The sequence below is a fragment of the Flavobacterium franklandianum genome, from assembly GCF_007097365.1.
Classification (GTDB): Bacteria; Bacteroidota; Bacteroidia; order Flavobacteriales; family Flavobacteriaceae; genus Flavobacterium; species Flavobacterium franklandianum.
The window spans coordinates 288,358-519,043 of the sequence record NZ_VJZR01000001.1; the positions used below are offsets into that span (position 1 = coordinate 288,358).

Sequence of the window (230,686 nt, forward strand, 5' to 3'; positions counted from 1 at the left end):
GGAAAAAAGAAGAATTACAGTCTTTGTTAAAATCGGATTATCCCCTTTTTCAAGAATATTATAATGTTAATGAAACCGGTTTATGGGAAAACCAAAATTACGTTTTATACAAAACCCAGTCAGACAAGGATTTTGCTCTTAAAAATAAATTGACTTTAATTGACTTGGACAAAAAAACAAAAAACTGGAAACAACTCCTTTTAACAGTCAGAAACAAAAGAACTCGCCCTCACTTAGACGATAAAACGCTTACTTCTTGGAATGCCTTGATGATTAAAGGGTATGCCAGTGCTTATCGAGCTTTGAGAAATCCACATTATAAAGAAATCGCTTTGCAAAACGCCAATTTTATTGTGAATAATCAAATTCAAAAAGACGGAAGTTTAAATCACAGTTATAAAAATGGTAAAAGCAGCATTGTTGGTTTTTCAGAAGATTATGCGACTGTTATAGATGCTTTTATTGCGGTATATCAAATCACTTTGGACGAAAAATGGCTTGCGAAATCAAAACAACTGGCAGATTATGCTATGACACATTTTCTGGATAAAAAATCAAATCTGTTTTATTTTACTTCCAATGCCTCTAATACTTTAATAGCTCGAAAAATGGAAATCAAGGACAATGTGATACCAGGTTCCAATTCGATCTTGGCTCATAATTTATTTCTTTTGGGACATTATTATTCCAATGCTACTTATGCTAAAACAGCAGAACAAATGTTGAATAATGTAAAAAAGGAAGCTTTACAATCTCCAACAGAATATTACAATTGGCTAAATCTAATGCTGAATTACTCTAATAATTATTTTGAAGTTGCCATTTCTGGAAAAGACGGATTATCAAAAACTAGCGAACTTCAAAGTTACTATTTACCTAACATTCTCATTGCAGGTGCTACAAAGGAAAGTAGTTTGCCCATTTTGGAAAATCGTTTTATGGCAAATGAAACCTATATTTATGTATGTGTAAACAAAGCTTGCAAAATGCCAGAAACGGATGTTGCAGTAGCGGTATCTAAAATTAGGAATTGAACTTACAAAAACATCTTAAAAAATAATTATTCCCAACAGGTTAATATAACTTCAAAACCTAATGTGATTTTTTAAATTGTTTCACAATGTAATCAATTACTTTATTTATGTGGGGTATTCCTATACGTCTGCTTCAATTGTTCTATAAACTGCTTCATATGTACCACTCCTGATTTTTTTATTAATCTATTTTTGAGAAAATTATTTATTAGAAGGACTTGTCGTTGAACTAATTAGTAATAAAATTAAAGTTTAATTATTTAATTCAACCTAAATGGTTCCAATAACACCCGATAATATGAGATTAGGATATATTGTTTTATTTTCACTATTTTTTCAAGCTTCTTTTTCTCAATCAGATTTAATGACAGAAAAAAGAATCCAAAAATTGATTCAGAAAATGACTTTGGAAGAAAAGGTTGGACTGTTGCACGGGAATTCAAAATTTTACACTTCCGAAATAAAACGTCTCGGAATTCCAGAGTGGGCATTGTCTGATGGGCCACATGGAGTTAGGGCAGAAATGAACCGCCATGATTGGAAATATACTGGACAAACAAACGATTCGGCGACATGCTTTCCTCCCGGAACAGCAATGGCAGCAAGTTGGAATGTGGAATTAGCCAAACAACGCGGGTTGGTTCTTGGCGAAGAAGCACGTTACAGAAAAAAGGATGTATTACTTGGACCAGGTATAAATATTATTCGTTCTCCGCTTTGTGGTAGAAATTTCGAATATTTGAGTGAAGATCCTTTTCTTATTTCTCAACTTTCAATCAGTTATATAAAAGCTTTGCAGACTAAGGATGTTGCCGCTTGCGTAAAGCATTTTGTGGCTAATAATCAAGAAGAGAATCGTTTTGTTGTTGATGTAAATATGAGTGAACGTGCCTTGCGTGAAATTTATTTACCTGGTTTCAAATCCTCAATTGTTGATGCAGGAGCATTAACTATTATGGGTGCCTACAACAAGTTTCGAGGTGAATATTGTACCGAAAACAATTATTTGGGTCGAAATATATTGCGAAATGACTTTAATTTTAATGGCGTTTATATGTCTGATTGGGATGCCGTTCATAGTACAGAAAAAGCAGCGTTGGCAGGTCTTGACTTAGAAATGGGGACGGAAAAGGAAAATTATAACGATTGGTATTTTGCAGACCCTTTGATTAAGGCAGTTCAAGAAGGTCGTTTGAAAGAAAGTTTGGTAAACGAAAAAGTGGCAAACATTCTCAGAGTTATGATTAAAACTAAAATACTTGATCCTAAAAATCGTGAAAAAGGCTCACTCAACACCAAAGAACACCAGCAAACCGCGTATCGTTCTGCGGTGGAAGCCGTTGTGTTGCTGAAAAACGAAAATCAAATTTTGCCTCTTGATTTCAAAACGTTGAAATCTATTGCTATTATTGGCGATAACGCTACTCGCAAACATTGTAGTGGTGGTTTTAGTTCCGAAATCAAATCATTATATGAAGTGACTCCGCTTCAAGCAATGACGGATAAATACGGAAAAAACGTGAAAATAAATTTTGCACAAGGATATGAAAAGCAATCCTTTGTTGCAGAAAGAAGCAGCGAAGGACAGCTCAATACTGATAAAGTGGATTGGAAATTAATAGACGAAGCAGTTGCCCAAGCCAAAAAATCAGATGTAGTTATTATTTTTGCTGGACTTAATCATGATTTTGATTCGGAATCTTTTGATAGATTGCATATGCACTTACCTTACGGACAAGAAACATTGATTCAAGAAGTTGTCAAAGCTAATCCTAAAACTATTGTTGTACTAATTGCAGGTTCGCCACTTGAATTATCCGGAATCGAATCCAGAGTTCCCGCATTAGTCTGGGGATGGTACGGCGGTATGGAGGCTGGAAATGCTGTGATAGATGTATTGAGCGGTAAAGAATGCCCATCGGGTAAGCTACCATTTACGATACCCGTTACCTTAAATCAATCGCCAGCTCACGCACTAGGAAACTATCCTGGACGTGATTTGAAAGTGAATTATGAAGAAGATATTTTGGTGGGTTATCGTTGGTTTGACACCAAAGGAATTGAGCCTCAATATCCTTTTGGGTACGGAATGTCATATACAACTTTTGAAATCACAAATGCTGCAACTGACAAAAAAGAATACCGTCAAGAGGATGAAATAACAGTAAAATTGACCATCAAAAACAGCGGTAAATCAAATGGAGCCGAAGTTGTTCAATTGTATGCAGGACAAACAGTTAGTTCGGTTTTAAGACCTAAAAAAGAATTAAAAGCTTTTAATAAAGTGTTTCTTGCGCCGGGCGAGCAAAAATCCGTTGATTTAAAAGTGAAAGTAAAAGATTTGGCTTTTTATGATGAGAAAACTTCTAGTTGGAAAATAGAACCTGGTGAATTTGTTTTATATGCAGCTAGATCTGCCAAAGATATAGTAAGTCGTTTGCCGATTACTATTAAATAAAAATCATACCATTTAGGTTTTAAATTTACCGTGATAAATTCAATCTAACTTTACGTGTGTTCGAGTATTTCATTAATAAATGCGATAGCTTTTTTCTGTATGCTTCTCGATACAATTTAAAATCACCCGTTGAGACGGTACTTTATATTCCAGTAAAATCAAAAATAAAAACTACCATATGCTAGAAGCACCGGTGGTTTTTAATGGTTTGAGTAATCACTCAAACTAATCGATTTTTAACTTGACTAGTCTAAATTGAACGAAGCTCCAATATTAAACGTTGAGCCATTGTTGTATTTTGACATAGCATCTGAATCATATTTTGCAAACGGAACCGAAAATTCAGTAAAAACTCCAAATCCATCCGAGAAGAAATAACGAGCACCCAGATGTCCACCAAAGTTTTTCAAACCTAAATTCAAACCAGGATACACGTCAAATTTTGGAGAAATATTCATTACGCTTCCCAAATTAGCATTGAATCTGGCTTTGGCATCAAAACGATATTCAGCATTAACGTCATTAATATTGCTTCCGCCCAACAAATAGGAAGTAAGAACACCAATCGAAAAGTTTTCGCCTAGTCCAAAATCGGCTATGGCTAAAATTCCAGTTCCGCCATTTTGAATTGTCATCCCGATGTTGAGTTTTGTATCTCCTTTTCCTTTAAAAGCCTGAGCATTTACTAAACAAAATGCGCCTAATAATACGATTGTAAAAAAATTTTTCATAATTATATTTTTTTGCAAAGATAGGTATTTTAATTTCTTCCTTTTTCATTTGGATATAAAGTTGGCAAGGGTTCACTTTGCCATAATTCTTTGGTTTCCACGTCCATTATAGTTAATGGGCCTTTAAATGCTGCTCCAGTATCTACATTCCAAACATTGACCATATTTACTGGAGTGGTTTTGCCAATTCTAGAAACAGGCGTGTGACCAATGTAGATTTCGTTGTATAATGTCAATCGTTTTGGATACATTAAATCATCCTTTTTCATTTTTTTATCCAATGCCAATGCAGTTTCCCAGAGTGTTCTGTCCCAATAAAACAGTCTCGGAAAATATTCATAATCCACACCATTCATATTGGTAAAACCAGCGTGTATAAACAACCGATTTTGTTCGTCAAGATGAAAATTCTGTAATGATTGTATAAATTCGATATGGCTTTTAATCGTTTCGGCACTAACATTGGCATAAGCCAAAACGGTTGATTCTCCACCATGATGGTACCATAAAGGATTATCCTTGGTTTTTGTTAGCCAATCTAATAATAATTCATCGTGGTTGCCAAGGATGAAAATGCAATTGTGCGTCGTTTTCAATTCGATCAAATAATCAATCACTTGTGGCGATTGGCTCCAGCCATCCACATAATCACCCAGAAAAATTAAAGTGTCTTTTGGGGTAACATTGGCTCTTTCCATAATTTGGTGCAGCGCCCGCAAACCACCGTGAATATCGCCTATAACGAGTGTTCTCATTTTGTTTATTTTGTTTATGATCTCAAAAACATTAATTCAATCTGAAGTCTTTGTTAGTTTAAATCGGATCTGTGTCTATCCAAGTTAACCATTTTTCTCCAATTCCAAAAACCTCAATAGGGCTTAAATCTTCATAATAACCTTTTTTAGTTTTCAAACTATCACAAGTTGTCCATATTAAATATTGTGTCCCAATAAAATTTTCCCAACCTTTTTGATATTCTACTCTTTGACAATCTTTATTATTTCCAACTGTTATGGATACAATTTCTTTTTTCAAAAGTTCATTTGCAAGAGAGTCATCCAGTTCTTCAGGTTCTATTAGTAGACCAAGTTTACTGTTAACGGTTTTATCGTTTAGAATACGTTTAGTCAAATTATTCCAATCTTTTTTTTCACTCCGAAAATTTTCTATTTTTTGCAAAACAATTTCCTTTCTGCTTGAACAAGACACTAAAGATAAAATTATCAAAAAGTATATAATATTTTTCATTTTGAATTTTTTGTTCGTAAGTGGTTTACAACTATTTAATTTGTGAATTTGCGGTTAAATTTCTACTGCACATCATACTTCATCTTTCTCAAAATTCGCAACGCTTCTTTAAAAGACAAGTATACAGAAGTGAACGGTTTCAAAAGCAGTTTGGCGTCAATCAATTTTTGCTTGGCATCTTCAAATCCGTTGAGGTAACAAATCATAAATGTCGAGGGCAAATTTTCTAAATCTTTCTGTTCTCGCTCGGTTAACGAAAGCCCTTTTTGGAGTTTGTTCAACAAAGAAATATTCGAATTATAAATGTGAAACAACATTTTATTGTTGAATTCTGGCGGTTGAAAAAGGAATTCTCGGTCAATTTTATAATACCCATTATCTTGAAAATGAAGGGTTTGTTTTTCTAAAGGATAAAAACTGGTTTTATCATTCAAACCCAAAGGCACATATTCGATAATGGTAAAAGAATCGTCATCAAAAGTAATCGTAACCACATCCTGAGCCGAATAAAACAGCTTGATTTGCTCATTGATGAGTTCAATATCAACACGGGAAAGAAAGGTGGTTTCTCTAGATTTTTTGGGAACTCCAGCCCAACAAATGACAAATAATTCCTTGAAAACTTTGTATTTTGGCGCCATATCTTTGTGCCGAAAATTCATAAAATCAATCACGCCATCTAGCGTGTAACCAATACTATTTCTAGAATTATTTTCAATGCCAATGACAGTTTCCGTGTTTTGATAATTTTTTTCGACTTCTCCTTCAAGAGGAACGGTGTTGCTGCCTCGACGAATAAAAACGCTGTTGGCAGGAATGGTATGAATTCCTTTTTTGAAATGTGAAGTTTTGCTTTTGGCTTTTATAGTCACCAGTCCAATGACTTTATCTTTGGACAAATTGGGGAAAGGTACATTTTCATATTGAATTTTCGGAGGATTTTCGAGATAGGCATTTACCAGATTCTGAATCCGACTGTCGTCAAAAAAATCGTCGCCCACAATCTCATTATCGTGGTCTTCGACACCCACAACGATATAGGAATTATTGGCTGGATTCGAATTGGATAAAGCGCAAATGTGTTTCAAAAATTTTGCTTTTCCCTCACGTGAATGCAAATTTAACTGCCGTTTTTTGTCATAAAAACTGCTCTCATCATTGTGAGCGAGTAGGTTTTTAATTAAAAGACGTTTGTTAATCATTTGTAAAATTCACTGATTTGGTTTTAAAAAGACACTTTTTTATTTTTTTAACCGTTTTCCTATGAGTATATATTATTAATTTTTAATTCCCCCAAAACTATGAAAAATATTAAAGTTTATGTGTTAAGTTTTCTTGTAATTGCATTCGTAAGTCTATTTTTTTCAGCCTGTAATGATGACAGCAGTGGTTCTTCCCAAACTTCTGCAATCAAGGTGAGACTGGTCGATGCCCCAGGAGATTACAAAGAAGTAAACATTGATGTGCGAGATATTATGATAAAAAACTCTACAAACATTGATGATCAAGGATGGGTAAGCATTGGTAACACTCCCTCGGGAGGTAAAATTTATAACTTATTGGATTTAACAGGAGGAGTTAGCCTTATGTTGGCAGATACTTTGATCCCGTCAGTTTATTTAGGACAAGTTCGATTGTTGCTTGGCGACAAGAACACAGTAATGCTAAAAGACGGCACTATTATGCCCTTGAGTACTCCAAGTGCCCAACAATCAGGGTTGAAACTAAAAGTGAATCAAACCTTGCTTGGAGGCGTATCTTATGAATTCTTGATGGATTTTGACGTGGATCATTCCGTTGTTAAGGCAGGAAATTCTGGCAACTATAACTTACATCCTGTTATGAGAGTTACAGCAGCAGCAACTTCGGGAGTTATTAAAGGAACTATTACTAATATAGCTGTTGCTAAACAAGTATTGGCCTCTGTTGTTGTGGGGACCGAAATTGTTTCGGCTTATGCCAATGCGCAAGGTATATTTCAATTAAATGGTGTTCCACCCGGAACTTATATCGTGACTTTAACTCCTGATGTCAGTTCTGGATTGTTGATAAAAACGATTCCAGATGTAATTGTCGTTAATGGAGCAGTTAAAGATATGGGCAGTATTACGCTGTAGAAAAGTTAACTAAAGTGTTAAAAGAAGCCGTCTCAAAACATTATTTGAGACGGCTTCCTCATTTTATGATAATAATAGATTGTTTCTAATCCAGTTTTGGCTCCCTCTCCTTTGGAGAGGGCTGGGGTGAGGATTTAAATATTCAAAGACCGATTCACTATTGTAGCAGAGGCTTGAGCGGTTGGCAAAACAATCAAATCAGCAATGTTAACATGATATGGTCTAGAAACTACAAAATGAATAATATCTGCAATATCCTCTGCTATCAAGGGTTTTAGACCTTTGTAAGTATTGTTGGCTTTGTCCTTGTCGCCTTTGAAACGCACTTCGCTAAACTCGGTTTCGACCATCCCGGGATGAATGGCTCCCACCCGAATTCCATAAGGATTTAAGTCCATTCGCATACTTTTATTCAAGGCGTCAACAGCATATTTCGATGCGCAATACACATTTCCGTTGGGATACACTTCCTTTCCTGCAATGGAACCAATGTTGATAATATGACCTGATTTTTGTTCGATCATTTGCGGAATTATGGCTTTCGAAACATACAAAAGTCCCTTCACATTGATGTCAATCATAGCGTCCCAATCGTCTAAATTGCCATCTTGTATTGGACTTAAACCATGCGCATTTCCAGCATTATTAATCAAAACATCAATTTTAGAAAAGGCAGAAGACAACGAATTGATGCTTTCAAAAACCGCTTTTTTATCCCGAACATCAAAGCACAAAGTGTGGATTTCTGTAAATTCAGAAAGTTCTTTATCGAGTTCCTTCAATCGATCTTCCCGTCTTCCGCAGAGAATTATTTTATAATTGTTTTTGGCTAATATTCGTGCTGTTGCTCTTCCAATTCCGCTGGTCGCTCCTGTAACTAGGGCTGTTTTACTCATGATTTATAGTTTTCCGGAATCATTATTTTTTGATTTCATTTTTGTTATTTTTACCTTTTATGGAACTGGATTTCCAGTACTTGCCGTCCACAATGCAAACCAATCTTCGAGTTCTATTTCGATGGTTGTAGCCTTCATTAAATTGGCAATTCTACTCTTATTGGTTGTGCCAAAAACCGGTAAAATTCCCGAAGGATGTTTTAAAATCCAGGCAAGAAGCAAAACCTCAGTTTCTACATTGTATTTTAGCGAAAGTTGTGATGCCAATTCCTTAATTCGAATGGATTTTTCATCAGTTTTTTTAAAAACACTTCCCATTGGAGACCAGCATATTGGCTTGATTTTATGAAGCTGCATATGGTCTAAACTCCCGTTGAGCATTGGTTCAAAATGCGTAATTGAAAACTGGATTTGATTGTAATTAATTTTCATTTTTGTCTCAATTAAATCCGTTTGGCTCGGAGTAAAATTAGAAACGCCAACATCCAGAATCTTACCATCGGCTTTAAGTTTTTCAATCGCTTCGGCAATTTCATCAACTTGCATAAGCGGACTTGGTCTGTGCAACAAAAACAAATCCAGATAATCTGTTTTTAAATTTTTCAAAGAGTTTTCGGCCGACCAAATTATATGGGATTTCGAATAATTGTAATGGTGAATTTTAGTATTTCTGTTTTCTGAAGGTAACTGAATGCCGCATTTTGAAATCAGTTGAATGTCTTCTCTTTTAATTTGGCTTTCGCCAAAAGCGTTCCCAAAATCAGACTCAGTGGTGTAACCACCATAAATATCGGCGTGATCAAATGTTGTAATCCCGATTTCAATACAGGAATTCATTAAATCAATTATTTGATTTTTGTCCAGCTTCTTTCCCCAAATCCCCCAAGTCATCGTTCCTGCAATAATTTTTGAAAAAGGTGTTTTTGTCATTTGTTTCAATGGTATAAAATTAGTAGTGAATTCTTAATTTTGACTTGTTTTTTTTAAAAACTATAAAATTATGAAAATACTATCACAAAACATCCTTAAAATTCAATGTTTGTGAGAAGTTTTAACCATTTTTTAACATCTTACTTCTAAAAAAAAATTCAATTTGCACCATCAAAAAATGCCAACACAGTTTACTGCAATTAAAATATTAAAATGGAAGAAAATACAAGCACTTTGGACATTAGAGCCATCAATGAAAAAATAGAAAGAGAAAGCGCCTTCATCGATTTACTTTCCATGGAAATGAATAAAGTAATCGTAGGTCAAAAACATATGATTGAGCGATTATTAATTGGACTTTTAGGGCAAGGACATATTTTACTTGAAGGTGTTCCAGGATTAGCAAAAACATTAGCGATTAATACTTTGGCTCAAGCCATTGACGGTTCGTTTAGCCGAATCCAGTTTACTCCAGATTTATTGCCTGCCGATGTAGTGGGAACCATGATTTACAATATTAAATCCAATGAATTTTCTATAAAAAAAGGACCTATTTTCGCCAATTTCGTTCTAGCGGATGAGATTAATCGTGCGCCTGCCAAAGTGCAATCGGCATTGTTAGAAGCCATGCAGGAGAAACAAGTGACCATTGGTGACACGACTTTCAAACTAGACAAACCGTTTTTGGTTCTTGCAACACAAAACCCAATCGAACAAGAAGGAACCTATCCTTTGCCAGAAGCACAAGTCGATCGTTTTATGTTGAAAACCGTGATTGATTATCCAAAAATGGAAGACGAAAGAATGGTGGTTCGTCAAAACCTAAAAGGAAATTACGAAAAAGTAAATCCAGTTGTTTCTGTAGAACAAATTTTACGTGCGCAAGAAGCTGTTCGTGAGGTTTACATGGATGAAAAAATAGAAAAATACATTCTGGACATTATATTCGCCACCCGTTATCCAGAGAAATATAAATTGGCCGATTTGAAACCATTAATCAGTTTTGGAGCATCGCCTCGTGGAAGTATCAATTTGGCTAATGCGGCAAAATGTTACGCTTTTATAAAACGTCGTGGTTATGTAATTCCAGAAGACGTTCGCGCCGTGGTTCACGATGTATTACGTCACAGAATTGGAATCACTTACGAAGCCGAAGCCGAAAATATCACTTCAGTTGATATTATCAACAAAATCGTAAACGAGATTGAAGTACCGTAAATCAGATAGCAGATTTCAGATGGCAGTAGTCATCAATCTGAAATCTGCGTTCTGCAATCTGCAACCTGAAGCCTGCAATCTGAAGCAATGGAAACAAAAGACCTCTTAAAAAAAGTAAGAAAAATAGAAATTAAAACTCGAAGATTGAGTGATCATATCTTTTCGGGTGAATATCATACGTCGTTCAAAGGTCGTGGAATGACTTTTAGTGAAGTGCGTCCTTACCAATATGGCGATGATATTCGTGCCATTGATTGGAATGTGACGGCTCGTTACAACGAAGCTCATGTAAAAGTTTTCGAGGAAGAACGCGAATTGACCATGATGTTGATGGTGGATATTTCGGGTTCAGAAAGTTTTGGTTCCAAAAACCAATTCAAGAAAGATATCGTTACCGAAATTGCCGCTACAATGGCATTTTCGGCCACACAAAACAACGACAAGATTGGTTTAATTTTGTTTTCGGACCAAATCGAATTGTACATTCCACCCAAAAAAGGACGTTCGCACGTTTTGAGAATCATTCGAGAATTAATCGAATTCGAACCTAAAAGCCACAAAACTGATATCGCTCAGGCTTTGAAATTCTTGTCGAGCACTCAAAAAAAGAAAGCGATTGTGTTCGTGATTTCCGATTTTATTTCCGAAGATTATGAGCATACTTTGAAAATTGCTTCCAAGAAACACGATATTACCGGTATTCGAGTGTATGATATTCGCGAAGAAAAAATGCCAAATTTAGGAATGGTTTCAATGCTCGATGCCGAAACCGGCGAAATACAATTGATTAATACAGGTTCAAAATCAGTACGAATCAATTATGAAAAATACTATCAAGAGAAGCTGAAATATTTCAAAGAAACATTTAGCAAATCGGGTGCTGGTGTTGTAAATACTAGAGTTGACGAAAGTTATGTCACCAAATTATTAGGCTATTTTAAATCGAGATAAGAAAAAATATAACCCAGGGTTCAAAACCCTGACAGGGTTAAATGAAAAAGAATGAAAAAAATACTATTATATTTTCTGTTTACCACTTCCGTTTTTGCTCAACAAAAACAAGTGACAACCAGTATTGATACCACCAAAAATAAAATTGGAGCCGAGTTTAAACTAACGTTGAAAACCAATGTCGATACGTTGTCGAGAGTGGTTTTTCCAAATCTAAAAAACTTTGGATCACTCGAGGTAATTCAATCCTATCCGATTGATACCATCCGAAAAAATGACCGTTATGAATTAATTAAAAAATACGGTTTAACCCAATTCGATTCCGGGAAATACACGATTCCGAGAGTAAAGATTTTGATTAACAACAAAGTATTTTTATCGGATTCTCTTAAAGTTGAGGTGGCGAATGTGCAAGTCGATACCTTGAAACAAAAAATGTACGACATCAAAGATATTGTACCAGCCAACGAAGGAATTGGCGATTGGTGGAAATATTTATTGGGTTTAGTATTGATTGCAGGTATCGGAGCATTGATTTATTGGTACATTAAAAAAAGACAAAAGCAAAAAACAGAAGAAGAAATTTATAAAACGCCAATCGAAAAAGCAACGAGTTTATTAAATAATTTGGAGAAAAAAGAACTCTGGCAACACGGTGAAGTCAAAGAATATTATAGCCAATTGACTGATATTGTTAGAAATTATATCGAAGAAGCCATCGAAATTCCTGCAATGGAAAGCACTACTTCGGAACTGATTGAAGGATTGAAAATAGCTTCTCAGAAAAAGAAAATGAAACTTTCAAAAGAAACAATTGATAGCCTTTTTATGGTTTTAAAACAAGCTGATTTAGTGAAATTTGCCAAATCCAAACCAATGGATTTCGAAATTACCGAAGACCGAAAAAAGATAGAAAGAGCCATTGTTACTTTAGACAAAGCCATTCCAATAGTAGTTGAAAACGCTGATGAATTGTTGCTTAACGAAATGCAACGTCAAGAACAATTGAAACGAGAACTGCAAAAAAAGAAAAAATCTCGCATTATGACCGCTGCTGGTGCTATTGTGGGACTTGTTTTTGGAATATTTGTTTTCTTGGTTATAACTAAAGGGTTTGATTATGTGAAAGACAATATAATTGGTCATCCATCTAAAGAATTGTTGGAAGGCGAATGGATAAAAAGCGAATACGGAAATCCGATTGTAAGAATTGAAACCCCAAAAGTGCTTAAGCGGGTTGATTTGACAAAATCATTGCCCAAAGAAGGAATGGCTTTGATTAAAGAAATGCAATCTTTTGCCTACGGAAGTCTGATTGACAATTTTTATATAATGGTTTCTACTTTGCATTTCAAACAGCAAACACAAATCGATTTGGAGAAATCATTAGATGGAGCTTTGCAATCTATGGAGGCTCAAGGCGCACAAAATATGATTGTGAAAAAAGAAGATTTTGAAACCAAAGAAGGTATCAAAGGCATCAAAGGATTCGGAACTTTTTCGCAAATTGACACTAATAGTCAAAGTAGTACAAAATTATATTATGAAGTTTTAATTTTTAGTCAGGAAGGCGGATTACAGCAAATAATTATCGTTCACAAAGAAGGCGATGAATACGCAAATCAAATTTCAGAACGAATTATGAGCTCTGTCGAACTTCAAAACACAAAACAATAATGGGAAAATTAACTTTTTTGAACCCAGAATTTTTTTGGTTGTTTCTTTTGATTCCAATCGCTATAGCTTGGATTTATTGGAAAAGAAACGAACAATCGGCAACATTGAAGATGAGTTCGATACAAGGATTTAAAGGGTCGAATACTTTGGCAACAAGATTAAAACCAGTTTTGAATGTGTTGCGAATATTGGCTTTAAGTTCCTTGATAATTGCAATGGCAAGACCAAGAACAGTTGATGTTAGCAATCAAACTAAGACCACAAGAGGAATTGATATTGTTTTGGCAATGGACGTTTCTGGAAGTATGCTCGCCAAAGATTTGAGGCCAAACCGAATGGAAGCACTTAAAGATGTCGCATCCGATTTTGTCGAAGAAAGACCAAATGACCGAATTGGACTCGTGGTCTATGCATCAGAGGCTTATACAAAAACTCCGGTAACGAGCGATAAAGCCGTAGTTTTAGAAGCTATAAAAAGCATAAAATACGACAATGTTTTACAAGATGGAACAGGAATTGGAATGGGATTGGCGACAGCTGTAAATCGATTAAAAGACAGCAAAGCTAAGAGTAAAGTTATTATTTTGTTGACCGATGGAGTGAATAACGCTGGTTTTATTGAACCCGAAACTGCGGCAGATATAGCGAAACAATACGGAATAAAAGTATATACCATTGGGATAGGGACAAACGGAATGGCAGAATCTCCTTATGCTCTTTCACCAAACGGACAAATTTTATTCCAAATGATGAAAGTGGAAATAGACGAGCAATTGTTGAAAAATATAGCTAGAAAAACCAACGGAAAATATTTCAGAGCAACGAGCAACAGTAAACTGGCCGAGATTTATGCCTCCATCAACAAATTAGAAACCACTGAAATTAAAGAATTAAAATTTTATGATTATGATGAAAAATATAGGCCTTTTGTGTGGCTTGCAGGTTTTTTGATTTTGATGGAATTAGGATTACGCAACACGGTTTACAGGAGTTTTATTTAAACAAATAATGGAATTAGACGAATCAAAATATTTATACCTTCTTTTTATAGTACCCATTGTGGTACTGCTTTTTCTATACAATCAATATTGGAAAAGAAAAAAACAGCGCGAATTTGGTGATTTAGATTTGGTTAAAAAACTGAGTCCGGAGAAATCTGTTTTCAAGCCTATTTTAAAACTGGTTGTACTACTTTTGGCACTTGTTGTACTAATTTTTGGATTGGTAAATCCAAAGATTGGAACCAAGATGGAAACCGTAAAACGAGAAGGAATCGACATTGTTTTTGCAATGGACGTTTCTAAAAGTATGTTGGCCGAAGATGTTGCACCAAGCCGATTGGAAAAAAGCAAACAAATTGTTTCGCAAATCATTAATCAATTAGGAAGTGACCGAATAGGAATCGTGGCTTATGCAGGAAGTGCTTTTCCCGTTTTGCCCATCACGACCGATTATAGTGTGGCCAAAATGTTTTTGCAAAGCATAAACACAGATATTGTTTCTTCGCAAGGAACTTCGCTGGACGAAGCCATAAAATTATCGGCAACCTATTTCGACGAAAAAAGCAAAACAAGCAAATTATTGATACTAATTTCTGATGGAGAAGATCATTCAGAAGGGGCGGAATCAGCGGCTGAAGAGGCCAATAAATTAGGGATGAAAATCATTACCATTGGTGTTGGAACCGAAAAGGGAAGTACAATTCCATTAAGAGTCAACGGTGTTGTCGAAAGTTTTAAGAGAGACAACAATAATGAAGTCGTGATTACAAAACTCAATAAAGATGGATTGAACACCATTGCCAAAGCTACAAAAGGCGGATATGTTGACGGAAATAATACAAAAGCAGTTTTGGATTATGTAAAAAATGCGTTGGACAATATTCAAAAAACGGAATTCGAATCGACACAAATGGCTGATTTTCAATCCCAGTTTCAGTGGTTTTTGGGTTTTGCATTTGTACTGTTGTTCTTAGATGTTTTCCTTTTGGAAAGAAAGACAAAATGGGTTCAAAAGTTGAATTTATTTAACGAAAAAAAATAATGAAGAATTTTATTTTATATATGATACTAATGCTTTCTTTTGCAGTTTCGGCTCAGGAGAAAGACAAAACGTTGCCTAAAGCGAACGATGAATATGCTGAAAAGAATTTTGTTGAAGCTGAGGCAAATTACAGGATTTCTCATTCAAAATTTCCTAAACGAATCGTTGCTCCTTTCAATTTAGGGAATGCCATTTACAAACAAAACCAAGCAGCAGAAGCCAAATTTGCATATGCAACTGCATTGACAAACACAAAATCGAGAGTTCAAAGGCATAAAGTATTTCACAACTTGGGAAATGTTTTTATGAAAGAAAAAAATTATACTAATGCGGTCGAGGCCTATAAAAATGGGTTGCGCAACAAGCCTTCGGATGAAGAAACGAGATATAATTATGCTTTAGCTAAAAAAATGCTTAAAGATAATCCTCCACCAAAAGACGACAAAAATAAAGATAAAGACAAAGACAAAAAGGACGATAAGAAAGACGGCGAAAAAGACAAGAAAGACGATAAAGAAAAAGATAAAAAGGACGACAAAGGAGATAAAGACAAGGATAAAAAAGACGAAAAACCAAAGGATGAAGGAAAACCAAAACCAAAACCATCGCCTAGCGGAATTTCTAAACAACGAACCGAAAACCTTCTAGATGCCGTAAATAATGAAGAGAAGAAGATTCAAGACAAAGTAAATGCCCAAAAAGTAAAAGGAAAACCAGTTCAAACCGAGAAAGATTGGTAAGATTTTAAAATGGTTTAAAGTTTAAAGTTGTTTAAAGCACATCGCTTAAACAACTTTAAACAATTTTAAACACTTAAACGATTAAACAGTTACACCAGTAATGAAAAGATATTTAATTTTAGTACTAATAAGTTTTCAAACACTTTTGGCTCAAGTACAATTTGAGGCAAAAGTGAGTAAAACCACGCTTGGATTGAACGAAAGACTGCGCATCGATTTCGTAATGAATATGGACGGTGACAACTTTACGCAGCCGTCTTTCGAAGGATTTAGAATTATTGCAGGACCAAGCCAGCAAGTGAGCCAGTCGTGGGTAAACGGAAAAAGTTCTTTCGAAAAAATTTATTCCTATTATCTTTTGCCTAATCAAAAAGGGAATTTGATAATCAGGCAAGCTGCCATCGAATACAATGGTCAAATTTATAAAACATCTCCAATAAAAATTACGGTTACTAATGCTGTGCAAGAAGACAGAGACCCGAATGATGCATCCCAAATTTCTGCCGACGACAATCTTTATTTGGTTGCTGATATTTCTAAAATAAATCCATATATCAACGAACCGATTACCGTGGTTTACAAGCTGTATTTCAGTTATAATATTGGAATCACAAATTGGAGAGAATTAGACAAACCAAAATACAATGATTTCTGGAGTCAAAACATCGACATCAAGCAACTTGTTGGAGAAGAAGGAATGTTCAAAGGCGAAAAATACCGTTTTGTAGTGTTACGAAAAACGGTTTTGTATCCCCAAAAATCAGGTAAATTGGTTATTGAACCACTTTCATTAGACATCGATGTGCAATTACCAACAAACCGTCGGGATATGTTTGGCCGAGTTGTGGTTACTAATGGGAACAAAAGAGTTTCGGCTGGAGCCAAAACCATTGCTGTAAAAGCACTTCCTGAAACAGGGAAACCAGCCGATTTTTCTGGTGCTGTAGGTAAATTTGATTTTAAAGTTATCCCTTCGAAAACCAATTTAAAAAACGGAGAAAGTCTAGATTTAATGGTTAGTGTAACTGGTAGCGGTAATATGAAATTGTTTACTTTGCCAAAACCAGTAGTTCCTAGTTCATTGGAAATGTATGATCCTGTTCACGACGAAAAAGTGAATACCACTTTGTCGGGAATGTCTGGAAAAATCTCGGATAAGTACACGATTATTCCACAATTTAAAGGGAATTATCCCATAAAACCAATGCAGTTTTCCTATTTTGATTTGGGTTCAGGAACCTATAAAACGATAACGTCACCAGAAATAATGATTAATGTTATGGATGGTCCTTCGGCCAATGATCAAGTGGCTTCAACAACTTCTGGAACGTCTAAAAATATTATTTCAGCCAGCGAACAATTCAAATATGTTAAGTTAGACACCGATTTGATTTCAATGAAAGAAGATGATTTCTTTGGGTCAAAAACTTTCTATAGCTTATTATTTTTGCCGTTTTTAATGCTGCCATTGATTGTATTGCTCAAAAAGAAAAAAGACACTATCAACAGCGATGTTTTTGGAAATAGAATAAAAATGAACAACCGATTGGCCAAGAAATATTTATCTGAAGCCAAAAAACAAATCAACAACAAAGAACCATTTTATGTAGCTTTAGAAAAAGCGATGCACAATTTCTTGAAAGCTAAGTTGCACATCGAAACCTCGGATATGAGTAAAAGTAATATTCAGCAATTATTAGCATCAAAAAATGCGGGAGCTCAAACGGTAATTGATTTTATCAACCTGACCGAAAATTGTGAATTGGCGCGTTTTGCACAATCATCAAGTGCTGATATCCAGAAGGATTTTGATAAAGCGGTAATGATCATTTCGGATCTGGAAAAACAAATCTCTTAAAATAGCACTCAGATTAAACGGATGCAAGCAACGCAGATAAAAACAGATTTATAATAAAAAATTGTAATATCCGTGAAATCCGTGTCCCAAAAAATATAAATAATGAAAAAGATAATTTTTATATTCCTACTCTCAACCCAATTTTTCTTTGCCCAAGACGGCTTTGAGAAAGGGAATGACTTTTACCGAAAAGGGAAGTACGAGCAAGCCATTACGGAATACGAAAGTGTTTTGGCAGGAAAACAACATTCAGCTGAATTGTATTTTAATTTGGGAAATTGCTATTACAAATTGAATAAAGTAGCGCCAGCCATTTACAATTATGAAAAAGCATTGGTGCTAAATCCTAATGATGCCGAAATAACAAACAACCTGAAATTTGCCCATAAGATGCAAATCGATGAGATAAAAGTGGTACCTCAAGTTGGTTTTTCAAAAATGGTACACGACTTTACTTCGGTTTTTCACTACAATACTTGGGCTGGGATTTCGGTTGGATTAGCCATTTTGTTTTTAGTGTTCTTTATAGGCTATTATTTTTCACAAACCGTTTTGTCAAAAAGAATCTTTTTCATCGGAATGTTTGTATTTCTGTTTTTAATATTGATAAGTGTTTCTTCGGCAATTTCAGAAAAAAATCATTTTGAAAACGATAAACCAGCCATAGTTTTTGCTGAAATGGTTTTGGTTAAAAGCGAGCCACAAGGAGCAAGTACAACGGTTTTTACACTCCACGAAGGAACCAAAGTTTTTGTCTTGGAGACATTGGACAGTTGGAAAAAAATTCAATTGACCGACGGTACCGAAGGATGGATTGAGAAAACTGCAATTAGAGAAGTAAAATAGAACGCAGATTTCAGTTTGCAGATGGCAGAATTTGTGAAATCTGCAACCTGTACCTGAATCACTTCTTCTTCAAATCATTATACCATTTTTCGATCGAAGGATAAAAGAATCCCGCCGTTTTTTGAATAGGACGATAAAATATTGACTTGTCTAAAGTTTCTTTTCTAGCAAACGTATTGTTGAAATTTATTTTCTCGAAAAGGTTTAAAAAGATACTCAAAATTAATATTGTTTTTATAAGTCTAAAAAACCCACCGCCAAGTTTGTTTATTACACCCAATTGCGCAAAATCGGCAACGCTGGTAAGGAATTTTGCTAAAAGCGAAATAACTACTACCACTACAAGAAAAGTGATTAAAAAGGCGATAATCTGAATCGTTTTAGGGTTCCAATGCGTAATTCCGGATAACATTATTTTTGCGAGATAGGAAAACTTAATAGCAACATAAATTCCTAAGATTAAAGAAATCAAGGAAGCCAATTCCACAAAAAGACCATTTTTTATGCCTTTGAACAAACCTATAACGAGGATAACACCCAAAACAATATCTAAAAAACTCATAAAAAAAGAAATAAAGGAAAAGAATAAAGAGCAAAGATAAAAGAATTATGTTGGTATCTTTGCACGAACAATTTTAGAGTTGAGATTTTAGACTTTAGATTAAAAAAATCCGCAATCTAAAATCCGCAATCTAAAATCCGCAATCTAAAATTTAAAATCGGAATGTCAAGAGATATACAACTTAAAGAACGCTGGGAACAGCTGGTCAACCTACTTTCTAACCAATTTTCGCAAGGCGAAGACCTCGATTTGGATGCCATAATTTATTTAATTGGCGTACAAGAACTCGGAAAAGTCCATAGAACCTACGAAAAAGACGAAAAACTCAACCTGATGCACATCGCTATTTGTCGATTGTTGGAACCTTATGGGTTTTATGAATTCGAATTTTTCGATGAAGATGGATGGCCGCATTACAAGGTAAAAGAAGAATTACCCGCACTTAAAGCAGGTGAACAATCGGTTTTGATGAAAGAAGCCATTGTCAATTATTTTATCGAAAGAGAAGTTATTGATTAGTATTCAGTGTTCAGTAGCAGTAAGCAGTTAAGAATTTTAGAAAAACTTCCAACTTCTAACTTCTAACTTCCAACTTTTACCTAAATTTGCACTCTCAATTATTGGATGAAAATGATAGACAAGATAAAAGAATATATTGGCGAAGCACAAGCTTTCTCTACACAAAATGCAGCAGAATTAGAAGCATTTAGAATAAAATTTCTGGGTAGCAAAGGAGTTTTGAAGGACTTTTTTGCCGAATTCAAAAATGTACCAAACGATCAAAAAAAGGAATTTGGCCAGGTAATCAATTTGCTGAAATCTTCTGCCGAAGAAAAAGTAAAATCCATTCAAGAATCTTTAGAAAGCAAAGAGGAAATCAAAGGGTTTTATGGCGACTTAACTCGTTCAGCTGAGCCAGTAATCATTGGTTCTCGTCATCCAATTTCTTTGGTAAAAAACCAAATTATAGACATCTTTTCAAACGTTGGTTTCAATGTTTCCGAAGGTCCGGAAATCGAGGACGATTGGCATAATTTTACCGCATTAAACCTGCCAGAATACCATCCGGCGCGTGATATGCAGGACACTTTTTTCATCCAAACCAATCCTGATATTTTATTGCGTACGCACACATCGTCTGTGCAAGTACGTTATATGGAAAACAACAAACCACCGATTAGAACGATTTCTCCGGGAAGAGTTTTCCGTAACGAAGCTGTTTCGTCGCGTTCGCATTGTATTTTCCACCAAGTCGAAGGATTGTATATTGACAAAGATGTTTCCTTTGCCGATTTAAAGCAAACTCTTTTGTATTTCACCAAAGAAATGTTCGGAAAATCAAAAATCCGTCTTCGTCCATCCTATTTTCCATTCACGGAACCAAGTGCCGAAATTGATATTTATTGGGGTTTAAAAACCGAAACCGATTATAGAATTACCAAAGGAACCGGTTGGTTAGAAATTGGCGGTTGTGGAATGGTCGATCCAAATGTTCTTAAAAATTGCAACATCAATTCAGAGGAATACACTGGTTTTGCCTTTGGAATGGGAATCGAAAGAATCGCAATGTTGTTATACCAAATTGGCGATATCCGAATGTTTTACGAAAATGATGTTCGTTTCTTAGAGCAATTCAAGGCATCAATCTAATTCTAAACGTCATTTAATTTAAGTTCAAAACTTTGTGTGCTTTGTGCCTTCTTTGTGAACTTTGTGGTTAAGTTTTAATCTATGAAAAAAGACATCATCATCCCCGAAGTAGAAAACGTTTTCCTCGCCGCAGTCCAGGAATGGAGCGACGATTTTATGGAAAAAGTGTGGTATGCTTATTTAGTAAACGACAGCGATTTCAAACTAGATAGCGTTATGGTTGTTTCAAAAGCTTTTGGAACTATCGATGGCGAAATGAAAAAAACATCGCTTTTGCGTCACGCTTTTTTAGAAGTGCCATCGGTAACTTTTGTTAAAGTCGAAATGTTGGAAAAAAGCGTTTTGGCACTCAACAACGAGTTTATGGTTACTTTCTTTATTGGCAACACATTATACGATCGAAAATATATTTTCAAAGCCAATTCTATCACTCCCGATTATGTCGAGGAAGTGCCGCTATTGTTTGTGGATGGGGTTATTGTGAGGTAGGTTTTAAAATCATAATATAAAAAAGGCAGCAATTTCAAATGAAATTGCTGCCTTTTATTTTTGATTAATTGAAAGTTAATCCAACTTCTCAGTCAATTTTTTAAACACTGCTTTCGCTGATTTCCCTTCATATAAAATACTGAAAACAGCATCGATAATTGGTGTAGTTGCTCCATAGCCCAAGTTGAGGTTATAGGCACTTTTTGTAGCGTAATATCCTTCGGCAACCATACTCATTTCCATCATCGCCGATTTTACGGTATAGCCTTTCCCGATCATATTTCCGAACATTCTGTTTCTAGAAAAAATGGAATAACCTGTTACCAATAAGTCACCCAAATAGGCCGAATCATTGATGTTGCGTTTCATTTTGTGTACTTTTCTGATAAATTTTTTCATCTCTCGAATTCCGTTACTCATCAACACCGATTGAAAATTGTCGCCATAACCCAATCCGTGGGCGATTCCTGCTGCAATGGCATAAATATTTTTGAGCATTGCGGCATATTCGGTTCCAATGATGTCGTCAGAAATTTTGGTTTTAATATAATTCCCTGATAGATTTTTGGCTACAATTTTAGCTTTTTTGGCATCCCCACAGGCAATAGTAAGATAGGACAAACGTTCCAGTGCCACTTCTTCGGCGTGGCAAGGTCCAGTGATTACGCCAATATTTTCAAAAGGAATATTGTAGGTTATATTGAAATGTTCTCCAACAATTAAACTGGTTTCGGGAACAATTCCTTTGATGGCTGAGAAAATAACTTTGTCATCTAAACTTTCGGTAAGTTTTTCTAATTCACCATTCAAAAAAGCCGATGGAATAGCAAAAATAATATAATCAGCATAAGCAACAGCTTCATTGATGTCGCTTGTTAATTTTAGTTTTTTTACGTCAAATTCTACAGAACTTAGATAATTTGGATTGTGATGATACGTTTTAATATGTTCAATAGCGTCTTCATTTCGCATATACCAGGTAATTTCATTCAGATTTACACATAGCATTTTGGCAATTGCGGTTGCCCAACTTCCTCCGCCAATTACGGCAAATTTTAAATTTTCGGCCATTTTTTTATTAGATTTAATCAAAAGTACTTAAAAATACACTTATAAAGCAAAAGTTAACCGCAGTAATGGGTTTTATACTTAAAGTAAAAATCTTAAAAAATATTTTTATTTTTACACAATATGTTTATTATCTGTACGTTATAGTATTTTAAAAATTGGTTATTTTTAAAATAAAGAGGTTGAATTAGTTAGTTTTGTTTTAGTATTTTGCAAAAAGGCGGTCTTAAGAGTAGTTTAAGAACGCCTTTTTATTTTTTAATAACTCATTTCAACTATTGATTTTAATTTTTCTAAAGTGATATTTTGTTTTTCACCCAGTGCTTTCCATCCTCTTTTTTCAAATCGATTGACTATAAAATTGGCTGCTTTTTCATAATCTTTGGTACATTCGGATAATTTTGTTTGCATTCCCATGGTATGAAAGAATTCAACCGTTTTTTTGATGGCTTCGTGAGCAATTTCATCTTCAGTTCCTGATAAATTAAAAATGCGTTTTCCGTATTGTGCTAATTTTCCTTTCTTGGTTTCGAACATTATACGATATAAATTTGGACCAATGATAGCCAATGTTCTAGCATGATCGATTCCGTATAAAGCAGTCAGTTCGTGCCCAATCATATGAGTAGCCCAATCTGAAGGAACTCCTTTTTGGATTAGTCCGTTTAAAGCCATCGTACAACTCCACATAAAATTAGAAGCCAATGCATAATCCGAAGGGTTTTCTACTACTTGAGGACCCACTTGAATCAAAGTTTGCAATATACTTTCAGCAATTCGATCTTGAAGATAGCCTTCGTGAGGATAGGTTAAGTATTGTTCTAAAACGTGAATGTAGGCATCCACAACTCCGTTTTGCAATTGTCTTTTTGGCAAGGAAACAATCACGGTTGGATCGCAAATAGAGAATTTTGGAAACATGGCAGACCCACCAAAATCTAATTTTTCCTGAGTGGTTTTAATGGTAACCACGGAACCTGAATTCATTTCGCTTCCTGTTGCTGGCAAGGTTAAAACAGTTCCAAAAGGCACTACTTTTGAAATGTCTTTAAAAAGAATTCTCTTCAGGAGTATGTCAATTGGATTTCCTTCGAAATGCACGGCTGCCGACATAAATTTCACGCCATCAATGATGCTCCCCCCGCCAACAGCAAGGATAAAATCAATTTTTTCTTCTCTAATTAGTGTTACAGCTTTCATCAAAGTTTCAAATTGAGGATTGGCTTCTATACCACCAAATTCAACTATTTCAAAACCAGATAATGCGGTCTTAACTTGTTCGTAAATTCCATTCTTGAAAATGCTTCCACCGCCGTAAGCCAGTAAAATTTTTGCCCCATATGGAGCTAAAACGGATAATTTTTCTATTTGTCCTTTTCCAAAAACAAGTTGTGTGGGATTGTATAATTCGAAATTAAGCATCGTTTATTATTTAGCGTTTAATTGTTGTAATAATTTTTCGGCAACCAGTTTAGAAGAAGCTGGATTTTGTCCAGTGATTAGCAAACCATCTTCAACGGCATAGGGGTGCCAATCTTCAGTTTTGCTATAAATGGCCCCGTTTTGTTGTAAAACATCTTCCAATAAAAAGGGTACAATATTGGTCAAACCTACTGCTTCTTCTTCAGTATTAGCAAAACCAGTAACTTTTTTTCCTTTCACTAGAAATTCGCCTTTAATTTTCACATTTTTAAGAACTCCAGGCGAATGACAAACGAATCCAATAGGTTTGTTGTGGGTGTAAAACGCTTCAATCAAAGTAGCTGAATTTACATCTTCGGCTAAATCCCATAGTGGACCGTGACCTCCAGGATAAAATACTGCATCATAATTAGCTTGATTTACTTCTGATAATTTTTTTGTGTTTTTTAATTTTTCCAATAAAACGGTATCTGTATCAAATCTTTTGGTATCCTCAGTCGCTGCCGATGGATCTTCACTTTTTGGGTCAATTGGAGGTTGTCCACCCAGCGGTGTTGCAATATCAATTAGCACTCCTTTATCTGCCAAGGCATAATAAGGGGCTGCTAATTCTTCTGTCCAAAATCCTGTTTTCTCTCCCGTGTTGCCTAATTTATCGTGACTAGTAACAACAAATAATACTTTTTTCATAACTTTTTTATTTTGTTTTTGTGCGGTAGCAGTGATGCAATTCAGTGTTAATATAGAAATGGCTAAAAAGGCTATTTTCTTCATAATTGATTTGTTTATGCAAAATTAGGCTGAATATGTTAGTAACGAAGGCTATTTATCACAAGTTTGTGATAAGTAATTTTCTAAAAGTATTTAAATTGATATTTCTATTATAAATTATTATGGTCGATGTATTCCCAAACTTTTTTTTTTAAAAATGTCCGAACATTTTCTGGTGTCTTCATTTTTTTTAATATCAGTCGATTAAAGTTTTTAGACAGAGGTAAAACGACTAGGTATCTTTAGTATTTTGAATCCCATCAAAATTGGTAACAGAAAATTTAAAATTGATAAACTTCATTTGGAGTCACACAATAATCTAGTTTTACATCATTTTCAAAAATACCATCAATTCTTTCTTCGGCTTCAAAGAAGGAAAGTCCTATTTTGACAGTTTCGGGTTTGCATTCCTTTAAGAATTTGTCATAAAATCCTTTGCCATAACCTGCTCGATGTCCCGTTTTGTCAAAAGCTAAAAGCGGCACAAAAACCACATCAATTTTACGAGTTGGAACTTCCAATCCATCAACAGGTTCTGGAATATTGTATTGGTTTTTCTTAATTTTGGTATTCTCTGTCAAAAGGAAATGCGTCATTTCTCTAGTTTCGAAATTACTTTTTGAGATAATAATTTCCTTGTCTTTTCCGGAAAGCAAATGCAAAATAAACTCAGTATTGACTTCTTTGTGTTCTGTAATGGGCAGGAAAATATGGAAATAGGTTTTCTCCCAAATAGGAATCGTCAATACTTTATTGGCAATAGCCAAACTCATTTCCTCCAAATCTTCTTCGGAAAGTTGGTTTCGCAAGGCTTTGTATTTTTGTCTTAATTCCTTTTTAAGCATGAATCGTTGCTTTCAATTCGTTTATAAATGAAGTTAAATGTTGGACTTCTACGTGATCCATCAGCACAATTTTGTACCATTTATTGCCTTGATTGTGTTGTTGAGGAACCAAATCAAATTTTTCGGCGATTTCCTCTGGAATATATTGCGAATGAATGGTCACAATATTCATAAAAGGTTCTCTGAAATATTGGATGTTCAATTCGTCTAATTCGTGACACAAAAACTGAGTTCGCATTTGTAAAACACTCACTTTTTCAAACCAACCAAATGGGCCGTAGGTAAACAAAATCATCCAAACCGCAACAGCATTCGCACCAGAACGACTTCCGCAAAGTGTCAAATCCATTCCTTCTACATATTCGGCTTCTTTGGTCAAAACATTTTCAATTAAGCCTTTTCGACAAACAAACACCCCAGTTCCGTAAGGTGATTGCAGCATTTTGTGCGCATCGATGGTGATAGAACTTATCTTTGGATTATTGAAATTAATGGTCGATTTTTGGTTGCTAAACGGATAAACAAAACCTCCGTAAGCTCCGTCAATATGTAGTTTGTAATCGGCATTGTGTTTTTCTAGAATGGAAGTATAATCATCGGGATTATCAACAGAACCAAACATTGTTGTTCCCATATTGGCAACAGCGATAAAATATTTTTTCCCGTTTTCTTTGGCTTTGATAATTTCATTTTCCAAAGCTATTTTATCGATTTGTCTTTTTTCGAAAAAAACCGGAATTTTCAACCAATCCAGCATCAAAACGTTGGCGCCTTTTGCAATAGAATAATGGGTGTCTTCTGACGCTAAGATGGCGATTTCATCTGATTTTGCCCCTTTTTGATGCATAAAAAAATTGCGATACATCCACAAAGCTTGAATGTTGGCCTCAGTTCCGCCAGGCGAAATATAGCCGTCAATTGAATCCGGTTCTGCTTTAAAAATATCAACAGCTATAACATTTAAAACCTCGCGTTCTATTTCCTGAGTTCCCTTAAAAGCTTTTTCTGAAGTTCCCAAAGTGTGACAACCAATGTGATTAGGATTGGCTACATAAGTTTGCAATGTAGGAGCGTCTTTCAAAAATGGAGCATCGTCATAAAATACTTTTCCGTCCAGTTTTGAGGCGGGATATCCTAAAGAAGCGTCATTAGAAAAGTTTACGTTTTCATCCAATGCTTTTTGAATTCTGTTTTTTCGTTCTTCTTGTGAGAGTTTTTTCCAGTAAATCATTGCTCAATATTTTTAACAAAGTTACTATAACTATTTACAATATTACCTAAATTGTCTCAATTTGGAACTTCATATTTTTCAGACTAACTTTGTTATATGAACAACCCAACTCTCGAACTTCAAATTCAAACCTTGCCCGACGGCCCCGGAGTATATCAATATTATGATAAGGAAGGGAAGATTTTGTATGTGGGCAAAGCCAAAAATCTTAAAAAGAGGGTTTCTTCTTATTTCAATAAAATTCACGACACAGCCAAAACCAATGTCTTAGTCAAGAAGATTGTAACCATAAAGCACATCGTCGTTCCCACTGAAACCGATGCGCTTTTGTTGGAAAACAATCTTATAAAAACGCTGATGCCACGATACAATGTTTTGTTGCGTGACGACAAAAGTTATCCTTGGATTTGCATTAAAAAAGAACCTTTTTCAAGAATTTTTTCTACTAGAAGATTGATTAAGGATGGCTCGGAATATTTTGGACCTTACACTAGTTTCAAGACTGTGAGCACAATTCTAGAATTGATAAAAGAACTGTATCCACTGCGGACTTGTAATTACGATTTGAGCAAATCAAATATCGAAAGCGGAAAGTTTAAAGTTTGTCTTGAATATCATATCGGCAATTGCAAAGGGCCTTGCGAGGGATTTGAATCTTTGGAAAATTACCAAAAAAAGGTTGATGCCATCAGGGAAATCCTGAAAGGAAACTTCAAGGAATCAATGAAAGATTTCAAAAAGCTAATGACTGATTTGGCTATTAAAATGCATTTTGAAGAAGCCCAAAAAATAAAAGAGAAAATAGAAGTTCTCGAAAATTACCAATCACGGTCTACGATTGTGAATCCAAAAATCACCAATATCGACGTGTTTTCAATCGTTTCTGACGAAAGTGCCGGCTTTGTAAACTTCTTGCAAATTTCTCACGGTTCTATTATTCGTTCCTATACTATGGAAATCAAGAAGAAACTAGAAGAAACGGACGAGCAATTGTTGGAGTTGGCGATTATTGAACTTCGGGAACGTTTTCAATTATTGTCAAAAGAAATTATTGTTCCGTTTGCAGTTGAAGTGGGCGAAACCATAAAAGTTACCGTTCCGCAATTGGGCGATAAAAAACAAATTTTGGATTTGTCCATTCGTAATGCCAAGTTTTACCGAATCGAACAATTGAAACAACTGCAAATTGTTGATCCGGATCGCCACGCCAATCGTATTATGGCGCAAATGCAAAAGGATTTACGATTACCGGTTGAACCGCGACACATAGAATGTTTTGACAATTCGAATATTCAAGGAACCAATCCTGTGGCAGCTTGCGTAGTATTTAAAGATGGAAAACCCAGCAAAAAAGATTATCGTCATTTCAATATAAAAACGGTTGAGGGTCCAGATGATTTTGCTTCGATGACCGAAGTGGTTTATAGAAGATACAAACGATTATTGGACGAAAAGGAACCGTTGCCACAACTCATCATCATTGACGGAGGAAAAGGACAATTGTCATCGGCTTTGAAAAGTATTGATGAATTGGGGTTGCGCGGAAAAATTACGATAATTGGCATTGCCAAAAGATTGGAAGAATTGTTTTATCCCGGCGATTCGATTCCATTGTATTTAGACAAAAAATCCGAAACGTTGAAAGTTATTCAGCAATTGCGAAACGAAGCGCACCGATTTGGGATTACACATCATCGGGACAAAAGAAGCAAATCAGCATTGAATTCTTCGATAGAAAGTATTCCTGGAATTGGCGAAAAAACTATGGAAACGTTGATAAAACATTTCAAAAGTGTTAAAAGATTGAAATTGGCAACAGAAAAAGAAATTTCGGACGTTATAGGTATATCAAAAGCAAAAAAAATTACCGACTTTTACAAAATCAATTAGCAAATCATAATGAGAAAATTTGCCTTGTTTGTTTTTTCCCTAGTAACTTATCAGGCGTCTTTTTCGCAAGATACCGTCAAGAAGCCAAAAATCGGATTGGTTCTGAGTGGTGGGGGTGCCAAAGGATTTGCCCATGTTGGGGTTTTAAAAGTTATTGAGCAAGCAGGAATTAAAATAGATTATATTGGCGGAACGAGTATGGGTGCGGTTGTGGGAGGACTCTATGCTTCTGGTTATAATGCGGCACAACTAGATTCAATTGTATCTACAACAAATTTTGATAATTTATTAATTGATTATGTTCCGCGTTCCTCTAAAAGTTTTTACGAAAAGAGGAATGATGATTTGTACGCATTGGTACTGCCTTTTAATAATTTTAAAATAGGTGTTCCGCAATCCCTCTCAAAAGGAATGTTTAATTACAATTTATTTAATAAACTTACACTTCATGCTAGACATGTTAGGGATTTTAACCAATTGCCAATTCCCTTTTTGTGTATTGCAACTGACATTGAAATAGGGAAACAAGTGGTGCTGGACAAAGGAGTTTTAGCACAAGCATTAACTGCAAGCTCAGCATTACCATCCGTGTTTTCTCCAGTAATACTTGATGGCAAATTGTTGGTTGACGGAGGTGTTAACAACAATTATCCCATTGAAGAAATTAGGAATCTGGGAGCCGATATTATCATTGGTGTAGATGTACAAAGTGGGTTGCGAGACAAAGACCAACTTCAAGATGCTACTAAAATTTTATTTCAAATCAATAATCTACAGATGATTGAAAAAATGGATGGCAATGCTAAAAATACAGATGTATATATTAAACCCGACATTAAAAATATTGGAGCAGTATCTTTTGAAAAGGCCAAAGAAATTATTCAAAGAGGCGAAGAAGCTGCGTTTACAGTTTATGAAGATCTAGATAAACTAGCCGATAAGACCAATCCATATCAAAAACCAAAGTTAAAAATAGAATCCGATAGCTTGTACATTATTAACATTATATACAATAATTTGGTTCATTATTCTAAAGCATATATTGAAGGGAAATTGAAGTTTCAATCGTGTTCAAAAATTAGGTATAAAGATTTAGAAACAGGAATCAATAATATTGATGCCACTCATAATTTTGGAACAGTAATTTATTCATTAGAACCCAATGGAGAGGGAGATGATTTGATTTTGAACTTGATTGAAAACCCTGTAAAAACGTATTTAAAATTTGGATTGCATTATGACGGACTTTATAAAAGCGCGTTATTGGTTAATATTACCAATAAAAACACTCTTTTTAAAAACGATGTTGCTTCATTCGATTTGATTATTGGTGATAATGTACGTTATAATTTAGATTATTATATCGATAATGGATACAATTTGAGTGTTGGATTTAAATCCCAATTGAATCAATTTAACAAAAACGTTACTAAAGAAATTAGCAGTTTATCTATTGACCCATCGGTAAATTCTATAAGCATTAATTTTTTAGACCTAACAAATCAGCTGTATTTTCAATCCATATTTGCACAAAAATTTCTAATAGGATTAGGGCTGGAATATAAATATTTAAATATAAGTTCTAACACCATAGCTAATTCAAACCCGGTAATTGACCGAAGTAAATATGGTAGTGTTTTTGCATACATGAAATACGATTCTTTTGACAGCCAATACTTTCCTAAAAAAGGTTGGTATTTCAACGGAGAAATTCATAATTATTTGTTGTCTACTAATTATACTGGAGAATTCAATCCTTTTTTAATCGCTAAAGTTGATACAGGAATTGCCTTCAAAATTTTAAAAAAGGCTACTGTAAAAATTCAAACTGAAGGGGGTTTCTCTATTGGAGAAAAAAGCGTGCCTTATTTTGATTTTGTTTTGGGAGGTTTCGGTTTTATTCCGGTTAATAATTTCAAACCCTTTTACGGATATAACTTTCTAAGTATAGCAGGAGATAGTTATCTAAAATCTTCTGTAACAATTGACTATGAAATTTTTAGAAAAAACCATTTGAACTTTTCGGCCAATTATGCCAACATCGAAAACAATCTTTTTGATTCATTAGACTGGATAACACTACCTAAATATTCAGGATATGCACTAGGATATGGGTTAGAAACAATAATTGGCCCTGTTGAAGTAAAATATTCTTGGTCGCCAGAAACAAGTAAAGGATTTACTTGGTTTAGCATTGGATTTTGGTTCTAATCATTAAATAACAAGAAGAAAAATTATGAATACTTTAGAAAAAGTAGAATTTTTTTATAGGGTACAAAAAAATAACCCAAAATAAGTTTGAGTCTTTGCAATCAATATGTTAAACTTTATTTTTATTAAATTTTTGTAAAAAGCTGCATTACCTTTGCAACTGCAAAATTAGAAGGGGTGGTTCCCTTCTGTTTTTCATATAAATTTCATAGTTTATATTTTTTTGGTTAGTTAATAGCATGAATTCTCAGTCATTAATTTGACTGAGTTTTTTTGTTTTAATACATTTGGAACAGAATTTGCGTTTACAGTAAATCAATAGTTAAAAAAATGAAAAAAATAATTCTATTATTTATATTTACTGCTTCAGTTGGATTTACACCACAAATAGAATCTTCATACGATGTAGGAGAACGATTTGTATTCAGGATAAATTATGGTTTTTTAAGTGCTGGTTATGCTACTTTAGAAGTAAAAGAAGCCACGCTTAATAAAAAAAACGTTTTTCACGTTGTAGGCAAAGGATATACAACTGGAATGTCTCGATTTTTTTTTAAAGTCAATGACACCTATGAAAGTTACATAGATAAGGAGACTGGAAACCCATATCAATATGTTAGAAAAATTGACGAAGGCGGTTATACTAAAAATCAGGAAGGATTTTTTAATCAAACAGAAAATAAAGTTCTAGTCAAGGATTACAAACACACTACCGAAAAGACATTTACAATTCCTAAAAACGCACAAGACATATTGTCGTCTTTTTATTATTTGCGAAATTATCCCAATATTGATAAAATGAAAACAGGAGAATCTGTGGCTATCGATATGTTTTTTGATGATAAAACTACAAAATTTAGGTTAAAGTTTGTAGGACGTGAGGATATTAGAACTAAATTTGGATTCGTCTCAACGATGATTTTTAGACCATTAGTACAATCCGGGCGTGTTTTCAAAGAAGAAGAAAGTCTAACGGTTTGGATATCAGATGACGACAATAAATTGCCAATTCGAATAAAAGCAAATCTTCTTGTGGGTTCCATAAAAGCAGATTTAGATAGTTACAAAGGATTAAAATTCCCTTTTAAAGTTAAAAAAAACAAGCGCGATTGATTTTGGTCTTAATAGTATTCGATTCCAAAATAATGGCTAAATAAATAATTGAATAATATAGTTAATTTGAAAAAAGTATTTCTATTTATTATTGTTTTGTTTTCAGTTTTTTCTTGTAAAAAAACAGAGCCCGAGAGCATTACTCCCAACCAATTGCCAAAACAAAAAAACGAACAATTTGGTTTTAATTTCAACGATTTTAACGTTCTTCATGATACCATAAAACAAGGAGATACATTTGGTAGTATCATAGAAAATCAAAATCTCGGAGACAAACAAATTTATGATATCATCGAAAAAATTAAGGATAGTTTTGATGTTAGAACCATTCGAATAGGAAAAACGTATACTTTTTTACGTTCTAAAGATCGCTACAAAAAACTTCTATATGCGATTTATCAACCTGACAGAGCGAGTTATTATATTATAGATTTAAAGGATTCAGTTAGTGTTTCAAAAGTGACTCGACCTTTTCGTATTAAAAAAAGAACTATTGCCGGAGAACTAAACGGTTCTTTTTCAGAAGAATTACAAAGGCAAAAAGTCGATCCGGCTTTGGCCAATAAATTAATCAAAGTATATGCGTGGTCCATAGATTTTTTCAAGTTGAAAAAAGGGGATCAATTTGGCGTTATTTTTACAGAAAGATACATTGACGACACTATATATGATGGTGTTGATAGGTTAAGTGCCGCTTTTTTCGAATACAAAGGCAAAATGATTTATGCTTTCCCATTTGCTCAAAACGAAGGTTCTGGTAAAATAGATTATTATGACGAAAACGGAAAAGCACTCAAGAATTTTTTCTTAAAATCACCTCTTAAATATGCCAACATTACTTCGCGTTTTTCTAGAAATAGATTTCATCCTGTACAAATGATTTGGAAAGCCCACAAAGGAACCGATTATGCTGCGCCAACAGGAACACCTATCATGACAACAGCGTCGGGAATAGTAGAGCAAACGGGCTATACAGCCGGGAACGGGAATTTTGTAAAAGTAAAACATGATAAAACTTATTCTACACAATATCTTCATATGTCCCGAATTTTGGTTCGCAGGGGACAAAGAGTGACTCAAGGAAGTGTTATTGGCAGGGTTGGAAGCACAGGACTAGCAACTGGCCCGCACGTTTGTTATCGTTTTTGGAAAAACGGAGTACAAGTTGATGCTTTAAGGTTGAAATTGCCTAATTCTCAACCCATGGAATCAAAAAATTTACCTCGATTTAAACAACAAATCGAACCTTTGAAATGGGAATTGGATAGTGTTGCTAATTTGTAATCTAAAATTATAAAAGCCTTCACTAAAAGATGAAAAGCATGGGTTGTTTTAGAAACTAAAAATGTAAATTTGCTCTTTCTAAAATAAATTAAACTATGGCTTTACATAACACAAACCCAACAAACACATTAGCTTGGCAAAAACTTCAGAAACATTTTCAGGAAATGCAAAATGTTTCTATGTCGGCACTATTTGATAAAGACAACACCAGAACTTCGCAATTTCATATTCAGTGGAATGATTTCTTGATCGATTATTCAAAGAACATAATCAATCAGGAAACCCTAGATTTATTGCTTGAATTGGCAAACGAAGCACAATTGAAAGATTCAATTTCAAAATATTTTGATGGAGACATCATCAATCAAACCGAAAACCGCGCCGTATTGCATACCGCTTTGCGTGCCAAAGAAACATCAATTATCAAAGTAGATGGCGAGAATGTAATTCCAGAAGTTTATGAAGTAAAAAGTAAAATTAAAAGCTTCACCAATGAAATAGTAAACGGCGACCGTAAAGGATTTACAGGAAAACCATTTACAGATGTTGTCAACATCGGAATTGGTGGTTCAGACCTTGGTCCAGCTATGGTAGTTGAAGCTTTACAATATTATAAAAATCATTTGAACGTTCACTTTGTGTCGAATGTTGATGGCGATCATGTAAACGAAATTATCAAAAAACTAAATCCAGAAACAACTCTTTTTGTCATTGTTTCTAAAACGTTTACCACTCAAGAAACCTTGACCAATTCTGAAACGATCAGAGAATGGTTTTTGAAATCGGCTTCGCAAGAAGATGTCGCCAAACATTTTGTGGCAGTTTCGACTAATATTCAACGAGTAACCGAGTTTGGAATAAATCCTGACAATGTTTTTCCAATGTGGGATTGGGTTGGAGGACGATTTTCGCTTTGGAGTGCCGTTGGTCTTTCGATAAGTTTGGCCGTTGGTTTTGAAAATTATAATGAATTATTGGCTGGAGCCAACGAAATGGACGAACATTTCAAAACCGAAGATTTCGATAAAAATATGCCGGTGATTTTAGCTTTGCTAAGCATTTGGTATAACAACTTTTTTGGGGCTGAAAGCGAAGCATTAATTCCATACAGTCAGTATTTGCAAAAATTAGCGCCTTACTTGCAACAAGGATTTATGGAAAGCAACGGAAAAAGTGTAGATCGTGACGGAAAACCTGTGGGTTATCAAACCGGAACTATTATTTGGGGAGAGCCAGGAACCAATTCGCAACACGCCTTTTTTCAGTTAATCCATCAAGGAACTAAGCTGATTCCAACGGATTTTATAGGATTTGTAAAACCATTGTACGGCAACGAAGACCATCACGACAAATTGATGTCCAACTTTTTTGCACAAACCGAAGCCTTGTTACACGGAAAATCTTCAGCCAAAGTTCAAGCCGAATTCATTAAACAAGGACTTTCTGAAGAGAAAGCAAAATTCCTTTTGCCTTTTAAAGTATTTGCTGGTAACAAACCAACCAACACAATTTTAATACAAAAATTGACACCAAAAGCATTAGGTTCTTTAGTAGCTATGTATGAACACAAGATTTTTGTACAAGGAATTATCTGGAATATTTTCAGTTATGACCAATGGGGAGTTGAACTTGGAAAACAATTGGCCAATTCAATTCTTGATGAAATAAACTCAAAAAAAGTAAATTCGCACGACAGTTCAACAGCGTTTTTATTGAATCATTTTTTGAATAATAAATAAAAATATAGGTTTATAACACCTACAACGACAATGGAAACCTTGATTTTTGAGAAAGTCAAGGTTTTTTTTATGAAACTTATTTCTAGACAACTGTTTTTCACTACTTTAAACTCTATTTTTTTCTCCAATTATTTATCAACAGTTGTTATGAAATGGTTGCGGACTATTCGTCTATATATCAGTTTTTTAGGTTTTTTTTATATAACAAATTCTCAGTAAAAAGTGATATATGTTAATAATACATTATCTAAAAATATTTTATTAACATTTCGTTAACATATAAATCGATAAAATGTTAGAATTTTGCCAAAAATTACTAAACTAAAACAAAAATGAAAACAATCAAAAATTGGGTACTTTCTGGATTACTATTTATGGTAGTTTCGACAGTATTTTCGCAAGGAAAAATCACCGGAACAATTACTGATGGTCAAAGTTCTTTGCCTGGAACAAATGTTGCTGTTAAAGGCTCTAAAATTGGTGCATCAACAGATTTTGATGGTAAATTTATGATTAATACAACTGCTAATTCAGGGGAATTAGTTATTTCTTTTATTGGTTATGATGCCAAAACTGTAAAATTTACCGTGGCAAACGGTGGAACTACAAATTTAGGAACAATCGTTTTGACTGCTACTTCTAACGAATTAAGCGAAGTTGTTGTAAGATCTGGAGTTGTAGATCTTGCAAAAGACAGAAAAACTCCTGTGGCTGTTTCTACTATTAAAGCTTCAGAAATTCAAGAAAAATTAGGAACTCAGGAATTTCCTGAAATTTTAGCAAATACGCCTTCGGTATATGTTACAAAAGCAGGTGGTGGTTTTGGAGATTCAAGAATTAACATTCGTGGTTTCGATCAGAGAAATGTAGCCGTTATGATTAATGGTGTTCCTGTTAATGATATGGAAAACGGAGCTGTTTATTGGAGTAACTGGGCTGGATTGTCTGATGTTACATCAGCAATGCAAGTACAAAGAGGTTTAGGATCTTCTAAACTGGCTATTTCTTCTGTGGGAGGAACAATAAATGTTATAACTAGAACATCTGATATGAAAGAGGGAGGAGCAGTTTCAACAGGTTTTGGTAATGCCAATTATTTGAAAGTGCAAGGTTCTTATAATACGGGTATTATGAAAAACGGTTTTTCAGCTTCTGTTTTGTTAAGTTCAACAACAGGTAATGGATATGCTGATGGAACACAATTCCAAGGGAAAAATTATTTTATTGCTTTTGGTTACAAACCAAATGACAAACATGACATTCAATTTACTTTTACTGGTGCTCCTCAATGGCACAATCAAAGGAGTTTCGCAAATACAATTTCAGATTATTTGAAATATGGTAGCAATGGTGAACCTAATATAAAATACAGTTCTGACTGGGGTTACAAAAATGGAGAACAATATGCTTGGACAAGAAATTTCTATCACAAACCAGTAATGTCATTCAATTGGGATTACAAAATCAGTGAAAAATCAAAATTATCATCTGTAGCCTATGCCTCTTGGGGTCGTGGTGGAGGAACAGGAAATATTGGAAAAAGCCCTTTCTCTTATAAAACTGCTGACGGATTAGTTCCTTTTGATGATTTTGTTGCATTCAATACAGGAACCTATACTTTTGCTAAAGGAGAAAGTTTAACAAACCTTGGAACACCATTAAAACCAAGTACAATAGCTGGTCACGAAGGTGAATACATTACCAATAGATCAACAGGTTTTACAAGAAGAGCTTCTATCAATTCTCATGACTGGTATGGTGCAGTAATTGATTTTAATACAAAATTATCCGAAAAATTAATTCTTGATTTAGGAATTGATGCCAGAACTTATACTGGATACCACTTTAGAAACATTAATGACAGATTGGGTGCAGATGTTTATTACGACAATGTTAATGTTAATAATAAACCAGCAGGTAGATATTTATATGAAACGTATTCAGCGTCACCAAGCTTCAATCCTTGGACGGATGTTAAAAACCAAGAAAAAATCGAATACAACAACAATGGTTATGTAAGATGGTATGGTGCCTTTACACAATTAGAATATTCAACTGAAAAACTTTCAGCGTTTTTCCAAGGATCGGTGTCACAACAAGGATTTAAAAGAGAAGACACTTTTATTTATTTAACTACAGATCCTCTTTATGTAACTGATTACGAGAACATTCTTGGGGGTAATGTGAAAGGCGGAATAAACTATAATATCAACGAGCAACAAAATGTGTTTATCAATTCAGGATATTATTCTAAACAACCAAATTTTCAAGCAGTTTATCCTAACAACAAATCTATTGTTGGTGAAAACTTAACAAACGAAAAAATATTAGGTTTAGAAGCTGGTTATGGTTTCCGTTCAAGAATGTTTAATGCTAAATTAAATTTGTATTACACTTCTTGGAAAGACAGATATCAAAGGGCTACTGATGCTGCGGCAGATAATGTTGGTGGTTATTATGACTATACTGGTATTACAGAAATTCACTCGGGTATTGAGTTAGAAATGAATGCAAAACCATTGCCTAAATTAAATATTAACGCTATGATTTCTGTTGGTGATTGGACTTATAATGGAAACTCTATCAGTAACCGATATGATGCTAATAATGAGCCAGTAGGAGGAGCAGCTAAAACTTTATATTTAGACAATTTAAAAGTTGGAGATGCTGCACAAACAACAGCAAGTTTAGGAGCTTCTTATGAGGTTGTAACTCGAGTATTTCTTGATGCAAATTACAGAGTTGCTCAAAAATTATATGCTTCAATTGATCCTTCTAAATTTACTAGTGAAGTAAATGACGGTACATTAGAATTGCCTTCTTACGGCTTGATGGATGCAGGATTCTCATACAAAATGTTAGTTGGTAAAAATAAAAGTGATTCAGTTAATTTCAGATTGAATGTGAATAACGTTTTAGATGAAGTTTATATTTCTGAATCAAGAACAAATAATTTCACTACTCCAACAAGTAAAAATTATAATGGAGTTAATGTTACTAATCAAGTTTACTTCGGATTTGGAAGAACTTGGAACTTTAGTTTGCGTTACAATTTCTAAAAGAAAAATTCAATAATTACAAAAACGGCATCACTTCAAAAGTAGATGCCGTTTTTTTTTATGTTTTTTTATTTATATTTGTTAAAACAAAATAACTTTTTATGTACGAAATCATTCAAAAATTGCATTCTTGGTGGGCTTATGTGGCCTTTTTATTATTGGTAATTGCAGTTGTCAATTCCCTGATTGGTCTTTTTTCTAAAAAAGAATTTACCCCAAATGACAAGAAAATTGCGCTGTTTGCCTTAGCCGCAATACACACTCAATTATTAATAGGTGTCATTGTTTATTTCGTTTCCCCACTAGGTTTTGCTTCATTAGGTCAAATGAAAGACGCTGCCTTGAGATTAACCTCTCTGGAACATCCTTTGATGAATTTAATTGGCATTACCTTAATTACTATTGGCTGGATGAAGCATAAAAAATTAACTACCAGTAAATCAAAATTCAAAACCTTTTCTATTTATTATGGTTTGGGATTAGTTCTTATTTTGAGTAAAATTCCCTGGGAATCTTGGTTCAACTAATATTTAAAAGTCCTGAAAAGGACTTTTTTTACCTAGGCATGGTTTTTGCTAAATGGAGTTTAACTAAAAGTTTATTATGCAATTAAAGAGTCAAAAACACCCAAAAAATAATTTTATAAATTGGAGAAAAAAAGCAGTAACACTTTTTATCTCTATTGCTTTTCTTGGAATAGTAATTGGACAAACATCGAATAAAGATAAAAACAAGACTTTAAAATATAAGGATAGTATAGCCAAAAGCAAATCAGTGATTGCGAAAAACGAAAAAATGTTGGCTATAGACACTATAAAAAAAAACAAGCCTTTATTCGATCAGCAAGAAGTTGTAATAGACAGTTTGTTTATTGGAACAGGAAAGTTTAAACTCTATAAAAAATCAGCTCACGCTTCCTATTATGCCGATAAATTCCACAATCATAAAACGGCAAGCGGAAAAAAATACGATAAAAATAAATTTTCTGCAGCACATAAAAAACTACCTTTTGGAACCATTGTAAAAGTCACCAATGAAGCCAACGGTAAATCAGTAATTGTAGAAGTTACCGACAGAGGTCCATTCGTAAGATCTAGAGAAATCGACTTGTCAAGGAAAGCATTTATGGAAATTACGGGAAATAAATCCTCTGGAAACATGAAAGTAACTCTGGAAATACTTCAAAAATAAGCGTTACCATTTTTTGTAAGGATTCTTGCTTAAATAGGAATTGTAATACCGAATATCATTGGTCACTTCTTTTCCAAGCCAGTTTGGTTTTTCGAAAGCTTCGGTTTCAGAATTCAATTCAATTTCGGCCATAATCAGGCCTTCATTTTCTCCATAAAATTCGTCAATTTCAAAAACGTGATTCCCCATTTTTACCTCAAAACGGGTTTTATCGATTACGCCTTCCTCACATAATTGCAATAATGCTGTAGCTTCATCTACAGGAATTTCCTTTTCCCATTCAAAACGGGACAAGCCCGACTCATTTGAACCTCCTTTTATGGTCAAGAAGCCCTTGTTTCCTTTTACTCTAACACGAACCGTCCTTTCGGGAACGGAGCTCAAATAACCCTGCGAAATTCGATTTTGAGTAAATGCTTCAGTTTTGAAGTCATTCGAGTTGACGAGAAATTTTCTTTCTATTTCAATCATATATACTGAATATGCATTTTTAAAATTTATTTTAGTTACAATAATAATCAGTCTATTTGTCATTCCGACGTAGGAGGAATCTAAACAAAATTGAGCAACCAACAGAGATTCCTCCTACGTCGGAATGACAAAAATAACGAAAACTATTCCTGTAAATTATAAGTTATTATAGTGCAGAATTAACAATTTATGTCAAATGTAAAATTTCTAAATGTATCTCTGTCTAATAATTTACATAAATTTGCTTTATGTCAGAAACAATTCCAAATAGAAAAATCATACACATCGATATGGATGCTTTTTTTGCTTCGGTAGAGCAAATGGATAATCCTGCTTTACGCGGAAAACCCATTGCTGTTGGTGGAGCTGAAAATCGTGGCGTGGTGGCGGCAGCAAGTTATGAAGCTCGAAAATTTGGAGTCAGAAGTGCCATCAGCGGGGTTTTGGCCAAAAAAAATTGTCCTGATATTATTTTTGTTCGACCTCGATTTGATCGGTATAAAGAAATATCGAATAAAATTCAGAAGATTTTTCACGAATACACTGATTTGGTCGAGCCACTTTCGCTCGACGAAGCCTATCTTGATGTTACAATAAACAAAAAGGGAAATCCAAGTGCTACTTTATTAGCACAAGAAATCCGGTTGCGCATTCTTAACGAAGTGGGTTTAACGGCTTCGGCTGGGATTTCGGTCAATAAATTTGTTGCAAAAATAGCCAGTGATTTCAATAAACCAAACGGTCAAAAAACGGTCAATCCCGATGAGGTTATTCCTTTTTTGGAAGTATTGCCCATCAGGAAATTTTATGGAGTGGGAAAAGTGACCACCGAAAAAATGTATCAATTAGGTATTTTCTCTGGCTTGGAACTCAAAAGTAAATCGTTGGAATTCCTCGAAAAACATTTTGGAAAATCAGGAAATTTCTATTATAATGTCGTGCGAGGCATTCACAACAGTGAAGTAAAATCAGATAGAATTACAAAATCAGTGGCAGCCGAACACACTTTTGATGTTAATCTTTCTTCAGAAATTTTTATGTTGGAACAGTTGGATAATATTGCCACTTCATTAGAAAAAAGATTAAAAAAGGACCATATCGCTGGAAAAACAATTACACTTAAAATAAAATACAGCGACTTTACCCAACAAACCCGTAGCAAAACCTTAGCTTATTTTATCTCTGACAAAGGATTGATTCTAGAAACGGTAAAAGAACTATTGTTTCAGGAGCGAATGAAAGATTCGGTTCGATTGCTTGGAATATCCTTAAGTAATTTAAACACCGAAGAAAAAAAGACGGTTGTAGTGCAGTTGAAATTTGCTTTTTAACAAAAAAACCACACTCGAAAGTGTGGTTCTATAACTTGAAAATTTTTATTCTTATTTTCGATTGAGTTTAGATAGCAATCTTAAAAACTCAATATACAACCAAACCAAGGTGATGATTAATCCCATTGCGGCGAACCATTCCATAAATTTTGGCATTTTTTGTTCTACTCCTTTTTCCATTCGGTCAAAGTCTAAAAACAAATTTAAAGCAGCAATTACAATTACAAAAACACTAATTCCAATGCTCATCATCGAATTGCCATAATGTACAGGTACAAAGCTGGTAAACATAGAAAACATCCAAGAAATCAGATAATAAGTTGCTATGGCAAGTGTCGCAGCAACAACTACAGATTTGAATTGTTCGGTTACTTTTACAATTTTGAATTTATATAATCCCAAACAAACGGCAAACGTTACAAATGTGGCTCCTACAGCCTGAATCACAATTCCGGGATATTTGGCTTCAAAAATGGCAGAAACTCCACCAATAAATAATCCTTCGAACAAGGCGTAACCTGGAGCTAAAACGGGTGAATATTGAGGTTTAAATGCTGCAATTACTACCAAAATTAATCCTACGATGGCGCCACCAATAGTGGGTAACATTGGGTTCATGCCATTAAAAGCCATCCACCAAACAACGATTGCTGATGCGGTAAGCAACAAAAATAAAATTAAAGTTTTATTGATTGTTCCTGCCAATGTCATGTCTTGGTTATAATCAATAAGTGTTGCATTATGTACTTTGCTATCAGTAGATGCCGATGTAGCGGAAAATGATTTATGGTTTAAAAAAGGATTTTTCGATTCGAATGCCATAGTATTTCAGATTTAGTTTTATCAAAGATAGTTTAAAAATTAAATTAAGACCAAAAAAAATCCGCCTTGAATATTGCTAAAAAAGGCGGATTTGATGGTATGTAAATTTTATGAATTATAAAATTTCCGAAACTCTTAAAGTGTTTACCATTCCTTTATCTTTTAATGGCATCGCGGCCAAATTGATAAGATAATCTCCTTTGGTTACAAACCCTTTTTCTCTTGCTATTTCATTTACATCGGCAATAGTATCATCGGTACTTTTCATTTTATCATAAAAATAAGATTTTACTCCCCATAACAAATTGAGTTGCGTAAGGATTCTTTTATTAGAGGTAAAAACAAGAATATGAGCTGATGGTCTCCAAGCCGAAATTTGGAAAGCAGTATAACCGCTATTAGTCAAAGTACAAATTGCTTTTGCTTCGATAATGTTTGCAGTAAGTGCCGCGTGATGACAAATTGTTTTGGTAATAAAACGGTTTGTTCTTACTTGTGGGGTATTTTGTGGCACTTTGATAAGTGGAGAATCTTCTACCGCTTCAATGATTTGAGTCATTTTTTCGATAACTTGAACAGGATAAAGACCAGCAGCAGTTTCGCCAGAAAGCATAACCGCATCAGCACCATCCATAACAGAGTTAGCGACATCATTTACTTCGGCACGAGTTGGTGTCAAGCTAGTAATCATAGTTTCCATCATTTGTGTAGCTACAATTACAGGGATTCTAGCGGTTTTGGCTCTAAGAATTAATTCTTTTTGCACAAGCGGCACTTCGTGGGCTGGAAGTTCTACACCTAAATCACCACGGGCTACCATCAAAGCATCGCAATAAGCGACAATTTTATCGATATTTACTAGTGCCTCTGGCATTTCTATTTTAGCAATAATAGGAATTTTTTCATCAGAATGTTTTGCAATTAATTCCTGTAAGTCCTGAAGATCTCTGGGTGTTTTTACAAATGAAAGTGCAATCCAATCTACTTTTTGTTCGATAGCAAAAATTGCATCGGCGATATCTTTTTCAGTTAAAGCTGGAAGAGATATTTTTGTGTTAGGAAGATTAACCCCTTTTTTGGATTTCAATTCACCGCCTTGAATTACCTTGGCTATTACTTCAGTTTTTTTGTCGGTTTCAATAATTTCAAAAATAAGTTTACCATCATCAAGCAAAATACGTTCTCCAGGATTCACATCGTTTGGAAAGTTTTTGTACTTCATGAAGACTTTTTTAGCAGTTCCAATAATGTCTTCAGCAGTTGTAAACGTAATTAAATCACCATCATTTACAACTACACCATCTTCCATAATTCCTACGCGAAGTTTTGGGCCTTGTAAATCTCCCAAAATTGCTGTGGTATAACCAAACTCTTCGTTAAGTTGTCTAATAATTGCAATTCTATCCTTTACATCATTATAATCAGCATGCGAAAAATTGATTCTAAACACGTTTACACCTGCGTCAATCATATCCTTTATGATTTCTCTTGTACTACATGCAGGCCCGAGAGTGGCTACAATTTTTGTTTTTTTGTTTGTTGACATTGATATTAAAAAATTAAATTATTTTTCGATTTTATTTTATGTGTATCTACAGAATAGGCTGTTGATATGTTTTCAATTGTATTCAATAGAAGCTGAATTTCTTTGATGTCCATTACTTCTTCTGTGTTTTCTATTTTTAAAAAATAGTCCACTTTTTTAAATTCAGGAAGTAAAAACACTTTTGTTGACACTTCCATATTTATATTTGAAAATAGATTTTGATTGTTATCTTTTTTCTGTTGAATTACTTCATTTTTATTTTGAATCAAATTCCAAGAAATTTCTTTTTCTTTATCATAATAATAAAATCTTGAGAAATTTGTCTCACCTTCTTTTATGTTGATATGAATTTCATTCTTGTTACTTCTTAAATTTATGGGCAGTTTTTTATTGATAAAATAGGCTAGTCTATAGTCTTCTAATGAAGTATGAATAGCCACTAGTTGATAATTAATTTCGTCAAAATCTTCAAAATCTAATTTATGAACAGCCATTTTATTAAAAAAATAAGGTGTAAATATAGTATTTCTATTGTAGCATTGACTTCAAAAAAAGCAAGTTTTTATAATTGAAAAACGAAAACGTTGTAAATTAAAGAAAATTCGGCTATTTTGCATCGATTTTTTTTTGAAACGCAAAATAGGCTCTTTGTGAGGCTTTTTCTTCTGCTTTCTTTTTTGAGGTTGCTCGAGCTTTTGCAATAACTTTATCGTCGATGCTCAGTTTTACTCCAAAAAAGCGTTGTCCATCAATTCCGTTATCTTCAAAAATATCATAGTTAAATTGTTTTTTTTCTTTCTGACACCATTCAATCAACAGGCTTTTATAGCTGATTACTTTTCCTTCCAATCTAGCAATATCTACATAAGGATTAATGACTCTTTTTTGAATAAACTTTTCGCAATATTCATATCCTCGATCCAAATAAATCGCGCCAACCAAAGATTCAAAAATATTGCCGTGAATGTTTTCTCCAAAATGTTGCACAGGAACTTTACTGTCTATAAATCGAACAAGATTTAGATCTTTCCCAAGTTCGTTTAGGTGTTCTCTACTCACAATTTTGGATCGCATTTTTGTTAGATAACCTTCATCACCAGCGGGTACTTTATTGAATAAATGTGCTGCAATTACTGAGCTTAACATCGCATCTCCAAGAAACTCTAGTCGTTCGTAACTAAAAACATTTCCTTTTTCATCTAGTTTATTAGAGGAACGATGCGTGAATGCTTTTTTAAAATACTCAAGGTTAATGGGTACAAATCCTAGTATTTCGCTGATAGCATCAAAAAAAATCCCGTCTTCAAGAGAACGGGATTTTGAAAATATTTTTCTAATTAGTCTCATTACTAAGAATTAGATGTCTAATTTTTTTACTAAAACGCAAGCATTATGGCCTCCAAAACCAAAAGTATTGCTCATCAAAACCTTCACCTCTCTTTTTTGGGCTACATTAAAAGTGAAGTTTAATTTAGAATCAATGTTTTCATCATCAGTAAAATGATTTATTGTGGGAGGAACAATTCCGTGTTTTATCGAAAGGATAGACGATATGGTTTCTATTGCACCTGCTGCACCAAGTAAATGACCCGTCATTGATTTTGTAGAGTTCAAATTCATGGTATAAGCATGCTCCCCAAAAACATGTAAAATAGCTTTTGATTCTGCTAAATCTCCAAGAGGAGTCGAAGTTCCGTGCATATTTACACCATCAACATCGGTAGGTTGTAATCCTGCGTCTCTCAAACAGTTTAGCATTACATTTTTTGCGCCTAATCCTTCTGGATGTGGAGCTGTAATATGATAAGCGTCTGCCGACATTCCACCTCCGCCAATTTCACAATATATTTTTGCACCACGAGCTACAGCATGTTCGTATTCTTCAAGAATTAATGCGCCAGCACCTTCTCCTAAAATAAAACCATCACGGTCTTTGTCCATCGGTCTGGAAGCTGTTTTTGGATCATCATTTCTGGTTGATAAAGCGTGCATGGCATTAAATCCACCCATTCCTGCTATTGTTACTGCGGCTTCTGAACCACCAGTTACCATTGCATCTGCGTGACCTAATCGAATGTAATTGAAGGCGTCAATAATTGCATTTGTAGAAGAAGCACAAGCGGAAACGGTTGTGAAGTTTGGGCCTCTGAATCCGTATTTGATTGAAATATGGCCGCCAGCAATATCGGCAATCATTTTTGGTATAAAGAAAGGATTGAATCGAGGTGTCCCATCTCCTTTGGCAAAATCAAGCATTTCATTTTGAAAAGTTTCCAATCCACCAATGCCTGAACCCCAGATAACACCCACTCTGTCTTTGTCTAATTTTTCAAGATTGAAACCAGCATCTTTTACTGCTTCTTCAGCAGTAACGATCGCATATTGTGCATATCGATCCATTTTTCGGGCTTCTTTTCTGTCTATAAAATCTTCGACATTGAAGTTTTTTACTTCGCAAGCAAATTGGGTTTTGTGCTTTGAAGCATCATAATGAGTTATTGTCGCGGCTCCACTAATTCCGTTAATAAGGCCATCCCAGTATTCTTGTACATTATTTCCTATAGGAGTAAGTGCTCCTAACCCAGTTACTACAACTCTCTTTAATACCATAACCTACGGTTTTTATCTATTTTCAACAAATAAAACCCACGCTTTCTTATCTGTAAGACTAGTACAAAAGAGACATGGGTAATTCTATTTTAAATATTGTTTTGATTGAAATTCAATCGAAATTTGGTTTTAAAATAATAACACCCAATATTTAATAAATTCAAATATTCAAAAAACAAATCCTAATTTATGGAATTTAGAATTCTAAAATTTGATATTTTAAAATTGGGTGTTTTTTATTATTTCTTAGCTTCTTCGATATAAGAAATCGCTTGGCCTACAGTAGCAATGTTTTCAGCTTGATCGTCTGGAATTTGAATGTCAAATTCTTTTTCGAATTCCATGATAAGTTCTACTGTGTCTAATGAATCAGCTCCTAAATCATTAGTGAAGCTTGCTTCTGTTACAACTTCGTTTTCGTCAACGCCTAATTTGTCTACAATAATCGCTTTTACTCTTGATGCAATGTCTGACATAATCTTTAATTTTAAAATTTAATTTGTTGGCAAAAATAAAAAACTTTATTTTAAAACAACTATTTAGTTAATAAATGTGACAGCTAATTTATAAAATAAATTTAACAAAGACTTCATAATGTTATTTATTATCACTTTTTATTCTTTTTTTTGCACAAATAAAATCAATTTGGTTATGAAGAAAATAGTAATTTTCGCTTCTGGATCTGGTACTAATGCTGAAAACATTATAAAATACTTTAATAGCACAAACACAGGAACAGTCGTTTCTGTTTTTACAAACAACTCAAATGCAAAAGTGATTGAAAGAGCCAAAAACTTTGAGATTCCAACTGAAATTTTCTCAAAAGAAGAATTATTTTCAGGCAAAGTCTTACAAAAACTACTTGCTATAGCCCCGGATTTGATAGTTCTTGCCGGTTTTTTATTAAAATTTCCTAAAACTATTGTCGAAATTTATCCCAATACCATAATTAATATCCATCCAGCTTTGTTGCCAAATTACGGCGGAAAAGGCATGTACGGAATGAATGTACACAGAGCTATTGTCGAAAACAAGGAAAAAGAAACTGGGATTACAATTCATTTTGTCAATGAAAATTACGATCAAGGGAATATTATTTTTCAAAAAAAAGTAACCGTTTTGGTTACAGATACACCCGAAGTTGTCGCCGAAAAAATACACGAACTAGAACAAAAGTATTTTCCTAAAGTAATTGAAGACCTCCTTATTTCTAACTCCCAACTCCTAACTTCTAACTTCTAACTTTGAATCACGACGTACATATATATACAGATGGCGCTGCTAAAGGAAACCCCGGTCGTGGCGGTTATGGCGTTGTGATGGAATTGGTAGGAACGCCGCATAAAAAAGAATTTTACGAAGGTTTTCGTCATACCACTAATAACAGAATGGAATTATTGGCTGTAATTGTAGGTCTCGAAAAACTAAAAAACCCGAATATGAAAGTTTTAGTAGTTTCAGACTCTAAGTATGTAGTAGATTCTGTTGTGAAAAAATGGGTTTTAGGTTGGGAGAAAAAAGGTTTTACAGACAGGAAAAATGCTGATTTGTGGAAACGATTCCTAGTTGTTTACAGAAAACACCACGTCGATTTCAAATGGATAAAAGGGCATAACAATCATCCTCAAAACGAACGATGCGATGAATTAGCTGTTATGGCTTGTATGCAAAAGGAACTTTCAGTGGACTCTTTTTACGAAAATACGAGTGGGTAATAATTATATTTGCGTAATTGCTAATTCACTTTTTTTGTATTTATTCGAAATTAAATCTTTGTTAATCGTGCTGTGGATAATTTGGGCCAAGGCTTCAATTGTCCTAATTTTTGCATATGGACGATAGTAAATAATGCTCATTTCACGAACCGGAATGGGAGCGTTAAAAAAACTGACCTGTTTTTTTCTTTCGGGGGAAAGGGTGTTGTAATATAATTCCGGAATCAAGGTTAATCCTCCAAATTCGTCAATCATATTTAATAAAGTGTCAAAAGAACTAGCTTCAAGTTTTAAATTTTCAACCATTTGTTCTTTTTTCTTTAAAGAGCACAATTTAATAAATTGTTCTCTAAGACAATGACCTTCTTCCAAAAGCCAGATTTTATGATTTCTAATTTCATCGGGTAAAATATAATTTTGAACTGGATCGATGTCGCCATACACCATTAAAGTTTCATAAAACAAGACGATATCTTCAATTCCGGCGTCATTTAAAGGTGTTGCAACAATTCCCATATCGAGTTGCCCTTCTTTCAGCTGCTTTGTAATGGAGAACGTTGTTAGTTCTGAAATTTCCAGTTTTAAATCAGGATAGTTTTCAAAAATAGGTTTTATGATTTTTGGCAGGAGAGAGTTTGCGATTGTGGGGATGATTCCAATTTTAATTTTTCCTTCAATTTTTCCATTATTTTTTTTGGCATTTTCTTTCAAAAGTTGGCTGTGAAGAACGACTTTTTTTGCATTGTCCACAGTTTCCTTTCCAATTTCTGTTGTTTCGGTTGGATTTTTCTTTCGGTCAAAAATAATTATTTCAAGCTCTTCCTCTAATTTTTTGACCATTGTGCTCAATGTTGCTTGAGTGACATTGCAATACTCTGCAGCCTTGGTAAAGTTTTTCAATCGATCTACCGCAATTATGTATTCTAATTGTTGGATATTCATGGTTATAGATGTTGTCTATGACAAATATAGAAAATTTCAGTTATGTCAATATAGATTTTGTGAATATTTTTGCAGCAACAAATAAATAAAAAATAGTTTTATGAAACAAAAAGTACTAGTTTTATCAATAGTAATGGCGGTAACCCAGCTAACTTTTGGTCAAACATTAACAACAAATTCCGGAGCTCCGGTAGGTGACAATCAAAATTCAAAAACGATAGGGCAAGATGGACAAGTCCTTCTTGAAGATATTCATCTGATTGAAAAATTAGCTGCCTTTGACCGGGAACGTATCCCGGAAAGAGTGGTTCATGCTCGTGGAACCGGCGCTTTTGGAGAATTCGTTGCAGTCGCAGATTTTTCGGATGTTACTATGGCCGATTTCTTAAATAAAGCGGGTAAAAAAACACCATTATTGGTTCGCTTTTCCACCGTAACGCATCAAGCCGGTTCTCCTGAAACCTATCGTGATCCTCGTGGATTTGCAGTCAAATTTTATACAGAACAAGGAAATTATGATTTAGTAGGAAACAATTTGCCTGTTTTCTTTATCCGCGATGCGATGAAGTTCCCGGATATGGTTCATGCATTTAAGCCTTCTCCAATAACAAATGGCGCTTCAGATCCGAATCGGGTATTTGATTTCTTTTCAAATGTACCAGAATCAACACATATGTTAACTTGGGTATTTTCTGATTATGGAATTCCAGCGAATTTTCGCCAAATGGAAGGCAACGGAGTACATGCTTACAAATGGGTAAATGCGAAAGGCGAAGTTACATATGTAAAATACAAATGGGTTCCACAACAGGAAGTTCGTAATTTATCACAAGCAGAAGCCAATGCAATTCAATCTACACAAATTGAACATGCTACTTTGGATTTGCGTAATGAAATTGAAAAAGGGAATTTTCCAAAATGGGATTTGTATGTTCAAATGTTGAAAAAAGAAGATTTTATAGCTCTGGATTTTAATGCCGTTGATCCTACTAAAATTTGGCCTGAAAAAATTGCTAAGTTGATCAAAGTGGGAACAATGACTTTGAATCAAAATCCGTCCAATTATTTTCAACAAATAGAGCAAGCTGCTTTTTCACCAGTAATTTTGGTTCCAGGAATAGAGCCTTCGGAAGATAAATTATTACAAGGGAGATTGTTTTCGTATTCTGATACACAACGCCATCGTTTAGGAGGGAATTTTCAACAAATTCCAGTAAATATGCCTAAAAATGGAGTGAACACCTACAATGAAAATGGGTATATGTCGTTGCGTCCTCAAACTGGTGATGTAAATTATCAGCCATCAACAAATAAACCTGAAGTAAAAGAGGATACAAAATTCAAATATTCGAAATCAGAATTTGTAACCGTTACAACAGCACAGTCAAAAATTTCGAAACCAAATGATTTTGCTCAAGCGGGCGATTTGTACCGTTCTTTTTCTAAGAAAGATCAAGATGCATTAATATATAATTTATCAGGAGCATTGAAACAGGTGAAAAACAAAGTGATTGTTGCTAAAATGATTGCTCATTTTTATCAAGCGGATAGAGAATACGGCATGCGTTTAGCAAAAGAGCTTAATATGGATCGGAAAGAATTAGAGTCTTTAATGATGCAATAACGGTTAGTAAACTTAATATAAGGAGCGTTTTTTAGCGCTCCTTTATTTATATTTTTAAAACATGAAAAAAATAATTTTCACACTATTGATTTTAATTTCTGGTTTTTTGAATGCTCAAAACACAGCTGTTTTTGAAGCGGCAAGAACGAATGATTTAAAAACGATTGAAAAGTTTATAAAGGAAGGGAATGATATCAACTTATTAAATTCCTCCGGTTATAGTTTGCTTATTCTGTCCGTTTACAATAATAATTATGAGGTTGCAGCGTATTTGATTTCGCAAAAAGCAAATTTAGATATTCAGGATTCTTCCGGTAATTCCGCTTTGATGGGCGCTTGTTTTAAAGGGTATTCTTCCTTAGTAGAATTATTATTAATACACAAAGCAAGTCCAGATTTGGTAAATTATAATAAGGCGAATGCTTTATTTTTTGCAGCAACTTTTGGTCAGGTAAAATGTGTTGAAATTTTGTTAAAATATAAAGTTAATACGCACCAAAAGGACATTTTTGGAAAAACGGCTTTGGACTATGCAGTGAACCAAGAAAATGACGCCATCGTTACCTTGTTGAAATAAAGATATTTTGATTTATCTTTAACATGTGAAAAATAAAAACTTTTATTACCAGCGGGTAAATTATTAAAAAGCTACCATTTAAATTGGCAAAACTTTACAATTAAGACCCGTTGCAACTCTAAAACTTATAAACTATCTTTGCCGCTTAATTCGAAACTCACATAATGAATAAATTATTGATTGTTGGAACCGTTGCTTTCGACGCTATTGAAACGCCTTTTGGCAAAACTGACAAGATTTTGGGTGGTGCAGCAACTTATATTGGGCTTTCTGCTTCTCATTTTAACCTTGAATCTGCTATTGTTTCTGTTGTTGGCGATGATTTTCCACAAGAATATTTAGATTTATTGACCGATAGAAACATTGATATTTCTGGTCTTGAAGTGGTCAAAGGTGGAAAAACCTTCTTTTGGAGCGGTTTGTACCACAACGATTTGAACTCTAGAGATACATTGGCAACAGAATTAAATGTTTTGGCTGATTTTCAACCAAAAGTTCCTCAGAATTTCAAAACTGCCGATGTCGTGATGTTAGGAAACTTGCATCCATTAGTACAAAGTAGCGTTTTAGACCAAATGGATGTCAAACCAAAATTAGTAGTTCTTGATACCATGAATTTTTGGATGGATTGTGCCTTACCAGAATTATTGGAAGTGATAAAACGTATCGATGTTATTACCATCAACGATGAAGAAGCAAGACAATTATCAGGAGAATATTCATTGGTAAAAGCAGCAGCAAAAATCCATGCAATGGGCCCCGAATTTGTAGTAATCAAAAAAGGAGAACACGGCGCTTTATTGTTTCACAACCACCAAATTTTCTTTGCACCAGCTTTGCCATTAGAAGAAGTTTTTGATCCAACAGGAGCTGGAGATACTTTTGCAGGAGGTTTTGCAGGATATATTACACAGAGCGAAAACATATCATTCGAGAATATGAAAAACGCCATAATTTATGGATCTAATCTCGCTTCCTTTTGTGTAGAAAGATTTGGAACCGAAAGAATGGTACATCTAGATAAGGATGAAGTGATTGCGAGATTACAGCAATTCAAATCTCTAACTCAATTTGATATAGAAATATAAAAAATTTGCCTCGAGATTTCGAGGCTTTTTTTTATTAAGAATAAACGTAATTTATCAGATTTAAAACTAATAATTTGCGATAAAAAAACTAACTACAAATTACAACAACACGATGAGCGACGCAATTAAACACGAATGTGGCATTGCCCTTTTAAGATTAAAAAAACCGTTAGAATTCTACAAAGAAAAATACGGAACTGCTTTCTACGGGATAAAAAAAATGTATCTCTTGATGGAAAAGCAGCACAATCGGGGTCAAGATGGAGCTGGTTTTGCAAGCATCAAACTAGATGTTGAACCTGGCGAACGATACATAAGTAGAGTACGGTCGAATGATGCGCAACCTATTCAAGATGTATTTAAACAAATAAATGACAGGATTAACGAAGAATTGGCTGCGAATCCTGAATATGCAGACAATGTAGCTTTACAAAAAAAGCATATTCCTTACATAGGCGAATTGTTTTTAGGGCACGTTCGTTATGGAACTTTTGGAAAAAACAGCATTGAAAGTGTTCATCCTTTTTTACGTCAAAATAACTGGATGCACCGAAATCTAATTTTGGCTGGAAATTTCAATATGACCAATGTTACTGAGCTTTTTCAAAGTCTAATTGAATTGGGACAGCATCCAAAAGAAATGGCGGATACAGTTACGATAATGGAAAAAATTGGACATTTCTTAGACAATGCTGTAACCGATTTATATCAAGAATGCAAAAATAATGGATTGAACAAAAGAGAAGCTTCACCTGTTATTGCCGAAAAATTAGATATCGCCAGAATTTTGAAGAGAGCTTCCAAAAATTTAGACGGTGGTTATGCTATGGCAGGACTTTTAGGACACGGTGACGCCTTTGTTTTTAGAGATCCAGCAGGGATTCGTCCAACTTATTTTTATGAAGATGACGAAATTGTAGTTGTTGCTTCTGAAAGACCTGTTATTCAAACGGTTTTTAATGTGCCTTTTGAAAAAGTGCAGGAATTACAACCTGGAAACGCTTTAATCATCAAGAAAAATGGAACTGTTACCGAGGAAGAAATTCTACCACCAACCGTAAAAAAAGCTTGTTCTTTCGAAAGAATTTATTTCTCTCGAGGTAGTGATGCCGAAATATATCAGGAGCGAAAAAACTTGGGGAAACTTATTCTTCCAGCAGTTCTCGATGCTATTGATGATGATACAGACAACACCGTTTTTTCGTATATTCCAAATACAGCCGAGACTTCTTTCTACGGAATGGTCGAAGCTGCTCAGGATTTTTTGAACCAAAGAAAAAATAATTACATCCTAGAAAATAGAAAAAAATTAACCAGAGAAAAACTGGAGGAAATACTAGCTGTAAAAATTCGTACCGAAAAAGTGGCTATCAAAGATGCCAAACTGAGAACTTTTATCACAGAAGACAGCAGTCGCGATGATTTAGTTGCACACGTTTATGATGTGACTTATGGTGTAATAAAACCAACAGACAATTTGGTGATTATTGATGATAGCATTGTTCGCGGAACTACGTTAAAAATGAGTATCATCAAAATGATGGATCGTTTGAAACCCAAAAGTATTGTTATAGTTTCATCAGCACCACAAATTCGTTATCCGGATTGTTATGGAATTGATATGGCAAAATTAGAAGGATTGGTTGCTTTTAGAGCGGCGTTAGAGCTTTTAAAAGATAGAAATTTGTATCATATTGTAGATGAGGTTTATGTCAAATGCAAAAAACAGGAAGATTTACATGATAATGATGTTGTAAATTTTGTCACCGAAATTTATGCTCCATTCCAACCACAAGAAGTTTCTAATAAAATAGCAGAACTCTTAAGTTCGCCTGAAATCAATGCCGAAGTTAAAATTATTTTCCAAACCGTTGAAAATTTACATATTGCTTGTCCAAAGAATTTAGGGGACTGGTATTTTACTGGTGATTATCCAACACCTGGAGGTAATCGTGTTGTAAATAAGGCGTTTATGAATTTTTATGAGGGAAAAGATGCAAGAGCTTATTAATAAGTTGATGTTTTAGTATTTCATCGAGTATTTTAGTATTTCGTCTAAAAAACTTGTGCAAAACAGTATTTCAATATATATTTGTCTCACCATAATATTAGTAGGTTAAGTTTATGGTAGATTTGGGGCAAAAAGGGTGAAAGAAATTTCACCTTTTTTATTGGAATAAAGTCAAGGAAGATTTAGTTTTTTTTGCCTTAAATTTCATTAATACAGCTTTACCTCTTGTATAAATTATTGTGGTCGATATATTCCCAAACTTTTTCAGGCAAAAGCGGACGAACATTTTTCTTGCTTTTTATGTTTTTTCGAATAAAGGTCGATGAAATTTCTACAATGGGAGCATCAATGATATGAATTTTGGGATTGTTTTTATAAATCGAATTTTCTAGTTCCGATGAAATGCGAGGATACACATAGATTTCGTGATTTTGCAAAATGACCTCGTGATTCTTCCATTTGTGCAACGAATTTAGATTGTCTTCGCCCATAATCAACGAAAACTCATAATTTGGATGTTTGTCCTGCAAATGTGCCAATGTATTCAAGGTATAATTGGGTTGTGACAACTTGAACTCAATATCCGAAGGTTTGATTTTTGGATACTCTTCGGTGGCCAAAAAGACCAATTGCAGTCGTTGGTAATCGTCTAATAAAGCTTGCTTGTTTTTCAACGGATTGTGTGGCGTCACGACCATCCAAATTTGATCCAAACCTGAATATTCGGCAAAGTGGTTGGCAATAATCAAGTGCCCAATATGGATGGGGTTGAATGTTCCGAAATACAATCCTATTTTCATAGATTTAATTGAAAGATTTAAAAATTAAAAGATTTAAAAATTAATGTCACTTTTCGTAATTTTTCAATTATTAAATCTTTCAATTCTTCAATTTATTTGTTAACAAAATCCTTTACCAATTGATGGGCTTCTTCCAACGCAATATCCAAATCGTAGTTTTTGATAATGACGTCAAATTGTGGTGCTGTCGCCAATTCTACGTGGGCTTTGGCTATACGCATATTGATTTTTTCGTCACTTTCGGTAGAGCGTTCTTTGAGTCTTCTTTTGAGTTCGTCCACACTTGGTGGTTTCACGAAAACGGCCAAAGTTTCTTCTGGAAATTTATGTTTGATGCGCAAACCTCCAGCCACGTCAATGTCGAAAATAACGTTTTTTCCTTGAGCCCAAATGCGTTCGACTTCACTTTTCAGAGTGCCGTAAAAATTGTCTCTATAAACTTCTTCCCATTCCACGAAATCTTCGTGTTTGATGTGCGTTTTAAAATCTGAAAGTGACATAAAGTAATAATCTTTCCCACTTACTTCTTCGCCACGAGCTTCACGCGTTGCTGCCGAAATAGAAAACTCTAAATTCAAGTCTTCTTGCTTTAATAAATGTCTAACGATGGTGGTTTTCCCTGATCCTGATGGTGCCGAAAAAACTATTAATTTTCCTTTTTTCATTTATATTGTTTTTGGTAGAGACGCGATTAATCGCGTCTTTACGGTATCAATCAATTAATTGTGTTTACAACACATTCAAAACCTGTTCCTTGATTTTTTCCAATTCGTCCTTCATCATCACAACCAGTTTTTGCATTTGAGCGTGATTCGATTTGGAACCCATAGTATTGATTTCTCTTCCCATTTCTTGGGTGATGAATCCTAGTTTTCTGCCGTTGGCTTCCGTTCCGTTGATGGTTTCCAAGAAATAATCCAAGTGGTTGGTCAAACGAACTTTTTCTTCGGTGATGTCTAATTTTTCTAGGTAATAAATCAATTCTTGTTCAAAACGGTTTTCGTCCACATTTACTTTCAATTCAGAAATTGCAGTTTGTAAACGGTCTTTTATCGCTTGAACACGTTCTGGATCAAGAGCCAAAGCGTCGTTCATATATTGACGAATGTTGCCAATACGCAATTGGAATTCTTTTTCCAAAGAAGCGCCTTCATCTTTTCTAAAATCTCCAATATATTCCAAGGCTTCCAAGATTACTTTTTGAATTTCAGACCAGTCATTTTCGTCGATTTCTTCTCTTTCGGTTTTTAAAGTGTCGGGCATTCTGATGGCCATTTTCATCAATTCCGTTTCATCTGCATCGGGATATACTTCACGTAATTGAGCGATGTAGGCTTTCACAATCGGCACGTTCACTTTCGTCGAAGTTTGCTCGGCGGTACTTTCGATAAAAATAGAAAAATCCACTTTTCCTCTTTCGAGTTTCAAGGCAATTTGGTTGCGTAAACCCAGTTCCATTTCGCGGTAAGACGAAGGCATTCGAACGCTTAAATCCAAACCTTTACTGTTCAAGGATTTTACTTCTACTGTAATTTTTTTGGTTGGTAATTGCAAGCTTGCTTTACCAAATCCAGTCATTGATTGTATCATATTATTTTCTAAAAGAGTTCAAAGATAATTAAAAGTTTGCAGTGTTCAGTATTCAGTATTCAGTGAAAGAGTTTGTTTTATTTATTGTGAAACTGAACACTGAATACCGAACACTGTTTTACTTCTTCTGTGTAACTAAATATACGCCTGTAAATATCAAAATTGCCGAAATTATTTTCACTAAAGTTAGTTCGTCTTTTCCTAAACTAATAGCAAAAACGGTTGCGAAAAACGGTTGTAAATACACAAAAACTGCGACAGTGGTGGGTTTTAATTCTCGCATCGAAAGCAAATTCAGCATATAAGTTCCGAAGGTCGAAAAAACCACTACAAAACCTATTTTCCAATAAATATCCATTGGCATCGCAGTCCAATCAACGGTTTGGAATTGGCTCCAGCCAAAGGGCAAAACCATTATAAAACCAATCAAATAAATCCATTTGGCAAAGTTGAAAGGGTTGTATTTTTGCATCAATTTTTTAACGATGACCAAGTACAATCCGTAGGAAGTAGCGTTGACGAAAACCAGAAAGTTACCTAAAGTTGGATTGCTTGCATTTCCCGAAGATTTCCCGTAAAGGATGAGAAATGCGGTCCCAATTAAACCTAAAATAATCCCAAAAATCATTTTTTTTTGCATTCTTTCTTTGAGGATTATTGCCGAAAGTATCAGAACAATTATGGGCGTCGAAACCATAAGCACTGATGCTGAAATTGGCGATGTAAGGCTCAATCCTTTGAAAAAAGCAAGCATATTTAAAGCCACTCCAAAAAATGCAGCCCAGAATATTCGAGGATAATCTACTGGATCAATTTTTTCTTCCCTAATTGCTGCTGAATTTCTGCTGAAAAGCCAAACCAACCAAAACAAAATGGTGGCTCCGCCCACTCGCAATATAATGAAACCATAAGCGTCAACATACTCTGGCATTACGTCTTTGGCAATGGTAAAAGTTAACCCATATATTATGGAAACGATTGTTGCGGCAACAAGCGCGATTGTTCTATTAGACATTCGATAGTGCTTTCATTACTTGGAGCATATTTTGCTGGGTATTTCCAATGTATATTTTGCCGTCAATAATAAAAACGGGCCGACTTAAAAAAGTATAATGCTCTAGAATATATTTTTTAAAATCGGCTTCGGTCAAGGATTTATTCTTTAAATCCATCGATTTGTAGAGTTGTGCTTTTTTGCTAAAAAGGGCTTCGTAACTTCCCGAAAGTTGGTACATTTCTTCCAATTCTTCTGCCGTAATTGGGTCTTGTTTGATGTCGTGAAACTTCAAATTATGGTTTTGTGGCAGCGATTTGATGATTTTTCGACAGGTATCGCAGGAAGCGAGATAGTATATTTTGTTCATAATAGTAAGTGCAATTTCTTTGTGCAAAGAAAATTCATTTACCACGGAAAATGATTATTTTTATCAAAAATTTAAAAAAATGAATCAAACATTCGAAATCACCAGAACGAGCAGAAAAATAGTATCTCAATTTTTAGACTACTACTCTTTAGAACAACTCAACAAAATCCCCGAAGGCTATAAGAACAATCTTATTTGGAATATTGCACATATCGTCGTAACACAACAATTGTTGGTCTATAAATTCTCAGGTTTGCCTATGATGGTTTCGGACGAATTGGTGCAGAAATATATGAAAGGAACCAAGCCGGAACTAGATGCAACCCAAGCCGATGTTGATGAAATCAAGTATTTGTTGCTAGGAACCGTTGACAAAACTGAAATTGATTTTAATAATGATGTTTTCAAAAACTACCAAGAATACCCAACTTCTACAGGTTTCGTTTTGAATAGCGTTGAGGATGCAATGGTTTTTAATAATTTCCATGAAGGGCTTCACATTGGGATTATGATGGGTTTAAGAAAGTTTGTTTAAATCACTTTAACAACAAAAATCCCAATGCTGAAACTATTTCTAGCATTGGGATTTTGTGTTTTTTAGAAGTTAGTTTCTGCTATTGTAAGTAATAAATGTAGCCCACATTGAACCATACATTCCAGTCATTGGCTTTATTTTCTTTGTAAAACTCCGGATTAGGGTTTAGCCCATCTACCCAGTCTGAAAAATAATATTGCATTCTTAAATCGACCATCAAATCGGATAAAGGAGACAGTTTATAACGGGTTCCTACACTTGAAATCACAGACCAAACCGAGCCGGATTCAGTAGAAAATCCGTAAGAACGATCATCAGTTGGTGTTAAATATTTTGGAAAAGTAGTCAAAGGTGTTCCTAATGGCCCCATTGTAGACCAAGCTTTTGCGTTATAAAAACTATATTGCCCACCAAGACTAATAAAGGGGCCGAAACTTCCTATTGTTTCGGTAAAGTCACGAATACTCAAAGGGAAAAATTCTAATTGCATCCCAATATTGGTTACAGCAGTGCTTCCGTTCATTGCTTTTAATTGTTCTTTTCCAAGAGAGGGTTTCCCTTCAATCCATTGCCCAAAATGATCTAATTCTGTTTTGTTATAGGACAATTCACTTCTTAACTTGAAGTGATCATTAAAATAAGTTTCGGGAGTATAACAGTTACATTCAGCAGTATAAGAAAAATTCATATAATGAATTATTCCTATACCATATCCAGTGTTGCCCGCATTTGTTGATAAATCATATCTTTCGCCATAGTCAGACTGAAAGGCTACTGGTCCAGCAATTGCTCCAATTTCGTGAGAAAATCCAAATTGAGCATTGGCTACATTCGAAAGTCCAAAAAGAAGTAATAAGCAGAAAAATGTAATAGATTTTGGGATCATTATTATAAATTACTTTTTTACAAATATATAAAAACATCAATCATTCCTAATATTTGGAAGTAAATATAATAAAACGATAAATATTATATGTTTTGTTTAAACAAAACATACGATTTTTTGTATTTTTATAGCAATAGTTTTGATTTTAAATAAAATCATTCCAACTTCAATAAAAAGAACTTCTAGGAATTAAGAAATCCGTAATTAGGTCGTAAATAGTCGCATAAAATGTATATTTGTAATTGCTAACGAAAACGTTTTCTTAAAGCGTTTCTAATCTAAAAATTATGTCACAAAGTATTGCTACATTCATTGAATCGGTTGCAAAAAAAAACCCAAACGAGCCAGAATTTTTACAGGCTGTTATGGAAGTTGCTGAAACTGTTATTCCATTTATTGAAGAAAATAAAAAATACCAAAACAAAATGCTCTTGGAAAGAATGGTCGAATCAGATCGAATCATTATTTTTAGAGTGGTTTGGATTGATGATATAGGTAAGACACAAGTAAATAGAGGCTATCGAATTCAGATGAATTCAGCCATTGGACCCTATAAAGGAGGAATTCGTTTTCACCCTTCGGTAAACCTAAGCATTTTGAAATTTCTTGCTTTCGAGCAAACTTTTAAAAACAGTTTAACTACATTGCCTATGGGTGGTGGAAAAGGTGGAGCAGATTTTGATCCAAAAGGGAAATCAGATAATGAGGTAATGCGTTTTTGTCAAGCTTTTATGACCGAATTGTCTAAACATATTGGTTCTAATACGGATGTTCCTGCTGGAGATATTGGTGTTGGTGGTAGAGAAGTAGGATATATGTTTGGTCAATACAAAAGACTCAGAAATGAATTTACAGGTGTTTTAACTGGAAAAGGAATTTCATTCGGAGGGTCTTTAGTCCGACCTGAAGCAACTGGATACGGAAATGTATATTTTGCCAATAGTATGTTGGTGACAAAAGGTGATAGTTTTTCAGGCAAAACAGTAGTTGTTTCTGGTTCAGGAAACGTAGCGCAATATGCTGTAGAAAAAGCAACTCAATTAGGAGGTAAAGTAGTTACAATGTCTGATTCTGCAGGGTATATTTATGATGCCGATGGGATTGATGCTACGAAATTGACCTACATAATGGAAATAAAAAACGAGTTAAGAGGAAGAATTAGTGATTATTTAAACAAATATCCTAATGCAAAATACTTTGCAGGAAAACGTCCTTGGGAAGTGAAATGCGATATTGCATTGCCTTGTGCCACACAAAATGAATTAAACCAAGAAGAAGCCAAAATGCTTGTTGCCAATGGTTGTATTTGTGTTTCAGAAGGAGCTAATATGCCAACGACACCAGAAGCAGTACATGTTTTCCAAAAAGCTAAACTATTATTTGCGCCAGGAAAAGCATCAAATGCGGGTGGAGTAGCCACTTCAGGACTCGAAATGTCTCAAAATTCTTTACGATTAAGCTGGTCATCTGAAGAAGTTGACGAAAGATTAAAAGGAATTATGTTGGCAATACACGCCTCGTGTGTGAAATATGGCACAGATCAATCGGGCTATGTTGATTACGTAAAAGGAGCCAATATTGCAGGATTTGTAAAAGTGGCCGATGCTATGCTAGCTCAAGGAGTCGTTTAGACTTTTTTATAAAATACAAAAGGCCTTCATTCAATCTGAAATTCAGATTTGAATTGAAGGTCTTTTTTTGTGTAACAAAATCCAATTACTTTCGTTTGTATTATATTTGTGAACGAAATATTAATTCAAATGATAAAAAACGGGTTTCAGTATCTTGTATTTCTTCTCTGTTTGCAAATAGGTTTCGCCCAAAACACTATGTTATGGCAAGGCTATTTCTCCTATAATGATGTTAGAGATGTGTCTCAATCTGCAACGACCATTTTTGCTGCCTCAGAAAACGCTTTGTTTTCAAAAAACAGCAGTACAAATCAAATTAAAACCACAAACACTATCGATGGACTTTCAGGGCAAACTATCGTGTCTTTATATTATAGTCCAATATCCAATAAAACTCTTGTAGGCTACGAAAACGGTTTGATGACTGTGATCAATGAAACCGATGGCAGTATGCTAAACATTGTCGATATTATCAACAAACAACTTCCAGCCAACATAAAAAAAATCAATCATTTTATGGAATACAATGGGATTGTATATGTTTCCTGTGATTTTGGAATTGTTCAATTCAACTTAGCTACAATGCTTTTTGGCGATACTTATTTTATTGGCAACAATGGAGCTGAAATAAGCGTTTCCCAAACGGCAGTATTTAATGGTTTTATCTATGCATCAACAATTGATGGTATAAGAAAAGCCGATATTGCGAATAAAAATTTAATTAATTTCAACCAATGGACACAAATTGCCACGGGTAGTTGGTCAAGCATAGAAACTTTTGACACAGAACTTATAGCCATAAATGCTACTGGAAATATTCACAAATACAATTCAGGCTCTAATTCATTTACTGCTTATCTTCAACTTCCACAAGCCGCTGTCGATATGAGGGCTTCGGGGAATTATTTACTAATTACCACGCCAAATAGTGTTTCTATTTATAACAAACAATTGATTCTTGTTCGCCCAATAAACAGCAGTCAAATTATAGATACTCTGGTAAATTTCACTTGTGCTACCATTATTGAAGGTAAAATTTATATTGGAACAAAAGAAAACGGAATTTATACAACTACAATTTCAGTTTCATCAGCTTTTGAAAATACAATGCCATCAGGGCCTAGCCGTAACAATATTTTTGCACTTCAAACAACGGCTTCTTCGCTCTGGGCAGTATATGGCGATTATGATTTGTTTTATAATCCGTTTCCAAAAGACAGTTACGGAATAAGTAAATTTAGCGAAAAAGGATGGTTAAACATTCCTTACCCGAAAGTACTTGGGGCTAAATCCTTGATTAGAGTTGGTATTAATCCTAGTAATGAAAATGAAGTATACTTGGGTTCTTTTGATGCCGGGATGTTAAAAATAGAAAATGATATTCCTAGCTTTTTATATAATCCAACAAATAGTGCAATAGAAGCAATTTTTAATACCAATGATGTTTGGTTAAATGGACTAGTTTTTGATAAATCGGGAAATTTATGGGTGAACAATAGTCAGGTTGATAATGCAATAAAAGTCCTTAAAACTGATGGAACTTGGCAAAGTTTTTCGACAAAATCAATTATTGGCAACCCCAAAAACACTACTTATGGGAGAATGTCTATCGATAAAAACGGGACAAAATGGACTGTTACTATTAATAATGGGCTTATAGGTTTTAACGAAAAAGGCAATATATTTAAAAAATTAACTGTAGGTGTTGAAACTGGAAACTTGCCATCAGAAGATGCTCGAGTGGCGGCAGTAGACAATAATAATCAGCTCTGGATTGGAACTTCAAAAGGATTAAGAGTTTTGTCTAATGTAAATAGTTTATTAACAGAAGATAAATTAACAACAAAGCCAATAATCATATTGGAAGATAATCTTGCACAAGAATTAATGTATGAACAATTTATTACTGACATTGTTGTAGATGGAGCTAATAATAAATGGATTGGAACAGCAGATTCAGGAGTGTTTTTAGTGTCTCCGAACGGGCAAGAAACCAAATATCATTTTACAATTAATAATTCTCCTTTACCCAGTAATACCATAAACGATATTGATATAAATAGTACAACTGGAGAAGTTTTTATTGCCACGACTAAAGGAATGATTTCTTTTAAAGGAACAGCAACATCCGCAAACGAAGATTTAAGCAATGTATATGTTTATCCCAATCCAGTGCGTCCAGAATACGAAGGAACAATCAAAATCACAGGATTGTTAAACAAAGCGACCATAAAAATCACCGACATCGAAGGAAATCTAGTGTACGAAACCACTTCCGAAGGAGGAACAATTGAATGGGATACAACAGCTTTTGGGAAATACAAAGTCGCTTCTGGCGTGTATATGATTTTTGTTTCCGCTCAAGATGGTATCGAAACCAAAGTAAAAAAAGTAATGATAATTCGGTAATTTTCAATTGGAATATGAACAACAAAAATTGCTTTGATTTTTTAAGATTTTTTTTCGCTGCAAATATTCTATTAGCTCATCTTTGTGAACTTTCTCAAAATAAAAGTCTGGAATTTTTAGCAAATTTCTCTAATTCAAGCATTGCTGTTCAAGGATTTTTCATCATCAGCGGTTTTTTAGTGGCAAAAAGCTATACAAACACTCCATCTTTAAAAGAATATTTTATTAAAAGAGCCAAAAGAATTTTGCCAGCATACATTGTTGTTTTGTTATTTTCAGCGGTAACTTTATCATTTTTCAGCAGCTTTAGTTTTTTAGACTATTTTACAGATATAAACGTGTATAAATATTTAGGATGGAATTCTCTCTTTTTAAATTTTATGCACCCTTGCTTACCAGGTCTTTTCGAAAATAATCTTATGTGTGCAGTGAATGGCGCTTTGTGGACTTTAAAAGTGGAGGAAGGTTTTTACATCGTTTTACCCTTTATTTTTTACGCTATAAAAAAATCAAAGAAGCCTTTTTTAATTCTCGGAAGTCTTTATTTCTTATCTCTGTTGTACTGGTTTTTTATGGATTTTTATCTAAATCAACCTTTGCTTGCTAAACAATTGCCAGGATACATAGCATATTTTGTAACGGGAATCTTCCTGTTTTTGAATTTTGATTTCGTTTTGCAGAATAAAGGGAAGCTTTTGATTGCTTCAATATTTGGGTTAATTATTTCAAATATTTTAAATTTTCAAATAGACATATTGTATCCAGCAGCATTTGGCACGATAGTTATAATTGCAGCTTATAGCCTTCCTTTTCTTAATAATTTTGGCAAATACGGCGATTTTACTTATGGGCTTTATATTTATCATTTTCCCGTAATTCAGCTTTTTAGACAATATAATTTATTTGAAAAATACAATCCTATTGTAATGGCATTTGCAGTAATTTTAATTACTTTTTTCTTTGCTGTTTTGTCTTGGTTTTTTATTGAAAAAAGATTTTTGGATAGATTTAAAAATAAGGATATTAAGCAAAAAATGGCTGTATGTTAGTAAAAACCAAAGCCATCGTCATTTCTTCCCTCAAATACCAAGAGAAAAGCTTGATTGTAAAATGTTTTACGCAATCACATGGTTTAAAAACTTATTTTGTTCGTGATGCTTTTTCCTCTCGAAAATCAAACCAGAAAATTGCTTATTTCCAACCTTTGACGATTCTCGAAATCGAAGCCGTTCACAAAAATAAAGGAACGCTAGAGAATTTCAAGGAAATCAAAATCGCTATGCCGTTTCAAACCCTACATTCCGATATTTTCAAGAGTACAATTGTGATGTTTATTTCCGAAATCTTGCATCATTCCATTCACGAAGAAGAGAAAAATGAACATCTTTTTGCCTTTTTGGAAACGGCTTTACATTGGCTCGACAATCACGATGAGATTGTTAATTTCCATTTGATTTTAATGCTCGAAATCACTAAATATCTCGGTTTTTATCCTGATATTTCGGAAATAGAATTCCCTTTTTTCGACACAACCGAAGGTGTTTTCACGCCATTTCACGGCATCGGTTCGCTCACGGAACACGAAACGAATCTCTTCAAAAAACTCATCAATCTAAAATTCGACAACGCTCAAAAAATCTTCCACGTCATCGAAAGGCAAATTGTCTTGAAAATCCTGATTGATTACTACACTTTCCATCTCGACGGTTTCCGAAAACCAAAATCTTTGGACGTTTTGAAGGAAGTTTTTTCTTGAAAAATTCAACCACGAATACATAGGTTAAACATAAGTTTTTAAAATGACTGCAGATTCGCAGATTTTTTCATATATATTTTTGAATTTAGAGAAATTAATTTTGAGTATATCTGCTAAAATCAATCGATTCTGATTGGAATAGGTATTAAAATCAGCGAATCTGCGGTTAAATAAGACTTCTGTTTTGCCAATATCTTCATCCTGTTGTGGCAAACAAAAACTCATAACTCATAACTCATAATTCATAACTATTTCTTACTTTCGCACCACGATTTAAGAAAAGGATAAAATGAGCATAAAATTTACTGAGTACAAAGGACTTAACTTACCCACAGTTGCATCAGAAGTACTTGATTTTTGGAAAAAAGAAAACATATTCGAGAAGAGTATAACCACTCGCGAAGGCAACCCACCATTCGTATTTTTTGAAGGACCACCTTCTGCCAATGGATTGCCGGGAATTCACCACGTGATGGCGCGTGCGATTAAAGATATATTTTGCCGTTATAAAACCCAAAAAGGGTTCCAAGTAAAGCGTAAAGCAGGCTGGGATACCCACGGATTGCCTGTGGAATTGGGTACCGAAGCAGCATTGGGAATTACCAAAGAAGATATCGGAAAAACCATTTCCGTAGCCGAATACAACGAAGCTTGCAAAAAAACCGTGATGCGCTACACCGATGTGTGGAACGATTTGACTGAAAAAATGGGCTACTGGGTCGATATGGAAGATCCGTATGTGACCTACAAATCCAAGTATATGGAAACCGTTTGGTGGATTTTGAAACAAATCTACAACAAGGATTTGATGTACAAAGGCTATACCATTCAACCGTATTCTCCAAAAGCTGGAACAGGATTATCTTCACACGAAGTGAACCAACCAGGAAGTTATAGAGATGTTACCGATACAACGGTTGTGGCTCAATTCAAAGCATTAAACGAAACTTTACCATATTTCCTTCAGGGATTTGGTGATGTTTATATCTTGGCTTGGACGACAACACCGTGGACTTTGCCTTCAAACACAGCTTTGACCGTTGGTCCAAAAATCGATTATGTTTTAGTCAAAACTTTCAATCAATACACCTTTTTACCATCGAATGTTATTTTAGCCAAAAACTTGGTTGGGAAACAATTTTCGAAAGGTTTTTTTGCAAGTACCGAAACTGCCGATTTTGAAAATTTCAAAGAAGGTGACAAGAAAATTCCATACCAAATATTAGCTGAATGCAAAGGTGCTGATTTAGTTGGAATTCGTTACGAACAATTAATGAAATTCACTTTGCCATATCAAAATCCAGAAAATGCTTTCCGAGTAATTTCAGGAGATTTTGTAACTACCGAAGATGGAACAGGAATTGTGCATACCTCGCCAACTTTTGGTGCTGATGATGCAAAAGTAGCTAAAGAAGCCATTCCTGAAGTGCCGCCAATGTTGGTATTGGACGAAAACGGAAATCCGGTTCCATTGGTAAATTTACAAGGAAAATTCATTGATGGATTAGGAAGCTATTCGAATAAATACGTTAAAAACGAATATTATACCGATGGTGAAGCTCCTGAACGCTCGATCGATGTGGAAATTGCCATTCAGTTAAAAGAAGAAAATAAAGCTTTCAAAGTAGAAAAATACGTGCACAGTTACCCACATTGCTGGAGAACCGACACGCCAATTTTATATTATCCATTAGATTCTTGGTTTATCGAAATTACAAAAGTTCGAGACAGAATGTTCGAACTGAACGAAACCATCAACTGGAAACCAAAATCAACTGGTGAAGGACGTTTCGGAAATTGGTTAAAAAATGCCAACGATTGGAATTTATCACGTTCCCGTTTTTGGGGAATTCCATTGCCAATTTGGAGAAACGAAGAAGGAACCGAAGAAATTTTAGTAGGTTCTGTGGAAGAATTATACAACGAAATCGAAAAATCTATTGCTGCTGGTTTTCAAAAGGAAAATCCTTTCAAAGGTTTCGAAATTGGAAATATGGACGAAGCAAACTATGATTTAGTTGATTTGCATAAAAATGTAGTCGATGAAATCACCTTGGTTTCTGCTTCTGGAAAACCAATGAAACGCGAAGCTGATTTGATTGATGTTTGGTTTGATTCGGGTTCAATGCCTTATGCACAATGGCATTATCCTTTTGAAAACAAAGACAAAATAGACGAAAACAAAGATTTCCCTGCTGATTTTATTGCCGAAGGAGTAGATCAAACTCGTGGTTGGTTTTATACTTTGCACGCTATTGCAACATTGGTTTTTGACAAAGTAGCTTATAAAAATGTAGTTTCAAACGGTTTGGTTTTAGATAAAAACGGACAAAAAATGTCCAAACGTCTAGGAAATGCTGCCGATCCTTTCGAAACATTGAATGAATATGGACCAGATGCCACACGCTGGTATATGATTTCGAATGCGAATCCTTGGGATAACTTGAAATTTGACTTGGAAGGAATTGCTGAGGTTCGTCGTAAATTCTTTGGAACATTATACAACACTTATTCATTCTTTGCGTTGTATGCTAACATCGATAAATTTACTTACGCTGAAGCTGATGTTCCGTTAAACGAAAGACCTGAAATCGATCAATGGATTATTTCGGAATTGAACACCTTGATAAAAGTGGTGGATGATGCTTATGCGGATTATGAACCTACGAAAGCGGCTCGAGCGATTTCAGAATTTGTGAGTGAAAATTTGAGTAACTGGTACGTTCGTTTGTGTCGTCGTCGCTTCTGGAAAGGCGAGTATGCGCAAGATAAAATTGCTGCTTACCAAACTTTATATACTTGTTTGTTGACCATAAGCAAATTGGGTGCGCCAATTGCTCCGTTCTTTATGGACAAACTTTACAGAGATTTAACTTTGGCTACACTCCCGACGCTTCGGGACGAAAAATTTGACTCTGTACATTTGGCGAAATTTCCTATTTCAGTTGAAAACTTTGTTGATAAATCGTTAGAGAGTAAAATGCAGAAAGCTCAGACCATCTCTTCACTGGTTTTATCCCTTCGAAAAAAGGAAATGATAAAGGTGCGTCAACCGTTGCAAAAGGTAATGATTCCAGTCCTTGACGAAGGTTTTAGAGCTGAAATAGAAGCTGTTTCCGATCTCATAAAAGCCGAAGTTAACGTGAAAGAAATTGTGCTTTTGGATGATGCCTCAGGGATTTTGGTGAAACAAATTAAGCCGAATTTTAAGGCGCTTGGACCGCGTTTTGGAAAAGATATGGGATTGATTGCCAAAGAGATACAGAGTTTTTCGGCAGATCAAATTAATCAATTAGACAAGGAAGGAAGCATAGATATTGTTATTTCAGGAAATAGTATAATTTTATCATTCGAAGAAGTTGAGATTTCTTCGCAAGATATCGAAGGTTGGTTGGTTGCCAACTCAAGCGGAATAACGGTTGCGCTAGACATCACTATTTCGGAGGAATTAAAACAAGAAGGAATTGCTAGAGAATTAGTCAACAGAATTCAAAATATAAGAAAAGATTCTGGTTTTGAGGTTACTGACAAAATTAAAGTACATTTGCAAAAAAATTCGGAACTGGAAAATGCAGTAAAAGCAAATGAAGCCTATATCAAATCAGAAACATTAACAGAAACATTGGTTTTTGAAGAAAATATAGACAACGGAACAGAAATAGAATTCGACGAGATAAAAACAAAAATATCAATTACAAAATAATTAGAAAATGTTAGATGAAATTGCAAGATACTCAGACACTGATTTAGCTGAGTTTAAAGAGCTTATTATAAAAAAAATAAACAAAGCACAGGCAGATTTAGATTTGATAAAAAGTGCTTATATGAACGATTTAAACAACGGAACCGACGACACTTCGCCTACATTCAAAGCATTTGAAGAAGGAAGCGAAACAATGTCTAAAGAAGCAAATTCGCAGTTGGCAATTCGTCAGGAAAAGTTCATTCGTGACTTGAGAAATGCACTCTTCCGTGTAGAGAATAAAACTTATGGAACTTGCAAAGTAACTGGCAAATTGATCAGCAAAGAAAGATTGTTGATTGTTCCTCACGCAACAATGAGTATCGAAGCAAAAAACTTGCAACGATAATTAATTGAAAATATCAAATTCCAAATTCCAATAATGTCTTATTAAATTATTGGAATTTGGAATTTACTTTTTAGAATTTCCCTATTTTTGCGGCATTAAAATTTATAAAATGACTTTACGAAAAGCGTATCTGATAGTTTTTATCATCTTATTGGTGGATCAACTTTCAAAAATTTACATCAAAACTAATTTTGTTTACGGCGAAAACGGGCAAATTGATGTCACCAGTTGGTTCAAAATCCTATTGATAGAAAACGAGGGAATGGCTTGGGGAACAGTAATTCCAGGCACTTACGGAAAATTGTTTCTTACCATTTTTCGTCTCGTTGCTGTTACGGGAATTGGGTATTGGCTTTGGGATTCAGTCGAAAAAAAGCACAGTTCCAACTACCTGATTGTGGCAATTTCTTTGATTCTTGCAGGAGCTTTTGGTAATATTATTGACTCTATTTTTTATGGTGTAATTTTCGATGACAGTTACGGACATTTAGCTACTTTATTTACAGATAAACCTTATGGAACTTGGTTTCACGGAAGAGTAGTCGATATGTTGTACTTTCCATTATTCGAAGGAAATTGGCCGGAATGGATGCCAGTTATTGGCGGACAACATTTTAAATTCTTCAATGCGATTTTCAACATTGCCGATGCAGCTATCTCTACAGGCGTTGGGATTTTGATTGTTTTCAACAAAAAAGCATTTCATCATCAATCATAAATACTCTAAATGGTGACTAGCTTTTTATAGAGTATAATCACTTCCACTTCAACGTTTCCATCAATCTTTGCATATCATTTCTAACATAGCTTGCCGCAGGCATAATGGAATCGTAATTGGGTTTTGCATAAAAATAAACCGAGCCTGTCACAAAATGTTTAATGCTATCCGTCACGTAAAACTGTGAATTTGTCGCCGCATTTCCGTCAACTTGATAGAACATTCCATACACTTTTTTGGAAGGATTCAAATAGGGTTGTTCTAAGATGTCATCAGCTTTTATTACGTGTTCATAAGTCAACTTTTGAGCATCACGCAGCAATTTATCGATGTCATTATTCACAGGTTTATAGGTCAAATAAATCGTAGCTTTCATTTTAGGATACGAAATAGTAAACCCTAGATCTTTGCCGCCTTTGATTACCGCTTCTGAATTCATCTCGAATGCAAAAGGGGAAGCGCTATTTTCAAAATATACATATTTAGCTTCAGTATAATCCAATCGCAAATAGCTTGCGGGTTTTGGCAAAACTTCGTCTTTACAGCTAACGATAGAAACTAGTGTTATAAAAAGTAACGTTATTGCAACTTGTTTTTTTAGCATTTGTAATCTGTTTTTATTTAAAACCCAGTAACACTTCCCCTCCTTTGGAGGGATTAGGGGAGGTTTATTCAATAGTGACTTTTATTTGTTTTATGCGTTTTTTGTCAACAGTTTCGATGGTAAACGTACAGTTTTCGAAACTAATTTTTTGATCTTTTTTTGGAAAATTACCTAAAATTTCAAGAATAAATCCCGCCAATGTTTCGGCTTCACCTTTCTTAATTTCGAACATTTCTTCATCAACATCAATCACTCTATAGAAATCTTTCAGATTTGTTTTTCCTTCAAAAAGGTAGTTTTTCTCGTCAATTTTGGAATGATTTGTATTGTCGCCATCAAATTCATCGCTGATATCTCCCACAATTTCTTCTATAATATCTTCAAGCGAGATCAATCCTGATGTTCCACCATATTCATCTACTACTATAGCCAAATGGCTCTTCATACTTTGAAAATCCTTGAGCAAATTGTCTATTTTTTTGTTTTCAGGAACAAAAAATGGCTCTCGCAGCAATGTTTTCCACTCAAAATCTTCTTTGTTGATATGTGGCAGCAAATCTTTTACAAACAAAACGCCTTCTATCTGATCTATATTGTCCCGATAGACCGGAATTCTAGAAAAACCCATTTCAATAATTTTTGGATAAATGGATGCAAAAGATTCATCAATTTCCAAAGCAAAAATATCCATTCTCGGACTCATTACTTGTTTCGTATCTGTGTTGCCGAAAGTAACGATTCCTTCTAATATTTTTTGTTCATCAGAGGAACTTTCATCCGAGTCAGTAAGTTCTAGTGCTTGCGACAATTGATCTACCGAGAAATTTGTCTTTTGTTTGCCTAATTTATTGTGCAAGTAGATTGTGGCTTTGCGCATTGGCAAACTGATTGGCGAAAGCAATTTATCGAGAACTGCAACAGGATATGCAATCCATTTGGCAAACTTAATGTTGTTTCGGCTGGCATATACTTTGGGTAAAACTTCGCCAAACAGTAAGATTAAAAAAGCGATTACAATAACTTCGATGCTGAATTTTAAAACAGGAGAGATAATACCCGAAAATATAGTATTACCTAAATAGGCGAATAAAATTATCACTCCAATAGTAATGAAATTGTTGGCGACAAGAAGTGTAGCGAGTAATTTTTTTGGCTTTTCTAAAAGTTCCGAGATGATTTTACCTTTCGAAGGATTTTCTTGTAAAGTGTCATCAGCATCTTTTTGTGATAAGGAAAAAAGAGCAACTTCGGCTCCTGAGACTAATGCAGAACAAAATAGCAATACAAATATTGCGATAAATCCTAATGCCAAATTCGGGTCTAGCGTGTATTGATTAAAAAAACTGGGCTCTGGGTCCAAATTAAAAAAGATTAGTTAGACAATTGTGAGGGCAAATCGTTTTCTGGGAAACCGTTATTTTCCGATTCAAAGTTACCATTTTTTGTTGGTTCGATAGATTTATTCTCTTTATTGGCTTCGGATTCTTTTTTGGTTGTAAGAAAAGTAAAATCTATGGCCTGAATTTCTGTGATGTATTTTGTGGTTCCATCTTCGGCCAGCCATTGACGTGATTTTATACGTCCTTCGATGTAAATTTTATCGCCTTTCGATAAATATTTTTCACACAATTCGGCCGCTTTATTTCGCACCACAATATTGTGCCATTCGGTAGAGGTGATTTTTTCGCCTGTTTCTTTATTAATGTAGGTCTCGTTTGTTGCCAAAGGAAATTTCCCAATGCAAGAATCACTTTTGAAATAGTGCATTTTGACATCGTCGCCCAAATGGCCAATAAGCATTACTTTATTTAAGGTAGAATTCATATTTTATTTCTAAGGTAAGAGCATCAAAGTTACTTTTTTCAAACATAAAAACAGCTTCTTTTTACTAAACTTCCAAAGCGTCAATCAATAATTAAACAAGCTTCAAATTAATTGGTTTTTTTTAGCAAAAACTGTTTTCCATAAACTTCCATGCGTAAACCAGTAGTTTTACTATTTGTCTCATCAAAATAGATGTTAAAAAATTCAAGCGTAGCATAAAAATGATGTTCAGTATTGGCTAGTAACTGCACTTTGTTTTTATTTAAAAAAGAGCAAAACAATTGATTTTTTTCGTTTTTAATTTCCAAGTTGTCACCATTTGGAAATTGGTAAACACCTACATATTTATCTTGTATTTCTGAACTTAAAGCCAATTTATTTCTTTCAAAAACAAATTGTAAACCTCTACTGTATGTCTCGGATTTTGTGCCAGAATGCCCCGTGTTTTCTAGTACTTTTGAAGATGCAAAAAGGTTTGAAGGCTTCTGCTTCTGAATATAAGCGCTGAATTTTTCGAAATTTTCTTTTCCTCTTTCTACATCGCCAACCGTCATAAAAAGGCGAGTAGGTTTTGCAATTGTTTTTTGAGCAAATGGTTTTTGAAATTGATTCAAGACCGAATTATCCCAAGCTATTGCTGGAGTTGCTGCAACATATCCTGAGAACATATCCGTATGCGTAAATAAGGTGTACATAGTAAATAATCCGCCCAGAGAGCAACCCATTAAAGTTCTATTTTCCTTATCCGTTTTAAAATTAGAATCTATATAAGGAAACAATTCCGATTTCATAAAATCGAGAAACTGATCTGCTCCTCCAGATTGTTTAGTTCCAGGTTCATTTGTAGGAGTGTAATCTCTAGCGCGTAAAAAATCTGGATTCGGATTGATTCCCCCCCAAGTAACACCTACAATGATAAGCTCAGGAATAAATCCGTCAAAATATTGTTCGCCATAAATCGAATTGATTAGTGGAAAATCCCATTGTGAATCCATTAGATAAACAACAGGAAATTTTTTATTACTGGATTCATAGCCCGATGGTAAAGAAATATGTAGATCATATTCTTGTCCAGCAATAATTTTTGAAGTAATTTTTCGGAGTTGTGATCCTGGAATTGTAACAGTGGGATATTGGGCCGAAGCAGTTGTAAGGGAACTAATAATTAAGAGTGCTAATACAATTTGTTTTTTCATTTTTGAAACTTAAAAAAAGGTTTGAATAAAAGTATGGAAACATTTAGATATCTAAATTACACAAATAATCGATTCATTAACTATAAACTAATTTTAATTATTTTTAAGCATCGAAAGCATAACTTAAACCCCCGTTTCTTTTTCGATAAAATTATGAATTACGATGGGGAATGGAAATGTTTTCAAAACTTTAGAGGTGATTCCGTTTTCGATATTTCCTTTTAAGTTTACTTTCCAAAACTTAATATGCAAATGTTGATGTGATAGTTTATGAATGATACTTTTAGAGTTGATTTCTGATAGACTTTCCATTTCGTTTTCTACGAAAAAGTCGGACTGAATTTGTTGGGCAATGAATTCAAAACCTTCTACTTTCTGGGTTTCAATCAACGGAAATTCGTAGAGATTGTGCCAAATTCCTTTTGCCGTTCGCTTTTGTATTACCGTATTTTCATTTTCATCTGAAACGACCAAATAATTAAAGTATCTATTTCTGACCTTCAATTTCTTCAATTTCACAGGCAATTGATCTACTTTCTTTTTTTGCAAAGCGGCACAACTGGTATTGAAAACACAAATGCCACAATTAGGACTTTTAGGAACGCATTGCAAAGCACCAAATTCCATAATGGCTTGGTTGAATATTGCAGGGTTATCCTTTGGCATTAATTCGAAAGCCAAAGCGAAGAACTCTTTTTTGGCAGAAGCCGAAGCAATGTCGGTTTCTACATCAAAATAACGAGACAAAACCCTAAAAACATTTCCATCCACAACCGGAACAGGTTCGTTATAGGAAAAGGAAGCGATTGCGGCAGCTGTGTATTCGCCAACACCTTTTAATTCTAATAAGTCATTATAATTGTCGGGAAAATTTCCCAATAATTCTGTGGCAATAAACTGAGCTGTTTTATGTAAATTTCGAGCACGGGAATAATATCCCAAACCCTGCCAAAGTTTCAAAACTTGTTCTTCATTGGCCGCAGCCAAATCAAAAACTGTTGGAAAAGCCGTTGTAAAAGACAGGAAATACGGTGTTCCTTGCGCTACTCTTGTCTGCTGAAGCATTATTTCGGAGAGCCAAATTAAATAAGGATTATCTGTTTTTCGCCACGGTAAATCACGCTTATTTTCTAAATACCACCTTATCAATATGTTGGAAAAGTTCATCGTTAAATTTTAGTTAGCAAAAGTAAAAGTTTATGTTGTTAAAATTTAATGAATTAGCTTGAATAATTGTTTTTTTAATTCATATATTTGCAACCTCAAAAAATTAGTACACAATTATAAATTACGAATTAAAATGACAAAAGCAGATATCGTAGCAAAAATCTCAGAAAGATTAGGTCTAGAAAAAGGAGATGTTCAGGCAACAGTTGAGACCTTTATGACAGAAGTTAAAAACTCATTAGAAACTGGAGACAATGTTTATTTAAGAGGTTTTGGAAGTTTCATTGTGAAAACAAGAGCTGAAAAAACGGGAAGAAATATTTCAAAAAATACCACAATCAAAATTCCTGCACACAATATTCCAGCGTTCAAACCTGCAAAAGTGTTTGTTGAAGGAGTAAAAACGAATAACGAAGCAAAATAAAATATTTATTAATTACAAAATCACCAGATTATGCCAAGTGGTAAAAAAAGGAAGAGACATAAGGTAGCAACGCACAAACGCAAGAAAAGAGCGAGAGCTAACCGTCACAAAAAGAAAAAGTAGTTTTAAACTACTTTTTTCTTTTTAAACGTTCATTGAAATTTGGAAAACAGAATGCAGATTACAGATTTCAGATTGCAGTTTTGACTGCTGCCTGATACCTGCCGCCTGCCATCTGGACTTCCATCCGGGTTCAATACCTGTTAAAATTATTGTTTAATCCATCCTTGCTGAAGTTAGAAGTTGGAAGTTTTTTGTAACTACAAAAACCTGAAACCTGATCCCGAAATTTCGGGACTGAAAACTAAAAGTTCGGATAAAAATTTACAGAGTGAATAAAGAATTAATCATCAGATCTAGTTCCGAAGCCGTAGATTTTGCCTTATTAAAAGATGGAAAACTAATTGAATTACACAAAGAACAAGAAACAAGCAATTTCCAAGTTGGCGATATTTTTATTGCCAAAATAAGAAAACCAGTTGCTGGACTAAATGCTGCTTTTGTAAATGTTGGCTACGAAAAAGACGCCTTTTTACATTATCACGATTTAGGTCCTAATCTTGCTTCTCAACTGAAATTCATAAAACTTGTAAGCGCAGGTAAAATAAAAGATTTCTCCCTAAAAAACTTTCAGTTTGAAAAAGAGATAGACAAAGATGGTTCGATAACCGATATTATCAATTCGAATCAGTCTATTTTAGTACAAGTCGTCAAAGAACCAATATCTACTAAAGGACCAAGAATTAGCGCAGAGCTTTCCCTTGCCGGAAGATTTATTGTTTTAGTTCCGTTTTCTGATCGTGTTTCTATTTCTCAAAAAATAGAAGACAAAAAAGAAAAAGAACGTTTGAAACGATTAGTGCAATCTGTCAAACCAAAAGGATTTGGCGTTATTGTTCGCACAGTAGCCGAAGGCAAAAGCACAGTAGAATTAGAAAAAGATTTGCAGAACCTCATAGAGAGATGGACTGCAATGTGTAAAAAATTACCAACCGCTCATCATCCGTCCAAGGTATTAGGAGAGCTCAATAGAGCTTCATCAATATTAAGAGACGTCTTCAACGATACCTTTAGCGGTATCCAAATAGATGATGAAGAGTTGTACAACCAAACCAAGGACTATTTACAAGAAATAGCGCCTTCAAAAACATCGATTGTTAAGTTTTATCAATCAAAAGATACTCCAATTTTCGAGAAATACAATATAGAGAGACAAATCAAGACCTCCTTTGGAAAAACAGTTTCTATGAGTAAAGGTGCTTATCTTATTATCGAACATACTGAAGCTTTACACGTCATAGACGTCAATAGCGGAAACCGTTCTAATAAAGCATCCAATCAAGAAGATACTGCAATGGAAGTTAATATGATTGCAGCCGCTGAAATCGCAAGACAATTGCGTCTTCGTGATATGGGCGGAATAATCGTAATTGATTTTATCGATATGGGCAATCCCGAAAACCGCAAAGTGTTGTTCGACTTCCTTAGGGAAGAAATGGACGATGATAAAGCCAAGCACAAAATCTTACCGCCGAGTAAATTTGGATTAGTCCAAATTACCAGACAAAGAGTAAGACCGGAAGTCAATATTAAAACTAGAGAAGAAGATCCCAACAATATTGAAGGCGAAATTGAAGCGCCAATTCAAATCATTGACAAAATCGCCTTAGATCTAGAAAGTATTTTAAAAACGAACGCAGATGTTGTGCTTAACGTACATCCATTTGTGGCCGCATACCTTAGCAAAGGGTTTCCATCCATACGTTCAAAATGGTTTTTTGAACATAAAAAATGGGTAAAAATTATACCGCGTGACGCTTACACGTATCTAGAATACCATTTCTACGACAAAAAGAAGAATGTTATTATTGAATAAAACAAAAACCGCCTTTCGTGAGATTGGCGGTTTTTTTGTGGCTAATTGTGAGATTTTTTAACTGATTTTTTTCAGATCTAGATAAACAGATGTTAACCCACAGTTCTTCTTTATGTCGATACCATATTTCCTCATAAAAGCATCAGCAACTTCGTGACCTCCATTTGTTGTTATGGGATTGGAATATTTGGATGAAACCTCAACAGTCATCCCTTTCTCCAAACGTATTCCGTTTGCATAATGATTTTGTTTTACCGTGATTAAAAATAATGCCATAATTGTAAATTTAAATTGTACCTACTCTAATTTGGTTTTCGGCTTTCCCATAAGACGAAAATAGAATGATAGTAAGACAAAGTGAGACGGAGAGAATTTTTAATTCATAAAAAATAAATACCTCAGCTTTAGATTAATATTTTTTTTCAAAAACCGAAAATATTGAAAAGGTTTTGAAAATGGATATTAAATATTAGAGCTTACTTTATTCTATTTAAAGCTTCTTTTAAATATTTTGTCGCATTATATCCAAAATAGGAAGAGGAAGGATGATAAATTTTAAAAGCTGGAATTTCTTTATTTAATACGTTATAATAATACAACTTTCCAAATTTATTATCTAAAATATCATCCTCTTTAAAGTTAACACTTTTGGGAAGTTTTCCCCACAATCTTTCCCCCCAAACTACTATTAAATCCGGTTGATATTTTCTTAAGATTTCAAAAAAAGCTTCTTCACTAGAAGAAAAAGCCTCAGGTGATGGAGAAATACGCGGTCCACTGGTTGCTAATTGAACATAATTGTAAAACATAATTGAATTCCAAAAATTAATTAACTTTTCATTATCTACTTTCTCTCCTAAAAAAACATTAGTAAATCTTGTAAATGTTCTCATCCAATGCTCAAATTTGCCTATACCTTTTTTATTATCTAAGAATCGTCTTGTAACGTTAATTGTAATATTACACTTTATATTTCCACATAAATCACACTCTTCACAATAATGACTTTCCCCTAAAATTAATATTCTTTTTCCTAAATACCCCTTTTCTATGCAGGTATCTCCAATCCACGGAATAAAACACACTTTGTCCATATTTTTTTTGTTTTTATTTTAAATCAAATGTTTTCTAGCTTATTTTATATTTCAGGGTTATTCTAAACAAATTTCACTGCTTATTCAACTATGCAATAACTTATCGTATTATTTCAAGGATTGAGATATTTCTAATCTTTATAAACTACAATTTCAAAACTTTGTGCAATTTTACATCTGTGTCCTTTTATATAGAATTCAAAATAAAAAGGAACCGATATATATTCAGGATTAGTATTGTATGGCGTTGGTATTCCCTCATATTCTCTATAAAAATTATCCCATAATTCATCTTGAGCTTTTCTTCTTGAGACTATATTGTCAAAGAATTCTTTTTCAACTTTATCTATTTTTTTGTGGAATTCAATTACCAAATCTTCTTTTGTCATAATTATTTTTGCTCTTACAATTCATTCCTATAACCTGTACAGTTTCAAAATCTATAGTTGTCCAATTTTTATTGGTATAACCTTTTCATTTGTTCGAGTTTTCCTTTCATAATACCAATCAGACTTTGCGGTTCTAAAACTTCAACTTCACTACCGTATTTCAACAATTCCATAATAAAATCATTGGTAGTGTGAATGAAAATTTCAAGAATGACTTCATCTTCTGTTTCTTCGACAATGCGTTGGGATTCGTGCAACGGAAACGTTTTGATGTAGTTGCCTTGTTGTTTGGTAAATTCTAATATCACTTTTTCGGCAGGTTCGTCCCGTAATACTCCAAAAGCGTTTCGGAACTCTTTTTCAACATTAAAAGCAATAGGTTTAAATTTGGTATCGGTAATTTTCAGATTGGAGATTCGGTCTAGTCCAAAAGTTTTTACAGTTTCATCTTTTTTATCCCAACAAATCAAATACCATCTTTGCTGCGATTCCTTGATGGCAATGGGTTTTACTTCTCGCTGGGTTATGTCGTCTTCCCAATGTTTTTTATGGGTAAATTTTAGGATATACCCATTTTGAATGGCGTGAATAATGCAGTGAATGTGTTCCGTTCCCAATGATTTTCGTTTCTCCAAAAAAATGCTTGGCGATAATTTATTTCCCTCTTGTAGTGCGTGATGTATCGAAAAAGCATCAATCATTCTTGTTACAGATTGGTCTTCGATTTCTTCTTCGTCGATGTTATAAGTTTTATCTTTTCGATTATATTCAATTGAAATTCCAAATAATGTCAGAATATCTTTTTTATCCCGCTCAAAAGTACGAATGGCATATTCAAAATTGGTATCGATATCCTCATTTTCGAGTTTTCGAATTACATACTCCTGTAATTCATTAAAACTACAAGGCCTGCTTCTCAAGCGGTCGGTAACGTATAAATACCTTTTAAAATAAATTAATTTTGACATAATAAGTTAGATTTATTTTTCAAAGATAATTCATTTGTCTGCCAATATATGTCGTTATAATTTTTTAAAAATGAAATTATTTTCTCCTCTTAGCAAAAAACCTTTTCATCAATTCACTTGCTTCATTCGCCAAAACACCACGAACCACAGTAGTTTTTGGGTGCAATTGTGTTCCCATTTTTTCGAAACCGCGATGTTCGTCACTGGTTCCAAAAACAATTTTCGAAATTTGGCTCCAATACAAAGCGCCGGCACACATTTGGCAAGGCTCCAGCGTAACATATAATGTGCAACCCACTAAATATTTTCCTCCTAAGAAATTGGCAGCAGCTGTTATCGCTTGCATTTCGGCGTGAGCGGTAACATCAACCAGCATTTCGGTAAGATTATGACCCCGCGCAATGACTTTATTGTCGATTACTATTACGGCACCAACGGGAATTTCATCCTTTTCAAAAGCCATTTCAGCCTCTTGCAAGGCTTTCTTCATAAAATATTCGTCGGTGAAAGGGTTTTCCATAGTTGCAAAAATACTGTTTTATACTGTTTTCAATATTGAAATTCAAAACTGTTTTTAGGTTATCAAATTCAAGTTATAGCGTCGGTTTCTACCTTCTCCTCTTGGAGTTAGAATAGTTTTTTCTGTCAAATCTTGCAGATCTCTTGTAGCCGTTGCCCTAGAAGTTTTTGTGATGGAAACATATTTTATTGCTGTCATACCCCCTTCGAAACCAAAAATACCATTTTCAAACATTTTCAAAACAGCCTTATTTTGTCTGTCATTCATTTGATTTTTAAACTTATCAATAAACTTAGTTTTGTTTAACGTAAATAACACGGTTTGCTTAGCGTTTTTCTGAGAATCTAAAATTAATGTAGAAAAATAAAGAATCCAATCTGTAATTTCTATTGCTCTTTGAGCTAGCTTCAAGGATTCGTAATACTGTTTTTTGTCTTTTTCGATAGTACTTGAAATACTCATTAACACTGGTCGGTTTAAAGATTCCGAAAGGCACTTTTCGGCAATTGCGCGTCCAATTCTACCATTCCCATCTTCAAAAGGATGAATACTCTCGAAATATAAATGCGAAATAGAAGTTTTAATCAATATACTTTTAATATCTGTTGCTTTTACTTCAAAATCGCTGTACCACTTAATAAATTTTTCCATTTCAATAGGAACTTGACTTGATGGTGGCGCTTCAAAATGGATGATTTCTTTTCCAAAACTTCCTGAAACAATTTGCATCGGCTCCACGCCAATTCTATATTCGCCGGGGCTAACACGCTTGGAATATTCCATAAGTATTGTGTGCCATTGCTTAATCGTAAATTCAGTCAGTTTTTCGGAATAGGAATTCCGAACCGTCACCATCAACTTTCCGATTCCTTGTGCATTTTTATCTCTAATTTGACCAAAAAAATCTCCAATTCCTAGATTTTTCTTAATCGAGGACATTACATCTTGACGGCTAAAAAATTCACCTTCTATTTCTGAAGTTTTAATAGCTTCTGAAATCATAAACTGCAATATAGTTTCTTGTTGTATTTCACTTGACAAAGAATCTACAAGACCTTTTAGTTCTCCTGTTTCTAATGCAAATTCCATACACAATGAGTCTATTACAGTATCATTAAATAGAAAGTTTTGCCAATTTGGATGTTGCCAATTGTATTTCATTGATGCATTTAATTACGTTAATCGCCTCAAATATAATCATTTTTTGAGGTGATTAACGTAATTAATCGCCTCATTTATTAGATATTGTCAATTTTACGAAAGATTCAAGTTCCAATTATAAATTGTCGTATGCATTCAAAAACAAATTTCAAATTAAAACCGTAAATTCGCTTTTTAAATTACAATGAAAACCAACTTACTCGAACACATATACAATCCAACTGATTTACGTCAACTCGACGAAGTCCAACTTCCTCAAGTAGCTCAGGAATTACGCAATTTTATTATTGGTGTTGTCGCAGTAAAAGAAGGACATTTAGGCGCCAGCCTTGGTGTTGTAGAACTCACGATTGCTTTGCATTATGTGTTTGATACTCCAAATGATTTATTGATTTGGGATGTTGGCCACCAAGCGTATGGACATAAAATATTGACCGAAAGAAGAGAAAATTTTCATACTAATCGCCAACTTAATGGAATTTCTGGGTTTCCAAAACGAAGTGAAAGTGTTTATGATGCATTTGGGGTAGGTCATTCTTCAACTTCTATTTCGGCAGCTTTGGGAATGGCGATAGCTTCTAATTTAAAAGGAGATTTCGATAAACATCATATTGCTGTAATTGGCGATGCTTCCATCGCATCAGGAATGGCATTCGAAGGATTGAATCACGCCGGCGTTACCGATGCTAATTTATTGGTAATTCTTAATGACAATGCTATTGGGATTGACCCAAGCGTTGGAGCTTTGAAAAATTATCTCACTGCTGTAAAAGAGGGAAAAAATCCACGGAAAAATAATATGATTCGATCTTTGAACTTTGATTATTCAGGGCCAATTGACGGCAACGATATTTTTGCAGTTCTAAAGGAATTAAAACGATTACAAAAAATAAAAGGTCCAAAATTTCTGCATCTGATTACCACAAAAGGAAAAGGCTTACAACAAGCCGAAGACGACCAAGTAAAATACCACGCACCAGGAAAATTTGATGCCAGCACCGGAGAAATTCATCCAAAATTAGAAGAGAATCTTCCTCCAAAATACCAGGATGTTTTTGGATTAACACTTTTAGATTTGGCTAAAGCCAATGAAAAAATTGTTGGAATTACACCTGCAATGCCGTCAGGAAGTTCATTGAAATTTATGATGGATGCTTTCCCAAAACGCGCTTTTGATGTGGGTATTGCCGAGCAACACGCAGTTACTTTATCAGCAGGAATGGCGACTCAGGGAATGGTAGTTTTTTGCAATATATATTCCACTTTTTTGCAACGCGCCTACGATCAAGTCATTCACGACGTAGCTTTGCAGAATTTACCCGTAATTTTTTGTTTGGATAGGGCAGGGTTGGTTGGCGAAGACGGAGCGACTCATCAGGGTGTTTTCGATTTGGCTTATTTGCGTTGTATTCCCAATATGATTGTGTATTCGCCACTAAATGAAATTGCGCTCCGAAACATTTTATATACTGCTCAATTGGGATTGAATCATCCTATTGCGATTCGTTATCCGAGAGGTCGCGGACAAATTGTAGATTGGCAGAAGCCGTATGAAAAAATTGAAATAGGTAAAGCAAATTGCCTTAAAGAAGGAACAAAAGTGGCGATATTATCCAACGGAACCATTGGCAACAACGTAACTTTGGCCTTAGCCGAAATGAATCATCCAGAAAATTTTTCACATTACGATTTTTCTTTTGTTAAACCTTTGGACAATAAATTGTTACACAGTATTTTCAAGGATTTTACAAACATAGTTACCATTGAAGACGGCGTTATTAAAGGCGGTTTTGGCACGACTATTGTAGAGTTCGCAGCTAAAAACAACTATAACTCAAGCATAAAAACCCTTGGAATTCCTGACGAATTTATTGAACAAGGAACTGTAAACGAATTACAACAATATTGTAAAATAGACGTTAGTAGCTTATCGACTATTTTTTCAAGTTATTAAAATTAATTATTTTTACCAATTTAAATATAATAAATTATAATGAAAATACTTCACAACTTCTTAATCCTAATTTTTATCACAATTTGCACAAATTGTTATTCACAAGATTCTCTAATAACACCTGTAGTCATAGAAATAAAACCCGTAACAGCCGTTGCAACAGCAACAATAACGGCGACAATAAAAATAAAAACAGGATTGCCTTTACCTATATTTCCTGTATCGGCTTGGCACAGTAAAAACACGGTTGGTTTTGACCTTAGCGAAATTGCATTTATAAATTGGAATGCTGGTGGAGTTAGCTCCATTTCAGGTCTGTTTAAAGGAAACTTCTTCAGAACATACACTTCAGAAAACAGTAAATGGGTTAATGAATTAATCGTTCGATACGGTATTAATAAACAAGATGGTTTAACGGTCAGAAAGGCGGATGATGAACTTCGATTTAATTCCACTTTTGGCTACAGAAAAGATCCTCTGTCGAATTGGTACTATACCTGTAAAATTAATTTTAATACTCAATTTTCCAACGGTTATAAATACCCTGATACCTCCACTCCAATTTCTAAACCATTTGCACCTGCATATACTTTCCTCGGGGCTGGCGCAGATTATTTCGACAAAGAAAATAAATTTGATGTTTATATTTCTCCATTGACTATGAAAAGCACTTTGGTTTTAGATCAATCTTTGGCTAATAAAGGCGCTTTTGGAGTAAACAAAGCAACTTATGACTCTGAAGGCAATTTAATCTCAGAAGGCAAACTATCAAAAACTGAAATCGGCTTTTTAGTGACCAACTATTATAAAAAAGAGGTTTGGAAAAACATTACTATGGAAAATCGATTGAGTCTTTACTCTGATTACATTAACAATTTCGGGAATATTGATGTGGAATGGAAATTGCAATTTGATTTAATTGTAAACCAATATGTGAGCGCAAACATTGGAACTCACGCGATTTATGACGATGATGTTATAACCTACGATGAAATTGATGGTGTTAAAGTTGCAGGTGGTCCAACATTGCAATTAAGACAATCGCTTGGAGTTGGTATGGTTTATGTTTTTTAAAAATCAGTTGGTTTTTTTACCATTAATCGTCTCGTATAATTCCAAGGCATTTCCGTCAGTCAAAAGGGATACGTAATGACAAATGTGCAATAGTCTTTTGTACAAATCATCCTTTTCTTCTAAAAATTTTTCGGGTAACATTTTCAATAATAATTTGTCGTAATTAGACGAATTACCATCAAATTTATTATTGAAAGCGGTGATGAATTTATCCAATAAAGTTTGTATAATTTGGTAACCAACAATTTCTTTTTCGATGACTTCGCGACTTTGATAAATGTTTTTGACGCTTAACTTGATAATGTCGTCCATTTGAACTTTATACTTGCTTTTGTCCGTCAAGGCGTAAGGGAATCTTCCCTTCAAAATTGCCTCTTCGTTTTCGATAAAAACTTTCACAGCATCATTGATTAAACTGCCAATTGCCAATGCTCTGAGGTAACTTATTCTATCTTCTTTGGTGCTTAGAGAATTATATTTAGAGGAATCTATGCTGTCTTTTACTAATTTTATTAAATATTCCAAGGCAAAATCTTCAGAAACTAAACCTAAATTGATGCCATCTTCAAAGTCGATAATTGTGTAGCAAATATCATCGGCAGCTTCTACTAAATAGGCTAGGGGATGTCTTTCGAAACCAATGTTATTTCCATCTTTATTTGGAATCATACCCAGTTCCGATGCTACATCCTTAAAAAAATCCTTGTCCGATTGGAAGAAGCCGTATTTCTTGTCAGCGATATTTTGTGTTGGTTTTTTGGGTAAACTTTCCTTAGGATATTTCATAAATGCGCCAAGAGTTGCAAACGAAATTCGCAATCCACCTTCAATTCCGGGGCGACTTGCTGTAAGGACTGAAAATCCATTGGCATTGCCTTCAAAATCAATTAAATCTTGCCATTCTTTGGTAGAAAGTTGTTCTTTGTATTGTTGTCCTTTTCCAATAGAAAAATATTCTCCAATAGCTTTTTCGCCAGAATGACCAAAAGGAGGATTCCCGATGTCGTGTGCCAAGGAAGCCGCAGCAACTATCGCCCCAAAATCATTCGCCTGAAAACCGTGAATTTCTTTTAAATGTGGATATTTTTCGATTATTTTTTTTCCAACCAATCGACCAATGGATCGACCAACAACCGAAACTTCTAAACTGTGCGTCAATCGGGTGTGTACAAAATCAGTTTTCGAAAGTGGAATAACCTGTGTTTTATCCTGTAAACTTCTAAAAGCCGATGAAAATATAATTCGATCATAGTCAACTTCAAAACCCAGACGCGTGTCGTCTTGTTCTATTCGTAGTCGTTTGCTCGTGTCGCCTTGGCGTTTTAGTGATAAAAGTTGTTCCCAGTTCATGCTGCAGTTTTAGATGTAGCGAATATAATAAAAAGGAGTTGTATTAAACAAAAACTGCCGTCAAAATAAAGGCTGAGTCAAATTTTTAGGTTTCGTCAAGGAAAAGCAACAGCCCCTTTTTTATGATTGAACTCGTGTTTTCCCACCACATAAGTATCTGAAAATAAATCGTGCAAACCCCTGATATTTGTTCCTAAAAAAGTAAGCGCTTCTAGAGGAATGAATCGTGACAAAGTTCGAATGATTATTGTCCTTTTATTTGGCCTAGAGCCGTTTTTTGTAACCACGATTGTTTGGGTAAAATACTTAGCAAAAGTTCTTGAAAAATAGGTTTCGGTTAAAAAATAGTATAGAAACTGGATTACGAACCAAAAAAGTAATTTCTCTATAGTTGTAGTTGATTCAATCCAATTTGACAATTCATAATTATTGGTTATATCTCCAATGATGATAACAGTTGTCCCAATACTGCCCATAATAATATGAACAATCAACAAATCGAGAAAGCAGTTTATTAAACGTTGACCTCGTGTTGCCAATAGATCAACTGTAACCGTAAATTCAGTATTTTTCATTTTGAAGAATTTTAATTGCTATGAAAAGTGTTTTATAGCGAGAACTCCCTCAAATATAGTGAAATTAAGTGAAATAATACAGGTTTTAATACTGTTTTTCGTCTCTTGATTTACTCTTCATTCCCTTATTATTGCCTTCTTATGTGAGAATGTTTTTAGTTAGGAATACTCATTGATGTATTTATTCATCTGAATTCCTTTTGTTCTCCTTTGTTATAGTTTTACCTCCAATTACAACCACAATTTCTCCTTTTGGTGGTTTGTTTTCAAAATGTGTCAACACTTCACGCACCGTTCCACGAACATTTTCTTCGTGGAGTTTTGATAATTCTCTTGAAACACAAATTGGTCGGTCTTCGCCAAAAAAGGTCGTAAATTCAGCTAAAGTTTTTACTAATTTATGTGGTGAAACATACAAAATCATCGTACGGGTTTCTTCGGCAAGTGCTAAATAGCGGGTTTGTCTTCCTTTTTTGTCGGGTAAAAACCCTTCGAAAACGAATTTATCATTGGGCAAACCACTATTGACCAATGCAGGTACAAAAGCCGTTGCACCAGGCAAACATTCCACATCAATTTTGTTTTCTACACAAGCACGGGTAAGTAAAAATCCAGGATCAGAAATCGCCGGAGTTCCCGCATCCGAAATCAAGGCGATGGTTTCTCCAGCTTTCAAACGTGAGATTAAATTCTCGACTGTTTTGTGTTCGTTATGCATATGATGACTGTGCATGTGCGTGCCAATCTCGAAATGTTTTAATAATTTTCCGCTGGTTCTAGTGTCTTCGGCGAGAATCAAATCGACTTCTTTGAGAATTCTAATGGCTCTAAAAGTCATATCTTCGAGGTTGCCAATGGGAGTTGGAACAATGTATAATTTACCCATTTAAGCGAATTTTTTTTCAATAATTTCTATAAACCGTTGTTCATATTCTTCTTTTCCTTGCCAATCACCATAATCTGGTTTTACCATATCTTCGATAAAATTTTGAGCTTCTTGAAAACTGTCAAAAGTTATTAACTGATTCATCACTCGGTTATAATCTTCGTCACTATTGCCAAAAAGATGTTTTACAAAAGCAATTCTATCATTCAAACCAATGGGTATTCCAGCTGCTTGTTTGTCAATTGTAGCACCTTTTATAGGCTCAATATCTTTTGAACTTATTTGAATTTCAGCCAAAAGATCTTCTCTTTCCTTTTGAATACTTGTTTCAATAGGAAGCTCAAAGTCCAAAGGATTCTGCTTAGTTTTGTTATGTTCTACTTTTACAAAATGAGTTTGGGTATAATCTGCTCCCAACAACTCTTCAAAAGAAATTTGAATAGACTCACCTTTTTTTGGTTTTTCTGGCTCCTCCTCAGATTCAATATCTAATTCAAAAGCAGGCAAAAATCCTAGGTCATCAAATTTTGTTGACTTATCCTTAATTATTTCTTCGCCTTCGTCCTCTTGGTCAGGTTCTGTTTCGTTAAATTCAACTTCGGTGAGTGGAGAGCTTACTTCATCTGAAATTTCATCTTCATAAGTTTCTTGGTCAACAACTTCTTCTACAGCTTCTTCAGCTTTTTCTTCTATTTCTTCTATTTCTTCTATTTCTTCTATAGTTTCTTCTTCTATTTCTTGTACAGTTTCTTCTTCGTCAACATGTTCAACAACAACCTCTAGCTTTGTCATCGCTGGCTTAACTTCTGCGAAATGATTTTCTTCAAAAAACTGCTTCATTTTTGCCACAACTTCGGCTTGACCAATTGTCGGTTTTGCTCCATCAAAATGTTCTTCGACAAATCTCAAAACAGACAATTTTTCATATAATCTCTGTGTTTCAATACACAATTGATTGATGTCGGATTTGTTTTTCATTTGCAAAACTCTGTGCGCAATGCTCATTAAGTCGGCTTCCAATTTTTTCTTCATAACTTTTGAAATTATAGTGAGTAAGGTGTGTCTTTTTTAATAAATGTCTTCTTAATTTTTTATTTAGCCTAAGGAAGAAGTAACCTTTACTCACAATATTATTATTTTGCAAATAAGTGTTCGTGAATCTTCGATTTGATAAAAATTTTCTACTTTTGAAACGGCGTAAAAGTAGAAAATTTTTATGTCGGTTTGTTTCGATACAAAGTAATAAAAACTAATCCTTTTTAAAGGCAGAAAAATACAAAATGTTTCTCGAAAATACAGTAAATCATAAAGAACAATTTGGTTGGATTGAAGTTATTTGCGGATCGATGTTCTCAGGCAAAACCGAGGAACTCATTCGCAGACTAAAAAGAGCGCAATTCGCCAAACAAAAAGTAGAGATTTTTAAACCTGCAATTGATACCCGTTATCATGACGAAATGGTGGTGTCACACGATGCCAACCAAATCCGCTCCACACCAGTTCCTGCAGCCGCCAATATTGCTATTTTGGCACAAGGTTGTGATGTGGTTGGTATTGATGAAGCTCAATTTTTTGATGACGAAATCGTGAAAATTTGCAATGATTTGGCCAATCAAGGCATTCGTGTTATTGTCGCTGGATTAGATATGGATTTCAAGGGGAATCCTTTTGGACCAATGCCGGCTTTGATGGCTACTGCTGAATATGTGACCAAAGTGCATGCGGTTTGCACTCGCACAGGAAATTTAGCCAATTACAGTTTTAGAAAAACCGACAATGACAAACTCGTTATGCTCGGCGAAACTGAAGAATACGAGCCTTTGAGTCGAGCAGCTTATTTTTATGCGATGCAAAAGAGTGAGGAGAAATAGTTTGTCTAAAATTCTCTAAAAATTCTGAATTCCGAAATCATTTTTTTGTTAGAAAAAAGCTAATTATTATTTCTTGTACGCTTTTATTCTGTACTTTTATACATACAAAAAAAGTCATGGTTGATAGTTGTTTTTAATTTCAAAAAACTCCAAAATCCCAGTAATGACAACCACCGAATTTTTAATTTCAATACAAAAAAGTTAGACACTTGACTTTATCTATCCAAAATATCGAAAAAATTCTTCACGCCAAAAGGTTTGGAGACAGTAACGGCACAATCGACACTATTTCTATCGACAGCCGTTCCTTGCAAAACAATCAAAAAACATTATTTTTTGCCTTAGTTGGCCCAAATAATGACGCTCATCAATACATTTCAGACTTAATCGAAAAAGGCGTTCAAAACTTTGTCGTAACTCATATTCCAGAAAAGTTATCCAACAAAGCTACTTTTTTGGTTGTCGAAAACACCTTAGAGGCCTTGCAACGATATGCAGCTTATCATCGCAGCCTTTTTAAATTCCCTGTTTTTGGACTGACGGGAAGCAACGGAAAAACCATCGTCAAAGAATGGTTGAACTTTCTAATGAGTCCCGATTTCAACATCATTCGAAGTCCCAAAAGCTACAATTCACAAGTTGGCGTTCCTCTGTCGGTAATTTCTATTAATGACAGACACAATCTGGGCATTTTTGAAGCGGGAATTTCGAAAATGAACGAGATGGAAAAACTGGAAGTGATAATTCGTCCTACCATTGGAATTATTACCAATATTGGCTCCGCACACGATGAGGGTTTTGAAGATTTGGAGAAAAAAATCAAGGAAAAACTAAAACTTTTTAAAAATTCAAAACTAATCATTTATCAAAAAAACAAACTTGTTGACAGCCTTATTGAATCTAAAATAAAGTCATTTTCTTGGAGTTACACTGATGAAACTGCAGATGTTTTTATTTCAAAAAAAGACATTCAAGACAAAACTGTTTTACAAATCCGTAATGACAAAGACAATTTAGAAATCCAAATTCCTTTTCAGGATGAGGCTTCGGTTGAAAATGCCATTACTTGTTTGATGGTTTTATTGAGTTTTAAATACAGCAAATCAACAATTCAAAACCGCATGCAATGGCTTTATCCTGTTGAAATGAGGTTGAAAATTAAAAACGGAATCAATAATACCACACTGATTGACGACAGTTACAGTTCGGATTTTCAGTCGTTGAAAATCGCATTGGATTTTCTGGAAAGCCAAAAGCAGTACAAAAACAAAACGGTAATCCTTTCGGATATTTTTCAAAGTGGTTTGTCGAACGAAGAGTTGTATTCGAAAGTTGCACAGTTGATTACTTCCAACAAAATAAATCGGGTAATTGGTATTGGTGAAACCATTTCGGAATTCAAACACAAATTCAAAAATTGTATCACTTTTAAAAACACGTCCGACTTCTTTTTAAATTTAAACTATCTAAATTTCATCAATGAAACCATTCTAATCAAAGGAGCGAGACATTTTCAATTTGAAGAAATCGTTGCTGCATTAGAAGAGAAAACACATGAAACGGTGTTGGAAATCAACCTAAATTCAATTAGTCACAACTTGAGTTTTTATAAATCAAAACTAAAACCCATCACCAAAATGATGGTTATGGTTAAAGCTTTTGGTTATGGAAGCGGTGGATTTGAAATTGCCAAATTACTTCAACATCATAAAGTAGATTATTTGGGCGTGGCCTTCGCCGATGAAGGAATTTCGTTAAAAAATACGGGAATTACTTTGCCAATAATGGTTTTAAATCCTGAAACCACCAGTTTTTCGGCGATTATACAATACAAATTAGAACCTGAAATTTACAGTTTGAAAGGTTTGAATGCTTTCCTTAAAATTGCCGAAAAGCGAAAACTAAAACACTTTCCCATTCACATCAAACTCGACACGGGAATGCACCGTTTGGGTTTCGAGGAAGAAAATTTAGACGAATTAATTGCAGTTTTAAAAGACAATAAATTTGTAACCGTAAAAAGTATTCTATCTCATATGGCAACAAGTGACGATTTAGAACATCAAGAATTTGCTCATTCTCAACTCAATTTATTCGAAATATTGTCGTCCAAGTTGATGAATGAATTGCAAATAAAACCCATTCGTCATATTTTGAATACTTCGGGAATTAGTAATTTTCCGCAAGCACAATACGATATGGTTCGTCTTGGTATTGGGCTTTATGGTGTTTCCAATGATGTTGAAGAACAAAAATATTTAGATAATGTAGGCACATTAAAATCTATTATTTCACAAATAAGATCTATTCAAGCTGGGGAAAGTGTGGGTTACGGAAGACGCTTTGTTGCTGACAGACCCACAAAAATCGCCACTATCCCCATAGGTTATGCAGACGGAATTTCGAGACATTGGGGCAATAGCATTGGTTTTGTAACCATCAATAATCAAAAAGCAGCCATAGTTGGCTGTATTTGTATGGATATGTTGATGGTAGATGTTAGCGAAATCAATTGTAAAGAAGGGGATTCTGTCATTATTTTTGGCGAAAGCCCAAGCGTGTCCTACATTGCAGCGCAACTACAAACTATTCCTTATGAAATTCTGACTAGTATTTCCCAAAGAGTCAAACGAGTTTTTTATCGAGAATAAAAGTTTTTAAAATAAAATATTTATATTCGTATAATTTTAACTTAAAACTTATAAATATGGGATTCGTAAGCGACTTTAAAGCCTTTTTGATGAAAGGCGAAATAGTAAATTTGGCGACAGCCGTAATTGTGGGTGGTGCTTTTGGAAAAATTGTAACTTCATTTACCAATGACGTTTTAATGCCGCCAATTGGATTACTTTTAGGAAAAGTAGATTTCAAGAACTTAAAAGTTGTGTTACAGGATGGTATTCCTCCTGTTATGGAAAATGGCGCCGAAAAAGTTCCCGCTGTTGCAGAAGTAGCTCTAAATTATGGAGCTTTCATCCAAACTATTTTTGATTTTGTGATTATTGGTTTTTGTATTTTTATGGTTTTAAAAGCATATGAAAAAACAAAAAAGAAAGAAGAAGCTGTTCCTGTCACACCAGTTGGTCTGACTCAAGAAGAATTACTTATACAAATTAGAGATTTGCTAAAAAAATAAATTTCCGCTACATTATATATTCTAATTAAACCACGCTCAACAGCGTGGTTCTTTTTTTGTTACAAATATAACAATTTGTTATTTTTTGTGAACGCGTTTGTTTTAAATTGAAGATTCCTTACTTTTGTACCTGAAATTAAGAAATAAAAAATTAAACGATATATTATGAAAATTGCAGTTGTAGGCGCAACCGGAATGGTTGGAGAAATAATGTTAAAAGTATTAGAAGAAAGAAACTTTCCTTACACCGAATTAATTCTTGTAGCTTCTGAAAGATCGGTTGGAAAAGTAATTGAGTTCAAAGGAGAAAAACATACCGTAGTTGGTTTACAAACCGCTGTCGATATGAAAGCAGATATTGCACTTTTTTCAGCTGGAGGTCAAACATCTTTAGATTGGGCACCAAAATTTGCTGCTGCAGGAACTACTGTCATCGATAATTCATCCGCTTGGAGAATGGATCCTACTAAAAAATTAATTGTTCCAGAAATTAATGCTAACGAGTTAACAAAAGAAGATAAAATCATTGCTAACCCAAATTGTTCAACCATACAAATGGTTTTGGCTTTGGCTCCCTTGCATAAAAAATACAACATCAAACGTGTAATTGTTTCAACTTACCAATCTATTACTGGAACTGGTGTGAAAGCGGTAGAGCAATTCGAAAATGAATGTGCAGGAATCGAAGGCGATATGGTTTATAAATATAAAATCAACCGCAACTGTATTCCACAATGCGATAGTTTTGAACCAAACGGTTACACTAAAGAAGAAATGAAATTAGTGAAAGAAACCAAAAAAATATTGAGTGACGACTCTATCAAAGTTACAGCAACTGCAGTGCGTGTTCCTGTAGTAGGCGGACATAGTGAAGCGGTAAACGTAGAGTTTTCTAATGATTTTGAAGTAAATGACATCAGAACTATTTTGAGCCAAACGGATGGAATTGTAGTTCAAGACAACTTAGACACATTTACCTATCCAATGCCAAGATATGCTGAGGGTAAAAACGATGTTTTTGTAGGAAGAATTCGTCGTGACGAAAGTCAAGATAATACATTAAATATGTGGATTGTTGCTGACAATTTAAGAAAAGGAGCAGCTACAAACACCATTCAAATTGCTGAATATTTAGTGGCGCATAATTTGGTGTAAACACCATTTTATTCTTAACAAAATCCAGTTTACTTTAAATAATCTTAAAGTTAGCTGGATTTTTTATTGGTTATAACTACCTTTGCAGTGGATGAAAAAGAAATTTGTCATATTAAATTCTTTCTGGATACTGGCAGTATTGTTCTCAATGCTGTTTCAATATGTGCATACTTATGAGCATTTGGCCAAACAACTTTCCGAAAAAGAATGCCACCATAAATACACTTCAAGCCAAGAAATCACACATCAGCACCACGGTTTTGATCACTGTTTTGTGTGTCATTTTTCCGTAAGCAGTTTTGTAACTTCGGATATACATCATTTTGAATTTCAAAAAACAACTATTCCTTCAGGATATTCCTTTTTCAAATCCAGAGAGATTACCCAATTCTTTAAAGGAAGCCTTTTTGCGCTTCGTGCTCCTCCCGTATTTATTGTTTGATTTGCCGCTAAGACACTAAGACGCAATGTTTTTGTGTGACTTTTCTATTTAACAATAAAATCATTTCAAATGAAAAAACTCATAATTGCCCTATTTCTAGGGTTTTCAGCTATACTGTCCGCTCAAAATTCTGTAACAGGAAAAATAACCGACACGAAAAACCAACCCATAATAGGCGTTTCGGTCTATGCACCCGAATTACACAAAGGCACAGCGACGGATGAAAACGGAAAATATACCTTGTCGAACATACCCACTGGAAATGTAAAACTAACCTTTGCCTTCACAGGATTAGCAACACAAAACAAAACTATCAATGTTCTAAAAAAAGAAAATATTATTGAGATTATTCTTGAAGAAACCGTTTTGCATATGGACGAAGTGATTGTTTCAACGGCTTTCAATAAAATTCAATCACAAAATGTGATGAAAGTGGAGCATTCCACCATCAAGGAATTGCAACAAAAAGGAACGTCAACATTGATTGAAGGATTGGCAACCATTCCTGGAGTTTCGCAAGTTTCAACGGGAACTTCCATCGGAAAACCAGTCATTCGTGGTTTGAGTGGCAACCGAGTTTTAGTCTATTCGCAAGGCGTTCGATTAGAAAATCAACAATTTGGCGATGAGCACGGTTTAGGATTGAATGATGCCGGAATCGAAAGTGTCGAAGTCATCAAAGGCCCAGCTTCCTTGCTTTATGGGTCGGATGCTTTGGGCGGTGTTTTGTATTTCAATCCTGAAAAATTTGCCAATGCAGGTACTTTTACAACTAATTTCAGCCAGAAATTTTTCTCCAATACTTTGGGAAGTAATTCCTCTTTGGGATTAAAAACTTCCACCGAAAATTGGAAGTTCTTAGCTCGCGGAAGCTTCAACACCCATTCCGATTATAAAATCGCAAACGGCGATAGAGTAACCAATACGCGATATCAAGAAGCCGATTTCAAAACTGGAATTGGATACAGCAATTCAAAATTTTCGAGTGTTTTTCGATACAATTATAATGATTTGGATTTAGGAATTCCCGAAGAAGGTATCGCGGAACAAACCACAAACAATAAATCGGAATATCCCAAACAAGGTGTTTTCAATCATTTGTTGAGTTTGAATAACGTTTTCTTTTTCGAAAAATCAAAACTAGATGTCGATTTGGGTTATATTTCGAATGACAGAAGTGAATTTGAAGATAGCAATATTGCGGTTTTGCATATGAAATTGAATACTTTTAATTACGATGCCAAATACCATTTCCCACAATTGGGTAAATTTGAATCTATCGTTGGAATTCAAGGAATGCTTCAAACCAATGCCAATTCGGGTGAAGAATACTTAATTCCTGATGCCACAACCAATGATTTTGGTGTTTTTGGAACAGGAAATTACGAATGGAAATCGAATGTAATTCAAGCGGGATTGCGTTTTGATAATAGAAAAATTACGACAACAGCACATGGAATTTTGGGAGAGGAGGGTTCTTTTGAAGCCATCGACAAATCGTACGATAGTTTTAATGCGTCCTTGGGATACAAAACCAATTTAGGCAAGGATTTGTCTTTGCGATTGAATGTGGCTTCTGGATTCAGAGCGCCCAATTTAGCTGAACTAACTTCAAACGGTGTTCACGAAGGAACGAATCGTTATGAAATAGGAAACTCCAATTTAAAAACCGAACAAAATGTGCAAAGTGACCTGAATTTAGAGTACAAAAGCAGTCATGTCGAGTTTTTTGTTAACGGTTTTTACAACCACATCAACAATTATATTTACACCTCGCCAAATGGAGAAATAATTGACGACAACGCCGTTTTCGATTATATTCAAAATAACGCCAAATTATTTGGTGGTGAAATCGGACTCCATTTTCATCCACATCCGCTGGATTGGTTGCATTATGAAACCAGTTTTGAAACCGTTACGGGTAAAAAACAGTCCCGAAGTTTCGGGAGCGATTATTTGCCTTTAATTCCTGCCAACAATTGGAACAACACTATCAGATCGGAGTTTAACACAAAGAAATGGCTCGAAGGTGGTTATGCGACTTTAAATGTTTCTACCACTTTAAATCAGAAGAATACAAGTGGTTTCGAGACAAAATCTAATGGTTATACTTTGGTAAATCTGGGTCTTGGAGGAAAAATAAAATTAGGAAAAACAGTTTTTGATATTAATTTAAACGGAAATAATTTACTTAACAAAAGTTATATTGCTCATTTATCACGCTTAAAAACGGATGGGATTCCTAATATTGGAAGAAATATTATTCTTGGGTTGAATTTTAACATTTAGAATATTTTACCGCAAATTTGCAAAAGATAATTCTAAAATGAGTTTGTGATTTGTGAATTTGCGGTAGTTTATTAATACTCAATTTTGCCAACGTATCGCATTAATCGAACAATTTTTGTTTTTCTATTATTGATGTAAGACGAAGAGCTTGTAGCAGAATATTTTCTTGGATTGGGCAAAATGGCTGCAATTCCAGCGGCTTGCATTTTGGTAAGACTTGTGGCGTCTTTCCTGTACCAATGTAGAGTTGCGGCTTGAGCACCATAAATGCCATTCCCCATTTCGATGCTGTTAAGATACACTTCCATAATGCGTTCTTTTCCCCAAATTAATTCTATTAAAACCGTAAAATAAGCTTCAAGACCTTTGCGTAGATAACTTCTTCCTTGCCAAAGAAAAACATTTTTAGCGGTTTGTTGCGAAATGGTACTTCCTCCTTTTATTCTTCGACCTCTTTCGTTGTTCTTGTAGGCTTTTTGCATGGCCGTAAAATCGAAACCATTATGAGTTAAAAAAGTCCCGTCTTCACTGACAATAACAGCTTTTTGCAAATTAGGTGAAATATTTTCGATAGGTTCCCAATCGTGGCTGAAATAATTTTCCTTTCCGTCGAATTTGTTTTCTATTGCTCGAATCACCATCAACGGAGTGAATGGAACTGGCACAAATTTGTAAAGCACTACAAAAAAAACAGACAGTCCAAAAAACCACAATAATGCCTTGAATAAAAAACGAGACACTTTGCTCTTGAAAGTAACTGAGTTATTTTTTGCTGAAGGTTTCGTTTTTTTTGATGTTATTTTTGTCGCCATTAAGTATGTCTGCTTTTTTTATAAATATAAAAATTTATTTTTTAGTTACAAAATTAGGATTTAAATATAAACAAAAAAAACAGCTGAAATAAAATTGCAGCTGTTTTTAATTTTTGATTGTAGTTTATTATTCTGGATCATTCATCTTAAAAGTATCCATAAAAGCAGTAGTGTAATCCCCAGAAATATATCTCGGATCATCCATCAACTGTCTGTGGAAAGGAATAGTTGTTTTGATTCCTTCGATAACAAATTCGTCCAATGCTCTTCTCATTTTGCTTATTGCTTCTTCACGGGTTTGCGCCGTTGTAATCAATTTTGCAATCATTGAATCATAATTAGGCGGAATAGTGTAGCCAGAATAAACGTGCGTGTCTAAACGAACTCCGTGCCCTCCAGGCATATGAAGCGTAGTTATTTTTCCTGGTGATGGTCTGAAATCATTAAAGGGATCTTCGGCATTGATACGACATTCGATAGCGTGAAGTTGGGGTAAATAATTTTTACCAGAAATTGGAACTCCTGCAGCAACTAAAATTTGCTCGCGAATTAAATCATAATCTATAACTTGTTCGGTAATTGGGTGTTCTACTTGGATACGAGTATTCATTTCCATAAAGTAGAAATTACGGTGTTTATCGACCAAAAATTCTACAGTTCCCGCACCTTCATATTTAATGTATTCTGCAGCTTTTACTGCTGCTGCACCCATTTTTTTACGCAACTCATCCGTCATAAATGGCGAAGGAGTTTCTTCGGTTAATTTTTGATGACGTCTTTGTACAGAACAATCTCTTTCTGAAAGGTGACAGGCTTTTCCATATGAATCACCTACAATTTGAATTTCAATATGTCTTGGTTCTTCGATAAGTTTTTCTAAATACATTCCGTCATTACCAAAAGCTGCAGCTGATTCTTGACGTGCGCTTTCCCATGCTTTTAGTAACTCTTCTGGTGCCCAAACGGCACGCATTCCCTTTCCACCTCCACCAGCAGTAGCTTTCAACATTACTGGATATCCCATTTCTTTTGAAAGTGTTTGTGCTTGTTCGAAAGATTCTAATAATCCTTCAGAACCTGGTACACAGGGCACACCTGCTGCTTTCATAGTAGCTTTGGCAGAAGCTTTGTCTCCCATTTTGTCAATCATTTCAGGAGATGCCCCAATGAATTTAACACCATGTTCTTGACATATTTTAGAAAATTTTGAATTTTCAGAGAGAAATCCATATCCTGGATGTATTGCATCGGCATTTGTAATTTCGGCGGCAGCAATAATATTCGACATTTTAAGATAAGACAAGCTGCTTGGAGGAGGACCGATACAAACGGCTTCGTCAGCAAACTTCACGTGCAAGCTATCTGCATCTGCTGTAGAGTAAACGGCAACAGTTTTGATTCCCATTTCCTTGCAAGTTCTAATAATACGAAGTGCAATTTCCCCTCTATTTGCTATTAATATTTTTTTAAACATAATCTTTTAATTAGATAATTAGACAAAGGTCCATTAGGCATTAAATTATGAAGCTAAGCATAAAACTTCTGACTTTTAACTTCTAACTTCTAACTTTTTTTATGATGGATCTACTAAAAATAAAGGTTGATCGTATTCAACTGGAGACATATCGTCCACTAAAATCTTAACGATTTTTCCAGAAACTTCTGATTCTATTTCATTAAATAATTTCATAGCTTCAATAACACAAAGTACATTTCCTTTTGCAACAGTACTACCTACTTCAACGAACAACGGTTTGTCTGGTGATGGTTTTCTGTAAAAAGTACCTATCATAGGAGATTTAATAGTGATATAATTAGTGTTTTCCACTATTGGAGCTACTGCTGGAGCTGGTGAAATTTGTTGCGGAATGGCAGTTGGCAGAATAGCTGGTTGAGCTGGCATTTGTACATAAGTGGCTTCGGATACATTCCCTTCTAGTGTAGTTCTAATGGTGATTTTCACATCATCCATCTCTAATTTAACTTCGGCAACTCCTGAATTTGCTACAAATTTGATTAGATTTTGAATTTCTTTTAAATCCATAATTACTTGTTTTTAATTTAATTTTAATTTTTGTCGTAAGCCCATTTTAGATAAATAGATCCCCAAGAAAATCCTCCTCCAAAAGCGGCAAATATAATGGTATCTCCTTTTTTAAATAAATGTTCAAAATCACTAAGAACCAAAGGAAGAGTTGCGGAAGTGGTGTTTCCGTATCTTTCTATGTTCATTAATACTTTTGAATCTTCTAAATCCATTCTATTGGCGGTTGCATCAATGATTCTTTTATTTGCCTGATGAGGAACTAACCAAGCAATGTCATCATGTGTCAAATTATTTCTCTTCATAATCATCTCACAAGCATCGGCCATATAAGTAACAGCGTATTTAAAAACTGATTTTCCGTCTTGGATAATATTATGCAGATTATCAACAACAGTTTTTTCTGAGGCTGGCAAAAGTGAGCCTCCGGCTGTCATTTTTAAGAAATCTCTTCCGTCTCCATCTGTCCTTAGGTATTCGTCTTGTAAACCTAATCCTTCGTAATTTGGTTCGAATAAAACTGCTCCAGCTCCATCTCCAAAAATAATACAGGTTGTTCTGTCGGTATAATCAACTATGGAGGACATTTTGTCGGCACCTATCAATAATACTTTTTTATATCTTCCGGATTCTATGTAGGCTGCGGCTGTTGACATTCCGAACAAAAAACTAGAACAAGCTGATTGTAAGTCATAAGAAAACGCGTTTGTAGCTCCGATTTCGGTTGCGACATAAGCTCCTGTAGAGGCAACTGGCATATCTGCTGTTGCGGTTGCCATTAGTATTAAATCTATTTCTAAAGGGTCGATATTTGCTTTTTTTATTAAGTCAAGTGCTGCATTAATAGCTAAAAAAGAAGTTCCTTTAGTTTCGTCTTTTAAAATTCTTCTTTCTTTTATTCCAGTTCGTGAAGTAATCCACTCATCATTTGTGTCCACTAATGTTTCCAGAATTTTGTTTGTAAGCACGTAGTCTGGAACATAGGCTCCAACAGCTGTGATTGCGGCTGTGATTTTGTTCATCGTATTCTATTTTTTCTAGCCAAATGCTATAATTTAAAAAAAAATTCTAAAGGAGTCGAAAATTACAATTTTTTTTTTAATCCTTATTCTTTTAATAGTTCTTATTTAACAGAAATTATAAACAACAAAAAAACTCTCACATAGTGAGAGTTCAAATATCGTTTACAAAATTATATTAAGCAACCGCTACAGATTTATCTATAACAACTTGTCCTCTGTAATACATTTTACCTTCGTGCCAGTAGGCTCTGTGGTATAAATGCGCTTCACCTGTAATTGGGCAAGTAGCGATTTGTGCTACAGTAGCTTTGTAATGTGTTCTTCTTTTATCTCTTCTTGTTTTGGAGATTTTTCTCTTAGGATGTGCCATTTTACTATATTATTTATCCGTTAATAGTTGCTTTAATTTGTCCCAACGCGGGTCAATATTTTCTTCTTTTTCTTCTTTTTTATGATCTTTTTTTAGTTCTTTTATGGTCAATTCTTTCAGTTTTGTCAAAGCTTCGGTCTTTAAACTTCCGTCTTTAATGCCTGGATGAATTCGTTTTAGAGGAACTGAAAGTGCTATCATTTCATATATATATTGTGAAATATCGATTTGAAACTCTCCATGTTGCAAAATAAGCAACTCCTCGTTGTCATTATTAAAAACTTCTCCAAAACGCACAATTAATTTCATTTTCCCTTTTATTGGCAAATCAAACTCTTCGTTTGTCATGTCACAAGGCACATTAACTGTTCCCTTATGTTTGAAAGACAACTCCATTATGGTGCTTTTTTTCTCTAAAACTACATTTACTTTGATGTCTGAATTATTAAATTCGAGATAGTCAAAGATTTCAAAGAACGCATTACTTATCTGATATTCAAAATGATGTTTCCCTGGCTTTAATCCTATAAAAGGAATTAAATATTCTTTCGTCTTGTTCATTTCAACAACAATTTGCCCTAAACTTCGGGAGTGCAAAGATATAAAATTATTGGAAATCTAATAATCTTATTTGCCTTTTTTTGTTAATATCTATTTTTCTTTTGTTTTTAGCGGTCTTTGGCTGATTTCTGCATATTGATTTCTGGAATTATAGACGTCAATTGCCAAATAAACCGCTTCTTTGAAGGAATTAAAATCAGCAATTCCTTTTCCAGCGATGTCATATGCGGTTCCGTGATCTGGTGATGTTCTAATTTTATTTAGGCCTGCCGTATAATTTACTCCTTTTCCAAATGATAATGTTTTGAAGGGGATCAATCCTTGATCGTGATACACAGCAATAACAGCATCGTACTTATCATATTGATTGCTTCCAAAAAAACCATCTGCGGCAAAAGGACCAAAAACTAATGTTCCTTTTTCAAATAGTTTTTTTAATGTTGGTTTTAATATCGCATCGTCTTCTTTTCCAATAACTCCACCATCGCCACAATGTGGATTCAATCCCAATACTGCAATTTTAGGCTTATTAATGCTGAAATCTTGAATAATAGTTTGCTTAACTGTTTCTATTTTTTTGATAATCAATTCTTCAGTAAGATGTGATGCAACTTCATTCAAAGGAATGTGGTCTGTTAATAATCCTACTCTTAAATTTTCCTGAACCATCAGCATTAAAGCATTGCCCTCTAGTTCTTGGTCTAAATAATCGGTATGTCCTGGGAATTTAAAATCCTCTGATTGAATGTTGAATTTATTTATTGGAGCCGTCACTAATACATCTATATTGCCTTCCCTTAAAGCTTTAGTAGCTGCAACAAAAGATCTTATGGCATATTTTCCAATTTTTTCATCATTTATCCCATAATTTATTTCTACACCTTCTTGCCAAACATTCAAAACATTGATTTTTCCCAAAACTATTTGATCTAATCTATCAATCCCGTGTAGAATAGCTGTCAATTCGTAGCTTTTTTTTACAAACGAGAGCGTTTTTACATTGGCGAAAATTACGGGTGTACATAATTCTAACATTCGAGAATCTTCAAATGTTTTTAAAAGAACTTCGCTTCCAATACCGTTTAAATCTCCAATTGAAATTCCGACGATTATATTTTCTGCTTTTTTTATCATGACATCACGTTATTTATTGCTAATTTTGAAGTGCAAATTTAGTAAATTAAAATAAGAAATGTTTACAGGAATAATAGAATCACTTGGCACGGTCCAAGAAATAAAAAAAGACAAGGACAACGTTCATATTACCGTTGAATCCTTAATTACAGACGAACTCAAGATAGACCAAAGTGTTGCTCATAACGGAATCTGCATGACGGTGGTTTCGATCGACAAAAACTTTTATACTGTAACCGCCATCGGCGAAACTATAAAAAAAACAAATTTATCCGATTTAAAAGTTGGAGACATCATCAATCTAGAAAGAGCCATGAAATTAGGTGATCGACTTGATGGTCATATTGTACAAGGCCACGTAGATCAAATAGCTACTTGTATTGTTGCCAATGAAACAAACGGAAGTTGGTATTATACTTTTAAATATGACGAAACTATTGGCAATATAACTATTGAGAAAGGTTCCATTACTGTAAATGGTGTGAGTTTGACAGTTGTTGATTCAAGAAAAAACGAGTTCAGCGTTGCCATTATTCCGTATACTTTTGAAAACACTAATTTTAAATCCTTTGAAATTGGCACAAAAGTAAATCTTGAATTCGACTTAATTGGCAAATATATTTCAAAATTATATTCTAATAAACAGGTAGGAATAGATTAAAAAATAAAAACTCCAATTAAGTTGGAGTTTTTATTTTTATGTTGTGTTTGTAAATAATGTAAATTCCAAAAAGTACTGCAATAAACAATAAAAATAGGATATTTTCATCTATGTCCAAACCCGGTGGAGGTGGTGGTCTTTTGCCATTTGGCGGCGGTGGATGCGGTGCTGCAAACGCAGTAGATATACCTAAAAGGTATATTATTAAAATGAAAAACTTGTTTGCAATAATTTTCATATTTATTAAAAAATAAAACACTTTTTTAAATAAGCAGATATCATACCAATTATATAGCTCAGAATTTTATAAAATAGTGTTTACAAAGTTATTTTTATTTAATAACAAAAACAATAGACACGTCGATGAAAGCGTTTTTTTTAACGATAAAACGCAAAAATTTATCTTATAAATAAAATAAAACTTACATAGTTATCGATTCTGGAAGGTTTGTTTTGTTCCTACTAGCATTTCAATTTACTAACTTACAAACAGGTCTACTTGGACAAAAAATGTTTCGAATGCAATAATATGAAAATTTATACTAGTATGCAAGTACTTAGATGTATGTTGGCCGAGCATCAACTGGAATAAAGCTGAAGCTTTAAAACTATTAATAATAGTCTATTTAGAAAATGATTTTTCTTAGTTTATTTCCTGAACTCCATCAATAAAAATATATCTTCTATGTATTTTAATATTGTTGCTTTTTTATCCAGCTTAAAATAAAAATCATTTGAACATATTTATAGTAAATATTGATTTGTTTAACCTGTAGAAAAAGCAAAAGGCTTTACATTTCTGTAAAGCCTTTTGCTTATTATTGTGGTCCCACTTGGAATCGAACCAAGCACCTACTGATTATGAGTCAGTTGCTCTAACCGAATGAGCTATAGGACCTTTTATGCGGTTGCGAAATTACTACTATTTTATATTTATTACAACTATTTTTGAATAGATTTTTCAACGCGCAATATTTATTTAAAATTTAAAATAGAACCAACTGATTATTAGAAACCTTGAGCGATGTTTTCTTTTAAAAAATTCACCGAATCTCTTGACATAATTCTATCAAAACACCATTGGTGCTTTTTGGATGCAAGAAAACAACCCATTTATTATCAGCTCCTTTTTTTGGAATTTCATTTAAAACAACAAAACCTTCCTTTTTCAAACGGGCAATTTCAGTAACAATATCATCAACTTCAAAAGCGATATGATGAATTCCTTCTCCCTTTTTAGCAATAAATTTTGCAATAGGACTTTCGGGATTAGAAGCCTCCAGAAGTTCTATTTTGTTTGGACCACTCCTAAAAAAAGCTGTTTTCACACCTTCAGATTCCACTTCTTCCTCTTTATATGCTGATGCGCCAAAGAGTTTTTCGTAAATTATTGAAGCATTTTCTAAATTAGAAACGGCAATTCCTATATGTTCAATTTTTTTCATAGTCTTCTGAATTTCTCATCTTTAAAAGTAAGGAAAATTTACTGTTTAAAAAAAAATTAAAGCTAAAACCTTTATGACTTTGCCACTTTATAACGGTGTCTCTCAAAAAATTAGTATTTTTGCACAATGGAAACAAATAGACAGAAAAAAATAGGTGGAGTTATCCAAAAAGATTTGGTTGATATTCTACAAGGTGAAGTGAGAAAAAACGGAGTTTCAAATTTAATAATTTCGGTATCCAAAGTTATCGTAACTACAGATTTATCAGTGGCTACGGTGCATTTAAGCATTTTTCCACAAGAGAAAGCCCAAGAAACCTTAGTAGCAATAAAAACAAATTCTAAATTAATCAAACACGATTTATCGCAAAGAGTACGCTTGCAGTTGCGAAAAGTTCCCAATTTAGTTTTCTTTATAGATGACTCATTAGATTATATTGAAAAAATTGACAATGCTTTGTCAAGTAAAGAAAATCCTATCGAAAACCGTGATCTTTTAGACAAACGTAGATTTCAATAAAAATTGAATTTCCCTCTTTACATAGCCAAACGATATATTTTTAGCAGCAGCAAAAACAATGCTATCAATATCATCAATCGCATTGCCAGTATGGGAATCATTGTTGGCGCGATGGCTTTGTTTGTGGTTTTATCCGTTTTTAGTGGGTTGAAAGTTTTTAGTCTTTCCTTCTCGAATGATATTGACCCAGATTTAAAAATAAGCAGCACTTTAGGGAAATCATTTTTAGTTTCTCCTTCACAAGAAAGCCAAATGGATCAAATTGAAGACATCGTTTCTTACAGCAAAATAATAGAGGAACGGGTTTTATTCACTTTTGATGGAAAACAAGAAGTGACTTATTTGAAAGGTGTTGACGAAAATTTTAACAAAGTAAATGCAATTAAAAAAACCATTTACAACGGAGATTGGCTGAAAAAAGACACTTACCAAGTGGTAATTGGCTATGGAATTGCACAAAAATTTTCAATGGGTTTACTGGATTTCAATCATTATTTGGAAGTTTTAGCTCCAAAACCAGGAAAAGGTAACATCGAAAATCCCGAAGAAGCTTTCAATAAAATGACTCTAATCCCAGTAGGGATTTATGCTATTAGCGAAGACTTGGATTCTAAATATGTTTTTGCCGATTTAGGTCTTGCTCAGGAATTATTAGAATATAAACCCAACCAAATTTCGGGAATTGAGATCAAAATGAAGAAAGAGGCCGATGAAAATGCCATCATCAGTAAACTTCAAACGATTTTCAATAATAAAATCACCGTAAAAAACAGAGCGCAACTCAACGAATCCTTGTATAAAATGTTGAATACCGAAAATCTTGCGGTTTATTTGATATTCACTTTGGTGATTGTAATAGCCCTTTTCAACCTGATTGGCGCATTAATTATGATGATTCTCGACAAGAAAGCAAACCTGAAAACCTTATTAAACCTAGGAACCGAAATCAAGGATTTGCGTAAAATATTCCTTTTGCAAGGCACCTTATTGAGCGTTTTTGGCGGAATAATTGGTTTGACTTTAGGAATTGCGATTGTGTTATTACAACAACATTTTGAATTGGTAATGATTACGCCTACTCTGGCTTATCCCGTTGTTTTTTCTTTAGAAAATGTGTTGATTGTTTTCGCAACTATTGTCACACTTGGTTTTATTGCTTCGATGATTGCAAGCAGTCGCGTGAGTAAGAAGTTGTTGGATTAGTTTACGAAATCCGAGGAAGCTTGTTAGGAATATCTTCTTTTGAATGCCAAAATGCTACAATAAACACTTCATTGTTTTCCCAAATATAATACAAACCATAAGGAAATTTATTTAACCAAAATATTCTAATTTTAAAATGTCGACATTGGAAACTTTCAGGATTTTTAGCAATAGTTCTAAAACCTAATCGTATTTCTTTCTCTATTCTTTTGGCTAAATTAATATTGATTAAAGCATATTGGGCAATTGTATTTTCAATTTCAATTGCTGTATTAGTTTATAAATTGAGTTTGTTATAACTCATATTTAGATTTTAGGGAATCTAAGAATTCTAACGGATCAACACCAGATTTAGGGTTTTCTTGGTGTTCCAATATTCTTATATCCAGTTCTTTTTTTTGATTTTCGGATAAGGATTCAGGTTCAATTTCGTGCAAAACAAAATTCTTCACTTTCTGAATAATAGAAATGTCATTGATGTTTTGAAGTAAATCAATTAAAAGAGATTTTTCAGTTTGAACACTCATAATGAATTATATTTAGAAACAAATATAGCGAAAATTTGAGAACAATAATTCAGATTCTTTATTTTCACACCACTTCATAACCAGCATAAGCCTCTTCGATTTCATTCAAAACAGCAAATAATTCTTCGGGACGATCTAAAGTAACCAATTGTTGTTTGAAAGGTTTAAACGAATGAATCCCTTTGAAATAATTGGTATAATGCGGACGGGTTTCTACAATTCCGAGTCTTTCGCCTTTCCATTCCATTGCCCAGGTTAGATGGTTTCGAACTGCTTCAACTCTATTGCTAACTGTTGGTTTTGCTAAATGTTCACCCGTTTTGAAGTAATGTTTAATTTCATCGAAAATCCAAGGATAACCAATGGCGGCCCGACCAATCATAATGCCATCGATACCATATTCATTTTTATACTGCAATGCTTTTTCGGGAGAATCAATGTCTCCATTTCCGAAAATCGGCATTGTGATTCTAGGGTTGTTTTTCACTCTGGCAATATGTGACCAATCCGAATGACCTTTGTACATTTGGGCGCGAGTTCTGGCGTGAATGCTTAAAGCAGCCACTCCAATGTCCTGCAAACGCTCGGCAACCTCATCAATATTGATGGAATTATCGTCCCAACCCAAACGGGTTTTTACTGTAACTGGCAAATGCGTGCTATCGATAACGGCTTGGGTTAAGCGAATCATCAAATCGACATCTTTTAGAACTCCGGCTCCGGCTCCTTTGCAAACTACTTTCTTTACGGGACAGCCAAAATTTATATCAATTATATCTGGGTTTACGGTAGAAACAATTTTGGAAGAAAGCGCCATTGCTTCTTCGTCTCCTCCAAAAATCTGGATTCCAACAGGTCTTTCGTAATCGAAAATATCCAATTTCATTCGGCTTTTGATGGCATCGCGAATTAATCCTTCGGAGGAAATAAATTCGGAATACATCATATCGGCTCCGTGCATTTTGCACAATCTACGAAATGGTGGATCGCTCACGTCTTCCATAGGCGCGAGAAGTAGCGGAAAATCAGGAAGTTCTATGTTGCCAATTTTTATCAAGGGTAATTTTTTTGCAAAGATAGATGATTTAAGAGAATAGAAAAAAGATAAAAGAATAAAGAAAAACAGAGAGGTATTATTTTGCCACAGATTCACAGATAGGTTTATTGAAAAGCTGATTTTTATGATTTTAAAATCTAACTCGGTGTTGAAAGAAATTGATTTTAAATTGTTTTGGTGTTGAAATCTGTGAATCTGTGGCTATTTTATAGCTAATCCGTTTGTTCTGAATCTTAAACCAAATAGTTTGTGATTGTAAGGACTTTGAAACTGTTGAATTTAAACTATATTTGCAGATTAATTGCGTGCGCGTGAGGGATTGCAGAGGAAAGCCCACAGCAAAGTGCAGCGATAGCGGAACTTTGCGAGGACTTGTAACGAAAAGCCCGACCCTTGTGGTTACGCCCAAACTTCGACTGCGCTCAGTTGGACATAAATCGACATAAACAGAGAATGAAACACATAAGAAATTTTTGCATTATTGCACACATTGATCACGGTAAAAGTACGCTTGCAGACCGATTATTAGGGGCAACTCAAACCGTTACGGCTCGTGAAGAAAAGGCTCAATTGCTAGACAATATGGACTTGGAACGCGAACGTGGGATTACCATAAAAAGCCACGCCATTCAGATGGAATACACCTACAAAGGCGAGGATTATATCCTGAATTTGATTGATACGCCGGGACACGTGGATTTTTCGTATGAGGTTTCCCGTTCGATTGCGGCTTGTGAAGGCGCACTTTTGATTGTGGATGCAGCACAAAGTATTCAGGCACAAACGATTTCGAATTTGTATTTGGCATTGGAAAATGACTTGGAAATTATTCCAGTTTTGAATAAAGTGGATTTGCCAAGTGCCAATCCAGAGGAAGTTAGCGATGATATTATTGACTTATTAGGGTGTAAACTGGAGGATATTATTCACGCTTCGGGAAAAACTGGTTTTGGTGTAGAAGATATTTTAGCCGCCATTATCGAGAAAATTCCACCACCAAAAGGAAATATTGACGAACCGTTGCAAGCCTTGATTTTTGACTCACATTACAATTCGTTCCGTGGGATTGAGGTTATTTTCCGTGTAAAAAACGGGCAAATCAAGAAAGGTCAGAAAATTAAATTTATGGCCACCGGAAATGAATATTTTGCTGACGAAATTGGCACTTTGAAATTGAACCAAGTTCCTAAAAATGTAATTTCTGCTGGCGACGTTGGGTATTTAATTTCAGGAATTAAAGAGGCTAAAGAAGTAAAAGTGGGCGATACTTTGACAGATGCAAAGACACCGACCACGAATATGATTAAAGGTTTCGAAGATGTAAAACCTATGGTTTTTGCTGGGATTTATCCAGTAGACACCGAAGATTATGAAGAACTCAGAAACTCAATGGAAAAACTACAATTGAACGATGCTTCGTTAGTGTTTTTACCCGAAAGTTCGGCGGCTTTAGGTTTTGGTTTCCGTTGCGGATTCTTAGGAATGTTGCATATGGAAATCATTCAAGAACGATTGGAACGAGAGTTCGATATGACAGTAATTACTACAGTCCCCAACGTTTCGTACTTGGCTTACACCAAAAAAGATCCCGAAACTCCTTTTGTAGTTAATAATCCTTCAGATTTACCAGAACCGTCGCGTTTAGATAGAGTAGAAGAACCTTACATCAAAGCTACCATTATCACTAAATCGGATTTTGTGGGTAACGTAATGAGTTTGTGTATTGAAAAACGTGGCGTGATAACCAATCAAACGTATTTGACTACGGAAAGAGTAGAATTGAATTTTGATATGCCTTTGGCGGAAATAGTTTTTGATTTTTACGACCGATTGAAAACGGTTTCTAAAGGATATGCCTCTTTTGATTATTCGCCTATTGGGATGCGAACTTCTAAATTAGTTCGTTTGGATGTGCTATTAAATGCACAATCTGTTGATGCCCTTTCGGCTTTAATTCACGAAAGCAATGCCTACAATATTGGAAAAAAAATGTGCGAGAAATTGCGTGAATTGATTCCGAGACAACAATTTGACATTCCGATTCAGGCAGCAATTGGTGCTAAAATCATTGCCCGAGAAACGATAAAAGCCTTACGTAAAGATGTTACCGCCAAATGTTATGGTGGAGATATTTCGCGTAAACGTAAATTATTGGAAAAACAGAAAAAAGGTAAAAAACGTATGAGACTGGTTGGAAACGTTGAGATTCCACAAGAAGCGTTTATGGCTGTTTTGAAATTGAACGATTAAGTCCCATCCTAAATCCTTCCCAAAGCGAAGGACTTTGTTGAAATAAATAGAAAACTGATGATGAAAATTGTCAGCTTTTTTGTTTGTGGGAATTTGTTCTCACTAACTTTGTTTTTTTGGAAACTATAAAATTAAATATCGATTTGATTGTCAGTCAATTAATTGAAGCCTGAAACAACTTTTGCCTAAAGACCGATTGAAAATTGAATGATGCGATTTGGAATGAAGATATGGAAATTACTGTTGAACATCGACGAATTGTTTTAGATAGAATGGCAAACGCAAAAGCAAATCCCGAAAGACTTTTAGATTGGGATGAAGTTTCTAAAACGCTTTAAAGCAAATGGAGTAAATCTATAATAATAGAATAATTAATTGAATTTTTGGTTTCTAAAATTGTCAAATTTATTATTTGACAAAAAGACTTCTCTTATTTGTACCTTTGCATCACAAAAAATTAAACTTAAAAAAAAGTGAATGAAGATTGCTTCGTTCCTCACTATAATTATGATCGAAGATAAATCCCCACAAAGAACCAGTATTGCTCAATTAGGCGAATTTGGCCTTGTAGACCACCTGACCAAAAGTTTTGAAATTAACCAAGCTTCTACTTTAAAAGGGATTGGTGATGACGCCGCGGTTCTTGATTTCAAAGACAAAAAAGTAGTGGTTTCGACCGATATTTTGGTCGAAGGAGTCCATTTTGATTTGGGTTACATGCCTTTGCGCCATTTGGGTTACAAAGCAGTAGTAGTCAATGTTTCGGATATTTGTGCGATGAATGCTAAAGCAACTCAAATTTTAGTTACGATAGCGGTTTCTAATCGGTTTCCATTAGAAGCTTTGGAAGAATTGTTCGACGGGATTACGCTTGCTGCAAATGAATATAAGGTTGACGTTATTGGTGGCGATACCACTTCTTCACAAAAAGGAATGATTATTAGCATTACCGTTATTGGCGAAGCCGAAGAGAATGAAATTGTATATAGAAATGGTGCTGGCGAAACCGATTTGTTGGTGGTAACTGGCGATATTGGTGCGGCTTATATGGGATTGCAAGTTCTTGAAAGAGAGAAACAGGTATTCCAAGTAAACCCTAATTCGCAGCCTGATTTAGATGCCTATACATATTTAATAGAACGTCAACTAAAACCAGAAGCTCGAAAAGACGTTCGTACTTTGTTGCATGCATTAGAAATAAAACCAACAGCAATGATTGATATTTCGGATGGATTGTCATCTGAAATTATGCACATTTGCAAACAATCTAAAGTGGGTTGTAATTTGTATGAAGACAAACTTCCTCTTGATCCACAGTTTATGAATGTTTGTGAAGAGTTTGACCTGGACGCTACAACAGTAGCTATAAATGGGGGTGAAGATTATGAATTGCTTTTCACTATTAAAATGGAAGATTTTGAAAAGATAAAAGGAAATCCAAACTTTACAATTATTGGACATATGACTCAAGAAAGTGAAGGAATACATTTGGTGACTCGCGCTAATACTCGAATTCCGCTGAAAGCTCGTGGATGGAACGCTTTGAGCGAAGAATAAAAACAAAAAAAACGGCATTTTAAGTGCCGTTTTTCATATGTTTAATTTTAAATTAAAACAACAATCCTCTATTTTTAGCTACTCTAACTAATTCAATATCGGTTTGGTCATTTATATTTAGTATTTTTTTTAAATTCATTTTTCTTTTTTCGATAGCACTTAAAGAAATGGGAACATATTGTGGAATGTCTTTTGTCCTTGTTCCTTTTGAGATGTGAAAAAGAATTTGTTTGTCAAAAAGGTCAATCTCAATCGTTTCCATTTCTGACTGATCTAACATTTTTTGAATAGATTGGCTGTAATAGGTCTCATTGTTTATGACTTTATTAAAGCCAAAAAGTAACTCGTCGAATGTTAAATCGTTTTTTATAACAAGCCCTAATGGGTTTATTGCATCGATTATAGTTCTGATTTTTAACAATTCAGTATACATGGTAAGCAAAATGATTTTGCAATTTGGCATGTATTCATTCAACAATATTGCTAAATCTTCACCTGAAAAAATTCCTTTCTCGTCATAAGATGGCATGCTAATGTCTAAAAAAGCAACGTCAAAAGGAGAAGTCGCAGGGTTTGTAATCACATTATATCCTGATTCACAATCTTTTGCTTCGGTAATAAAAAACTCAAATTGTTTTGGATTGTACCTAGTGATGGCATTTTTATAACCTTGAATTATAAAAGGGTGGTCATCTACAATTAATATATTATTCTTAATTGTTATTTCGGTTGTTGTTGATTCAAATGTCATTTCTTATAATTTTTTAAATTGGTATTGTAACTTTAATTATTGTTCCTTCTCCTTTTCTTGATTGTATTTCAAAAACTCCATTGCATTCGTCAATTCTAGAAAGCATATTTAGCAAACCAATTCCTTTTTTTGCTTTTTTTACATTAAACCCAACACCGTCATCACTAATTTGTAATAATAAATTGTCTATCCCTTTTTTGAATTCAACTTTAATGGTTTTGGCATTTGCATATTTATTGATGTTTTGAAGGGACTCCTGAACAACTCTGTACAAATTTATTTTAACCGCATTAGTCATTAAGTCCCATTTAATGCTTGAATCAATAGAAGAAACCAATTTTGAATTAAACGTCTTTTTCTGCTCTTCAAAAAGGTTGTCCACAATGGCGACGAAGTTATTAATTAATTCTGATTTTTCCCTACTCAAATCATGTGAAATTTCACGAATATCTTGCTCAATATTTTTCAATTCGACGATATAACTGTTTCTCTGCTTGGAGGCAAGTTCGTCATTAAAATTATTTAAGCTGTCTAAATTCATTCGTACACCAAACATTCTGCCCAATACACCGTCGTGCAATTCTTGAGCCACTCGTTTTTTCTCTATTACTCTAATGGTTTCTACATTGCTTTGTTGTGAAATCATTAAATTGTAGATTTCCTCATTGGCCTTTTGTTGCTCTTGTTTGTATAACAATTCCCTGTTTTTAGCCTTTTGCGCTTTGATGATATACAAAAACAACCCTAAAATCAAAATAGACCCAAAAATATAGACAAGATTCCTGTTTTGAACCGTTAGATTGGTGTTTTCTTGTTTGATTTCATCCGTTTCATACTCAATACGAGAGAATTTTTCTGCGATATTCCGGTCTGCTTTTTGCAAACTATCGTTAATGTGGATGTATTCTTTGTTGTACTCGGCTGCTTTTGTTGGCTCTATAATTGCTAATTGTTTCAGAGGTAATAAAAGATTTCTATTGTTTTTAGAATTTTGAGCCGTTTGTAAAGCTTCATTTGAGTATTGCAAGGCTTTTATTTTATCGCCTTTGGAAGCATAATATTCTGATAAATGGATTTGGCTAACAATAACTCCTATCGTCAACTTTAAACTATCTCTTATCTTAAAGGATTCATAAAACAATGCAGGTAACCCTATGGATTCCTTTATTTTGAATCTAGAATACCCTAAATTGTCTAACAAAAGTGCATACACAAAAGGCTTATATAATATTAAATCTTTTTTTTGTTTTAGCCCTTCAAGAAAATATGGTATTGCTAGTTTGTCTTTATTTAAATTCTGATAAACCAATCCTAAATTATTCATTGATGTTGGTTTTGATTGAAACTCGACTGGTATTGTTACTTCATCTATACTTTTTAATGCTTTATTATGATAATCAATTGCTTTACCATAATCACCTAGCTCATTATATATTAATCCTAAAAGGTTGTAGGATTCAAAATACATGTCACTAGATTTTACACTTTTCAATGCATTTAAAGCCTTAATAACAGAAATTTCACTCCCAGAAAAATCACTTTCGTTATATTGCAAATTTGCCTTATTTAGCCTGGCTCTGGCAAGACTAATATTGTCATTTTGTTGAAGATGTATCTTTTCGGCTTTGAAATAGTTAAAAAAAGCACTGTCTGGCAAAGATTGTGAACCATAAAAATCTCCCAAATAGGAATAGGCTTTGGCAATACTCAGGGTGTCTTTGCTAATTTTGGCTTTTTCTAAAACAATATTGGTTATTTCGCGATATTTATTCCAATCGTTCAAATTGTAATAGCGATTGGCAACACGAAACAGATTAGCCCTTTGCAAAGAATCATTTTCCTGATTGATAATGATAGCAAATGCCTTTTGAATATATTTCTCCCTTTTTATGGTAGTAGAACTAAAATCATTGGCCTTTGATAAATAGGCTGTAAGACTGTCATCTTCAGTAACGATGATTTGATTTTGAGAATTCTTTTTGGTACAAGCAAAGAAGGCAATCAGCAACAGCAATATGTAGAATATTTTTTTCAATAGATTTTCTTGAATTTCCTCAAAAATAGTAAAATAAACCTATTGACATAAAAAAAGGCTATCAAATTTTGATAGCCTAATAATATTTATTATAAAATTTTAATGAAAGAATGTATCAATCCAACCTTACATTTCCTCCTGTAGCGCCTTGTCCAGCAGCATCTAATCTTACATTTCCTCCTGTAGCACCTTGTCCAGCAGCATCCAATCTTACATTTCCTCCTGTAGCACCTTGTCCAGCAGCATCTAATCTTACATTTCTTCCTGTAGCTCCTTGTCCAGCAGCTTCAACAGTTGTATTGTTTATTACATTTACTTTACTTTCAGGTGTAGTGAAAGAAGTTAATATCATTACTAGTGATAATAATCCGATTGCTAAAATTGATTTTTTCATAATGGGGGGTTTTTATATTGTTATTTCGTTTTTACGTTATTTGTTGTGAACAGTTGATAGCACTACATCACGGTGTAAAACTACATTGTCTATTTCGAAATTTGTAGTAAAAATGGGGGTTTGTGGTAGAATGTACCCATTTGATAGTGAATGACCGTCAAATTAGGGTAGATGAATTTTTCTTATATCTCTAGATAATTGCCATTGGCAAATTCAGAGATAATTAAATCTACATTTTCCTTATAAGACTTGGAAAACGGAAGTTTTGTAGTGGTATTTTTAATATAACAGACTGCATTTCCGGTGTGAATTCTGGAAATATAATTGCGGTTGACAATATAACTGTTATGAATTCTGGCAAAAGGATAAGGCAAAACGCCTTCAAAATGCTTTAATGTTTTGAAAGCCGTAACCATTTCACCATTGTTTAAATGTATATCGGTCGAATTATTATCGGCCTGGAAAAAGCAAATATCATTGGTATCAATGTATCGATAATCCCCATAAGATTTAATGCATAATATTAGAGGTTGTTCAATATTTGGATTTGATTGTTGTAAATATACCTCTGGAATTTGTTCTTCTGAAAACGCTGAAATTTCATCAAGAGCTAGGATATCTTCTTCGGTTGTATCTTCAGAAGTAGCTTTAGGTTCTTTTACTATAGGGTCTTGGGTGTTTTTATTTAGAACTAGAATTTTTTCTTCTATAGATTCTTGAAAATCATCAGTAGATTTTGATTGTTCTACTTTGAGCTCCTGAGGCGTTTTTATAAGTTGATTTTGAGTAATAGAAACTTCATCTTCTTCAATTGCTTTTTTTATTTTAAGAATCGATTTTATAAAATCAATTCGTCGCAACGGTTTAATCATATAATCAGTAACTTCATATTGTATGGCTTCAAAGGCCAAATCTTTTTTGCCGGTAGTAATGATTATTTTGGGAATTACTTTTAGAAAGCGATACAATTCATTGATGAGTGCCAATGACAAATTGCTCGTTGTGTCGGCTGGGTCAATTTCGAGAAAAATTAATTTTGGTGAATGTTCGAGAATTAAATTTAAGCCATCCGCATAGTTATTAGCCGAAGCTACAAAGACAAGCTCCGAAAAACCATCAGCAATAGCTTTAGTTTTCAAAACACTCTCTTGATCGTCGTCAATGATAATGTACGGAAAATTCATCAATGTTTTGTCCTATTTTGTTAGGCATAACATTAGACGTTCAAAGTAAAATACTTCAAAGTATTAAGTAATAAAGGTAGTTTGGGGAAACTATTTAAATAAAAACATTCTTTTTTTATTAAAAAAAACCTATTTAACAAGCTAAAAATAAACATTTACTGCATTTTTCATTTATGTTGTTAATATTTTAGGAACAAATGTTAATACATTAAAATGAAGTGCAGATAAATCCGATAAACTGCAACAAATAAGGATTTTTGTTTGCTATTTATTTCTTTTTCAACTTTTCGTTGTATCAGAAATTATTTATACATTTGAAATAAAAAATTCAACCCATGAAAAAATTATTTGTGTTATTATGCATATCCATTTTTACTCTTGGTTACAGCCAAGATGATAAACTAACTGATTTTAAAAGAAACGAGATTAAAGGGAATGCTTTGTTTTTGGTTTTAGGTGCAGTAGAAGTTACCTATGAACGACTACCTAACGAAAATTCAGGATTAGGAGTATCTCTATTTTTTGTCAGTGAAGAAGATTTTGACACTAGTTTCAGTCTAACCCCATTCTATCGTGCTTATTTTGGAAAAAAACCAGCTGCCGGATTTTTCGTTGAAGGATTCAGTATGATTAATACCGGAAAAAATGGAAGCTATTCTTATTATGATTACAATACCAATACAAGCTATAATGTTGAGGGTGAAAAATACACGGATTTTGCATTAGGGTTTGGTTTGGGATCTAAATGGGTACACAAAAGAGGTTTTGTTTTTGAAATAAATGCTGGTATTGGCCGCAATCTATTTAGTAACAACAGTCCAGAAGTTGTTGGACGTGGAGGAATAACATTAGGATACAGATTTTAAAACATACAAAAAAAGGCTTCTCAATTCGAGAAGCCTTTTTCATATAAATGATATGTGATTACATTTTCATCAACCAATTTTTCATCGAAACTTCATTTTCGATAATTGATTTCAAGTCAGCGATAGCAACACGATCTTGTTTCATCGTATCTCTGTGACGAATTGTAACCGTTTGGTCTTCGATAGTTTGGTGATCGACTGTAATACAGAAAGGAGTTCCCAATGCATCTTGTCTTCTATAACGACGGCCTACTGCATCTTTTTCGTCATAAGCTACATTGAAATCCCAACGCAAATCATCGATTATTTTATGTGCTATTTCTGGCAATCCATCTTTTTTAACTAAAGGGAATATTGCCGCTTTTGTTGGTGCTAAAACCGATGGTAATTTCAAAACTGTTCTTGTTGAACCGTCTTCCAATGTTTCTTCTTTTAATGAAGTGGCAAAAACTGCCAAAAACATTCTATCTAAACCTACTGAAGTCTCTACCACATAAGGAACGTAATTTTGATTCAATTCAGCATCAAAATATTGTAATTTTCTACCCGAAAATTGTTCGTGTGCTTTCAAGTCAAAATCAGTACGAGAGTGAATTCCTTCTAATTCTTTGAAACCGAAAGGGAAATTAAACTCAATATCGGCAGCTGCATTCGCATAGTGTGCTAATTTTTCGTGGTCGTGAAAACGGTAGTTTTCTCTTCCTAAACCTAAGGATAAATGCCAGTTCAAACGTGCGGTTTTCCAATGTTCGTACCATTGCATTTCTTCGCCTGGACGTACAAAAAATTGCATTTCCATTTGTTCGAACTCCCGCATACGAAAAATGAATTGTCTGGCCACGATTTCATTTCTGAACGCTTTTCCAGTTTGTGCAATTCCAAAAGGCACTTTCATTCTTCCTGATTTTTGAACGTTCAAGAAGTTAACGAAAATACCTTGAGCCGTTTCTGGGCGCAAGTATAAATCCATTGCCGTATCAGCAGAAGCACCTAATTTGGTGCCAAACATCAAGTTGAATTGACGCACTTCGGTCCAATTACGAGAACCTGAATCGGGACAAGCAATTTCTAATTCTTCGATTAATGCTTTTACATCTTCCAAATCTCCTGAACCTAAAGAACGCGCCATTCTTTCTAGAATTTCTCTTTCTTTAGCCAAATATTCCACCACTCTAGCATTGGTCGTAATAAATTCTTGTTCGTTGAAAGCATCACCAAAACGAGCTTTCGCTTTTTCGATTTCTTTTTTTGCTTTAAGATTTAGCTTTTCAGCATAATCTTCAATCAAAACGTCAGCTCTGTATCTTTTTTTAGAATCTTTGTTGTCAATTAATGGATCGTTGAAAGCATCTACGTGACCCGAAGCTTTCCAAGTGGTTGGATGCATCAATATTGCCGCATCTAGTCCAACGATGTTATCGTTCATTTGAACCATCGCTTTCCACCAATATTCGCGTATGTTCTTTTTTAATTCTACTCCGTTTTGTGCATAATCATAGACGGCACTTAAACCATCGTATATTTCGCTTGACGGAAAAATAAATCCGTATTCCTTTGCGTGCGAAATTACATTCTTAAATAAATCTTCTTGTTTTGCCATAGTGGTGCAAAAATATAAAAAGTGAACTTAAAAAAAGAAACATTTTTGAATTTTGAACCCTAGATTTTACTATTTTTATGAAAATTTGGCGTTTTTATGTTAAAAACCATTATCAATCTCTTTTTTCCTCCGGTTTGTGCTGGTTGTCATTCGTTTCTGGTATCGAATGAAAATGTAATTTGCACCCTTTGTCGACACAATATTCCATTAACAAATCATCATTTGAATCGGGAGAATGAGGCTTTCAAAAAATTTTATGGTCGAATTCCTGTCGAACACACTTCGGCATTATTATATTTTCATAAAAAGGGAATTGTTCAGGAATTAATTCACAACTTGAAGTACAAAGGACAGGAACAAATTGGAAATGTTCTTGGCGAATGGTATTCAGATGATTTGAAAAATATTACAATCCTACAATCTGTCGATGAAATAATTCCGGTTCCTTTGCACAAAAGGAAACTTAGAGAAAGGGGTTACAATCAGGTGACTAATTTTGGAACAACACTTTCTACAGGCTTGAATATCCCATATAATCCAAATCTATTGGTTCGAAATATTTACTCCAAAACCCAATCCAAGAAAGATTTACTTAACAGAAGCGAAGGAATCGACAGCATTTTTGATGTTGTTTTTACTGAAAAAGACCACAATAAACATTTCCTTTTGATTGACGATGTGCTCACAACAGGTTCGACTTTAGAAGCTTGTTCACACGCATTGTTGAAAATACCTGGAGCAAAAATTAGTATTGTTTGTATGGCGATGGCGCATTCTTGATATAAAGTCTAGCTAAACCTATTTTTTAAATTTCGGAAAACTCAAACTACTAAAATAATTTGATGTTGTTGGCATACAAAATTAAAAGCTATATAAAAATTTGGCTAAAACTCGATTGGATAAGCTTAATTAAAATATTGTATATCCAAATATTACAGATATTGCATTATATTTTGCATCCCAAACATAACTTTCAGAAATCGGCAATATATCTCTATCAAATTGATATCTCATTTCCATACTATATTTGTCCTCAAACTTATATCCAATGCCCATTGCAAAATTACCGTTTGATTTTAATTTTAAATCATCATAAATAAAATTGTCTGGTGATTTGAATAAAATGGAAGAATTGAAACTAAAATCAAGTACATAAGAAGCATTGATGAATAGCTTTGAATTCTTGTTGAAAAAAAAGTAATGTCGCAAACTTAATGGAACTTCAATAGAATTATAATCTACATTGACAATTAGTTTTGTTCCGCCAATATAGTCGGAATTTATTGTTTCCTCGGAGTTAAAACTTTGATAAGTAGGCTCTATCGCAAATGTCCATTTGTTTTTATTGAAAGGAAATATAAATTCGGCTTCAACCCCAAAACCAAAATCTAATTCATTATTGAAATTTACTTTTGAAGTTGTAACTTTTAAATTTTGAACTGAAACAGAGGAATTGTTAATACGAGGTCTTATTGAAAAATTGAATAAATCTCTTTGTTCCTTTTTTTCTTCAACAATTAAAGAATCTGGATTAGTACATTCGTAATACTTTTTAAAAAATTTCAATAGACTATTTTTACTGTATTCTAACTTTTCAACGGTATTCAATTCAATTGATTCACACTTTAAGTCTATCCATAATTGCTGCTTAAACTGGTTGTTTGTTGCAACAGTATTATTAGCAACAAAGAAGTTTTTGTAAATCAATTGTTCAACCTGTTCTGAATTATTTTTTGTGTAAAAAAACCTTGACAAACCATTACTTTCATATTGATATAAATTGGAAACACCCTCAATTAACACTCTTAAAAAAAGTGTTTTCTCGACAAATTCTGGGTTTTTATTAATACTTAAATTTGAGATGTTTTCATTAGATAAATCTATTTTCACTGTCTTTCGTATAAATTTACTATTTTTAAAAATTTCAAATTCTTTAATGAGTTTTATATCTGCAGATATAGGTTCACTCTCTTCAGATATTTTATATTCTAAATTTACAGGGTTGAAAATCCAATCAATATTTTTAATTAGGCATTCTATTTTTTGATTAGAATTATCAATAATATATCCCTTTTCAAAAGTGATTTGTGAATATCCTTCTAGAGATAAAATCGTTATAATAAATAATAGTAGTTTTTTTGACATTTTTTAATTGTTTAATGGGAGAAATGCGTTCCTCTTTTAATGATTTTCAGAATTAATTTGAAATATATTTATATAAACAAAGTCGTGTTAAATTTCACTCAAATATATAAAATAAATATCTTACATCAAATGGTTATTGTGTGTTTATGTTAATAAAATTATTGCCATTCACATCGTTTTTGGATAAAAGATGATAAAAGATCAATGTTTCCCCTCGGCTACTTAACGAGGGTAAATATATAACTTGACTTAGTTCCAAATTAGCGTCTCATTATAGTGACAATTTAAAAATAATTTCAAAAATATAAGAAATTTTCAGTTTTTGTAAGTAGTAAATAATTTGTTTTTTTTAATTAAAAGAAAGAAATTTTCTTGAGTTTTACTATTTTCAACCCAACTGGATTTGACTCCCAATAAAAAATTAAAACATTTCGTTTACAGCGAATATAATTGTTATTTTGTAACTTCTAAACTCTGATTCCTTATGTTGAAAAACAACTCTAAATATTTTCTGTTTTTGCTAGTTTTAATAATGGCAAGTTGTGCCAAAAGAGGCAGTATTACAGGCGGTTTAAAAGACACGCTTGCGCCTATTTTGAAATCAAGTTATCCCAAAAACTTTAGCACCGAATTTAAAGGAACTGAAATTAAATTGACTTTTGACGAATTTATCAAGCTCAAAGACTTGAAAAAGCAATTGATTATTTCGCCACCAATGAAGAACGAACCCTTAATTTCACCTACAAGTGTGGCTAAATTTATTACCATAAAAATAAACGATACTTTACAACCCAACACGACTTATAGTTTCAATTTTGGTCAAAGCATTGAGGATAACAACGAGGGAAATCCTTTGAGTCAGTTTAAATATGTGTTTTCTACTGGTGCTATTATCGATTCGTTATCGATTTCAGGTACTGTGAAAGATGGGTATGAGAAAGAGGTGGAGTCTTTTGTTTCGGTTATGCTTTATGAGGTAAATGACAAATACAATGATTCTGTTGTTTACAAAGAATCTCCAAGATATATCACTAACACTTTAGACAGTTTGAAAACCTTTAAATTAGATAATTTAAAGGCGGGAAAATATCTACTTGTAGCGATGAAAGATTATGGTTCTAATAATAAATTTAATCCCAATAAGGACAAAATTGCGTTTAAAAAAGAATTTATTACCATCCCGAACGACACTACTTATGAGTTAAAATTATTCAAAGAAGTGTTGCCCTTTAAAGCATTTAAACCTATTCAAGCATCAGGAAACAGATTGATTTTTCCGTATGAAGGAAAAACCGATGAAATGAAATTGAAAGTTAAAAATAATGAAATTGATTTGCCGATAATCATCACCAAATTCCCCAAAAAGGATTCGCTTCAGATTTGGTTTAAACCTTTGAAAGTGGATTCACTTTCAATGGCAGTTTCGAAAGGAAAATACAGCAAGAATTTCACTTTTAAAATTAAAGAACAGAAAAAAGACAGTTTAAATATCACAACAGTACAAAAGAGTTCAAATAGTTTTAGAGATTCATTTGTTTTAGAAAGTGCCACTCCAATAACAAAAATGGATGCTTCTAAAATAAAACTAATTAATAAAGATTCTGTTGCTGTGGCTTTCACTACAAAATATGATGATTTTAACCAACAAATAGTATTTGATTTTAAAAAGGAACTGTCAGAAAACTACACTTTTATAATTATGCCGGGTGCATTGACGGATTATTTAGAACAATCCAATATAAATATTACTTTTAAATTGAATACCAAAAGTATAGAAGAGTATGGTAATCTGAAAGTGAGTTTACAAAACGTAAAACGGTTCCCTGTGCTAGTTCAACTTACGAATAACGCTGGAGATGTCGTTGCCACAGAATATTGCGAAAGCAAAACAAAAGTTGAATTTAGTTTTATTGATCCTTCTCTTTTTTCGCTTAGAGCGATTTATGACGATAATAAAAACGCAATTTGGGATACCGGAAACTTCTTGGAAAAACGCCAAGCTGAGGAAGTGATTTATTTTTCGAAAGAAATACCAGTTCGTGCCAATTGGGATATAGAACAAGTTTTTGATTTGAGTATTCCTTACACACCAGAACCCAAAAAGAAAGTGGAGAAAAAGAAAAAATCTAGTTCAGGGTTTTAGTTCGAAAGTATCTCTGAGGTTTATAAGATGTATGTCCGCTTTGCGACAGGCAAAGAAACAATGGCACGCAGATGACACGGATGGAACGGATTTTCTCTGATTTCTTAAACTTAATTGACCTTGAATGCCTTATATGGTAAAAAATTAATTAGGCATTAAGTACTTAAATGACTTATGTGTTAAATCTTATCTGTGTGCTAATGTTGCAAGAGGAAATGTATTGGCTAACTTAGTACCAATTCAGGTTTTTAGTTCGAAAGTATCTCTATCGTTAAGGAATCCTAACTTTATTCTGGTTTCAAGTAGTTTTTCCTTGTTTAACTCTACTATGAAAACGCCTTCGGTTTTTTGAGGTTCAAGAATATAATTTCCTAGAAAATCAACCGCTTGCGAATGCCCAACATATTCGAAATTGTTGTCGTCAAAACCTATTCTATTCACGCCAATAGTATAACACATATTCTCGACTGATCGTGCTTTGAGTAAAATATCCCAGGCATTGATGCGAGGTTTTGGCCAATTGGCAACATAAAGCAACAAGTCGTAATCTTCAACGTTTCGAGCAAAAACTGGAAAACGCAAATCATAGCATACTAGTGGACAAATCTTCCATCCTACATACTCTACAATCAATTTTTCTTGACCTGAAGCATAAACTTTGTCTTCACCGGCAAGGGTAAATAAATGTCGTTTGTTATAAAATTGGATTTCTCCCGACGGAAAAACAAAAACTAATCTATTGTAGAAATTATTATTTTCTTTGACAATTAAACTTCCTGTAATTGCACTATTACTATCTTTCGCCAAAGATTGTAGCCACGAAATGGTTTCGCCTTGCATTGTTTCGGCAAGACTTTTTGGATTCATTGTGAATCCCGTCGAGAACATTTCTGGCAATACAATCAAATCTACTTTTGCAGTAATAGCATTGATTTTTTCTTCGAAATGATTTCGATTGGCTTTTGGGTTTTCCCAAATGAGTGAGGATTGAATTAAGGCGATTTTCATTATATAAAAATACTAAAATTTGGCACACAGATGACACGGACGGAACGGATTAATACTGATTTTAAAATTTTGATTATAATAAAAAACGCATCCAAATAAATGAATGCGTTTTTAAAATATTTAGTTTTTGTCTTTAAGACTTTTGACATTCGCCTTTGAGACTAATTTATTACCCTTTGATACTTGCCGATAAATATTCTCTGTTCATTTGAGCGATATAATCTAACGAAATTCCTTTAGGACATTCTACTTCACAAGCTCCAGTATTGGTACAGTTCCCAAAACCTTCAGCATCCATTTGGGCTACCATATTCAAAACTCGGTCCGTAGCTTCTACTCTTCCTTGTGGCAACAAAGCGTATTGAGATACTTTGGCGGCTACAAATAACATCGCCGATGAGTTTTTGCAAGTGGCTACACAAGCGCCACAACCAATACAAGTTGCTGCATCAAAAGCTCTGTCGGCATCGTGTTTTGGAATTGGAATTGTATTGGCGTCTACTGGATTTCCAGAAGTGTTTACCGATACAAATCCACCTGCGTGTTGAATTCTGTCAAAAGCACTTCTATCAACCACTAAATCTTTAATAACTGGAAAAGCAGCTGCTCTAAATGGTTCGATAAATATAGTGTCGCCATCTTTGAACATTCGCATATGCAATTGACAAGTAGGAATTCCTCTGTCTGGTCCGTGTGCTTCTCCGTTTATAAAAAGAGAACAAGAACCACAAATTCCTTCACGACAATCGTGGTCAAAAGATACGGGTTCATCTCCTTTGTTTATTAATTGCTCGTTTAGAACATCCAACATTTCAAGAAAAGACATATCTTCCTCGATTCCATCAATAGGATATTCAACAATTTTTCCTTCTGCTTTGGCATTTTTCTGACGCCATATTTGTAATGTAAGTTTCATATTTTTTAGTTTGAAAGTCTTATAGTCGAAATCCGAAAGTCATTTGACTTTAAGACACTTGACCTTTGACTAATTTCTATTTATAACTACGAGTTACTAATTTAATGTTTTCAAATACCAATGGTTCTTTGTGTAGAACCGCATCGCTAGGTTTTCCTTTGTATTCCCAAGCAGCGACATAAGCAAAGTTTTCATCATCGCGTTGCGCTTCACCATCTTCGGATTGGTATTCTTCTCGGAAGTGTCCTCCACAAGATTCATTACGGTGTAATGCGTCTTTTGCAAACAATTCTCCTAATTCAAGGAAATCGGCAACACGACCTGCTTTTTCTAATTCTTGGTTGAAACTATCTGCTGTTCCAGGAACTTTTACGTCTTTATAAAATTCTTCGCGTAAAGCGGCAATTTCTTCGATCGCTTCGGTCAATCCTTTTGCATTTCGAGCCATTCCAACTTTGTCCCACATAATTTTTCCTAATTTCTTGTGGAAATAGTCAACAGAATGTGTTCCGTTATTGTTTATGAATTTCTCAATTTGGTCTTTAACTTTTTTCTCCGCTTCCACAAATTCAGGTAAATCGGTAGAAATGGTTCCTGTTTTGATATCTGGAGCTAAATAATCACCAATTGTATAAGGCAATACAAAATAACCATCGGCTAGACCTTGCATCAATGCCGAAGCACCTAATCTATTGGCTCCGTGATCTGAAAAATTTGATTCTCCAATAGAGAAACAACCAGGAATGGTAGTTTGTAAGTTATAATCAACCCAAGTACCACCCATAGTATAATGCACCGCTGGGTAAATCATCATTGGGGTTTTGTATGGATCCTCATCAACAATTTTCTCATACATTTGAAACAAATTACCATACTTATTAGCAACAACAGCTGCTCCTAAATCGATAATTAATTTGGTGTTATTAGCATCCAAACCTTTAATATAAGCTTGCTCTTTTCCGTAACGTTGAATCGCTGAGGCAAAATCTAAATAAACAGCTTCGCCTGTTTTGTTAACTCCAAAACCGGCATCACATCTTTCTTTTGCAGCACGAGATGCCACATCACGAGGAACTAAATTTCCAAAAGATGGGTATCTTCTTTCCAAATAATAATCTCTATCTTCTTCTGATAAATCAGCAGGTTTTTTCTTTCCTTCACGAATTGCTTGTGCATCTTCTAGTTTTGCTGGAACCCAAATACGACCATCATTACGCAATGATTCTGACATCAAAGTCAATTTCGATTGGTGTTCTCCTGAAACAGGAATACAAGTTGGGTGAATTTGTGTGTAACAAGGATTGGCAAAAAACGCTCCTTTTTTATGTATTTTCCAAGCAGCAGTAGCGTTACTTCCCATTGCGTAAGTAGATAGGAAAAACACATTTCCGTATCCTCCAGATGCAATAACTACAGCGTGTGCAGAATGTCTTTCGATTTCTCCAGTAACTAAATCACGAGCAATAATTCCACGAGCTTTTCCATCTACCACTACTAAATCCAGCATTTCGTGACGGTTATGAGGTTTTATTTTTCCACGACCTATTTGGCGATTCATTGCAGAATAAGCACCTAATAATAATTGTTGTCCTGTTTGACCTTTGGCATAAAATGTTCTGGCTACCAAAGTTCCTCCAAAAGAACGATTGTCCAATAATCCACCATATTCTCTAGCCAACGGAACGCCTTGCATTACGCATTGATCAATAATATTAGTCGAAACTTCTGCCAAACGATGAACGTTTGCTTCGCGTGAACGATAATCGCCTCCTTTTATAGTATCGTAAAACAAACGGAAAGTAGAATCTCCGTCTCCTTGATAATTTTTTGCTGCATTGATTCCCCCTTGTGCTGCAATTGAGTGCGCACGACGTGGTGAATCTTGAAAACAAAATGTTTTTACGTTATACCCTAATTCTGCCAAAGTTGCAGCAGCAGAACCTCCAGCAAGTCCAGTTCCCACTACGATAATATCGATATTACGTTTGTTAGCTGGATTTACTAAATTAATATGATCTTTATAATTTGTCCATTTGTCCGAAATTGAACCACTAGGAACTTTTGAGTCTAATGCCATTATAATTAAATATTAAATATGATTAAAATGATGAAATAAAGCAATAAAAATAAATCCAAAAGGAATTACTATTGCAAAAGCATATCCCAATTTGTGCAGCGCTTTTGCGTATTTATTAGCAAATCCAACAGATTGAAATGAAGAATTGAAACCGTGCCACAAGTGTAATGACAAAAGCACAAACGCAATACAATATAAACCTGTACGAACTGGACTTTCAAATTTATGAACTAATTCTTCATAATATCTTGTTTCATTAATGGTATTTACAGCAATATATTTATAATTCATTTCAGCAAACCAAAAATCATACATATGCAAGCCTAAAAAAGCCAACACTACCACTCCAGAAATAATCATGTTTCTTGAAGCCCAAGAAGCATTTGCTGCTCCATTATATTTTACGTAACTAATAGGTCTGGCGTTTCTGTTTTTCAACTCTAAAACAAACCCCATAACGAAGTGAAAAACAACTCCAGCAATTAAAACTGGTTGCATTACAAATTGGATTAAAGGATTGTAACCCATAAAATGTGACATCGCATTAAAAGAATCGGCGCTAAACACGGAAACCATATTAATAAAAAAGTGAAGCGATAGAAACGAAATCAAAAAAAGTCCTGAAAGCGCCATTGCCACTTTTTTAGCAATTGACGACTTCAATATTGCAGATTTTGCCATAAGTAATTTGAATATAATTTATAAAAATTTAAGCAAAAATAAAGTAATTTCAGCTTAATAACAACCTTTATCTGCTTATTTATAATTAATCAACTGTTAATTATTTAATTAATAACACAACTCTTTCTGGCACTCAATATTTTAACGTACTGATGTAATTTACTACGTATTTTTACTTAATTATTTATGATTGGCTATTTTTTTATGTTTGTTTAAAAGGATGGTTTTCATTTTTAAAATATTTTTATCAACCAAATAAAAATTAAACCTGCTAATCTTCCCTTTTTGTTTCTAAAGTTTCTACTTTTGAGTATTCAATGTATAAAAATTAAATTTATGAAATGAGCAGACTCCAAAATTGGTCGTAAGCACCAATGAAGATATGCGACCCGAGCTTTGCGAATAGACGAAGCAATTACAAATGAACGATAAAAAACAATAAATATCTACAAATGAAATACCATCAAATCGACCGACAACTTTATATAAAAAATCGCGCCAAATTCACGGCTCAAATGAAACCAAATAGTGTCGCGATTTTCAACTCCAACGACATTTATCCCGTTTCTGCTGACAGCACTTTGCCTTTTGCGCAACATCGCGATATTTTCTATTTAAGTGGAGTGGATCAAGAAGAAAGCATTCTATTACTTTTCCCTGATGCTCCTTATGAAAACCAACGTGAAATGTTGTTCCTCAAAGAAACCAGCGAACACATTGCCATTTGGGAAGGCGAAAAACTAACCAAAGACCGCGCTTTTGAAGTTTCAGGAATCAAAACCGTGCATTGGTTGCAAGATTTCGAAAAAGTTTTGTTCGAAATGATGACGTATTCCGATACGATTTACATCAACACCAACGAACATTATCGTGCCACCGTGGAAACGGAAACCCGCGAAGCTCGTTTTGTGAAATGGTGGGCAGCCAAATATCCAGCGCATCAAGTGGCCAAAAGCAATCCTATTTTGCAACGCATTCGTTCCATAAAAGAAGCCGAAGAATTGGATTTAATCCAAAATGCCTGCGATATTACCGAAAAAGGTTTTAGAAGATTGCTTCCTTTTGTAAAACCAAACGTAATGGAATACGAAATCGAGGCCGAGCTGATTCACGAATTCATCCGCAATCGCTCCAAAGGGTTTGCTTATACGCCAATTATCGCTTCTGGTAACAGTGCCAATGTGTTGCATTATATCGAAAATAACCAACAATGCAAAGCTGGAGATTTAATTTTATTGGATGTTGCCGCCGAATACGCCAATTATTCCAGCGATTTAACTCGGACTATTCCCGTTTCTGGACGCTACAACGAAAGACAAAAAGCAGTTTACAATGCTGTTCTTCGTGTAAAAAATGAAGCAACAAAAATGCTAACACCAGGAACACTTTGGAAACAATATCATATTGAAGTTGGGAAATTAATGACCTCGGAATTGCTTGGTTTAGGACTTATCGATAAAGCCGATGTGCAAAACGAAAACCCAGAATGGCCTGCCTACAAAAAATATTTTATGCACGGAACCTCCCACCATATGGGACTAGACACTCACGATTACGGCAAACTTACCGAACCAATGCAAGCCAATATGGTTTTCACCGTAGAACCCGGAATCTATATTCCTGCCGAAGGTTTCGGAATCCGACTGGAAGACAATGTCGTTGTTCAAGAAACTGGCGAACCTTTTAATTTGATGCGAAACATCCCAATTGAGATTGAGGAAATTGAGAGTTTGATGAATAATTAAATCTTTTTTTGTATTACTTTTTTGAACCATTAAGAAATTAAGGAAATTAAGATTTGCAGAATCTCTTAATGAAACTTAATTTTCTTAATGGTTCAATTTTTAATGTTTTTAAAATCAAGCAATGAATCAAATTCTCTACAAAAACACAAAAATATCCTATTCCGATACCGGGAAAGGCAATACCGTTGTGTTGCTTCACGGTTTTCTGGAAAACCAAACGATGTGGCAGGATTTAGTTCCAGAATTGAGCAAAAAACACCGTGTTATAACCTTAGATTTATTAGGTCACGGCGAATCTGGTTGTTTGGGTTATGTCCATTCAATGGAAGAAAACGCTGAAGTAGTTCGTGCCGTTTTATCAAAATTACGAATCCGAAAAACGGTTTTTGTCGGACATTCAATGGGTGGTTATGTAGCTTTGGCATTCGCCGAATTGTATCCTGCAATGGTAAAAGGTTTGGTTTTACAAAATTCAACTTCAAAAGCCGACAGCGAGGAACGAAAAGCCAATCGAGATCGCGCCATCAAAGCAGTGAAGAAAGATTATACCACATTTATCAGACTTTCTATTGCTAATCTTTTTAGTCCTAACAATCGCGAACGATTAATTGACGAAATCGAAAAGGTAAAAATAGAGGCTTTAAAAACACCCTTACAAGGAGTTGTAGCTTCGCTCGAAGGAATGAAAATCCGCAAAAACCGTGAAGTTTTATTGCATCTGACCCCTTATCCTAAAATGCTGATTCTTGGCAAAAAAGATCCGGTATTGAATTATGAAGATTCTATGGATCAAATTGAAGACACCACTGTAAAACTCGTCACTTTCCCCGACGGGCATATGAGTCATATTGAAAATCGAGAACAATTGAAAACCGTTTTATTGGAGTTTTTCAAAAGTATTTAAATTCTCTTTGTGAACTTTGTGGTTAAACTTTTTCTTCAAAAGGTTTTTCCTCGTCCAAAATTTCATTCAACAACAAAACCATTTGTTCTAAATATTCATTCAAAATTGCTGTATCAATAGTTGTGTTTTCTTCTTTTCCCTCTTTAAAACTAAAAGGCAAAAAACCTGATTTTAAATTCTTGAACGAAATAATTCCAGCTTCAATAGGTTTGCCGCGTGCTTCGTTTTCATACATAAAAGCGTATGCCAAAACCTGAATAATTTTATCGTTTTTGATTTCTTCGGTTAAACCTTTCCAAGATTTTAGGGTAACGTTGGGCTTTTCTACTTTACCCGTTTTATAATCTATGATTCGGATAATACCGTTGCGTTCTTCAATTCGATCCACTTTTCCGGCAATTTTTATCGGAAACGGCAAACTTGGATGTTCTAAAATTCTTTCGCACCCTTTTTCTAAATGAAGAATTTTTATTGCATCACCATCTTTAATGCTTTCCTGTTCAAATTTTAGAAAATTAGAAACATTGCGTTTGGCGACTTCAAAAGCCAGCAGATTTCTTCCTTTTTTGATTTCCCCTTCTTTATAAACCAATTTGAATTGCTTCAATACTTCGGCATCCAATAATTTGAAACAACCTAAAATGTCATTTTCCGACAAAAATTTTCCAATAAAAGGCGTGTATAAAGCCTCCAACGTTTCGTGAATTATAGTTCCCAAAGTATTCAAAGCGATGTTTTCTTCGACTTCTTCGACTTCGCTAATGCGTAAAATCTTTTGGAAATAAAAATCAATTGGATTTCGAATATAACTCGTCAAGGCCGATGGAGAAAATCCCTTTTCAGCAATTTCTTTCAAACGAATCATCACCGATTCCGACTTTGGAACTACAATCGGTTGATAAGCCGTTTCGGGCAAAACAGCATTATAAATTTCGTGAGTTAGCGTGTGTTTTGGTTGTTTCTCCACTTCCAATTGAGTGATGAATCGGCTTTTTTCGCCAGCATCCAAACCTTCACTTTCGGTGTTATAAATCAAATAAATATTCTTGGCACGTTGCAACAAATGATAGAAGTGATAGGTGTAAATCGCATCTTTTTCCTTGAAAGTAGGCAACCCCAATTCCCTTTTAACATCATACGGAATGAAGGAATTCATCGACTTCCCTGCTGGAAATTTCCCTTCATTCATTGAAGTGACAATTACAGTTTCAAAATCCAAAACACGACTTTCCAATACGCCCATAATCTGTAAACCATTCAAGGGTTCCCCTTCGAAAGAGACTTCGGCTAGATCAATTACTTGTTTGTAAATCGCATAAAGTGTTTCGATTTTATCGATATGCGAATGCTGTGAATAGTAATTAATCAGTTTGTTGATGGTTTTGAAAATCGCATAAACAAAGGCTTTGGTGATTTTTTCCTCTTCATTGTCGTTACTCAAATTTGTTTTTATGGTTTGCAACAAACTCGAAATGGTTTCTAAAACTGTCATCGAACCATTTTCCCATTTTTTGAATAGTAGAAGAAACAAATCACTTGGATTTGGATTTAATTCCATCAATTTTTGATGGGTGATAAACGTGTAATTATTTTGATTTATGACGTTAACTAGTGCACCCGTTTTCGCATAAGGTTCCACCAAAGGATGCGTCAGAATATCCAAAACGTCTTTGTAATACAGGACATAATTTTTGGCATTTCGAGACAAAGCATTCGTGTGCATTTTGAATAATTTGGCTATTAAAATCTGCGCTGGATTGTTCTTACTCGAATAACCCATCGTGATATTTAAAGCACCAACAGTTGATGGCAAAGAATATAGAAGTGGGACTAATAAATTTTCTTCTCCTAACACAACGGCAACTTTATCTAATGTTGTATTTGGATTATCATTGATGATATTTTCAATAATACTTCCTGTAATTTTGGCTTGACCAATACTTTTGGGAGTACCAATAACTTGAATATTTTTCGACTGCGAAAAATCATCCACAATCCATTCGAAAGGATTGGATTTATACTGTTTCCAACTCGATTTGAAACGTCTTACAAACAATCCCGCATCGTGATAGGGATCATTCAGAAAGGCTTGATCTACGTCCCAATATATCGCAGCCTGATCTGAAGCCATCAAATGTTGAATGATTCGTTCTTCGGCGGCATTCAAGGCATTGAAACCTGCAAAAATGAATTGTTTTTCTTTTATAGAATTTGAAAAATGATTGATATTATTAACCGCTTCACGATAAATTAATCCTTGATAACCAATTCCTTTGTTCAGCAAATGATTGTAAAGTGATTGGTAGTAATTGGGTAGTAATTTCCAGAAATCAATGTAGTTTTCCAGCAATTGCGTTTTGTTTTCGACGTCAATTCCCCATTTCTTGATGTCTTCAATATCTTTTAAATACGAAAGAACGTGAGACGGATCTAATAAATAACGATCAATTTCGTTAAAATCTTGTAGTAATGTTTTGGCCCAATTGGCAAAAAGCTCAAAGGATTGTTGATTCGGTTTTTCGGTAATAGACAAGTAAACTTCGTAAAATTCGAACAGCAACTCTATTGGATCAATAGCACGAATACTCGCAATATCCTGAATAAATTCCTCAATACTAATAATCTCCGGAGATAAAATATTAGTTGAGATTTGCTTATTTAAAGCTTCTATCAAAAATATTTTGGCTCTCTTGTTTGGCAAAACCACAATTGTATTGGAAAGTTTTCCAGAATAATTGGTAATTAAAACCTGTGCAATTTTATCTAAAAATGAAGTGTCAACCATTTTATAAATATAAAAAAAGCCATTCAATTAAGAATGGCTTTTTAAAATTATTTATGCGAAATTAAATTACTATTTACTTTCGCATAAAATCTATGTGTCTAAATTTAGAACACCCGCTTTTTTAGTTTCTAATTTACTGGACACCCGTTATTTGATGCTGGGCCAGGTATTCTAGGGCATCTATCATCAGGATCTATTATGCCATCTCCATCAGTATCAGGACATCCTTTTAAAGCAGGAAAGCCAGCGTCATATGGACACGCGTCATCTTTATCCGCAATACCATCTTCATCAATGTCAGGACATCCGTTTAAAGCAGCTATACCAAATGCATCAGGACATGCGTCACTTCCGTTGATGATTCCATCTCCGTCTGAATCGGGACAACCATTAAATTGTATTAAACCAACAACTTCTGGACAAGCATCGTATTTGTCGTAAATTCCGTCAGCGTCAGTATCTTTACCTCCAAATTGGTAGGTAATACCAGCAGAATGTTGGAAATGAGAAGGAGAGTCTGGGGTATAAGAATCTCCAAAAACATTTCTATCACCAAAAGATTTTTTATACGTTGTTGCTAAAGATAGACCTACTTTTTTATTAAACCAAAAAGTTAAACCAGCACCTGGATTAAAAGTACTAAAACTACTATCACCCAAATTTGTGTAACCGCCCCCAAGACTCAATGAAGGGTCAATTGTTTTAGAATCTATCAAAACCATAAAACTATATTTAACACTTAAGTCAATACCGAAATACTTTAAATCCCTAGGATTTGATACTATATACCCACTGGAATTACTTTCAGAATTTAAAGGGTCATAAACAACAAATTTAGAGATTTTGTTTACAGAACCTTGAACTCCAACAGAAAAATTGTTTCCTACGGATCTAGATATACTAAGAAAAGAGACATAGGGCAGAATATTCCAGTTTTCATTAACATTTAACATGTGAGAAAAATGTCGGTCTAACCAACTTTTTTCTCCACCGGGAACACTAGCTTGGGTGTCAACTACATTAAAGCCAGCCGATACTGCCCAAGGATTGTTGCTGTTTTGTGCGTGTGAGCTTACAATCATTAGCGCCATTACAACAAGTAAAAGTATGTTAAAATGTTTCATGTTAAATTTAGTTAAATTTTTTATTTATATGTTTTTAAACTGAAAAACAAATAATTTTTTTGAAGAAAATCTAAATAGATTTTTTTGCAACTCTTGTTGAATCACAAACTATTAAGCCATTCAAAAGTTACTATAACTTGTTTAAAGTTACAAAATCAATGCTATTTCTTAATAAAAATCTGAGTATTTAATTTGCAATAATATGTATTTTTAGACAAATTATATATCCTTTTGTATATTATTATAATTCTAAAAACAAAATGTAACCATTTTTAATAAAAATTACACTTGAAAAACTAGATAGAGCACTTAATTATAATATTTTTATTTTTGAAAAAACACAATCAAAAAACGATGTGTTTCATAAATATTGTTTATTGTTAGTCTGTCATTTTATAAATATAAAAAAAGCCATTCAATTAAGAATGGCTTTTTATAATTATTATAAAAGTAAATTACAATTTACCTTCGTATATAGAACCTACGTGTTTCACTTCAGTTCTTCTATTTTGAGCTTTACCAGCTTTAGTTTTGTTGGAAGCAACTGGTTTAGATTCGCCAAAACCTACAGCAGTCAAATTATCAGCTTTTACTCCTTTTTCAATCAAGGCATTTCTAACAGAATTTGCTCTGTCTTCAGAAAGTTTTTGGTTGAATGCATTAGAACCATCGCTATCTGTATGACCTTCAATGCTGAATTTTGCGTTTGGATAGTTTCTAAGGATTTCTCTCATAGCATCTAGACTAGCTATTGTTGCAGCATCACCTACTTTGAAAGTAGATTTTCCCGAATTAAAGAATACAGATCTAGCTTGAATTTTAAGGCTTTCGATAGCTTCTGGAGTTACTTCAGGACATCCTTTGTTACTTGCAGGACCAGCTACAGTAGGGCAATCATCTTCTAAATCTGGAACACCATCTTTATCAGCGTCCAATACTGGACAACCACCATTAGATTTAGGACCAGCTACAGTAGGACATTTGTCATCTTTATCAGCTAAACCATCTCCGTCAGTATCAGGACAACCTTGGAAAGCAGCTAAGCCAGCAACTTCAGGACAGGCATCATCCTTATCAGCAATTCCATCTCCGTCTGTGTCAGGACAACCGTTTAAAGCAGCTAAACCAAAAACATCTGGACAAGCATCACTTCCGTCGATTATTCCATCTCCGTCTGTATCAGGACAACCGTTGAATTGTTTTAAACCAGCAACTTCTGGACAAGCATCATCTTTGTCATAAATTCCATCTCCGTCAGTATCTTTACCTCCAAATTGGAAAGTAATGCCTAGTGAATGTTGAAAATGAGAGGGAGAATCAGGAGTGTAATCATCTGTAGATAAACTACGTTCAGCACCAAGTCCTTGAGATACTTTATATACAGTTGCTAATTGCAAACCAACATTTTCAGAGAACCAGAAAGTTAATCCTGCTCCAGGGTTTACAGTTCCAAAACTATTATCTCCTAGCCAAGTGTAACCTCCACCTAAACTTAATGAAGGATCAATTACTTTAGATTTTATCAAAGACATAAAGCTATATCTTACATTAGCATCAACAGCATAATACATTAAATCACCTGGATTTGTTACCACATAACCAGTAGAACTATGATTTGGATTTGAAGGATCAAAAACAACAAACTTATCGATTTTGTTGATAGACCCCTGAATTCCAACAGAGAAATTGTTTCCTACTGATTTAGCTAAGCTAAGATAAGATACCGAAGGAAGAATATTCCAGTTTTCGCTTACATTGAATGCCTGAGAAGCGTGAGAATCTAAAAAGTTTTTTCCTCCACCAGCACTTGCCCGTGTGTCAACTGCATTTACCCCGAACGAAAGGGCCCAAGGATTGTTGCTATTCTGTGCGTGAGAGCTCATTGCCAACACCATCATTACAGCAAGTAAAAGTTTGTTAAGATGTTTCATACTTAATTAAGTTTAATTACAATTTAGTTAAATTTAAACAAAAGTAACACGTAATTTTTTAACTACAAAATAAAAAGTTAAAAAAAATACATATAAAGTCAATAAAAACAACATTTAGATGACATTTAGACTCGTTCCAACCTGAACAAAAGCATTAATGGCTATGTCTAAGTGTTCTCTTGTATGAGAAGCTGATAATTGCACTCTAATTCTTGCCTTGTCTTTTGGCACAACAGGAAAAAAGAAACCAATCACATAAATTCCTTTCTTTAAAAGTTCATTTGCCATTACTTGAGCTAATTTTGCATCATATAGCATTACAGGAACTATTGCAGAATCACCATCTATAATATCAAAACCAGCTTTTTTTATTCCTGCTTTGAAATAATTGGTATTCCATTCTAGTTTGTCTCTAAGCGTAGTGTCTTTTTCTAATAATTCGAAAACTTTAATTGACGCTCCAACAATTGCAGGTGCAAGCGAATTCGAAAACAAATATGGTCTGGATCGTTGACGCAACAATTCAATAATTTCTTTTTTGGCTGTAGTATAACCGCCCATTGCTCCGCCAAGCGCCTTTCCTAATGTTCCTGTGATAATATCAACTCGCCCCATTACGCCTTTTGCCTCGAGCGTTCCTTTTCCGGTTACTCCAATAAATCCTGCGGCGTGACATTCGTCAACCATAACCATTGCATCATATTTGTCGGCTAAATCGCAAATTTTGTCTAATGGCGCAACAACACCGTCCATAGAGAAAACACCATCGGTGACAATTAATTTAAAACGAGCTCTAGTTTCATTGGCTTTTATTAGTTGTTGTTCCAAATCCTCCATATTGCTGTTTTCGTAGCGGTATCGGGCCGCTTTACACAAACGAACTCCGTCAATAATAGAAGCGTGATTCAAACTATCAGAAATTATCGCGTCGCTCTCATTTAACAATGGTTCGAAAACTCCTCCATTAGCATCAAAAGCCGCAGCATATAAAATAGTATCTTCTGTTCCATAGAATTCTGAAATCTTTTTTTCCAATGTTTTGTGAATATCCTGTGTCCCACAAATAAACCGAACAGATGACATTCCAAAACCATGCGAATCCATCGCATCTTTAGCAGCCTGAATCACTTCTGGATGAGAAGATAGGCCAAGATAATTATTGGCACAAAAATTCAGAACCGTTTCTCCGTTAACGGTAATTTCTGCTCCTTGTGGCGAAGTAATGATTCTTTCCCTTTTGAAAAGGCCGTTATCTTCTATAGTTTGAAGTTCGGATTGCAAATGTTTTTGAATTTTTCCGTACATATTTTTTATTTATTATGTTTCATAAGTTTTTACAAATTTACCACATTAATATTCTTACCTATAAATACAAGAGATTTTTTTACGACTTTGTATCCCATCAATTCGATGGCGTTTTGATACCTTTCTAATTGCAATTGATACTTAGGATTATGTGTTCCGGTTTTATAATCTAACAAATAAACTTCTTTGTTTTTAGCCAAAACCATTCGATCTGGTTTGATGGTTTTACCTTCCTTTTGAATAATCGTTTGCTCATTCAAGACTTCATTCCCTTCTTCAAAATAATTTGACAATTCAGAATGATTGACGATTTCCTGAATAGTTTTAAAAACAAGTTCTTTTTGATTTACTGTAATTAACCCACTTTCGACAGCTTTTGTAATCGCTAAATCAACATCGCTCTTTGTTTTCACAAAAGACAAAATCTCGTGCACTACATTTCCATATTCTATAGCTTCTTGTTGATGCGTTCCCCACATTACCGATTCACGTTGGGCAATTTTGATGTTTTTTGGATTCAAAACTTCATTGACGGATTGAATCTGTTGCACCTCTTCGGTTTTATCACTTTCAGAAGATAATTTAGTTGGATTCCCAAACTCATATTCTAATTTTTCTTCCTCGAATTCTCCTTTATTATCCAAATAATTTACAAAAAAAGTGGACATATTATTCTTTCTAGCTAGACCTTTAGAATCTAAATTCATATTCGAAATCACATACAATTGTTCTTCGGCACGAGTCAAAGCCACATACAATACATTGACATTGTCCAATAATTCTTCCTGTGATTTTTGAACATAAACTGTTTTGGCTACTTCTCCAAAACCTTCCACCGCTTTGCTATTATCTACTAAAACTTTTGGCAAACCAAAATCATCTACTTCGGTATCAATCCATAATTTATTTTTGGGACTACGACTGTAATCTTCTTCGGCAAAAGGCATAATCACCACCGGAAATTCCAACCCCTTCGACTTATGAATGGTCATAATTCGAACCGCATTTTTGCCTTCGGGAGATGGAATGCTGAATTTCTCGGCATTTTTATCCCAGTAATTCAAGAAATCCGAAATTCCTGCTTGGTTGCGCACATCACGTTCCAGAACAATGTCAAGGAAATACTGAACGTATGCATTACCGTTTTGGGATTTCAGAAATTTATTTATTATCGTTTCCACCGATTCATACAGCGATTTTTTTCGAATGTCTTGAAATGAAAGGGAAATATCGAAATTTGTTAACCAATTTTCGAATTCAGTTTCCTGTTTTTTGTCCATTCCTTGGGCAATGAAATCGTGAATTGGCAATTGATCCTGAATGTGTTCAGCAACATAATGAAGAAAATGCGCTTTGGCTTCTAAATCGAAACTATTTTTTAAATATTTTAATAAATAAATAATAAAACGAACCTCGGTTGCATTTTGAATCATCAAGGTTTCCGAGGATAAAAGCGGAATTCCTTGCTCGGTCAAATAATTAGCAACTGCAATTCCGTGACTGCGTTTTCGTGTCAAAATAACAATATCTTTGAGTTCAAAACCTTGCTGTTTTACTTTTTGAATGGTGTTTAAAGTCGCCAATAAATACAATTCGGTTTTATCTAATGCTTCGTCGGATTCGCTTTCTTCTGTTTTTGGAATGAAAGAAATATTAACATAACCACCTGTTTTTGCATTCGTTTTTTGACGGCTATGATTTTGGTATAAATCTTTGTAATCTTCGTGTTCGAATTCGTTAGCCATCAATTGAAAAAATTCGTTATTGAATTCGATTATTTGCGAATAAGAACGGTAATTTTTATCTAAATGTTCTAAAACTTTTTCTGGATTATTAAACGGATTATGCTCTTTACTCAACTCGATAAATTGCTCTGCTTTTCCGCCACGCCAACGGTATATGGATTGCTTTGGATCGCCCACAATCATCAGCGTTCCTTTCTCTCCGTCAATTTCGCTTGATGTGGCATTGTCAATCAACGGAATCAAGTTTTGCCATTGCATTTCCGAAGTATCCTGAAATTCATCAATGAAAAAATGGCGATACCGTTCGCCCAATCTTTCATAAATAAAAGGTGCTGGCTGGTTTTGAATTTCGCGATGAATAATGGCATTGAATTCCGAAATGGAAAGTACCTTTTGTTCTTCCTGAATTTTGGCTAATTCGTTACTAACCGTATTTAACAACGATAATGGTGTGATATTTTTCAGAAATGCTTTGTAGAAATCTCGCTTTTCGAAATTCTTGTAGATCTTGTCGAGAATCTGTAACAATTCTGGAATAATGTTTTCAATTAAAGCACTATCTTTAGCCGTTTTGTTGATTTTAACATCGTCGAATTCGTGATACGTTTTGTTTTTTGGGTTAAATTTTCCTTCTTGAATGCTTATTAAATGTTTTGGAAAATAGGCTCCAGAAAATGATTTAGTGTCTATTCCTTTATTTTCAATCAGCAACAAAGCAGTTTCAGCCAATTCGGTATTTTCTTTTTCTAAAACTTTACAGGCTTCGGCGAGTTTCTTTTTTATTTCAACAAATTCAGCGATGGTTTTGTCTTGAAAATGGGTTATTTCATTCCGATTATTTTCATTGAGGACCAAACGACCAGTGTCGAGAATTTCACGCGAAATGTCCCAAGATTTGTCGTCGTCGGTTTTTTCCATTGTGAAATCGATGAGCAATTTAGTCAGGGTTTCATCTTCACCCGCTTGAGCAATAATGGCATCAACGGCTTCGATGAGTAAACTTTCGGTATCTAAAGTCACTTCAAAAGTCATTGGCAAACCTAAATCGTGAGCAAACGCCCGAATGACTTTGTGTGTAAATTTATCGATGGTAGAAATATCAAAAGCGGCATAATTATGTATAATATGCTTGATGATTTGCTGTGATTTGGTTTTGATTTGAATGATGGAAAGTTCCGTTTCTTTCGTCAAATCTTGCATTAAATCCTGTGCTTTTTGACTCGGTTCGTCTTTGGCAAATTCGGATAAATTGCCCACGATTCTGCTTTTCATTTCGTGAACCGCTTTGTTGGTAAACGTAATTGCCAGAATGTTGCGATAGGCATCATTTTTCTTGGCAACTAGAATAATTTTCAGGTATTCTTTGACGAGCGCATAGGTTTTACCTGAACCTGCCGATGCGTCGTATATGGAGAATGATGGTCTTTGCATTTGTTTTTTTGTTTTTTTGATTAACCACGCTCATAATTCAACGGATTAAAATCCGTTGCTACACTATATTCCGTTCCTACGGAACTTTTACACAATCTAATAGAGCCTTAGGCTCGGCACATTTTGTAAGGCTGGACTTTAGTCCAGTTTACAACCTAAAAAATAGAAAAAAGAGCTGTAGGCTCGGTTTAATTTAATCACTCAAAAATGAGTTGCTATACTTTTGGATAAAGCCAATAAATTTAAACAAAAAACCTTTGACTTAAGCCAAAGGTAATTCAAACTATGAAAACAAAAAACATCATTTTTACTTTTCGTACATTTCAATAGTCTTCAACAATTCTGTTGAATATTTAAAAATATCGTCCAAAGTTTCTATTTCATTTTTAGTTTCTTTCTTGTTTTCATCGAACAATCCAATGAATTTTTTTCCGCCGTTTAAATATAATCTACAAACTGCTTTTCGATTATTGTCATCAAGAAAAATGGCAAAATAAGATTGCGCATCTCTATATGTTACTCTAGTTGCTGGTATGTTTTGTCGTAAAATAGTTTTCACGATTAAAAACCCTTCCAATTCTTCGGCTGTTGTATTTACTTTGCTAATATCTTCCAGATTTTGTTCTGCTGAAATTTCGGAAGAATTTTCAATTTTGCTTTTTTCGTCTTCTTTTGACAACGCAGTTTTTAATCTGTCGGTGATTAAATCGCTAATGTAATGCTGAATAGACTTTTTAGTTAATTCTGTAAATTGTTCCAAAACCCTTGCTGTTACAACGCTCGGATAAACTTGTTTGGCAAAATGCTTTACAAATTCTGGAGTTGGTTCTGTAAGTTCTTTGTTTAGCAAATGTTTGAGTTCGTTCATAAATTTCATTTCACTGGCTGTATTTACAATGCTTTCGGCATCGAAATTAGCTTTGTGAAATTTTTTCAATTCCTCAATTTGGTTGTCTTTAATTTCGGTAATGTTAAATTCTAAAAATGGTTTTTCGTCCATTTTATTGGGCATTACTAAATCGGAATAAAATCGATAAACAATTCCGTTGGTCAACAATCCGAACTTTGCTTTTGAAACGTGAAAATATCTTAAGAGCTGTCCATCGTGGACATTCAAATTTTGTCGCCAATCTTTACATTCAACTAAAATCGTTGGATTTCCATCTTTGAAAATGGCATAATCAATTTTTTCGCCTTTTTTAATCCCGATGTCAGCAACAAATTCAGGAACAACTTCTAATGGATTAAAAACATCGTAACCTAAACTTTGTAAAAAAGGCATTATGAATGCGTTTTTCGTAGCTTCTTCGGTTTGAATGTTGTCTTTGTGTTTTGTTCGATCAGCAATTAATTTAAGTTGGTCTTTTAAATCCATAATTTGTTGTTTAGTTTATTGTTTTTTGCTTTTGCAGTTTGCTTATTTCTAATCTTATCCCAAATCTATCGACGAAAAACCACAATACTTTACGGCTTTCCACATTTGGACAAAATATTTTTTTTAGTTATCATTTACGATAACCATATTAAACAAATACATACCAAATTTTGACTTGTCGTAAATGATAATTAAAGTTTGGAAGAATCAATACAAATACAAGTTGGTAAACAAATTCAGAAGATCCGAAAAGAGAAAAATATAGGGCAACAGGATTTGGCTGACAAATGTAATTTTGAGGAAAGTAAAATATCTAGATTAGAAGCTGGCAGAGCAAATGCAACCCTTTCTACTTTGGAAATAGTATCAAAAGTTTTGGAAATAAACACAATCGAATTATTCAAGTTTACCAATTAGAAGTTTTTGAAACTCATAATCATAATTCAAAAAACTAAATTTCTCTTATCCCGAATACCCTAGCCCAGATAGCAGTGGAAATCCTTTTCTTTTTTTTCTTTAAAAAAAGAAAAGATTGCAACGGAAAGCTGGAAATAGCTCCTAAAAAAACAATTATCAATTTATTTAATAAAACTATAACGAAATAGAATTTCCTTTTCAAAGTTAATTGTTTAATTTTGAATAAAATATTTATAAATCACTTAAACAACAATATTATGGCTTTTGAATTACCACAATTACCTTATGCTTACGACGCATTAGAACCTCATATTGATGCTCGCACGATGGAAATCCACCATACAAAACATCATAATGCATATACTACTAATTTGAATGCTGCTATTGCAGGAACGGAATTAGAAGGTAAAACTATCGAAGAAATTTTAGGAAATCTTGATTTGAAAAACGGTGCTGTTCGTAACAACGGTGGTGGTTTTTACAATCACAATTTATTCTGGACTGTAATGTCTCCAAACGGTGGTGGATTGCCAACTGGTGAATTAGCTGCTGCTATTGATAGCGCTTTTGGTTCTTTTGATGTATTTAAAGCGGCTTTTGCCAAAGCTGGAGCGACTCAATTTGGTTCAGGATGGGCTTGGTTGTGTGTGAAAGACGGAAAACTTGAAGTTTGCGGAACACCAAACCAAGACAACACTTTGATGCCTGGTGTAGGTTGTGGAGGAACTCCAATCTTAGGAATGGATGTTTGGGAACACGCTTATTACTTGAACTACCAAAACAGAAGACCTGATTATATTGAAGCTTTCTTTAGTGTAATTAATTGGGAAGAAGTTTCTAGAAGATTTGCTGCGGCAAAATAATCTTTTTTATTCCGAAATGTGGAATTAGCAAAAAGGCAAGAAGAAAGAATTACTCTTTTCTCTTGCCTTTTATCATTGAATAAATGTATGGTATGTTATGATTTTTTCTATCAGATTTTTTGATTACAGAAAAAATTATACGTTTTTCAAATTAATGATTTCTTGTTCAGTAAGTAATCTCCAGTTTCCTCTTGGTAAATTCTTTTTGGTCAAACCTGCAAAAGCTACTCTGTCAATTCTCAAAACATCATAACTAAAATTCTCAAAAATGGAACGAACCACTTTAACGTTGGCTGATCTTAATTTCAATCCAATTTCGCTTTTTGCTTCACCTTCGATATAACTGATGTCTTCAACAAAAACTCGGTGTCCATCAAGAACTAAACCCTTGTTTATTTTTTCTAAATCTTCAAATTTCAGATTTTTATCTAAAGAAACTTGGTAAATTTTGGATGATTTGTTCGTTGGTAAAGTAAATTTACGAATCATGTCCGTATCATTTGTAAACAATAAAAGACCAGTCGTGTTTTTATCCATTCTTCCAACAGCTCCAATTTTTGCAGTTGTTGATCCTTTTACCAATTCCAAAACATTACGGTATTCCTGACCTTCGTCAAGTGCTGTGGTAAAGTTTTTGGGTTTGTTTAGCAAGATGTACACTTTTTTCTCTGGTGTCAAAGTGGCTCCATCAAAATTCACGACATCTCCTGGTTTTACCATATAACCCATTTCGATTACAGGAATTCCATTTACTCTTACGTTTCCAGATTGGATGTAAATATCGGCATCACGACGGGAACACACTCCAGAATTGGAGATGTATTTATTCAAACGAATTTCGTCTTTTACTTTTGGTCTTTTTGGTGCCTGATTTGGTTTTTTCTCCACTTTGTCAGTTGTATCTGCAACTTTGACAATTGTCTTTACTTTTTTAGGCCCTTGTGCCCTTTTTTGCATCGCAGGTTTTGGCTTATTTGAGCTTGGCCTAGAGCTGTTTGCTCTACCGCCGCTTTTATTATTGTTGCCTTCCTTGTTATTCATAATATTCTATAATTTGTGCAAAGATAGTTTTTTATTGCTTAATAGTTGATTGTTTTTGGATTAGGCAGGGCATTCGATATTAAAATAGAATCCTGCTGTAAAGAATAAAACGCCACAGATTCACAGATTTTAAATATAAAAATTGTTTTTAACACTATAGTTTTAAGAGTTTTTTAAAACCAAGTATCCATTTCATAAATTAATTTCTCTTTAAAATCTGTGAATCTGTGGCTTACTTTTTTTAAAAGCGAATTCCGTGTGGATTAGGGTTTTAGTCCTGATAACAGTGAAAATCTTTTTGTGCAGTTGTTCGGCACAAAAGATCGAAACGAACAGCAGGACACGAGCAAAACGAGCTGACGAAGTAAATAGCTCCTAAAAAATTAAATTGATTGCAGCAATTTTTTCCCGTGCCACAATACACTTGGGTTAATGAGAATGATGCTGAAAACGCCTGTCACAATAAGAAATTTCAATACATTATGGAGTTGTACAAATTGTTCTTTTGTATTCGATTTCCAAAGGCGTAGCAAGAAAAAAATCAAGATTATTAGGCAGAAATAAAAATACATATCCATATATCCCACGTCGAAAATTTCGATTAAAACATAGACTGGAATTATAGTCGAAATTGTTAAGAAGGTAATTATTTTTTTGGAAATATCTTCCCCATAAGTGATGGGAATGGTTTTGTAATCGTTGGCCAAATCGCCTTTGATGTTTTCCAAATCTTTGATTATTTCGCGTATCAAAAGTAATAAAAACAAGAAAGCTGCGTGACCCAAGATAACTTCGTACAAATTTTTGTAATACAAAAGAATGGCGAAAAAAGGTAGAATTGCTAAAAAGGCAGCAGTTAAATTCCCTATTATGGGGTATTTTTTGATTCTATGTGAATAATACCAAATTAAGAAAATATAAGCCGAAAAATATAAAAAAGCACGCCAAGAAACAAAAATTGCCAAAAAAACAACAATAAAATTCAAACTAAAATAAACTTGTAATTTTGTTTTCTGACTAACCAATCGGTCGAGTATAGACTTGTTGGGGCGATTGATTAAATCCTTATTACTGTCGTAAAAATTATTAATGATGTAACCCGATGCAATTGTCAGCGAAGAAGCAAAAACAATGATGAATAAATCGAAATCGAGTAGGATGGACAAGGCTCTTTTTTCGGGTGCAAGTATAAATATTGCCGAAAGATATTGGGCCAAAACTATTATCGGAATGTTGTACCCTCTAATTACAGAGAACAAACTGACAAATTTCATCACTAAAAGTTTGTTCTTTCTGTTGAGCATTTTTTTTTTAGAATTGATAAACGACTTCTAATTTATAGTCTTTTAAGGAAATTCTTGCTTTTTCTAGGTTTTGAGTAAAGCCAAGAATGTAACCGCCACCACCTGAACCACAAAGTTTTAGATAGTAATCATTCGAGTCAATTCCTGCTTGCCATATGCCGTGAAATTGTTCCGGAATCATAGGTTTGAAGTTGTTCAAAACGACTTTCGAAAGTTTTTTGGTGTTAGCAAATAAAGATTTCATATCGCCGCCCAAGAAATTTTCGACACAAGCATCGGTATGTTTTATGAATTGCGATTTCAACATTTTTCGGAAACCTTGATCTTTCAATTTTTCCATAAAAATAGTAACCATTGGAGCAGTTTCGCCAACAATTCCTGAATCCAATAAAAATACGGCTCCGTTTCCTTCCAAACTTTGGGTCGGGATTCCTGTTGCCTCGATATTGTCTTTAGAATTGATTAAAATAGGAATGCTCAAATAGCTGTTCAAAGGATCCAAGCCAGAACTTTTCCCGTGGAAAAAGGATTCCATTTGGGAGAAAATAGTTTTGAGTTGTAATAGTTTTTCCCGAGTCAAATTCTCTAGAACCGTGATTTTATTTTGTGCATATTTATCATAAATAGCTGCGACCAATGCACCACTGCTACCCACACCATAACCTTGCGGAATGCTGGAGTCAAAGAACATTCCAGTATCGACATCGTTTTTTAGAGTCGCTAAATCAAAAGTAACCAACTCGGGTTGTTCGCTTTGCAAAGTTTCTAAATATGAAAGAAAACGCTTTAAATTCCCGTTAGATTTTATAGCTTCGGCTGATGGATTTTCTTCTCGTTTCAGCGCACCATTATAAAAATTGTAAGGAATAGACAAGCCTTTCGAGTCGCGAATAATTCCGTATTCTCCAAAGAGTAATATTTTTGAGTAAAATAAAGGTCCTTTCATATATTAATTTGAACTTATTTTATTTTGTTAATTTTTGTTGGGTTTTGTCTGGTATTAAAAACCGAAAGTACAATAATATGCTTGCTGTTAAAATGATAAAATAAAGTCGATTGTTTGCTGATTACAGCTTTTCTAATCTTTCTATTTACATTCGAAACTGGAAATAATTCTGGATTTTCACCGATTAAATTTAAAATGTACTTGATTTTATTTGAAAACTTCTTTTTTGTTTTTTCATTCCATTTAGATTCCAAATAATCAAAAACATTTTGAATTTCAATTTTGGCTCGAGGAGTAATTACGACTTCTCTTTTCATTGCTAAAGGTGTGGTTTTATAAACTCATCAAATGATGAATATTCACCTCTTTCATATTGCTCCAATGATTCGTTTAAGATATCTTGTTGCTCCTCCGTTAATTCATCCCAAAAATCTTTTTTTTTGGTTTTGAATATTTTTTTGATAGAGGCAATTATAGACTCATCGTTGGTTTCAGACAACAATTTTAGTAACTCTGATTTCTCTAATTCAATGTTCATATTGTATCAAATTAAAAATTAAACGTTTTTAGTTTTCGATAGAACCAATTCCAATTTCGTCACAAATGTACTGACCATTTTGACAATAGTCAACTAATTCGTCCTTAATAAATTGCAAAACACTTTCTTTAGTATTTTCTGGATACAAAACATGTACGTTTGCACCAGCATCCAGAGTGAAACAAACCGGGATTTTGGTTTCATTTCGAAACTTCCAAATTGCATTAATTATTTCCAGTGTGTTGGGTTTCATTAAAATAAAATACGGAATCGAGGTCATCATCATCGAGTGCAAAGTCAAAGCTTCGCTTTCGACAATTGTGATGAATTCGTCTAAATTTCCGCTTTCGAAAACTTGGATTAATTTTTCCAAGTTTTCGTGAGCTTGTTCAAATCGCCTTTCGGCAAAAAGATGTCCGTTCATTAAATTATGACCCACGGAACTCGAAACTTGTTTTTCGCCTTTGTCAACTAATAAAATCGTGTCTTGAAAATTTTTGAAATTATCGTGTATGGCGTTTGAAAATTGAACGCCAAATAAATCGGAACTCCCTTGAATATTTTTATGTTCTCCCCAAACAACCACTTTTCCTTTTACGCTTCGGCAAGCACTTCCCGAGCCCAAACGCGCCAAGAAAGAGGCTTTTTGATAAAAATAATCTTCCGTCATTTCTGGGTTTAACGCTTTTTCCAAACTCATTAAATTCATTGCCAAAGCTGCAATTCCTGAAGCTGACGAAGCAATTCCGGAACTGTGTGGAAAAGTATTTTGGGTATCAATAGTAAATTGATATTTCTTTAAAAAAGGCAAATAAACCAAAACTCTTTCAAAAAATTGTTGGATTTTTGGTTTGAAATCTTCTTTCGGTTTTCCTTCAAATAGTAAATCAAAAGAAAAAGTATCTTGGTTTTGTTTTTTGGCGAAAGCCAATTTGGTAATCGTTTTGCAATTATTCAAAGTGAAACTCACCGAAGGATTGGCTGGAATTTGTTTGTCTTTTTTCCCCCAATATTTAACCAATGCGATGTTGCTTGGCGAACTCCATTGAAATTTTCCTGTTTCTATAGAATGAGAGTATGGTGATGGTATAAAATCGTTTGCTGAAAACATCAATTTAAAATTTGGGCAAAGATACTGATTTCTTTCATTTGTTGAATCGGTCAAAGTTTTGATTAAATTTGAAAAAAATTAAACGATGAACAAGATTTCCAAAATTCTAGTTGTAGTGGTTACGTGTTTAGTGGTAGGCTATTTTTCAGGTATAATCACACGTTCGGCAATAACGACTTGGTATCCCACATTGGTAAAACCTAGTTTTAATCCGCCAAATTGGATTTTTGCCCCCGTTTGGAGTATGCTTTACATTATGATGGGAGTTGCGGCAGGATTGGTTTGGAATCGTATGGAACAAGAAAAAGAAGCGGTCCAAAATGCCTTGGTTTTTTTCGCCGTTCAATTGGGGTTGAATGCCTTGTGGTCCTTCATGTTTTTTGGTTTAAAAAACCCAATGTTGGCTGGTCTAGAAATTGTAATCTTATGGTTGATGATTTATGAAACCTTTTCCAAATTTGTTAAAATTAATAAAATTGCAGGTTATTTATTGATTCCGTACTTGCTTTGGGTGAGTTTTGCAACGGTTTTGAATGCGAGTATTTGGTGGTTGAACCAATAACTTTCAAAATTTTATAAAATAAAGGAAGCTCTTCAATTGGAGAGCTTCCTTTATTTTTGGGTATTAGTATTTGCTTAATTTGGCCAATCGCATAAAATCTTCGGCCTTTTCGACCATATTATAACTACCACAAAAGAAAGGCGCCCTTTCGTGTAATTCTTTGGGTTCAATTTCCATTATTCGATTCAATCCATCCGATGCTTTTCCTCCGGCTTGTTCTACAATAAACGCCATAGGATTGCATTCATAAAGCAATCTCAACTTCCCTTTGGGTGATTTTGAACTGGTTGGATACAAATAAATTCCGCCTTTTAGCATATTTCTGTGAATGTCAGAAACCAAACTTCCTATGTATCTCGATGTATAGGGTCTTTCGTCCTCTTCGAGTTGGCAATATTTGATGTAATCTTTTACGCCTTGCGGGAAATGAACGTAATTCCCTTCGTTTACAGAATAAATAATTCCGTTTTTTGGAAATTGAATATTTGGATGTGAAAGATAAAATGTTCCAATAGCTGGGTTCAAAGTAAATCCATTTACACCATGACCAGTGGTGTAAACTAGCATTGTCGAGGTGCTGTAAATTACATAACCAGCCGCAACTTGATTGATACCAGGTTGCAAGAAATCTTCAATTGTTACAGGAGTTCCTACGGGAGAAATTCTTCTGTAAACCGAAAAAATAGTTCCAACAGAAACATTTACATCAATATTCGATGACCCATCGAGTGGATCCATCAAAACCACATATTTATTATTGTGACAATTATCATTCCCTTCCACGGTAATATATTCGTCGTTTTCTTCGGATGCAATTCCGCAAACAATCTCGCGATTTATAAGGGTTTGAATAAAGATTTCATTAGCATAAACATCTAATTTTTGCTGATCTTCTCCTTGAATATTTTGTGCGCCAGCCGCACCAATGATATCGACCAATCCCGCTTTATTCACTTTATAATTGACCACTTTGGCGGCTAATCTTATAGAATTAATGATTCTTGATAATTCGCCTGACGAATATTGAAAGGCAGCTTGATTTTCGATAATAAATTCTCCTAATGTCTTGTTGCGTTCTTCCATAGCGAAATCGTTGTAGTTGGTTTGAAGTCACAAATATCGGATTTTTTGTGAAATTGAAAATATTTTATATCATTCGTTTATCAGAATTGTATATTTGCCATGTAATTTATTTGTATTTTGTTTATTTAGCCATTTTTCACATTAAAAACTATGAATATCAGAAAAGGAAATCCCGAAGATATGGAGGCTGTTTTAAGCCTTATTAAGGAACTGGCCGTTTTTGAAAATGAACCAAACGCTGTTGTTATTACTGTTGAGGATTTAATTCGGGATGGTTTTTCCTCAACACCTTTATTTCATGTTTTTGTGGCCGAGGTAGAATCGGAAATCGTTGGAATCGCGTTATATTATTACCGCTATTCTACTTGGAAAGGAAAAACTATTCATTTAGAAGATTTGGTGGTAAAAGAAAGTATGCGTGGGTCAGGAGTAGGTTTTGGCTTGTATTCTGAAGTTATTAAGCAAGGAAAAAAAGATAAGGTTCGAAGAATTGAATGGAATGTTTTAGACTGGAATACTCCAGCAATAGATTTCTACAAAAATTCAGGAGCAAAAATACTCGACGATTGGAAAGTTGTCCAAATGAGTGAAGATGCAATCAACTGTTTCGTTGATAATAAGTTAAAATAAAAATCCTCACCCCAATTCTCTTCAAAGGAGAGGGAGCCGAAACAGGAAAACATAAGTGGTCACACCCAAAGAATAATTAGAAAAAAAATAAACATAAAAATAAATCGCTTTCAAATTTCATGCTAAAAATCTGAAATCTGAAATCTGAAATCTTAATTTAATATGAGAGTATTCAAATTTGGTGGCGCATCTGTAAAAGATGCCGAAGGAATAAAAAACGTATATGACGTTTTACAAAAAGTGGGTTATGAAGATGTATTGTTGGTGGTTTCCGCCATGGGGAAAACGACAAATGCTCTCGAAGAAGTAATAAAAAACTATTTCGAAAAATCGGAAGAATTGAATTCATCGGTGCAAGAAGTAAAAAAATACCACAATCAAATTTTGTTGGATTTATTCGATGACGAAAAAAACGAGGTTTTTGCTGCTGTAAACACGCTGTTTTCAGAATTAGAATATTTTTTAGCACACAACAAATCACCAAATTACAACTTTGTCTATGACCAAATTGTGAGTTATGGAGAATTGATTTCGACTACAATTTTGAGCCATTTTATGAGTTTTATGGGCATTAAAACCCAATGGCTCGATGTGCGTAACTTCATAAAAACCAATTCGAATTATAGAGATGCCGAAGTAGATTGGGAATTAACTCAGGCTACTATTTCTAAAAACGTCAAGAAAAAAATGCTGAACATTACCCAAGGATTTTTGGGTTCTGACGAAAACAATTTCACCACCACTTTAGGTCGTGAAGGCTCCGATTACACCGCAGGAATTTTTGCATATTGCCTCAATGCTGAAAGCGTAACTATCTGGAAAGATGTTCCTGGAGTGATGAATGCCGATCCAAGATATTTTGAAAATGCGAGTTTACTCAGTCATATTTCCTATCGCGAAGCAATAGAAATGGCTTTTTATGGCGCGACAGTTATTCACCCAAAAACCTTGCAGCCATTACAGAAAAAGGAAATTCCTTTGTATGTAAAATCATTTATAAATCCAATGTTGGCTGGGACTTGCGTATCCAAAGGCTCTGATTCAGAATGGCAAATTCCTAGTTTTATCGTCAAAAGAGATCAGCTTTTGATTTCACTTTCCTCTATAGATTTCTCCTTTATTATGGAAGAAAACATCAGCGAGATCTTTGCTTTGTTTCACCAATTTAAACTGAAAGTAAATCTAATTCAGAATTCAGCTATTAGTTTTTCGGTATGCGTTGAGGATAAATTTGAAAATTTTAAAGATTTGAACCCAATACTTTCTAAAAAATTCAAAGTCGATTTTGATGAAAATGTGACGCTTTACACCATCAGACATTTTAATGATAAGGCCGCACAAACTGTCGAACAAAATAAAACAGTTCTTTTAAAACAAGTGAGCCGAGAAACGATGCAGATTGTTACGAAGGAAAATTAATCCTCACCCCGACCCTTTCCGAAGGAGAGTGAGTAGAAACCGAAAATAAATTTACCGCAAGTTACTTCCTCTATTCGAACTTCGGTCTCGAATCGCAGATTATAAACTTTGTGGATTTGCGTTTTTTTTATTTGTCATTCCGACCAGCGGGAGAGATCACATTAGTTGCTCTTGTTGTGTAATTTCTCCTTCGTCGAAATGACAAATAGGCATAATTACTAGTTTTTAAACCCAAAATTCCTCCTGACAATTTCCCAATTATAAATACTACTTTTGATACTTTCGAGTTAAAGTATTTATGTTGAAAAAAATCTTGATTTTCTTGGCGATACTATGCTTTTCTGGACTCCAAGCTCAGGAAGGAAATTCGTTGTACAAAACAAAAAAAATTCCCTTTACTCGTGATACGATTCATCTCGAAAACTCAAGCATTAATTCGAGTAATTTTAAATTGCTTGACGCCAAAGACCAACCCATTGACTCAACTTTTTACAAAATAAATTTTGGAAAAGGAACATTGATTTTAAGCGAAAACTTCATAATAAATTCCGATTCACTAACGGTTCATTACCTAAGACTACCTGAGAGTTTAACCAAAGAATATCGCATTTATGACGACAGCAAAATGGTCAGCAACGGAGCATCTGCAGGAAGTTTATATAAAGTGGAAGGAGAAAGTCTCCAGAAAATAAACATTCCATTTGAAGGACTCAACACTTCGGGCAGCATCACTCGTGGCGTGACTATTGGGAACAATCAAAATTCGGTTTTGACCTCCAATCTCGATTTGCAAATCACGGGAAAACTTTCCGACAAAGTGAGCTTGCGTGCTTCCTTACAGGACAATAACATTCCGTTACAAGACGGTGGTTATTCGCAAAAACTTGATCAATTCGATAACGTTTTTATGGAGCTATTCAGTGAGAAGTGGAATATTAGAGCTGGCGATGTCTTTCTAGAAAACCATAAAACCCAATTCCTGAATTTCAATAAAAAAGCGCAAGGAATTGCAGCTAGTTTTGACTTTGGAAATGAAGACAACAAGACGAATGTTTTTGCCTCAGCGGCATTAGTTAGAGGGCAATATGCCAAGAGTGATTTTGTGGGTCAGGAAGGAAACCAAGGTCCGTACAAATTAATAGGTCAAAGTGGCGAATTGTATGTGTTGGTCATTTCGGGTTCTGAGCGGGTTTACGTGAATGGAATACTCTTGAAACGGGGAGAAAACAATGATTACACCATCGATTATAACGCTGGAGAAATCCTGTTTACCCCACTTTTTACCATTACTTCCGAAATGCGAATCGCCGTAGAATACCAATTTTCCAATCAAAATTACACTCGATTGGTTACTTATGCTGGAGGAAGTCACGAAAGTAAAAAATGGAGTTTTGGCAGTTATTTATATTCTGAAAACGATTTGAAAAATCAGCCTTTGCAACAAAGTCTTTTGGCTGAACAAGCACAAATTTTGGTCGAAGCAGGAGATAATAAAGACTTGATGGTCGCACCATCGGCCTATCTGGATTCCTATTCCGAAAACAAAATATTGTATAAAAAAGTTGTGGTAAACGCTGTTGAAGTTTTCGAATATTCGAATAATTCAGACGATGTTTTGTACAATGTTCGTTTTAGTCAAGTGGCTGCCAATAAAGGAAATTACATTTTGAAAAACAGTGCAGCCATTGGCAGAATTTATGAATATATTGAAGCACTAAATGGTGTTGCACAAGGAAATTATGAACCTGTAATCCAATTGATTGCTCCCATAAAAAGCCAAGTGGCGACATTTTTAGGCAAATACAATCCCAGCGAAAAAACAGCCATTGATTTTGAAATTGGCATAAGCAATAATGATAAAAACCTGTTTTCATCTCAAGGCGATTCGAATAATGAAGGTTTGGCGACAAAAATCAATGCTAGACAACAGTTTTTTTCGAGAAAATGGAATGGTGTTGCTTTTGCCAATTATCAATTTATTGCCAAAGATTTCAGTTCGGTGGAACGACTTTATAGTATAGAGTTTGGCCGAGATTGGAATTTGGGAACCACCGCCATTGGCAATCAAAGTTATTTGGTTTCGGGATTGCAAATGACTTTGCCTGAAAAAGGCAGTATGGTTTATCAATTCGAAAAACTAGATTTCTCAGACAATTTCTCAGGTAATCGTCATATTTTGAATGCATCCTTTAATTTGAATAATTGGAAAATTCAAAGCTTGGGAAGTATTCTGAACAGTGATGCCAGCACATCTACATCGAAATTCTTGCGAAATCAAACCCAAACCAAATATCATTTCAAAAAAAATTGGATTGGCACTCGTTTAAGATTGGAAGACAATCAAGAAATAAATAAAACTACCAATGAATTTTCGGTACTGAGCCAAAGATTCACGGAGTATGGGTTTTTTGCTGGACGTGGCGACAGTACCAAAGTTTTTGTGGAATTTGGTTATTTTAAAAGAGCGAATGACAGCTTGCAAAACGGAATCATTCAACGCGTAAACAATTCACAAACCTTCGCTTTACGGTCAAAATTGATTCAAACCAACAAAAGCGATTTGTCACTTTTTGTGAATTACAGAGTTTTAGATTTTGTAGATAGCGCCAAGAAAAAAGAGCCTTCGTTGAATTCCAGAATGATTTACAACGACCGTTTTTTCAACCAATTGATTCAATCGACGACTGTTTTTGAAACCAATTCGGGTTCCATTCCGCAACAGGAATTTACCTATCTTGAAGTTCCCGTTGGGCAAGGTGTTTATACTTGGAACGACTATAACGGGAACGGAATTCAAGAGTTAGAAGAGTTTGAAGTTGCACCTTTTGTGGATCAAGCAAAATATATCAGGGTGTATTTGCCCAACCGAGTTTACGTCAAAACGCATCAAAATAAATTTTCGCAATCATTTATTTTAAATCCCAATCAATGGCAAAACGAGACGGGATTCAAAAAAATAGTGTCTTATTTTTACAATCAAACGTCCTATCTCATTGATCGGAAAATAGAAAACAAAGGTGATAATTTCGACTTAAATCCTTTTAGTAAATCTGATGAAAATGTACTGGGATTGAATTCTAGCTTCAGAAACAGTTTGTTTTATAATAGAGGAAAACAATATCATTCTGTAACTTATACTTATGTTCAAAACGAAAATAAGAATTTACTTTCCATAGGTTCTCAAAACGCCAAAAACAGCTCCAATCAAATACAATACAATCATTTGTATCGAAAAAGTTGGTTGTTCGGAATGTTTGCCAAAACCATTCAAACATCATTAACCTCCGAGAATTATCCGGAGAAGAACTATGAAATAAAGGGCTATCAGTTGGCTCCAAAAATTAGTTATTTGTTTTCTAAAAGCACGAGTTGGGATTTATTTTACGAATTTCAAAACAAGGAAAATCGAATCGCTAGTTTTGAAACTTTATTGCAAAGCCGTTTTGGAACTTCTTTTACCTATGCAGGTGAGAAAAAATTTACGATGAACGGAGAAGTTTCTTTTTACCAAAATAAATTTGTTGGGGATGAATTTTCGTCTGTAGGATTCCAGATGCTCGAAGGATTGCAAACAGGACAAAACATGACTTGGCGATTGCTTGTGCAGAAAAACTTGACCAATTTTCTGGACATCAACTTCAATTATCAAGGCAGAAAAAGTGAAACTAGCCAAGCAATTAATACAGGTAGTGTTCAATTGAGAGCCTATTTTTAAAATAACATTTTTAATTGTAATAATTATCTTATTAACTTTATTATTTAATCTAAAATCAAATCTTTATGAAAAATTAATTCTGTTATGTTTCCTTTTTATTTTTTCAGGGTCTCTTTATGCTCAAGAAACATAAACGAAAAGCGAACCAGTTAAATAAGAAACAACCAAAATAAATCAGATGCAAACAAAGTTGACGCTAAAATAAAAGACGAAAAGTAACACGAAAGGCACTTCTAAAAAGAAAGAGCCTGCATTGAAAGAATCTAACGAAAAAGCGCCAAAAACTCCAGACAAAGTTACTGGTGAATACAATGGAAAAAAAGTATATACTGGCCCAAGAGGCGGGAAATATTACATCAACAAAAACGGAAATAAAACCTATATTCAAGACTAATATTCTCCAAAAAAAAACTGTCCAGAAATTATTTTTTGGACAGTTTTTTTATACCTTAACTTAACAGTATAGTAATACTTTCAAAATAGAAATCACTTTCGATTTCATACCTTTCGCTCTTAATTTGATATAAATAAATGAGTTTCAATACCGCCAACAAAACTATTTTGATTGCTCCGCTAAACTGGGGTTTGGGTCACGCAACACGTTGTATTCCAATCATTAAAGCATTACAGGAAAATAATTATATTCCGATTATCGCTTCGGATGGGATTGCACTTGAGTTGTTGCAAAAGGAGTTTCCCTATGTTCAGACACTTAAATTGCCTTCATACAAAATTGAATATGCAAAGAACGGTAAAAACTTTAAATGGAAATTATTGAAAAACTTTCCTGAAATGATTAAAGCCATTTGGAAAGAGGAAAAAAAAGTTAGAAAATGGATCAAAAAATATGATATAGATGGCATTATTTCGGACAATAGGTTGGGTGTTTTTAGCAAAAAGATACCGTCGGTTTATTTGACACATCAATTGAATGTAATGACTGGAACTACGACTTGGTTCACCAGTATATTGCATCAACAAATTATAAAAAAGCATAATGAATGTTGGGTTCCTGATCTAGAAGGAATTTCAAATTTAACCGGTAAATTGGGTCATATTGAAAATCCTGATTTCAATCTGAAATACATTGGTCCATTGAGCCGAATGCATAAAAAAGAAACTCCAAAATTATATGATTTAATGATTATACTTTCGGGTCCTGAGCCTCAACGCGGATTGTTGGAAGATAAATTAAAAGTTGAAATTCTTGGTTATAAAGGGGATGTAGTTTTTGTAAAAGGCATTATCGAAAAAGACCAAAAAAAGGAACAAGTAGAAAATGTTACTTATTATAATTTTATGAATAGCCGTCAACTCGAACAAACTTTTAACGAAAGTGAAACGGTTTTATGTCGCTCGGGCTATACCACCATTATGGATTTAGTAAAACTGGAGAAAAAGGTTTTTTTTATACCAACTCCTGGTCAGTATGAACAAGAATATTTGGCCAAAAAATTAAAAGAGGAAGGGCTTGTTCCTTATGCAAAACAAGACGATTTTCGAATTGAAGATCTAAAGGAAATAGAAAATTACAAAGGATTGCCGCTGATCGAAACTCCTGTTAATTGGAAGAATTTATTTGAAATTTTTGAACAATAAAACGCTAAATAATAGATTTTTTTCTCGATTTTACAGAGTTTTTGTTGATTCTCTTAGTCTCAATTCGGTTTTAATTACCGTAGTTTTATAGGGATATTCATTTTCTTTACTTTCTAATCTTTCGATAAGTAATTCTGCTGCTGCCGCACCTATCTCAGGGCCGTGTTGGCTAACAGTAGTTAAGCTTGGGGATAATCTTCTTGAAGCTAGGATTCCATCGGCAAAACCTATGATAGAAAGATTTTCGGGAATTATATAGCCTCTTTTGAGGCTAATTCGTAAAGCCAGTACGGAATCATCTTCTTCTAATGCAAATATTCCATCGATGGTATGATTGTCAAATAAAATTTCTGCTTTAGCTTTTAAAGCATCCTCTGAATCGGTTCTTAAAATTAAATCTGTGTTGATGGCAATGTTATTATTTTGCAAGGCTTTGAGGTATCCTTCGGCCCTAAGTTTTCCTACACTTAAATTGCCTATAGAAGAAAACAAAGCAATTTTTTTACAGCCAATATTTATAAGATGTTGAGTTGCGTTAAAAGCTGAGTCAAAATCGTCAACAACCACTTTGTCGCATTCGACTTCATCGACAATTCTGTCAAACATGACTATTGGAGTTCCTTCGTTTATAATTTCTTTAAAATGATTAAACTCATGAAGTTTTTGTGCTTCTTCAGAAACCGATAAAATAAAGCCGTCGATAGTTCCATTGCTCAACATATCTAAAGTACTAATTTCTTTTTTCAAGGACTCGTTTGAAATACATGTTATTACATTATATCCTTTTTCTTCGGCTACTTTTTCGATTCCGGTAAATACTTTGGCGAAAAAAGAATTAAGTATGTTTGGGATAATTAATCCAATAGTTTTGGTTTTTCTGTTTTTGAGGTTTAGACCAATTACATTTGGTTTGTAATTTTTGAGTTTTGCATATTCCTTAATTCTGGTTTTTGTTTGTTCACTAATTTCAGGACTATCATTAAGTGCTTTTGAAACAGTAGAAACAGAAACATTGAGTTCTTTGGCAATTTGTTTTAGAGTCGCTTTAGCTTTCATACGAAGAATTATTTTTAAAATGCTAAAGTAATAAAAAACTGCTGAATAGCTCTTTAAGTCAATATTAAAATAACAGCAAACTAGATTATTTTTTTAAAATTCGGCTGTTTATGATATGATTAAAAGCAATTACGCAATATTTACCCTTCAAATCACCATTTATCAGCAGTGAAAATAATTTTTTTGCAGGAATTAAGCAAAAGCTCATAGATTTAGGAAGTTTTTTTTGAAATCGATTGCTAGTTTCCAAAGGAAAGTTTGATTTAGAAAACGGAACAGTTGAATGTATTCTTGGTTTATAACTGTATTTGTGTATATATTAAGGTAGAAGTTTTAAAAATAGAATTAAGAAAATTTCAAATCAAAACAGAATAAATCAACAAGAATATCAAACAAATAAAAAAAAATTAAGCTACAATTTTTATAAAACCGAGTCGAAAGAAAATGTCTCATATTTAAAGAAAGGAGTCAAAAAGAAAATGACTAGAAAAACATATACTTTACAGACTGATAATCAGAATAAAATAAAAATTAAAGACTATTTGCTTTTCAAAAAAATAATTGTACTTTTGCACTCCCTTTATTGGGAATGGAATGTTTAATTAAAATAAATTATTGTGAACGCATTAAGCTACAAAACAGTATCGACAAGCAAAGCAACCGTATCCAAAGAATGGATTGTGGTAGACGCTGACGGTCATAACTTAGGTCGTCTTGCATCAAAGGTCGCTATGATCCTTAGAGGTAAGTATAAACCAAGTTATACCCCACACGTGGACTGTGGAGATAACGTAATTGTTATCAACTCAGAAAAAATCAACCTTACAGGTAACAAAATGGACGAAAAAACATACGTTCGTCACACTGGTTATCCTGGAGGACAAAGAACTTTAACTGCAAAAGTATTACAGGCAAAAAACCCTGCATTATTAGTAGAAAAAGCAGTAAAAGGAATGTTACCTAAAAACAAATTAGGAGCAGAACTTTTCAGAAATTTAAATGTTGTTGTAGGATCAGAGCACAAACAAGGCGCTCAAAAACCTAGAACTGTTAACCTAAACGATCTTAAGTAATGGGAGTAATTCACAAAATCGGTAGAAGAAAAACCGCTGTTGCACGTGTATATGTTTCAGAAGGAACAGGAGTTATCACTGTAAACAAAAAACCATTCGCAACTTATTTCCCAACTGCAACTTTACAATACAAAGTTTTACAACCAATGTCTATGACAGAAAATGTAACAAACTATGATGTAAAAGTAAACGTTTACGGAGGTGGTTCAACTGGTCAAGCAGAAGCTGTAAGAATGGCTTTGGCTAGAGTAATGTGTGAAGTTGGCGAAGGAAACAGAGCTATCTTAAAACCAGAAGGTTTATTAACAAGAGATCCAAGAATGGTTGAACGTAAAAAATTCGGTCAGAAGAAAGCTCGTAAGAGATTCCAATTCTCTAAACGTTAATATTGCCTGTCTTGTACGATTCGTGCAAGACTTATTGATGATTAATTTAAAAACAATGTTGTTGTTGTCAAGCTGAGGCTTGAAATTAGTTTAGCATCTAAATGGATTAATGGTTAAACGATTTGTGGTTATTGATTAAAGGTTGGAAAATCTGAAATCTGAAATCTGAAATCTGAAATCTGAAAATACATTGCTAATCAACAGAACGTAAACTAAACAAAAAATGTCAAACAAAGTAGAAGTAAAAGAATTACTAGAAGCAGGTGTTCATTTCGGACACATGACTAGAAAATGGGATCCAAATATGGCTCCATACATTTATATGGAACGTAATGGAATTCACATTATCAATCTATATAAAACTGCAGCAAAAATTGAAGAAGCTAACGAAGCTTTGAAAAAAATTGCAGCATCAGGTAGAAAAATACTATTCGTAGCTACCAAAAAACAAGCAAAAGACATCGTTGCCGAAAAAGCAGCAGCTTGTAACATGCCGTACATCACTGAAAGATGGCCTGGTGGAATGTTGACTAACTTCGTAACTATCCGTAAAGCTGTTAAAAAAATGGCTACTATCGATAAAATGAAGAAAGACGGAACATTCATGACCCTTTCTAAAAAAGAGCGTTTACAAGTAGATCGTCTTCGTGCTAAATTAGAGAAAAACTTAGGTTCAATCGCAGATATGTCTCGACTTCCTGCTGCATTGTTCGTTGTAGATATCAAAGCTGAACACATCGCAATAAAAGAAGCTCAAAAATTAAACATTCCAGTTTTTGCAATGGTAGATACCAATTCTGATCCAAGAGAGGTAGAATATGTAATTCCTGCAAATGATGATGCTTCTAAATCAATCGATAAAATTTTATCTATTGTTACAGCTGCGATTGTTGAAGGTCTTTCAAACAGAGGTACTGAAGCAGACATCCAACCTGAAGCAAACACTGAAGAAGTTGTTGCTGAAGAAGTTGTTGCTCCTGTAGCCGAAGTTGTTGCTCCTGTAGCCGAAGTAGCTGAGCCAACTGCAGAAGTTGAAGCTCCAGCAACCGAAGAATAAATCAAATTTAAATTCCAATTTTTTAATTCCAAATTCCAAAAAGATTAATAACGTTAAGTTAGTAATTTGATAAAATTGGAATTGGGGATTTGAAAATTGGAATTTTTACTTTTATAACATTAAACTCATTATATTATGGCAACAATTACTGCTGCAGACGTAAATAAATTAAGAACAATTACAGGTGCAGGAATGATGGACTGCAAAAAAGCACTTGTAGAATCTGAAGGAGATTTTGATTTAGCAATCGAAAACCTTCGTAAAAAAGGCCAAAAAGTAGCTGCAAACCGTTCAGACCGAGAGTCTACAGAAGGAGCTGCAATAGCCGTTGTTAACCAAGACAAAACCGCTGGTGTTGTTATCACTTTAAACTGCGAGACCGACTTCGTAGGAATGAATGAAAACTTTGTGAAAATGGCTACTGATATGGCTAATTTAGCATTGACATTTAATACAAAAGAAGAATTTTTAGCGGCTGATTTCAATGGAATCTCGGTTGCCGAAAAATTAATTGAACAAACCGGAGTTATTGGAGAAAAATTAGAAATCAGAACTTTCGAAAAATTGGAAGGTGCTTTGATAGGATCTTACATACACTCTGGAAACAAAATTGCTACGTTAGTAGCTCTTTCTTCAAATATTGCTGGCGCTGACGAAGTAGCAAGGAATATTGCGATGCAAGCAGCAGCTATGTCTCCAATAGCTTTAAACGAAGCTGGTGTAGATTCAGATACTATTGCAAAAGAAATCGAAATTGCAAAAGATATTTTACGTCAAGAAGGAAAACCAGAAGCTATGTTAGACAATATTGCTAAAGGAAAATTAGCTCGTTTCTTTAAAGACAATACCTTAGTAAACCAAGATTACATTAAAGATAACAAAATGAGCGTAGCTGATTATGCAAAATCTTTAGATAAAAATCTTATAGTAACAGGTTTCAAAAGAGCCGCATTAGGATAATTATAATTCATATTTGACTTTTAAAAACGCTTGATTTAATCAGGCGTTTTTTTTTTTGTTTTAATTTCTAAAATTTGAATTTAAAACAAATTTTGTTATGAGACCCTTTGCCGAATTTGATATCTAGGTATTTAAACTTCTACAATAGTCTCCATCATGAAAAAAACTCAAGCTCGATAATTAGGTTAAATATTTTATTTTATGATTTGAAATATGCCTATTTGTAGGTATTGTAGATGTGAAAATTTAGAGTGTATTTTACAAAGTTAAAATTAACAAAAAACAATTTAAATTTTAAAACTATGAAAAAAATAAATTTTTTAATTGCATCTTTGGCTATAATTGGCTTAGCGACACTTTTTTATTCTTGTGAAGAAGAAGTCATTACTGATTCTGAAGTGGGTACAATTTGCAACACATCAAGTAGTGGATGTGGTGGATCATTTCAAGCCTGTTCCAATGGCACTTCAATTTGGTACACTTACAATGGTAAAAAGTACACTTGTGCATCTAATAGTAATTGCACGGCTGCAGCAACAGCATTAGCAAATGATATGTGTGGTGGAAGTGGGGTTTCGAAAAAAGATTTTGATTTAAAAGTGCAAAATGTTTTAAATTCTGTACCTATGATCAGTAAATAAACTGCAGATTCAACTTGTAATTATCTTACTTGAAAGTATATTAAATTCTTCGATAATTCGAAAAAACGCAATCTAAGAAAAATCTACATGTTATTTAAAAAGTTATTTATTTTTTCATTATTGTAATTCCAAAAAAGGGAGGTTTGTTCATTCAAACCTCCCTTTTTTAATTGATAAATAATCAGCTTTTTAAGCTTCTTATTTCAAATAATTATTTCGAAAGTTAATAACCACATAGAAAAATTAAATATTTTTTCATAATGAAACCATCCCTTATAGATCTAAAATAAATTATACCAATTTAAAAATAGTTAAATGTAATACAAGTTACACTTCCTAACTCAAATGTTTCTATATCTTTGCACTACAAAAACAAATAATTAAAAAATATAAATATGGCATTAGCAATAACAGACGCTACTTTTGAAGAAGTAGTTTTAAAATCAACAAAACCAGTAATGGTCGATTTTTGGGCAGCTTGGTGTGGACCATGTAGAATGGTTGGACCAATAATTGATCAATTAGGCGAAGAGTATGAAGGAAAAGTAGTTGTAGGAAAAGTAGATGTTGATGCAAATCAAGAGTTTGCAGCTAAATACGGTGTTCGTAATATACCTACTGTATTAGTTTTTCATAACGGAGAAGTGGTAGGAAAGCAAGTAGGAGTTGCTCCAAAACAAACTTACGCTGATAGTTTAGATGCTTTGTTGTAAACTAAAAATTATTCTCATAAAGAAAGGTTTGGCGAAAGTCAAGCCTTTTTTATTTAAAATCTATTAATTTTTAAATCGTTCAATCTTTTAATACATTTGAGAAATGAAGATCGAATCACAAATAGCAAAAATTTCTAGTTTCCAACATCTTGAAATGTTGGCCAACCAAATTGTGGAAGGTTTTATCTCAGGTATGCACAAAAGCCCTTTTCATGGTTTTTCGGCCGAATTTGCCGAACATAAAGTCTATAATGTGGGCGAAAGCACTAAACATATCGATTGGAAATTATTTGCCAAAACCGATAGATTGTACACCAAAAAATTCGAAGAAGATACCAATTTGCGTTGCCACATCATCATCGATAATTCGTCATCGATGCATTATCCAAAACTGGATGACAAAGAGAAATTTTATCAAAACAAGATTGGGTTTTCGGTTTTGGCTTCGGCAGTGTTGATGAATATTCTAAAGAAACAGCGCGATGCAGTAGGTTTAAGCGTGTTTTCAGACACGTATGAGTATTATTCTCCCGAAAAAGGAAGTGATCGTCACCACCGAATGATTTTGAACGCTCTTGAGAATCTTTTGGAAAAACCTAAAGTTCAAAAAACGACTGACACTATAAAATTTTTGCACCAAATCGCAGAGAAAATACATCGCCGTTCGATGATTATACTTTTTACAGATATGTTTCAATCTGGAAATGAAGAAGCCTTGTTTACTGCCTTGCAACATTTGAAACACAACAAGCATAAAGTGGTTTTATTTCACGTTATTGACAACAAAACGGAGCTGAATTTCGACTTTGACAACGCTCCAAGAAAATTTATTGACATAGAAACTGGAGATGAGGTTAATCTTTTTGCCGATAATGTGAAGTATGAATACGAAAAAGGGGTCAATAGTTACTTCAAAAAGCTAGCTTTAACTTGCTCTCAGAACAAAATTAAGTACATTCCTGTTGGTGTTGCCGACAATTTTGAAAAAATATTGACTACATATTTAGTTGAAAAACAAAACTTTGGATAATGAGTAAAAAAAATATCAAATGTTTTTCGAATAAACACTTGTAGAAACAAAAATCTATAGTATATTTGCAACCGCAATAAAGCAGAGGTTTGGTAGTTCAGTTGGTTAGAATACATGCCTGTCACGCATGGGGTCGCGGGTTCGAGTCCCGTCCAGACCGCTAAAATTGGGAGAAGCGATTCAGAGATGAATCGCTTTTTTGCCCCAAAAAAGCATTTAAGAAAGTTGTGTTGTTTCGCTACGACTTTGTAACTCGTAGCAGGGTTTAGTAGTTAGACCAATGAAAAGCTTTCCACTTTTGTGGATAGCTTTTTTGATTTAATTATTTCTTATGTTTTACGTTTATATTTTATATTCGAAATCTTTCAACCTATATTATAAAGGATTTACTACTGATATTTCTAAAAGATTAGAGTATCATCATGCAGGGAAAAGTACTTATACTTCAAAAACTGATGACTGGGAATTGGTTTATTGTGATAAATTTGAAATAAAACGGGAAGCATTAATTGAAGAAAAGAGATTAAAAAAATTGAATAAAGCATCAATAGAGAAAATCATTTCAAATTATAACTCTGATAAATAGGCGAAAGGTTTAGTAATTAGACCAATGATCTCGTCTTTTGGGACGAGACCACTTTTGTGGATAGCTTTTTTGATTTTTAGCTCGGTTCTAATTTTTAAAACAGCCCTGATTTATTCTCCCAAACAATCCAAAGGAACAATCCAAAATACATCATACAAATCACAAACTTCATAAAACTTGAAGCCAGAAAGCCTATAAACGAGCCCGTGGCAGCCTTAAAAGCTCGACCGTGATCTTTGTAATCATAAATGAGTTCACCGATAAATGCGCCCACAAAAGGACCAATAATAAAACCGAAAGGAATAGGAGCAAAAATCCCCACAATCAAACCGATATTGGTCCCCCAAATACCATAAGAACTTCCTCCAAATTTCTTGGTTCCCTTGGCAGGAATGACATAATCTAAGACCGAAATCACTATAGTAATCAAAAGCGTAATTCCAAGAAACCAATAATTTACAGCTACAGTATTTGTAAAATAAAGCAATACTAATCCAAACCAACTTATACTTGGACCCGGTAAAACGGGCATAAAACTTCCAAAAATGCCGATAATCATAAACCCAAAACCAATAATTAGAAGTAATAAATCCATAAAATAAATTTTTAGTATTTTTGAAAATTAAAGCAGTACTTTTAAACAAAATTAAAACAGCGTTTGTTTCTTTAACGAATATGAGGAAAATAATTTTAATATTACTTTTTTTGTCATTACTTTTCAATTCCTGTCAGTACTTCGACAAGCAAGTGCCGTCAGAAAAGGATTTGCTACAAAAGGAACTCAAAGCCATCAATTGGAAAGAAGTCGACGAGTTTCCGTCGGTTGTAGATTGTGATAAAATTGAGAATAAAACCCTGCGACAACAATGTTTTTTTGAGATTATGACCCAACTAATTCAAGAAAAATTGAGCGTCGACACCTTGTCGATTCTTTATCCTGAATTGGACACAATCGAAGTGAAAGTGACCATTTACCCGAACGCCACGATGCAATTTGAACCCCAATTTCCAAAGGATTCGGTCGCTTACGACAAAATAAAAATTGATAGTATTCTCAAAGCTCGTTTGGTCAATTTTCCAAAAGTAAACCCAGCCATAAAACGTGGAATTCCTGTAAAAACACAATTTATCCTTCCGGTTATTTTAAAGGTTGAGTAGTGAACTTGTCATCCTGAGCGCAGTCGAAGGAGGGAGCTTTTTCCAGCTGTACACTATATCTTTTGTCGCGAACCCCACCATAAAAGGATGTCGTTTCCATCTGGGTTAGGGCTTTAGGGATTCTAAAATCTTCTTCCTTTCCATTCGTATTTTCCAAACAAGGAATACAAAGCCACACTCACACTAAAAAAAGGATAGATCAAACTACTTATTAAATAGAAATGCGTTTTGTTTTTTAAGAAACCATTCGTTTTATGAATTAAAACAAAGTCAACTGAAAATTTAGCCAACAGTAAAAAACACATTAAAAAAAAGTTTCCTTTCTCAAACAATAAACAATAAACAACAAGCAACAAAGCAACATTCCCTCCAAAAACGATCAACCCCAAACCAATCCCAAACTTGCTTTGATACGAACCTGTTTTCGAAGCCCAACGCACTCTTTGGTAAAATAAAGACTTCCAATCATCTAAAGGTTTCGTGATGACAACGTTATTTTTAGATTGCAAATAATGAACTTTTTCAGGGAACCGAGCCATCGCTTTTTGCAACAAAAAAACATCATCACCACTGGCAATTCTGTCATTTCCTTCGAAACCATTGAGTTCTTTAAAAAATGATTTGGTGTAAGCGAAGTTAGCTCCATTGCACATAAACCCTTTTCCCAATCCAAAACTTCCTATCGTTGCGCCTTGCAAACTAGCTAAATCCAATTGCTGGAAATGATGCAAAAATTCTTTTTTGCAATCATAAGTAACCGCACCAGCAATCATCGAAACTTGGTTTTTTTGCACATAATTATCTAATGTCAATAGCCAGTTTTCATTGACCACACAATCCGCATCAGTCGTTATAATCCAATCGTTTTTAACAACTCGTATCGCTGTTGTAATCGCATCTTTTTTTGGGGAATTCGAAACACGAATGTTTTTTATGACCAAAACCTGAAACCGGCAATCTGCATTCTGTAATCTGCAATCTGAGGCATCATCAACCAGAATAACTTCAAACAATTCCATCGGATAATTCAATTTAGAAAAACTGTTTAACAGATTTGGCAAATTTTCAGCTTCATTCCGAAAAGGGACGACAATCGAGAATTTTGTTTTTGGCTTCAAGCCAAGATATTCAAATGAATTGACTTTGGTAAAACCATAAATTAGAGCTATTATTGATAGACAATAGAAAATTGTAATTATGTATAAAACAAATATCATTGCGCTATTTTAGTTTTGAAATTCATCACATAATAACTACCAATAATAACAGGCAAAACCACGTTCAAAAACCACATTAGTGTACTTATAAAAACCACGATCCATTCGTTGACGCCCAGAATTCCAAAGAAATAAACAGCAACACTTCCTTTTACAGCAAAGTCCAAAAACTGAAAAGTAGGCAAGGAGGAAGCCAAAAAGTAAACACTCGCAATGGTTGCCATTAATGTGAAATAAGGTAAGTCTACATCAAATGCCAAAAACAAAAAATAATATTGATGCGAAAAAACCAAATACCGGCAAATAGCCAAAAACATATTTTTCTGGTGAATCGATTTTGGAATTTCGTTAATCTTGTGAATCAGTCTCTCGATGGAATAGCCTTTGATATTTATTTTCTTCGAAAAAAATAAAATTCCAAAAAGCAAAAAGCAAATTCCAAATAAGACGAGAACTGTTTTTGAAGTGATAATATTGTAATTGGCATTGAAATATATCAAGCCAAATATTCCGAAAACCACCGACAAAATCATTTGGATTCCATTGCAAATCAAGTTTAAAAAGATAACTTTTTTGGTTTCGAATTTTTTGAAAAACAGTGCTTTTCCAGCATATTCGCCAACACCATTTGGCGTGAATAATCCCGCGGTTAAAGCGCCAAGAACTTGCTTAGTTGCTTCAGGCAAAGAGATTTTATGCAGATGCAAAACCAAATTTTGCCATTTCAAAATTTCGAAAAACCGATTCAATACACTCAACAACAATATAAAACTGATTCCTGCAATCGATTGGTTTTTTTGGAAAAGAATAATGAATTTCTCCCAATCGAGTTTGTCGTTATTGGCCAATTGGCTGTAAATAAAATAAAATGCTCCACCAACAATCAAAAGTTTGATTAGAAAGAGAAGAAACCGCTTCGTTGTGGGAGAAATTGAAATCATGTTTGCAAAGTAACAAATTAAAATTTGCAAAAGAGCAACGAATGACAAACCACCCTATTCTAAAAATTACAGTTTTGAGTTATTCAAAATATTTTTTTGAAGTAGATGCTTCAAATGAATTAGATTTGTATAAAATAAATAACAATCTAGAAAGTATAAATTGAATTTTATGAAAAACAATAGTGGTGTAAAATTAGTTTTGAGTCTTTTGTTTTTGGTTATTACCTTTTCGGTTTTCTCTCAAAATCAGGAAATACCTTTATGGCAAAACATTCCAGGGGCTATTAAATCTACTGATTATAAAGAGGAAATCACCAAGGATGATGAAGGAGTAATAAGAGGAATGAGTAAAGTTTCGCAACCCACATTAACAGTTTTCTTAGCAGATCAAAGTTCAAATAATGGAACAGCTGTGATTATATGTCCAGGAGGTGGTTACACCCATTTGGCAATCAATAAGGAAGGATATAAGATTGCAAAATGGTTCAACGGTTTTGGCATTTCCGCTTTTGTTTTGAAATACCGAATGCCGAGCGATTTGACTATGAAAGACAAAACTATTGGGCCATTACAAGATGCACAAGAAGCTATACGAATGGTTCGTCGCAATGCTTCAAAGTGGCATTTAGATCCCAATAAAATTGGAATTATGGGTTTCTCTGCAGGAGGACATTTGGCTGCAACAGTATCTACCCATTATGAAGATAAAGTTTATGATTCAAAAGATGAAGTGAGTGCTCGCCCCAATTTTTCTATCCTGATTTATCCAGTAATATCGATGCAAGATGGAATCACTCATAGCGGTTCCAAAAAATATCTATTGGGCGAAAATGCTAATAATGAAATGGTCGAGAAGTTTTCGAATGAAAGAAGGGTTGACGACAAAACGCCAAAAGCATTTTTGGTTCATGCCACAGATGATAAAGTTGTTCCCGTTGAAAACAGCATCAATTATTATTTGGCATTAAAACAAAATAAAATTCCAGTCGAGATGCACATCTATGAAAACGGAGGACACGGATTTGGTTTAGGAGTTCAAGAAACTAATATCAATTGGCCTAAAGCCTGTGAAAAATGGATGGCAGCCAATGGATATTTTCCTCAATTGTAATGAATCTAAAAAAAAAACTTAATGATTGTTTCGGGTTATTAAAGTTAAAAAATTTGCAGAAAACTATTTATGTCAAACGAACGCATCATATTAGGAATAGACCCTGGAACCACGATTATGGGTTTTGGAATAATAAAAGTTGTTGGGAAAAATATGCATTTTATCCAACTAAACGAATTGCAATTGTCCAAATACGACAATCATTATCAAAAACTGAAAATCATTTTCGAACGCACCATAGAACTCATCGACACCCACCATCCCGATGAAATTGCCATTGAAGCCCCATTCTTTGGCAAAAACGTACAATCGATGTTGAAACTCGGAAGAGCACAAGGCGTTGCAATGGCTGCGGGACTTTCGAGAGACATCCCCATCACCGAATACGAACCCAAGAAAATAAAAATGGCCATCACCGGAAACGGAAATGCCAGTAAAGAACAAGTAGCCAAAATGCTCCAACAACTTTTAGGCTTAAAAGAATTACCCAAAAATCTCGATTCTACCGATGGATTGGCGGCAGCTGTATGTCATTTTTTCAATTCTGGAAAAGTGGTGGGAGAGAAAAGTTATACTGGTTGGGATGCTTTTGTTAAGAATAATGAAGAACGAGTAAAAAAGTGATTGGTGTTCAGTATACAGTTTGCAGAACTGACCACTGACCACTGACCACTGACCACTAATTTATGAGCGGAATCTACATTCATATCCCTTTTTGCAAGCAGGCTTGTCATTACTGCGACTTTCATTTTTCGACTTCGATGAAGAAGAAAGACGAGATGGTTTTGGCTTTGGCCAAAGAAATCCAAATGCGAAAAAGCGAGTTCAAAGATGAGGTCGTAGAAACCATTTATTTCGGTGGAGGAACGCCGAGTGTTTTGACAACGGAAGAAATTCAATTCTTAATTTCAGAAGTCTATAAAAACTACAAAGTTGCAGGAAATCCCGAAATCACACTCGAAGCCAATCCCGATGATTTATCCAAAGATAAAATAATCGAATTATCGAAAAGTCCAATTAACCGACTTAGCATTGGGATTCAATCTTTTTTTGAAGAAGATTTAACGATGATGAATCGCGCACACAATTCAGTAGAAGCGAAAGAATGTTTGGAAATCACCACACAATATTTCGACAATATTTCCCTTGATTTGATTTATGGAATTCCGGGAATGAGTAATGAAAAGTGGAAACAAAATATTGAAACAGCTTTGTCATTTGGCATTCCACACATTTCGAGTTATGCTTTGACGGTTGAACCTAAAACAGCTTTGAACAAACTCATTCAAACAGGAAAAATCGCCAAACCAAGCGATGATTTAGCGCAAGAACATTTTTCTATTCTTGTTGAAACGCTTGAAAAAAATGATTTTATTCATTATGAATTGTCGAATTTTGGTAAAGAAAACTATTTTTCAAAAAATAATTCAGCCTATTGGTTGGGTAAAAAATATCTTGGAATTGGTCCTTCAGCACACAGTTATGATGGAATTTCAAGAAGCTGGAACGTTTCGAATAATACGATTTATTTAAAATCATTGGCCGAAAATAAATTACCCAATGAAATTGAAATTTTATCCAAATCCGACCGTTATAACGAATATATTATGACCGGTTTGCGAACTATTTGGGGCGTTTCTTTGGATAGAATTGCAACAGAATTTGGAAACGATTATTTAGATTATTTGCAAAAGCAAGCACAGAAATTTATCTATGACGATTTACTTTTCATTGAAAACAAGATTTTAAAACCAACTCGAAAAGGTAAATTTTTAACTGATGGAATTGCTAGTGATTTGTTTTACTTAAATTTGGAAGCCTAACCACAAAGGGCACTAAGTAGGCGCAAAGTTCACTAAGCTTTGTGTGTTTCGTGCCTACTTAGTGAACTTAGTGTTTAAATCAAACAATATGATAACAATCTCAACCGATAAAACTAAACTTGATGTTCCTTTCATCCAGGATTTTTTAAAGGACATTTATTGGGCAGCTGGAAGAACCATTGACGAAGTGCAAACCACTATTGACAGTTCCTTTTGTTTCGGAATTTATTTGAATGATGTTCAAATTGGGTTTGCTAGAGTGGTTACAGATTATGTAGTTTTTGCGTATTTGATGGATGTTTTTGTTGACAATAAACATCGCGGAAACGGCTATTCCTCTATTTTAATTGATGCAATGATGAACGAGCCCGTTTTGAAAAATATTAAAATATGGAGATTGGCAACATCCGATGCGCATTTTTTATATGAGAAATTTGGGTTTTGCGCCTTGGCACATCCCGAAAAAATGATGGAAAAAGTTACATTATGAATCTAGAAATATACTACGAATATTGCCTTTCTAAAAAGGGTGTAACCGAGCATTTTCCTTTCGATCAAGATACTTTAGTTTTTAAAGTGGGCGGAAAAATGTTTGCACTTTCGTCTATAAATCAATGGGAAAAGAGCGAGCCATCTGTTAATTTAAAATGCAATCCAGATTATGCACAAGAATTACGAGCTCAATATGATGACATCAAACCCGCGTTTCATATGAGCAAAGTGCATTGGAATACAGTTGTCATAAACAGTGAAGTTCCGGATAAATTTGTCAAAGAATTGATCGATGATTCCTATGAATTGGTTTTCAAAAGTTTAACCAAAAAAATCCAAAGCGAAATTCTGCAATTAGAAAATTAGGCATTACTTTTGCAAAACATTTCAGAACACAATTCAAATAATATACTTACTATGATTGATAATCTTAAAAAATTTCTAAACGAAGAACAAGACCCAAAAGCCATTGAAAAAATCACTTCAAAATTGAATGATTTGTTGATGAAAAAAGAAGAAATAGGATACATAGCTGTTCAAAAAAAACCTGCAATTACTGTTTTTCCAGATAGCATTGTGGTGACCAACAAACGAATCATTATTTGTCAGCCAAAAAATCTAGGTCTTTCTATGAATTTTACCGATTTTACTTGGGACGAGGTGGAGGGTACTTTCGTTAAAGAAAATATTTTAGGTTCTGAATTTTCGTTTTCGACCAAGACTCAAATACAAGTGTCTATTGATTATATACCGAAAACTCAGGCTAGAAAGATTTTTACCTTTGCCAAAGAGCAATTGGATCTTTTGAAAAATCCTGTAGTCGCTGAAGAAGCGAATATTCAAGTTCCAGAATTTATTCAAGAAGAAATTGAAGAAGTGGAAACGGAAGAAGTAGTGAATTACGCCGAAATAATGCCAGCAATTTCTAATTATGCAGAACCGATCGCTGAAAATACAGCTACTTCAATAGAAAAATTGTCAAACGAATTGACGCAAGACGAACTTTTTGCTAAGCTCCAAAACTACAAGAAACTCCTCGATAACGGATTGATTTTACAAGGCGAATACGACGCTTATAAAAAGGAAATTTTGAGTTATATGTAAATTTATCAATTATTAAAAATGACCCCGACAGATTTCTATTTGTCGGGGTTTTGTTTTGGATACATTTCAATTATATGATAATTATCATAGTATAGGAAGTTAGGGAATATTAAATTTAACCTATTAAATCTGTAGGTTTTGTTCTAAATATGGGATAAAACAATTTTTATAGTAACTAAATTTATAATTAATACTTTTTAAACATGAAAAAAATTATTTTACAATTTGGATTAGTATTCTTTTCGACTTTTGCTTTTTCGCAAGCAGGTCACATTATGCAAGGTGTTGGCGCATTCAACATGTCAATGGGAGGAGCATCTACGGCACAACCGCTTGATATTTCGGGAGCATTACAATGGAATCCGGCTTCGATTTCGGCTTTCGATAACAAAATCATCAAGTTGGACGCAGGTTTGTTTTTCTCTTCCCCAGAACTAAGTTCCAGCTTGCCAGCAGGAATGATGGGCGCAGGGTCTCCAGCTGTTTCTGGTGTTACTAAAGACACAAGAGATCCTTCTATAATGCCAGCTTTAGCGATGGTTTGGGGAAAAGAAGGTTGTAAACATACATTTGGAGCTTCTGCTTTCGGAATCAGTGGATTTGGAGTTACTTTTCCTGAAGAATTAAATCAACCTAGGAGTGCTAGTTTTAATCCAACATTAAATTCAAATCCTATCAATTATCCCCAGCAATCAGGCGGTTTTGGTAGAATTAAATCCGATTATATGTTGTTGCAAATAGGTCTTACTTGGGCATATGAAATAAATGATAAGCTTTCTGTAGGTGTCGAACCAACTTTCAATTATGGAACATTACAATTAATGCCAAATCCAACAGCAAATCCATCGGCAGTAGGATATCCATCGACAGATAAAGCCTCAACTTCTGGTTTTGGAGCACAATTTGGTTTGTATTATGACACAAAAATGGGATTTAAAGCGGGAGTTTCTTATAAAGCAACTCAAAATTTAAGTGAAATGGAATTTGAAAACACCTATTTAGATAACACAAAATCGATCAATAAATTCGATATGGATTATCCTGCAATACTTTCTTTTGGTGTAGGATATTCAAAAAGCGATTTCGATCTTGCTCTTGATTATAGAATGGTAGATTATAAAAACACCAATGGTTTTTCTGAAACAGGTTGGACAGAAACCGCTTCTGTGAAAGGATTTGGTTGGGATAATGTTTCCATTTTATCGGCTGGAATTCAATACAAAGGAATCGATAAATTGCCTTTGAGATTGGGTTACACTTATAGTTCAAATCCTATTGGTAGCGAGGTCACCTTCTTTAATATTCCCGCTACAGCTATTATCAAAAATGCTTTTCAGTTTGGATTTAGTTATGCAGCAAGCAACAATATCTCTTTGGACGCAGTGTATCACCACGGTTCTAGTGACGGAAAAACTTCTGGACAAATGCTTAATCCAATGATGGTTTCAGAGTCAAATCCTTATGGATCAGTACCCGGAACAATTGTGGCTTACGAAATGACAACCGATTTAGTGATGATCGGAATTTCATATAAATTTGATAAAAAAGAAGTAAAATAATTCGGTTTTTTAAAGTGATAAAAAAAGCGGTTCCTAATTTAGGATCCGCTTTTATTTTGGATTAAATTACATCGTTTGTTTCTGTTTCTCTACAAAATTATGTGCCTGAAGTTCCAGCAATTCGGTAGCTTTTTGGCGTTGCAAATCATACAATTTCTTGTCTTGGGCGATGTCGACATAGACTTTGTCGTGCATCGAAGCACTGGTTTTTACCAATAAATTTCGCTGGTATTTGTCTTGTGCCAATGTAGCTTTCAAAGCTGTTTCTAAATCTTCCAACTTATAATCGTATTCGCCTTTTGCGGATAATAATTTGGCGATAATTGGCGAAGTTTCGATAGCCAAAAACAACAGCATTATAAACAGGGAAGGAATCAACGGGAGTTTATTCAACGCATTGATTCTAGCCATTAAACCATCAAAGCCTTCGATTATAGGTTGGGTTTCTGAAACTTTTTTGTCTAAATCAGTTTGAAGTGTAATGGCTTTTTTGTCGTTTAAGGCAATTTTGGCTAAATTGGTTTTTCGAATGGAATCCAGTTCGGCGGAAGCCAAATTATGTTTGGCAATTTTCTCTTTGAAAACGGGTCCTTTGCCTAATTTCATTGTGCCTTTTGTTCCTTCAGCTTCGGTAATATAAGTTTCGTATAAAGTATTTACTTCTTTCTCTTTCTTTGCGATTTCTGTTTTTAGATTGTCGGTTTCTGCTTTGTTTTTATCTAAATCAGATTTAAAATAATTGGTGACTTCCTTTTTGTTATTCAAAGCCATTGCGTTTTTTTCTTTTAATAAAACGGTGTTAATTTCCTTTTCGAAAATTTTAATTTCTAATGGCTTCGAAATTACGATAGCGATGATTATCGCCAAAATAATTCGCGGACTAGCCTGCAAGAATTCGCTCTTGAAACTATCTCTTTTGCGAATGGTGCAAACAATAAATCGATCTAAATTAAAAATCAGCAATGCCCAAACAATTCCAAATCCCATAGCCATAAAAGGATTGTCAAAAACCGTGAAAAGCGCATAAGAACTGGCGATGAAAGCCATAACGGCGGTAAAGAAAACGGTGGCGCCAATACCTACATATTTGGTTTGTTCGCCTTCGGAGCAACCTTCGAGGAGATTTTTGTCGGCTCCAGAACAAATGATGAAGAAGCTTTTTAACATTTTGATTTTTGATTTGCTGCGCCTGTTTGCAGACACTTGATTGATATTGATTAGTAAAGTTACAACGGCGATTGTTACATTTTGTTGTTTAAAGTGTTTCGGTCTAAAACAACAAAGAGTCACGTTCTGGCGTGACTCTTTCCTTAAAAGATACTAAATATTTATGTCTCAAAAGCTGAAATTAATTATGTTTTTTTCTTTAAAAAATTAACCAATAAAACGCCCCAACCCGATATTAATAGCAATCCACCAATTGGAGTTACAAATCCAATAACTTTAAAGTCGAATGAAGTTTGGCTGTTTGTTGCCAATAAATAAATGGAGCCCGAAAAGAAAAGTACTCCAACAACAACCAAATAATAAATGGTTTTCTTTATTTTTTGCGGAAGTTCAGTTGTCAAGCCAATAAACAACAAAAACAAAGCGTGATACATTTGGTATTTCACTCCGGTTTCGAATGTGGCGAGCTCTTCGATTGATAAAACTTTTTTTAAGGCGTGGGCGCCAAATGCTCCTAAAATGATTGCCAACATTCCAAAAATTGCTCCCGTAGAAATTATTTTTTTGTCCATTTTGTGATTTTTTTTGCTTAGCAAAAGTATCTCTTTCCTTCCAATTTTTAATAATTTTATCGATACTTTTTCATTATCCTGTTTCAAGGTTTTTGGTTTTATAGCATGGGCTATTTGTTATGAATGTAACAATTGTATATATTTGTGTTATATATATTAAATATGAGAACAATACTAGTCATTGGAGCAGGAAGATCGGCTTCATCCTTGATTCAATATCTTTTAAACAAGTCGGTTGAGGAGGATTTGCATCTTATTATTGGTGATTTATCGTTAGAATCAGCTAAAAATATAATCAATAATCATCCCAACGCAACAGCAATTTCATTGGATATTTTTAATGAATTTCAAAGAAAGGAAGCGATTCAAAAAGCTGATATTGTGATTTCGATGTTGCCAGCTCACCTGCATATTGAAGTTGCCAAAGATTGTATTGTTTACAAAAAAAATATGGTTACGGCTTCTTATATAAGTGATGCGATGCAGGAATTGGATGTTTTAGTCAAAGAAAACAATTTGATTTTTATGAATGAAATTGGTCTGGATCCTGGAATTGACCATATGAGTGCGATGAAAGTGATTCATGAAATTATAAAAAAAGGTGGGAAAATGCTTTTGTTCGAATCCTTTTGTGGTGGATTGGTTGCCCCAGAATCGGATACTAATTTGTGGAATTATAAATTTACTTGGGCTCCAAGAAATGTTGTTTTGGCAGGACAAGCTGGCGCCGCAAAATTTCTTCAGGAAGGAACTTATAAATACATACCGTATTGCAATTTATTTCGCAGAACTGAATTTCTTGAGGTGGAAGGTTATGGTAAATTTGAAGCCTATTCGAATCGAGATTCCCTAAAATATTCGGATGTTTATGGACTGAACGATGTGCTGACTTTATATAGGGGAACCATTCGCAGAGTTGGTTTTTCGAAAGCTTGGAATATGTTTGTGCAACTCGGAATGACCGACGATAGCTATGTTATGGAAGATTCCTCAACTATGAGTTACCGCCAATTCGTGAATTCTTTCCTGCCGTATCATCCAACAGATTCTGTTGAAATCAAAATGCGTTTGATTTTGAAAATAGATCAAGACGATATAATGTGGGACAAATTATTGGAATTGGATTTGTTCAATCCGAACAAATTAGTAGGTTTGAAAAATGCCACGCCAGCTCAAATTCTTGAAAAAATACTAACAGATAGTTGGACGTTGCAACCCAAGGACAAAGATATGATTGTGCTGTATCATAAATTTGGATATGAATTAAACGGAAAAAAACTGCAAATTGATTCCAAAATGGTTTGTCTTGGCGAAGATCAAAAATATACCGCAATGGCAAAAACCGTTGGTTTACCTGTTGCGATGGCGACTTTGTTAATCCTCAACGGAAAAATAAAAACGTCTGGCGTGCAACTCCCTATTCGAGAAGAAGTGTATCTGCCTATTTTAAAGGAATTAGAAGAATTTGGAGTTGTTTTTAAGGAAGAAGAAGTGCCGTATGTGGGGTATAATGCTTGATGGATGAGTTTTTTAGTTTTTACTTTCTGAATTTCGGCATCATTGTTTCCTATGATTCAATTCTTTTCGAGACATTATTCAAATTATGAATTAAACTCTGTTAGTAGTTTTCAATGCATTCATAATTTTCAGAATGTTATTCTGTTGAATTTTTAATTCTGCTTTAGGCTTTTCTATATATTGCTTAAATTCTTTATCGGCACATCTTTGTGGGAATTTATCCAATCTATTTTTGTTATAAAATACTTGAGTATATAAAAAATAATTATTATTTTTATTCTTATCTAATTCGTAGTTTAAATCAACTTTTTGATTGGAAAAATAGGCTATGTCATTTATGTCTAGTGAATTAATGCTGCTGTTTTCTATTTTTTTATTGTCTAACCAAAAAGTATAATAATTATCTTTTTTCCATTTTTCAAATTCCGTTTCGCTTGGCGTTTTTTTAACAATATAAAAGGTCATCCAGTTTCCTAAATAACGGCGTTGGTTATTTTCATCTAAATTATCGTAGAAATCGTTTATTTTTATATTAGTTCTTCGGTCATCAATAATTATTTTAACTCCAGAAAACATATAATCCCTTCTTTTTTCAATAGTGACACGACTTAATTCATTATTGCTTTTTAAATGCTCCAATTCTGGTTTTGAATCACCGAGCTTAATACATAATACTATAACAATTCCTGAAAAAAGTACAAAAAGGGCTGTTTTTTTCAATAAAGCTCTGGTTTTTGGAGTGTTTTGAGTCATCATAATAAATCGTTTTTTGGTGGTTAAAAAATTTAAATTACTGGCTAGATAATAAGGTTGTGTTGGGGATGTTTTGGTTAACAATAGTTTTTGGTAAGAGGTAATATCACAATGTGTGTCCAGTACATTTTCGTCGGCAAGAAATTCATGATTGAGTTGTATAGCTTTTTTATAAAAAATAAATATGGGATTGAACCAAAAAATAGTTTTCAAAATTTCTATAAATATCACATCAAACGAGTGTTTTTGTCTTACATGAGTAATTTCATGAGTAAGTAATTCAGGTTCAATTTGTCTGTTTTCAAAATCGTTTTGATTGATATAAATTGAGTTCCAAAAAGTGTAAGGTAAAGTTTCTTCTAATAATAAAACCGTTTTTGTATTTTGATATAGAATAGTTTTTGCAGTATTAGCTTTGGTCGAAATACTGTATATATTTCGTGCAAATCTATAAAACAGAATCAAAGTAATCGTTGCGTAAATTACCCACAAAAAAAGATTCCAGTAAACAGGGCTTTCCTCAATTCTATTATTAGTAACTTTTGTTAGTATTGGTTGGATTGGAAAAGTGAGTGCATTCGCAATTTTAGCTTGTGTTGGAATTACATCATATGCAACTTGAATTTCTTGCTCCACCTCAAAAGATAAAAATGGAATTACTATTGAAAACACCAAGCTCGCCAACAAAAAAAACCTATTGAAATGAAACATTTTTTCTTTTTCCAAAAGCAAATGATACGCCAGCAAAAGTAATCCGAGGCTGATGGTCGATTTAATCAGGAAGGCGGTCATTTTTTCTTTTTTTGAAGTTCAACATTGATGATTTTTTTCAATTCTTCTAATTCTATTTCTGATAAATTCGTTTCTTTTGTGAAAAATGAAGCAAATTGCGAAGCTGAGTTGTTGAAGAAATTGCTAATCAATCCATTAACATGCTTCGAGAAATAATCAGTCTTTTTGACCAAAGGATAGTATTCTCTTGAGTTTCCAAATGCTATGTAAGCCACAAAATTTTTATCAATCATTCTTTTTAGAAGCGTTGCAACGGTTGTTGTAGCTGGTTTAGGCTCAGGATAGGCTTCAAGTAAGTCTTTCATAAAGGCTTTTTCAAGTTGCCAAAGATGTTCCATTAATTGTTCTTCTGAGTTGGATAATGACATTTGCTCTACATTTTTAGAAATAACTCTACAAATGTAGAAAAAAAAATTAATAACCAAATTTTTTGCAAAAAAAATCCGTTCACTCAGTTTAGAATGAACGGATTAAAAATATTAAACCTCAAAGGTTTTAAAATCTTTAAGGTTTGGACTATTTACTCATCTCTACAAAATATTTATAAAACAACGGAATCGTTTCTATCCCTTTCAAGTAATTAAAAATGCCAAAATGTTCGTTTGGCGAGTGAATGGCGTCGCTATCCAATCCAAATCCCATCAATATTGTTTTACTTTTTAGCTCTTTTTCGAACAAAGCTACAATTGGAATACTTCCGCCAGAACGCACTGGAATTGCTGGAACGCCAAAGGTTTCGGTATAGGCTTTGTTGGCAGCTTTGTAGCCAATGCTGTCCGTTGGCGTTACATAACCTTGTCCGCCGTGGTGTGGTTTTACTTTCACTTTCACTCCAGCTGGCGCAATGCTAGTGAAGTGTTTGGTAAACAATTCGGTTATTTCCTCCCAATCTTGATTCGGAACCAATCGCATCGAAATTTTGGCAAAAGCCTGACTTGCAATAACAGTTTTGGCTCCTTCACCAGTATATCCACCCCAAATCCCGTTAACGTCAAGCGTTGGCCGAATCGAATTTCTTTCATTGGTTACATAACCCTTTTCGCCATAAACATCATTCAAGTCTAATGCTTTTTTGTAATTTTCTAAATAGAAAGGTGCTTTGGCCATTTCGGCTCTTTCTTCCGATGATAATTCTTCGACTTTATCATAAAAACCTGGAATGGTCACATGATTATTTTCGTCGTGAAGCGAAGCAATCATCTTTGCCAAAACGTTGATAGGATTAGCAACAGCACCGCCATACAGGCCAGAATGTAAATCACGATTGGGGCCAGTAACTTCTACTTCTACATAACTCAAACCGCGTAAACCTGTTGTGATGGAAGGTTGTTGGTTAGAAATCATACCGGTATCGGAAATTAAAATCACATCGTTTTTTAGTTTTGCTTGGTTGCGTTCTACAAACCAACTCAAACTTTTAGAGCCAATTTCCTCTTCGCCTTCAATCATAAATTTCACGTTGCAAGGCAAAGTATTCGATTGAATCATATATTCCAAAGCTTTTACGTGCATATACATTTGGCCTTTATCATCGCAAGAACCTCGGGCAAAAATAGCACCATCAGGATGAATTTCGGTTTTTTTGATAACTGGTTCAAATGCAGGAGAAGTCCATAATTCGATAGGATCCGCTGGTTGTACATCGTAATGTCCGTAAACTAAAACCGTTGGAAGAGAGGGGTCGATTGTTTTTTCACCATAAACTATTGGGTTTCCGGGGGTATCACAGATCTCAACAAAATCGCAACCTGCTTTTTCTAAACTAGCTTTTACAGCATTGGCGGTAATGATAATATCTTGATGATAAGCGGGATCAGCACTTACAGAAGGAATTTTTAACAGTTCGATTAATTCGTTTATAAAACGGTCTTTGTGTTGTTGAACATATGATTTTATGGTTTCCATAATTTGAATTTATTTATAGTTTCAAAAGTACAAAAAAGAGACTAAATATTTTTGAATAATTTTCTTTGAAAGTTAGAAGATATGTTTATATTTGCACTCATAATTTTGCGGGTATGGTGAAATTGGTAGACATGCCAGACTTAGGATCTGGTGCCGCAAGGCGTGTAGGTTCGAGTCCTATTACCCGCACTTTAATTAAGTCTTAATTCGTTGTTTTACAATGATTTAAGACTTTTTTATTTTCTATATTCCCCTAAAAACAACCCCGTTTCCTGTCGGTGTATGTAAATGAACCTACTTTAACCATATTGTATTAGATATATTTTTATGCGTTAAAAAGTGTTAAGGATTACATTTGCTTCTTTCTATAGCGTTTATTCTTTTTGGGTTTTGAAGGGTCTTGTTTTTGTTGATTGGCTTTTTATCCTCATATAAAAGTCCTTCCATTTGTTTGGTTGTAAAATGGACGTAATCGTAGGATTTATTTCTCATCTAAAAAAAAGGTGGGGAATCCCATAAAACTAATGTTCTTTTGCTAGCCTTATAGGGGAGACATATAAGAGTGGGGCGGATTTTTAATTTTTAAAGAAACCGTATTTTTGAAATTACTTATAAATTTCAAATAAGTTTTCCTAAATTTGGGAATCAATCAAATACAATGAAAGAAAACTTCACTTTGCAACCTTTACCGCCTAAAGACTTTACAGAATCTATTGCAGTTTTGAAGCAATTAGCAAAAGCGCATCGGTATTTAGCGGAACTCAAAGGAACGGCAAAGACCATCCCAAACGAAAGTATTCTTATCAACACGCTCACACTTCAGGAGGCGAAAGACAGTAGCGAGATTGAAAACATTATCACTACCCACGACGATTTATACAAAGAAAACGTATTGATTGACACCAAGAAACACGCCAGCAAAGAAGTTCTTAATTATGCACACGGTTTGAAACTTGGTTTTGAGATTGTAAGAAAAGAGAAGCTACTTTTAAACAAACATATCTTAATAATTCAAAAGGAGTTGTTGCAAAATAATGCTGGATTTAGAACCCAAGCAGGAACAAAATTAGTAAACTCACAAGGGCAAACGGTTTTTACTCCACCACAAAGCACCAATGAAGTTTTGGATTTGATGAGCAACCTCGAAAAGTTTATAAACGATAATGATTTTTTAGATATTGACCCACTTATAAAAATGGCAATTATACATTATCAGTTTGAAAGTATCCACCCATTTTATGATGGTAACGGACGAACGGGGCGTATTATCAACATTCTCTATTTGGTTTTATCAGGTTTGTTGGACATTCCTATTTTGTATTTAAGCCGTTATATTACCCAAAACAAAGCTGACTACTACAAAGTTTTGCAAGGCGTTAGAGAAACTAACGACTGGGAAACAATGGTTTTGTATATGCTAAAAGGCGTTGAAGTTACCGCAGAGCAAACTATTATCCTGATTACTAAAATACGGGATTTAATGGCAGATTATAAAACCAGAATACGAACTGAATTGCCTAAAATATACAGTCAAGATTTGATAAATATTTTGTTTAGAAATCCTTATACAAAAGTGGAATTTTTACAAGACGAGTTACGACTGCAAAAAAGAACCGCATTAAACTATTTAGATAAAATTGCTGAACTGGGTTTTTTACAAAAGACCAAATTGGGCAAGGATAATTATTATTTGAATACAGAATTAATAAACGTTTTAATGAATGGTTAATCGTGGTAAAAAACGGCTTGTAATTTACCACAACATAAACAACGTGGTAAAAAACACTTATAAATTTACCACGTTAAGCGATTAAGGTAAAAAAACGATGAAAATTTACCACGTTATACAAAACGTGGTAAAAAAACGAAAAAAAAAGTAATCTTGATTTTTAATTATTATCCCAAATATGAGTTATAAATAGAAAGAATCAATTATTGTCGTATTTAAACAGTTACACATTTAATCTTACCATATAAGGCATATAAGTTCACATAAGAGATTCAATCAAAAAATTAAATGTTCTTATATGCCCTTATATGGTAAAAAAAAACGACACTATTTTGTTCTCATTACTTAATATTAATACTGTCATTTCTAGGATGTGTTTTGATGGGACTTTCTGTCTATTTCTTATTTGTGGGAAGTTTTAATGCCAATGAAAAAATAAAAAAGCTTCCCAATTGAGAAGCTTTTTGTTTTAGATAAAAAATTAAATTTTCATATTCAAAACTTTATACGATTTTCCATCTGCTGTTGCTTCAACAACTTTAGTCAGTTTTTTAGGAGTTAAGATTGTTTTGTCAAAGGAAACTGTTGCCGATTCTTTTTCAAAATCTACAGTTGCAGTTTGTACACCATCAAGTCCGTTTAATTCTTCTTGAATAGTTTTAGCACAGCCAATCGCACAAGTCATTCCTTTGATGGTGAAACTTGCTGTTTGCAAATTTGTGGCAGCAATTTCTTTTTTGACTTTTGGCGCTCCAGTTTCAGTCGCAGAATCTGAAACATCTTCGGTTGATTTTTCTTTACATCCTACGAATAAAAGGCTTGCAAGTAGTAGTGCTGATATAGATTTGATAAAATTCATTATTATTAGGGATTAAAGATTAAGCAATTAAAATTTTAGTAAACAAATTTAATAAAAAATGTATCGGTAATTCATAAAATAATTACAATTTTGAGCCAAAATTTAAATATATGAATTCGAAACAATTGAAATGGTTTTACCTGATAGCTTTAGCGTTGGTTTGGGGGAGTTCATTTATCTTGATTAAGAGAGGTTTGGTTGGGTTGACTCCAATGCAATTAGGTTCGTTACGCATTATTTTTGCAGCCATTTTTCTACTGATAATTGGCTTTAAAAGCGTGTCAAAAATTCCGCTTCATCAATGGAAATATATTGCTTTGACGGCAACTTTAGGGACATTTATTCCAGCGTTTCTTTTTTCGATTGCACAAACTCAAATCGACAGTTCTGTGAGTGCTATTCTGAATTCGCTTACACCATTAAACACCATGATTTTGGGAGGTTTGGCTTTTGGTTTGAGCTTTAAACGGACTCAAGTTTTTGGTGTCATCATTGGATTAATAGGAACATTTTTGTTAATAATAAATGGAGCCATCCATCATCCAGAGCAAAATTATTATTATGCCATTTTAATTATAATTGCTTCGATTTGTTATGCTATCAATGTCAATTTAATCAAGAAATATTTATCCGATTTGAGTCCGTTGAGCATTACCACTGGAAATTTTTTGGTTTTGTTGTTTCCTGCTTTGATTGTCTTGTTTTTCTCTGGTTTTTTTGATGTAATTACTGTTGAAAGTGTTCAGCATTCGGTGTTGTACATAGTAATTTTAGGAGTTGTTGGAACAGGAATTGCGAATATCATTTTCTTTAAAACCATACAGATTTCGTCACCAGTTTTTGCCACTTCGGTAACCTATTTAATTCCAGTAGTTGCTTTTTCTTGGGGGTTATTAGATAACGAAATGCTTACTCCAGTTCAGTTTTTGGGTGCTTTTATTATTTTGATAGGGGTTTATTTGTCGGCTAAAAAGTAGAAGGCAGATTTCAGATTAAGAATGTTAAACATCTATGTATAAAAAAAACGAAAACGCTTTGATAGTTTCTTGGCGTTTTCGTTTTTTTGTAACTGCTAACTTTCATCTATTGAAAATCAGCATCAGAAACACCTTCGTTGATTTTTACTTCAGACATTTTTATATCCAATTCTAAGCCTGCATTTTGGATGATATTAAAAGGAATTTTTACTCCTTTTACTTCTCTATAATCGCCAAAGTTAGTAGTTTGTGTCATCTTGTTTGCGCCTTGTTCTACGGTTTTGGATTCGGCAACTTTGAGTCCTGATTTTACGTCGTAATACAAAGTGGTTTTGCCATTTTTAATTACATAAGCATCATTTCCGCTGATGGTTTCTATTCCGGTAACTGTAAGTCCAGTTTTTTTGGTCAATTGCAGTTCTTCAAACGGTGTTGCACTGGCTTTCATTTCGGCTAAATCGGCTCCTTCAATGTTTTTTCTTTGACCTTGTTGTTCTACGTATGCGCCTTTTTCATTCACCACTTGTTTCATCAAGCTCATTGGTCCCATTGCTATTTCGACCATTATTTTCCCTTTGGAATCCACTTTGTTGGTAAAGGTTAACGGAGATGGAGCTTGCGGAATTGTTGTTGATCCAAGCATCGAAATTGTTTTTACTGCGGCAACTGCTTTTTCGCCACCAATGGCTTTGATATAGTTATCCAAAACACTTTTGGCGGTAATTCCTGCAGGAACTTCTTTTTTGGCAACAGGTTTTTCTAATGGATTTCCATATATGTCAAAGTAAAATATTGGAATTTTTAGTTTTTCTAATCCTGGAAGTACATCCGAGCCTTTTCCTGCGATTACAATTCGAGTGTTGTCGATTAGGAAATATTTATTGGCGGCAAGCTGTATTTGTTCAGGAGTTACGGCATTTATGTTTTTTATATAATTTTCGTAAAAATCTGCTGGAAGTTTTTCTGTTTCAATGTTTAGTGCATATCTGGCCACAGCTTGTGGTTTTTCGACCTGCATTACAAATCGGCCAACATAACCTGCTTTTACATTTGATAGCAATTCGTCGCTTACTTTTTCGGTTCTAATTTTTTTGATTTCCTTGATAAATTCTACAACCGCGCTATCTGTTGCCATACTTCTGACAGCTGAAGCTGATATTAGTTTTGACACGTATTTGCCAGAACCAATGATAGCATTGGCACCATAAGTCCAGCCATGTTTTTCTCTTAAATTCATGTTCAAATAACTATTGTAATCGCCACCTAAAATATAAGTTGCAATTGCGGCTGGTAAAAAATCAGGGTCGCTCATTTTTAAATTAATGGTGTTCACTAATGAAATTTCCGACTGAACGGCATTGGGCATATCCACAAAGTTAATTTGGGTAATATCTACATTTTTAGGATCGGCATAAGTCAATTTTGGAGTGCTGCTTTTTTGCCAAGAACCAAATAATTTTTCGATAGCTGGTTTTATTTTATTGTATTTAACATCGCCAATAACTACTAAATAGGCGTTTTCGGGCACAAAATAGTTTTGATAATTAGTTTGAACATCGGCAAGAGTAACGTTATTTAAAGATTCTGCTGTCACAAACTCACCTGAGGGATGAGATTTTCCAAAAGCTAATGCGTCGGTAACTCTATTTGAAATGACAGGAACACTTTTTTCTTGGGCTTTAAGGCCTTCGAGCATTTTGGCTTTGTCCTTGTCGAATTCTACTTGTGTAAAATTGGGATTGAGAGATCCCTCAACTATTAATTCTAATATTCGATTGGCAAATTTAGAAAGGGAGTTTGCATAAGCACCTTGTGAACTAAAGTTTACATTGGCTCCAAAAAAATCAATCTCTTCGTTAAAAAGGTCTTTGGTGATTTTTTTAGAACCATTTCCCATTAAACTACTCGTCAATTGATCAACTCCTTTTTTTGTTCCTTCGGCAAAAGGAGGATTGTCTAAGGTAAGATTATAGGTAACTCTAGGTAGTTTATGGTCTTCTACAATCATCACTTTCAAACCATTTGCCATAACAAAAGTTTGTGGTTTTTTGATGTTTACTACTGGTGCTTTTCCAGGTTTAGGTTGCGGACGGTCTTGTGCTTGCATAATTCCTGTTAAGAACAAAATGAATACTAATATAATTGTGTTTTTCATGATAAAATGGCTTAGTTTTGAGCTTTTTCAGTCGAAGGAACGTAGTCTAAAATGAGTCGTTGATTTGGATTTAAATATTTTTTTGCCACTTCTCTAATTTCTTCACGAGTGATAGAGTGGTATAAGTCAATTTCATTGTTTATCAATTTTACATCTCCATAAAGCATGTAGTATTTTGCCAAGTTTTCGGCAATTCCTTCTACATTTGCATTGGTATTTACAAACAGATTATCAAAAGTGTTTTGTAATTTTTGGAAGTCTTTTTCGGAAATTAAATTAGTTTGAATTTTTACAATTTCCTCATCAATTTCTTTGAGCAAATCTGCCGATGTAAAAGGAGTCATAGGCAAACCATAAATAATATACATTCCGTAATCTTCCTGATTTAAACCAAAAGCACCAATTTCTAATGCCGTTTTCTTTTCGTCAACTATTTTCTTGTACAATTTTGAACTTTTTCCGCCGCTTAAATAAGAAGAAATTAAATCTAAAACTCGAGCATCTCTAGTCTTCATTGATGGGGTTCTGAAAGCAGTTACAATTGCAGGAATCTGAATATTAGGATCCTGATAGGTTGCTTTTATTGTTTGTGTTATTGGCTCTTCGACAAAAGTTTGTTTTATTAGGGTTTCGCCTTTTGGAATTGCGCCAAAATATTTCTGTATCCATTCTTTGGTTTGGGCTACGTCAATTTGGCCAGCAACGACTAATACAGCATTGTTGGGGATATAGAATTTTTTATTAAAAGCTTGAAATTCTTCTAATGTAGCTGCGTCTAAGTGGTTCATTGAACCTATAGGCATCCAGCGATAGGGATGCTTTTTAAACATATTTTCTTTTACAACCGTAAGAAAGTTACCGTAGGGTTGATTGTCCATACGTGTTCTTTTCTCCTCTTTTATAACTCCGTTTTGTGTATCGATACCTATTTGATTAATAACAGGATGCAACATTCTTTCGGATTCCATCCAAAGTCCTAATTCTAGATTGTTTGAAGGAAATACTTCGTAATAATAAGTTCTGTCATCGGTTGTGTTAGCATTATTTACACCTCCGTTTGCTGTAACAATTTTTGACCATTCTCCCCGTTTAATGTTTTTGGTTCCTTCAAATAATAAATGTTCGAAAAAGTGAGCAAAACCTGTTCTATCTGGGGTTTCATCTTTTGCCCCAACGTGATACATTACAGAGGTTACGACCACAGGAGCGGAAGGATCGTTGTGTAAAATAACGTGCATTCCGTTATCTAAATTGTACTCTTCGAAATCTACTTTTTGTGCAGAGGCAATTCCTCCAAGCAAAAGTGCAGCACCTAATACCATTATTGATTTTTTCATAAGGATTAATAACTTTTTTTTATTTACTATTGGTAAAATAACAATGAGTATTGTTACATCAAAAATAGTTTTTTTTAATTAATAATGACTAATTTTTCCTACTTTGTGCAAACTTTAACAATTGGGTCAAAAAAATAACTAAAAATCATCGGAAACACCTTTAAAAACAAGGCTTTAAAGAAAAAAAATATTTTTTTTGAGTAACCAATTGCAGAATAAATATTTAATTGTATATTTGCAACCTTAAAAATTTATAAAACAATTTGTTATGTATGCAATCGTAGAGATAGCAGGGCAACAATTCAAAGTTAGCAAAGACCTAAAGGTTTACGTTCACCGTTTGGCAAATGAAGAAGGAACAACAGTTTCTTTCGACAAAGTTTATTTGTTAGACGACAACGGTTCAATCACAATAGGCGCCCCAGCTATAGAAGGAGCTTCAGTAGAAGCCAAAGTGTTACAACACTTAAAAGGAGATAAAGTAATCGTTTTCAAAAAGAAAAGAAGAAAAGGTTACAAAAAGAGAAACGGTCACCGTCAGTATCTTACCCAAATTGTAATCGAAGGTATTTCAGTATCCGCTCCTAAAAAAGCTGCTGCAAAGAAAGAAACTGTTGAAGTTGCTGCCGAAGAAGTAGAAGCTGCAAAAGTAAAAAAAGCTCCAAAAGCTAAAAAAGAAGACACACAAGAATAATAACAATATAAAACTAATACGTCATGGCTCACAAGAAAGGTGTCGGTAGTTCCAAGAATGGTAGAGAATCAGAATCAAAACGTTTAGGTGTTAAGATTTTTGGTGGACAAGCTGCTATTGCAGGGAACATCATCGTAAGACAAAGAGGTTCAAAACATAATCCAGGTGAAAACGTTTACATTAGTAAAGATCACACCCTACACGCAAGAGTAGATGGAGTTGTTTTCTTCCAAAAGAAAAGAGATAATAAATCGTATGTATCTATACTTCCATTCGAAGTTGAAGCATAATTGATTTTATCAATTTATTAGAAAACCCGTTTCGTAAGAAACGGGTTTTTTGTTTTAATTAATTCGGATAAAAAAATCAGTAAATTTTTTATAATAGAAATTCTAATTAAGAATGAATAATTTTTTAGATTGATTTACCACAAAACTTTAAATAAAATAAAGGCATTTAATAAAAAGTAAAAAAAGGCAGGTAAAGAAACCAAGAAAGGATCATTCATCTTTATTCTCACTCCAGTACCCAGAAGCATCAACAAAGCTAAACCTCCTGAGGCAAGAGCTAAAACAGTTTGATTTTGTAAGCCTATAAATAAACCAGAAGCTCCCACCAATTCTAAAATAGCAGTCAATCTACCATATTTTTCAAGGCCAAAGCGTTTAAATTCATTTTTCATATTAGACGACACAAAATAAGCTGTGCCGTAAACAAGAAAGGAGATTGCCGAAAAGAAAATCAGTATATTCAATAAATTCATATAATATTTATTTGGAAGCCATTAGCGCTACAAAAAGTGATGCTACTAAAAGCAATAAAGAAGGTAGGTGTTTAGACCATGGGTTTTTTACTTTGAAATGAAAAAATTGAGCACACACCATTAAAAAAGCCATCAAAAGTGCAGGTATGAACACTAATGTTGGGAACCATATTCCAGTAATTAATAATGTAGCCAATGCTATTTTTGAAGCACCAATAATAGTTCGCGTTAGGTCTGAAAGTCCATATTGTTTAAATTCTTTTACAATGTTGTCAAATCTAAAAATCCAAACATAACCTACAGACAATGCGATTACAAGTTGAGCAATAGTGGAATAAATATTCATGATTTTCTAGTTTAAGTGGTTTTTTCTTTAGTTTTTATAAATAGAGATAATTTTTAAATTTTTTTGCTGTATTCAAATATAGAAATTGGATTTTTATTAAAACAACCCTTCAATCGATAAGTATCTTTCTCCAGTATCATAATTAAAAGTGAGCACAACAGCGCCATCAGGAATGGTATCCAGTTTCTTGGCTACAGCTGCTAATGAAGCGCCTGTCGAAATCCCGACAAGAATTCCTTCTTCTTTGGCAATTCTTCTGGCATAATCAAAAGCATCATCTTTGCTTACCTGAATTACTTCGTCAATTAATTCACTATGATAATTTGACGGGATAAATCCGGCTCCAATTCCTTGCAAAGGATGAGGTCCAGGAGCTCCACCGCTTAATACTGGTGATAATTCTGGTTCAACGGCAATTACTTTTAAGTTGGGATATTTAGCTTTCAAAACTTTTGCTACGCCCGTAATGTGTCCGCCGGTTCCAACACCTGTGATGACATAATCTAAACCATTAGGGAAATCAGCAAGAATTTCTTGAGCTGTAGTTCTTTCGTGAACTTCGATATTAGCTGGATTTTCAAATTGTTTTGGTGACCAAGCATTTGGCATTTCCAATGTCAATTCGGCAGCTTTTTCAATAGCGCCTTTCATTCCTTTTTCGCGAGGCGTAAGAACAAATTCGGCACCATAGATTTCCATTAATTTTCTGCGTTCCACACTCATCGATTCTGGCATTACCAAAATAACTTTGTATCCTTTGACGGCTGCCACTAATGCTAATCCAATTCCTGTATTTCCTGATGTTGGTTCAACAATTACACTATTAGCATTCAATAATCCTTTGTTTTCAGCATCTTCAATCATTGCAAGTGCAATTCTATCTTTGATGCTGTTTCCAGGATTTGATCTTTCTAATTTAATCCAAACTTCTTTGCTGTTCCCAAACAACTTGTTGATTTGAACCACGGGTGTGTTGCCTATGGTTTCTAAAATAGTCTTTGCTTTCATATTTGTTTGTGTTAAGATTTGAATAGTGTTTTTTACTCCTTTTCGAGTACTTCGCTTATTTGCTTCTGAAGTTCAGGGATTTTATTTTTAACAACATCCCAAATGATGGTGTAATTGACTCCCATATAGTCGTGTATTAATCGGTCTCTCATTCCGGCCATATTCTTCCAAGTGATGGAATTCCATTTTTGTTTGAAGTCAACTGGGATTTTCTTTGTGGCTTCACCAATGATTTCCAGACTTCGGATAACCGCTCTTTTCAATGTTTCATCTTCCAGAAAAGCTTCTTTTGTCAAATTAACATCAACGACAGACAAAATAAAAGCAATTTCATCTCGAATATGTTTGACGTATTCCAGAGGTTCTTTAGACATAAACTACTTCGTTTAATATTTTTGGACCAATGTATGGGCTTAAACCATTTTTGGTGACCATTTCTATTTTTTCATTTTTGAATATTTTTTCAAAAACATCATAAATAGCCATATAATTATCGAAATTTTCTTGGTCAGGTTCAAAATCAACCAAAAGATCAATATCGCTTTTTTCGGATTGTTCGTTACGAGCATAAGAACCAAACAAGCCAATAGCACTAATTCCAAATTTAGACAATTCAGGTCTGTGCAATTTCAGCTGATACAATATGTTTTCTTTAGTTGTCATTTTCAAACTTTTATCAAAGATACAAAAGAATATGTTTTTTTGATTAAAGAAATAAAGCTTGAGTTGGTGAGTGGGGTTTTATGAAAAAAACTCCTAGACTTTTGGAAGGCTGGGAGTTTTGGAAGGCTGGGAGTTTTGGTGTTTTATATTGTTTACGAATATAGAAGCTTTGAAGAGCGAAGAATGATTACCAATCTTTTTTCTCAATTTCTGATTTATTTGACATAGCTACTTTTAAATCTTCTGATAATTTGGTAATATTAGTAATGCAATCTTGCTTTATATAATTCCATTGTTTTTTTGTAATAGACATTGTTCCGCAATCTGGTTTGTCATTTTCAATAGCACCTCCAGATGATCTATTAACATTGTCATATTCTCCAGTGTGTATAAAATTAGATATTTCATATTTATATCTATTTTCTTTACAATAAATTTTTAATGTATAATTAAAGCCTCCTGCTGGAAATTCACCGCCAGCCCAGGCTTTAAAATGTGTAATTATATGAGTATTTATAATAATAGTGCTTGATTTTTCATCTGACACATCTGTTTCAGTTTTGCTTGATCTATAATTATTTGAAACAAAAATCCTTGCTCTGTTATAAAGATTCTCTGCGCTAACAGAATCTAAAGGAATAATTTCTGTAAAAATAGCTTTTCCTGAATTTTTATCAATAGGTAGTATTATTTGTCCAAAAGCAGAAAAAGTACTTATGAAAAATAAAAAAATATTAATCTTTTGCATCTTAAATATTATTAGGGGATTAAATTATAGTTCGGTTTTTTCAAATTGCCACCAACATAGCTGTGTTACAAAAATAGGGACTAAATTAAAACTAATTTTTAGATTTGTCAAAACATCCAAGATTACTTTTCGCATCTGTTGGCTGATTTTTTTATAAGTTCAGATCAGCCTTAAAATTCGAATGTTTGTTAATCCAATTTTCAATACTGTCCAATGTGTTGAGATAGTTCATAATGAATGTCCCAAATTCCATTTGTGTAGATGGTTTATACCATTCTTGATCTTTAAGATTATTTTGAATTTTATTATTTATAAAGATTTTAATGTTTTTATCCAGATATTCGTTGTCATTAGTTATGCCTTTTAAATGACCTATTGATAAAAAATCTAATGATTTGACAATTTCCTTTGGCATAAATGGATTTGCTCTATGAAGATTGATTTGTTCGAGATATTCGAAAATATTTCTGGTTTCAAAGACAATTTTAACTTTGAAATCAATATGTTCTTTTAAAAAAGGTATGTTTATTTGTTTTTTGTCAAGTAAGAATGGACTTCCTCCATAAGTTATGTGATTTATTTTATCTTGATAAAAAATTTGAATTTTTGTTGACTTAAGTTCTGATAGTAAGGTTAAAGTAGCTTCAAGTTTTCTTTCGAAAATTTTTTTCCGATAATCAAAACGATCGAATAAAAGTAATGCAATAACTAATGTAAAAGTTGAATAAGTTAAAACAGAAATGTCTTTAATTGTTGTGGGATTCAACTCGCTTTCGATTATAAAAAAGGAAAGTGTACTAATGAATATTATTAATAAAAAAGCTATTGATGTTTTTGTAAAATTTACCTTCATATATTTTCTTTCAAATATATTAAATAATTTATTATATAAAATTATTATATATCTAAAACAGCGTGAGGGATAGCAGTGAAAATCCTTTATGTTTTTCCTTTAAAACATAAAGATTGCAACGAATAGCCCGACCCGTAGGTTTTAAGAAGGGTCACGCCCAAAACCAAAAAACCCTCACATTACTGCAAGGGTTCTAAATCTGAAATCATAAATCGCTAATCAGCAATCTAAAATCTAATACCTGTAATACTCCGGTTTAAAAGGTCCTTCAACAGGAACTCCAATATAATCCGCTTGGTCAACACGTAAAGTTTCCAATTCAACACCTAGTTTAGCCAAGTGCAACATTGCTACTTTTTCGTCCAAATGTTTAGGTAACATATACACGTCATTGTTGTATGCCGCGCTGTTTTTCCACAATTCGATTTGAGCCAAAGTTTGGTTTGTAAATGAATTACTCATTACAAAACTTGGGTGACCTGTAGCGCAACCAAGGTTTACCAAACGACCTTCGGCCAAGATAAGAACATCTTTTCCAGCGATTGTATATTTATCTACTTGAGGTTTGATTTCGATTTTTGATGCACCGTGGTTTTTGTTCAACCAAGCCATATCAATTTCGTTATCAAAATGTCCGATGTTACAAACGATAGTTTTATCTTTCATTTGTTCGAAATGAGAACCCAAAACGATGTCTTTATTTCCAGTTGTTGTGATGATGATATCGGCATTTCCAACAACAGTGTTTAATTTCTTTACTTCAAAACCGTCCATTGCCGCTTGCAACGCACAAATTGGATCAATTTCTGTAACTGTTACAATAGAACCAGCACCTCTAAACGAAGCAGCCGTTCCTTTTCCAACATCACCGTAACCACAAACGATTACTCTTTTTCCAGCCAACATAATATCAGTTGCACGACGAACTGCATCAACTGCACTTTCTTTACAACCGTATTTGTTATCAAATTTCGATTTAGTAACCGAGTCATTTACGTTAATGGCAGGCATTGGCAATGTTCCTGCTTTTACTCTTTCATACAAACGGTGAACACCAGTTGTAGTTTCTTCAGACAATCCTTTGATTCCGGCAACCAATTCTGGGAAACGGTCGATAACCATATTCGTCAAATCTCCACCATCATCAAGAATCATATTCAATGGTTTTCTGTCTTCGCCAAAGAATAAAGTTTGCTCAATACACCAGTCAAAATCAGGCTCATTCAAACCTTTCCAAGCATAAACTTGAATCCCAGCAGCAGCAATCGCAGCAGCAGCCTGATCTTGAGTAGAGAAAATGTTGCAAGATGACCAAGTCACTTCAGCACCAAGAGCAATTAAAGTTTCAATTAAAACTGCAGTTTGGATAGTCATATGCAAACATCCTGCAATACGAGCACCAGCAAGTGGTTGTTCGTCTTTATATTCTGCACGAAGCGCCATTAAACCTGGCATTTCAGCTTCCGCCAATTCAATTTCTTTTCTTCCCCAAGCCGCTAGAGAAATGTCTTTTACTTTGAAAGCCACATAAGGCATAGTCGATGTACTCATTTATAGTATATTTGTAATTATAAAATTTTTGCAAATTTACACAATAACTTATAATTTAAAAAGCATTCAGGAACATTTATGAATTGTTTAATTCTGTAATCTTTTGAATTATAATGAAATAATTATTTTAAGAAGCTATTTCCTGCTGTACACTATATCTTTTATGGCGAACACCGCCATAAAAGGATGCCGTTTCCATCAGGACTAAAACCTCGATAACCAACGATGCCATTATATAAAATCATAAACTTCAGTCCCACAACCCGAATCCTTGTTTGGAAAATAACCGAATCTTTGGAGGACTTATTGAGCCAAGTCGTTTTAAAAGAAAAAACCCAGCTTCGACTAAATGAAATGAAGTCCGAATTGCACCAACGCGGGTTTCTAAGTGTCCGAATGTTGTTAAAAGTTGCAGGGTTCAATGATTTCGATTTGCATTATGACGAATTTGGAAAACCATATTTGAATCCAAATGAGCGTCACACTGAGCCTGTCGAAGTGTCGATTACACATTCGCATCATTTTTCAGCAATAATTTTCAGCGAAGATACAGTAGGAATAGACATCGAGCTGCAAAGAGAAAAAATAATCCGAATCGCTGATAAATTTATAAATGAAAAAGAACTTAGCAGATTACGAAGTTTTGACGCTATTGAATATATCAAAAAACTAACCGTGAAATGGGGAGCCAAAGAAGCCATCTTCAAAATCCGAAACGAAAAAGGAATCAGTTTCAAAGATCACATTCAAGTCAACGCATTTGAACTTAATGACAAAAAAACCATTGCCAAACTTCATTTCGAAGGAATAGTAAAGGAGTTCAATATTATTTTCGAAGAATTCGAGAATTTTACTTTAGTTTACGCTTTCGAAAAATAAATTTAAACAGAGATTTTAAAATCTGTGCTAATCTGTGGCTAAAAATTAAATAATAATTTGCGAATTTGCGGTCTAAATTAATTATGAAAAACATCTACAACCACATTCTTAAATCAAAAATAGAAAACGAAAAATTGCTCGCCATTCTTCTCGATCCTGACAAAATCGATTTGAAAAATGTAACAGTTTTAATAGAAAAAATAAATCAATCGCCGGCGACTCACATTTTCATTGGCGGAAGCCTTGTCAGAAATAACATTATTGACGATTTGATTTTAAAAATTAAATTAAACTGTGATTTACCAATTGTTCTTTTCCCTGGAAATCCATCTCAAATTTCAGATCAAGCTGATGCTATTTTGTTCCTGTCTTTAATTTCGGGTAGAAATCCAGATTTCCTAATCGAACACCAAGTTCAAGCCGTTCCAATCCTAAAACAAACCAATCTCGAAGTAATTTCCACAGGTTATATTTTAATAAAAAGTGGAACACAAACCGCCGTAGAACGCGTAAGTAAAACCAAACCTTTAGATAGAAATAATACAGAATATATCTTGCAAACCGCACAAGCTGGGGAATTATTAGGTAATAAATTAATTTATCTTGAAGCTGGAAGCGGAGCAGATTATCCTATTCCAAAAGAAATGATTAAATTAGTTTCTCAAAACATCGAAATTCCATTAATTGTTGGTGGTGGAATTGTAGATTTACAGGGAATTCAAAAAGCATACGATTCCGGTGCGGATTTAGTAGTTATTGGAACCGCTTTTGAGAATGACATCAATTTTTTTAATTAAAACAACACCTAGATTAGTTGCATATCATCGAATCTACCAAAAATCAAATATCAAATGTTTGAATACTTATTCTCCCAATATAGAAACTATCCCAAAATAGATATTATTTTAGAAATTATTGGGGCAATCTTTGGTTTATGGAGTGTTTGGTTAGCCAAAAAAGATAATATTTTAGTGTTTCCTACAGGATTAGTGAGCACATTTATATATGCCTATTTGCTTTGGCAATGGGAGTTACTTGGAGATTCAATGATAAATGTATATTATTTTGTGATGAGTATTTATGGTTGGTATCATTGGACTCGCAAAAAAGGAAATCAGGATGAGTTTCCAATTGCTGTAATGAATAATAAAGAAAAAAGAATTGCTTTTGTTCTTTTTACAGGAACTATTATTTTTGTCATAATAGTTTATTTTTATTTTAATAAATTTACAAATTGGTATTCCTATGTTGATACCTTTTTGACTGGATTATTTTTTGTGGGAATGTGGTTGATGGCGAAGCGAAAAATCGAAAATTGGATTTTTTGGATAATTGGTGATGTAATTTCCATTCCTTTGTATTTCGCAAAAGGGTTTACTTTTACTAGTTTACAGTTTTTAATTTTCACAATTGTTGCTATATACGGTTATTTAGAATGGAAAAAAATCTTAAACAACTCCACTATACAGGAGGCTCAGAAATTTTAAAAATTGCACTTTTTGGTTCAGAATCTACTGGCAAAACAACATTAGGAAAACAACTTGCAGACCATTTCAAAACGGCTTGGGTTCCCGAATTTGCACCAGATTATCTTCAAAAAAAATGGAATAATACAGCGCAAATTTGTGATGTAAACGATATGTTGCCTATTGCTTATGGTCAAATGCAATTAGAAAACGATAATCTATCAATCGCTAATAAATTTCTTTTTTGTGATACGAATTTGATGGTGACCAAAGTTTTTTCGGAAGTATATTACAATTATTGTGACCCATCATTAGAAAAATCAGCAAAAAAACACGAATACGATTTGTTTTTTCTCACTGAGATTGATGTTCCTTGTGAAAAAGTTGATTTACGAGACAAACCCGAAGTAAGAAAAACTGTTTTTGAGGCTTTCAAGCAAACTTTAATTGATAATAATAAGCCATTCGTTATGCTTTCTGGAGGTGAAGAGGTGTGTTTGAAAACAGCAATAGCAATCCTAGAAGATTTAGAAAAAGCCAAAAAAATGGGTTTTTCTTCGAGAGATTTTCTTCAAATTAGAGAGTGTGGAATTCAATTAAAAAAAATAAAGCAACAAATTAAATTTTATAATACAGGTATTGTTAAAAGTGTTTTGGTCGAGCCAGCTGAGGTTTCCAATGGAATTGTAAAATTTGCAGAAAATGAGATTCAGCAAAAAGCAAATTTTTTTGATGACAATAAGTCAAATTTAAAATTAATAAAATTTGTGCCAGCTTCTGGAGCGGCAAGCAGAATGTTTCAGTTTTTGAATGAGTTTTTAAATGATTTCGATATTGAAAATGAAAGCATAAATGCCTACATCAATAGAAAAAAAGATATCGAATTGTCTATTTTTATTGTGGGCTTAGAAAAATTTCCTTTTTTTGTTGCGGTTCATAATAAGTTAAAAGAAATATACCCTAATTTCGACAATTTAGAAAGTGATTATAAAAATTTCTATTTTATTAAAACATTGCTTTCATCCGAGTATTTTAATTATTCGAACAAACCTAAGGCTATTCTTCCTTTTCATCGATACAAAACATATAATACAACCCCAATAGAGGAACATTTGTACGAATGTGCTAAGTATGCGAGTTCGAACGGGAATTCTCATTTGCATTTTACAATATCTGAAACCCATCAAGTAGCTTTTGAAAAGGTAATTGAGGATATAAAAACAAAAGTTGAGGAAGAAACTCAAACCAAAATTGACATACATTTTTCTTATCAAAACAAGGAAACAGATATTCTTGCTGTTGACAATGCAAACAATCCATTTAGAGTAAAAAATGGCAAACTCTTATTTAGACCCGGAGGTCACGGTGCTTTGATAGAAAACTTAAATAAGCTCGATGGCGATGTGATTTTTGTAAAAAATATTGATAATGTAATTCAAAACCACAAAGAAATCAATGTTTTGTACAAGAAAGCACTAGCGGGATTTATGGTAGAATTACAAAATCAGATTTTTAACTATTTGAAATCTATTGAAGATGGTAAGGATATAAATGTCAAAGAAATTATAGATTTTGTCAAATATAAATTGAATATAAAGGTCTCTAAAGATGTTTTAAAATATACTTTAGAAAACCAAATAGCCTACTTTAAAAAAATTCTAGATAGACCCATTCGTGTTTGTGGAATGGTGAAAAACGAAGGAGATACTGGCGGAGGACCATTCAAGGTTCGAGATTCAAAAGGAGCTGTTTCCTTGCAAATTGTAGAAACTTCACAAATAGATTTGACCAATCCAGAACAAGCAAAAATTTTTTCACGTTCCACACATTTTAATCCTGTAGATTTAGTTTGTGGAATACAAAATTATAAAGGAAATAAATTTTATTTACCTGATTTTGTCGATAATAATAGTGGCTTTATTGTGCAGAAAAATAAAGATGGGGAACAATTAAAAAGTTATGAATTACCTGGTTTATGGAATGGAGCGATGGCAAAATGGATAACTATTTTTGTTGAAGTACCATTGATAACCTTTAATCCGGTGAAAACCGTAAATGATTTGTTGAAACCTCCACACCAACCTTAAAAATTTTGGAATCAGAAAAAATCACATCCGAATTACAATTCAAAGCCGTTCGCAGTAGCGGTGCTGGCGGCCAAAACGTGAATAAAGTTTCCTCGAAGGTAGTTTTGTATTTCGATTTGAAAAACTCTCAAGCCATATCAGATGAAGAAAAACTCTTGCTGGAAAATAAATTGGCTAACAGATTAACATCAGAAAAAATTCTAATTTTGAATTGTGACGAAGATAGAAGCCAACTCAAAAACAAGGCAATTGTAATCAAGCGATTTTTGGATATAATCACTGCTGGGCTTGTTGTTCCAAAAATTAGGAAAGCTACAAATGTTTCCAAGTCGGTTATTAGAAAACGAATCAAGGACAAAAAAAACTTATCCGAAATAAAAAAATCTCGCAGAAAACCAGACTTTTAGAATTAAGATAAAAAGTATGTAAGTATCAAGACTAAAAATTAATTCCTAAAAATCTTGATACTTAATACTTTTGTCTCAATACTTTTCTATCTTTGCAGCCGTCTCAAAGGGGTGCTCTAAATAACGAGCTGAGATTATACCCAACGAACCTGAACAGGTAATGCTGTTAAGGGAAATAGATTTCAAGATGAAGTGCACGTCATTCTAAAAAATCTGATCAAATCATTTTTTAATTTAACAAAAGAATAATTCCCCCTTTTATTCGTAAAACTATTTACGGATGAACCATTTATTTTATTTAAAAAGTACGAAGTATAAAGTACAAAACACAAAGACGAAAACCACTAATTCATTACAAATTCGTCTATTATCTATTCTCTTTTTTCTATTCTCTATTCTCTCTTTCTCACAAGAAAAAATCAAAGACACAACAAAAGTCAACCAACTTGATGAAGTCTTGGTGTCGGCAGTTCGGGTGACTACAAAAACGCCCGTTTCTTTCAGTAATCTAGACAAAAAAGAACTCAATTTTCGAAATTTAGGACAAGATATTCCAGTTTTGATGAATTATTTGCCCTCAGTTGTCACTACGTCCGATGCTGGAAACGGAGTGGGTTACACCGGAATCCGAGTTCGTGGTAGCGATGCCACTCGTGTAAATGTGACTATCAACGGAATTCCATATAACGATTCAGAAAGTCACGGAACCTATTGGGTCAATATGCCCGATTTTGCTTCTTCATTAGAAAGTATCCAATTGCAACGCGGTGTGGGAACTTCTACCAATGGCGCTGGTGCTTTTGGCGCGAGTTTGAATATGCTGACTGACACTTATTCTAAAAAAGGAACAGGTGAAATTTCTAGCTCTTTTGGCAGTTTCAATACCAAAAAAAACACTGTAAAATTCAGTTCGGGTTTGATGAATGACCATTTTGAAATTGCAGGACGTTTGTCAACTTTAAAATCGGATGGATATATCGACAGAGCAAGTTCTGATTTGAAATCCTATTTTTTACAAGGTACTTATATTGGTAAAACTACTTTAATCAAAGCATTAGCTTTTGGTGGGAAAGAAAAAACATATCAGTCTTGGAATGGTATTGATGCTATAAGTATGGCTGATAACAGAACTTTCAACTCGGCAGGAATGTATACAGACGAATTTGGAAAACCTCGTTACTATGATAATGAAACTGATAATTACCAGCAAGATCATTTTCAATTGCATTGGAACGAAAAAATCTCAAGCTACTGGAGTACCAACTTGGCTATCCACTATACCAAAGGAAAAGGATATTATGAAAATTATAAAGAGGAAGCAAAATTATCAAGTTATGGTTTAACACCTATTATAATTGGAACTACAACCATTAACAGAACCGATTTAGTTCGTCAAAAATGGTTAGATAATGATTTCTACGGAACAACCTTTTCTGCAATTTACAATAAAGAAAACCTAAATCTGATTTTTGGTGGTGGATGGAATAAATACGAAGGAGACCATTATGGGAAAGTAATTTGGGCAAGATATGCTTCAAAAGGTGAATTGGGAGACCATTACTACGATGATTCTGCTGTAAAAACGGATGGTAATATTTTTGCGAAAGCCAATTATCAAATAAGTGAAAAAATCAGTTTGTTTGGCGATTTGCAACTTCGAAATGTACATTACAAAGCTGATAGTTGGGAAACAGGAGTAGTCAATGACAACTTCAATTTCTTCAATCCAAAGGCGGGTTTGAATTATGATATTGATGCAAAAAATAAATTGTATTTTTCGTATGCCAAAGCAAATCGTGAACCCAACCGTACCGATTATGAAAATGGAAATCCAAAATCTGAAAAGTTAAACGACTTTGAATTAGGCTGGAGATTTGATGGTGATAAAGTAAAAATCAATTCGAATATTTATTATATGGTCTACAAAGACCAGTTGATTTTGACTGGAAAACTAGATGATGTAGGAAGTCCTATTCGATCCAACAGCGATAAAAGTTATCGTTTAGGTTTAGAAGTTGATGCCACGATTGTAATCTCAGAAAAGTTTATTATTAGACCTAATTTTACCTTGAGTGACAACAAAAATGTAGATTTAAACATAGGTTACGGTGACGTCACTACAGATATTGCATATTCGCCATCAATTATTGCAGGAAACATTTTCATCTATAAACCAATTGAAGGTTTGTATGTTTCTTTGCTACAAAAATTTGTTGGAGAACAATTTATGAACAACGTCGATTCAATAGAAGCAAGATTAGAAAGTTATTTTGTTAATGATTTGAATGTTTCTTACGAAATAAAACCAAAATCAGTGTTTAAATCAATAACTATAACTGGTTTGGTGAACAATGTTTTCGACAAGAAATACGTGTCTAATGGTTATATGTGGGATATTTACCCTTATTATTATCCCCAGGCAGGAATCAATTTCTTGGCAGGATTGACCTTGAAGTTTTAGATTATTTATTAGTTCTATTTTATAGAATCCTGACGGTTTAACTGTCAGGATTTTTTTAATTATAAACTCTCAACAAATTCCCATTCACTTCAACTCGGTATTGTTTTAGCGAATATAGTTTCCCTTTAGATTGCCCCGTAAATAAACTATATTCCGCATTATCACAAGCACAAAGTACCATAATACCTCCTTTTATTGTCATTGTAGAACAAGAACTCAAAGCCTGATTAGGACAAGCAGCGTCAAAAGCATTATAACCACTTCCTGAATTGAAAACAATTATTCCCCGAGCGCCTTGATTGGGAATATAAACTGCATTGCTTACAAATTTAAGATCTGAATATTGCGGCAAGCTCATATTTATAGCAACATTAACAGCGTAATTGGGTAAATACGGGTTGTTATTATTGGTAGAATTAGTACTACATCCAAACAGTATAGAAAAAGCAATCAATAGAATGAAATATTTTTTCATTAGGAAATAAATTATAAGAATTAGGCAGACAAAATTAATTTATTTAACATTGAAATAGATATGTTTAACGTATATTTATAGATTAAATAAAAATAATACTATCTTTGTGAAAAGAAATCCCGTCCTGATGGGATTTTTTCTATTTTATATAAACGATGAAATTATGACTAAAGTATCTTATTACACCGCCGAAGGATTAAAAAAATTAAGAGACGAATTAGATTATTTAAAAAGTGTAATGCGTCCAAAAGCATCACAAGATATAGGAGAAGCAAGAGATAAAGGCGATTTGTCCGAAAATGCCGAATACGATGCTGCCAAAGAAGCACAAGGAATGTTGGAAATGAGAATTGCTAAGCTTGAAGAAGTACATTCTAACGCTAGATTAATTGACGAAACACAATTAGATGTTTCCAAAGTTTTGGTATTATCGAATGTAAAAATTAAGAATCAAGCCAATGGAATGGAAATGAAATACACGCTTGTTGCCGAAAGTGAAGCCGATTTGAAAACCGGCAAAATATCCGTAACTTCCCCTATCGGTAGAGGATTGCTAGGAAAAAAAGTAGGTGAATTAGCCGAAATTACAGTGCCAAATGGCGTTCTGAAATTTGAAATCCTCGAAATTTCTAGAGACTAGCCTCAGGTTGCAAATTTTAGTTAGCAGTTAGCAGGTTCAAACCTTAAACTCTTAAACCTTTAAATTTCCTATGAGTTCCATTTTTACCAAAATCATCAACGGAGAAATTCCTTGCTACAAAATAGCCGAGGATGATAATTTTTTTGCTTTCTTGGACATTAATCCAAATGCAAAAGGACATACTTTATGCGTTCCAAAAAAGGAAATCGACAAACTTTTTGATCTCGACGATTCAGCTTATATTGGGTTAATGCAGTTTGCCAAAAAAATTGCCATTGCACTTGAAAAAACGGTTCCTTGCCAAAGAATTGGGATGGCTGTCATAGGTCTTGAAGTACCGCACGCTCACGTTCATTTGATTCCATTGAACGAAATGCGAGAAATGACATTCAAACACAAAGTAAGTTTGACTCCTGAAGAATTTGAAACTTTGTCCAAAGAGATACGGGCTAATTTGTAAAAAATTATTCATATTCATTCAAAATATTAAAAAGGGGATTTCAAACGTATTGAAATCCCTTTTTTATAAACAGGAAGATTTTATTATTTAAAAAATAGGTACACAAAACAATAACAGTCAGTTATTCATCTGTTTTTTATTTTAATGATTAGAAAAAATAAAAGTTTGGAATTCCTTTAAATTAATTCAGTTACTTTAAAACTGACTTGCATCGTGGTTCCTTTTCCAATTTCGGAATGCAACACTTTTATAGTTCCTTTGTGGTATTCCTCGACAATCCTTTTTGTTAAAGACAAACCCAATCCCCAACCCCGTTTTTTGGTGGTGAATCCAGGTTCAAAAACACTTTTGAATTGGTTTTTTGGAATTCCATTTCCTGTATCTGAAATATTGATTCTGACAAAACCACCTTCGTGCAAGACTTCTAAGGCAAGTTTTCCTCTGCCTTTCATAGCGTCAATCGAATTTTTTACTAAATTTTCAATCGTCCAACTGTGCAAAGTAGGATTGAACAATACAATAACGGGAGCTTCTGGACCTGTAAATGTAAACTCAATTTGTTTCGAAAATCGGGATTGCAAATAGTCATATGATTTTTGGGTTTCCTCAATAATATCTCTGTTTTCTAATTTGGGTTCCGACCCGATATTCGAAAATCGTTCTGTAATAGTTAGCAAGCGCTCAATATCTTTCTCGATCTCTTGAGTAGTCGTTTCATCAACATTTTCAGATTTCAGAATTTCGACCCAACCCACCAAGGACGTAAGTGGCGTGCCGATTTGGTGTGCCGTTTCCTTTGCCATTCCAGCCCAGAGTTTGTTTTGGGTCGCCATTTTGGTACTCTTATAAAAATTATACACCAATGCGGCAAACAAGACAATAATAAGCAATAAAGCAATGGGATAATATTTAAGTTTATTCAATAACTCGGAATCTCCATAATATAAATATTGAAATTTACCTGGCACATATTCAATTTCAATAGGTTCATTTTCGTTTTTTAGACCAGCCAAAAAGCGAATTGACTTTTGTTTGTCTTTAACAATAGTCTCATCAATATTAATCGAATTGATTATGCTATCATTTTCCGTAAGCATTATCGGAATGGAAGTGTTGTTGCTGAAAATTTGAAGCGGAAGTTCTAAGTCCGTGTTTTCGCCAGCATTGATAAGCGTTTTTTGTGCATTGGCCCAAAGACTCATTTTTAATCGTTCTTCGTGTTTGAAAATTTGGAAAAATGTATAGGTATTCCAAAGTATTAATGAAATAATTAAAAAGGAAGCAAAAATAATGATCCAACGACTCGTGTTTCTACTTTTGGAAAACTGCATAAATTGATTTTTGTGGCATAAATATAACGAAATAATCTGATTCTTATTTTTCCGGTTTTGATTGTTTTAAAATTATCTTTTTGTAGATATTATTTGTTTGACTTCTAATGAAGAAATTGATATATTTGTAAAACAGATTTTTCGACAATCAGCGCTTTAAATTGCAAAAAAAACATTCATAGTCAGCAAAATAGAAATAGAATAACAACAATAAAATAAATATATCAAGATGGAAGTTACAGGAAAAATTAAAATGATTGATCAAACCAAAGAGGTTGGATCTGCAGGTTTCAAAAAAAGAGATGTTGTTGTTACAACAGACGAACAATATCCACAACATATTTTGGTTCAGTTTGTTCAAGACAAATGTGATTTATTGAATACGTATCAAGTGGGTGAAGCTGTAAAAATCGACATTAATTTAAGAGGTCGTGAATGGACTAATCCACAAGGAGAAACAGTATATTTCAATACAATCCAAGGTTGGAGAATTGGGAAAGCACAAGCTGAAACGGCTTCACATGAAGCGCCACCAATGCCTGCTGCTGCAGCATTTCCACCAGCAACAAGCTTAAACGAAGAAGAACCAGACGATTTGCCGTTCTAAATAAAAATTAAAAATCCTTGAAATTTTTCAAGGATTTTTTTTTGGACTTTAGTGAAATTAATTCAGTTGAATTAGCGCTCCCATCCCAATTTGACTTCCAATTTGTGGATAAATAAAAGCTGTAGTTTTATTCTTTTTACCAAAAGTAACCGACTTAAAAGGATTCCAATACGAAACTATCAATCCCGATGCCAACCCAATTCCAGCGCCAGCAAGAACATCGGAAGTGTAATGCCTGTTGTTGGCAATTCGTAAAACTCCAGTTGCTGTTGCAAACAAAAATCCACTGCTTGCATACCATACATTCGAATCCTTGTACTCATAATACAATAATGCCGCATTTGTAAAAGCAATTGAAGTGTGACCCGAAGGAAAAGTCAAATTGTCCGATTGATCGGGTCTTTCTTCTTTGACTATATTTTTTGTAGCAAAAACAACTGTTCCCATAATCGCATTGGCAACAATAATATTTATCGTTTGTTGTTTAAAATTATTCTTTGCTTTAAACCCCAAAGTTTTGCCTAAATAGATTTGGGCAACAGGAACAAATTGCAGGTAATCATCGGCGCGGGTATTAAAATTTTCACCAAAAAACTGGTTAGCATTTGATTGCAAATCGTCATTAAAAATCGTGTTTGCCAGCAATGATCCTGAGGTTATTAGAGCTATTGGAGCTATAAATTGTTTGTAAGAGATTTTATCTTTGGACTTTGGAATCGAAATAGAATCTTGAGTTTGAGCATTTCCTATAAAAACCATTATTAAAAATAAAATAGAAGTGAGTTTGGATTTCATAGTTTTTTGGTGTTTATATGAAAAATTTTAAGATTGAATTTTTAAACGTAAATTCGCTCTGCCAAATTTATACTTTTGTTCCAAAACTATGTATTTTTTATCCAAAGAATTATTTTTCCCTCCCGTTTCCGAAGCCTATCCTGATGGAGTTCTTGCTATTGGTGGAGATTTGTCAACTGAAAGATTAGTATTGGCCTACAAAAGTGGTATATTTCCTTGGTTTGAAGAAGACGAACCCATATATTGGTGGTCACCCAACCCCAGAATGGTTTTGTTTTTGGACGAATTGGTGGTTTCAAAAAGCATGAGAAACATCTTGAATCGGAATATTTTCAAGATTACTTTCAACCAAAATTTTAGAGAAGTGATTTCGAATTGTCAAAAAATAAAACGCCAAGGGCAAAACGGAACTTGGATTACCAATGATATGATTGAAGCTTATTGTAAATTGAATGAAATGGGAATTGCAAAATCAGTCGAAGTTTGGCAAAATGACGAATTGGTTGGCGGTTTATACGGCATCGATTTAGGAAATATTTTTTGTGGAGAAAGTATGTTTTCTAAAGTTTCGAATGCTTCAAAAGTGGCGTTTATAACTTTGGCAAATCAATTAAAAAAGGACAATTACAACCTTTTGGATTGTCAAGTGTATAACGAACATCTCGAAAGTTTGGGTTGCCGTGAAATTTCTCGGGAAGATTTTATGGAACTTCTAATAAGCAAATGATTATGAAATCGCCACTAACAATAAGTTTGTTGCAAACAAACACCGATAAGTAAAAAGACGATACCATATATGACCACTAACAAATCAAAATTCACATATATGAATTATATTGTAAAAGAACTATACATTTATCCAATAAAAAGTTTGGCTGGAATTCGTGTTGAAAGTGCCAAAGCCGAAGAAATGGGTTTTGAAAACGATAGACGTTGGATGCTAATTGACGACCAAAATCAATTTATTACCCAACGAAAACATCCCAATTTGAGTCAATTTTATCCTAAAATTAAAGAGGACAAAATTATTATTTTACATCAGGATACAACTCATAAATTTTCAATAAATGAAACTATAGATGAACCTCTATTTTCAAAAGTTTGGGATGACCAAACCAAGGTTTTTGAAGTGAATAAAGCGACTTCAAAATGGTTTAGTGATGTACTTGGTTTTGAATGTAAACTTGTAAAAATCGCAAACAATGGCGACCGAAAACACAGCAGCACAAAATTGAATACAACTCTAAATGTAAGCCTTGCCGATGGTTATCCGTATTTGTTAATAGGCTCCGAAAGTTTGAATTTTTTAAATGAAAAACTGGAAGAGAAAATTACAATTTCAAGATTTAGACCCAATATTGTTATCCTCAGTTTGGTTCCTCACGAAGAAGATTTCTTTGTTGATTTTCAAATTGGAACTGTGAAATTCAAGAATGCAAAACCTTGCGGCAGGTGCATAATGGTAAATAATGATCCGAAAAATGGCGTTGTAAAAAAAGAACCTTTGAATACTTTGAGTACCTATCGAAAAGTGGACAACTCCATTCTTTTTGGCACAAATGTTATGTGTTTGAATGAAGGAGAAATTAATGTTGGAGATACTTTGGTTTTTTAAAGAGATTTAATTTTTTCTCCAATCTGCTGTCATCTGTAATCTGTAACAAGCAAACTTTTCTTAAAACAATCTTCCACGTGATCGTTTACCATTCCTGTGGCTTGCATATGTGCATAAACAACGGTTGAACCCACGAATTTAAACCCACGTTTTTTCAAATCCTTGCTAATTTCATCCGAAAGGGGAGTGGTTGCAGGAACTTCTTTTAATGATTTTCTATTATTGTTGATTGGTTTTCCAGCTGTAAAGCCCCAAATGTATTTGCTAAAACTGCCAAATTCTTCCTGCACTTTCATAAAAGCACCTGCATTCGAAACGGCAGCACGAATCTTCAATTGATTGCGAATAATTCCAGCATCTAGCAATAATTCCTGAATTTTTTCTTCTTGATATTGAGCCACTTTGTTATAGTCGAAATGGTCAAAAACCGTTCTGAAATTTTCTCTCTTTTTTAGAATGGTTATCCAACTTAATCCTGCCTGAAAAGTTTCGAGAATTAGAAATTCGAATAATTTCTGGTCATCATAAATGGGAACGCCCCATTCTTCGTCGTGGTATTCTTTGTATAAATCGCTAGATAAACACCAGCTGCATCTTTTAGGTTCTTCCATTTTCGTTGGATTTGAGTTTCAAATGTAGGCAAAAATTCCATTTCAAATTGCTTCGAAATGGAATTTATAATTTGAATTAAACTGTAAATAGCATTACAAATTAATTAATTAAACAACTCAATTGGATTAATTAATTGATTTAATTTAGTTTTTAAATCTTCATTTAAAAGTGATAATCCTAATTGAAAAGAGGCATTCATCCAGCCAAAACCTTCTCGGCTGATATATTCAAAATCAGTTCCTTGGTTTCCATATTCAGCAAAAACCTTGTGTGAAGCACTTACTACATCGAATTTTTCGGGAACAGTTCCGTTGTAATCGCTAGCGTTTTTTGTAATCGTCCAAAGCCATCTATATATCAATTCTTGAGCTTTTCCTTCATATCCATAATTGATTAAGCCTCGCCAAATAACCATTTGATGTGGTGGCCAACCATTAGGAAAATCCCATTGACGCTGCATTTGGCCTTTTGAAATAGTTGAAAGCGCCTCTTCGGAACAACCTGCTATTCCTCCTAAAAACACCAATTTAGGCAAACATTTTTCAATCATTTTATCGGCTTGTTCTTGGGTTGCTATTTTTGCCCAAAGTGGAAAAAAGCTGGTTGCCGATAGAAAAATATTTTGTTTTTGGGTTTTAAAATTATAGTCAAAAAAGCAACTTTCTTGTTCATTCCAAAGTAACCGATTCATTATTTTTTTTCTACTCTCCGCTTTTTTTGCCCAATACTTTTTATTGTAAATTTTGGAATTGTATTCAAAATAATTATCAAAATATAGGGCGATTAATTCGGCAAAATCGGTTTCATATTTATACAACATTGCGTTGAGTTCGACTACATTCAAATGCGCACAATTTCCTTCTATTCGATAACTTGTGTCGTGACCACTTTCGCGAACACTTCGGTCGTGCACAAAATAAGCATCGAGTGTTTTGTTTTCGATTTTTCGATGGTAATAAAGATTTTCATACTCAGAAATCGACAAATTTTCTGCTTCGGCGAATGGCTTTAGAATAGCATCATAATGTCCTGGTTCGGTTTCTGGAGGCAAACCAATTCCTTGTGCAAAATAGCGATTCAGTCCATTTTCGGCAAGCCTTTTTCCGTTTTCCATCCAAACGGTTTCGTATTCTTTGATGCAAATTTCGAGCTTTTTGCGTAACCATTCTTGGTCTTTAACAGTCATTGCTTCATATACTTCCCGAATCATACTGGAATAAAAAGGAGGTTGCGTTCTCGTAAGATAATAGGATCTATTTGCATTGAGAATTTTGCCGTAATGGGTAATTTGATATTCAAAATTTTCGACCATACTTTGAGCTAAATCTAATTTCTGGTCGATTAGCAAACCTATGTTTTCAAAATAACTGTCCCAACCATACATTTCGTTAAATCGTGCTCCAGGAACTACAAAAGGAAATCCTTCGATATTTTGATCTTCCTTTTTTAAAGCTAAAGCTAAAATCCCTCCTTCGTTGTTGATGCTGCTTACATATTCTGATGAAATGATTTTTGGCAATTGAACTACTTTCAAGTTGAATATTGGTGCTAATTTTCGAAAATATTGCCATCCAAAATTGTCTGTAAAAGGGATGTAAATTATAGGTTTGTCGGTTTTTGATTTCGAATCAAGCAATAATTTTTCTAACCCTTTTTCGTCTAATGTTCTTGTTAACCCATCCCAAAAATATTTTCGAATCATTTTTGAAATCCGATCGGCAGGAAGTTGAAAAAGAGATTCGGTTTCAATGAAATCTTGATTATTTTCTTTGGCTAAAACTAATTCTTGTAATAAATTAGAAAGATAATAAGTGCCTTCAATAACAATTTCTTCGGAAGGAGATTTTAGAATAAATCGTTTTGGACCTTTGTCATCAACGGTTATTCTTTTGTCTTTATCCGTATCTTCTTGTTTTAATAATTGTTGAAGAGTTTGGTTTATGTTGAGTTTAAACTTCATTTTTCGATGTTAATTTTTTTAATATAAAGAATGAAATTAATAATAATGTCATTGGAATTAAAGTAAAATAAAAAGCGTTTTCAGGACCTTGATTCATGAAAAGCCAACCTATTATTCTGGAGCCAATGGTTCCGCCAAGTGCCGAAAAAACCACTATTAATCCAGTCATTGAACTATGTAAATTTTTAGGTAATGCACTTAAAATAACCGAATTTAACAACGGATAAATGGGTGCGATAAACAATCCCACAAGTGGAAATGCAAAGCCTATCAATGGAATATCGCTTAGCGAATTGATATTTACAACTTGTAATCCTACCGTTTTTGGCAACACAAATATCACAATTAGCATTGCACTAATAATGCAAAAAACCAACACCCAAATCCAGTCGACTTTCTTTGTGATTTGTCCTGCTATAAGCCTTCCAACTGCTAAAGAAACTGCCAATATACTCGCCATCATAATACTGATATTTTCTGGAAGATGAAGTACTTTGTCATTGAATGTGGGCAGCCAAGTCATAATTCCTTGCTCAATCATCACAAACAAGAAAGCGCTAATTACAAAAACTATAGTTAAAAGTTTTGCAAATAATTTGAACATTTGTCTAAAATCATCTGTTAAATTAACACCCGGAATTTGAGTTTGATTTTCGAATTTTGTAAAAAATAAAAATCCGAATGATAACAAAGAAATAAATGCTAAGAACAAATATACATTTAGCCAAGCGTCAGGATTAGTCTCAGAATTAAAGGCTGGAAATAGGAAATAGGCCAAGGCAATCCCAATCATAAATACACCTTCGATATTGCTCATCAAGCTATTATGCTCTTTTTGATTTTCTGTGATTGTTCCTATTAGAGAATATACGGATACTTTTATTAATGCAAAAGATATACCAACGGTGGCAAAAAGTAATTTAGCAGTGTCAAATGAATTTCCAAAATACATGCTTATGCAAGCAAAAGTCACTAATCCTAATCCAATTAGCATAGCTTTTTTATAACCAATTCTGGGCAGAAAGGATGCGATTAAAAAAGAGACAATTGCGATAGGTAAATCTTTAAATGCTTCTAATATACTAGCTTGAATTTCATTGACTCCATAATTTTTTTGTGATTTTAGGATTACAATTCCAACACTGTTTAGCAAAATTGCGAAAACAAAATAGTTGAGATACATTGCTATTTTAATGGTTTTTTTTTTCATTTATTTCTTTTTCTAGTTTATAATATTCTTGAATGGTAATCATTTCATTAAATAGGAACTTTATCCTGTTTTTGGACAAGGTATCTAAATTTTTGACCCAGTTTTTCAACTTGATTGTAGGTAATTTAACAAAAAAATAAAATAGGTTTCATAATAGTAAGAATGCCTATTTTTTAAAAACTAAGTTATAGTATTAACATTAATAGCTATAAATCGTTGTTATTCCATTCTCAATATTTTCAATTGTAAAATTAAAGGTATCAAGATCTGCTTTTAAGTTCATAACAGATTTATTGTTTATCCATTTGATGTCAATTTTATCATCAAGAACATCGTTTATTTCTACTTGACCCAAAAACGCATTTGAAGTATTTCTTAGATGAATGATTTCGAGTTGTTTTTTTACAGTCTCTGTTTTCAAACCTTGAGCTACATCTAGCATAGACAATGTGGTACGATTTATTTCTTTATGACCTGCGCTGCCACCGTTATCTGCAGCTTGATAATTATTTTTTCCAGCAAATATATCTAAATACCAAACTTGTGGAATCCCAGGCATAAACATTTGTATGGCTCTAGCTAAAAGCATTTTTTGTTCATCTTCACCCAATGCACTAAAAAATGTAGCGTTAATTTGATAATACGAAATTTTATTCCCTGATGGGTCATAAAGATTTTTCACACGACCGCCACGTTCCATAATTGTGGTCATGATTTTTTCAATCTCGGCATCTTCCAACAATCCTTTGTTATAAGAGCCATTTACCTCTTTTCCTTTCAAATCTAAGACGGGTATTCCATCATGGCAACCCAGCATGTTTACTGTTTTATAACCTTTAGCAATAATTTCATTTGCCCAACTTAGTAAGGCTTTGCTGGATTTGCTCTCAATAGTGTGAATGGTCAATCCGGGCAAGAAAAAGTCATAAATATAATAGCCCTTGTTTGCTACTTCATCATGCAAATGAAGTCCGTATTCTGCATGTATTTCTGGCAAAATCATCAAATTATTTTTTTGAGCTATTTGCTTAATTCTCTCCAAATACTCCCAAGTTCCAGGTTTATTAAAGAAGTTGGACTCATCGACTTGTTTATGTAAATAAGCAAAAGCATCTAACCGAAGTATATTACAGCCATAACTACTTAATTTTTTTAGTGTTTCTTCGTAAAAGTCCCACACTAAGGGAGAGTTGGCATTTACATCCATTTGTCCAAGATAGGTACGTTTTTGCTCTACAATTTGTACGATTTCTGCTTTTAAATTGGTAGAATCTTCAAAATCAATTGTGTTCAAATCAATAGATTGTTCGATAGTATCATTGATCTTTTTTACAATTTGCGTTTTCAATGAATCTGTTAAGCCTTCAATACTTTTTAAATCAGCTAGAGCAATTGGATTGTATGATATTTGTTGGTAAAATGTATTCCAATAAGGCTGTTCTGTTCCGTCCGGAAATCGTACTTTTAATATGGGTAATCCCGATTTTCTCATGAATAATTTATTGAGAAACTGTGATTCTGGAATCACGATGTCATCTTCATTTTTCAGTCCGTTTCCTTCCCAGAATTCATTCCAATTGATAAAAAAATCTTTAAAAGTAGATTTATCCCCTTTTTGCAACAAATCTTTAAATTGAGGTGATCCGACTGATAAATGGTTTAATACAATGTCAAATTTTAACTTGATATCAAGTGCATTTAAATCATTCAGATCATTTGTGTCAACCAAATCTTTATTAATATTATAGTCAATAATAGAAAAACCCCTGTCTAAATCGCTATTAAAAAAAGTAGGCAATACATACAATAAAGAAAAAGCATTTTTAAATTCAGCCATTTTAAGCATTGCTACCGTATCGCTAAGTTTGGCACCAATGCTATCTGGGTACACATTAAGCATAACACCATTACTGATTTTATTATTTTCTTGCATATTTTTTTATAAAAGTTGAGATAGAATATTGATGTTGTCCGGTAATCTACCTACGTTTTGCAGTTTTAAAGCTGCTAATTTCAAGGCAATATCCAAACATTCATGCATTGGTTTTTCTTTGATGTAAGCAAATAAAAATCCAGACCAGAAGGCGTCACCCGCACCAGTAGAATCGATAACCTTATCAATTTTAATCGCTGGCATTTGTATGATTCCCTTTCCTTTTTGGGATAATTTAACACCTTTGCTGCCTAAAGTTAGGCATACTATATCTACACCTTCATTATGGAAAAAATCAAAAATAGCTGAATGTGGTAGTTCTTTTTCAAAAAGGCGCAGCATGTCGTCTTCACTAATTTTAATCAAAGGATTAAAACTGCAATAAGTTTTAATTACCTGAAAGGCTTCTTCTTGACTATTCCAAAGTTTTTTGGCATAATTAATATCTATACTTAATTGACATCCTAAGTTATAGGCTTCTTGCGCTTTTTTTAGAATTGTTTTTTGGGCAGGGTTTTTACTTAATGCAAAGCAAGTAGTATGGTATATTTTAGTATTTGATAAAATTTGTTCAGAAATTTGTTCTTCATATATGCAGCAATCTGCTTCACGATAGGGTATGAAATCTGGTGTACCATCAGATCTTGATACGAATATAACGCTTGTTGATTTATCTTCTAGGACATTAACATGATTTGTATTTACCCCAACACTTGACAATCTATCCAAGATATAACTGCCAAAACCATCATTGCCTACAGTAGCAACCAATGTAGTATTCAAACCTAATCGCGTAGAATTCATGGCGACATTAGTAGGAGAACCTCCTAAATATCTGTGGTAATCTCTAGTTTCGTTGATAAGAACACTTTCTTGGTGCCCAATAAAATCTACTAATACTTCTCCAACGCAAAGGATATCTATAGTATCCATCATATTATTTATTGAATTATTCACTTAATTTATGTTTTTTGTTTTTGATTAACAAGGTGAAGATAGCTGCCAGTACTAATAATATCCCCGCAAAACGAATTGCTTGACGAGGATCGTTATCTAAAAAGTTCTTTAAAATGTAACCAAAGGACAGGTTTTGAATAATCATTGGAATAACAATCATCATATTTATAATTCCCATATAAACCCCGTAACGCTCTTTTGGAATAACTGCAACGACCATCAAATAGGGAATGCCCATCATACTTGCCCAAGCAATTCCGTAGCCAATAATCACCGCAAAAAACATGTATTGATTTTGAACTATAGGAAACCACAATAAAGAAATAGCTCCAAATAGCAGACACGAAAAATGAATCATTTTTGCACCATGTTTTTTGGCTAATTTGGCCAAATAAAAAGCAATAGAAAATGTCACTATAAATCCAAAAGCACCAATTAATCCATTCCATTCAACCGCTTTTTCGTAACCCATCACATCCTTTGGAGTTACATTCCACACAGACAAGGCGATGCTTTTTGAATTGTTTTGCCAATAGCACATCATCGCATACCACTGAAACAAATACACCAAAAACAGCTGCCACATCACTGTTGGCATATCTAAAACGGCTTTGTAAATATCTATGAAAGGCGAAAAAATATTTAAAGGTTCTGCTTTTAAAATCACTAATTCTTCTGCTGTTGGAGGGATTTCTTTTGTTTTGCTCATACTCCACCAAATGGAAGTAACAGAAAGGATTGCTCCTAAAAAGAAGGAAGCATAAATCCAAGTGGGTAACGAACCTGTATAGCCTACAAAAACAATTGGAAAAAGAAAAAGAGAAATATAGGCCAAAAACTGCCCGAAACCTGTAAAAAAGCTTTGAGCCTGAAAACCTATTGGTTGTTGTTCTTCGTCCAGCGTATCAGCAATAAAAGCTCGATACGGCTCCATAGCGGTATTGTTTCCTACGTCTAAAATCCAAAGCAAACCTGCAGCCATCCATAACGAACTGCTAAATGGGAATAGGAATAATGCGATACTACAAACTATGGCTCCAATAAAAAAGTACGGTTTTCTTCGTCCCCATCTTGGATGCCAAGTTTTATCACTCATTGCACCAATTATAGGTTGAATCAATAAACCCGTTAAAGGCCCTGCAAGATTTAGTATCGGAATTTGGTCTGGATTTGCTCCAAGAAAATCATAGATAGGATTGACAGCGCTTTGTTGCAAACCAAAACTGTATTGAATGCCAAAAAAACCAACATTCATGTTGATAATCTGCCAAAAACTTAATTTAATTTTCATTTTTTTTGCCTTTTATTCTTTAAATATAATTGTAAAATATATAAAAAGAATAGTATTAAAATTAAAAACGTTTTCGGAACAACCGAAAACGTTTTCGAAATATTAGATTTATTCTAAATAGATAAAATTTATTCTACGTCATAAGGAATAATTATTTCCGTTTTCCATTCTAATTCATTACCGCCGTTAAATGGATTGTCTAAGAAATGCTCTAACGGTTTGTTCTTTAGTTTAATATCATGTTTTTTTGCATAATCTAATAATGTAAACCAAGCCCTGTCCGAAGTTCTAAAATTTCCGTAATAGGTGGCCTGAATTCCCTTTATTGACGGTATTGTTTTAAATTTTACAGTACTATCTGGAACATATTTTGTGTCTTTGGAAATTGGAAAACAATAATTAAAACTAACAATTTCTTTATCCTGATCCCAATTGGTAACTTCTAAATAAGGACGAAAACCGATTATTTTTATTTTATTCCTATCTAAATAACCTACAATTTTAGCATCATATCCAATCATAGTTTGTGCTTTTTCTTGCACAACACTTTTTAAAGAAATATATGCTACATAAATTTCTTTTGATGTTTTTTCGCCATCAATTTTAATTTTAAAATCGTCAATATGATCCTCAAGTCCCGTTTTAAAAGATTTGATTTTCTCTATTTGTGCAGTTTTGAATTTGGTTGGATAAAAAGGGACAGTTAATCTATTATACAACGAATGATTTAAATCTTTTATTCCGATAGAAACACTGGTCGTAGAATCGTTTATTGAATTCATATTCCAGGTATATTCCATTTCTTCATCTGCATCTTTCATCTGTTGTTTTATAAAATCGTAATTTCTTTTTTCAAGAATCGTATAATTCTCATTCTTGCCTTTTTTCTGAGCTGTTGACCACTCATTAATGCCTTGAAAAATAGTTCCAGTTGCAGTTTTTGCTGTAAAAGTGATACAATAGTCACTTTCTTTTACAAATAAATACCAACCTAATAAAAGAGAAAACCCAACACTTAAAATTATTATAATTTTTTTTCTAAAATTCATTTTATTTATTCATTTTTAATTTCGTTACAACAAAATCACCTACTTGTTTCCCTTGTATCATACCATTTTCAATTGAGGCTCTATAGTGAATTCCTCCATAAAAACGACTCATAGCTGCTTCTTTTGAGGCAGAATCAAATGATTTGAAACTTCTATTTGGTAAGCCAAAAGGCAATTCTGAATTGTCAACAAAAGAAAAATTATCTCCAAAAATTGATGTTAAAATTGTAGAAGCTACTGTTGATAATACCGAATGTCCGCTTGTATATTCCGGGAAAGGGGGCGTTTGTAAAGCTGGTTTCCAGTTTTCGTCTATATGTTGATTAATCACAGTTTCTGGGCGAATCACATTACTTCTGTATTTTTCGTCCCAGCAGCTTATAAAAGCTTCAAACATTCCTATTGATGTTTTTGTGTAAGCAAATACAGTTTTGTCAAAATCAGCATTTGTTTTTTTACAGGCTATTTTTACAATTCCCATCCAATGCGCACCTGGAGAAATCTTTTTCTTTGCAAACATCATATGACCTTGGGTTACGGAAACATAAGGGTTACAATCCCAAAACTGGGCGATTTTGATTTCGTTACAAGAGTCTCCCTTTTTTTTCATATCTAAACTAATGTTGTACACTTCAATTACTTGCTTGTAAAAAGTAGATTTTTTATCTAACGAAAAGGCTAGTGCGGGTATTGGTTTAAATTGAGATGCTGAATCTAAAACTAAAGTTCTAATTTCTCCCCAATGCGGTTCAACCGCATCCATATATGCTGGAGGAGTTGGTTGCCATCTTCCGGGTTGATTTGTAAAAACAGAAAATTTAGAAAAAGTACGCGTTTGTTTGTAATTGTCTTTTCCCATCCACTTTTTTATGCGTTCGGCAACTTTAAGTCCATATTCTTTAGAAACCTCAAATTCATCTGAGTTTTCATCTCCCCATTTTTTATATAAACTATCTCTGAATTTTTCGACTAATTCCTCGGAAAAAACCAATTGTTTGCTTACTTCCATATGAGCAATTAAAGCCGCTAAAGGTTTGTTTACCCCGCTTTTTGGATCTAATACAGGAATAGAATCTAAGCCTTTTAATTGATGCTGGAGGCTTGTGTAATTTTTGTTGTTTTGTGCAATTATTTCATACGCTGCAATATTAGGATACACAAAAATTCTGCTCGCAACGGGTGGCGAAAAAATATCGTGTATCATAATTTGAACGACATTGTCAATCGATGCGTGATATTCATCTGAGGTAACCTCTATAGATTTTTCTTTTTTACAAGAAATAAATAGTGAGCAGATTATAGCTAAAAGATAAATATTAGATTTCATTTTTTTAATTTATTTGGAATGTTTTTAGTTCTTATTCATAGGTAATTCATAAACTTCTGCTTTTTTATTGTTTATGGTAACCAATAAATATTTTTTATTATTGAAAGTTAAAATATCTAGATGTCTTGCCGCTTTTTGACTTAAGTCAATTCCAACTTGATTTCCAAGATAAATGGTTTTCTCATCTTTAATTAATGCCCCAGAAAAGCCATCAAATCTGCTATGATAAGGAGTTACTCCAAAATAATTTCCAGCAGCAAAAACTTCTTCTTTAACTCCGTCAAATTTTGATTTTACGAAACAATTGATCGGGCCAACTTGCATTTTATTAGAAAATGGTACAAAGGTATATTTGCCTTTGTCATTTCTTAAATAGCCTGATTTCAAATTATGTACTTCGAATAATTTTGCTTTTGCTAACATTTTTTGATCAAAAACGTGTTCCAATGGTTTTCCGGCAAACGACCCATAAGTGTTGAATTTCTTTTTTAGCATTCCGCTAAATTCTTCAGCCAATTCATCTAATCCCATTGTAGTGTAGTATTTCCCGTTTTTTTCAATAGCTACTATTGTTTCAAAAGACCAATTTGCATCAAAATCATCATAATACATTTTCATCGGAAACTCATTTGAGGCATTAAATTTTGAATTCATTCCCCAGTTTCCTAACAAATAATCCTCGTCACCATCGTGATCAATATCAAAGGATTGAATAGATTGCCACAAACCGTTTAATTTTTCTGGTAAAACCGTTTCGGTTACATCTTGAAATTTACCATTTTTGTTTGTATAAAACCTTGGTTTCATCCATTCGCCAACTAAAATTAGATCGGATTTTCCATCTTTGTTAAAGTCAGTTACTGTAGCATCTGTAACCATACCCGTTTTTGCAAATATTTTATTTTCGACTATAGTGAATACTCCTTTATTATTGTTTAATAAATAGCAATCTGGAGTTGAGCCGAAAATATTGTTTTTAGAATTATTTCCAATAAAAAGATCTAAATCACCATCATTATCATAATCAAAAGCTTTTACTACAGCAGCATTTTGAGTTAATATTGGAAATGCAGCTTTACTCAATTGATTATTTTTGTTAAGATACAATCGAGAATCTAAATTTGCAGGATTTTCTCCACCGCCAGAAGCAACAAACAAATCATTTATTTTATCATTATTAAAATCGCCAATTACAGCTGATGCATCTTCATAGATAGAATCATTTTCGATTACAGCAGATGGTTTTTTAGTAAAACCGGCTGCGTTTTGAATATAAATAGCTGCTTTTTTTCCTTTGGCACCTCCAAAGAATAGATCTTCTTTTCCATCTCCATTTAAATCCCCAATTGCTGTTGCAGGACCTCTGTCTGAATGCTGATAAGGAATTAATTTTTGTGCTAGAAAATCAGTATAATCATTTTCTTGATGTATGAAATCGATACCTAAATTATTTTCAACTTTCTTGAAAACAGGCAAAACTGATGGATGTAATTTTCTATAATCAAATGCTTTACGATTAGCATTAGGTTTTATGGTTAGTGTTTGATTTGTTTTTACTTTCTTTAAAGTTTGGGATGTTTTGTCAGGCCATATTACTACTAACGAATCGATACTACTTGCTTTTCCGTATCCAAAATGAATTATTGGTTCCGATGAAGATTGAAATCCTCGGGTAGTTTGCAACTCTTTATATTGCATTTTTCCTTTGTTGTATGAAATTACTTTTGTTCCAATTCCAAAAGTATTTTTGCCGCCAAATCGAAGTCTTATTTTTAAATAATTGGCTTTATCATTGGTTTTGTTAATGTAAATTGAAGCAACAGTGTTAAGATTATTTGTTACTACATCTAAATCTCCATCATTGTCTAAATCTCCATAAGCGCTACCATTAGAAATTATAGAATCGTTTTCAATCCAATCTGATGATTTATTATTAAAAATTAAATCTTTCGAGCCTTGGAAAACATAATTGGTAACCTTTCCATTTGGCATTTTTCGTAAGGCTTCTTTATCTAATAATTTGGTAGAATTAATTTTGGTTTTTACTTGATCATTCGATAAGTATTTTACGTAATCTAAATCATTTGGTCGTTTCGGGATTCCATTACATACAAAAATGTCTTGTTCGCCATCTTGATCGTAATCTGAAAATAAGGCGCTCCAACTCCAGTCTGTTGCTGCAACTCCACTCATTAAAGCGGTTTCGGTAAAGTTATTGCCACCTTGATTTAGTTGCAACATATTTCGGGTGTACTGATAATGATACCCTAATTTTTCTGTTCTAACCTTTAACATTTGAACATTATCATCACCCAATGAAGATTTCAAGACTTTTTCACTTTCAGGAAGCATATCCAAAGTCAAAATATCTGGAAAACCATCGTGATTTACATCAGCAACATCAAGTCCCATTGTGAAACGACTCGTATGACCAAAGTGATTTTTTAAACTTTCGGTAAATGTTCCGTCTCCATTATTGATATAATAATAATCATCTTCGTGGAAATCGTTACAGATATAAATATCGGGATTTCCATCAAGATTAAAGTCGGATATTGCTATTCCTAGCCCGTAACCATTAGCACCGCCAAAAATGCCAGATTTTTCACTAACGTCAACAAATTTGCCATTATCATTTTTAAACAATTTATCGCCGCATTCATAATTTCTTTTGTTTCTAATGGATGCGTTACCATAAGATTCCTCGGAATGTATGGCGTGATTTAATAAATACATATCTAAATCTCCGTCACTATCATAGTCAAAGAAAGCCACTGAAGTGCTGTAATTATCTAAATCTAAGCCATATTCTGCCGAGCTTTCTGTAAAAGTATTGTCTTTGTTGTTGATGAATAATTCATTGTGGCCTTCAAATCCATTAATTCCTACAACGGCGCAAACATAAATGTCTAAATAGCCATCCCCGTTTACATCGGCCATAATGGAACCGGTTTCCCAATCGCTTTCGCCTTCAATACCAGCTTTAGCGCTTATGTCTTCAAATTTATTATCACCTTTATTTAGATATAGTTTATTTTTTCCTTGATTTGATGTAAAATAAATGTCAAGCAAACCATCATTGTTAATATCGCCCAACGCTACGCCACCACCATTATAGTAATAGAGGTAATCTAAAATAGAGATTTTTTTTGACTCTAATAATTGGTTGTTGAAGGTGATATTACTTTTGTTAGAAGCCAGCTTTTCAAACAATAAATCTTGTTTTTTAGAACAACTTGCAAAAAGCCATAAGACCAATAGAATTCTAAGAAAATTATTCATTTAGTTTAAATATTTTGGGAGAATTATCATTGACAACCGCAATAATTGAGATTGTGTTATTTTTATTTTTTATTTTCTGAATGTGTTTCACTTCACCTTTTATATAGAAACCTGATTTGCTATAGGATGTCCAAGTATAGTTTCCGTTTTTATTTCCTAATAAAACACTTCCGTAGTTTGAGTCCAATCTGCCAAATTGAGGTTTGAATTCATATTGGTTTCCACCCAGTAGTATGTCTAAAATGCCATCCTTGTTGACATCTGCCGTGCAAATTGTATTTACAGTAGAAAATTGAACTTCTTTTGGTAATATTTGTATTTCAAATTTTCCGTTTCCTTTATTAATTGCGATTACACTTTCTTGTATGTTGACTGTTTTTTGAATAGAATTATCAATTATTTCTTGCGGAAATAATTCTTGAAATGATTTTTTTGAATAACCGTCATAACTCAAATTCTTCTTTTTTATGATCGGAATTTGTTTGGCTAATTCTGATTTTAGATGAACCGGAATATCTTTGCCGTCAATGGCTCTAGTTGTAATTTGTTCAATAGTACCATTAGCATCAAAGTCATTTATAAACATTCTCATCGGATTTGAAGAGGATGCTTTATAGGAAGTATTGGTTCCTTTGTTGCCAAGAATCAAATCTTTTTTGCCATCATTATTCAAGTCTACACAACTCACAGCATTCCAAAATCCAGAATAACTTGTGAGGTTTGACTTAAATTCAGCTAATCGTCGTCCAGTGTTTTTGAAAATTACCGGAGCCATCCAATCACCAACTAAAATTAAATCTTTTTTGCCATCATTATCAATATCTTCCCAAACTGCATCAGTTATCATTCCGACTTCATCTAGTTTAAATGCTTTTCTACTGGTACTATTTGTAAAATTCCCTTTTCCATCATTTTCTAATAATAATTGTTTTGGAACAATTCCATATATTCCAGGAACACTTCTGCTGCCAATGAAAACATCAATGTCGCCATCATTATCAAAGTCATAAGTTGCAATTACTGATACATTATTATTGGTTGTAGGGATTATATATTTACTCTTAGTGAATATTCCTTTTCCATTATTCAAGTACAAACGATTTTTGTAATTAGCTTGATCTGCTTTTTCATTTCCGCCTGAACCAACTAATAAATCTTGGTCACCATCACCATCTGCATCAAAAAAGCTGGCAGCCGTATCTTCATAATTGGCATCACTATCCAAATCCTTTTGATTAGAAACCGTATAAGAGTCATTTCCATTATTGTAATAAATTTTTCCTGCTTGCTCTTTTGCTCCGCCAATAAACACATCCTCATTTCCATCACCGTTTATATCAGCAACTGCTAATGTTGGTCCTTCTTGAGATAGAATTTTTGAGATTAATCCTTCGTAATCAAAATCGATATATTCATTTTCTTTATGTGTTAAAAAGGTGTTTTTCTTTTCTATAAATATTGGTTTTGGGGTATCAATTTTCAAAATATAGTTTGATTTTGCGTCAGCTATATTTAAACTATAGATTTTGTTATTTGCGACTTTTTTAAGAGTTTGAAATTTTCCATTAGGCCAAATAACTTTCAAAGAATCGATTTTTTTGGTTCCAATTCCAAAAGTCATTACATAATCTATCGAAGATTGGAAACCTCTTGATGGTATTAATTCTTGACGGATTATTTCCTTGCCAGCGTATAATTCGACAACGCTTCCGATGGCAAATTTATTTTGATTTTCGCCTTTAAGTTTAACTTTTATAAAATGATTTTCTTTCTTTTTTTCTGAATTATTTTTATAGACAAAAGCCTCCATATTAACGTTATTTACAACTAAATCAAGATCGCCATCATTGTCTAAATCTCCATAAGCTGCACCGTTTGAAAAACTAGGAGTTCCTAATCCCCAATTTTCGGCTTCATTTGTAAAGGTTAAATTTTTATTATTTTTGAAGGCATAATTTGGGATAGGTGTGCTTGGCATCTTGGCAATAATGGTTTCCATATCTTCTTTTTTACCTGTAATCACCATTTTTTGTAAAAAATCATTTGCGAAAAAGTCCATAAAATCCTGATTAGTCAAATCGTGATAAATACCGTTACAAACATAAATATCTTTATATCCATCATTATCCATGTCAAATAATAAAGCGCCCCAGCTCCAGTCAGTTTTTGCTACTCCGGCGAAATTTGCTATTTCTAAGAATTTGTTATTCTCGTCATTTAGTTGCAAAGTGTTTTGCATATATTGATTAAAGAAATCTAGATTTAATTTTCTAGTAAATAAATCATAGTTGTCAAAATTGGTTGTTTTTTTTAATCGTTCATCATTTTCAGGTAACATATCTGTTGTGAAAATATCGGATTTCCCATCATTATTTACATCGGCCATATCTGCTCCCATTGAGGATTGGCTGATGTGCGATGCCCAGCCTTCAATTTGTTCGGTAAACGTTCCGTTTTTATTATTGATATACAAATAATCTTTTTCGTAAAAATCATTAGAAATATAAATATCAGGATATGAATCTCCGTTCAAATCTCCAACGGTTACTCCTAAACCAAAACCAATTAAGCTTCCGTAAATTCCGGCTTCTTTGCTAACATCAACAAATTTTCCATTGTCATTTCGCATTAATTTGTCACCGCCACCTTTTAGAATATTGGCTACGCCCCAGTCCTTATCTCGTAGTTCCCTTTTGTTAGAATAATTTAAACTGCTTACAGGAATGAAACTGTTATTGAGTATATAACAATCTAAATCACCGTCTTTGTCATAATCAAAAAAGGCCGCATGAGTTGTAATTCCGGTATCTGCAAGATTATATTCTTCGGCTTTTTCTGTAAATGTTAAATTGCCATTATTGATAAATAATTGACTTTTTCGTATAGAATTAATATTGTTTCCTGCATTCGAAACATAAATATCTAGTAAACCATCTCCATTTATATCGATCATGTTTACCCCTGTAGACCATGATTTTGGGAGGTTGATACCTGCTTTTTTTGAAATATCCTGAAATTTTAAATATCCTTTATTCAAAAACAATTTATTTTCGCCAAGATTGGAAGTAAAAAACACATCGGCTAAACCATCATTATTAATATCGCCAATAGCAACACCTCCACCATTATAGAAATTTCTATATTTGAAAATATTCATATTAGCGCCGTTTTTAACTTTATTTACAAACTTAATTCCTGTTGCAGAAGAATCTAATTTGGTGAATAAAGTATCTTTATTTTCTGAATTATTTTTAGAACAATTAGCGAAAAGAACAATAAAAAATGAAAATAGTAGCGCGCGATTAAACATATAAAATGTTATTAATTAAATAATTTGAATGGACTAATTTATACAATATATGTTACATAAAAAAGCAAACAAATAGATAAAGCGGGGGAAATTATGTTAAATAAAACTAAAAATTTTAATTTTTAAAAGGATAATTTTTTGCTTTTATGTATTCTGTTTTTTTGGTAAGAACGAAATGGATTTTAAATAAATGTGATTTTTTTAAAAAAATAAAGAGGGCATTAGAAGACCCTCTTTATAACTAACTAAACCAAAAAAAATTAACAAATCTTTAGTTGTATCCAGGATTTTGTTTGATATTTGGATTCAACAAAGCTGTAGTTGGTATTGGTAACAATACTCTATAGGCATCTGTGTTTTTCATTGTTGCTCTAGAAGTAGTGTAAGTTCCGAAACGGATCATATCATTTCTTCTCCAGCCTTCTTCCCACAATTCTGTAGCTCTAGCTTTATCAATTCCAGCTAAAGTTGACAAATCTATTACGGTAGAAATTCCTTGACGTGCTTGTAATTGAACAGCTATAGAAACAACTGTTGTTGCGCTTGTACCACCTCTTACAATAGCTTCTGCTTTCATCAATAACGCATCTGCGTAACGGAATAATACATAATCGTTTTCTGGCTTATCCATATTGGTTACATCTGGGATGTATTTTTGTGGACGAATTCCCCATCTTTCTAACCAGTTCTCAGAAATGATTTTACCATCTGCTGGTAAACCAGCAAGATCACTTTGAAAATCTAAAGGCAATGAGCCATTTTGAGCTCTTGTTTTTAACGGAACAACTCCACCTAAATCATATTGTTGACCTCTACGCATTCCTAAAGGACTTCCGAAAGCGGCAATAATGGCTGAGTCATCATTTTTAATACGTCTGTCAGACGGGTTAAACTTGTCGTAATATTCCTGTAATACAGAGAAACCGTTCCAGCCACTTGGTACTTGATTGTAATGGTTACCCATATACCATCTTGTTCTTACACCACCCATTTCAACACCAATAATGTTTTTAGCTGTAAAAATCAGTTCAGGACTAGTATGATTTGCTGGTTTAAAGTTATCCCAATAATCATTTGCTAATGAAGTAGCTGAAGATATTGCATTAACGTATTGAATTACTTTATTCATATTAGCAACATTGTTCGCATTAAATCCTATGTGAGTTGGAGCATCAAATACCGCTTTATTCAAATAAATTTTAGCTAACAAAAAGTTGGCTGCATCTTTAGATGCAATTGAAGGATCAGATGTGTTTTTTGCTGGCAAATTAGGCAAGGCTTCTTCAAGCAATGCAATAATTTTAGCTGTAGCTTCAGGAGAAGTCCATACTTTAGGAAAATCATCTGGAGAACTGCCTCCTTCTCTGTAAGGAACTTGACCATACAAATCAATTGCATTATAGTAATAATAAGCTTTCAAAAATTGAGCTTGTGCTTTTTTTGAAGCTGGAATTCCTTGAATTGCTAAAGCCAAATCACAATTATATACACTAGACAACATTTGTCTCCAAGCTGTATTAATTTCTCTACTGTTTGCATCCCAAGTATGATGATGATCTTGTAACCAAGCTCCACCATCTCCCCAGTCACCTGCACGAGTTGGGACAATAACAAAATCTGTTGTTACTTCTTGTACCGCAAATATTCCGTCTTGACCTTCAAATTGACGTAATCCATTGTAAGCTGACGTTAGTACTGCATCTGGATCTGCTTTAGATATGTCAGTTGCATCAAGGATTTGTTCATCTAGATTAGTACAACTAACTCCAAGAACTAATGCTCCTGCAAAAATGCTGTACTTTATAAAATTATTTTTTTTCATTTTTACTCTAATTAAAATGTTACGTTAAGACCTACTGAGAAAGTTCTAGCTCGTGGATAAGATAAATAATCTATACCAGCTGAAGGGACACCATTGAAAGTTTTGTTAGTATCAACTTCTGGATCAAAACCTGAATATTTAGTAATAATAAATAAGTTGGAACCGTTTACATAAAAACGAGCTGATTTCATTTTAAAACGTTCTAAAGCACTTCCTTTAACAGTATAACCTAGGGTTAATTGCCCCATTCTAATAAAGTCTCCTTTTTCAAGATATTTAGTAGATGGTGTGTTGGCATCAGATCTTGATTGAACTGAATTTGCTACTTCTGGAGTTACGTTTTTACCCCCCAATTGATTTTTATAGAAAAGAGCAACATTAGTATTGTTAAATAAATAATTTCCGAAATTTCCGTATAAAGAGGTAGAGAAATCAAATTCTTTGTAAGTCAAATTTGTTGAAAAACCAGCAGTCATTTTAGGTAACGGCTGTTTGTCTAACATTTTTGGCGCACCAGCATCGTCATATTGAGAAATTCCAGCAGCATTATATCCAGAAAATGTTGGAAGATAGTAAGTATATAAAGGATAACCATCTTGAATTCTTTGTACATAAGCATCTGACAAACCTTGTCCGTGAATTGCACCAACATTATAAATGTTAGCTGCTCCTAGATTTTTAATAGTATTTGACAAGAATGCTACGTTACCAGAAAGTTCCCAAGTTAGGTCATTCGTCTCAATTGCTTTGTAATTCAATGAAACCTCAACACCTGTGTTAGTCAGGTTAGCTGGTAAGTTAGTATATTTAATACCTTGTGGAGATGGTTGTCCTGAAGTTGAAGGTATACCAACAATTAAATCTGTAGTATTTTTGCTGTAATAATCTACGGATCCTGATAATTTGTTGTTTAATAAAGTAAAGTCTGTACCTAAACCATAAGAAGTTGTAGTTTCCCAAGTTAATTGAGAATTTGCATTGTTTACAATATTAAATTGATCTGGACCATTGTATTCAATGATACCTAAAGAAGAGTTTCTTGGAAATTCAGTATTACCTGTTTTACCAATATTAGTTCTTAATTTAAAATCATTTACTAATCCGTCTTTTGCCTCAACTATTTTATAAGCTAAACCCAAAGAAGGAAAATTTCCGTATTTTTTACCTTCAGCCGCTTTAGATGATCCATCGCGTCGTACTGTCAAATCTAAATTTAATTTGTTGTAAAAAGCTAACGATGCTCTCGCAAAAACAGATTGCATTTCTACTAATCCGCGGTAAGAACCATTTCTTGTTTCTGTAGGGATTCCACCTTCCATATTTGCTAATAAATTAGTTTGTGTGGCTGCAAAACCTTTTGCAGAAACAAAATTACCAGTAGAATTATAGTTGTAGAAAGAGTAACCAACAATTGCATTCAAGTTGATATTTTTTGTAATATCTTTCGTGAATGTTAAATTATGCTCAATAGTTTTATTAACTCTTTGATCAATTGCAACAGTAGCTTGTCCTCTATAATTTTTTAAATCTGCAGGATTTGTTGCGGTTGCAAAATCTTGAATATTTAAATCTGGAAGAGCTTGTTGTTTTACAGTTGAATTAGAAGTCTCCATACCAAAAACCATATTGTATTTCAAATTGTTAGTTATTTTCACTGTAGTTGTTAAACTTCCTAAAAATTTAGATAAATCTCCATTATTAGAGAACGAATTCATCAAGTGTACAGGGTTAAGATAATCACCACTTACTCTGGTGTATCCACCTGGCATTGTTGCATCATGAACCGAACGTGTCGGATTCCAATACATTGCGGCACTTAGTAAGTTACCAATATAACCTGTGTCGTTTGTAATTAATCCTCTCTTGTCTTTAATATTTGAATAAGAGATACGAGTTTCTATTTTCACTCTACCATCCAAGAAGTCGTTTGAGTTATAAAAACTTGCAGTATATTTATCTAATCCTGTATTTCTAACTATACCATCTGTATTAGCCATTCCTAAGGATACTCTAGTGTTAGACTTTTCAGTTCCACTAGAATAAGACAAATCATGATTCAAAGTGTTGCCTGTTTGTAAAACTTCTTTTTTCCAATCGAATGTTCCACCAAAATGATTTGCATCTTGACCTGGAGTGGCTGCAAGAAATTCATCAGTTGATAATACATTGAATTTTGAAGCATAAGAAGAAGTAGTGTAAGAAGTTGAATATGTTAATTCTGGCTCTTTAGATTTCCCTTTCTTAGTAGTAATAATTATCACCCCATTTGCACCTCTAGCCCCATAAATAGCAGTAGAAGAAGCATCTTTCAAAACAGTCATGCTTTCGATATCATTTTGATTTATAAAACTCAATGGATCCTTAGCAGTCATAGTACCTAAATTCATATTAGCCCCACCTGCGGATACATCACCTCCAGCCAAAGGAACTCCGTCTACAACAATTAGAGGGCCATTACCTCCTCGTAAAGTACCATTACCACGAATTCTAATAGAATTTGCAGCACCTGGCTCACCACTTGAAGATGTAATTTGAACACCAGCTACTTTTCCTTGTAATAGAGAAGCAGGGTTAGTAGCAGCTACGTTGTCAAATTTCTTAGAACTGATTTGATCCACCGCGCCAGTTGCATCTTTTTTCTTAACAGTACCGTAGCCAATAACAACTACTTCTTTTAATTCAGCATTGTCAGCAGCTAAAGTTACTTTTATGTTACTTTTTCCTTCTACATTGATCTCTTGCGATTTTAGTCCAATAAAACTAAAAATTAAAACCGCATTTGATCCCACATTTCTGATGATAAATTTACCATCAAGATCCGTTTGAGCCCCGTTGTTTGTTCCTTTCACTAAAACAGAAGCACCCGGAAGAGGACCACTAGAATCAGAAACGGTACCTGACACATCTTGCGAATAAGTCAAACTGGTACAGAGGAACGTTAGAAACACCATTAAGCCTTTAATTAGACATTTTTTCATACGTAATAAATAAGTTTGGTTAGTATTATATTTAATTAGTTTAAATAAGTTCTCAAACGTAAATATTTAAATTAATTAAATGTTAATAAAATCACAACGAAAACGTTTTCGAACATCCGAAAACGTTTTCGATTTTAAAATTAATTGTTTAAAAAATTAATGTATAAATTACACTTTATGTAAAAAAATGCAATAAAAAAAACATATTTCGTTTATTTTTATCTTTTTGAAAAGCGAAATGCTATTGTTGTTTTAATTGGAGTATGTTTTTAGTAAAAATCAAAATTTTTTGACCTTTTTTGATTTTCTAGTATATATTTAATACTAGAGAATTACAAATTATGCGATTTTCTTATATTTAAGTTTTTATAATTAGGAAATGACCATTACAAAACCGCAACGCATACCTGGATGAAGATATTTTCGAGCAAAGTTTATCATTAAATGAAGTAATTCTGCCTGCCTGTAGACTATCAGGTATTTTAATAAACTACCTCGGGGCAGAGCCCCAGAGGTATTAATAAAATAACAGCCACAGATTCACAGATTTAAAAAAATCATTTTTAATCTGTGAATCTGTGGCAAAAAAACCGTAGCAGAGCTTCGAGGAATTAAACCTAAAGAGATTAAAAAATAGATAAACGCATCAAATAATAAAACACAAACACCATTTTTTGACTATTTTACTAGTTAAAAAATGGTGTTTGCGGGAATTAGAAATGATTTTGTTAGATATAAATTAGTTATTTTATTGTTCTTCGGTTATCTCTAAAACCACACTTGTTCTTTTTAAAGAAACATTAGGATTGATTCCGGCTTTCATCAAGAAATCGCCTGAGTAAACTTTGCCAGAAGCTATTGTTGAAGTTGCACCTGGGTACAAGTTAATTTCTTTGACAGTGTATTTTTTGTTTGGATTCAATCCATTTAAAACAACTGGCCGCTCAGTAGCAGTGATGTTAAATCTATTATTCACTAAGTAGTTAAAAACAACTGCTTTGGTTTTGGTTGGATTTACATACATCAATGCGGCTATATTATTTTCATGGGGATTCACTAGACGAAACATATCGCCATGCCAAACTATATCTTTAAATGAATTGTAATTAGAAATTGCTTGTTTACAAAATATTTTATCATCGGGGTTTAATTTGCTTGCTACAATATCAAAACCTAATTTCCCCATACTAGCCACATCAACTCTAAATTTTAGTGGTTGTTTTCCCCAATCAGTAACGTGGTTACAGGTTGCAATCGAAGGGAAAAAATAAGAATAGTCCCATTGAACAAATATTCTTTCTAAGGGTTCGGTATCATCTGTTGGCCAAAATTCAGTAAAATATTTCAATAATTCATATTCCCCGCGACCACCGCCACCAGAACATAACATCATAGGTACTTTGGGATATTTAGCACGAATTCGTTGCAAAACTTTATATAAACCTCTTGTGTAATCTACATATAAATTAGATTGTGGCAATCCTTTTTTATTAAGATATGCGGAATAGGCGTTATAAATCGTGGCATTACAATCCCATTTTATAAATGCTAATTCTGGGTTTTTTACAAATAAATTATCTACAATGCCAAAAACAAAATCTTGAACTTCGGGATTAGATAAATCTAAAACGAGCTGATTTCTATAATAAATCTCTGGTCTTTCTGGTTGACGAATGACCCAGTCTAAATGTTTTTCGTACAATTCGCTTTTAGGATTCACCATTTCAGGCTCTATCCAAATACCAAATTTAACTCCTTCTTTTTTGGCTTCTTTTACCAGATAACCGATGCCACTTGGTAATTTCTTTTTGTTTTCTTGCCAATCACCAAGTCCAGCAACGTCATTGTTTCTAGGGTATTTATTCCCAAACCATCCATCGTCTAGCAAAAACAAATCAACGCCCAAGTCTTTGGCATCTTTAAATAAGTCTTTAAGTTTGTTTTCATCAAAATCAAAATACGTAGCTTCCCAATTGTTCAACAAAGTCAGCCTCTCTCCTTGTCCGTCGAGTAGTCTGTATTTTCTTGCCCAATCATGAAGGTTTCTACTGGCTTCGCCTGTACCATGATTTGAAAGCGCATAAATTAAAGAAGGA

At 33.9% G+C, this 230,686-nt stretch carries 210 protein-coding genes, 3 tRNA genes and 1 pseudogene (2 of these 214 running past the window's edge); 100 read left to right on the forward strand and 114 right to left on the reverse strand.

Features of this window, described 5'->3' with window-relative positions:
- Together FNW17_RS01270 and FNW17_RS01275 are read left to right on the forward strand one after the other, a co-directional pair.
- Positions 1–1,034, forward strand: partial view of a thioredoxin domain-containing protein gene (locus FNW17_RS01270; protein ID WP_144070703.1) — the final stretch only. 1,075 nt of this gene lie to the left of the window's left edge; 1,034 of the gene's 2,109 nt are visible here — the last part of the coding sequence; its start codon lies off the left edge, out of view; it ends in the stop codon at positions 1,032–1,034.
- Between the two features lie 274 nt (positions 1,035–1,308).
- Positions 1,309–3,492, forward strand: a complete 2,184-nt coding sequence (locus FNW17_RS01275; RefSeq protein WP_218043851.1) for a beta-glucosidase — start codon at positions 1,309–1,311, stop codon at positions 3,490–3,492.
- 245 nt (positions 3,493–3,737) lie between these two features.
- On the opposite strand, the gene FNW17_RS01280 is transcribed toward FNW17_RS01275, so the two are convergent.
- The 4 genes from FNW17_RS01280 to FNW17_RS01295 form a co-directional block, all read right to left on the reverse strand.
- Complete coding sequence (locus FNW17_RS01280; protein ID WP_144070704.1) at positions 3,738–4,223, reverse strand: DUF6646 family protein; 486 nt, start codon at positions 4,221–4,223, stop codon at positions 3,738–3,740.
- 29 nt (positions 4,224–4,252) lie between these two features.
- On the reverse strand, positions 4,253–4,978 hold the full coding sequence (locus tag FNW17_RS01285) for a metallophosphoesterase family protein (RefSeq protein WP_144070705.1): 726 nt from the start codon (positions 4,976–4,978) through the stop codon (positions 4,253–4,255).
- A 58-nt stretch (positions 4,979–5,036) separates the two neighbouring features.
- Entirely contained in the window at positions 5,037–5,471 is a 435-nt protein-coding gene (locus FNW17_RS01290) for a hypothetical protein (protein WP_143390061.1), read from the reverse strand.
- 62 nt (positions 5,472–5,533) lie between these two features.
- Positions 5,534–6,673: an ATP-binding protein gene (locus FNW17_RS01295; RefSeq protein WP_144070706.1), complete on the reverse strand. Its 1,140-nt coding sequence runs from the start codon at positions 6,671–6,673 to the stop codon at positions 5,534–5,536.
- Between the two features lie 99 nt (positions 6,674–6,772).
- Between FNW17_RS01295 and FNW17_RS01300 the strand changes: the two genes are divergently transcribed.
- Positions 6,773–7,588: a DUF4382 domain-containing protein gene (locus tag FNW17_RS01300; protein WP_143390063.1), complete on the forward strand. Its 816-nt coding sequence runs from the start codon at positions 6,773–6,775 to the stop codon at positions 7,586–7,588.
- Positions 7,589–7,722: 134 nt separating this feature from the next.
- Here FNW17_RS01300 and FNW17_RS01305 read toward each other — a convergent pair whose 3' ends face one another.
- Entirely contained in the window at positions 7,723–8,484 is a 762-nt protein-coding gene (locus tag FNW17_RS01305) for an SDR family NAD(P)-dependent oxidoreductase (protein ID WP_144070707.1), read from the reverse strand.
- 57 nt (positions 8,485–8,541) lie between these two features.
- Positions 8,542–9,414, reverse strand: a complete 873-nt coding sequence (locus tag FNW17_RS01310; protein ID WP_144070708.1) for an aldo/keto reductase — start codon at positions 9,412–9,414, stop codon at positions 8,542–8,544.
- Positions 9,415–9,627: 213 nt separating this feature from the next.
- Here FNW17_RS01310 and FNW17_RS01315 point away from each other — a divergent pair, with 213 nt between their 5' ends.
- The 8 genes from FNW17_RS01315 (at position 9,628) to FNW17_RS01350 (ending at position 18,747) form a co-directional block, all read left to right on the forward strand.
- Positions 9,628–10,632 (forward strand): AAA family ATPase, encoded by a 1,005-nt coding sequence (locus tag FNW17_RS01315; protein WP_143390066.1) that lies wholly within the window; start codon positions 9,628–9,630, stop codon positions 10,630–10,632.
- An 87-nt stretch (positions 10,633–10,719) separates the two neighbouring features.
- Positions 10,720–11,583 (forward strand): DUF58 domain-containing protein, encoded by an 864-nt coding sequence (locus FNW17_RS01320; RefSeq protein ID WP_143390067.1) that lies wholly within the window; start codon positions 10,720–10,722, stop codon positions 11,581–11,583.
- Positions 11,584–11,634: 51 nt separating this feature from the next.
- A complete protein-coding gene (locus tag FNW17_RS01325) occupies positions 11,635–13,260 on the forward strand; it encodes a hypothetical protein (protein WP_143390068.1) in 1,626 nt (541 codons plus the stop codon).
- Positions 13,260–14,261 (forward strand): vWA domain-containing protein, encoded by a 1,002-nt coding sequence (locus tag FNW17_RS01330; protein WP_144070709.1) that lies wholly within the window; start codon positions 13,260–13,262, stop codon positions 14,259–14,261. The genes FNW17_RS01325 and FNW17_RS01330 overlap by 1 nt, the downstream gene beginning before the upstream one ends.
- 7 nt (positions 14,262–14,268) lie before the next feature.
- A complete protein-coding gene (locus tag FNW17_RS01335; RefSeq protein WP_143390070.1) occupies positions 14,269–15,303 on the forward strand; it encodes a VWA domain-containing protein in 1,035 nt (344 codons plus the stop codon).
- Positions 15,303–16,043 (forward strand): BatC protein, encoded by a 741-nt coding sequence (locus FNW17_RS01340; protein WP_144070710.1) that lies wholly within the window; start codon positions 15,303–15,305, stop codon positions 16,041–16,043. Before FNW17_RS01335 ends, FNW17_RS01340 begins: the two co-directional genes overlap by 1 nt.
- 100 nt (positions 16,044–16,143) lie before the next feature.
- A complete protein-coding gene (locus FNW17_RS01345; RefSeq protein WP_144070711.1) occupies positions 16,144–17,901 on the forward strand; it encodes a BatD family protein in 1,758 nt (585 codons plus the stop codon).
- A gap of 102 nt (positions 17,902–18,003) precedes the next feature.
- Positions 18,004–18,747 carry a tetratricopeptide repeat protein gene (locus tag FNW17_RS01350; RefSeq protein WP_144070712.1) on the forward strand — a complete coding sequence of 248 codons (744 nt, stop codon included), beginning with the start codon at positions 18,004–18,006 and terminating at the stop codon, positions 18,745–18,747.
- Between the two features lie 58 nt (positions 18,748–18,805).
- Here FNW17_RS01350 and FNW17_RS01355 read toward each other — a convergent pair whose 3' ends face one another.
- Positions 18,806–19,309: a CvpA family protein gene (locus FNW17_RS01355; RefSeq protein WP_144070713.1), complete on the reverse strand. Its 504-nt coding sequence runs from the start codon at positions 19,307–19,309 to the stop codon at positions 18,806–18,808.
- A 162-nt stretch (positions 19,310–19,471) separates the two neighbouring features.
- Between FNW17_RS01355 and FNW17_RS01360 the strand changes: the two genes are divergently transcribed.
- The 3 genes from FNW17_RS01360 (at position 19,472) to FNW17_RS01370 (ending at position 21,448) form a co-directional block, all read left to right on the forward strand.
- Entirely contained in the window at positions 19,472–19,828 is a 357-nt protein-coding gene (locus tag FNW17_RS01360; RefSeq protein WP_126563201.1) for a hypothetical protein, read from the forward strand.
- Between the two features lie 111 nt (positions 19,829–19,939).
- Positions 19,940–20,959 (forward strand): phenylalanine--tRNA ligase subunit alpha, encoded by a 1,020-nt coding sequence (gene pheS, locus FNW17_RS01365; RefSeq protein WP_143390075.1) that lies wholly within the window; start codon positions 19,940–19,942, stop codon positions 20,957–20,959.
- A gap of 81 nt (positions 20,960–21,040) precedes the next feature.
- Positions 21,041–21,448 carry a hypothetical protein gene (locus FNW17_RS01370; protein ID WP_143390076.1) on the forward strand — a complete coding sequence of 136 codons (408 nt, stop codon included), beginning with the start codon at positions 21,041–21,043 and terminating at the stop codon, positions 21,446–21,448.
- A gap of 75 nt (positions 21,449–21,523) precedes the next feature.
- On the opposite strand, the gene FNW17_RS01375 is transcribed toward FNW17_RS01370, so the two are convergent.
- The 5 genes from FNW17_RS01375 to FNW17_RS01395 form a co-directional block, all read right to left on the reverse strand.
- Entirely contained in the window at positions 21,524–22,519 is a 996-nt protein-coding gene (locus tag FNW17_RS01375; RefSeq protein ID WP_143390077.1) for an NAD(P)H-dependent glycerol-3-phosphate dehydrogenase, read from the reverse strand.
- A gap of 255 nt (positions 22,520–22,774) precedes the next feature.
- A complete protein-coding gene (locus FNW17_RS01380; RefSeq protein ID WP_143390078.1) occupies positions 22,775–23,938 on the reverse strand; it encodes an iron-containing alcohol dehydrogenase in 1,164 nt (387 codons plus the stop codon).
- Between the two features lie 6 nt (positions 23,939–23,944).
- Entirely contained in the window at positions 23,945–24,712 is a 768-nt protein-coding gene (locus FNW17_RS01385) for a type 1 glutamine amidotransferase domain-containing protein (RefSeq protein WP_185964786.1), read from the reverse strand.
- Positions 24,713–24,990: 278 nt separating this feature from the next.
- Positions 24,991–25,554, reverse strand: coding sequence for a 5-formyltetrahydrofolate cyclo-ligase (locus tag FNW17_RS01390; RefSeq protein WP_143390079.1), 564 nt, complete (start codon positions 25,552–25,554; stop codon positions 24,991–24,993).
- Positions 25,547–26,785, reverse strand: a complete 1,239-nt coding sequence (locus FNW17_RS01395) for a pyridoxal-dependent decarboxylase (RefSeq protein ID WP_143390080.1) — start codon at positions 26,783–26,785, stop codon at positions 25,547–25,549. The genes FNW17_RS01390 and FNW17_RS01395 overlap by 8 nt, the downstream gene beginning before the upstream one ends.
- Positions 26,786–26,881: 96 nt before the next feature.
- On the opposite strand from FNW17_RS01395, the gene uvrC reads away from it, so the two are divergent.
- The 8 genes from uvrC to FNW17_RS01435 all read left to right on the forward strand — a co-directional run bounded on the left by uvrC (position 26,882) and on the right by FNW17_RS01435 (position 39,272).
- Positions 26,882–28,675: an excinuclease ABC subunit UvrC gene (uvrC, locus tag FNW17_RS01400; RefSeq protein WP_144070714.1), complete on the forward strand. Its 1,794-nt coding sequence runs from the start codon at positions 26,882–26,884 to the stop codon at positions 28,673–28,675.
- Positions 28,676–28,684: 9 nt separating this feature from the next.
- The gene (locus FNW17_RS01405) at positions 28,685–30,886 is read left to right on the forward strand and encodes a patatin-like phospholipase family protein (protein WP_144070715.1); all 2,202 of its coding nucleotides are present in this window, start codon (positions 28,685–28,687) and stop codon (positions 30,884–30,886) included.
- Positions 30,887–31,216: 330 nt separating this feature from the next.
- Entirely contained in the window at positions 31,217–31,999 is a 783-nt protein-coding gene (locus FNW17_RS01410; protein ID WP_143390083.1) for a DUF3108 domain-containing protein, read from the forward strand.
- Between the two features lie 66 nt (positions 32,000–32,065).
- The gene (locus FNW17_RS01415; protein WP_143390084.1) at positions 32,066–33,283 is read left to right on the forward strand and encodes a peptidoglycan DD-metalloendopeptidase family protein; all 1,218 of its coding nucleotides are present in this window, start codon (positions 32,066–32,068) and stop codon (positions 33,281–33,283) included.
- 95 nt (positions 33,284–33,378) lie between these two features.
- On the forward strand, positions 33,379–35,022 hold the full coding sequence (gene pgi / locus FNW17_RS01420; RefSeq protein WP_143390085.1) for a glucose-6-phosphate isomerase: 1,644 nt from the start codon (positions 33,379–33,381) through the stop codon (positions 35,020–35,022).
- A 332-nt stretch (positions 35,023–35,354) separates the two neighbouring features.
- Positions 35,355–38,081, forward strand: coding sequence for a TonB-dependent receptor (locus FNW17_RS01425; RefSeq protein ID WP_143390086.1), 2,727 nt, complete (start codon positions 35,355–35,357; stop codon positions 38,079–38,081).
- 101 nt (positions 38,082–38,182) lie between these two features.
- The gene (locus FNW17_RS01430) at positions 38,183–38,608 is read left to right on the forward strand and encodes a hypothetical protein (RefSeq protein WP_144070716.1); all 426 of its coding nucleotides are present in this window, start codon (positions 38,183–38,185) and stop codon (positions 38,606–38,608) included.
- Positions 38,609–38,684: 76 nt separating this feature from the next.
- On the forward strand, positions 38,685–39,272 hold the full coding sequence (locus tag FNW17_RS01435) for a septal ring lytic transglycosylase RlpA family protein (protein ID WP_317129760.1): 588 nt from the start codon (positions 38,685–38,687) through the stop codon (positions 39,270–39,272).
- A gap of 3 nt (positions 39,273–39,275) precedes the next feature.
- Here the strand turns inward: FNW17_RS01435 and FNW17_RS01440 are convergent, their stop codons facing one another.
- On the reverse strand, positions 39,276–39,743 hold the full coding sequence (locus FNW17_RS01440; RefSeq protein ID WP_143390088.1) for a CYTH domain-containing protein: 468 nt from the start codon (positions 39,741–39,743) through the stop codon (positions 39,276–39,278).
- A 248-nt stretch (positions 39,744–39,991) separates the two neighbouring features.
- Here FNW17_RS01440 and dinB point away from each other — a divergent pair, with 248 nt between their 5' ends.
- Positions 39,992–41,074 (forward strand): DNA polymerase IV, encoded by a 1,083-nt coding sequence (gene dinB, locus FNW17_RS01445; RefSeq protein WP_144070717.1) that lies wholly within the window; start codon positions 39,992–39,994, stop codon positions 41,072–41,074.
- 51 nt (positions 41,075–41,125) lie between these two features.
- Here the strand turns inward: dinB and FNW17_RS01450 are convergent, their stop codons facing one another.
- The 6 genes from FNW17_RS01450 to FNW17_RS01475 form a co-directional block, all read right to left on the reverse strand.
- Positions 41,126–41,896 (reverse strand): Bax inhibitor-1/YccA family protein, encoded by a 771-nt coding sequence (locus FNW17_RS01450; RefSeq protein ID WP_143390090.1) that lies wholly within the window; start codon positions 41,894–41,896, stop codon positions 41,126–41,128.
- Positions 41,897–42,011: 115 nt separating this feature from the next.
- A complete protein-coding gene (gene pyk, locus FNW17_RS01455; protein ID WP_143390091.1) occupies positions 42,012–43,442 on the reverse strand; it encodes a pyruvate kinase in 1,431 nt (476 codons plus the stop codon).
- 5 nt (positions 43,443–43,447) lie between these two features.
- Positions 43,448–43,936, reverse strand: coding sequence for an IPExxxVDY family protein (locus FNW17_RS01460; protein WP_143390092.1), 489 nt, complete (start codon positions 43,934–43,936; stop codon positions 43,448–43,450).
- Between the two features lie 112 nt (positions 43,937–44,048).
- Complete coding sequence (rnc, locus tag FNW17_RS01465; RefSeq protein ID WP_143390093.1) at positions 44,049–44,789, reverse strand: ribonuclease III; 741 nt, start codon at positions 44,787–44,789, stop codon at positions 44,049–44,051.
- A gap of 9 nt (positions 44,790–44,798) precedes the next feature.
- The gene (gene fabF / locus FNW17_RS01470) at positions 44,799–46,052 is read right to left on the reverse strand and encodes a beta-ketoacyl-ACP synthase II (RefSeq protein ID WP_143390094.1); all 1,254 of its coding nucleotides are present in this window, start codon (positions 46,050–46,052) and stop codon (positions 44,799–44,801) included.
- Between the two features lie 239 nt (positions 46,053–46,291).
- A complete protein-coding gene (locus FNW17_RS01475) occupies positions 46,292–46,528 on the reverse strand; it encodes an acyl carrier protein (protein WP_007137004.1) in 237 nt (78 codons plus the stop codon).
- A 175-nt stretch (positions 46,529–46,703) separates the two neighbouring features.
- Here FNW17_RS01475 and purN point away from each other — a divergent pair, with 175 nt between their 5' ends.
- Positions 46,704–47,294: a phosphoribosylglycinamide formyltransferase gene (gene purN, locus FNW17_RS01480; RefSeq protein ID WP_143390095.1), complete on the forward strand. Its 591-nt coding sequence runs from the start codon at positions 46,704–46,706 to the stop codon at positions 47,292–47,294.
- 2 nt (positions 47,295–47,296) lie between these two features.
- A complete protein-coding gene (gene rnhA, locus FNW17_RS01485) occupies positions 47,297–47,767 on the forward strand; it encodes a ribonuclease HI (protein WP_143390096.1) in 471 nt (156 codons plus the stop codon).
- 3 nt (positions 47,768–47,770) lie between these two features.
- Here rnhA and FNW17_RS01490 read toward each other — a convergent pair whose 3' ends face one another.
- Positions 47,771–48,709, reverse strand: a complete 939-nt coding sequence (locus tag FNW17_RS01490) for a hydrogen peroxide-inducible genes activator (protein ID WP_143390097.1) — start codon at positions 48,707–48,709, stop codon at positions 47,771–47,773.
- Positions 48,710–48,809: 100 nt separating this feature from the next.
- Between FNW17_RS01490 and FNW17_RS01495 the strand changes: the two genes are divergently transcribed.
- The 4 genes from FNW17_RS01495 to FNW17_RS01510 all read left to right on the forward strand — a co-directional run bounded on the left by FNW17_RS01495 (position 48,810) and on the right by FNW17_RS01510 (position 54,009).
- A complete protein-coding gene (locus FNW17_RS01495; RefSeq protein ID WP_144070718.1) occupies positions 48,810–50,333 on the forward strand; it encodes a catalase in 1,524 nt (507 codons plus the stop codon).
- A gap of 61 nt (positions 50,334–50,394) precedes the next feature.
- Positions 50,395–50,910, forward strand: a complete 516-nt coding sequence (locus FNW17_RS01500) for an ankyrin repeat domain-containing protein (RefSeq protein WP_143390099.1) — start codon at positions 50,395–50,397, stop codon at positions 50,908–50,910.
- A 164-nt stretch (positions 50,911–51,074) separates the two neighbouring features.
- Complete coding sequence (locus tag FNW17_RS01505; protein ID WP_143390100.1) at positions 51,075–51,998, forward strand: PfkB family carbohydrate kinase; 924 nt, start codon at positions 51,075–51,077, stop codon at positions 51,996–51,998.
- Between the two features lie 112 nt (positions 51,999–52,110).
- Positions 52,111–54,009, forward strand: a complete 1,899-nt coding sequence (locus FNW17_RS01510) for an amidophosphoribosyltransferase (protein WP_143390101.1) — start codon at positions 52,111–52,113, stop codon at positions 54,007–54,009.
- A gap of 218 nt (positions 54,010–54,227) precedes the next feature.
- On the opposite strand, the gene nadD is transcribed toward FNW17_RS01510, so the two are convergent.
- The 5 genes from nadD to FNW17_RS01535 form a co-directional block, all read right to left on the reverse strand.
- Positions 54,228–54,809, reverse strand: a complete 582-nt coding sequence (nadD, locus tag FNW17_RS01515) for a nicotinate (nicotinamide) nucleotide adenylyltransferase (protein WP_144070719.1) — start codon at positions 54,807–54,809, stop codon at positions 54,228–54,230.
- A 92-nt stretch (positions 54,810–54,901) separates the two neighbouring features.
- Positions 54,902–55,474, reverse strand: coding sequence for a guanylate kinase (gmk, locus tag FNW17_RS01520; RefSeq protein WP_143390102.1), 573 nt, complete (start codon positions 55,472–55,474; stop codon positions 54,902–54,904).
- A 64-nt stretch (positions 55,475–55,538) separates the two neighbouring features.
- Positions 55,539–56,399, reverse strand: coding sequence for a YicC/YloC family endoribonuclease (locus FNW17_RS01525; protein ID WP_143390103.1), 861 nt, complete (start codon positions 56,397–56,399; stop codon positions 55,539–55,541).
- A gap of 118 nt (positions 56,400–56,517) precedes the next feature.
- Positions 56,518–57,414 (reverse strand): DMT family transporter, encoded by an 897-nt coding sequence (locus FNW17_RS01530; protein WP_143390104.1) that lies wholly within the window; start codon positions 57,412–57,414, stop codon positions 56,518–56,520.
- A complete protein-coding gene (locus tag FNW17_RS01535; RefSeq protein WP_143390105.1) occupies positions 57,407–57,763 on the reverse strand; it encodes an arsenate reductase family protein in 357 nt (118 codons plus the stop codon). Before FNW17_RS01535 ends, FNW17_RS01530 begins: the two co-directional genes overlap by 8 nt.
- A 79-nt stretch (positions 57,764–57,842) precedes the next feature.
- Here FNW17_RS01535 and FNW17_RS01540 point away from each other — a divergent pair, with 79 nt between their 5' ends.
- Positions 57,843–58,298 (forward strand): DinB family protein, encoded by a 456-nt coding sequence (locus FNW17_RS01540; RefSeq protein ID WP_143390106.1) that lies wholly within the window; start codon positions 57,843–57,845, stop codon positions 58,296–58,298.
- Positions 58,299–58,377: 79 nt separating this feature from the next.
- Here the strand turns inward: FNW17_RS01540 and FNW17_RS01545 are convergent, their stop codons facing one another.
- Positions 58,378–59,184, reverse strand: a complete 807-nt coding sequence (locus FNW17_RS01545) for a THC0290_0291 family protein (RefSeq protein WP_143390107.1) — start codon at positions 59,182–59,184, stop codon at positions 58,378–58,380.
- Positions 59,185–59,471: 287 nt separating this feature from the next.
- Between FNW17_RS01545 and gdhA the strand changes: the two genes are divergently transcribed.
- The 7 genes from gdhA (at position 59,472) to FNW17_RS01580 (ending at position 69,789) form a co-directional block, all read left to right on the forward strand.
- Positions 59,472–60,815, forward strand: coding sequence for an NADP-specific glutamate dehydrogenase (gene gdhA / locus FNW17_RS01550; protein WP_143390108.1), 1,344 nt, complete (start codon positions 59,472–59,474; stop codon positions 60,813–60,815).
- A gap of 129 nt (positions 60,816–60,944) precedes the next feature.
- Positions 60,945–63,224 carry a type IX secretion system anionic LPS delivery protein PorZ gene (gene porZ, locus FNW17_RS01555; RefSeq protein ID WP_143390109.1) on the forward strand — a complete coding sequence of 760 codons (2,280 nt, stop codon included), beginning with the start codon at positions 60,945–60,947 and terminating at the stop codon, positions 63,222–63,224.
- 14 nt (positions 63,225–63,238) lie between these two features.
- Positions 63,239–64,273, forward strand: a complete 1,035-nt coding sequence (locus FNW17_RS01560; protein WP_185965253.1) for an acyltransferase family protein — start codon at positions 63,239–63,241, stop codon at positions 64,271–64,273.
- Positions 64,267–64,980 (forward strand): DNA repair protein RecO, encoded by a 714-nt coding sequence (gene recO, locus FNW17_RS01565; protein WP_144070721.1) that lies wholly within the window; start codon positions 64,267–64,269, stop codon positions 64,978–64,980. The genes FNW17_RS01560 and recO overlap by 7 nt, the downstream gene beginning before the upstream one ends.
- Before the next feature lie 289 nt (positions 64,981–65,269).
- Positions 65,270–68,683 (forward strand): isoleucine--tRNA ligase, encoded by a 3,414-nt coding sequence (gene ileS, locus FNW17_RS01570; protein WP_143390114.1) that lies wholly within the window; start codon positions 65,270–65,272, stop codon positions 68,681–68,683.
- A gap of 7 nt (positions 68,684–68,690) precedes the next feature.
- The gene (locus FNW17_RS01575) at positions 68,691–69,071 is read left to right on the forward strand and encodes a TraR/DksA family transcriptional regulator (protein WP_143390115.1); all 381 of its coding nucleotides are present in this window, start codon (positions 68,691–68,693) and stop codon (positions 69,069–69,071) included.
- 109 nt (positions 69,072–69,180) lie between these two features.
- The gene (locus FNW17_RS01580; protein WP_143390116.1) at positions 69,181–69,789 is read left to right on the forward strand and encodes a lipoprotein signal peptidase; all 609 of its coding nucleotides are present in this window, start codon (positions 69,181–69,183) and stop codon (positions 69,787–69,789) included.
- A gap of 37 nt (positions 69,790–69,826) precedes the next feature.
- On the opposite strand, the gene gldD is transcribed toward FNW17_RS01580, so the two are convergent.
- The 5 genes from gldD to mutY form a co-directional block, all read right to left on the reverse strand.
- Positions 69,827–70,393 carry a gliding motility lipoprotein GldD gene (gene gldD, locus FNW17_RS01585; protein ID WP_143390117.1) on the reverse strand — a complete coding sequence of 189 codons (567 nt, stop codon included), beginning with the start codon at positions 70,391–70,393 and terminating at the stop codon, positions 69,827–69,829.
- 64 nt (positions 70,394–70,457) lie between these two features.
- Positions 70,458–71,753 (reverse strand): gliding motility-associated protein GldE, encoded by a 1,296-nt coding sequence (locus tag FNW17_RS01590; protein ID WP_144070722.1) that lies wholly within the window; start codon positions 71,751–71,753, stop codon positions 70,458–70,460.
- 11 nt (positions 71,754–71,764) lie between these two features.
- Entirely contained in the window at positions 71,765–72,217 is a 453-nt protein-coding gene (locus tag FNW17_RS01595) for a single-stranded DNA-binding protein (RefSeq protein ID WP_143390119.1), read from the reverse strand.
- 107 nt (positions 72,218–72,324) lie between these two features.
- Entirely contained in the window at positions 72,325–73,413 is a 1,089-nt protein-coding gene (locus tag FNW17_RS01600) for an alpha/beta hydrolase-fold protein (protein ID WP_143390120.1), read from the reverse strand.
- Between the two features lie 123 nt (positions 73,414–73,536).
- Positions 73,537–74,580: an A/G-specific adenine glycosylase gene (mutY, locus tag FNW17_RS01605; protein WP_143390121.1), complete on the reverse strand. Its 1,044-nt coding sequence runs from the start codon at positions 74,578–74,580 to the stop codon at positions 73,537–73,539.
- Between the two features lie 85 nt (positions 74,581–74,665).
- Between mutY and FNW17_RS01610 the strand changes: the two genes are divergently transcribed.
- The gene (locus tag FNW17_RS01610) at positions 74,666–75,004 is read left to right on the forward strand and encodes an HU family DNA-binding protein (RefSeq protein WP_394344358.1); all 339 of its coding nucleotides are present in this window, start codon (positions 74,666–74,668) and stop codon (positions 75,002–75,004) included.
- 391 nt (positions 75,005–75,395) lie between these two features.
- Positions 75,396–76,940: an Rne/Rng family ribonuclease gene (locus FNW17_RS01615; RefSeq protein WP_144070723.1), complete on the forward strand. Its 1,545-nt coding sequence runs from the start codon at positions 75,396–75,398 to the stop codon at positions 76,938–76,940.
- A 57-nt stretch (positions 76,941–76,997) separates the two neighbouring features.
- Here the strand turns inward: FNW17_RS01615 and FNW17_RS01620 are convergent, their stop codons facing one another.
- From FNW17_RS01620 to FNW17_RS01645, 6 genes are all read right to left on the reverse strand, one after another.
- Positions 76,998–77,216, reverse strand: a complete 219-nt coding sequence (locus FNW17_RS01620; RefSeq protein ID WP_144070724.1) for a DUF6140 family protein — start codon at positions 77,214–77,216, stop codon at positions 76,998–77,000.
- A gap of 200 nt (positions 77,217–77,416) precedes the next feature.
- Positions 77,417–78,034, reverse strand: a complete 618-nt coding sequence (locus FNW17_RS01625; RefSeq protein ID WP_144070725.1) for a uracil-DNA glycosylase family protein — start codon at positions 78,032–78,034, stop codon at positions 77,417–77,419.
- A gap of 131 nt (positions 78,035–78,165) precedes the next feature.
- The gene (locus FNW17_RS01630) at positions 78,166–78,423 is read right to left on the reverse strand and encodes a hypothetical protein (protein ID WP_144070726.1); all 258 of its coding nucleotides are present in this window, start codon (positions 78,421–78,423) and stop codon (positions 78,166–78,168) included.
- A 68-nt stretch (positions 78,424–78,491) separates the two neighbouring features.
- Complete coding sequence (locus tag FNW17_RS01635; RefSeq protein WP_144070727.1) at positions 78,492–79,391, reverse strand: helix-turn-helix transcriptional regulator; 900 nt, start codon at positions 79,389–79,391, stop codon at positions 78,492–78,494.
- 76 nt (positions 79,392–79,467) lie between these two features.
- Positions 79,468–79,911 carry a nucleoside deaminase gene (locus FNW17_RS01640; protein ID WP_144070728.1) on the reverse strand — a complete coding sequence of 148 codons (444 nt, stop codon included), beginning with the start codon at positions 79,909–79,911 and terminating at the stop codon, positions 79,468–79,470.
- Positions 79,912–79,965: 54 nt separating this feature from the next.
- Complete coding sequence (locus FNW17_RS01645; RefSeq protein WP_144070729.1) at positions 79,966–81,072, reverse strand: Fic family protein; 1,107 nt, start codon at positions 81,070–81,072, stop codon at positions 79,966–79,968.
- A gap of 184 nt (positions 81,073–81,256) precedes the next feature.
- Between FNW17_RS01645 and FNW17_RS01650 the strand changes: the two genes are divergently transcribed.
- Both FNW17_RS01650 and FNW17_RS01655 read left to right on the forward strand, forming a co-directional pair.
- Complete coding sequence (locus FNW17_RS01650) at positions 81,257–83,026, forward strand: 1-deoxy-D-xylulose-5-phosphate synthase (protein WP_144070730.1); 1,770 nt, start codon at positions 81,257–81,259, stop codon at positions 83,024–83,026.
- A 39-nt stretch (positions 83,027–83,065) separates the two neighbouring features.
- Positions 83,066–84,100 carry a DUF3078 domain-containing protein gene (locus tag FNW17_RS01655; protein WP_144070731.1) on the forward strand — a complete coding sequence of 345 codons (1,035 nt, stop codon included), beginning with the start codon at positions 83,066–83,068 and terminating at the stop codon, positions 84,098–84,100.
- Between the two features lie 3 nt (positions 84,101–84,103).
- On the opposite strand, the gene FNW17_RS01660 is transcribed toward FNW17_RS01655, so the two are convergent.
- The 4 genes from FNW17_RS01660 to FNW17_RS16235 form a co-directional block, all read right to left on the reverse strand.
- Positions 84,104–85,450 (reverse strand): deoxyguanosinetriphosphate triphosphohydrolase, encoded by a 1,347-nt coding sequence (locus FNW17_RS01660; RefSeq protein ID WP_143390132.1) that lies wholly within the window; start codon positions 85,448–85,450, stop codon positions 84,104–84,106.
- 95 nt (positions 85,451–85,545) lie between these two features.
- Positions 85,546–86,025: an RDD family protein gene (locus FNW17_RS01665; RefSeq protein ID WP_144070732.1), complete on the reverse strand. Its 480-nt coding sequence runs from the start codon at positions 86,023–86,025 to the stop codon at positions 85,546–85,548.
- 181 nt (positions 86,026–86,206) lie between these two features.
- Positions 86,207–86,911, reverse strand: coding sequence for a 16S rRNA (cytidine(1402)-2'-O)-methyltransferase (gene rsmI / locus FNW17_RS01670; RefSeq protein ID WP_144070733.1), 705 nt, complete (start codon positions 86,909–86,911; stop codon positions 86,207–86,209).
- Positions 86,912–87,943, reverse strand: coding sequence for a hypothetical protein (locus tag FNW17_RS16235; protein WP_185965254.1), 1,032 nt, complete (start codon positions 87,941–87,943; stop codon positions 86,912–86,914).
- A 248-nt stretch (positions 87,944–88,191) separates the two neighbouring features.
- Between FNW17_RS16235 and FNW17_RS01680 the strand changes: the two genes are divergently transcribed.
- The 6 genes from FNW17_RS01680 to FNW17_RS01705 all read left to right on the forward strand — a co-directional run bounded on the left by FNW17_RS01680 (position 88,192) and on the right by FNW17_RS01705 (position 95,804).
- Complete coding sequence (locus tag FNW17_RS01680; protein ID WP_143390136.1) at positions 88,192–88,782, forward strand: thymidine kinase; 591 nt, start codon at positions 88,192–88,194, stop codon at positions 88,780–88,782.
- A 209-nt stretch (positions 88,783–88,991) separates the two neighbouring features.
- Positions 88,992–91,433 carry a bifunctional UDP-N-acetylmuramoyl-tripeptide:D-alanyl-D-alanine ligase/alanine racemase gene (locus tag FNW17_RS01685; RefSeq protein ID WP_144070734.1) on the forward strand — a complete coding sequence of 814 codons (2,442 nt, stop codon included), beginning with the start codon at positions 88,992–88,994 and terminating at the stop codon, positions 91,431–91,433.
- 56 nt (positions 91,434–91,489) lie between these two features.
- Positions 91,490–91,918: a large-conductance mechanosensitive channel protein MscL gene (gene mscL / locus FNW17_RS01690; RefSeq protein ID WP_144070735.1), complete on the forward strand. Its 429-nt coding sequence runs from the start codon at positions 91,490–91,492 to the stop codon at positions 91,916–91,918.
- 165 nt (positions 91,919–92,083) lie between these two features.
- The gene (locus FNW17_RS01695; protein WP_143390139.1) at positions 92,084–93,073 is read left to right on the forward strand and encodes an aspartate-semialdehyde dehydrogenase; all 990 of its coding nucleotides are present in this window, start codon (positions 92,084–92,086) and stop codon (positions 93,071–93,073) included.
- A 91-nt stretch (positions 93,074–93,164) separates the two neighbouring features.
- Positions 93,165–93,515 carry a hypothetical protein gene (locus FNW17_RS01700; protein WP_144070736.1) on the forward strand — a complete coding sequence of 117 codons (351 nt, stop codon included), beginning with the start codon at positions 93,165–93,167 and terminating at the stop codon, positions 93,513–93,515.
- Positions 93,516–93,584: 69 nt separating this feature from the next.
- Complete coding sequence (locus FNW17_RS01705) at positions 93,585–95,804, forward strand: TonB-dependent receptor (RefSeq protein WP_143390141.1); 2,220 nt, start codon at positions 93,585–93,587, stop codon at positions 95,802–95,804.
- Positions 95,805–95,875: 71 nt separating this feature from the next.
- On the opposite strand, the gene mtgA is transcribed toward FNW17_RS01705, so the two are convergent.
- The 7 genes from mtgA to pdxA form a co-directional block, all read right to left on the reverse strand.
- Entirely contained in the window at positions 95,876–96,616 is a 741-nt protein-coding gene (gene mtgA, locus FNW17_RS01710) for a monofunctional biosynthetic peptidoglycan transglycosylase (protein ID WP_143390142.1), read from the reverse strand.
- A 127-nt stretch (positions 96,617–96,743) separates the two neighbouring features.
- The gene (gene accC, locus FNW17_RS01715; RefSeq protein ID WP_143390143.1) at positions 96,744–98,090 is read right to left on the reverse strand and encodes an acetyl-CoA carboxylase biotin carboxylase subunit; all 1,347 of its coding nucleotides are present in this window, start codon (positions 98,088–98,090) and stop codon (positions 96,744–96,746) included.
- 99 nt (positions 98,091–98,189) lie between these two features.
- Entirely contained in the window at positions 98,190–98,660 is a 471-nt protein-coding gene (gene accB / locus FNW17_RS01720) for an acetyl-CoA carboxylase biotin carboxyl carrier protein (RefSeq protein WP_143390144.1), read from the reverse strand.
- Between the two features lie 23 nt (positions 98,661–98,683).
- Entirely contained in the window at positions 98,684–99,682 is a 999-nt protein-coding gene (locus tag FNW17_RS01725) for a beta-ketoacyl-ACP synthase III (RefSeq protein WP_143390145.1), read from the reverse strand.
- A gap of 175 nt (positions 99,683–99,857) precedes the next feature.
- Positions 99,858–100,052, reverse strand: a complete 195-nt coding sequence (rpmF, locus tag FNW17_RS01730) for a 50S ribosomal protein L32 (RefSeq protein ID WP_007137315.1) — start codon at positions 100,050–100,052, stop codon at positions 99,858–99,860.
- Between the two features lie 9 nt (positions 100,053–100,061).
- On the reverse strand, positions 100,062–100,613 hold the full coding sequence (locus FNW17_RS01735) for a YceD family protein (RefSeq protein ID WP_144070737.1): 552 nt from the start codon (positions 100,611–100,613) through the stop codon (positions 100,062–100,064).
- Between the two features lie 90 nt (positions 100,614–100,703).
- Positions 100,704–101,747, reverse strand: a complete 1,044-nt coding sequence (gene pdxA / locus FNW17_RS01740; protein WP_144070738.1) for a 4-hydroxythreonine-4-phosphate dehydrogenase PdxA — start codon at positions 101,745–101,747, stop codon at positions 100,704–100,706.
- Positions 101,748–101,805: 58 nt separating this feature from the next.
- On the opposite strand from pdxA, the gene FNW17_RS01745 reads away from it, so the two are divergent.
- The gene (locus tag FNW17_RS01745) at positions 101,806–102,408 is read left to right on the forward strand and encodes a riboflavin synthase (RefSeq protein ID WP_144070739.1); all 603 of its coding nucleotides are present in this window, start codon (positions 101,806–101,808) and stop codon (positions 102,406–102,408) included.
- A gap of 16 nt (positions 102,409–102,424) precedes the next feature.
- Here the strand turns inward: FNW17_RS01745 and FNW17_RS01750 are convergent, their stop codons facing one another.
- From FNW17_RS01750 to mce, 3 genes are all read right to left on the reverse strand, one after another.
- Entirely contained in the window at positions 102,425–102,646 is a 222-nt protein-coding gene (locus FNW17_RS01750) for a hypothetical protein (RefSeq protein ID WP_144070740.1), read from the reverse strand.
- 586 nt (positions 102,647–103,232) lie between these two features.
- A tRNA-Ile gene (locus tag FNW17_RS01755) sits at positions 103,233–103,306 on the reverse strand.
- Positions 103,307–103,451: 145 nt separating this feature from the next.
- Entirely contained in the window at positions 103,452–103,853 is a 402-nt protein-coding gene (gene mce / locus FNW17_RS01760; protein WP_144070741.1) for a methylmalonyl-CoA epimerase, read from the reverse strand.
- Between the two features lie 126 nt (positions 103,854–103,979).
- On the opposite strand from mce, the gene rbfA reads away from it, so the two are divergent.
- On the forward strand, positions 103,980–104,372 hold the full coding sequence (gene rbfA, locus FNW17_RS01765) for a 30S ribosome-binding factor RbfA (RefSeq protein WP_143391556.1): 393 nt from the start codon (positions 103,980–103,982) through the stop codon (positions 104,370–104,372).
- A 3-nt stretch (positions 104,373–104,375) separates the two neighbouring features.
- Positions 104,376–105,575, forward strand: a complete 1,200-nt coding sequence (locus FNW17_RS01770; protein ID WP_143391557.1) for an ABC transporter permease — start codon at positions 104,376–104,378, stop codon at positions 105,573–105,575.
- A 1-nt stretch (position 105,576) separates the two neighbouring features.
- Here the strand turns inward: FNW17_RS01770 and FNW17_RS16755 are convergent, their stop codons facing one another.
- From FNW17_RS16755 to dusB, 3 genes are all read right to left on the reverse strand, one after another.
- Positions 105,577–105,840, reverse strand: a complete 264-nt coding sequence (locus FNW17_RS16755) for a type II toxin-antitoxin system RelE/ParE family toxin (protein WP_143391598.1) — start codon at positions 105,838–105,840, stop codon at positions 105,577–105,579.
- A 28-nt stretch (positions 105,841–105,868) separates the two neighbouring features.
- Complete coding sequence (locus FNW17_RS01780; protein ID WP_143391558.1) at positions 105,869–106,102, reverse strand: hypothetical protein; 234 nt, start codon at positions 106,100–106,102, stop codon at positions 105,869–105,871.
- 64 nt (positions 106,103–106,166) lie between these two features.
- A complete protein-coding gene (gene dusB, locus FNW17_RS01785; protein WP_143391559.1) occupies positions 106,167–107,159 on the reverse strand; it encodes a tRNA dihydrouridine synthase DusB in 993 nt (330 codons plus the stop codon).
- Positions 107,160–107,612: 453 nt separating this feature from the next.
- Between dusB and lepA the strand changes: the two genes are divergently transcribed.
- The 3 genes from lepA (at position 107,613) to thiL (ending at position 110,966) form a co-directional block, all read left to right on the forward strand.
- The gene (gene lepA, locus FNW17_RS01790; RefSeq protein WP_143391560.1) at positions 107,613–109,409 is read left to right on the forward strand and encodes a translation elongation factor 4; all 1,797 of its coding nucleotides are present in this window, start codon (positions 107,613–107,615) and stop codon (positions 109,407–109,409) included.
- A 203-nt stretch (positions 109,410–109,612) separates the two neighbouring features.
- Positions 109,613–109,747 (forward strand): hypothetical protein, encoded by a 135-nt coding sequence (locus FNW17_RS16620; RefSeq protein ID WP_262710824.1) that lies wholly within the window; start codon positions 109,613–109,615, stop codon positions 109,745–109,747.
- Positions 109,748–109,916: 169 nt separating this feature from the next.
- On the forward strand, positions 109,917–110,966 hold the full coding sequence (gene thiL, locus FNW17_RS01795; RefSeq protein ID WP_144070795.1) for a thiamine-phosphate kinase: 1,050 nt from the start codon (positions 109,917–109,919) through the stop codon (positions 110,964–110,966).
- A 52-nt stretch (positions 110,967–111,018) separates the two neighbouring features.
- Here thiL and FNW17_RS01800 read toward each other — a convergent pair whose 3' ends face one another.
- The 4 genes from FNW17_RS01800 to FNW17_RS16450 form a co-directional block, all read right to left on the reverse strand.
- On the reverse strand, positions 111,019–111,717 hold the full coding sequence (locus FNW17_RS01800) for a response regulator (protein ID WP_143391561.1): 699 nt from the start codon (positions 111,715–111,717) through the stop codon (positions 111,019–111,021).
- A gap of 13 nt (positions 111,718–111,730) precedes the next feature.
- Positions 111,731–113,752 carry an ATP-binding protein gene (locus FNW17_RS01805; protein WP_143391562.1) on the reverse strand — a complete coding sequence of 674 codons (2,022 nt, stop codon included), beginning with the start codon at positions 113,750–113,752 and terminating at the stop codon, positions 111,731–111,733.
- A 115-nt stretch (positions 113,753–113,867) separates the two neighbouring features.
- Complete coding sequence (locus FNW17_RS01810) at positions 113,868–114,146, reverse strand: 3-oxoacyl-ACP reductase (RefSeq protein ID WP_143391563.1); 279 nt, start codon at positions 114,144–114,146, stop codon at positions 113,868–113,870.
- 182 nt (positions 114,147–114,328) lie between these two features.
- Positions 114,329–115,330 carry a LytR/AlgR family response regulator transcription factor gene (locus FNW17_RS16450; RefSeq protein WP_235893005.1) on the reverse strand — a complete coding sequence of 334 codons (1,002 nt, stop codon included), beginning with the start codon at positions 115,328–115,330 and terminating at the stop codon, positions 114,329–114,331.
- Between the two features lie 335 nt (positions 115,331–115,665).
- On the opposite strand from FNW17_RS16450, the gene FNW17_RS01825 reads away from it, so the two are divergent.
- Entirely contained in the window at positions 115,666–116,196 is a 531-nt protein-coding gene (locus tag FNW17_RS01825; RefSeq protein WP_143391564.1) for a DUF3575 domain-containing protein, read from the forward strand.
- A 58-nt stretch (positions 116,197–116,254) separates the two neighbouring features.
- On the opposite strand, the gene FNW17_RS01830 is transcribed toward FNW17_RS01825, so the two are convergent.
- Positions 116,255–117,796, reverse strand: a complete 1,542-nt coding sequence (locus tag FNW17_RS01830) for a glycine--tRNA ligase (protein WP_143391565.1) — start codon at positions 117,794–117,796, stop codon at positions 116,255–116,257.
- A 96-nt stretch (positions 117,797–117,892) separates the two neighbouring features.
- On the opposite strand from FNW17_RS01830, the gene FNW17_RS01835 reads away from it, so the two are divergent.
- On the forward strand, positions 117,893–118,576 hold the full coding sequence (locus tag FNW17_RS01835; RefSeq protein ID WP_143391566.1) for a ComF family protein: 684 nt from the start codon (positions 117,893–117,895) through the stop codon (positions 118,574–118,576).
- A gap of 129 nt (positions 118,577–118,705) precedes the next feature.
- Here the strand turns inward: FNW17_RS01835 and FNW17_RS01840 are convergent, their stop codons facing one another.
- Positions 118,706–119,941 (reverse strand): porin family protein, encoded by a 1,236-nt coding sequence (locus FNW17_RS01840; protein WP_143391567.1) that lies wholly within the window; start codon positions 119,939–119,941, stop codon positions 118,706–118,708.
- Positions 119,942–120,425: 484 nt separating this feature from the next.
- Here FNW17_RS01840 and FNW17_RS01845 point away from each other — a divergent pair, with 484 nt between their 5' ends.
- On the forward strand, positions 120,426–122,084 hold the full coding sequence (locus tag FNW17_RS01845; RefSeq protein ID WP_143391568.1) for an Ig-like domain-containing protein: 1,659 nt from the start codon (positions 120,426–120,428) through the stop codon (positions 122,082–122,084).
- Positions 122,085–122,324: 240 nt separating this feature from the next.
- On the opposite strand, the gene FNW17_RS01850 is transcribed toward FNW17_RS01845, so the two are convergent.
- From FNW17_RS01850 to FNW17_RS01865, 4 genes are all read right to left on the reverse strand, one after another.
- Positions 122,325–123,092, reverse strand: coding sequence for an amidohydrolase (locus FNW17_RS01850; RefSeq protein ID WP_143391569.1), 768 nt, complete (start codon positions 123,090–123,092; stop codon positions 122,325–122,327).
- Positions 123,093–123,261: 169 nt separating this feature from the next.
- Positions 123,262–124,008 (reverse strand): succinate dehydrogenase/fumarate reductase iron-sulfur subunit, encoded by a 747-nt coding sequence (locus FNW17_RS01855; RefSeq protein ID WP_143391570.1) that lies wholly within the window; start codon positions 124,006–124,008, stop codon positions 123,262–123,264.
- A gap of 76 nt (positions 124,009–124,084) precedes the next feature.
- Positions 124,085–126,085, reverse strand: a complete 2,001-nt coding sequence (locus tag FNW17_RS01860; protein ID WP_143391571.1) for a fumarate reductase/succinate dehydrogenase flavoprotein subunit — start codon at positions 126,083–126,085, stop codon at positions 124,085–124,087.
- Between the two features lie 12 nt (positions 126,086–126,097).
- Entirely contained in the window at positions 126,098–126,766 is a 669-nt protein-coding gene (locus tag FNW17_RS01865; RefSeq protein ID WP_144070742.1) for a succinate dehydrogenase cytochrome b subunit, read from the reverse strand.
- 452 nt (positions 126,767–127,218) lie between these two features.
- Between FNW17_RS01865 and FNW17_RS01870 the strand changes: the two genes are divergently transcribed.
- A complete protein-coding gene (locus FNW17_RS01870) occupies positions 127,219–128,511 on the forward strand; it encodes an aminopeptidase P family protein (RefSeq protein WP_144070743.1) in 1,293 nt (430 codons plus the stop codon).
- 121 nt (positions 128,512–128,632) lie between these two features.
- Positions 128,633–129,415, forward strand: coding sequence for an alpha/beta fold hydrolase (locus FNW17_RS01875; protein WP_144070744.1), 783 nt, complete (start codon positions 128,633–128,635; stop codon positions 129,413–129,415).
- A 22-nt stretch (positions 129,416–129,437) separates the two neighbouring features.
- Here FNW17_RS01875 and FNW17_RS01880 read toward each other — a convergent pair whose 3' ends face one another.
- The 6 genes and pseudogenes from FNW17_RS01880 to FNW17_RS01905 form a co-directional block, all read right to left on the reverse strand.
- Entirely contained in the window at positions 129,438–132,200 is a 2,763-nt protein-coding gene (locus tag FNW17_RS01880) for a PD-(D/E)XK nuclease family protein (RefSeq protein WP_143391575.1), read from the reverse strand.
- A 137-nt stretch (positions 132,201–132,337) separates the two neighbouring features.
- Positions 132,338–133,324: pseudogene (locus FNW17_RS01885) on the reverse strand (thrombospondin type 3 repeat-containing protein); the annotation flags it as partial.
- 455 nt (positions 133,325–133,779) lie between these two features.
- Positions 133,780–135,255, reverse strand: coding sequence for an OmpA family protein (locus FNW17_RS01890; RefSeq protein WP_143391576.1), 1,476 nt, complete (start codon positions 135,253–135,255; stop codon positions 133,780–133,782).
- A gap of 114 nt (positions 135,256–135,369) precedes the next feature.
- Entirely contained in the window at positions 135,370–136,560 is a 1,191-nt protein-coding gene (gene kbl, locus FNW17_RS01895) for a glycine C-acetyltransferase (protein WP_143391577.1), read from the reverse strand.
- A 29-nt stretch (positions 136,561–136,589) separates the two neighbouring features.
- A complete protein-coding gene (locus FNW17_RS01900) occupies positions 136,590–139,736 on the reverse strand; it encodes a UvrD-helicase domain-containing protein (protein ID WP_143391578.1) in 3,147 nt (1,048 codons plus the stop codon).
- 307 nt (positions 139,737–140,043) lie between these two features.
- Positions 140,044–141,111 (reverse strand): type I restriction endonuclease, encoded by a 1,068-nt coding sequence (locus FNW17_RS01905; protein ID WP_143391579.1) that lies wholly within the window; start codon positions 141,109–141,111, stop codon positions 140,044–140,046.
- A 198-nt stretch (positions 141,112–141,309) separates the two neighbouring features.
- Between FNW17_RS01905 and FNW17_RS01910 the strand changes: the two genes are divergently transcribed.
- Positions 141,310–141,528 (forward strand): helix-turn-helix domain-containing protein, encoded by a 219-nt coding sequence (locus FNW17_RS01910; RefSeq protein ID WP_143391580.1) that lies wholly within the window; start codon positions 141,310–141,312, stop codon positions 141,526–141,528.
- A gap of 257 nt (positions 141,529–141,785) precedes the next feature.
- Positions 141,786–142,391, forward strand: a complete 606-nt coding sequence (locus FNW17_RS01915; protein ID WP_143391581.1) for a superoxide dismutase — start codon at positions 141,786–141,788, stop codon at positions 142,389–142,391.
- 135 nt (positions 142,392–142,526) lie between these two features.
- On the opposite strand, the gene FNW17_RS01920 is transcribed toward FNW17_RS01915, so the two are convergent.
- The 6 genes from FNW17_RS01920 to FNW17_RS01945 all read right to left on the reverse strand — a co-directional run bounded on the left by FNW17_RS01920 (position 142,527) and on the right by FNW17_RS01945 (position 147,331).
- Complete coding sequence (locus tag FNW17_RS01920) at positions 142,527–143,432, reverse strand: pseudouridine synthase (RefSeq protein WP_143391582.1); 906 nt, start codon at positions 143,430–143,432, stop codon at positions 142,527–142,529.
- A 383-nt stretch (positions 143,433–143,815) separates the two neighbouring features.
- Positions 143,816–144,736, reverse strand: a complete 921-nt coding sequence (locus tag FNW17_RS01925; RefSeq protein ID WP_143391583.1) for a geranylgeranylglycerol-phosphate geranylgeranyltransferase — start codon at positions 144,734–144,736, stop codon at positions 143,816–143,818.
- Between the two features lie 7 nt (positions 144,737–144,743).
- Positions 144,744–145,682: a mevalonate kinase family protein gene (locus FNW17_RS01930; protein WP_143391584.1), complete on the reverse strand. Its 939-nt coding sequence runs from the start codon at positions 145,680–145,682 to the stop codon at positions 144,744–144,746.
- A gap of 14 nt (positions 145,683–145,696) precedes the next feature.
- Positions 145,697–145,999, reverse strand: a complete 303-nt coding sequence (locus tag FNW17_RS01935; protein ID WP_143391585.1) for a type II toxin-antitoxin system RelE/ParE family toxin — start codon at positions 145,997–145,999, stop codon at positions 145,697–145,699.
- Positions 146,000–146,001: 2 nt separating this feature from the next.
- Positions 146,002–146,220 carry a hypothetical protein gene (locus tag FNW17_RS01940; RefSeq protein WP_144070745.1) on the reverse strand — a complete coding sequence of 73 codons (219 nt, stop codon included), beginning with the start codon at positions 146,218–146,220 and terminating at the stop codon, positions 146,002–146,004.
- 28 nt (positions 146,221–146,248) lie between these two features.
- A complete protein-coding gene (locus FNW17_RS01945) occupies positions 146,249–147,331 on the reverse strand; it encodes a diphosphomevalonate/mevalonate 3,5-bisphosphate decarboxylase family protein (RefSeq protein ID WP_144070746.1) in 1,083 nt (360 codons plus the stop codon).
- A gap of 85 nt (positions 147,332–147,416) precedes the next feature.
- Here FNW17_RS01945 and FNW17_RS01950 point away from each other — a divergent pair, with 85 nt between their 5' ends.
- The gene (locus FNW17_RS01950) at positions 147,417–147,893 is read left to right on the forward strand and encodes a TspO/MBR family protein (RefSeq protein WP_126563189.1); all 477 of its coding nucleotides are present in this window, start codon (positions 147,417–147,419) and stop codon (positions 147,891–147,893) included.
- A 63-nt stretch (positions 147,894–147,956) separates the two neighbouring features.
- On the opposite strand, the gene fbp is transcribed toward FNW17_RS01950, so the two are convergent.
- Positions 147,957–148,976 (reverse strand): class 1 fructose-bisphosphatase, encoded by a 1,020-nt coding sequence (gene fbp / locus FNW17_RS01955; protein WP_143391588.1) that lies wholly within the window; start codon positions 148,974–148,976, stop codon positions 147,957–147,959.
- A 150-nt stretch (positions 148,977–149,126) separates the two neighbouring features.
- On the opposite strand from fbp, the gene FNW17_RS01960 reads away from it, so the two are divergent.
- From FNW17_RS01960 to FNW17_RS01980, 5 genes are all read left to right on the forward strand, one after another.
- Positions 149,127–149,606 carry a GNAT family N-acetyltransferase gene (locus FNW17_RS01960; protein WP_143391589.1) on the forward strand — a complete coding sequence of 160 codons (480 nt, stop codon included), beginning with the start codon at positions 149,127–149,129 and terminating at the stop codon, positions 149,604–149,606.
- A 162-nt stretch (positions 149,607–149,768) separates the two neighbouring features.
- The gene (locus FNW17_RS01965) at positions 149,769–151,025 is read left to right on the forward strand and encodes an aspartate kinase (protein WP_143391590.1); all 1,257 of its coding nucleotides are present in this window, start codon (positions 149,769–149,771) and stop codon (positions 151,023–151,025) included.
- 298 nt (positions 151,026–151,323) lie between these two features.
- Positions 151,324–154,740 (forward strand): hypothetical protein, encoded by a 3,417-nt coding sequence (locus tag FNW17_RS01970; protein ID WP_144070747.1) that lies wholly within the window; start codon positions 151,324–151,326, stop codon positions 154,738–154,740.
- 253 nt (positions 154,741–154,993) lie between these two features.
- On the forward strand, positions 154,994–155,134 hold the full coding sequence (locus FNW17_RS16455) for a hypothetical protein (RefSeq protein ID WP_235893007.1): 141 nt from the start codon (positions 154,994–154,996) through the stop codon (positions 155,132–155,134).
- Between the two features lie 137 nt (positions 155,135–155,271).
- Positions 155,272–156,339, forward strand: coding sequence for a glycosyltransferase (locus FNW17_RS01980; protein ID WP_144070748.1), 1,068 nt, complete (start codon positions 155,272–155,274; stop codon positions 156,337–156,339).
- Between the two features lie 30 nt (positions 156,340–156,369).
- Here FNW17_RS01980 and FNW17_RS01985 read toward each other — a convergent pair whose 3' ends face one another.
- The gene (locus FNW17_RS01985; RefSeq protein WP_144070749.1) at positions 156,370–157,395 is read right to left on the reverse strand and encodes a LacI family DNA-binding transcriptional regulator; all 1,026 of its coding nucleotides are present in this window, start codon (positions 157,393–157,395) and stop codon (positions 156,370–156,372) included.
- Positions 157,396–158,012: 617 nt separating this feature from the next.
- Between FNW17_RS01985 and rplM the strand changes: the two genes are divergently transcribed.
- The 9 genes from rplM to FNW17_RS02030 all read left to right on the forward strand — a co-directional run bounded on the left by rplM (position 158,013) and on the right by FNW17_RS02030 (position 163,841).
- Positions 158,013–158,468: a 50S ribosomal protein L13 gene (rplM, locus tag FNW17_RS01990; RefSeq protein WP_143391594.1), complete on the forward strand. Its 456-nt coding sequence runs from the start codon at positions 158,013–158,015 to the stop codon at positions 158,466–158,468.
- The gene (gene rpsI / locus FNW17_RS01995; RefSeq protein ID WP_143391595.1) at positions 158,468–158,854 is read left to right on the forward strand and encodes a 30S ribosomal protein S9; all 387 of its coding nucleotides are present in this window, start codon (positions 158,468–158,470) and stop codon (positions 158,852–158,854) included. Before rplM ends, rpsI begins: the two co-directional genes overlap by 1 nt.
- 223 nt (positions 158,855–159,077) lie before the next feature.
- Positions 159,078–159,911: a 30S ribosomal protein S2 gene (rpsB, locus tag FNW17_RS02000; protein ID WP_143391596.1), complete on the forward strand. Its 834-nt coding sequence runs from the start codon at positions 159,078–159,080 to the stop codon at positions 159,909–159,911.
- A 135-nt stretch (positions 159,912–160,046) separates the two neighbouring features.
- Positions 160,047–160,871, forward strand: a complete 825-nt coding sequence (gene tsf / locus FNW17_RS02005; protein ID WP_143391597.1) for a translation elongation factor Ts — start codon at positions 160,047–160,049, stop codon at positions 160,869–160,871.
- Between the two features lie 302 nt (positions 160,872–161,173).
- Positions 161,174–161,512: a hypothetical protein gene (locus FNW17_RS02010; protein ID WP_143392106.1), complete on the forward strand. Its 339-nt coding sequence runs from the start codon at positions 161,174–161,176 to the stop codon at positions 161,510–161,512.
- A 395-nt stretch (positions 161,513–161,907) separates the two neighbouring features.
- Positions 161,908–162,225, forward strand: a complete 318-nt coding sequence (gene trxA, locus FNW17_RS02015) for a thioredoxin (protein ID WP_143392107.1) — start codon at positions 161,908–161,910, stop codon at positions 162,223–162,225.
- Between the two features lie 103 nt (positions 162,226–162,328).
- Positions 162,329–163,255 carry a DUF58 domain-containing protein gene (locus FNW17_RS02020; protein ID WP_143392108.1) on the forward strand — a complete coding sequence of 309 codons (927 nt, stop codon included), beginning with the start codon at positions 162,329–162,331 and terminating at the stop codon, positions 163,253–163,255.
- Between the two features lie 86 nt (positions 163,256–163,341).
- Positions 163,342–163,415, forward strand: a tRNA-Asp gene (locus FNW17_RS02025).
- Between the two features lie 171 nt (positions 163,416–163,586).
- On the forward strand, positions 163,587–163,841 hold the full coding sequence (locus tag FNW17_RS02030) for a GIY-YIG nuclease family protein (protein WP_144070750.1): 255 nt from the start codon (positions 163,587–163,589) through the stop codon (positions 163,839–163,841).
- Between the two features lie 94 nt (positions 163,842–163,935).
- On the opposite strand, the gene FNW17_RS02035 is transcribed toward FNW17_RS02030, so the two are convergent.
- Positions 163,936–164,436: a DUF456 domain-containing protein gene (locus FNW17_RS02035; protein ID WP_144070751.1), complete on the reverse strand. Its 501-nt coding sequence runs from the start codon at positions 164,434–164,436 to the stop codon at positions 163,936–163,938.
- Positions 164,437–164,516: 80 nt separating this feature from the next.
- On the opposite strand from FNW17_RS02035, the gene FNW17_RS02040 reads away from it, so the two are divergent.
- On the forward strand, positions 164,517–164,999 hold the full coding sequence (locus FNW17_RS02040) for a hypothetical protein (RefSeq protein WP_144070752.1): 483 nt from the start codon (positions 164,517–164,519) through the stop codon (positions 164,997–164,999).
- Positions 165,000–165,121: 122 nt separating this feature from the next.
- Here FNW17_RS02040 and FNW17_RS02045 read toward each other — a convergent pair whose 3' ends face one another.
- Both FNW17_RS02045 and FNW17_RS02050 read right to left on the reverse strand, forming a co-directional pair.
- Complete coding sequence (locus FNW17_RS02045) at positions 165,122–166,216, reverse strand: glycosyltransferase family 2 protein (protein WP_144070753.1); 1,095 nt, start codon at positions 166,214–166,216, stop codon at positions 165,122–165,124.
- The gene (locus FNW17_RS02050) at positions 166,213–167,157 is read right to left on the reverse strand and encodes a hypothetical protein (RefSeq protein ID WP_144070754.1); all 945 of its coding nucleotides are present in this window, start codon (positions 167,155–167,157) and stop codon (positions 166,213–166,215) included. The genes FNW17_RS02045 and FNW17_RS02050 overlap by 4 nt, the downstream gene beginning before the upstream one ends.
- A 169-nt stretch (positions 167,158–167,326) precedes the next feature.
- Here FNW17_RS02050 and FNW17_RS02055 point away from each other — a divergent pair, with 169 nt between their 5' ends.
- The 7 genes from FNW17_RS02055 to FNW17_RS02085 all read left to right on the forward strand — a co-directional run bounded on the left by FNW17_RS02055 (position 167,327) and on the right by FNW17_RS02085 (position 173,246).
- Entirely contained in the window at positions 167,327–168,268 is a 942-nt protein-coding gene (locus tag FNW17_RS02055) for an alpha/beta hydrolase (RefSeq protein WP_143390805.1), read from the forward strand.
- A gap of 69 nt (positions 168,269–168,337) precedes the next feature.
- Positions 168,338–168,892: a crossover junction endodeoxyribonuclease RuvC gene (gene ruvC / locus FNW17_RS02060; RefSeq protein WP_143390806.1), complete on the forward strand. Its 555-nt coding sequence runs from the start codon at positions 168,338–168,340 to the stop codon at positions 168,890–168,892.
- 62 nt (positions 168,893–168,954) lie between these two features.
- Positions 168,955–170,091 carry a radical SAM family heme chaperone HemW gene (hemW, locus tag FNW17_RS02065; protein ID WP_143390807.1) on the forward strand — a complete coding sequence of 379 codons (1,137 nt, stop codon included), beginning with the start codon at positions 168,955–168,957 and terminating at the stop codon, positions 170,089–170,091.
- Positions 170,092–170,179: 88 nt separating this feature from the next.
- Positions 170,180–170,581, forward strand: coding sequence for a GNAT family N-acetyltransferase (locus FNW17_RS02070; RefSeq protein WP_143390808.1), 402 nt, complete (start codon positions 170,180–170,182; stop codon positions 170,579–170,581).
- On the forward strand, positions 170,578–170,949 hold the full coding sequence (locus FNW17_RS02075) for an MmcQ/YjbR family DNA-binding protein (RefSeq protein WP_143390809.1): 372 nt from the start codon (positions 170,578–170,580) through the stop codon (positions 170,947–170,949). The genes FNW17_RS02070 and FNW17_RS02075 overlap by 4 nt, the downstream gene beginning before the upstream one ends.
- A 51-nt stretch (positions 170,950–171,000) precedes the next feature.
- Entirely contained in the window at positions 171,001–171,687 is a 687-nt protein-coding gene (locus tag FNW17_RS02080) for a PH domain-containing protein (protein ID WP_143390810.1), read from the forward strand.
- 203 nt (positions 171,688–171,890) lie between these two features.
- A complete protein-coding gene (locus FNW17_RS02085) occupies positions 171,891–173,246 on the forward strand; it encodes an OmpP1/FadL family transporter (RefSeq protein ID WP_143390811.1) in 1,356 nt (451 codons plus the stop codon).
- 66 nt (positions 173,247–173,312) lie between these two features.
- Here the strand turns inward: FNW17_RS02085 and FNW17_RS02090 are convergent, their stop codons facing one another.
- Both FNW17_RS02090 and FNW17_RS02095 read right to left on the reverse strand, forming a co-directional pair.
- Positions 173,313–174,413, reverse strand: coding sequence for a DUF4407 domain-containing protein (locus FNW17_RS02090; protein WP_144070755.1), 1,101 nt, complete (start codon positions 174,411–174,413; stop codon positions 173,313–173,315).
- 185 nt (positions 174,414–174,598) lie between these two features.
- Entirely contained in the window at positions 174,599–174,985 is a 387-nt protein-coding gene (locus tag FNW17_RS02095) for a DUF423 domain-containing protein (RefSeq protein WP_144070756.1), read from the reverse strand.
- 162 nt (positions 174,986–175,147) lie between these two features.
- Between FNW17_RS02095 and FNW17_RS02100 the strand changes: the two genes are divergently transcribed.
- Complete coding sequence (locus FNW17_RS02100) at positions 175,148–176,503, forward strand: saccharopine dehydrogenase family protein (RefSeq protein WP_144070757.1); 1,356 nt, start codon at positions 175,148–175,150, stop codon at positions 176,501–176,503.
- Between the two features lie 90 nt (positions 176,504–176,593).
- On the opposite strand, the gene FNW17_RS02105 is transcribed toward FNW17_RS02100, so the two are convergent.
- From FNW17_RS02105 to FNW17_RS02115, 3 genes are all read right to left on the reverse strand, one after another.
- On the reverse strand, positions 176,594–178,048 hold the full coding sequence (locus tag FNW17_RS02105) for a M56 family metallopeptidase (RefSeq protein ID WP_144070758.1): 1,455 nt from the start codon (positions 178,046–178,048) through the stop codon (positions 176,594–176,596).
- On the reverse strand, positions 178,045–178,416 hold the full coding sequence (locus FNW17_RS02110; protein ID WP_144070759.1) for a BlaI/MecI/CopY family transcriptional regulator: 372 nt from the start codon (positions 178,414–178,416) through the stop codon (positions 178,045–178,047). Before FNW17_RS02110 ends, FNW17_RS02105 begins: the two co-directional genes overlap by 4 nt.
- Positions 178,417–178,564: 148 nt before the next feature.
- Positions 178,565–179,953, reverse strand: coding sequence for a dipeptidase (locus tag FNW17_RS02115; protein WP_144070760.1), 1,389 nt, complete (start codon positions 179,951–179,953; stop codon positions 178,565–178,567).
- 107 nt (positions 179,954–180,060) lie between these two features.
- Here FNW17_RS02115 and FNW17_RS02120 point away from each other — a divergent pair.
- A tRNA-Leu gene (locus tag FNW17_RS02120) sits at positions 180,061–180,142 on the forward strand.
- 153 nt (positions 180,143–180,295) lie between these two features.
- Here the strand turns inward: FNW17_RS02120 and FNW17_RS16240 are convergent.
- Positions 180,296–180,445 carry a hypothetical protein gene (locus FNW17_RS16240; RefSeq protein ID WP_185965255.1) on the reverse strand — a complete coding sequence of 50 codons (150 nt, stop codon included), beginning with the start codon at positions 180,443–180,445 and terminating at the stop codon, positions 180,296–180,298.
- 166 nt (positions 180,446–180,611) lie between these two features.
- Between FNW17_RS16240 and FNW17_RS02125 the strand changes: the two genes are divergently transcribed.
- Positions 180,612–181,682, forward strand: coding sequence for a Fic family protein (locus FNW17_RS02125; RefSeq protein WP_144070761.1), 1,071 nt, complete (start codon positions 180,612–180,614; stop codon positions 181,680–181,682).
- A 481-nt stretch (positions 181,683–182,163) separates the two neighbouring features.
- On the opposite strand, the gene FNW17_RS02130 is transcribed toward FNW17_RS02125, so the two are convergent.
- Entirely contained in the window at positions 182,164–182,541 is a 378-nt protein-coding gene (locus FNW17_RS02130) for a heavy-metal-associated domain-containing protein (protein WP_143390818.1), read from the reverse strand.
- Positions 182,542–182,651: 110 nt separating this feature from the next.
- Between FNW17_RS02130 and FNW17_RS02135 the strand changes: the two genes are divergently transcribed.
- A complete protein-coding gene (locus tag FNW17_RS02135) occupies positions 182,652–183,518 on the forward strand; it encodes a DMT family transporter (protein ID WP_143390819.1) in 867 nt (288 codons plus the stop codon).
- A gap of 106 nt (positions 183,519–183,624) precedes the next feature.
- Here FNW17_RS02135 and FNW17_RS02140 read toward each other — a convergent pair whose 3' ends face one another.
- The gene (locus tag FNW17_RS02140; protein WP_235893231.1) at positions 183,625–185,673 is read right to left on the reverse strand and encodes a M16 family metallopeptidase; all 2,049 of its coding nucleotides are present in this window, start codon (positions 185,671–185,673) and stop codon (positions 183,625–183,627) included.
- Positions 185,674–185,684: 11 nt separating this feature from the next.
- A complete protein-coding gene (locus tag FNW17_RS02145; protein ID WP_143390820.1) occupies positions 185,685–187,010 on the reverse strand; it encodes a M16 family metallopeptidase in 1,326 nt (441 codons plus the stop codon).
- 268 nt (positions 187,011–187,278) lie between these two features.
- Between FNW17_RS02145 and rplU the strand changes: the two genes are divergently transcribed.
- The gene (gene rplU / locus FNW17_RS02150) at positions 187,279–187,704 is read left to right on the forward strand and encodes a 50S ribosomal protein L21 (RefSeq protein WP_143390821.1); all 426 of its coding nucleotides are present in this window, start codon (positions 187,279–187,281) and stop codon (positions 187,702–187,704) included.
- Positions 187,705–187,727: 23 nt separating this feature from the next.
- Positions 187,728–187,994, forward strand: a complete 267-nt coding sequence (rpmA, locus tag FNW17_RS02155) for a 50S ribosomal protein L27 (RefSeq protein ID WP_035669638.1) — start codon at positions 187,728–187,730, stop codon at positions 187,992–187,994.
- A gap of 134 nt (positions 187,995–188,128) precedes the next feature.
- Here the strand turns inward: rpmA and FNW17_RS02160 are convergent, their stop codons facing one another.
- From FNW17_RS02160 to ahcY, 8 genes are all read right to left on the reverse strand, one after another.
- Positions 188,129–188,467 (reverse strand): DoxX family protein, encoded by a 339-nt coding sequence (locus FNW17_RS02160; RefSeq protein WP_144070762.1) that lies wholly within the window; start codon positions 188,465–188,467, stop codon positions 188,129–188,131.
- A gap of 7 nt (positions 188,468–188,474) precedes the next feature.
- Positions 188,475–188,813, reverse strand: a complete 339-nt coding sequence (locus tag FNW17_RS02165) for a DoxX family protein (protein WP_144070763.1) — start codon at positions 188,811–188,813, stop codon at positions 188,475–188,477.
- Between the two features lie 96 nt (positions 188,814–188,909).
- Positions 188,910–189,821 (reverse strand): cysteine synthase A, encoded by a 912-nt coding sequence (cysK, locus tag FNW17_RS02170; protein WP_143390824.1) that lies wholly within the window; start codon positions 189,819–189,821, stop codon positions 188,910–188,912.
- A gap of 32 nt (positions 189,822–189,853) precedes the next feature.
- Entirely contained in the window at positions 189,854–190,195 is a 342-nt protein-coding gene (locus tag FNW17_RS02175; RefSeq protein WP_143390825.1) for a HepT-like ribonuclease domain-containing protein, read from the reverse strand.
- Entirely contained in the window at positions 190,188–190,484 is a 297-nt protein-coding gene (locus FNW17_RS02180; protein WP_143390826.1) for a nucleotidyltransferase family protein, read from the reverse strand. The genes FNW17_RS02175 and FNW17_RS02180 overlap by 8 nt, the downstream gene beginning before the upstream one ends.
- 187 nt (positions 190,485–190,671) lie before the next feature.
- On the reverse strand, positions 190,672–191,232 hold the full coding sequence (locus tag FNW17_RS02185) for a DUF4468 domain-containing protein (protein ID WP_144070764.1): 561 nt from the start codon (positions 191,230–191,232) through the stop codon (positions 190,672–190,674).
- A gap of 151 nt (positions 191,233–191,383) precedes the next feature.
- Positions 191,384–192,085, reverse strand: coding sequence for a hypothetical protein (locus tag FNW17_RS02190; RefSeq protein WP_144070765.1), 702 nt, complete (start codon positions 192,083–192,085; stop codon positions 191,384–191,386).
- 234 nt (positions 192,086–192,319) lie between these two features.
- Positions 192,320–193,636 (reverse strand): adenosylhomocysteinase, encoded by a 1,317-nt coding sequence (gene ahcY, locus FNW17_RS02195; protein WP_143390828.1) that lies wholly within the window; start codon positions 193,634–193,636, stop codon positions 192,320–192,322.
- A 225-nt stretch (positions 193,637–193,861) separates the two neighbouring features.
- On the opposite strand from ahcY, the gene FNW17_RS02200 reads away from it, so the two are divergent.
- From FNW17_RS02200 to FNW17_RS02225, 6 genes are all read left to right on the forward strand, one after another.
- Positions 193,862–194,515 (forward strand): 4'-phosphopantetheinyl transferase family protein, encoded by a 654-nt coding sequence (locus FNW17_RS02200; protein ID WP_144070766.1) that lies wholly within the window; start codon positions 193,862–193,864, stop codon positions 194,513–194,515.
- Positions 194,516–194,598: 83 nt separating this feature from the next.
- Positions 194,599–195,312, forward strand: coding sequence for a geranylgeranylglyceryl/heptaprenylglyceryl phosphate synthase (locus FNW17_RS02205; RefSeq protein WP_144070767.1), 714 nt, complete (start codon positions 194,599–194,601; stop codon positions 195,310–195,312).
- Between the two features lie 54 nt (positions 195,313–195,366).
- Positions 195,367–196,002, forward strand: a complete 636-nt coding sequence (gene pnuC / locus FNW17_RS02210; RefSeq protein ID WP_143390831.1) for a nicotinamide riboside transporter PnuC — start codon at positions 195,367–195,369, stop codon at positions 196,000–196,002.
- Positions 195,951–198,068 (forward strand): DUF4301 family protein, encoded by a 2,118-nt coding sequence (locus tag FNW17_RS02215; protein WP_143390832.1) that lies wholly within the window; start codon positions 195,951–195,953, stop codon positions 198,066–198,068. Before pnuC ends, FNW17_RS02215 begins: the two co-directional genes overlap by 52 nt.
- A 5-nt stretch (positions 198,069–198,073) precedes the next feature.
- On the forward strand, positions 198,074–198,475 hold the full coding sequence (arfB, locus tag FNW17_RS02220; protein ID WP_143390833.1) for an alternative ribosome rescue aminoacyl-tRNA hydrolase ArfB: 402 nt from the start codon (positions 198,074–198,076) through the stop codon (positions 198,473–198,475).
- Between the two features lie 280 nt (positions 198,476–198,755).
- Entirely contained in the window at positions 198,756–200,936 is a 2,181-nt protein-coding gene (locus FNW17_RS02225) for a TonB-dependent receptor (RefSeq protein WP_144070768.1), read from the forward strand.
- A 55-nt stretch (positions 200,937–200,991) separates the two neighbouring features.
- Here FNW17_RS02225 and FNW17_RS02230 read toward each other — a convergent pair whose 3' ends face one another.
- Complete coding sequence (locus FNW17_RS02230; protein ID WP_143390835.1) at positions 200,992–201,411, reverse strand: Rieske (2Fe-2S) protein; 420 nt, start codon at positions 201,409–201,411, stop codon at positions 200,992–200,994.
- A gap of 163 nt (positions 201,412–201,574) precedes the next feature.
- Here FNW17_RS02230 and greA point away from each other — a divergent pair, with 163 nt between their 5' ends.
- Together greA and FNW17_RS02240 are read left to right on the forward strand one after the other, a co-directional pair.
- Entirely contained in the window at positions 201,575–202,051 is a 477-nt protein-coding gene (gene greA / locus FNW17_RS02235; protein ID WP_143390836.1) for a transcription elongation factor GreA, read from the forward strand.
- A gap of 70 nt (positions 202,052–202,121) precedes the next feature.
- Entirely contained in the window at positions 202,122–202,511 is a 390-nt protein-coding gene (locus FNW17_RS02240; protein WP_143390837.1) for an HIT family protein, read from the forward strand.
- 176 nt (positions 202,512–202,687) lie between these two features.
- Here FNW17_RS02240 and FNW17_RS02245 read toward each other — a convergent pair whose 3' ends face one another.
- Positions 202,688–203,842, reverse strand: coding sequence for a sensor histidine kinase (locus FNW17_RS02245; RefSeq protein ID WP_143390838.1), 1,155 nt, complete (start codon positions 203,840–203,842; stop codon positions 202,688–202,690).
- Positions 203,843–204,071: 229 nt separating this feature from the next.
- On the opposite strand from FNW17_RS02245, the gene FNW17_RS02250 reads away from it, so the two are divergent.
- Positions 204,072–204,449 (forward strand): DUF3127 domain-containing protein, encoded by a 378-nt coding sequence (locus FNW17_RS02250; protein WP_143390839.1) that lies wholly within the window; start codon positions 204,072–204,074, stop codon positions 204,447–204,449.
- A gap of 57 nt (positions 204,450–204,506) precedes the next feature.
- Here FNW17_RS02250 and FNW17_RS02255 read toward each other — a convergent pair whose 3' ends face one another.
- Positions 204,507–205,244 carry a phosphatase PAP2 family protein gene (locus FNW17_RS02255; protein ID WP_143390840.1) on the reverse strand — a complete coding sequence of 246 codons (738 nt, stop codon included), beginning with the start codon at positions 205,242–205,244 and terminating at the stop codon, positions 204,507–204,509.
- 88 nt (positions 205,245–205,332) lie between these two features.
- Here FNW17_RS02255 and aat point away from each other — a divergent pair, with 88 nt between their 5' ends.
- Both aat and FNW17_RS02265 read left to right on the forward strand, forming a co-directional pair.
- On the forward strand, positions 205,333–205,971 hold the full coding sequence (aat, locus tag FNW17_RS02260) for a leucyl/phenylalanyl-tRNA--protein transferase (RefSeq protein ID WP_144070769.1): 639 nt from the start codon (positions 205,333–205,335) through the stop codon (positions 205,969–205,971).
- Between the two features lie 99 nt (positions 205,972–206,070).
- The gene (locus tag FNW17_RS02265) at positions 206,071–206,859 is read left to right on the forward strand and encodes an MOSC domain-containing protein (protein WP_144070770.1); all 789 of its coding nucleotides are present in this window, start codon (positions 206,071–206,073) and stop codon (positions 206,857–206,859) included.
- A 29-nt stretch (positions 206,860–206,888) separates the two neighbouring features.
- Here the strand turns inward: FNW17_RS02265 and FNW17_RS02270 are convergent, their stop codons facing one another.
- From FNW17_RS02270 to FNW17_RS02330, 13 genes are all read right to left on the reverse strand, one after another.
- The gene (locus tag FNW17_RS02270; protein ID WP_143390843.1) at positions 206,889–207,470 is read right to left on the reverse strand and encodes a DNA-3-methyladenine glycosylase I; all 582 of its coding nucleotides are present in this window, start codon (positions 207,468–207,470) and stop codon (positions 206,889–206,891) included.
- A 104-nt stretch (positions 207,471–207,574) separates the two neighbouring features.
- Positions 207,575–209,431 carry a trehalase family glycosidase gene (locus FNW17_RS02275; protein WP_143390844.1) on the reverse strand — a complete coding sequence of 619 codons (1,857 nt, stop codon included), beginning with the start codon at positions 209,429–209,431 and terminating at the stop codon, positions 207,575–207,577.
- Positions 209,421–210,641 (reverse strand): MFS transporter, encoded by a 1,221-nt coding sequence (locus FNW17_RS02280; RefSeq protein ID WP_143390845.1) that lies wholly within the window; start codon positions 210,639–210,641, stop codon positions 209,421–209,423. Before FNW17_RS02280 ends, FNW17_RS02275 begins: the two co-directional genes overlap by 11 nt.
- 199 nt (positions 210,642–210,840) lie before the next feature.
- Positions 210,841–212,574, reverse strand: a complete 1,734-nt coding sequence (locus FNW17_RS02285; protein ID WP_144070771.1) for an alpha-amylase family protein — start codon at positions 212,572–212,574, stop codon at positions 210,841–210,843.
- Positions 212,575–212,580: 6 nt separating this feature from the next.
- Positions 212,581–213,510, reverse strand: coding sequence for a carbohydrate kinase family protein (locus FNW17_RS02290; protein WP_394344359.1), 930 nt, complete (start codon positions 213,508–213,510; stop codon positions 212,581–212,583).
- A 13-nt stretch (positions 213,511–213,523) separates the two neighbouring features.
- Positions 213,524–214,822 carry an MFS transporter gene (locus FNW17_RS02295; RefSeq protein ID WP_143390847.1) on the reverse strand — a complete coding sequence of 433 codons (1,299 nt, stop codon included), beginning with the start codon at positions 214,820–214,822 and terminating at the stop codon, positions 213,524–213,526.
- A 128-nt stretch (positions 214,823–214,950) separates the two neighbouring features.
- Complete coding sequence (locus FNW17_RS02300; RefSeq protein ID WP_143390848.1) at positions 214,951–215,871, reverse strand: hypothetical protein; 921 nt, start codon at positions 215,869–215,871, stop codon at positions 214,951–214,953.
- A 1-nt stretch (position 215,872) separates the two neighbouring features.
- The gene (locus FNW17_RS02305; protein ID WP_143390849.1) at positions 215,873–217,198 is read right to left on the reverse strand and encodes a vanadium-dependent haloperoxidase; all 1,326 of its coding nucleotides are present in this window, start codon (positions 217,196–217,198) and stop codon (positions 215,873–215,875) included.
- 24 nt (positions 217,199–217,222) lie between these two features.
- Positions 217,223–220,480, reverse strand: a complete 3,258-nt coding sequence (locus tag FNW17_RS02310) for a VCBS repeat-containing protein (protein ID WP_144070772.1) — start codon at positions 220,478–220,480, stop codon at positions 217,223–217,225.
- Complete coding sequence (locus FNW17_RS02315) at positions 220,473–223,790, reverse strand: VCBS repeat-containing protein (protein WP_144070773.1); 3,318 nt, start codon at positions 223,788–223,790, stop codon at positions 220,473–220,475. Before FNW17_RS02315 ends, FNW17_RS02310 begins: the two co-directional genes overlap by 8 nt.
- 271 nt (positions 223,791–224,061) lie before the next feature.
- The gene (locus FNW17_RS02320; RefSeq protein WP_143390852.1) at positions 224,062–225,612 is read right to left on the reverse strand and encodes a RagB/SusD family nutrient uptake outer membrane protein; all 1,551 of its coding nucleotides are present in this window, start codon (positions 225,610–225,612) and stop codon (positions 224,062–224,064) included.
- 11 nt (positions 225,613–225,623) lie between these two features.
- Positions 225,624–228,590, reverse strand: coding sequence for a SusC/RagA family TonB-linked outer membrane protein (locus tag FNW17_RS02325; protein ID WP_143390853.1), 2,967 nt, complete (start codon positions 228,588–228,590; stop codon positions 225,624–225,626).
- A 748-nt stretch (positions 228,591–229,338) separates the two neighbouring features.
- A protein-coding gene (locus tag FNW17_RS02330; protein WP_144070774.1) for an alpha-galactosidase crosses the window boundary here: on the reverse strand, positions 229,339–230,686 show its 3' portion. It continues 872 nt past the right edge of the window; the window shows 1,348 of its 2,220 coding nt (coding positions 873–2,220); the start codon falls outside the window, past its right edge — the gene reads right to left on this strand; it ends in the stop codon at positions 229,339–229,341.

What these genes read in the sequence shown, in the direction of transcription:
- FNW17_RS01275 (WP_218043851.1), top strand. Translation starts at nt 1,309, where the DNA reads ATGGTTCCAATAACACCCGATAATATGAGATTAGGATATATTGTTTTA.
- FNW17_RS01280 (WP_144070704.1), bottom strand. Translation starts at nt 4,223, where the DNA reads ATGAAAAATTTTTTTACAATCGTATTATTAGGCGCATTTTGTTTAGTA.
- FNW17_RS01285 (WP_144070705.1), bottom strand. Translation starts at nt 4,978, where the DNA reads ATGAGAACACTCGTTATAGGCGATATTCACGGTGGTTTGCGGGCGCTG.
- FNW17_RS01290 (WP_143390061.1), bottom strand. Translation starts at nt 5,471, where the DNA reads ATGAAAAATATTATATACTTTTTGATAATTTTATCTTTAGTGTCTTGT.
- FNW17_RS01295 (WP_144070706.1), bottom strand. Translation starts at nt 6,673, where the DNA reads ATGATTAACAAACGTCTTTTAATTAAAAACCTACTCGCTCACAATGAT.
- FNW17_RS01300 (WP_143390063.1), top strand. Translation starts at nt 6,773, where the DNA reads ATGAAAAATATTAAAGTTTATGTGTTAAGTTTTCTTGTAATTGCATTC.
- FNW17_RS01305 (WP_144070707.1), bottom strand. Translation starts at nt 8,484, where the DNA reads ATGAGTAAAACAGCCCTAGTTACAGGAGCGACCAGCGGAATTGGAAGA.
- FNW17_RS01310 (WP_144070708.1), bottom strand. Translation starts at nt 9,414, where the DNA reads ATGACAAAAACACCTTTTTCAAAAATTATTGCAGGAACGATGACTTGG.
- FNW17_RS01315 (WP_143390066.1), top strand. Translation starts at nt 9,628, where the DNA reads ATGGAAGAAAATACAAGCACTTTGGACATTAGAGCCATCAATGAAAAA.
- FNW17_RS01320 (WP_143390067.1), top strand. Translation starts at nt 10,720, where the DNA reads ATGGAAACAAAAGACCTCTTAAAAAAAGTAAGAAAAATAGAAATTAAA.
- FNW17_RS01325 (WP_143390068.1), top strand. Translation starts at nt 11,635, where the DNA reads ATGAAAAAAATACTATTATATTTTCTGTTTACCACTTCCGTTTTTGCT.
- FNW17_RS01330 (WP_144070709.1), top strand. Translation starts at nt 13,260, where the DNA reads ATGGGAAAATTAACTTTTTTGAACCCAGAATTTTTTTGGTTGTTTCTT.
- FNW17_RS01335 (WP_143390070.1), top strand. Translation starts at nt 14,269, where the DNA reads ATGGAATTAGACGAATCAAAATATTTATACCTTCTTTTTATAGTACCC.
- FNW17_RS01340 (WP_144070710.1), top strand. Translation starts at nt 15,303, where the DNA reads ATGAAGAATTTTATTTTATATATGATACTAATGCTTTCTTTTGCAGTT.
- FNW17_RS01345 (WP_144070711.1), top strand. Translation starts at nt 16,144, where the DNA reads ATGAAAAGATATTTAATTTTAGTACTAATAAGTTTTCAAACACTTTTG.
- FNW17_RS01350 (WP_144070712.1), top strand. Translation starts at nt 18,004, where the DNA reads ATGAAAAAGATAATTTTTATATTCCTACTCTCAACCCAATTTTTCTTT.
- FNW17_RS01355 (WP_144070713.1), bottom strand. Translation starts at nt 19,309, where the DNA reads ATGAGTTTTTTAGATATTGTTTTGGGTGTTATCCTCGTTATAGGTTTG.
- FNW17_RS01360 (WP_126563201.1), top strand. Translation starts at nt 19,472, where the DNA reads ATGTCAAGAGATATACAACTTAAAGAACGCTGGGAACAGCTGGTCAAC.
- pheS (WP_143390075.1), top strand. Translation starts at nt 19,940, where the DNA reads ATGATAGACAAGATAAAAGAATATATTGGCGAAGCACAAGCTTTCTCT.
- FNW17_RS01370 (WP_143390076.1), top strand. Translation starts at nt 21,041, where the DNA reads ATGAAAAAAGACATCATCATCCCCGAAGTAGAAAACGTTTTCCTCGCC.
- FNW17_RS01375 (WP_143390077.1), bottom strand. Translation starts at nt 22,519, where the DNA reads ATGGCCGAAAATTTAAAATTTGCCGTAATTGGCGGAGGAAGTTGGGCA.
- FNW17_RS01380 (WP_143390078.1), bottom strand. Translation starts at nt 23,938, where the DNA reads ATGCTTAATTTCGAATTATACAATCCCACACAACTTGTTTTTGGAAAA.
- FNW17_RS01385 (WP_185964786.1), bottom strand. Translation starts at nt 24,712, where the DNA reads ATGAAGAAAATAGCCTTTTTAGCCATTTCTATATTAACACTGAATTGC.
- FNW17_RS01390 (WP_143390079.1), bottom strand. Translation starts at nt 25,554, where the DNA reads ATGCTTAAAAAGGAATTAAGACAAAAATACAAAGCCTTGCGAAACCAA.
- FNW17_RS01395 (WP_143390080.1), bottom strand. Translation starts at nt 26,785, where the DNA reads ATGATTTACTGGAAAAAACTCTCACAAGAAGAACGAAAAAACAGAATT.
- uvrC (WP_144070714.1), top strand. Translation starts at nt 26,882, where the DNA reads ATGAACAACCCAACTCTCGAACTTCAAATTCAAACCTTGCCCGACGGC.
- FNW17_RS01405 (WP_144070715.1), top strand. Translation starts at nt 28,685, where the DNA reads ATGAGAAAATTTGCCTTGTTTGTTTTTTCCCTAGTAACTTATCAGGCG.
- FNW17_RS01410 (WP_143390083.1), top strand. Translation starts at nt 31,217, where the DNA reads ATGAAAAAAATAATTCTATTATTTATATTTACTGCTTCAGTTGGATTT.
- pgi (WP_143390085.1), top strand. Translation starts at nt 33,379, where the DNA reads ATGGCTTTACATAACACAAACCCAACAAACACATTAGCTTGGCAAAAA.
- FNW17_RS01425 (WP_143390086.1), top strand. Translation starts at nt 35,355, where the DNA reads ATGAAAACAATCAAAAATTGGGTACTTTCTGGATTACTATTTATGGTA.
- FNW17_RS01430 (WP_144070716.1), top strand. Translation starts at nt 38,183, where the DNA reads ATGTACGAAATCATTCAAAAATTGCATTCTTGGTGGGCTTATGTGGCC.
- FNW17_RS01435 (WP_317129760.1), top strand. Translation starts at nt 38,685, where the DNA reads ATGCAATTAAAGAGTCAAAAACACCCAAAAAATAATTTTATAAATTGG.
- FNW17_RS01440 (WP_143390088.1), bottom strand. Translation starts at nt 39,743, where the DNA reads ATGATTGAAATAGAAAGAAAATTTCTCGTCAACTCGAATGACTTCAAA.
- dinB (WP_144070717.1), top strand. Translation starts at nt 39,992, where the DNA reads ATGTCAGAAACAATTCCAAATAGAAAAATCATACACATCGATATGGAT.
- FNW17_RS01450 (WP_143390090.1), bottom strand. Translation starts at nt 41,896, where the DNA reads ATGGCATTCGAATCGAAAAATCCTTTTTTAAACCATAAATCATTTTCC.
- pyk (WP_143390091.1), bottom strand. Translation starts at nt 43,442, where the DNA reads ATGTCAACAAACAAAAAAACAAAAATTGTAGCCACTCTCGGGCCTGCA.
- FNW17_RS01460 (WP_143390092.1), bottom strand. Translation starts at nt 43,936, where the DNA reads ATGGCTGTTCATAAATTAGATTTTGAAGATTTTGACGAAATTAATTAT.
- rnc (WP_143390093.1), bottom strand. Translation starts at nt 44,789, where the DNA reads ATGAGACTAATTAGAAAAATATTTTCAAAATCCCGTTCTCTTGAAGAC.
- fabF (WP_143390094.1), bottom strand. Translation starts at nt 46,052, where the DNA reads ATGGTATTAAAGAGAGTTGTAGTAACTGGGTTAGGAGCACTTACTCCT.
- FNW17_RS01475 (WP_007137004.1), bottom strand. Translation starts at nt 46,528, where the DNA reads ATGTCAGACATTGCATCAAGAGTAAAAGCGATTATTGTAGACAAATTA.
- purN (WP_143390095.1), top strand. Translation starts at nt 46,704, where the DNA reads ATGAAGAAAATAGTAATTTTCGCTTCTGGATCTGGTACTAATGCTGAA.
- FNW17_RS01490 (WP_143390097.1), bottom strand. Translation starts at nt 48,709, where the DNA reads ATGAATATCCAACAATTAGAATACATAATTGCGGTAGATCGATTGAAA.
- FNW17_RS01495 (WP_144070718.1), top strand. Translation starts at nt 48,810, where the DNA reads ATGAAACAAAAAGTACTAGTTTTATCAATAGTAATGGCGGTAACCCAG.
- FNW17_RS01500 (WP_143390099.1), top strand. Translation starts at nt 50,395, where the DNA reads ATGAAAAAAATAATTTTCACACTATTGATTTTAATTTCTGGTTTTTTG.
- FNW17_RS01505 (WP_143390100.1), top strand. Translation starts at nt 51,075, where the DNA reads ATGAATAAATTATTGATTGTTGGAACCGTTGCTTTCGACGCTATTGAA.
- FNW17_RS01510 (WP_143390101.1), top strand. Translation starts at nt 52,111, where the DNA reads ATGAGCGACGCAATTAAACACGAATGTGGCATTGCCCTTTTAAGATTA.
- nadD (WP_144070719.1), bottom strand. Translation starts at nt 54,809, where the DNA reads ATGAAAATAGGATTGTATTTCGGAACATTCAACCCCATCCATATTGGG.
- gmk (WP_143390102.1), bottom strand. Translation starts at nt 55,474, where the DNA reads ATGAAAAAAGGAAAATTAATAGTTTTTTCGGCACCATCAGGATCAGGG.
- FNW17_RS01525 (WP_143390103.1), bottom strand. Translation starts at nt 56,399, where the DNA reads ATGATACAATCAATGACTGGATTTGGTAAAGCAAGCTTGCAATTACCA.
- FNW17_RS01530 (WP_143390104.1), bottom strand. Translation starts at nt 57,414, where the DNA reads ATGTCTAATAGAACAATCGCGCTTGTTGCCGCAACAATCGTTTCCATA.
- FNW17_RS01535 (WP_143390105.1), bottom strand. Translation starts at nt 57,763, where the DNA reads ATGAACAAAATATACTATCTCGCTTCCTGCGATACCTGTCGAAAAATC.
- FNW17_RS01540 (WP_143390106.1), top strand. Translation starts at nt 57,843, where the DNA reads ATGAATCAAACATTCGAAATCACCAGAACGAGCAGAAAAATAGTATCT.
- FNW17_RS01545 (WP_143390107.1), bottom strand. Translation starts at nt 59,184, where the DNA reads ATGATCCCAAAATCTATTACATTTTTCTGCTTATTACTTCTTTTTGGA.
- gdhA (WP_143390108.1), top strand. Translation starts at nt 59,472, where the DNA reads ATGTCACAAAGTATTGCTACATTCATTGAATCGGTTGCAAAAAAAAAC.
- porZ (WP_143390109.1), top strand. Translation starts at nt 60,945, where the DNA reads ATGATAAAAAACGGGTTTCAGTATCTTGTATTTCTTCTCTGTTTGCAA.
- FNW17_RS01560 (WP_185965253.1), top strand. Translation starts at nt 63,239, where the DNA reads ATGAACAACAAAAATTGCTTTGATTTTTTAAGATTTTTTTTCGCTGCA.
- recO (WP_144070721.1), top strand. Translation starts at nt 64,267, where the DNA reads ATGTTAGTAAAAACCAAAGCCATCGTCATTTCTTCCCTCAAATACCAA.
- ileS (WP_143390114.1), top strand. Translation starts at nt 65,270, where the DNA reads ATGAGCATAAAATTTACTGAGTACAAAGGACTTAACTTACCCACAGTT.
- FNW17_RS01575 (WP_143390115.1), top strand. Translation starts at nt 68,691, where the DNA reads ATGTTAGATGAAATTGCAAGATACTCAGACACTGATTTAGCTGAGTTT.
- FNW17_RS01580 (WP_143390116.1), top strand. Translation starts at nt 69,181, where the DNA reads ATGACTTTACGAAAAGCGTATCTGATAGTTTTTATCATCTTATTGGTG.
- gldD (WP_143390117.1), bottom strand. Translation starts at nt 70,393, where the DNA reads ATGCTAAAAAAACAAGTTGCAATAACGTTACTTTTTATAACACTAGTT.
- FNW17_RS01595 (WP_143390119.1), bottom strand. Translation starts at nt 72,217, where the DNA reads ATGAATTCTACCTTAAATAAAGTAATGCTTATTGGCCATTTGGGCGAC.
- FNW17_RS01600 (WP_143390120.1), bottom strand. Translation starts at nt 73,413, where the DNA reads ATGAAAAAACAAATTGTATTAGCACTCTTAATTATTAGTTCCCTTACA.
- mutY (WP_143390121.1), bottom strand. Translation starts at nt 74,580, where the DNA reads ATGAACTTTTCCAACATATTGATAAGGTGGTATTTAGAAAATAAGCGT.
- FNW17_RS01620 (WP_144070724.1), bottom strand. Translation starts at nt 77,216, where the DNA reads ATGGCATTATTTTTAATCACGGTAAAACAAAATCATTATGCAAACGGA.
- FNW17_RS01625 (WP_144070725.1), bottom strand. Translation starts at nt 78,034, where the DNA reads ATGGACAAAGTGTGTTTTATTCCGTGGATTGGAGATACCTGCATAGAA.
- FNW17_RS01630 (WP_144070726.1), bottom strand. Translation starts at nt 78,423, where the DNA reads ATGACAAAAGAAGATTTGGTAATTGAATTCCACAAAAAAATAGATAAA.
- FNW17_RS01635 (WP_144070727.1), bottom strand. Translation starts at nt 79,391, where the DNA reads ATGTCAAAATTAATTTATTTTAAAAGGTATTTATACGTTACCGACCGC.
- FNW17_RS01640 (WP_144070728.1), bottom strand. Translation starts at nt 79,911, where the DNA reads ATGGAAAACCCTTTCACCGACGAATATTTTATGAAGAAAGCCTTGCAA.
- FNW17_RS01645 (WP_144070729.1), bottom strand. Translation starts at nt 81,072, where the DNA reads ATGAAATACAATTGGCAACATCCAAATTGGCAAAACTTTCTATTTAAT.
- FNW17_RS01650 (WP_144070730.1), top strand. Translation starts at nt 81,257, where the DNA reads ATGAAAACCAACTTACTCGAACACATATACAATCCAACTGATTTACGT.
- FNW17_RS01655 (WP_144070731.1), top strand. Translation starts at nt 83,066, where the DNA reads ATGAAAATACTTCACAACTTCTTAATCCTAATTTTTATCACAATTTGC.
- FNW17_RS01660 (WP_143390132.1), bottom strand. Translation starts at nt 85,450, where the DNA reads ATGAACTGGGAACAACTTTTATCACTAAAACGCCAAGGCGACACGAGC.
- FNW17_RS01665 (WP_144070732.1), bottom strand. Translation starts at nt 86,025, where the DNA reads ATGAAAAATACTGAATTTACGGTTACAGTTGATCTATTGGCAACACGA.
- rsmI (WP_144070733.1), bottom strand. Translation starts at nt 86,911, where the DNA reads ATGGGTAAATTATACATTGTTCCAACTCCCATTGGCAACCTCGAAGAT.
- FNW17_RS16235 (WP_185965254.1), bottom strand. Translation starts at nt 87,943, where the DNA reads ATGAAGAAAAAATTGGAAGCCGACTTAATGAGCATTGCGCACAGAGTT.
- FNW17_RS01680 (WP_143390136.1), top strand. Translation starts at nt 88,192, where the DNA reads ATGTTTCTCGAAAATACAGTAAATCATAAAGAACAATTTGGTTGGATT.
- mscL (WP_144070735.1), top strand. Translation starts at nt 91,490, where the DNA reads ATGGGATTCGTAAGCGACTTTAAAGCCTTTTTGATGAAAGGCGAAATA.
- FNW17_RS01695 (WP_143390139.1), top strand. Translation starts at nt 92,084, where the DNA reads ATGAAAATTGCAGTTGTAGGCGCAACCGGAATGGTTGGAGAAATAATG.
- FNW17_RS01700 (WP_144070736.1), top strand. Translation starts at nt 93,165, where the DNA reads ATGAAAAAGAAATTTGTCATATTAAATTCTTTCTGGATACTGGCAGTA.
- FNW17_RS01705 (WP_143390141.1), top strand. Translation starts at nt 93,585, where the DNA reads ATGAAAAAACTCATAATTGCCCTATTTCTAGGGTTTTCAGCTATACTG.
- mtgA (WP_143390142.1), bottom strand. Translation starts at nt 96,616, where the DNA reads ATGGCGACAAAAATAACATCAAAAAAAACGAAACCTTCAGCAAAAAAT.
- accC (WP_143390143.1), bottom strand. Translation starts at nt 98,090, where the DNA reads ATGTTTAAAAAAATATTAATAGCAAATAGAGGGGAAATTGCACTTCGT.
- accB (WP_143390144.1), bottom strand. Translation starts at nt 98,660, where the DNA reads ATGGATTTAAAAGAAATTCAAAATCTAATCAAATTTGTAGCAAATTCA.
- FNW17_RS01725 (WP_143390145.1), bottom strand. Translation starts at nt 99,682, where the DNA reads ATGAACAAAATCACAGCCGCAATCACAGCTGTTGGAGCCTATGTTCCA.
- rpmF (WP_007137315.1), bottom strand. Translation starts at nt 100,052, where the DNA reads ATGGCACATCCTAAGAGAAAAATCTCCAAAACAAGAAGAGATAAAAGA.
- FNW17_RS01735 (WP_144070737.1), bottom strand. Translation starts at nt 100,613, where the DNA reads ATGAACAAGACGAAAGAATATTTAATTCCTTTTATAGGATTAAAGCCA.
- pdxA (WP_144070738.1), bottom strand. Translation starts at nt 101,747, where the DNA reads ATGATAAAAAAAGCAGAAAATATAATCGTCGGAATTTCAATTGGAGAT.
- FNW17_RS01745 (WP_144070739.1), top strand. Translation starts at nt 101,806, where the DNA reads ATGTTTACAGGAATAATAGAATCACTTGGCACGGTCCAAGAAATAAAA.
- FNW17_RS01750 (WP_144070740.1), bottom strand. Translation starts at nt 102,646, where the DNA reads ATGAAAATTATTGCAAACAAGTTTTTCATTTTAATAATATACCTTTTA.
- mce (WP_144070741.1), bottom strand. Translation starts at nt 103,853, where the DNA reads ATGAAAAAAATTGAACATATAGGAATTGCCGTTTCTAATTTAGAAAAT.
- rbfA (WP_143391556.1), top strand. Translation starts at nt 103,980, where the DNA reads ATGGAAACAAATAGACAGAAAAAAATAGGTGGAGTTATCCAAAAAGAT.
- FNW17_RS01780 (WP_143391558.1), bottom strand. Translation starts at nt 106,102, where the DNA reads ATGAGTGTTCAAACTGAAAAATCTCTTTTAATTGATTTACTTCAAAAC.
- lepA (WP_143391560.1), top strand. Translation starts at nt 107,613, where the DNA reads ATGAAACACATAAGAAATTTTTGCATTATTGCACACATTGATCACGGT.
- thiL (WP_144070795.1), top strand. Translation starts at nt 109,917, where the DNA reads ATGATCGAAGATAAATCCCCACAAAGAACCAGTATTGCTCAATTAGGC.
- FNW17_RS01800 (WP_143391561.1), bottom strand. Translation starts at nt 111,717, where the DNA reads ATGACATTTGAATCAACAACAACCGAAATAACAATTAAGAATAATATA.
- FNW17_RS01810 (WP_143391563.1), bottom strand. Translation starts at nt 114,146, where the DNA reads ATGAAAAAATCAATTTTAGCAATCGGATTATTATCACTAGTAATGATA.
- FNW17_RS16450 (WP_235893005.1), bottom strand. Translation starts at nt 115,330, where the DNA reads ATGAATTTTCCGTACATTATCATTGACGACGATCAAGAGAGTGTTTTG.
- FNW17_RS01825 (WP_143391564.1), top strand. Translation starts at nt 115,666, where the DNA reads ATGAAAAAATTATTTGTGTTATTATGCATATCCATTTTTACTCTTGGT.
- FNW17_RS01830 (WP_143391565.1), bottom strand. Translation starts at nt 117,796, where the DNA reads ATGGCAAAACAAGAAGATTTATTTAAGAATGTAATTTCGCACGCAAAG.
- FNW17_RS01835 (WP_143391566.1), top strand. Translation starts at nt 117,893, where the DNA reads ATGTTAAAAACCATTATCAATCTCTTTTTTCCTCCGGTTTGTGCTGGT.
- FNW17_RS01840 (WP_143391567.1), bottom strand. Translation starts at nt 119,941, where the DNA reads ATGTCAAAAAAACTACTATTATTTATTATAACGATTTTATCTCTAGAA.
- FNW17_RS01845 (WP_143391568.1), top strand. Translation starts at nt 120,426, where the DNA reads ATGTTGAAAAACAACTCTAAATATTTTCTGTTTTTGCTAGTTTTAATA.
- FNW17_RS01850 (WP_143391569.1), bottom strand. Translation starts at nt 123,092, where the DNA reads ATGAAAATCGCCTTAATTCAATCCTCACTCATTTGGGAAAACCCAAAA.
- FNW17_RS01855 (WP_143391570.1), bottom strand. Translation starts at nt 124,008, where the DNA reads ATGAAACTTACATTACAAATATGGCGTCAGAAAAATGCCAAAGCAGAA.
- FNW17_RS01860 (WP_143391571.1), bottom strand. Translation starts at nt 126,085, where the DNA reads ATGGCATTAGACTCAAAAGTTCCTAGTGGTTCAATTTCGGACAAATGG.
- FNW17_RS01865 (WP_144070742.1), bottom strand. Translation starts at nt 126,766, where the DNA reads ATGGCAAAATCTGCAATATTGAAGTCGTCAATTGCTAAAAAAGTGGCA.
- FNW17_RS01870 (WP_144070743.1), top strand. Translation starts at nt 127,219, where the DNA reads ATGAAATACCATCAAATCGACCGACAACTTTATATAAAAAATCGCGCC.
- FNW17_RS01875 (WP_144070744.1), top strand. Translation starts at nt 128,633, where the DNA reads ATGAATCAAATTCTCTACAAAAACACAAAAATATCCTATTCCGATACC.
- FNW17_RS01880 (WP_143391575.1), bottom strand. Translation starts at nt 132,200, where the DNA reads ATGGTTGACACTTCATTTTTAGATAAAATTGCACAGGTTTTAATTACC.
- FNW17_RS01890 (WP_143391576.1), bottom strand. Translation starts at nt 135,255, where the DNA reads ATGAAACATCTTAACAAACTTTTACTTGCTGTAATGATGGTGTTGGCA.
- kbl (WP_143391577.1), bottom strand. Translation starts at nt 136,560, where the DNA reads ATGTACGGAAAAATTCAAAAACATTTGCAATCCGAACTTCAAACTATA.
- FNW17_RS01900 (WP_143391578.1), bottom strand. Translation starts at nt 139,736, where the DNA reads ATGCAAAGACCATCATTCTCCATATACGACGCATCGGCAGGTTCAGGT.
- FNW17_RS01905 (WP_143391579.1), bottom strand. Translation starts at nt 141,111, where the DNA reads ATGGATTTAAAAGACCAACTTAAATTAATTGCTGATCGAACAAAACAC.
- FNW17_RS01915 (WP_143391581.1), top strand. Translation starts at nt 141,786, where the DNA reads ATGGCTTTTGAATTACCACAATTACCTTATGCTTACGACGCATTAGAA.
- FNW17_RS01920 (WP_143391582.1), bottom strand. Translation starts at nt 143,432, where the DNA reads ATGAATAACAAGGAAGGCAACAATAATAAAAGCGGCGGTAGAGCAAAC.
- FNW17_RS01925 (WP_143391583.1), bottom strand. Translation starts at nt 144,736, where the DNA reads ATGCTCAACAGAAAGAACAAACTTTTAGTGATGAAATTTGTCAGTTTG.
- FNW17_RS01930 (WP_143391584.1), bottom strand. Translation starts at nt 145,682, where the DNA reads ATGAAAGGACCTTTATTTTACTCAAAAATATTACTCTTTGGAGAATAC.
- FNW17_RS01935 (WP_143391585.1), bottom strand. Translation starts at nt 145,999, where the DNA reads ATGAAAAGAGAAGTCGTAATTACTCCTCGAGCCAAAATTGAAATTCAA.
- FNW17_RS01940 (WP_144070745.1), bottom strand. Translation starts at nt 146,220, where the DNA reads ATGAACATTGAATTAGAGAAATCAGAGTTACTAAAATTGTTGTCTGAA.
- FNW17_RS01945 (WP_144070746.1), bottom strand. Translation starts at nt 147,331, where the DNA reads ATGTTTTCAGCAAACGATTTTATACCATCACCATACTCTCATTCTATA.
- FNW17_RS01950 (WP_126563189.1), top strand. Translation starts at nt 147,417, where the DNA reads ATGAACAAGATTTCCAAAATTCTAGTTGTAGTGGTTACGTGTTTAGTG.
- fbp (WP_143391588.1), bottom strand. Translation starts at nt 148,976, where the DNA reads ATGGAAGAACGCAACAAGACATTAGGAGAATTTATTATCGAAAATCAA.
- FNW17_RS01960 (WP_143391589.1), top strand. Translation starts at nt 149,127, where the DNA reads ATGAATATCAGAAAAGGAAATCCCGAAGATATGGAGGCTGTTTTAAGC.
- FNW17_RS01965 (WP_143391590.1), top strand. Translation starts at nt 149,769, where the DNA reads ATGAGAGTATTCAAATTTGGTGGCGCATCTGTAAAAGATGCCGAAGGA.
- FNW17_RS01970 (WP_144070747.1), top strand. Translation starts at nt 151,324, where the DNA reads ATGTTGAAAAAAATCTTGATTTTCTTGGCGATACTATGCTTTTCTGGA.
- FNW17_RS01980 (WP_144070748.1), top strand. Translation starts at nt 155,272, where the DNA reads ATGAGTTTCAATACCGCCAACAAAACTATTTTGATTGCTCCGCTAAAC.
- FNW17_RS01985 (WP_144070749.1), bottom strand. Translation starts at nt 157,395, where the DNA reads ATGAAAGCTAAAGCGACTCTAAAACAAATTGCCAAAGAACTCAATGTT.
- rpsI (WP_143391595.1), top strand. Translation starts at nt 158,468, where the DNA reads ATGGGAGTAATTCACAAAATCGGTAGAAGAAAAACCGCTGTTGCACGT.
- rpsB (WP_143391596.1), top strand. Translation starts at nt 159,078, where the DNA reads ATGTCAAACAAAGTAGAAGTAAAAGAATTACTAGAAGCAGGTGTTCAT.
- tsf (WP_143391597.1), top strand. Translation starts at nt 160,047, where the DNA reads ATGGCAACAATTACTGCTGCAGACGTAAATAAATTAAGAACAATTACA.
- FNW17_RS02010 (WP_143392106.1), top strand. Translation starts at nt 161,174, where the DNA reads ATGAAAAAAATAAATTTTTTAATTGCATCTTTGGCTATAATTGGCTTA.
- trxA (WP_143392107.1), top strand. Translation starts at nt 161,908, where the DNA reads ATGGCATTAGCAATAACAGACGCTACTTTTGAAGAAGTAGTTTTAAAA.
- FNW17_RS02020 (WP_143392108.1), top strand. Translation starts at nt 162,329, where the DNA reads ATGAAGATCGAATCACAAATAGCAAAAATTTCTAGTTTCCAACATCTT.
- FNW17_RS02030 (WP_144070750.1), top strand. Translation starts at nt 163,587, where the DNA reads ATGTTTTACGTTTATATTTTATATTCGAAATCTTTCAACCTATATTAT.
- FNW17_RS02035 (WP_144070751.1), bottom strand. Translation starts at nt 164,436, where the DNA reads ATGGATTTATTACTTCTAATTATTGGTTTTGGGTTTATGATTATCGGC.
- FNW17_RS02040 (WP_144070752.1), top strand. Translation starts at nt 164,517, where the DNA reads ATGAGGAAAATAATTTTAATATTACTTTTTTTGTCATTACTTTTCAAT.
- FNW17_RS02045 (WP_144070753.1), bottom strand. Translation starts at nt 166,216, where the DNA reads ATGATATTTGTTTTATACATAATTACAATTTTCTATTGTCTATCAATA.
- FNW17_RS02050 (WP_144070754.1), bottom strand. Translation starts at nt 167,157, where the DNA reads ATGATTTCAATTTCTCCCACAACGAAGCGGTTTCTTCTCTTTCTAATC.
- FNW17_RS02055 (WP_143390805.1), top strand. Translation starts at nt 167,327, where the DNA reads ATGAAAAACAATAGTGGTGTAAAATTAGTTTTGAGTCTTTTGTTTTTG.
- ruvC (WP_143390806.1), top strand. Translation starts at nt 168,338, where the DNA reads ATGTCAAACGAACGCATCATATTAGGAATAGACCCTGGAACCACGATT.
- hemW (WP_143390807.1), top strand. Translation starts at nt 168,955, where the DNA reads ATGAGCGGAATCTACATTCATATCCCTTTTTGCAAGCAGGCTTGTCAT.
- FNW17_RS02070 (WP_143390808.1), top strand. Translation starts at nt 170,180, where the DNA reads ATGATAACAATCTCAACCGATAAAACTAAACTTGATGTTCCTTTCATC.
- FNW17_RS02075 (WP_143390809.1), top strand. Translation starts at nt 170,578, where the DNA reads ATGAATCTAGAAATATACTACGAATATTGCCTTTCTAAAAAGGGTGTA.
- FNW17_RS02080 (WP_143390810.1), top strand. Translation starts at nt 171,001, where the DNA reads ATGATTGATAATCTTAAAAAATTTCTAAACGAAGAACAAGACCCAAAA.
- FNW17_RS02085 (WP_143390811.1), top strand. Translation starts at nt 171,891, where the DNA reads ATGAAAAAAATTATTTTACAATTTGGATTAGTATTCTTTTCGACTTTT.
- FNW17_RS02090 (WP_144070755.1), bottom strand. Translation starts at nt 174,413, where the DNA reads ATGTTAAAAAGCTTCTTCATCATTTGTTCTGGAGCCGACAAAAATCTC.
- FNW17_RS02095 (WP_144070756.1), bottom strand. Translation starts at nt 174,985, where the DNA reads ATGGACAAAAAAATAATTTCTACGGGAGCAATTTTTGGAATGTTGGCA.
- FNW17_RS02100 (WP_144070757.1), top strand. Translation starts at nt 175,148, where the DNA reads ATGAGAACAATACTAGTCATTGGAGCAGGAAGATCGGCTTCATCCTTG.
- FNW17_RS02105 (WP_144070758.1), bottom strand. Translation starts at nt 178,048, where the DNA reads ATGACCGCCTTCCTGATTAAATCGACCATCAGCCTCGGATTACTTTTG.
- FNW17_RS02110 (WP_144070759.1), bottom strand. Translation starts at nt 178,416, where the DNA reads ATGTCATTATCCAACTCAGAAGAACAATTAATGGAACATCTTTGGCAA.
- FNW17_RS02115 (WP_144070760.1), bottom strand. Translation starts at nt 179,953, where the DNA reads ATGGAAACCATAAAATCATATGTTCAACAACACAAAGACCGTTTTATA.
- FNW17_RS16240 (WP_185965255.1), bottom strand. Translation starts at nt 180,445, where the DNA reads ATGAGAAATAAATCCTACGATTACGTCCATTTTACAACCAAACAAATG.
- FNW17_RS02125 (WP_144070761.1), top strand. Translation starts at nt 180,612, where the DNA reads ATGAAAGAAAACTTCACTTTGCAACCTTTACCGCCTAAAGACTTTACA.
- FNW17_RS02130 (WP_143390818.1), bottom strand. Translation starts at nt 182,541, where the DNA reads ATGAATTTTATCAAATCTATATCAGCACTACTACTTGCAAGCCTTTTA.
- FNW17_RS02135 (WP_143390819.1), top strand. Translation starts at nt 182,652, where the DNA reads ATGAATTCGAAACAATTGAAATGGTTTTACCTGATAGCTTTAGCGTTG.
- FNW17_RS02140 (WP_235893231.1), bottom strand. Translation starts at nt 185,673, where the DNA reads ATGAAAAACACAATTATATTAGTATTCATTTTGTTCTTAACAGGAATT.
- FNW17_RS02145 (WP_143390820.1), bottom strand. Translation starts at nt 187,010, where the DNA reads ATGAAAAAATCAATAATGGTATTAGGTGCTGCACTTTTGCTTGGAGGA.
- rplU (WP_143390821.1), top strand. Translation starts at nt 187,279, where the DNA reads ATGTATGCAATCGTAGAGATAGCAGGGCAACAATTCAAAGTTAGCAAA.
- rpmA (WP_035669638.1), top strand. Translation starts at nt 187,728, where the DNA reads ATGGCTCACAAGAAAGGTGTCGGTAGTTCCAAGAATGGTAGAGAATCA.
- FNW17_RS02160 (WP_144070762.1), bottom strand. Translation starts at nt 188,467, where the DNA reads ATGAATTTATTGAATATACTGATTTTCTTTTCGGCAATCTCCTTTCTT.
- FNW17_RS02165 (WP_144070763.1), bottom strand. Translation starts at nt 188,813, where the DNA reads ATGAATATTTATTCCACTATTGCTCAACTTGTAATCGCATTGTCTGTA.
- cysK (WP_143390824.1), bottom strand. Translation starts at nt 189,821, where the DNA reads ATGAAAGCAAAGACTATTTTAGAAACCATAGGCAACACACCCGTGGTT.
- FNW17_RS02175 (WP_143390825.1), bottom strand. Translation starts at nt 190,195, where the DNA reads ATGTCTAAAGAACCTCTGGAATACGTCAAACATATTCGAGATGAAATT.
- FNW17_RS02180 (WP_143390826.1), bottom strand. Translation starts at nt 190,484, where the DNA reads ATGACAACTAAAGAAAACATATTGTATCAGCTGAAATTGCACAGACCT.
- FNW17_RS02185 (WP_144070764.1), bottom strand. Translation starts at nt 191,232, where the DNA reads ATGCAAAAGATTAATATTTTTTTATTTTTCATAAGTACTTTTTCTGCT.
- FNW17_RS02190 (WP_144070765.1), bottom strand. Translation starts at nt 192,085, where the DNA reads ATGAAGGTAAATTTTACAAAAACATCAATAGCTTTTTTATTAATAATA.
- ahcY (WP_143390828.1), bottom strand. Translation starts at nt 193,636, where the DNA reads ATGAGTACATCGACTATGCCTTATGTGGCTTTCAAAGTAAAAGACATT.
- FNW17_RS02200 (WP_144070766.1), top strand. Translation starts at nt 193,862, where the DNA reads ATGCCATTATATAAAATCATAAACTTCAGTCCCACAACCCGAATCCTT.
- FNW17_RS02205 (WP_144070767.1), top strand. Translation starts at nt 194,599, where the DNA reads ATGAAAAACATCTACAACCACATTCTTAAATCAAAAATAGAAAACGAA.
- pnuC (WP_143390831.1), top strand. Translation starts at nt 195,367, where the DNA reads ATGTTTGAATACTTATTCTCCCAATATAGAAACTATCCCAAAATAGAT.
- FNW17_RS02215 (WP_143390832.1), top strand. Translation starts at nt 195,951, where the DNA reads ATGGAAAAAAATCTTAAACAACTCCACTATACAGGAGGCTCAGAAATT.
- FNW17_RS02225 (WP_144070768.1), top strand. Translation starts at nt 198,756, where the DNA reads ATGAACCATTTATTTTATTTAAAAAGTACGAAGTATAAAGTACAAAAC.
- FNW17_RS02230 (WP_143390835.1), bottom strand. Translation starts at nt 201,411, where the DNA reads ATGAAAAAATATTTCATTCTATTGATTGCTTTTTCTATACTGTTTGGA.
- greA (WP_143390836.1), top strand. Translation starts at nt 201,575, where the DNA reads ATGACTAAAGTATCTTATTACACCGCCGAAGGATTAAAAAAATTAAGA.
- FNW17_RS02240 (WP_143390837.1), top strand. Translation starts at nt 202,122, where the DNA reads ATGAGTTCCATTTTTACCAAAATCATCAACGGAGAAATTCCTTGCTAC.
- FNW17_RS02245 (WP_143390838.1), bottom strand. Translation starts at nt 203,842, where the DNA reads ATGCAGTTTTCCAAAAGTAGAAACACGAGTCGTTGGATCATTATTTTT.
- FNW17_RS02250 (WP_143390839.1), top strand. Translation starts at nt 204,072, where the DNA reads ATGGAAGTTACAGGAAAAATTAAAATGATTGATCAAACCAAAGAGGTT.
- FNW17_RS02255 (WP_143390840.1), bottom strand. Translation starts at nt 205,244, where the DNA reads ATGAAATCCAAACTCACTTCTATTTTATTTTTAATAATGGTTTTTATA.
- aat (WP_144070769.1), top strand. Translation starts at nt 205,333, where the DNA reads ATGTATTTTTTATCCAAAGAATTATTTTTCCCTCCCGTTTCCGAAGCC.
- FNW17_RS02265 (WP_144070770.1), top strand. Translation starts at nt 206,071, where the DNA reads ATGAATTATATTGTAAAAGAACTATACATTTATCCAATAAAAAGTTTG.
- FNW17_RS02270 (WP_143390843.1), bottom strand. Translation starts at nt 207,470, where the DNA reads ATGGAAGAACCTAAAAGATGCAGCTGGTGTTTATCTAGCGATTTATAC.
- FNW17_RS02275 (WP_143390844.1), bottom strand. Translation starts at nt 209,431, where the DNA reads ATGAAGTTTAAACTCAACATAAACCAAACTCTTCAACAATTATTAAAA.
- FNW17_RS02280 (WP_143390845.1), bottom strand. Translation starts at nt 210,641, where the DNA reads ATGAAAAAAAAAACCATTAAAATAGCAATGTATCTCAACTATTTTGTT.
- FNW17_RS02285 (WP_144070771.1), bottom strand. Translation starts at nt 212,574, where the DNA reads ATGCAAGAAAATAATAAAATCAGTAATGGTGTTATGCTTAATGTGTAC.
- FNW17_RS02290 (WP_394344359.1), bottom strand. Translation starts at nt 213,510, where the DNA reads ATGATGGATACTATAGATATCCTTTGCGTTGGAGAAGTATTAGTAGAT.
- FNW17_RS02295 (WP_143390847.1), bottom strand. Translation starts at nt 214,822, where the DNA reads ATGAAAATTAAATTAAGTTTTTGGCAGATTATCAACATGAATGTTGGT.
- FNW17_RS02300 (WP_143390848.1), bottom strand. Translation starts at nt 215,871, where the DNA reads ATGAATTTTAGAAAAAAAATTATAATAATTTTAAGTGTTGGGTTTTCT.
- FNW17_RS02305 (WP_143390849.1), bottom strand. Translation starts at nt 217,198, where the DNA reads ATGAAATCTAATATTTATCTTTTAGCTATAATCTGCTCACTATTTATT.
- FNW17_RS02310 (WP_144070772.1), bottom strand. Translation starts at nt 220,480, where the DNA reads ATGAATAATTTTCTTAGAATTCTATTGGTCTTATGGCTTTTTGCAAGT.
- FNW17_RS02315 (WP_144070773.1), bottom strand. Translation starts at nt 223,790, where the DNA reads ATGTTTAATCGCGCGCTACTATTTTCATTTTTTATTGTTCTTTTCGCT.
- FNW17_RS02320 (WP_143390852.1), bottom strand. Translation starts at nt 225,612, where the DNA reads ATGAAAAAAAATAATTTTATAAAGTACAGCATTTTTGCAGGAGCATTA.
- FNW17_RS02325 (WP_143390853.1), bottom strand. Translation starts at nt 228,590, where the DNA reads ATGAAAAAATGTCTAATTAAAGGCTTAATGGTGTTTCTAACGTTCCTC.